The sequence below is a fragment of the Chenggangzhangella methanolivorans genome (assembly GCF_019797865.1).
Lineage (GTDB): Bacteria > Pseudomonadota > Alphaproteobacteria > Rhizobiales > Methylopilaceae > Methylopila > Methylopila methanolivorans.
The window spans coordinates 2763207-2986555 of the sequence record NZ_CP081869.1 but is presented as its reverse complement, the minus strand read 5'-3'; the positions used below and the strand labels follow the sequence as shown (position 1 = coordinate 2986555).

Below are 223349 nucleotides of genomic sequence, written 5' to 3'. Positions count from 1 at the left end.
ACTCCTTGGCGATGTCGGAGCCTTCCTCGACGTAGAGGCGGTTGACCTGCTTGCCGGCGGCGCCGGTCTGCACGGTCACCAGCGTCTTGCCGAACATCTGGCCAATGAATTCCTTGGCCTCCTCGCGCGACTTCGCGAGGCGCCGCCCTTCTCGCCGGCGTCGGCTTCCTTGAACTTGCCCTTGCCGCGGCCGCCCGCATGGATCTGGGACTTCACCACCCACCGGGCCGGGGAGGCCGGCGAGCGCCTGATCGGCGTCGGCGGCCGAGAGGATCGGGAAGCCGACAGGCACCGGCGCGCCGAATTTACCCAAGAGGGCCTTCGCCTGGTATTCGTGAATGTTCATCTCGCTTCCCTCATGGGCGTCCCGAAACACCGGCGGCCGGCCGCGGACGTGATGGATGAAGAACTTTGGTCGAACGGGGCCCTAGCGTCCGGCGAAGAGCCGGTCAACGCCGACCGCAATGAGACTTGCGACGAAGTAGAAGACCGGAAGGCCCAATCCGGCCACGACGAGCAGCATGAACGTCGAGGCGGCGAACTCGCCATAGGCGGCCGGAGAAGCGGCCCCGAAGGCTCCGATCAGAAGCGCCGCGCCCGCGCACGTTGTCGCGAGCGCGCCTGAGCCGAGCGCGATCCAGTCGACCGCGCGCCGCGCGGGACCGTTGTCGCCGCGCGGCGCCTCGGGCCAGTGCGCGAGGCCGTTCAGGACGTCGAGCAGGTCGCCGATCGCCACGACGCCTCCCGTGGATCGAGAGAGGAGGCGCGGCGCGCGCCCATTCGGAGACGCGCCGCAGCCTTCGCGCGTTTTTACTTGCCGAGGTTCGGGGCGATCGACTTGCAGACCTCGATCAGGCCCTTCACGGCGCCGACCGACTTTTCGAACTCGGCCTTCTCCGCGCCGTTCAATTCGATCTCGACGATCTTCTCGACGCCGCCGGCGCCGATGACCACCGGCACGCCGACATAAATGTCGCTCTGACCGTACTGGCCGGTGAGATGCGCGGCGCAGGGCAGCACGCGCTTCTTGTCCTTGAGGTAGCTCTCGGCCATCGCGATCGCCGAGGCCGCAGGCGCATAGAACGCCGAACCGGTCTTGAGCAGCGCCACGATCTCGGCGCCGCCGTCGCGGGTGCGCTGGACGATCTTGTCGAGCTTCTCCTGGTGGTCCAACCCATCTTCACGATCCGGCAGCGGGATGCCGGCGACGGTGGAGTAGCGGGTGAGCGGCACCATGGTGTCGCCGTGGCCGCCCAGCACGAAGGCGGTGACGTCCTCGACCGAGACGCCGAACTCTTCGGCCAGGAAGTAGCGGAAGCGCGACGAGTCCAGCACGCCCGCCATGCCCACGACCTTCTCGGCCGGCAGGCCCGAGGCCTGCTGCAGCGCCCACACCATGGCGTCGAGCGGGTTGGTGATGCAGATCACGAAGGCGTCCGGGGCGTATTTCGCGATGCCGGCGCCGACCTGCTCCATCACCTTCAGGTTCGTGCCGATGAGGTCGTCGCGGCTCATGCCGGGCTTGCGCGGCACGCCGGGCGGTGACGATCACCACGTCGGCGCCGGAAAGATCCTCGTAGGACGAGGTGCCCTTGAGCTTGGCGTCGAAGCCGTCGACCGGCGAGGACTCGGCGAGGTCGAGCGACTTGCCCTGCGGCACGCCGTCGACGATGTCGAACATCACCACGTCGCCGAGCTCCTTCAGGCCGACGAGATGGGCGAGCGTGCCGCCGATCTGGCCAGCGCCCACGAGTCCGATCTTGCTGCGCGCCATTGGTCCTCTTCCTTCAAATTCTAAGGCTGAGCGGGGCCTTGTCGCGGCCCGGGACGAGAGGCGTTTCGACTAGCCCGATCGAAGACGCCGTTCAAGACATGGAGGCCGCGAATCGCGGTTTCGGTCCGTTGCGCCGCACAAATGGGTTGATCTCAGGTCTCGACCAGTCCCGTGGTTTGGCCGCTCGCGGCGCTCGAGCCCTGGCCGTGGGGGCGCGACAGCCACTCGTCGGAGCCCATTTCGGCCAGCCGCGAGGCGGTGCGCACGAAGCCGAAGGCCTCGTAGCCTTCAGACCCCGTCCAGATGCCGTCCCGCCCGGTCTCTGCGGATGCCGCGAGCTTGACGTTGCGCTCGTAGAGCGCGTCGATCAGCGTCATGAAGCGGCGAGCCTCGTTGCGGCGGGTCTCGTCGAGCTTCGGCACGCGGTCGAGCACCAGCGTGTGGTAGCGCCGCGCGATGGCGAGGAAGTCGCCGGGCCCCAGCGGCTTCGCGCAAAGATCGTCGAAGCTCGCCCGCGCGACGCCGTTGGCGGCGAGCGGAATCGCGATCTTGCGGCCTGCGACCTCGATCGTCTCGGGCGAGCCCTTTTCGCCTGCGAGCGCGAGGAAGATCTCGCCGAGCGCGGTCTCGGCCGCGGCGTCCGGCGGCGTCAGCCAGACCTTTCGGTCGCCGAGCTTCTCGCGCCGGAAATCCGTGCGCGCGTCGAGCCGGAACACGTCGAGGCGCTGCTCCAGCATCTTGATGAAGGGCAGGAACAGCGAGCGGTTGAGGCCGTCCTTGTAGAGGTTTTCGGGCGGCACGTTCGAGGTCGCCACCACCACCACGTCGCGCTCGAACAGACGCTCGAACAGACGGCCGAGGATCATGGCGTCGGCGATGTCGGTGACGTGGAACTCGTCGAAGCAGAGCAGCGAGGCCTGTTTGGCGATGGCGTCGCCGACGCCCGGGATGACGTCGCCCGAGCCCTTGCCGGACTTCGCCTCCTGCCGCGCCGCATGGATGCGGGCGTGGACGTCCTGCATGAAGTCGTGGAAATGCGCGCGGCGCTTGGCCTCGACCGGGGCGCTTGCGAAGAACAGGTCCATCAGCCGCGTCTTGCCGCGCCCGACCTCGCCCCAGACGTAGAGGCCCTTCGGCGCGGGCGCGTTGGACCGGCCGAACAGCCAGCCGAGCGGACCGCGGCGGTCGCCGACGCGCTCGCGCAGGGTCTTCTCGAGGGCGTCGAGGCGGGCGGCGAGCCTCGCCTGACCGGGATCGGGATCGAGCGCGCCCGAGCGGACGAGCGCCTCGTAGCGCTTGAGCGTGGCGTCTGTCATCGGCGCTCGCTAGGGATCCCGCGGGGGAGGAGCGGGCCGGCGCCTGATGCGGAAAAGGGCTTTCCGCTGCGCCGCGAATGCGCTTAGCAGAGCCTCCCGCGGCGCGTCAAAGACGGGCGGCCATGCGCGGAGCGCGCGTCACGGCTGCGTCATCGCAAGCCCGGCGCGGGAACGGCGGGCGGGGACGGCGCGTTTCCCGGCGTCGAACAGCGGAGATCGAAGCCGATGAAGATCCTCATTGCGAGCCTTGCGCTCGCCGCCGCAGGTCTATGGGCGTCGGCCCCGCAGGCGAAGGCCGAGTCGACCTATTGGCAGGACCGCTGGGAAGGCCGCGGCTACTACGACCCGCAAGCCTATCCGCGCCATCGCCGCGACCATGTCGACATCCGCGTCCGGAAGCGCGCCCGCGCGGAGGCCTATGGCTCCGAGCCCTTCGCCAAGCGCAGCTACAACGGGCCGGTCTATCAGAGCCAGGAAGAGGTCCAGCAGTCGGTCTACGACTTCTCCACCGGCGGCTTCGGCAACATCAAGTCCTATCGCTGACGCCAAGGGTTCGCCGCAGACGCGTTGCGGGCGGCAAGGCGACGGGCGATGCTGTCCCGATGATCCTTCGCGCGCTCACGCTGCTCGCATTCCTGGCCGTGTTCGCGGTCCAGCCGAACTGCTGCGCGCACGCCTCGCCGGCCGCCGCCGACCCCGCTGCGACTCACCAAGGTCATGAATACGGGCGCGAGGAGGCCGACTCCGGACGCGACGCGCACGCCATGCATGGCGACGCCGCTCAGCCTCCGGCGGGCGACGCCGTCCACCCCCCGGCGACCGCGGCCTGCGTCATGTCGCTTGGCCTCTCGGCCGCGACCGAGACCATGGCGGCTCCGGAGATCACGGGGCTTTCGACCGAGGCGAGGTCGGCCCTGACCGCAGAAGGCGTCTTTCACGGCCCCTCAGCGCCGCCGCCAAAGACCGCGTGACGCCAGGCGCCGACCGGCGCCGCCTCGCCCACTCGATCTTTGATTTTCAAACGGAACACCCGAATGCGTCACGTCACGCGCGGCCTTGCGGCCGCATGCCTTCTCGCGCTCGCAAGCGCGGCCTCCGCCCAGCAGGCCGGCCACGACCACGGAGCGATGGATCACTCGGCCCATGGCGGGGCCGACGCCTCGCCTTCGACCAAGGCCTTCGAGGAGGCGGCCTCCGCCATGCACGGCTCGATGCGCCAGACCTACACCGGAGACGCCGACCGGGACTTTCTCGCCGGCATGATCCCGCACCACCAGGGCGCGATCGACATGGCCCGGGTCGTCCTGCGCTACGGCAAGGATCCGGCGGTCCGGAAACTGGCGCAGGAGATCGTCGCCGCGCAGGAGCGCGAGATCGCCGACATGCGGCGTATGCTCGAGGCCCATGGCGGGGCCCCCACGGCGAAATGAGCCTGCGGAGCCTGCGGCGGACGCTTGCCGCAGGCTCCGCGTTCCTAAAGAGGATCCGATGGCCGAGTTCTGCACGGTGACGACCACGACGGACGATCGCGCGGCGGCCGAACGCATCGCGCGCGCCGCGGTGGAGCGGCGGCTCGGCGCCTGCGCCCGGATCTATCCGGCGACAAGCCTCTATCGGTGGAAGGGCGCGATCGAGACCGCGGAGGAGACCGTGCTCGAGATCAAGACCACGGCGGCCCGGCGCGACGGCCTCGAGGCGCTGATCCTCGAGCTCCACCCCTACGAGCTGCCCGAGATCGTGGTCCACCCGATCGTGGACGGATCGGAGGCTTATCTGGCCTGGCTGTCCGAGGAGACCGGCGCGGGCTCGGGGTGAGCGCTGAGCGGCTTCGGCACGCGGGTTCCCCAGGCGATGTGGGCCCAGCCGCGCTCGTGGAAATAATAGAGGATGATCTTGGTCACGACCTCGGCCGAGGCGATCGAGCCGGCGGCCTTGAGCGACCCGGTGAAGATGTAGCCGAGCAGCAGCGTGTCGAGCGAGCCGAGCACGCGCCAGCTGATCGTCTTGGCGAGCGAACGCGCCGGTGACGCGCTCGCCGTGGTGATGAGTTCTGTCACGTCGGAAAACTCCCGGTCGCGGAGACGCGTCGGCCTATGGCCCGGACATGGCCGCCATGTCCACCCGGCGCGTCAGAGGCCGCTGGTTTGCGCCGCGGATTAAAGCTTTGCTCAGACTCTTCGCGTTTTCTTGAGACCGCCCGAGGCTCTCGCGTTGTTTCCGGTTCTGCTGTTGCGGAAAAGACGCAAGCGCCCCGCCGCTCATGTTGCGTATCGAGTGGAGTTTCGCCTTGTCAGGACGACCGTCGGCGGCTTCGCTCCGCGCCCTCGCCGTGATGGCGATCGCCTCGATCGGCCTTGCGGGCTGCGCCCAGAAGGTGACGGTCACCAAGGTGCGGCTGAGCGAGCGCGAATGCCTCGCCCGCGCGATGTATTTCGAATCGAACCGCTCAAGCGACGCCGGCATGCTGGCGGTCGGCACGGTCGTGATGAACCGCCACAAGTCCGGCAAATACGGCGCGACGGTGTGCGAGGTCGTGGGCGCGCCGCGCCAGTTCGCCCCTGGAGTGCTGACCCGGCCGATGCTCGACAAGGGCGCGCCGCGCGCCCGCCGCATGGCCGACGTCGTGCTCGCGGGCAAGCGCCATCCGGGCGTCCAGAACGCGCAGTTCTTCCACACGGCCGGTTACAAGTTCCCCTACAACAACATGCGTTACGTGCTGGTCGCGGGCGGCAACGCCTTCTACGACAAGACCAAGCCGCCGAAGACCTGGTACGGCGGCGAAGGCCGCTGGGGCCCGCCGCCCGCGCCCGACGAACGCGTCGACGGCGTGATGGTGGCCAAGGTCGACATCATCCACGACGAGCCGCAGCCCGAGGTGCGCACGGTCGCGGCCGCGCCGCGCAGGGCCGAGGTCCAGGTCGCCGACGCCCGTCCGGCCCGCGCCGAGGGCGGAGCTTATGGCGGCGTGCCGACCTATGAGCCGCTTCCGGGGCAGCGCTCGGCCCGCGTCCGCGAAACGCAGGTCGCGGCCCTCGAGCGCCCGATCCCGGCGCGCCCGGTCGCCCGCGCGCAGATCCAGGAAGACAACGGCCTGCGCGAGGAAGATCGCTGGCGCGACCAGGAGCTCGCCGAGGACGCCGGCCGCCAGCCCGCCTCCGACGTCGACTGGCGCGAGCGCCGCGACTCGGGCGTCGAGAGCGCGCCGCTGCCCGTCATCGAGACGCGCCCCGACCCGGCCCCGCGCCGCCAGACCCGCGTCGCCTCGCGCGACGACTACGGCTATGGCGCGCCCGCGCCGCAGGCCGAGGCTTACGAGCCGCGCCCGGCGCCCGCCCGCCGTCAGGTCTCGGCCCGCCAGCAGCCGGTCGCGGCCGATCCCGCGGCCATGGGCTGGCACGCCGGCCCGCAGCCCGTGCGCATGGGCGAGGGTTATGACGCAGCGCCCGCGCCGCAGGGCGGCTCGCAAGGCGAGATGGACGGCTACCAACCGCTGTCGCGCGTCGGCGAGGAGGCGATGTCGGCCCCGCCGGTCCGCCGCGCTCCGGCCCGCTCCGCCCAACGCTCCTATGGCGGGGCGACGCTGGAGCAGGACCGCTACGGCTATCGGTGAGGTCGGACCTCGACAGGGCTTCAGCTGGCTGAACCGAACTGCGTGCTTCGAGACGCCCGCGAAGAGCGGGCTCCTCAGCATGAGGATCGTCTTTGCAGCCTCACCCTTCCTCATGCTGAGGAGCCGTCCGTCAGGACGGCGTCTCGAAGCACGCAGTTGGTTCAGCAGTCGCCATCGTTGGACGAGACGCTCAGTCGCCCACGAGCGCCTTCAGCGCCCGCGCCGAGATCGACTGCTTGGCGGCGGTCGCATAGCCCTTCCACGGGTCGGCGGCCGCGATCCTTTCCGCGTCCGTGATCTGGAAGGCGTCGGCGCGGTCGAGGCGCCGCAGCTCCTCCCACGTGACCGGACAGGCGACCGGCGCGCCGTCGCGCGCCCTCAGGCTGTAGGGCGCGATCGCGCTCGCGGCTCGGCCGTTGCGAAAGTGGTCGATGAAGATCTTCCCGCGGCGCTTGGCCTTGGTCATCGTCGCGACGAAGCGCTTCGGCTCGGCCTCCGCGAAGCGTTCGGCGAGCGCCTTGGCGAAGGCCGAGACCTCGTCCCAGCCGCGCTTGCGGGCGAGCGGCGCGACGACGTGCACGCCCTTGCCGCCGGTGAGCAGCGCGAAGCTTTCCAGCTCCAGCGCGAGAAGCGCCTCCCGCAGCTCGAACGCCGCCTCCTTCACCTCCGCAAAGCCGACCGTCTCGTCCGGATCGAGGTCGAACACCACACGGTCGGGCTTGTCGGGACGATCAAGCCGCGCGCCGTTGATGTGGATTTCGAGCGCGGAGACCTGAGCGGTCGACGCCAGCCCCTCGGCGTCGGCGACGAAGAGCGCCTCGAAGGGCTCGCCCTTGCCGTCCTCGATCATTCGGCGGCCGACGGCTTCCGGGAGCCCCGAATGCGAGTGCTTCTGGAAGAAGCGCTCGCCCGCGATCCCTTCCGGACAGCGCACCAGGCTGAGCGCCCTGCCCTCCGCGAAGGGCAGCATCCTGGGCGCGACCGTCTCCAGATAGGCCGCGACGTCCGCCTTCGTGACGCCCGGATAGAGCTCCCGTTCGGGATGGGTGAGGCGCACATGCGGGGCAGGCGCCGCCTCGCTGCGCTTCGACGACCCCGAAGCGGCCTTGGCGGCCGCGGCCCGCTCCCTTTTCGCCGCGCGCGCCGGCTTGTCCTCCCGAAGTCCGAGGAAACGCCCGTGGCGCACCTGTCCGTCGCGGGTGAAGCCCGCGAAGGCGACTTCGGCGACGAGATCGGGCTCGAGCCAGCGCGCGTTACGGCCGATCGCGCCAGGCGGCGGCTTGATCGGGGGAGCCTCGCGCCAACGCGGCGAAAAAGCCTTCGTCAACCGTTCGAAATCGGCGTCGGAGAACCCCGAGCCGACCCGGCCGGCGTAGACGAGGCGTCGTCCCTCCGTCAGCCCGACCAGCAGCGAGGCGAAGGGCCGGTCCTTTTCCGACGGAGACACCCCGAGGATCGCGAACTCCTGGCGATGGCCGGCCTTGATCTTCAGCCAGCCCTTGCCCCGGCCCGACCGGTACGTCCCGGACCGGCGCTTGGCCACCACGCCCTCGTAGCCGGCTTTTGACAGCGCCTCGAGGCCGCCTGCGCCGTCCTCGAAGTCGTCGGCGTAATGGACAGGGCCCTTCGAGAAGCGCAGCCGCTGCTTCAGCCGCGCCTTGCGCTCGGTCAGCGGCAACCGGCGGATGTCCTCGCCGCCGTCGAACAGCAGGTCGAAGGCGAAGAGGCTCAGGGACCGCGAGCGGCCGTCTTCGAGCGCGCCTTGGAGCGCCCCGAAGTCGCTGACGCCGTTCTCGTCGAGCGCGACGATCTCGCCGTCGATCAGGCAGCCGTCGAGCTTGAGCTTCCTGGCCGCCTCGGCGATCGCGGGAAAGCGGGAGGTCCAGTCGAGACCGCTGCGGGTGTAGATCGCGACCTCGTCGCCCGCGGCGGCGACTTGCGCGCGGTAGCCGTCGAACTTCACCTCGAACAGCCAGTCGTCGCCGTCCGGCGTCGTCTCGACCAGCGTCGCCAGCATCGGCTCGACGAAACCCGGCGCGCCTGACTTCCGCGCGGAGCGCTCCGCGGGCGCCGCGCCCTTGGCGATCTGGTTCATCGTGCGGCCGCTCGCGACGCTTTTCACATGCGTCTTCAACACGTCGCCGCGGCGGGAGACGTGCTCGTCCTTCTCCTTGATCAGAAGCCAGTTCTCGCGGCTCTCGTCCTTTCTGGGCTTCATCCGCACGAGCGCCCAACGACCGACCAACCGCTCGCCGTGGATATGGAAAGCGAGCTTGCCGTCCTTCAGCCCCTGGCGCGGATCGCCCACCGGCTCCCACGAGCCATGGTCCCAGAGCATCACCGTCCCGGCGCCGTACCCTTCCGGAATGACGCCCTCGAACGTCGCGTAGTCGACCGGGTGATCCTCGGTGCGCACCGCGAGGCGCTTTTCGGACGTGTCGCGGCTCGGGCCGCGCGTCACGGCCCAGCTCAGCAGCACCCCGTCAAGCTCGAGCCGAAGATCGTAATGGAGACGCGTGGCGTCGTGCTTCTGGATGGCGTAGCGCCATCCCGCCTCGGTCTCGGCGTCGCCGCTCGGCTCCGGCGTCGCGTCGAAGCGGCGCTTGGCTCGGTACGAGTCGAGCGCGGAGGCGCGCGCCATCAGCCCGCCTTGCGTTTCGACGTCTTGGAACCTGAAGCCGTCTTCGCTGGGCCGCCCTTCGGCTCGTCGCCGCCGCGCACGCTGCGCTTCAGGGCCTCGACGAGGTCGATGACCTTCGCGCCGCGGCCGTCGTCGAGCTCGTCCTCCTCGATGTCGACCGGCGGCTTCTTCTTCCGCTTGGCGTCGATCAGCGCCTTCACGGCGTCGGTGTAGCTGTCGGAGAACGCCTCGGGCTTGAACGGCTTGGCCTTGCGGCCGATCAGCTCCTTAGCGAGGTCGAGAAGCTCCTCGTCCGGCTCCTCGTCGGCGACGTCGGCGAACAGCGGCGCGGCTTCGCGCACCTCGTCGGCGAAGCGCAGCGTCTCCAGCAGCAGCCCGTCGCCGCAAGGCTTCAGCGCGCCGACATATTCGCGGCCCCGCATCACGAACTGGCCAAGGCCGACCTTCTTGGTCGCGCGCAGAGCGTCGCGCAGAACTGCGTAGGCCTCCTCCGCGAGGTCGCCGTCGGCCGCGGCGTAATAGGGCCGGTCGAACCAGATCGGATCGATTTCGTGGTGATCGACGAACTGGATCAGGTCGAGCGTCTTCTTCGCCTCGATCTTGAGGGCGTCGAGCTCCTCGTCCTCCAGCAGCACGTAGCGGCCGGACGAAATCTCGTAGCCTTTGACGATGTCGTGCGCCTCGACCGGTCCGACGCCCGGCACGACCTTCTCGTAGCGGATGCGCTTGCCGGTCGGCTCGTGCACCTGGTGAAACGAGAGCCGCGCGCCCGACTTCGTCGCCGGATAGAGCTTGACGGGCACCGACACGAGCGCGAGGCGCAGTTGCCCGGTCCAGACCGGGCGGCGACGAGCCGGAGCTCTCGTGCCCGGCGGCGGACGATTTCGAAGACGATCCGCCCGTCGAGCGGGAAGACGATTTCGTCCCGCCTTTCGACGACCGCTTGGCGGAAGATGTGTTGGCGCTCTTCGCGACCGCTTTTTCTCGCCATGACGCCGGACTCGCATTGGTTGAGACACGACAGAAACATCGCGCCCGCCCCTTGAGTTCCGAGTCGTTTCCGCGACTTCGACTCAGCGGTCCGCCAGCCAGCGTCTCGCCTCGCGGTCGTCGCAGAGCCGCATGGCCTTGACGCCGCGCCCGCCGCAGGAGCTGCAGACGAGCCGCGTGGAGACGTCGTCGTCGGACAGCCTCGCCTCCGCGCTCGTCGAGCCGAACACGGACTTGCGGCCGCAGCGGCGGCACTGGACGCACAAGGGCGCCGGATCAGCGCCCCGATGTCCATGGCCGCTGGCTCGGCCATGCCGGGTCAGGCCGCCTTCTTGAACTCGGCCTTGCCCTGCGCGTCGAGGGCCGCGAAGTCCTCGTCGGAGAGCTCGATGCCGGCGGCCGCGACGTTCTCCTTGAGATGGGCGACGCTGGACGTGCCGGGGATCGGCAGCATCACGGGGCTGCGCTTCAGCACCCAGGCGAGCGCGACCTGGCCCGGCGTCGCGCCGATCTTCTTCGCGATCTCGCTCAGCACCGAGCCGTCCTTGGCGAGCGCGCCGGCCGCGAGCGGGAACCACGGGATGAAGCCGATGCCGCGCGCCGCGCAGAAGTCGAGCACGTCCTCGCTGGTGCGGTCCACGAGGTTGTAGCGGTTCTGCACCGTCGCGACCTTGAAGTACTTCTGCGCGAGCGAGATGTCGGCGACCGAGACCTCGCTCAGCCCGACATGCTGGATCAGCCCCTCGCTCTGCATGTCGCGGATCGCCTCGAACTGCTCCTTGCGCGGCACCCGCGGGTCGATGCGGTGAAGCTGCCAGAGGCCGATCTTCTTCACGCCGAGCCGGCGCATGCTCATCAGCACGCACTGGCGCAGATATTCGGGACGGCCGAGCGGCAGCCAGACGTTCGGGCCGTGGCGCACGAGGCCGCCCTTGGTCGCGACCAGCATGTCCTTGGGATAGGGCTTGAGCGCCTCGCGGATCATCGTCTCGCTGACGAAGGGGCCGTAGGAGTCGGCGGTGTCGATGAAGTTGACGCCTAGCTCCGGCAGCCGCTTCAGCGTCGCGGCCGCGGCCTTCGGATCCTTGGGCCGGCCCCAGATCCCCTCGCCGGTGATGCGCATCGCGCCGTAGCCGAGACGGTTGATCGCGCGCTTGCCGATCGAGAACTGACCGGACGCCGCAGCGTTCGCTTCGCTCATCGTCTTCTGTCTCCCGCCCTGAAACGCCGCTGTATCCGCGCCGTTCCAAGCTCCATCGCCGATCCGCGGAGCGGCCGTCAAGCGCCCTGCGAAGAGGCGCTCAGCCCCGCCGTCCGAGCGCGCGGCGGTAGAGCGTCGAGCGGCTGACGCCGAGCCGCCGCGCCGCCGCCGCGACGTTGCCGCCGCAGTCGTCGATAGCGGCCAGCATCGCGCCTCGGGCCATGGCGCCGAGCTCGCCTTCCGGCGCGGACAAGGGCGCGGCGACCGCGCGCGGCGGCAGGCCGACGCTCGCCGGCAGGAGCTCTGGGCCGATGGCTTCGCCGGGGTCCGACAGCGCGACCAGCGCCTTCAGCACGCCGGCGAGTTCGCGGTGGTTGCCCGGCCAGTCATGCGCGACGAGGGCTGCGAGCGTCGCGGGCTCGAGCGTGCGGCCCTCGCGCGGCAGCCGCTCCCAGATCGCCCGCACGACCCCCGGCCGGTCGGCGAGCTCGCGAAAGGGCGGCAGCGCGAAGGTGAACTGGGCGAGGCGGAAATAGAGGTCGGCGCGGAACGTCTCGCAGGCCGCGAGCGCGGTCAGGTCTCGGTGGGTGGCGCAGACGAGGCGGATGTCGATCGCGGTGGGCTTGCCGCCGCCGAGCGGCGTGACCGCCCGGTCCTGCACCACGCGCAGCAGCCGCGCCTGCAGGCCGATCGGCATGTCGCCGATCTCGTCGAGGAACAGCACCCCGCCGTCGGCCTCGCGCAGCACGCCTTTCGAACCGGACGCCGTGCGCCTGTAAAAGCGCCGTGCTCGTAGCCGAACAGCTCGGCCTCGATCAGTCCCTCGGGCAGCGCCGCGCAGTTCACCGCCACGAACGGCTTCTGGGCGCGTGAGCTCTGCGCGTGAAGCGCCCGGGCGAACATCTCCTTGCCCGAGCCGGTCTCGCCCTGGATCAGGATCGGCACGTCGCCGTCGAGCAGCCGCACGGCGCGCTTCAGCGACTCCTTGGTCACGGCGTCGAACACCGGCTCGTCGGAGGCCGGGCGGACCGCGGGACCGCGGTCGGGGTTTCGGCGAGCGCCGGCGCGCGAACCGGGACAGGTCGCGGCTCGTTGCGGGCGAGGCGCGCATGCAGCACGCTTCCCGACCGCGTGTGCAGCCGCGCGGTTTCGGAGGGCGAGAGCTTCCGCCGTCGAACAGGTCGAAGGAGCGCGCGCCGAGCGCGTTCCAGTCGAGCTCCAGCAGCTTCAGCGCATGTCGGTTGGCGGCGACGAGCCTCGCGCCCTCGAACACCAGCACGCCCTCCTGCGCCGCGCCGAGCAGCGCCGGATCGAATGCAGCCGCACCACGTCGCGGCCCTCGAAGCCCTCGGCGAACATGCGGTGCTCGATCTGGTCGACGCCGAGCCGGATCAGCGACAGCGCATGAAGCTGCGGGATCGAGGCGTGTCCCGAAATGTCGAGCGCCCCGATCATCGAGCCGCGCGGATCGAAGATCGGCGCGGCCGCGCAGGTGAGGATGCGGTGGCTGTCGAAGAAGTGCTCCGAACCGCGCACCTCGATCGGCCGCCGCTCGACGAGCGCCGCGCCGATCGCGTTGGTGCCGGCGGCGGCTTCCGCCCAGGGCACGCCCTGCTGCAGCGAGACGCCCGCGGCCTTGCCGGCGAAGTCGCGGTCGCCGAAAGCGTCGAGCACGAGGCCGGAGGCGTCGGTCAGGATCGCGAGGCTCGCGGTGTCGCGCGCTTCCGCCGCGAGCGCCTCGAGCTCCGGACGCGACAGGCGGATCAGCTCGTCGTTGCGCTCGTGAAGCTCGCGCAGCGCGCCGCGGCCGACCGGCTCCGCGCGCGGCTCCTTGTGGGAGTCGAAGCCGCGCTCGGCGCAGCGCAGCCACGAGCGGAAGATCGCGGGCGACAGCCCGTGCGGTTGCGCGCCGCGGTCGAAGAAATCGCGGCGGGCTTCGGCGAGTTCGGCGCGTTCGGCCGGCTCCATCTGCGTCCCAATCCCGGAGGCGTCGCAACTTGCGACAGGTGTCGCAGCGCGCTTCGTGTCTCGGCGACATCCTTTCACCAGGATCGCCCAAGAGTCCACTGGCGCAGTTTGGAGCCTTGATTAGGCTGCTGCCCCATTCCAGCGCAGGCAACGACTTGCCGCGCTGCAGCATAGCCCGCGCAGTCATCTTCGAGCCTTTGGCACGAAGGCTGCGACAGCGCGGCCAGGAGAATGAGCCCGGGCCTGAAATCACCGGGACGTCATTGGGAGGACTTCGCATGAACGCCCCAGAACGCATGGCCACCTTTGCGCGCTCGCCCTTCAAGGAGCGCTACGACAACTTCATCGGCGGCAAGTTCGTCGCGCCCGTCGGCGGCCGCTATTTCGACAACACCTCACCGATCACCGGCCAGAAGGTGTGCGAGATCGCCCGCTCGCAGAAGGAAGACGTCGACCTCGCGCTCGACGCCGCGCACGCCGCCCGTGAAAAATGGGGCGCCACCGCCCCGGCGCAGCGCGCCGCGCTGCTGCTCAAGATCGCGGACGTGATGGAGCAGAACCTCGAGCTCATCGCGACCGCCGAGACCTGGGACAACGGCAAGCCGATCCGCGAGACGCTTGCGGCCGAATCCCGCTCGCGATCGACCACTGGCGCTACTTCGCCGGCTGTCTCCGCGCCCAGGAAGGCGCGCTGTCGGAGATCGACGAAGACACGGTCGCCTACCACTTCCACGAGCCGCTCGGCGTCGTCGGCCAGATCATCCCGTGGAACTTCCCCGTCCTGATGGCGGTCTGGAAGCTCGCGCCTGCGCTCGCCGCCGGCAACTGCGTGGTGCTGAAGCCCGCCGAGCAGACCCCGGCCTCGATCATGGTGCTGATGGAGCTGATCGGCGACATCCTGCCGGCCGGCGTGCTCAACGTCGTGAACGGCTTCGGCCTCGAGGCCGGCAAGCCGCTCGCCTCGTCGAACCGCATCGCCAAGATCGCGTTCACGGGCGAGACGACCACCGGTCGCCTCATCATGCAGTACGCGTCCCAGAACCTGATCCCGGTCACGCTCGAGCTCGGCGGCAAGTCGCCGAACATCTTCTTCTCGGACGTGGTGGCCCAGGACGACGACTTCTTCGACAAGGCCGTCGAGGGCTTCGTGATGTTCGCGTCACCAGGGCGAAGTCTGCACCTGCCCGAGCCGCGCGCTCATCCAGGAGTCGATCTACGACAAGTTCATCGAGAAGGCGATCGGCCGCGTCAACGCGATCAAGCTCGGCTCGCCGCTCGATCCGCAGACAATGGTGGGCGCGCAGGCGTCCTCCGAGCAGCTCGAGAAGATCCTGAGCTACATCGATATCGGCAAGCAGGAGGGCGCGGAAGTGCTCGCCGGCGGCTCGAAGAACGAGCTCGATGGCGATCTGGCCGGCGGCTACTACATCAAGCCGACCGTCTTCAAGGGCCACAACAAGATGCGGATCTTCCAGGAGGAGATCTTCGGCCCGGTGCTCTCGGTCACGACCTTCAAGGACGACGCCGAGGCGCTCTCGATCGCCAACGACACGCTCTACGGCCTCGGCGCCGGCGTGTGGACCCGCGACGGCACCCGCGCCTACCGCTTCGGCCGCGCCATCCAGGCCGGCCGCGTGTGGACCAACTGCTACCATGCCTACCGGCCCATGCGGCCTTCGGCGGCTACAAGCAGTCGGGCATCGGTCGCGAGACCCACAAGATGATGCTCGACCACTATCAGCAGACCAAGAACATGCTGGTCAGCTACTCGGCCAAGAAGCTCGGGTTCTTCTGAGCCTCTTAGCCTCACTGGACACATCCCCGACTGGGCGGCCTCGGGCCGCCCATTTTTTTGCGCCGGGGTCAGTCGCCCTCGGCCGCGCCCGCGCCTGAGGGCGGCGCGCTCTTCTCCGTCAGTCCGGCGACGTTGCAATTGAAGCTGACGCTTCCCCCCGCCCAGAAGGCCGAGACCCTCGGCGTCGCGCCGTGGGAGAGATAGACCGGCCCCTTGAAGCTTGCGGCGAACAGGCGGCCGTCCTCCGGATAGGAGATCGTCATCACGTCGAGAAAGAACGGCCCGTCGCCCTTGTCGGAGCCGAACTCGACCTGCGAGAAGATCGCGGTTCGCGACGTCACGAAGACGCGGCACGACACCGAGTTCACCTTGAGGATCCGGTCGGCCGGGATCGCGGGATAGGTCGCCGTGCAGGCGATGCCGCTGCTGCACTGCCGGAAGACGTTCTCCTGGTAGAACTTCGACGACAACGTCTGGGCTTGCGCCGTCCCAGAGAGCGCGCCGGCGGCGAGACCGAAGGCGATGACGCGGAATGCGATGCGCATGGGCAGGTCTCCTTCGGGGACGGTTTCGCCCATGGTGATCGTCCGGGAAGCCGGCGCCAAGCGTCTCAAACGCTTGCATGGAAATCGGCCCGCCGACGCTGCGGCAGCGTCAAAGCGCGAGTCAGATCAACGACTTACTAAGCTATTGTTTTTAAAAGCGTAATCTGACATTATCCGCAGATGGACGGGACCCCACGCTATCTGCCGAATGTCGCCAAGGCGCTTGAGGTCGCGCTTTGGATCGCTACCGATCAGCCGAAGATCGACATCTACCATCTGGTGAAGGCGTCTTATTTCGCTGACAAGCACCACTTGGCGGAGCATGGCCGCCCGATAATGGGCGATGCGTATCAGGCGGCTTGGTTCGGGCCTTTGCCTCAGGTCATTTATAATCTGGTCCGGCATGAGCCGATGGAACTGCTTGCGCTCGGTAATCACGGGCCGCTGCCGATTCGACTCGACGACGATAAATGCGTTCTTGCCGAGCGAAGCGCGAACCTTTCAGCGCTGTCGGAAAGCGACGTCGTTTCTTTGCGTCATGGGGTCGACCACGTGAAAGCGCGGTCGTTCAGGGATCTCTACCGAGAGACCCACGCTGACCCCGCATATCGCAACGCTAAGGGCGGGTTGATCGACTATCGCGACTTTCTCGACGAGGCAGATCCAGATCGCGAGGCCAAGGCCGCCTATATAGCTGAAGCCGCGCCGCACGCTGTGTTCTGATATGGAGCTTCGGCCCGGCGACGTCGTCCGGATCTGGGATCGCTCGACGACACCCGAGAAGGTGAAACGGCATATCTGCGTTTGCCCCGAAGCGCAGTTGTTTCTACGCATCAACTCGAAAGCTTACTGGCCGCCCTATCACGTGCTCTATGCTGACGAGTGCGACTTCCTAGACCACGACAGTTATGTGGAGCTGCAGCAACTTTGGCATCATGTGCGCTCCGAGGTCCGGAGCGTCGAGATTATCGGCAGGCTTACGTCGAGGCAGACGGATGCGCTCTGCGAGTCCGCCGCCGCCGCTCCGACGCTGAACGCAAACCAAAGAGATCTCATCCGGGACAGGCTGGCTCCGACCGACGGCGCGTGACATGGCCCGTCGCCGTTGCGCCCCCGGGGCGCACGGGCTAGACCCCAGAGATTCGCGCGCGGCGTCCCCCCGCGGCTCCCCCCGCAACTCCCTGAGGACATCGATGGACCGCATCCGCATCGTCGGCGGCGCCAAGCTCGAGGGCCGCATCCCGATCTCCGGCGCGAAGAACGCCGCGCTGCCGCTGATGATCGCGAGCCTTCTGACGCCCTACACGCTCACCCTCGACAACCTCCCCCGCCTCGCCGACGTGGTGCTGCTGAAGCGCATCCTCGGCAATCACGGGGTCGAGGTCACCGTCGCGGGCAAACGCGCGTCCCAGGACGAGTTCGAGGGCGACAGCGTGCGCCTCACGGCCGGCGAGATCGTGGACACCACCGCGCCTTACGATCTCGTCTCCCGCATGCGCGCGAGCTTCTGGGTCATCGGCCCGCTCCTCGCCCGCATGGGCGAGGCCAAGGTCGCTCCCGGGCGGCTGCGCGATCGGCACGAGGCCGGTCGACTTCTTCCTCGACGCCTTGAAGGCGCTCGGGGCCACGATCGACATCGAGGCCGGCTACGTGCTCTCGAAGGCCCCTTCGGGCGGGCTCAAGGGGCGGACGCATCACCTTCCCGAAAGTCTCGGTCGGCGCGACCCATGTGGCGCTGATGGCCGCGAGCCTCGCCAAGGGCGAGACCGTGATCGAGAACGCCGCCCGCGAGCCCGAGATCGTCGATCTCGCCGACTGCCTGATCAAGATGGGCGCGAAGATCGAGGGCGCGGGCTCGTCCACGATCCACATTCAGGGCGTCCCCTCGCTCTCGGGCGCGCGCCATTCCGTCCTGCCGGACAGGATCGAGACCGGCACCTACGCCATGGCGGTGGCGATGACCGGCGGCGACATCACGCTCGAAGGCGCGCGCCGCGACCTGCTGGGCTCCGCGTTCGACGTGCTTGAGGAGGCCGGGGTCACGGTCGAGGTCACCAATGACGGCGTGCGGGTGGGCCGCAACGGCGCGGGCCTCAGGCCGATGAACGTGACAACCGAGCCGTTCCCGGGCTTCCCGACCGATCTTCAGGCGCAGCTGATGGCGCTCGCCTGCCGGGCCGAGGGCTCCTCGAAGATCACCGAGACGATCTTCGAGAACCGCTTCATGCACGTTCAGGAGCTCGCGCGCTTCGGCGCGAAGATCCACATCGACGGCCGCACCGCGACCATCGAGGGCGTCGACACGCTGAAGGGCGCGCCCGTGATGGCGACGGACCTGCGCGCCTCGGTGTCGCTGGTGATCGCAGGCCTCGTCGCCGAGGGCGAGACGATCGTGAACCGCGTCTATCACCTCGATCGCGGCTTCGAGCGGCTCGAAGCCAAGCTCTCGCGCTGCGGCGCGACCATCGAACGCCTGACGGGCTGAGGACGCGCGATGGCGGTCCTCTTCGAGGGCGAGCTCTTCGCCGACTACCACCAGATCTACGTCGCGGACTCCAAGCTCGACTTCGTCGCCGACTATCCGACGCAGTGGACCGACGAGATCCTGGCGCAGGGCGTCAATCCCGGCCCCGGCGTCGTCATCGTCTGCACCGCCCGCGACATGAACACGGCGTTTCGCGTCGAGCTCCACGAGTCCGAGCCGGCGATCGACCTCGACGCCGCCGACCATGCGGCGGAGTGCGGCATCGTCACCGCGGGCGAGATCATCGTCGGCGGCTGCACCTCCCACGAGGGCCAGGACTCGCCGATCGCCGTGCCCGCGGGGCCCTTGCGCGCCCTCGTCGTCGAGCGGCTTCGGAACGATCAGCGAGGACCGGTTCGACGGCGACGACCTCTACGTGGTCCACCTCTGGCCCGGCGAGAGCGCTGGCGTCGTGGTCCGCAAGCAGTGGAAATGGCTCTGACCGGTCGACGCGATTGCGTCGCGGATGCGCCCCGGCTACCTCTCAACCGACCTCGCCGAACCTGATCCACGCTCAAGCCGCATCGAGTTCCATGCCCGACCCTTCCGCCGACGCGCCCCTGCGTCTCGTCGCCCTCGACGCCGAGGATCTCGAGGTGCTGTCGGCGCATCTTCAGGACTTCGTCGTGCGGGTGGGCGACCTCGTCTTCCTTCCGCGCGACAAGCGCTTCGCATTCGTGGGCAACCGGATCGACCGCAGGGTCGACGGCGAGACCCGCCGCCGCCGCGCCGCCGGCCATTTCGACCGCGTGCTGAAGGTTTCGGCCAGGGGCGTCGACCGCTCCGCGCCCGAGACCGTGCTGAACCTTCTGGCGATCGCGTTTTCGCCGTCCGAGGAGCCGTCGGGCGTCGTCGAGCTGCTGTTCTCGGGCGGCTCCTCGCTGCGCCTCGAGGTGGAGTGCATCGAGGCGCAGGCCGCCGACCTCGGCCCCGTCTGGGCCGCCAAGGCCTCGCCCGCGCATGAAGGAGAGGCCTGATCCATGGCCGTGAGGCTCTCGTCCAAGGACGCCGATTTCGAAGCCCGCTTCGCGGATCTGCTCGCGCAGAAGCGCGAGGTCTCCGAGGACGTCGACCAGGCGGTCGCCGCCATCCTCGACGACGTGCGAAAGCACGGCGACGCGGCGGTGATCGACTATTCGAAGCGCTTCGACCGCATCGACCTCGACAAGGTCGGCATGAAGGTCACGGCCGCGGAGATCGCGGCGGCCCGCGCCGAGTGCGATCCCGCGACGCTCGACGCGCTGACGCTCGCCCGCGACCGCATCGAGGCCCATCACGCCAAGCAGATGCCGTCGGACGAGACCTATATCGACCCGATCGGCGTCGAGCTCGGCCATCGCTGGACCCCGCTCGATTCGGTCGGCCTCTATGTGCCGGGCGGCACCGCGGCCTATCCGTCCTCGGTGCTGATGAACGCCGTTCCCGCCAAGGTCGCGGGCGTCGCGCGGCTTGCGATGGTGGTGCCCTCGCCTGACGGCAAGCTCGCGCCGCTGGTGCTCGCGGCCGCCGAACTCGCGGGCGTCGACGAGGTGTTCCGCATCGGCGGCGCGCAGGCCGTCGGGGCGCTGGCCTACGGCACCGAAACCGTCGCGCCCGTCGCCAAGATCGTCGGCCCCGGCAACGCTTATGTGGCGGCCGCCAAGCGGCGCGTGTTCGGGACGGTCGGCATCGACATGATCGCCGGCCCCTCGGAAGTGCTGGTGGTGGCGGACGGATCCGCGAACCCCGACTGGATCGCCGCCGATCTTCTCGCGCAGGCCGAGCACGACGCCTCGGCGCAGTCGATCCTCATCACCGACGACGAGGCGCTCGCCGCCGCCGTCGAGCGCGCCGTCGAGGGCCAGCTGAAGACGCTGCCGCGCGAAGAGATCGCGGGCGCGAGCTGGCGCGACCACGGCGCGGTGATCGTGGTCGCGGCGATCGACGACGCCGTGCCGCTCGCCAACCGCATCGCGGCCGAGCACCTCGAAATCATCGCGGAGGACGGCGACCGCCTTTCCCGCGAGATCCGCCACGCCGGCGCGATCTTCCTCGGCGGCCACACGCCGGAGGCCATCGGCGACTATGTGGGCGGTTCGAACCACGTGCTGCCGACGGCGCGCACCGCGCGGTTCGCCTCGGGGCTCGGCGTGCTGGACTTCGTGAAGCGCACCTCCATCCTGCGTTGCGGGCCGGAGCAGCTTCGGCTGATCGGCCCGGCCGCGATCGCGCTCGGCGAGGCGGAGGGGCTCCAGGCCCACGCCCGCTCCGTCGCGATCCGCATGAACCCCGGCGGCTGAAGGAGCCTGCGATGACGGACGGAGCGAACAACCACCGCCTCGTCGCCGTCACGCTCGACGGCGGCTCGATCGGCGCGGCCGCCTCGCCCGACGCCGAGCACGAGCGCCGGGTCGCGATCTACGACCTCATCGAGGACAACAGCTTCGCGCCGGAGGGCGGCCATCAGGGGCCCTTCACGCTGCACATCTCGCTCGTCGACCAGAAGCTCTCGCTGAAGGTCGCGCCGGAAGGCGGCGAGGAGGCGATGACGCATCTCCTGTCGCTGTCGCCCTTCCGGAAGATCCTCAAGGACTACTTCTTCGTCTGCGAGAGCTACCGCGAGGCGATCCGCTCCGCGAGCCCCGGCCAGATCGAGGCGATCGACATGGGCCGGCGCGGGCTGCACGACGAGGGCGCGGACGTGCTGGTCGAGCGCCTCAGGGGCAAGATCGCGATCGACAAGCAGACCGCGCGGCGTCTCTTCACACTGATCGCAGCCCTGAGCTGGAAGGGCTGAGGCGGGCCATGGCGGACGACAGCCCGCCGGGACAGTCCCGACCTCAATCGGTGCTCTTCATGTGCGGGCAGAACGTCATCCGGTCGGTGATGGCCGAGATGCTGGCCCGGCACTATTTCGGCCGTTCGCTCTACGTCGCCTCGGCGGGCGTGAGGCCTGGCGAAAACGATCCGTTCGTATCGGCCGCGCTCGACGAGATCGGCCTCACGATCGGCAAGCACCGGCCGCATTCGCTGGAAGACCTCGAGGACCTCAACTTCGACCTGATCGTCACGCTTGCGCCGGAGCCCACCACGCGGCGCTCGACCTCACCGCGCGCTACGCCGTCGAGGTCGAATACTGGCCGACGGTCGACCCCACGATGTTCGCCGGCGGATCGCGCGACCAGACGCTCGAAGCCTACCGCAACGTCCGCGACACGCTCGACGACCGCATCCGCGACCGCTTCCGCTTCGCGGCCAAGGCGCGGGTCTGAGACGTCGAAGCGACGTCCGGCGCTTGGCGTTCGCGGCCCCGGCGCCTATCTCAGGCTGTCGCCGCGCGCCGGCCGCTGTTGTGGCGGCGGGCCGTTTCGGCTATCAGGCCTCAATTCTCCGTCCATCGCACGAGCCCGCTCCGTCGAGCCGCGCGCGCCGACCGACGGCCTTTCAACCGGTCATCTGGGGCGACCGGACAGCGACACGACACATCGAGACCACATGTCCAAAGAAGAACTGCTCGAATTCCCGGGCACCGTCATCGAATTGCTGCCGAACGCGACCTTCCGCGTGAAGCTCGAGAACGACCACGAGATCATCGCCCATACGGCGGGCCGCATGCGCAAGAACCGCATCCGCGTTCTGGCCGGCGACAAGATCCTCGTCGAGATGACGCCCTACGACCTGACCAAGGGCCGCATCACCTACCGGTTCAAGTGAGCGGTCGCTGACGCGACGCGCCGTACGGGACGCCCATGGCCAAGGACCGCCCGAAGCTCGTCCTCGCCTCCGCGAGTCCGCGCCGCCTCGCCCTGCTCGAGCAGATGGGCGTGACGCCCGACCAGCTTCTGCCGACATCGCTCGACGAGACCCCGCGCCGCAACGAACGGCCGCGCACGCTCGCGCTGCGGCTCGCCGAGGAGAAGGCGCAGGCCGCCCACCGGATGATCGGCCAGGATCCGGCGCTCAAGGGCGCGCTGATCCTCGCGGCCGACACCGTGGTCTCGGTCGGTCGCCGCATCCTGCCCAAGGCCGAGACGGTGGAGGAGGCGACGGGCTGCCTCGAGCTGCTGTCGGGCCGCGCCCACAGGGTCTCGACGGCGCTGTGTCTCACCACCGTCAAGGGCTCGTTCCGCAGCCGCGTGGTCGAGACCCGTCTGCGCTTCAAGCGTCTGTCGGATCTCGAGATCGAGGCCTATGTCGCGGCCGGCGAATGGCGCGGCAAGGCCGGCGGCTACGCGATCCAGGGCCTGGCCGGCTGCTTCGTGGCCAAGCTTTCGGGCTCCTACGGCGCGGTGGTGGGCCTGCCGCTCTACGAGACCGCCAATCTTCTGGTCGGCGAAGGCTATCCGATCCACAAGGATTGGCTCGCGCGGAGCTGAAGCGATGAGCGAGCCGCCCCGCCCGACCGACTCGCGACCGGCCAAGCCCCCAAGGCCCTGCCCGATCTGCCGCAAGATGTCGCTCGCGCCCTATCACCCGTTTTGCTCGAAGCGCTGCGCCGACGTCGACCTGTCGCGATGGTTCGCGGGCGTCTACGCAGCGCCTGCGGCCGAGCAGGACGACGACGAGACCGAGACGCCGCCGCGGGCCCTCGACGAGGGCGATCGTTAAGGCTTGATGATTTCAAGTCGGACCGCTGCGTCATGCCCGAGCTTTGCTCGGGTATCCACGACTTCGGCGTAGAGCTGGACGATCCAGAAAGTCGTGGATGCCCGGCTGCCGCCGGGCATGACGACGGTGAGCCGGATCGACCTCAGAAAAGCCTAGCGCTCGAGCTTCGACGCCTCGCCGCGCGGCGCGCGGCCGGAGAGGTCGGGACGGAGCTTGGGCGCGAACAGCGGCCCCTCGACGCGCACAGGCAGCGTCCAGCCGCCCTCGGACGGCTTCACGAAGCCCTGGAGCGCGACCGTGCGCTCGATCAGCGACGCCTCGCCCGCCAGCGCGAAGGAGGCGCGCGGCCCCTCGACGGTGACCGGATCGGCCTTGGCCACGCCGTTGGCGACCGTCATCCGCGCCTCGGCGCGCGAGAACGCGATTTCGCCCGTCAGGCCGGCGAGCGCGAGCGTGCGGCTGCGGCTCACGCGCTCCAGCGCGCCATCGGCGAGACGCGCCTCGATGCGGCCGGCGAGCGCCGCCGCGAGCTCCACCGGCGAGGCCCCGCGGCCCTCCAGCGAGATCTCGGCCGTCATGCGGCCGGCGATCGGCTTGCGGCCGAACACAGCCTCCAGCGCGTCGCCGAGCGCGACGTCGCTCGCCGCGCCCTCGACGCGCATCACAGCGCCGTCCCCGTCCGGTTCGAGCGACAGCCGGCCGCCGACCGCGCCGCCATAGGCCGAGGCCTCGCCGATCGAGAGATCAAGGCCGCCATTCGCCACCACGGCCGTCACCGCAGGCTGCTCCAGCCTGAGGCCGCCGAGCCTCAACGCGTCGGCCGAGAGCCTGAGATCGAGCGTCCAGCCCCGCAGGCTGCCGAAATTGAGCGAGGCGACGCTCCAGCGGCCGTCGTCGGCGAGCGCGTCGGGGGCGACGAGGTCGAAATAGGGGCCGAGATCCACCGATCCCGCGTCGAGCGTCGCCTCGACCGCGAGCCCGCCCGCGCCCGAGGTCAGCCGCCCCGCCCCGAGAAAGGTCTCGCCGCCGAGATCAAGCTCGGCGTTGGAGATCTGGAGCCCGGCGCCGTCGAGCTGGCCCTGGCCGGCGAACGACACCTCCGCCCCCAACGCGCGGTCGAGCCGGGGGCCGAAGCCGAACCAGCGCAAGGTCGAGGAGAGGGCGTCGGCCCGGAAGCTCACGTCGCCCGTCAGCCGGACGCCCGCGCCGTCGTCGACCGCCTCGCCGTCGAACAGCACGCGCGCGCCGCCGCCCTCGAACCGGCCGCGGAACGGCGAGCTGTCGCGCCGCGCGAACGCGCCGACGTCGGCGAGCTGAATCATGCCCTCGACCTGCCGGTCGGCGAAGCGGCCGTAGCCCGACAGCGCGAGCGGCCCGCCGTCGCGCGGCAGCGCGAGCCCGGCCTCGATCTTGTCTACCACCCGGCCGCGCCATTCGAGGCGGCCGTCCGCGAGACGGATGGCGGGCGGCGTCGCGGCGGTCCGCGCCCTCAGCGCGGTCGCGACATTGGCGAAGGGCGCGCGGTCGAGCGCGATCTGCGGCTGGTCGAACGTCACTTCCGCGAGTTCGATCCGGCCCAGCAGCAGAGCCGAGAGGCTGATGCGCCCGACGAGCCCGCGGGCGGCCGCGAACGGCGCCTCGCCGGGGCGCGCGAGGCTCACCCCGTCGACCCGCACCCGCGGCGACGGGAACAGCTCGACCGCGGTCGCGCCGTTGACGCGGACCTCGAGTCCGGTGGCGTGCTGGAGTTCGGCGATCAGCCGGTCTCCCGCTCCGTCGAGCGGCGCGCGAGAGACGGCGAACGAGGCGGCCGCGGCCGCGATCGCCACGGCCCCGGCCAGACCAAGGGCGGCGCGACGCATGTTGCGGGCTCCTCCGCGAGCGATTCTCGAACCGCTCGACGTGCTGGCAGGCCGCCGCTTATATCGCAGCGCACCGCACTGGCCAACTTTGAGGCGCCGAACGCCGTTACCGACCTCGCCGCCGCGCCTATAACGAGCCCGAAGCCCACTCGCCTCAACGGATTTCGCCCATGACCGAAGCGCCCGCCAGCCCGCTCTGGGCCCCGTCTCCCGAACGCGCGGCGGCGAGCAACACGGCGCGCTTCGCAAGGGAAGCCGCGCGTCGGTCGGGCCGGACGCTCGACGATTTCCCCGCGCTGCACGCCTGGTCGATCGAGGACCGCGAAGGGTTCTGGGACCTCGTCTGGGATTTCTGCGGGATCATCGGCGAGAAGGGCGAGGGCGTGCTTGAGAACGGCGACGCCATGCCCGGCGCGCGGTTCTTCCCCAATGCGAGCCTCAACTACGCCGAGAACCTGCTGCGACGTCGCGGGAGCGATGACGCGCTTGTGTTCCGCGGCGAAGACAAGGCCGAAGCGCGGCTCTCCTTCGACGAACTCCGCGCGCTGGTCTCGCGCATCAGCCAGGCTCTGGAAGCGGCGGGCGTGGGCGAGGGCGACCGCGTCGCCGCCATGATGCCGAACCGGCCCGAGACCATCGCGTTCCTGCTCGCGGTCGCCTCGCTCGGCGCGATCTGGTCGTCCTGCTCGCCGGACTTCGGCGAGCGCGGCGTGCTGGACCGCTTCGGCCAGATCGAGCCGAAGGTGTTCGTGACGGTCGACGGCTATTGGTACGCCGGCAAACGAATTGAAATCGCCAGCAAGCTCAAGCCGATCGTCGACCAGCTGCCGACGGTCGCGAAGACGGTCGTGGTCCCCTATCTCGGCGCCGCCGACGAGGTGGCCGGCGGCCTCAAGAACGCGGTCTCGCTCGACGGCTTCCTGGAGGGCTTCGAGGCCAAGGAGCCGACGTTCAAGCCGATGCCGTTCTCGGCGCCGCTCTACATCCTGTTCTCGTCCGGAACGACCGGCGTGCCGAAATGCATCGTGCATTCGGCCGGCGGCAGCCTGCTCCAGCTCGTGAAGGAGCATGTGCTGCACGCCGACGTGCGGGAAGGCGACCGCGTCTTCTACTTCACCACCTGCGGCTGGATGATGTGGAACTGGCTGGTCGCAGGCCTCGCCGCCGGCGCGACGCTGCTGCTGTTCGACGGCTCGCCGTTCCATCCGAGCCCCAACGTGCTGTTCGACTTCGCCGACGCGGAGGGCATGACGTTCTTCGGCACCTCGGCCAAGTGGATCGACGGCGTGAAGAAGCAGGCTCTTCGGCCCCGCGACACCCACAGCCTCGAGACCGTGCGCGCCATGGCCTCGACCGGCTCGCCGCTCGCCGACGCGAGCTTCGACTGGGTCTATGAGGCGGTGAAGACCGACATCCAGCTCGCCTCGATCTCGGGCGGCACCGACATCTGCTCCTGCTTCGTGCTCGGCAACCCGATGCAAGCCGTCTGGCGCGGCGAGATCCAGGGGCCGGGGCTGGGCTTGGCCGTCGCGACGCTGGACGACGACGGCGAGCCGATGGCGCGCGGCAAGGGCGAGCTCTCCTGCGTGAAGGCCTTTCCCGCGATGCCGATCGGTTTCTGGAACGATCCGGACGGCGAAAAATACCACGCGGCCTATTTCGACCGGTTTCCGAACGTCTGGGTCCATGGCGACTTCGCCGAGTGGACCGAGCATGGCGGCATGATCATCCACGGCCGCTCGGACGCGACGCTCAATCCCGGCGGGGTGCGCATCGGAACGGCGGAGATCTACGCCCAGGTCGAGAAGATGGAGGAGATCCTCGAGGCGCTCTGCATCGGCCAGGATTTCGACGGCGACGTCCGCGTGGTGCTGTTCGTGCGGCTCAAGGAGGGCGTCGTTCTCGACGACGATCTCATCAAGCGCGCCAAGACCAAGATCCGCGAAGGCGCCTCGCCGCGGCATGTGCCGGCCAAAATCGTGGCGGTGAGCGACATTCCCCGCACCAAGTCCGGCAAGATCGTCGAGCTCGCGGTGCGCGAGGTGGTGCATGGCCGCCCGGTGAAGAACAAGGAGGCGCTCGCCAACCCCGAGGCGCTCGACCTGTTCGCCGACCTCGAGGCGTTGAAGGGCTGAGACCGCCGTCATCGCGAACTTGGGCGCGGGAGCCTCACCCGGTCATCCCGGGCCTGACCCGGGATCCAGAATCGACGCCGGCGCACGAGTTTGCTGGCGGTCGTGTTCATGGATCCCGGCTCTTCGGCCGGGATGACGGCGGCGGCTCCTCCGCAAGGCTTGGGAGAAACGCATGCCTGTCTTCGTCGCGCTCATCCGGGCGATCAATGTCGGCGGAGCGGGCAGGCTCCCGATGGCGGAGTTGCGCGCCGCCTGCGAGGCCGCAGGGCTCCAACGCGTCGCGACCTATGTGGCGAGCGGAAATCTCGTGTTCGAAACCGGCCTCTCCGAGCAGGAGGCCAAGGCGCTGCTCGTCGAGCTTCTGCGCGAGCGTTTCGGGCTGACGCAGAACCACGTGATCCTGCGAACCCATGGGGACCTCGCTGAGGCGATCGCCCAGAACCCCTATCCCGAGGCGGCGTCGGCGCGGCCGAACCTGCTGCATGTGGCGTTTCTGGAGGACGAGCCCCGCGCCGGCGCAGCTGACGCGCTCGCCGGCTGGGAGGGACCCGAGCGCGGGCGGCTCGACGGGCGGCGCGCCTATCTCGATTATGAGGGCGGGGCCGGCCGCTCGAAGCTGACGCCGGCCGTGCTCAACAAGATGTTCGGCTGCCGCCACACGAGCCGCAACTGGAACACGGTGCGGAAGCTCGCGGAGATGGCGGCGCCGTCGGGGTGATCGGATGACGCGCGAACAGGCCGAAGCTTTGATGAAAGGCCTTCTGGCGCTCGGCGATGCGATGGACGCAGTCGGCGTCGCCCTCGACGCGCTCGGCGACACTGAGGAACGAGCCGCGCTCCGCAGGCCGCTCGGCGGAATGATGGCGGACCTCTACATCGAACTGCAGCATCCGATCATCGAGCAGTTTCCGGATCTCGACCCGGACAAAAGCTGAGAGATCCGGACGCTCGGAAGGCGCCGCCTGACGTTGAGGACCCGCGCCTGCCCCCTCCACCACCCTTCGGGTGGTCCCCCTCCCCGCTTCGCGGAAGAGGATTAAGAAGCTGCGCCGCTCGTGCGCGGATCCTCCCCTGCGCAGCGGGGGAGGGGGACCGTGCGGAGCACGGTGGAGGGGGCGAGCGCCGCCCCTACTCCAGCCTCGCCCCCGACAACCTCACCAGCTCCTTCCAATACGGGTTCTGGTCCGCGATCACGCTTGTGAAGGCTTCCGGCGAGGCGTCGACCAGCGGCGTGAAGCCGCCGGGCTCCAGCTTCCCGCGCACGCCGGCGTCGGCCATCGCGTCCCTCGCCGCGGCGAAGATCGCGTCTCGCGCCTCCTCCGGAAGGCCCTTCGGTCCGGCGAGCGCGTACCAGGTCTGGATGTCGACCTCGCCGAGGCCGATGTCGGAGAACTCCTTCATGGAAGGGACGTCCGGAAACGCCGCGATGCGCTCGAGCGAGCCCACGCCGAGCGGAACCACCCGGCCGTCGCGCACCAGCGGGGCGAGCGCCGGGGTCACGTCGAACATGATGTCGATGACGCCGCCGAGCAGATCGACGATCGCAGGGCCGCCGCCCTTGTAGGGCACGTGCAGGATCGAGGCGCCGGTGCGCGCCTTCACGAGCTCGATCCCGAGATGGCTGATCGTGCCGACGCCCGACGATCCCATCCGCGTCTCGTCGGGATGGGCGCTCGACCACGCGATCATGTCGCGGAACGAGCCCCAGCGCTTCGCGCCCGCCGCCTCCTTGTTGGCGACGCACAGGATCGTGCCGGTGGCCAACCGGGTGATGGGGGTCAGGTCGGCGTCGGGATCGTAGGGCAGCGCTCGTAGAGGTATTTGTTCGCGATCATCTGGGTGACGTTGAGGAGGCCGAGCGTCTCCCCGTCGGGCGCGGCGCGGGCGAGCGCGCCGGTCCCGATCGAGCCGCCGGCTCCGCCGCGGTTCTCCACCACCATGGTCTTGGCCAATCTCGGCTCCAGCGCCCCGGCGATCAGCCGTCCCAGAATGTCCACCGCCCCGCCGGGCGGATAGGGCACGATCAGCGTCCCCGTGGCGGCCCGGGCCGGCGAGGCGGCGAGCGCGGCCGCGGTCAGCGCCAGAAGCGTCCGGCGGTCGATCGCCGTCATGGCGTCCGCCTGTTCAGCTTCAGGAACTCGCGGCCGACCTTCACGAGGTCGAAGCTCTTCCAGCCGCCCTGCCCGTCCGGCAGTTCGTAGCGCACGATGTCGGCGGTGGCGTAGGCGCGCGAGAGCCGCGAGGGCAGGAACGAGCCGGTGCCCACCATGTCGACCGGGACCGAGAGATTGCCGAACACCCGGCATTTCAGCGTGTCGAAGCCCGAGGAGGCGACGATTCTCGGCTCCTTGAACCCGGCGTCGTCCAGCGCCTTGCGGAAGGCGATGACGGCCGCCGCGGTGACGCCTGTGCCGAACAGGAACTTGTCGCGCACCTCGTCCGAGGTCATGCCGTCGAGCTCCTCGAGGTCGAAGCCGGCGAGCGCGAGCTTGGCCACCTCGCCCGGCGTGTGACGGTGGGTCCACTTCATGAGGGTTTTGACGCTCTCGTCCCAGTCGAGCCCCTCGAGATGACGGCCGCCATGGGTGTCGATGCGGAAGGCGAGGCGCTTGCCCGAGGCTGCCGAGCCGTCCTCGCCATAGAACCAGCGGCAGACCGCGAGGGCGTCGCTGACCTCGCGGCCGTCATAGTCGACCAGCACCGTGTAGCTCGCCTCGTCGGGAAACTGGGCGACGTAAAGCTTCGTCGCCTCCAGCGTCGCGCTTTCCGCCGCGGGGTCTCGGTCCTCGGCGAGCATCCGCGCCTTGGCGTAGCCGATCAGCGAATGCGGCATGGTGCCGATGCCGCGCGGGGTCTCGAACAGCGGCGCGGCGAGATCGGTGGACGTGCCCACGAACCCCTTCGCGCCCATCAGCTTGGCGATCCTCGAGCCGACCGACGCGCCATAGGAGGCGGACAGATGCATGTCGTCGCCGCTGGTGTGCCGCGCCTCCATGGCCATGAACTCGGTCTCGGGCAGGGCCCGGCACATCGCGAAGGCGTTGTAGGCGGAGACGCAGGAGAAGCCGACGCGTTGCAGCAGCAAGGTCTCGATCGGCGAGAGCGCGACGAGCGAGCCGGCGACGTAGAGCATCGGCTTTCCCGAGGCGAGCAGCGCGCCCTCAGGCGCGGGCCGCGTGATCTCGAGCGGGATGGCGGCGGCGGCCGGATAGGCCTCCTGAAGAAACGCGATCGCCCGGTCGAGGGCGACGACGGCGTCGGAGCGCAAGAACACCGCATAGGTGACGCGCGCGTCGCCGAGGCCTGCGACGATGTCCGCGGTTTTCAGGAAGTAGGCGTCGGCGCGCTCGGCGACGTAGGGCGCGGCGGCGGCTGTCATCGATGCGGGCGCTCCGGATCATCGGGAAGGGTAGCCGCATTTTCGGGCGCGAAACGCTTCAGGCAATGGCCGTTCAGCATCCCTCCCCTGAGACAGGGGAGGGTAAGGGTGGGGCGGGTCTCAGGGAAGGCGCGACGGATCCCGACTGCGTGCTTCGAGACGCGCCTTCGGCGCTCCTCAGCATGAGGTCGGTTGAGCAATACAAACAGTCCTCATGCTGAGGAGCCCGCCTGAAAGGCGGGCGTCTCGAAGCACGCAGTTCATTTCCGCTCGGCCGCCCTCACCCGAGCGTCACCGCGGTGCCGGACGCCGTCACCATCAGCATGGAGCCCTCCTTGCCGACGGTTTCGTAGTCGAGATCAACGCCGATCACCGCGTTGGCGCCGCGGGCGCGGGCCTCCTCGACCATCTCCTCGATCGCGATGTCGCGGGCGCGCTTCAGCTCTTTCTCATAGGACCCCGCTCGGCCGCCCACGACGTCGCGGATCGCCGCGAACATGTCGCGGAAGATGTTGGCCCCGAGGATCGCCTCGCCGGAGACGAGCCCCTGATACTCGACGATGCGGCGGCCCTCGACGGTGGTGGTTGTGGTCACCAGCATGCGTGTCTCCCTGACGGATCGGCGTCGCGCGGGACATAGGTCTGCGGCGCCCGTCCGTCGCCCCGCGAAGAAGCGCTTTCACGCAGGAATTTTCCGCGGCGTCATGATGCCTGCCCGGCGTGATGGGCGCGTCATCGCATTCCGCGGCCTGTCCAGGGTCGCGACGTTTTCCACGCGATCCAGGACGCTCCCCATGCCCAGCCAACGATTTTGGCCCGCTTTTTTCTGCGCGCTCGCGACGACGGCGGTCGGCGCGCCGGCTCGGGCCGCGGAGTTCACCGTCTTCGCCTCGCCGATGCTGGGCTACGTCATCGACGCCAACGCCACGTGCTATCTCAGCAATGTCGGCAAGCGCACGGTGAGGGTGAAGGGCCAGCGCATCCTCGACTCTTCGGGAGCCGTGCTGACCCCGGACGCGACCACCTGCGGAAGCCCGGAGGGCTTCGACCTCGCCCCCGGCGCGACCTGCTACCTCGGGCGCAACACCACCGTGTCTCCGCTCGCCTGCGGAGCGTTCGTCAGCAACAGCACGTTCATGCGCGGCACGCTCGAATGGCGAAAGGCGCCGACGGACGCATCATACGCGGTCGGCCGGATCGAGCTGACGGCCAAGACAAGCTCCGCGCCGGTCGACTGACCTCGCCGCCGGGCCCGCCGCTCAGGTGGGGCGATGCGCCTCGGCGATCGCCGGCGGCAGCGGGGCGAGCTTGCGGTCGAGCGCCTCGGCGAGGAACGCGCCGACGCAGGCGTGGCCCTCGTCGTTCATATGCAGGCGATCCTTCGAGATCATCGCCGCGCCGCCGGCCTTGGCGACCGCGCGCATGGCGTCGAAGCGGCGCGCCACCGGCACGCCGGTTTCGGCCGAGATCTTGGTGATGGCCTCGAGATAGGGGCTGTAGGCGGCCTCGTCCTGGGGAACGTATTGCGGGTCGAGCAGCGCGACGTCGACGCCGGCCGCGGCGATGTCCGCGAGGCCCTCGCGGGCGGTGTTGGTGAAGGTCGCGAGGTCGATCTTGCGATAGACGTCGTTGGTGCCGATCTGCCAGATCACGAGGTCGGGCTTGGCGGCCGCGACTTCCTTGGCCATGCGGGCCTCGGCGCCGAGCGAGGTCTCGCCGCCCACGCCCTTGGCCACCACGTCGACCTCGACGCCCGGCAGACGCCGCTCGAGCTCGGCCTCGAGGCGCTTGGTGTAGCTGCGGGCCGGTTGGGTGGCGCCGACGCCCGCGGTCGAGGACGAGCCGACGACCAGGATCCTGAACGGATCGCCGTCCTTCAGATGCCTGGCGGCGCGGTCGAGCTTGCCCTGAAGCGAGAGAAACTGGTCAGCCACCTTGCAGGGGGCGACGAGAGGCTCGGTCGAGGCCGAACCCGCGACGGCGGCGAGCAGAACGAACGACAGGCCAAGACGGGCGATCGACACGGCGGACGTCATCAGGCGGGTTCTCCACCAACAGAGACATCGGGAAAAGGCGTTGCGCCTCAATGCGAAAGGGTCCCCCGATCCCTGAAGTGGCGTTTAGCACGCCAAGCCCGGCGGAGTCAGGTCCGCAAGACTACGTATGATCACATGATCATTAGGAGGCGAGCGACGAACAGGCGCGACGCCTGCCGGTCCCTCTCCCGCTCGCGGGAGAAGGAAGCGGAAAGCTCCGTGCGCTTTCCTCAGTGCCGGAAATGCCTCACGCCCGTGAACACCATCGCGAGACCGGCTGCGTCGGCGCGGGCGATCACCTCGTCGTCGCGCATCGAGCCGCCCGGCTGGATCACCGCGGTCGCGCCCGCCTCGATCGCGGCGTCGAGGCCGTCGGCGAAGGGGAAGAAGGCGTCGGAGGCGACCACCGACCCCCGGGTCAGCGGTTCCGAAAGACCTGCGGCCTCCGCCGCGTCGCCCGCCTTGCGGGCGGCGATGCGGGCCGAGTCCACGCGGCTCATCTGGCCTGCGCCGACGCCGACCGTCGCGCCGTTCCTGGCGTAGACGATCGCGTTCGATTTCACGTGCTTGGCCACGCGGAACGCGAATCGCAAATCGGCGAGCTCCTGCTCGGTCGGCGCCCGCTTGGTGACGACCGTGAGCTCGCGGTCGTCCACCACCGCGTCATCGCGTGACTGCACCAGGAAACCACCCGCCACCGTCTTGATCGAAAGGCCTTTTGCGCGCGGATCCGGCAGGTCGCCGGCGACGAGGAGGCGGAGGTTTTTCTTCGCCGCCACGATCGCGCGGGCGTCCTCGTCGGCGTCCGGCGCGATGATCACCTCGGTGAAGATCTCGACGATCTTCCTCGCGGCCTCCGCGTCGAGCCGCCGGTTCAGCGCCACGATGCCGCCGAAGGCCGAGACCGGATCGCAGGCCAGCGCCTTCTCATAGGCCTCGGCGAGGCTCGCGCCCTCCGCCACGCCGCAGGGGTTGGCGTGCTTGACGATCACGCAGGCGGCGGTGCGCTTGGGATCGAACTCGCCCACCAGCTCATAGGCCGCGTCGGTGTCGTTGATGTTGTTGTAGGACAGCTCCTTGCCCTGGAGCTGGGTCGCGGTCGCGACGCCGGGCCGGAGTTCGGCCGAGCGGTAGAAGGCCGCCTGCTGGTGCGGGTTCTCGCCGTAGCGCAGCCCTTGCGCCAGCGTCCCGCCGAGCGCGCGGAACGCGGGCGTCGTCTCGCCGGCGACGCCCGAAAGCCAGGTCCCGATCGCCGCGTCGTAGGCGGCCGTGCGCGAAAACGCCTTGGCGGCGAGGCGGCGGCGGAGCGCCGCGGTGGTCGCGCCGCCATGCGCCTCCATCTCGGAAATGACCGCGCCGTAATCGGCGGGCTCCACCACTACGGTGACGAAGGCGTGGTTCTTGGAGGCGCCGCGGATCATCGCCGGGCCGCCGACGTCGATGTTCTCCACCATGTCGTCGAACTCGGCCTTGCGGGCGAGCGCGGCCTCGAACGGGTAGAGGTTCACGACCAGAAGATCGATCGGCGCGATGGCGTGGTCGGCCATCGAGGCCTCGTGGCCGGCGTCGCCGCGGATCGCGAGCAGCCCGCCATGAACCTTCGGGTGCAGCGTCTTCACCCGCCCGTCCATCATCTCGGGGAACCCGGTGAGGTCCGAGACGTCCTGAACCTCCAGGCCCGCATCCGCGATCGCCTTGGCGGTGCCGCCGGTCGAGACCAGCGCGACGCCGAGATCGGACAAGGCGCGCGCGAAGTCGATCAGGCCGGTCTTGTCGGAGACCGACAGGAGGGCGCGGGCGATGGGACGTTCGGACATTTGTGGCTCCGGGGGGCGGCGTCGGGGGAGCCGGTAGCACTTTGGCGCGGGGGATTGAAGCCGTAGCGGGTCCGGTTCCCCCTCCCCCTTGCGGGGAGGGGTGGTTCCGAAGAAGGCGAAGAGCGCGATGCAGCTCTAAGCCGACAGCCAGCGCTCCATCCTGAACCACCCCCACCCTCACCCTCCCCACAAGGGGGAGGGAACGGGAAGGCCGCGCCTCATTCCGGCGCCGCTGTCCTTAAAGCGGCAGCGCGTCGAACTCTTCGGCCACAGGCATCCGGCGCTTCGGCGCGGGCTCGCCCGGCAACCGCTCCAGCGTCCAGGCGATCGAGGGCGCGCCGCGGGCCGTCGCGTGGATCACCGCCTGCTCGGAGCGCCGCGCGCCATGGGCGGAGGCGAGATAGACGCTCTCCTCGAGCGTGACCGAAAAGCACGGAGAGGCCAGCGTCCAGCCGACGCCGCTCGGAAGCTGAAGCACCACGCCCTGGCCGTCCTGCCGCTGGCTGGCGCGCACCGACGGATGCAGGTGAAACCGCACCGCGACCTTCGGATCGCCCTCGATCGTCCGCCCCTCGACGGCGCGGAACAGGTCGACGCCCGACAGCGTGCGGCCGTCCGGCGACAGCGTCAGCGCCCGCTCGTGGACAAGGCCGAAGCGCTCGACATAGCCGTCATGGCTCGCCGTCACGGTCACGCCGCGGTCGTCGGTCGCGCGGCGCGCCTCCACCTTGGACGGTCCGTGGGTGATGCGCGCGCCGATGAAGTGCCGCAGACCGTCGGGCGCGAAGCGGCACGAGGAGGCCTCGCCCACCGTCGCGGTCGAATGGGCGGCGGTCGCGCGCGCGGCGTCCTCCCAGTCCTTGCGGCCGAAGCGCGGCGCGCCGCAATTGACGACGATGCGCTCGGCCCCGCTCGAAAACTCGAACGAGAGACAGCCCGCATGGGCCTCCGACGACAGCGCGAAGGCGCGGCGCGCCGGCGTCGATCAGCGCGAGCGCCTCGCCCGCCGCGACGCGCTGGTAGCCGGAGTGCGGCGCGTCGTCGACCGGCAGCCCGCGGGCGTCGTCGTAAGCCAGGATTGTCGCCACGAGATCGGTCGGCGTCGGGCCGGCGCCGTTGAACTGCGCGAAGTCGCCGTCGCCGTGGCGGAAGAAGCGCAGCATCGGCGTCATGCGGTCGATCGCGGTGAGAAGCTGCTGCGGCGGCTGGGCGTTGCGCGCGGCGAAGGCCTGCCGCAGCGGCAGGAAATCCAGCAGCAGGTCGATGAGCGTCGCAGGGTTGCGGGAGGCGTGGCCGCCATCGGCGAGGATCTGGCGGTCGATCTCCTCGCCGAGCGACCGGGAGGCCGATTTGAGCAGCCGCGCCTCGCCCGCAAGGCACAGGCCCGCATAAGCGAGCGCCGCCTCGCATTGCAACCGCGGCGCCCCGTCGGAGGCGGAGGAGGCGATCGAGCCGAGCTGCCGCGCCTGGCGCGCGAGGCTCTTCAGGAAGCGCCGGTAGAAGGCCCGGTCCGCCCCGTCGAGGATCAGCGGCGAGTGGCAGAACCACGAGATCAGCCGCCGCGCCTGCGTGGCGGGGGCGGCGGCCGCGGCGTCTCGTCCTGCGCGGGTCGTCATCCACTCGTCGACGAGCGAGCGGGCGTTGGCGCGCGCGAGCGCGGTGTCGGCGGCGCGCAGGTGCCGCAGCCAGCCGAAGCCGTGGAGGGCCGAAGCCCATTCGCGCGTCGGCGGCTCGATCAGGAAGGGCGAACCGCCCCCGACCTCGACGAGCCTGCCGGCGAACGCGAAGGTCCCGGCATAGATCTCGCCGGCGCGGGTCGGGTCGGTGGTGCGAAGGTCCTGCGGGGCGATCAGCAGCTTTTCAGGCGTGCGCCCGGCGCTCGCCAGCGGCGCGCGCGTGAGCGCCGCAAGACGGCGCCGCCCCGCGCGCGCGCCCTCCGCGGCCACATACCCGGCGAGGCGGAGATTTTCGCCGAGCCCGGCCAGCCGACTGCTCCCATGATCTGCGCGGCCGCCCCCGGCGACCGTCGCGAATCATCGCATACCAGCGCGGTCATGTCGCGATTCGTCGACGCGGACGGCGCGTCAGCCCACGCGCAGCCGGGCCGCGAAGAAGCCGTCGAGACCGGACATCCGGGCGTCCGCGCCGACGAGGTGGCAGGGCAGCGTGCGCACGAAACCCTCCGCGGTGATCGCCTCGGACAGGCCCGGCAGCTCCGCCTCGGCGACCGGCTCGACCGACACGCGCGCATCGCGGGCGAGCAGCGCGGCGATCTGGTTCTCGCCCTCCTCCGGCTCGAGCGAGCAGGTTCCGTAGACGAGCACCCCTCCGGGCTTCACCAGCTTCACGGCGGCGTCGAGGAGCTGCGCCTGAAGCTTGGCGAGCGAGGCGACCTCGTGCTCGCGCTTCATCCAGGCGACGTCGGGATGGCGGCGGATGGTGCCGGTCGCGCTGCAGGGCGCGTCGAGCAGGACGGCGTCGGCGGGCTCGAGCGCGATCGAGGCGGCGTCGCCGACCCGTGCGGAGGCCGAGAGCTTGAGACGCGCGAGGTTCTGGTTGAGGCGGGTCAGGCGTTCGGCCGACTTGTCGACCGCGACCACCTCGGCGCCCGCCGCGGCGAGCTGGGCCGTCTTGCCGCCCGGCGCGGCGCAGAGGTCGATCGCGGTCTTGTCGGTCAGGTCGCCGAAGAGGCGCGCAGGGATCGCGGCGGCGGCGTCCTGCACCCACCACTGGCCGTCTCCGAAGCCCTCGAGATCCGGGATCGCGCCATGGGCGGCGAGCCGCACGCTCCCGGTCGGAAGAACGACGCCGCCGAGCCGCTCGGCCCATCGCTCGGGCTCGGACCGCACCGTCAGGTCGAGCGCGGGCTCGCAGACCAAGGCCTCGGCGATGCGCGCGACGGCGTCGGCGCCGTAAGCGCGCTCCCATCGGGCCTTCAGCCAGGGCGGGAGGTCGCCCCCCGGCTGCGGCTCGGGCGCGCCCTCGGAGGCGATCCGGCGAAGCACGGCGTTGGCGAGACCGGCGAAATGGCGCGCCTCGGGATCGGCGCGCACGGACGCGACGCCGAGGTCGACCGCCGTGTGGGCGGGAACGTCGAGATAGAGCGCCTGGGCGGCCGCGGTGGCGAGGATCGCCTCGAGCGATCCGCATTTCTTCGGAAGTCCGCGCTCGAGCTTTTCGGCGATGAGCCCGCGCAGCGTTCCGAAGCGCCGCAGCGTCACCCCGGCGATCGCGCGGGCGAGCGCGCGGTCACGCGGGTCGAGGGCGCGAAAGCCCGACGGATCATGCTCGGCGTCGAGCGCGGCGTCGAGCGCGCGCGTTCGGGTCAGCGCGGCGTCGACGAGCTTGGCGGCGGCGCGGCGCGGGGCGAGGCCCGGCGGGTCCGGCTGCGGCTGACGCGACGACGGGCTCGGCCGCCGGACGGGCCCCCGCCCGCGGATCGGAGGGGGGGTCAGGCCCAAGGTCCTTCGCGACGGTCTCCGGACCTGCCCCAGGGGTCGGACGAGCGGTCCTGGCTTTTGGCCGGACGGCCGCCCCAGGGACCCGAGGACTGCTGGCCGTTCGCCGCGCCGCCCCACGGGCCCGCCGCAGGCGGAGTGTTGGCCTCGTAGCGCCGGGGCTCGGGCGCCTGCTGCGTCCAGCCGGCCGAACCCATGGAGCGGGAAAGCTCCATCAGAGCCGCGATGCGGTTTCCGGTGTCCGGATGGGTGGAGAACAGATTGTCCATGCGCGCGCCCGAGAGCGGATTGATGATGAACATATGCGCGGTCGCCGGGTTGCGCTCGGCCGCGTAGTTCTCGGTGTGCGCGGCCTCGCCCGCGATCTTCTGCAGCGCGCTCGCGAGCCAGTCGGGCCGGCCGCAGATCTCCGCGCCGATCTTGTCCGCCTCGTATTCGCGCGCGCGGCTGATCGCCATCTGCACGATCATGGCGGCGATCGGCGCCAGGATCGCCATCGCGATCGTGCCGACCACGCCGAAGGGGGAGCCGCCGTTCTCCCGGTTGCCGCCGCCGAAGAACATGCCGAAATTCGCCAGCATCGAGATCGCGCCGGCGATCGTCGCGGTGATCGTCATGATCAGCGTGTCGTGGTTCTTCACATGCGCGAGCTCATGGGCCATCACGCCCGCCACCTCCTCGCGGGTCAGCGAGTTGAGCAGGCCCGTGGTGGCCGCGACTGCGGCGTTTTCGGGGTTCCGGCCGGTCGCGAAGGCGTTCGGCTGGTCCTCGTGCATGATGTAGACCTTGGGCATCGGCATGCCGGCGCGCTGCGCGAGCTCGCGGACCATGCCGTAGAATTCGGGGGCGGAGCGTTCGTCCACCTCCTCGGCGCCGTGCATCGACAGCACCATGTTGCCCGAGTTCCAGTAGCTGAACGCGTTCATGCCCAGGGCGACGACGAAGGCGATCATCATGCCGCCCTTGCCGCCGATCAGGAAGCCGACGCCCATGAACAGCGCGGTGAGGCCTGCGAGCAGGACCGCCGTGCGGAAGTAGGAACTCATCGGGCTTCGGTCTCCAAAACATCGCGGGTCGCGCGGGGGCCGCGCCGCACCTATATGTGCAGCCTTCCCCGGCGCCGCCAGCCGGACCATTCACGATCCGATCATCCGGACCCTGCGATGACCGACGACGAGACCCCGAAAAACCCGCCCGAGGGCCCCGCGGCCCGCGCGCTCGCCGAAGCCGCCGAGCGGCGCAAGCTCCAGGCCGAGCGCGAGGTCGAGCTCGCGAAGATCCGCGAGCTCGACGGCCGCAAGGGCCCCGACCCCGTCCGCTACGGCGACTGGGAGGCCAAGGGGCTGGCGAGCGATTTCTGAGGACGGCGCCACCGGCCAGCCGCCGAAGCCTCGGCGCGCGTCCGTAACGGGACGGCTCGTCGGGCGCGCGATCGTCGGCGCGACGCTGGTGCTCGGCGTCTTCGCCGCGATCGTCTGGTCCGATCCCGACGCCTACTGGCCGCTCGACCTCGACCAGCCGCCGGGGCTTTTCACGCAGTGGCGCATCCGCCTGCTCGCCGACGAGCCGCTCGCCTGCCAGCGCACGCTGGCGCGCGCCGACATCGCCGCAAGCCTCGCGCCGGAACGCCCGCAGAGAAACGGCTGCGGCTATGACGACGCCGTGGTCCTGTCCGGCGGGGCGCTCGCCGAGACGCCGGCGATGCGCTGCGCGACGGCCGCCGCCTACGCCTTGTGGCTGCGTCATGTCGTGCAGCCCGCCGCCGAACGGCGCCTCGGCGCGCGTGTCGCGCGGGTGCGCACCTTCGGCGCGTTCTCGTGCCGCGACATCGCCGGGAGGCCCGGCCGCCGCTCCCAGCACGCGACCGCCAACGCGATCGACGTCTCGGGCTTCGAGCTCGCAGACGGACGCACGGTGACGCTCTCGCGCGACTGGAACAAAGGCGAGCCCGGCAGGTTCCTGCGCGAGGTCCGCGACGGGGCCTGCGGCCTGTTCGCCGGCGTGCTGTCGCCGGACTGGAACGCGGCCCACGCCGACCATTTCCACCTCGATCTCGGCCGCGCGCAGATCTGCCGCTAGACCGGCCGCAGCCAGCCGGAGTAGCGCACGAGGCGCCCGCCGAACGGCAGGTCGATCGCGACGTCGAAGCCATAGGCGCCGTCATCACGCGCGAAGCCGCGGGCGTTCGACCGTGGTGCCAGCGCGCGCGGAGCCCGCACGCCGAAGATCCGCCAGCCCGTGACCTCCATGGCGAAGCCGCGCTCGTTCGCGGCGAGCGCGATGTCGAAGGAGAACGGGCCAAAGCGCTCGATCAGCGTCCCCGGCCCGGCGCCGGCGCGGACGCGGCTTACGAAGCGCGCGTCGCCGAACGCCCGCGTCCAGATCTCGCCCTCGCCCGCCCGCTCGATGCGCACCTGCGCCTCGACGCCCGCGGCGGATCCGGGGAAACCAAACAGCCGCGCGACGATCCGCGCGAGCGCGCCCGAAGCGCCCTCGACGTCGACCGCCCCGCGAAGTTCGACGTGGGGCTCCGGCGCATGAACCGTCCGGACGCATTCGGGAAGCCGCCCGAAATCGTCTCCGAGCGCGCGGGCGAAAACCGGCGCGCCTGTCACAGGCGCTTCGTCTCGGGCGGCGCGGCCTCGTCGAGAAAGCGGGCGCGATCGGCCGCGGACGGCATGAAGCAGGCGTCGCTCTTGCCGAACATCCGGTACCGGTTCTTGGCGACGCGGTCATAGGCGAAGTCGCGCAACGGCTTCGGCGCGAGCTTCAGCGCGCAGGCCCAGCCATGGCCGGGCAACCCTGACAGCACGCCGATCGCGGCGTCGGACTTGAAGAGCGCGCGGCCGCCGAGGATGACGACGTTGGTCTCGGGATCGTCGGCCGCGATCCCGATGCGCACCGCGACCGCCCGGCCATAGGGCGACTGCAACGTCGCGAAGCTGAACCGCCGGGCTTCGTCGCGCGCGAGCACGAACCGCACCCAACGCGAACAGAACAGGCAGACCCCGTCGAACAGGATCAGGCCTTCGGGCAGGTCCGGCGCGGGTCTCGGAATCCAGCGATCCATGCGGCGGATATGGGCGGCGTCGGTTCGCGCGCCAGAGCGGACCCCTGGGACCAAAGCGACTGACCTCATGGGCGGTCGCGCCGGAACAGAGGTTATGTCGAGGAGCAGGGCGCGCGCGACATCAATACTAATGATCATTCGAATATATTGCGCGACAAAGATTTTCTCATCGAAAGATGTCGATTATTTATTTGCTTATTCGAAAAATTAAATGCAGCATATTTGATAAATATTGATGTCATCGACTGAAAATATTTATCGGGAGACGCGGATGTCGTTACGGTTTTGCTTGGCGGCCGCAGCTTTGCTGGCCGCGCCCAGCGCGGCTTTCGCCGTCAACACGGGCGGGGCCGAGTTCACGGCCGTCATCGCAGCGTCGGGCAAGATCAAGGGGGGATCGGGCGTGGGAAGCGTCATCCGCGTGGCGACCGGCGTCTACCAGATGACGTTTCCGCGCTTCGTCGATACTTGCGCAGCCTTCGTTTCGCTGAACGACGCGCCCGGCTTCGTGTTCGCTTCGACGCTGACCGAGAACACCGCCTTGATCCAGGCCAAGACCTTCGACGCGAAGGGCAAGCCGAAGTCGCTCGCCTTCTCCGTGCTGATCAAGTGCCAGGATTGAGAGGCCGCGCCATGACCAAGTCCAGAACCATCGCGCTCGCCCTCGCGCTCGTCGCGGCGTTCTCGCCGCTCTCCGCCCTCGCGGCGGACGGTTTCAACACGCCGCCCGCCGGCTACCGGGCGCCGCAGGCGGCTCCCGGCGATCTCGGCTCGGCGATCATGTCGGCCGTGGTCGATCCGGACGGGACCCTCGTCCGGGGAGAAGGCGCGGTCAGCGCCCAGCGCTTTTTCGAAGGCGCCTTCGGCGTCGAGTTCGGCCGCGACGTCACGGCCTGCGCGTTCGTCGTCTCGATCGGTGGGTCGGACGCGCAGGGAACTCCGGAGCCCGGACTGATCAGCGCCGTGGGACGCCTCGGCGAAGCGCGGCAGATTTTCGTCTCGACCAAGGATGCGAAGGCTCGATCGGTCGACCGTCCGTTTCACCTCATCGTCTATTGCGGCCGCTGACGGGCGCGCTTCAGGGCACGACCACCACGGTCGTGCCCACACCGACCTCGCGGTAGAGCTCCGCGATGTCCTCGTTGCGCATGCGGATGCAGCCGTAGGACGCGTAGGTGCCGATGGAGTTCGGCCGGTTGGTGCCATGGATGGCGTATTGGCCGCGGCCGAGCTTCATGGCGCGGGTTCCCATCGGGTTCGCCTTGGTCCCGCCGGCGATGAAGTTCGGCAGATGCGGATGGTCGCGCTTCACCGCGGCGGGCGGCGACCAGTCCGGCTCGACATATTTGCCGACGATCTCGGTCCGCCCGACCCAGCGTTTGCCGGTCTTGCCGACCGCGACCCGGTAGCGGACGACGCCGCCGCCCCAGCGCTTGACCAGGTAAAGCGCGCGCTCGGAATTGCTGATGACGATGGTTCCGGCCGAATATTTGGACGGGTCGAAACCTTGCGCCTGCCGCGCCTCGCCGGCTGACATCCCTGCGATCAGAGCGAAAGCGGCGAGCCCCGCCCGCACGGCGGAAGCGACCAAATTCCGAGACATACGCGACACCCTCGGCCACACACGCCCGAAGACAGCCGGACGTCATGTCGAGACATAAATCACGCCGCTCTAACAGGCGATGAAATCAGTCGCCGCAAAAGCCGTATATTCAGCTTTACCTTAATGCGCCAAGCAACGCTTGCGTCAGGGGACGACCACCACCTTGGTTCCCTTTTCGACCCGGTCGAACAGGTCGATGACGTCGGCGTTCATCATGCGGATGCAGCCGTAGGACGCGTAAGTTCCGATCGAGCTCGGCCGGTTGGTGCCGTGGATCGCGATCTCGTCGCGATCGAGCAATATGGCGCGCGGCCCCATCGGGTTCTTCGGGCTGCCGCCGGGGATGACCTTGGGCAGGAACGGCTTGTCGCGCAGCACGTCGGCGGGCGGCGACCAGGCCGGCTTGACGTACTTGCCCCGCACGTAAGCCGTGCCGAACCAGTCCTTGCCGGCCTTGCCGAGCGCCACGCGGTAGCGCAGCGCCTTGCCGCCGCGCTGGACGAGATAAAGCGCGCGCTCCTTATGGCTGATGACGATCGTGCCGGCCCATTGGTCGGTCTTGAACGACACGGGCGTGCGCGCCGCGGCCTCGGCCGCCGGAAACGCAAGACCAAGCATCAGGGCGGCCGCGGCCGCCAAACACTTCGAACCCAACTCGCGACGCCTCTCGGTCTACGCCCTGGCGTTATTCTAGCGCGACTTGCGGCGGGACAATGGAGGACATGGCGGCAGACTTAACGAGCGCCGGCCGCCGTGCTGCGGCGCGTGTTGCGGCGACGCTCGGCTCGGCGCTACGCTCGATCTCCGGTTGCAAGCGGGGGCCGCGATGGCGCGCAACATCCTGATCTTCTCGGACGGGACCGGGCAGGCGGGCGGCCTGACGCCCGACCAGGAGGTCAGCAACGTCTACAAGCTTTACCGCGCGACACGCTCCGACAGCGACTCGAGCGTCGACGCGCGCAAGCAGATCGCCTTCTACGACGCTGGCCTCGGAACCGCCCCGGAGAACCTCGGCGTTCTGGGCCGCGCGTGGCGCCGGGCCAAGAACCTCGTGGCGCAAGCGCTCGGCCTCGGGATCGATCAGAACATCGCCGACTGCTACGCGGCGATCATCCGCTACTGGACGCCGGGCGACCGCATCTTCCTCGTCGGCTTCAGCCGCGGCGCCTTCACGGCGCGGTGCGTGGGCGGACTGCTCGCCCATTGCGGCGTGCCGACCACGGCGCCCGGCCCCGACGGCCTGAAACGCGACCCGAAGTCCGCGAACGCCCTCGCGATGCGCGCGGTGAAGATCTACCAGCACGGCTCCGTCGAAGCGCATCCGGAGGCGGACGATCCTGCGCTCCGTGATCCCAGGCGCGCCGAGCGGCTGCGGCTCGCGGCGGAGTTTCGCCGGGAGCACGGCTCCGGCTCGCCCGAACCGGGCGGCGACAGCAATGCGGTTCCCTACTTCATCGGCGTGTTCGACACGGTCGGGACGATCGCCAATCTCGGGCCGCTCTGGCTCGTGATCGCGCCCGCGGCCCTCGCCGTCGGAGCGCTCGGCCTCTGCTGGTCGGGAATCGGCCCGCGGCTTCTGACCGGCGCCCCGGCGGTCTTTTTCGCGCTCGCCGCGGGGCTCGGCGCGAGGCTCGTCTATGAAAGTCGCTACGGCTCCGAAAACGGCTGGTTGCGCCAGGCGATGGCGCGGCTTCCGGCGCTCAAACCCTTCAGGTTCTATGACACGCAGCTGAACGCGCGCGTTCCTTTCGCCCGCCACGCCATGTCGATCGACGAGAACCGCGACGATTTCCGCGTCGTGATGTGGGACGAGGACGACGACACCGCGATCATGGCCGAGAACGGCGCGCGGCGGATGCGCCAGCGCTGGTTCGCGGGCGTCCATTCGGACATCGGCGGCAGCTATCCGGAGGCGGAGTCACGGCTCTCAGACATCGCGCTCGAGTGGATGGCCAAGGAGATGAAGGGGCTTCCCGATCCGCCGCAATTCTCCGCCGGGCGCCTCAACCTTTCGCCTTCGCCGCTCGGCATGCAGCACGACGAATTGAAGGCCCATCCCGGCCTGCTGCCCGGCGCGCGGCTCGGGATCGAAAGGCGCGGCGCGCTAGACGAGAGCGTGCTGCTCCGCCTCTCGGCTCCGGCGGCGCTGCATTACGACGTGACGAAGCCCTACCGGCCGGAGGGGCTCAGGACCCATCCGCAGGCCGCAGAGTTTTACCGCGACGCGCCGACAAGCGCAGGCTTCGCTCCGGAGATGATTTGAGGGTCGGCGACTTAGAGTCGGAAACCGGAGCGCCGGCCCCCCTCCACCGCCTGCGGCGGTCCCCCTCCCCCGCTTCGCAGGGGAGGATCCGCGCGCAAAGGGCGCCGCTCTTTTTGATCCTCCTCCGCTGTGCGGAGGAGGGGGACCATCGCGTGAGCGATGGAGGAGGAGGCGAGCGCCGACGTCCAAAACGCGCTGAGCCCGAAGCGAACTCCGCGCCGCGCGATCGGCGCTTTACGCCGCCTGGTCCTTCTTCCGGTTCTGGCGGTTCTCGACGAGGTCGTCGACCACCGCGGGATCGGCGAGCGTCGAGGTGTCGCCGAGCGCGGACGGCTCGTCCTCGGCGATCTTGCGCAGGATCCGGCGCATGATCTTGCCCGAGCGCGTCTTCGGCAGGCCGGGCGAGAACTGGATCAGGTCCGGCGAGGCGATCGGGCCGATGTCCTTGCGGACCCACTGGACGAGCTCCTTCTTGAGCTCCTCGGTGCCCTCGACCCCTTCCATGAGGGTGACGTAGGCGTAGATGCCCTGCCCCTTCATGTCATGCGGATAGCCGACGACCGCGGCCTCCGACACCTTCTCGTGCGCGACGAGCGAGCTCTCGACCTCGGCCGTGCCCATGCGGTGGCCCGAGACGTTGATCACGTCGTCGACGCGGCCGGTGATCCAGTAGCCGTCTTCGTCGCGGCGGCAGCCGTCGCCGGTGAAGTAGTTGTTCTTGTAGGTCGAGAAGTAGGTTTCCTCGAAGCGCTTGTGGTCGCCATAGACCGTGCGCATCTGCCCGGGCCAGCTGTCCGTGATCACGAGGTTGCCGTCGCCCGCGCCCTCGATGACGTTGCCTTCTGCGTCGAGAAGCTCGGGCTTCACGCCAAAGAACGGCAGCGTCGCGGAGCCCGGCTTGAGGTCGGTCGCCCGGGCAGCGGGGTGATCAGGATGCCGCCGGTCTCGGTCTGCCACCAGGTGTCGACGATCGGGCAGCGGCTGTCGCCGACGACGCGGTAGTACCACTCCCAGGCTTCCGGATTGATCGGCTCGCCGACCGAGCCGAGGAGACGGAGCGACGCGCGCGAGGTCGACTTCACCTTCTCCTCGCCGCCGCCCATCAGCGAGCGGATGGCGGTCGGGGCGGTGTAGAAGATGTTGACCTTGTGCTTGTCGACGACTTCCCAGAACCGCGAGGTCGTCGGGTAGTTGGGCACGCCCTCGAACATCAGCGTGGTCGCGCCGTTCGCGAGAGGGCCATAGACGATGTAGGAGTGGCCCGTCACCCAGCCGACGTCGGCGGTGCACCAGTACACGTCGCCCTTGTGGTAGTCGAAGATCGCCTCGTGGGTGAACGAGGCGTAGACCAGATAGCCGCCGGTGGTGTGCAGCACGCCCTTGGGCTTTCCGGTCGAGCCGGATGTGTACAGGATGAACAGCGGATCCTCCGCGTTCATCTCCTCGGGCTCGCACTCGGCCGACTGCTTTTCGACCGCCTCTTCGTAGCGGACGTCGCGGCCCTCGGTCATCGGCACGTCGGCGCCGGTGCGGGTCACGACGAACACGGTCTCGACGCCGCCGACTTTGTCGATCGCAGCGTCCGTGTTCTTCTTCAGCGGCACCTTCTTGCCGCCGCGCAGGCCCTCGTCGGCCGTGATCACGACCTTGGATTCGCAGCCCTCGATGCGGCCCGCAAGGCTGTCGGGCGAGAAGCCGCCGAACACGATGGAGTGAACCGCCCCGATGCGCGCGCAGGCGAGCATCGCGTAAGCGGCTTCCGGGATCATCGGCAGGTAGATGGTGACGCGGTCGCCCTTCTTGACGCCGCGCTCCTTCAGCGCGTTGGCGAAGCGGCACACATGTTCGTGCAGCTCGCGATAGGTGATCGCCTTCGAATCCTTCGGGTCGTCGCCTTCCCACAGGATCGCGGTCTGGTCGCCGCGATCCTTCACATGGCGGTCGACGCAGTTGGCCGCGACGTTTGAGCGTGCCGTCCTCGTACCATTTGATCGAGACGTCGTCGGGCGCGTAGGAGACGTTCTTCACCTTGGAGAACGGCTTGATCCAGTCGACGCGCTTGGCCGTGTCGCCCCAGAATCCCTCAGGATCCTCGATCGAGCGCTTGTAGTCGGCGTCGTATTTCGCCTTGTCGTAATGGGCGCGCTTCTTCCAGTCCTCGGGGACGGGATACACTTTGTCGGACATGGCTATCGCTCCCGGGCGTTCGTTTCCCGTCCCGTCGCGCGGGACGACTTTGACCTGAACCTAGGGCGGAACGGCGTGAGGTCTCAAGCACCCGAACCTCGTACTTTGCGCGGAGCGGGGCGGAGGGGCTGCGGGCGTGCTATGGTGCGGGGAGGAGAAGGATTTGTCCGATGACCCGCATCGTCCGCGTTGAAGAGATCGACGGCCAGCTGGTGCTTCGCGTGCCCGAAGACGTAGCGAAGCAGTTGAAGCTTTCAGCCGGCGACGACGTCAATCTGACGGTCGAAGCCATAGAGGATGACGTTCGGCGACAGCTGGAAATCGGCCGCGAGATCATCAAGCGGAACCACGCAGTGCTCGCGGCGCTGGCGAAATGAGCCTTGCGCCCGAGCCCCTATGGCTCGCGCTTCGATCGATCACGATCCTGCACGACGACGTCATCGAAGAGCATGGCGGCCTGCCAGGTGTGCGCGACCAAGGCGCGCTCGAGTCGGCGGTCGCACGACCGCGCAACAAATGGAACTACGGCGAAGACGACGTGATGCGGCTCGCGGCGGCGTATGGATACGGTTTGGCCCGCAACCACGCATTCTCCGACGGCAACAAGCGCATCGCCTACGTGGCGGCGGAGTTATTCCTCGCCTTGAACGGCTTTCGCCTCGTCGCGTCTGACGATGACAAGATCGCCACCTTCCTCGCCCTTGCGGCCGGCGAGCTCTCCGAGGACGCGCTCGCTGGCTGGCTCAGGTCCCGCGCGCAGCCGGCATGAGCCGCCATACGGCGCTGTTCTTGATCTCGGCGTCTTCGAGCTCGCGCGTCACCGGCACGGCGTAGTCGGCGAGCTTTTCCAGCCGGTCCTTCGGCAGGTAGCTGCGGCCGGGATCGCCGACCAGAACGGGCACGCCGTCGGCGAGAAATCCGTCGAGCCAGGCGAGCAGGCGCGCCGCGAGGTCGCGCTCGTAGAACAGGTCGCCGACCGTCACGAGGTCGACGTCAGGGCGCGGACCGCCGATCAGGTCCTCGCCCGTCGCCTCGACCGGAACGCCGTTCGCGCCGCGGCGTTGATCACGATGGCGGCCAGCGCGAAGCGGTCGAGATCCGCGGCCAGAACCGAGGCGGCTCCAGCCTTCATGGCGGCGATCGCCACGATGCCTGAGCCCGAGCCCATGTCGAGCGCGCGGCGTCCGCGGCAGATTTCCGGATGGTCGAGCAGATGCCGCGCCAGCGCCTGCCCGCCGGCCCAGGCGAAAGCCCAGAACGGCGGCGGCAGGCCGACTTCGGCGAGCTCCTCCTCGGTCTTCGACCAGAGCGGCACCGCCTCGTCGGCGACCCGGATCACGATCTCGGGCGCGAGCGGCACGGGCCGCGCCCGGGTCTCGGCGAGGACGAAGGCGGCGGGGTCGCGAATGGGCAAGCGGGCCGTCAGCCCTTGAAGCCGCCCATGCGGCAGACCTCGGCCCATTCGTCGTCCGTCACCGGCTGAACCGACAGGCGCGAATTGGAGGTCAGCGCCATCTTGGCGAGCTTCTCGTTCGCCTTGGCCTCGGCGAGCGTCACGGATTTCGGCATGTCGGCGACGGCGCGAAGGTCGACGCATTCCCAGGTCGGGTTGTCGGCGGTCGAATCGACATGGGCGAGCTTCGCCACCTCGACGATCCCGACGATCTCCTTGCCTTCGTTGGAATGGTAGAAGAAGCCGCGCTCGCCGATCTTCATCGCGCGCATGTTGTTGCGCGCCTGGTAGTTGCGCACGCCCGTCCATTCCGTGCCGTCCTTTCCGGCCGCCTTCTGCTGCTCCCAGGACCAGGAGTCGGGTTCGGACTTGAACAGCCAGTAGGCCATCGGGCGCTCCGCAAGAGTTCGCGAGACAGGAGGAGGATCGAAGAAGTCTATTCGGCCCGCAGGGGCCGCGCGAGCAGGCGCTCGATGGCGTCCGCGACCGAGAGCCGCCCCGCCACCACCTCGGCGACCGCGGAAGAGATCGGCAGCTCGACGCCGGTCCGGCCCGCGAGCGCCGCCAGCGCCCCGGCGGTCGCCGCGCCCTCGGCGAGCTTTTCGGGCGCAGGCTCCCCGGCCGATCGAGAGGCCGAGCGAAAAGTTGCGGGATTTCGGCGATGTCGCTGTCAGCACGAGGTCGCCGAGGCCCGACAGGCCCGACAGCGTCTCGGGCCGCGCGCCGATCGCGCCCCCAAGCCGGGCGAGCTCGGCGAAGCCGCGGGCGATGAGCGCCGCGACCGCGCTCGCGCCGAGGCCGCGGCCCTCCACCACGCCGGCGGCGATCGCCAGCACGTTCTTGGCCGCGCCGCCGAGCGCGGTCCCTGCGACGTCGGTCGAGCGATAGGGGCGGAACGAGCGCGTCGCGAGGGCCTCGGCGACCTGTCCCGCCACCGCCTCGTCGGCGCAGGCGAGCGTGACGGCGGTGGGCAGGCCGCGCGCGACGTCGTCGGCGAAGCTCGGGCCCGACAGCAGCGCGTTCGGACGGCCGGTCAGCGTCTCGTCCAGCACCTGATGCGGAAGCTTCAGCGAACCGCGCTCGACGCCCTTGCAGGCCGCGACCGCGACCGCGCCGGGTTTCAGATGCGGGGCGGCGCGGCCCGAGACCTCACGCAGCGTCTGGGTCGGCGTCACGAACAGCACGATGTCGGCGAGCCTTAGCGCCGCAAGATCGGCGGTCGCCCGCACCCCGTCGTGGAGCTTGATCCCCGGCAGCCGACGCTCGTTCTCCCGCGCCCGCTCCATCTCGGCCATGACGGCGGCGTCTCGGCCGATCAACGGAACATCCGCGCCGCTCGCCTCGGCGGCGACGTTCGCGAGCGCCGCGCCCCAGGCGCCGGCGCCCAAAACCGCGATCACGCTTTCGCTCCCGGCGCGGCCGCCGTCATGTCGAGCGGCCAGCGCGGGCGCGGCGCGAAATCCAACCCGTCGGACAGCCCCAACGCCAGCCTCTCCGCACCCGCCCAGGCGATCATCGCGCCGTTGTCGCCGCAGAGATTCAACGGCGGGGCGACGAGCCTCACGCCCATCTCGACGGCGAGCCGGGTGAGCCCCTGCCGGATCGCGCCGTTGGCCGCGACCCCGCCCGCCACACGAGCGTGGACGGCCTGCCATGCCGTTCCCCGAAGACGCGGAAGGCCGCGCGCGCACGGTTCGCCACGACGTCGGTCACCGCGGCCTGAAAGCTTGCGCAGAGGTCGTCGACGTCCTGGTCGGAAAGCGGCGCGATCTGCTCGGCCTCGAGCCGCACCGCGGTCTTAAGGCCCGACAGCGAGAAATTGGGCTCGGCCCGTCCGAACATCGGCCGTGGGAACGCGAACCGCGCCGGATCGCCTGTCTCGGCGCGCTTTTCGACCTGCGGGCCGCCCGGATAGCCGAGGCCCAGCATCTTCGCGACCTTGTCGAACGCCTCGCCCAACGCGTCGTCCACCGTCGAGCCGAGCCGCTCGTAGCGCCCGACGCCGAGCACCGCGAGCAACTGGGTGTGGCCGCCGGAGGCGAGCAGCAGCAGATAGGGGAACGCGATCCCGTCGGTGAGCCGGGCGGTCAGCGCGTGCGCCTCGAGATGGTTCACGGCGCTGAACGGCTTGCCGGCGACGAGCGCCAGCGCCTTGGCGGCCGTCAGCCCGACGATCACCCCGCCCACGAGCCCCGGGCCGGCGGCGGCCGCCACGCCGTCGAGCTCGCCGAGGCCGAGCCGCGCGTCGGCGAGCGCCTTCTCCACCACGCCGTCGAGCGCCTCGACATGGGCGCGGGCCGCGATCTCGGGCACCACGCCGCCGAAGGCCGCATGCTCCTCGACCTGCGCGCGCACGACGTTGGACAGGATCACGCCCGGCCCGTCGGACACGCGCCGGACGACCGCGGCCGCGGTTTCGTCGCAGGTTGTCTCGACGCCGAGAACGAGCATGGGGCGGGCGGATCTCCGGTTGCCGGGCGAGGAGGAATAGCCGCGCCCGAGCCGGGCGTCGACCACGGCGTGGCTTCGAGCCGTGATCACGTCCGAATGCACGACGTCGGTGATCGTTCGGGGGATCGCGCCGACGGGACCGAGGCGATATGGATGTCGGTAAAAGCCGACATACAAAACATACAAGCAGACAAGAACGAGCAGCCCAATGCCCGCCCCCCTCCTTCGCATCGGCACCCGCGGCAGTCCGCTCGCGCTCTGGCAGGCCAACACGGTGCGCGACGGGCTCGTGGCGGCGCTGGGCGGGGATCCGGACACGGTCGAGATCGTGGTGATCAAGACCACGGGCGACGTCATCCAGGACCGCCCCTTGAGCGAGGCCGGCGGCAAGGGCCTGTTCGTGAAGGAGATCGACGAGGCGCTGCTTGGCGGCCGCGTCGACCTCGCGGTCCATTCCGCCAAGGATCTGCCGACCGACCTCGCCGAGGGCACCGGGCTTGCGGCCGTGCTGCCGCGCGCCGACGTCCGCGACGCGCTGATCGGGGGTTCGGCCGCGACCCTCGACGCGCTGCCGCAGGGCGCGGTCGTCGGCACCGCGTCGCTGCGGCGCGGAGCGCTGGTGCGGCGGCGGCGGCCGGACCTCAAGGTGGTCCCGTTCCGCGGCAACGTGCAGACGCGGCTCGACAAGCTTTCGGCCGGCATGGTCGACGCGACGCTGCTCGCGCTCGCCGGCCTCAGCCGGCTCGGCCTCGCCGCCCACGCGACCGAGATCCTCCCCGAGGACGATTTTCCGCCGGCGCTCGGCCAGGGCGCGGTCGCGGTCACGGCGCGCGTCGGCGACGAGCGCACCCGCGAAGCGCTCGGCGGGCTCGACTGCGTCGCGACCGCGGCGGCGCTCGCCTGCGAGCGGGCGTTCCTGAAGATCCTCGACGGCTCCTGCCGCACGCCGATCGCGGGGCTCGCCCGCGTCGAGGGCGACGCTCTCGCGTTCCGCGGGCTGGTGCTGTCGGAAGACGGCGCGCGGACCGTCGAGGGCGAGATCCGCGGCGGCGCGACGGACGCCGAGCGTCTCGGCGCCGAGGCCGGCCGCGACGTCCGCGCGAGGACGCCCGCCGATCTCCTGGCCGCCTTCGGATGAAGATCCTCGTGCTCCGTCCCGAGCGCGCCGCGCAGCGCACGGCGGAGGCGCTGGCGCGGCTCGGGCACGAGGCGATCCTCGCGCCGGTGCTCACGATCGAGGACCTGCCCTCGCCCATCCCGGACGGACCGTTCGACGCTGTGCTGGCGACGAGCGCCAACGGCCTGCGGAAGCTGAAGAACCGGCGGGAGATCGCCTCGCTGACGGATCTTCCGCTGATCGCCGTGGGCGACCGCACCGCCGAGGCCGGCCGCGAGGCCGGGTTCGCTACGGTTCACGTCGCCGAGGGCGACGGGCGCGCGCTGGTGGCGGAGGCCGCGGCCCGCTTCCCGACGCCGGCGCGTTTTCTTCACGCCGCAGGGGCCGACCGGGCCTTCGACATCGCGGGCGCGCTTGCAGGACACGGCCACGAGACCATCGTGGTCGAGCTCTACCGGGCGACCGCGGCGACAAAGCTGCCGGAGGCGGCCACGGCGGCGCTCCGCGACGGGACGGCGGGCGCAGTGCTCCATCATTCGGGACGCATCGCCGCGACCTTGGCGGCGCTCGCCGAGGCCGAGGGGCTCGGCGAGGCGCTGCGCGCGCTGCCTCACGCCGCCCTCGCGCCGCGCATCGCCGCGATTCTCGGAGAGGCCGGCTGCGGCCGCGTCGAGGTCGCCGCGCGGCCCGACGAGGCGGCGCTTCTCGAAGCGCTTCAAGCCATCTTGAATCGATGACGGGACGACGGCTCGCCATCGCCGCCCCGGCGGTCTAATTAGGTCTCGGCGGTCGCGTTCGCGGCCGCACCCCTTTGACGTGAAGCGAGGTCGAGATGGCGGACCCGAAAGGACCCGAGACCGGACAGGGCGCGAAGGCCGGCCACAGCGCCCGCCCCCGCGCGCAGACCCTCGACCTTTCAGCGAACGACGTTTCCGCCAAGAGCGAAACGGCCAAGAGCGAGACTGCGAAGCCCGATCAGGCCAAGGCTGAGCCGGCGACAGCTGAGCCCGCCAAGGCCGCGGCTCCCGCGAGCCCGACGCCTGCAGCGGGGGTGGCTCCCAAGATCGACGCGGCGAAGACCGAAGCGCCGAGGCCGGGCGCCGCTTCGTCCGAGCAGCCGAAGCCTCAGCCTTCGGGCGCGGCTGCGACGTCCGCCTCGGCGGCGCCGAAACCGGACCCCAAGAGCGACGCCAAGCCGACGGCCGCGGCCGCCCCGAAGCCCGACGACAAGCCGGGTTCGGCCCCGGCGCCCTCTCCAAAACCCGCCCAGAGCGTCCCGCCCGCCTCCGCCTCTCCCCGCCCGGAAAGCGACGGCGTGGGCGTGTTCGGCGTCGCGGCCGCGGCGATCGGCGGGGCGGCGATCGCGGTGCTGGTGATCGCGCTGTTCGGCAAGGATTTCATGGGGCTCGGCGGCGGCGACGCGGCGCGGATGGGGGCGGCGGAGGCCAAGCTCGACGCGGTCGGCCGCGACGTCGCGGCGCTCCGCGCGCAGCTGTCGAAGACCGCGCAGTCGACCGACACCAGCGCGATCGATGCGCGCCTGGCCGACGTGTCCAAGGCCATCGAGGCCTCGAACGGCCGCGTCGGCGGCGTCGAGGGCGAGTTGAAGGCGCTCTCGGCCAAGGTCTCCGAACCGCCGCCGGCCGATCCCGCGATCGCGGCTCTGGCGGGCCGGGTCGAGGGGCTGGAGCTTCGCCTGCAGGCCTCCCCGACCGCCGACGCGCTCGCGAGCGTGGCCGCGCGCATCGAGGGGGTGGAGGCCCGGCTCGGCGAGCTTCCGACCAAACAGGCGGTGGCGGAGGTGAACGCCAACGTCTCGGCCATGGGGGCCAAGGTCGAGGCCGCGACCGGCCCGCTCGCCGCCCGCGTCGACGCCGTCGCGACGGCGCTCAAAGAGCGGCCCGAGGGCGATCCCGCGGCGCGGCTCGTGGTGGCGCTCGGCGCGCTCGACGCCGCGATGGAGGCCGGCCGACCCTTCGTCAACGAATTCGAGGCCGTGAAGGCCGCGACAGGCTCCAACGCCGAGCTCGACGCCCTCGCGCCCTACGCCGCCAAGGGCATGCCGACGCGGTCCGCGCTCGGCGCGGAGCTGTCGGCGGCGATCGGCAAGCTGGCGCCCATCAAGTCCGAGACCACCGGTTCGGTGTTCGAGCGCTTCGTCGCCAACGCCGGCGGCGTGGTGAAGATCACCCCGCAGAAGGCGGGCTCGGGCTCCGATCCCGAGGCGATCCGCGCCCAGGTCGCGGCCGCCGGCGCGGCCGGCGACATCGAGGGCGCGCTCGCGGCCCGCGGCAGGCTCGACGAGGCCGCCCGCGCCGCGACCGACGACTGGGCGAACCGCGCGAGCGCGCTCGTCTCCGCCGAGGCCGCGATCGGCTCGGCCCGCACGGCGGCGCTCGCCCGCCTCACCGCGAACGACTGAGGACAGACCCAAGATGGTGCGCGTTCTGCTCTATCTCGTCCTCGTGGGGATCTTCGCCTGCGCGGCGGTCTGGATCGCCGACCGGCCCGGCGACCTCGTGATCAACTGGCAGGGCTACCGGATCGAGACCTCGGTCTCGTTCGCGGCGGTCGTCATCGCGGCGGTCGCGATCACGACCGTGATCCTGTGGAACGTGATGCGCTGGATCCTCGCGGGTCCGGAAGCCTTCGCGCTGTTCCGGCGCAATCGCCGGCGCGCGAAGGGCTATGAGGCGATCGCCCGCGGCGTGGTGGCGGTCGGCACCGGCGACGCCAAGCGCGCAGGCCGCGAGGCGAGCGAAGCCCGCAAGCTACTCGGCCGCGAGCCGCTGACGCTGGTGCTCGCCGCGCAGGCCGCCCAGCTTTCGGGCGACGGCCCGGGCGCCGAGGCCGCGTTCCGCGCGATGACGGAGCGGACCGAGACCAGGTCGCTCGGCCTGCGCGGTCTCTTCGTCGAGGCCGAGCGCCGCGGCGACCGCGCCGCCGCCAAGGCGCTCGCCGAGGAGGCCGCGAGGCTGACGCCCGACACCTGGGCCGGCCAGGCGCTGTTCGACTATCAGTGCGCCGAGCACGACTGGGCCGGGGCGCTGCAGACGCTCGACCGCCTCTCGGCCAACCGCCTGATCGACAAGGCCGACACGCGCCGCCGTCGCGCGGTGCTGCTGACCGCGCAGGCCATGGAGGACGGCGGCGACCCGCAGGGCGCGGTCAAGCGCGCCCGCGAGGCCCATTCGCTCGCGCCCGACTTCCCGCCGTCCGCCGCGCTCGCCGCGCGGCTCCTCGCCGAGCAGGGCGACGCCAAGAAGGCGATGAAGATCGTCGAGACGACCTGGGCCAAGACCACCCATCCCGATCTCGCCGAGGTCTATGTCCATGTCCGCCCCGGCGATTCGGCGCGCGACAAGCTGAAGCGCGGCCGCTCGCTCTCCGAACGCTCGGGCGAGGATCCGGAAGGGCTGATCGCGCTCGCCCGCGCCGCCATCGCGGCGCGCGAGCTCGGCGAGGCCCGCGCCGCGATCGGCAAGCTGCTCGGCGCGCGGCCGACGGCGCGCGCCTGCCTCCTGATGGCCGAGCTCGAGGAGATCGAGCATGGCGAGCAGGGCCGCGCCCGCGAATGGCTCGGCCGGGCGCTGCGCGCGCCGCGCGACCCCGCCTGGGTCGCCGACGGCGTTTCGAGCGAGGCCTGGGCGCCGGTGTCGCCGGTCACCGGAAAGCTCGACGCCTTCGTCTGGAAGATCCCGGTCGAGGAGAGCCGTCCGCGGCTCGCCGCCGAGGCGTGGCTCGACCAGGGCCCGGTGGAGCCGCTGCGCGCGCTCGAGCCGCTCGAGCCCGTCGCGCCGCCGTCGAACGCGATCGCGCCCGTCCCCGTCGCGCCTGTCCCCGTCGCGCCCTTGCCGCGCGAGATGCCGACGCTGAGCGAGCCGGCGGCCGAGGCGAAGACGCCGGAGCCGGCCAAGAGCCAGCCCGCAAAGCCGGCGCTCGCCAAGACCGATGTGGCCAAGACGGAAGCCGTCAAGGCCGAGCCGGCGAAAGCCGCGCCGGTCGAGACCGTGAAGGCGGATCCGTCGCCCGTCGAGAAAACGCCGGCGAAGCCCGAGTCCGGCCGCAAGCCCGTCGCGCGGCCGACGGCGGCGGTGTTCCCGCTGTCGCGCGCGCCCGACGATCCAGGTCCGCAAGGCGGCGGCGAGCCGGCCGATACGGTTACGGGCGGGCAAAGCTTCCCGGCGCAACGCCCGAACTATTGAGGCGTAGGGCTAGAGCGCGGCGATTTTAGAATGAGGCGCCAGGTCGTGGATGCCCGGCGGCGGCCGGGCAAGACGGCTTGCGCGCGCAAGACCGCGTCGCACTTTCAGAGCCCCCTTACGCGAGAGGCGAGCGGACCCGCTCCGGCCGCACGCCCACGCCGATGAGCCGCGCGGGAAGGCCCTGCAGGATCGGAAGCGGTCGAGCAGGCGGAGCGGAAGCGGCGGCGTCAGCTTCGTGCGGCTCGCGAGCGTCGGGGCGACGACGTTGTTCTGCATCATGAGCTGCATCGCCTGCGTGACCCGCACGGCCGGCATCCGTCGCGCCTGCACGCGCGCGAGCGCCGCCTCGTCGACGGGCCCTCGGCGCAGCGCTTCGGCCAGCAGATTGGCGGTCGCGATCGCGTCCTGGATCGCGACGTTCACGCCGACGCCGCCGATCGGCGACATCGCATGGGCGGCGTCGCCGATGACGAGCAGGCCCGGGGCGTGCCAGCGGTCGAGACGATCGACCGCGACCGACAGCAGGCTGGTCTGATCGAAGCTCTCGATCTCCTGCGCCCGCTCCGGGGGGAACGGCCCGAGCCGACCGATCCGCGCGCGAAAGGCCTCGATTCCCTCGGCCTTCACCGCCTCGCCCCCGCCCTTCGGGATAACGAGCGCGCATTGCCAGTAGTCGCCGCGGTTGATCGCGATGAAGAGGCCCTCGGAGCTGAACCGCCCTGCGGTCGCCGCGCCGTCGCCGGGCGCGCGCGAAACGCGGAACCACATCACGTCCATCGGCGCGCCGAGCGTCTCGACCTCGAATCCCGCGGCCTTCCGGATGGTCGAATGCCGTCCGTCCGCCCCGACCACGAGATCCGCCTCGACACGGAGCGGACCTTCGGGCGTCTGGGCTTCGACGCCCGTGACGCGGCCGGCGTCGTCTCTCAGAAGCTCGGTGGCCTGCGCTCTCCGGAACAGCGTGAAATTCGGCAGGCGCGCGGCCTCGCCGGCGAGGAAGTCGAGAAAGTCCCACTGCGGCATGAGCGCGATGAAGCGCTTCTTCGTCTTCAGGCGGCGGAAGTCGGCCACCTGGAAGATCTGGTCCTCGACGATCGCCGAGAAAGGTCTCGACCTCCTGATGCGGCAGCTCGAGGAAACGCTCCAGGAGGCCGAGATCGGAGAGCGCGTCCATAGTCGGGGGTGGATGGTGTCGCCGCGGAAATCGCGCAGGAAATCCGCGTGCTTCTCGAGCGCCATCACCTCGACGCCGGCTCGCGCCAGGAGCAGCGAGAGCATCAGGCCCGCGGGCCCGCCGCCGACCACGCAGCAGCGAGTCCGGACCTCCATGGTCGGTTTCCCGGGCCGCTAGAGAGCGCGGCCGGCGCGCGCCGCGCTCTTCGAAGCCAAAGGCCGAGCGGAGGTCGCTTGCGACGAGCTCCTGCGCCGAGCGGGCGTGGCGCACGATCGCGCCCATGCCGAAGAAGCCGTGGCTGACGCCCTCGAAGTCGACCGCGTTCACCGCGACGCCCGAGGACCGCAGCTTGTCGGCGAGCTCGTGGCCTTCCGAGCGCAGCGGATCGATCTCGGCGGTGAGCAGGGTGATCGGGGGCAGGCCGGACAGATCGGCGTGGCCGACGAGATCGAGGCGCGGGTCCTCTTTCTGGTCGACGCCCAGAAGCGCATGGCCGAGATACCAGCCGATCATCGCCTTGTTGACGGGCCGCGCGAATTCGTTCGTCCGGAACGAGGGGGTGGTCAGATCGACGCCAGCGAGCGGATAGATGAGCGTGAGATGGACCGGCGGCGTCATCTCCCGGTCCCGCGCCGCGATCGCGACGTTGATCGCGAGGTTGCCGCCCGCGCTTTCGCCCGCGACCGCGATCTGGCCGGGCGAGGCGCCGAGCTCCTCGGCTTTCTCGAGCGCCCAACGATAGGCCGCGACCGCGTCGTCATGGGCGGCGGGAAACTTGTGTTCGGGCGCGCGGCGGGTCTCGACCGCAAGCACCAGCGCGCCTGTCCGCGAGGCGATCGCGCGGGCGCTGGCGTCATAGTCGTCGAGGTCCGACAGCACCCAGCCGCCGCCGGGATAATAGACGACGAGGGGCAGAGGACCGGAGGCGACGCCGGCGGGCGTATAGAGCCGGGCCGCAAGTTCGCCGTCGGCGCCCGGATAGCGCAGCTCGCGCGTGCGCACCTCCTCGTCGGGATCCGAAATCCCGTATCTCGCCATCAGCGAGGGAGACGGCGTCGGCGGGCGAGGGCTGGCTGCGGGCCTCCTCGGGGGTGAGATCCTCGATCGGCTCGGCGCCGAGCGCCTTCAGCTCGTCGATCACCCGCGCATGTCGAGTTCGGCGCGGGCCGTCGGGTCGCCGGCGACCACGCCGAGAAGGCGCGTCACGCGTTCGCCGAAGGTCGCTTCGGGCAGGGGTACCTCGTCGATCGTCGACATGCGGGGCCTCCTCCTATCGGGCGGGCCGGACGCCGGTCTTCTTACGCACACGCGCCGCGTCTTCGGCCGGGTGATCATTGGACAAGGTGGCCCGAGTTGAGGCCGGTGGGAAGCCCCCTGTAGCCGCATTGATGAGGCCCGCTCGTCTCCCTCCCCCGCAGAGGGGAGGGAGACGAGCGGCGGAGGGACTCGGCGCGCTCAATGCGCGGTCGCGTCGCCCACCCGCCGTGCACGAGGTCGTGCACGAAGCCGAGCTTCTGGATCACAGGCTCGGCGAGCACGAAGGGATAGGGGTCCGGCGCGCCCATCGAGCGGTTGAGCGAATTCAGCGCCGAGGACAAAGCGAGCCAGGAATCGGCGATCTGCGCCATCGGGGTGTCGGCCCCATAGGCGTCGAAATTGACCTTGGCGGTCAGCACGTCCTCGCGGTCGACCTTGGGATTGACGCGGAAGCCCCACGCGCCCGCGGTGTCGAGCGTGTCGGTGATGTGGAGGTAGTGCGCCCAGGTCTCGGCGAAGTCCTCCCAGGCGTGGGAGGCGGCGTAATGCGAGACGAACTCGTTCTGCCAGCCGGGTTTCGGGCCATTGGCGTAATGGGTCTTGAGCGCCTCGCCATAGTCCTGGGAATCGTCCCCGAAGGTCTGGCGGCACTGGTCGAGCGCGCCGCCGTCGCGCACCAGGCGGTCCCAGTACCAGTGACCGACCTCGTGACGGAAATGGCCGAGCAATGTGCGGTAGGGCTCGCCCATCGAGGTGCGGCGCTTTTCGCGTTCGGCGTCGTCGGCCTCGACCAGCGCGATGGTGATGAGGCCGTCGTCATGGCCGGTCATCACATGGTGGTCGCCGGTGGCGGGGCTGTCGCTCAGGAACTGGAAGCCGAGGCCTTCGGGGTGCTCGTCGCGGGTCTGGAGCGGCAGGCCGAGCTTGATCAGCGTGTAAAACAGGCGGCGCTTGGCCACCTCCATCTTGCGCCAGAGCTCGACATTGGCGGCGTCGGAGGTGTCCGGCACCACGAGATTGTGCCGGCAGCAGAGGCACATCTGCTCGCCGCCCGAGGCCGGCGTCAGCCATTGCAGACCCCGAAGGCGTAGTTCGAGCAATAGAGCCAGGAGGCCCCGTCCGACCGCTCGCCGACCGAGCGCCAGGCGCCGTCGTCGGACTTCTCGAGCGCGAGCATCGTGTTGGAGGTCGGCTCGTAGCCGAGCGCATGGTTGCAGCGCTCGCAGACGACGTTCTCGAAGAACACCACCTGGCTGCAATGCGGGCAGGCGAACAGTTTCATTTGAGCGGTTTCCCCGTAAGGCGCCCAGCGCCGTTTCGACCCGCTGAATGCTCCAGCCCGCCTTTCGTTCCACGTCCGGCGCCTGTCTTTTCGCCAATCTCGGCGCTTGTCGCCCCGCCGCCACGGCGTAAGCTCACCGCGCCCTCGATCAAAGAAGGTTTCCCCAGAGCCAGATGTCGATCCTCGCCGCGCTTCGCCACGTCACGCACTACAAGTACGACCGCCCGGTCTTCCTCGGACCCCAGATCGTCCGCCTGCGGCCGGCGCCGCATTCGCGCACGAAGGTCCCGTCCTTCTCGCTGAAGGTCTCGCCGGCGGAGCACTTCATCAACTGGCAGCAGGATCCGTTCGGCAACTACCTCGCCCGCTTCGTGTTTCCCGAGCCGGTGCGCGAGTTCAAGATCGAGGTCGACCTCCTCGCCGACATGACGGTCTACAACCCGTTCGACTTCTTCGTGGAGGAGAGCGCGTCGGAGTGGCCCTTCGCCTATGAGGCGGAGCTGAAGTCGGACCTTGCGCCCTATCTCGAGGTCGAAGCCTTCGGGCCGGACTTCGACGCCTTCTTCGAGGCGATCGACCGCTCCGAGAAGGGCACGGTCAACTTCCTCGTCGGCCTCAACCGCCACGTCGCCAATCTCGTGCGCTACACGATCCGGATGGAGCCGGGCGTGCAGACGCCGCAGGAGACGCTGTCGATCGGCTCCGGCTCCTGCCGCGACTCGTCCTGGCTTATGGTGCAGACCATGCGGCGCCTCGGCTTCGCGGCGCGGTTCGTCTCCGGCTACCTGATCCAGCTCAAGCCCGACCTCGTCGCGATCGACGGGCCGGCGGGCACCGACCACGACTTCTGCGACCTCCACGCCTGGGCGGAGGTCTATCTTCCCGGCGCGGGCTGGATCGGCCTCGACCCGACATCGGGCCTGCTCACCGGCGAAAGCCATGTGCCGCTCGCGGCGACCCCGCACTACCGCTCCGCGGCCCCGATCTCGGGAGCCGCGAGCTTCGCCGAGGTCGACTTCGCGTTCGACATGGGCGTCTCCCGCATCGCCGAGCGGCCGCGGGTCTCCTTTCCGTTCTCGGACGAAAGCTGGGACGCGCTCGACGCGCTGGGCGAAAAAGTCGACGAGGAGCTCCGCGCCAATGACGTCCGCCTCACCATGGGCGGCGAGCCGACCTTCGTGTCGATCGACGACTTCCAGTCACCCGAATGGAACGCCGACGCGGTCGGGCCGGCGAAGCGCGCGCTCGCCGACGACATGATCCGGCGCCTGCGCGACCGCTTCGCGCCCGGCGGCTTCCTGCATTACGGGCAGGGCAAGTGGTACCCGGGCGAGACGCTGCCGCGCTGGACCTTCTCGCTCTACTGGCGCAAGGACGGCCGCCCGATCTGGAAGAACCCGGACCTGATCGCGCGGGAAAAATGCTCCGCCAAGGCCGACATCGCGGCCGCCGAAGCGATCACCAAGGACATCGCGGCCCGCTCGGCGTGCCGGCCGAGAACGCGTCCGCCGCCTATGAGGATCCGTCCTACTGGCTCGCCCGCGAGGCGCAGCTCCCCGAAAACGTCGATCCCAGCAACCCCAAACTCGCGGACGCCGAAGAGCGGGCGCGCATCGCCAAGGTGTTCGACCGCGGCCTCAACGCTCCGACCGGCTTCGTGCTGCCGGTCCAGGCCTGGCAGGCGCAGGGAATCCGCTGGATCTCCGAGCGCTGGTCGACGCGCCGCGGCAAGCTGTTCCTGACGCCCGGCGACAGCGCGCTCGGCTACCGCCTGCCGCTCGGCTCCCTGCCCTATCTCAGCTCCTCGCAGTTCCCGTTCTTCGCGCCGATCGATCCCGTGCGCGAATACGAGCCGCTCCCTACCCCCGAGGCGATCGCGCTCGCCCACCGCCAGCGCAGCGTCGCGGGGCCGACCGCCTCGCCGATCGCGGGCGCGGCGACCGCGGCCGGGGACGCCGCCTCGCTCGGCGTCGAGATCGCGGGCTTCGTCCGCACCGCGATCTCGATCGAGCCGCGCGACGGCAAGCTCGCGGTGTTCATCCCGCCGATGGAGTCGATCGAGGCCTATCTCGACCTGTTGACCGCGATCGAGGACGCGGCCGAGACGCTCGGCGTCCCGATCCACATCGAGGGCTATGCGCCCCCGCATGATCCGCGCATCAACGTGATCCGCGTCGCGCCCGATCCCGGCGTGATCGAGGTCAACGTCCATCCGGCCGCCTCCTGGGCGGAGGCCGTCGACATCACCTCGGGCGTCTATGAGGACGCGCGCCAGTCGCGGCTCGGCGCCGACAAGTTCATGGTCGACGGCAAGCATGTGGGCACCGGCGGCGGCAACCACGTGGTCGTGGGCGGCGCGACGCCGCTCGACTCGCCGTTCCTGCGCCGGCCCGACCTGCTGAAGTCGCTGATCCTGCACTGGCAGCGGCACCCGTCGCTGTCTTATCTCTTCTCCGGCATGTTCATCGGGCCGACCAGCCAGGCGCCGCGCGTCGACGAGGCGCGCCACGACGGGCTCTACGAGCTCGAGATCGCGATGGCGAACGTGCCCTCGCCGTCCGACGGCTGGTCGACGCCCGCATGGCTCGTCGACCGGCTGTTCCGCAACCTGCTGATCGACGTCACGGGCAACACCCACCGCTCGGAAATCTGCATCGACAAGCTCTATTCGCCGGACGGGCCCACGGGCCGGCTCGGCCTCGTCGAGTTCCGCGGCTTCGAGATGCCGCCGGATCCGCGCATGAGCCTCGCGCAGCAGCTCCTCATCCGCGCGCTGATCGCGAAGTTCTGGAAGGAGCCCGCGACGGGCGGCTTCGTGCGCTGGGGCACGCGGCTGCACGACCGCTTCATGCTGCCGGCCTTCGTGTGGGCCGACTTCCTCGACGTGCTCGCCGATCTCGGGCGCTCGGGCTATCCGCTGCGGCCCGAATGGTTCGAGGCGCAGTCGGAGTTCCGCTTCCCGTTCTGCGGCCGGATCGAGCGCGAGGGCGTGACGCTCGAGCTTCGGCAGGCGCTCGAGCCCTGGCACGTCATGGGCGAGACCGGCGCGATCGGCGGCACGGTGCGCTTCGTGGACTCCTCCGTCGAACGCCTTCAGGTGAAGCTGACGAACGGCGATCCGTCCCGCCATGTCGTGGTCTGCAACGGCCGCGCGGTCCCGCTGACGCCGACGGACGTCGGCGGCGAGATGGTGGCGGGCGTGCGCTTCAAGGCGTGGCAGCCGGCGTCGGGCCTGCATCCGACGATCCCGGTGCATGCGCCGCTCACCTTCGACATCTACGATCGCTGGTCCAAGCGCTCGCTCGGCGGCTGCGTCTATCATGTCGCGCATCCGGGCGGGCGCAATTACGAGACGTTTCCGGTCAACGCCAACGAGGCGGAAGCGCGACGCCTCGCGCGCTTCGAGGACATCGGCCACACGCCCGGCGCCTTCGAGCCGATCCGCGAGACGCCCGACCCGAGCCTGCCGTTCACGCTGGACCTCAGGCGGCCGGCAGGACTGGGATAGGGCGCGCGACTCCCTCCCCTGTCCCAGGGGAGGGAAACTTCCACCGTCTCTTTTTTACTGCGGAGAAACATTAGAGCGGCGCCGCGGCGTCTCGCCCATCGTCAAACCGCGCGAAACGGCGCAATGATGCGCGCGAGCGGAACGCGCGCTTCGGGGGAGCGCATCGGGCGGTGAGCATTCTGTCGATCGACGGCAAGGCGGCCAAAGAAGCGGCCAAGGAGGCCGCCAAGGGAACGGCCAGGACCGAGGCCCCGCGCGCCGGGCTTCTCGACGGCTATCGCCCGCCCGAAGGCGTCATCGACGAGATGCTCGGGCCGGACGGCCAGGTGCGCCCGCATTATCGCGAGCTGGTTTCGGCGCTCGGCGGCCTCGGCGAACCCGAACGCGCGCGCCGCTTCGGCAGCGCCGCGCAATATCTGCGCGAGGCCGGCGTCTACTATCGCGTCTATGGCGGACAGGAGCCCGGCGAGCAGACTCGCTCCTGGCCCCTCGCCTTCCCGCCGCTCATCATCGAGCGGCGCGAATGGGCCGACCTCGTCGCGGGGCTCACCCAGCGCGCGGTCTTCCTCGAAAAGCTGATCGCGGACCTCTATGGCGAGCGCCGCCTCGTGCGCGACGGCGTGCTGCCGCCCGCCGTGCTCGGCCGCAATCCGGAGTTTTTGCGCCCGATCGCCGACCAGGGCCGGTCGGGACGTCCGCTGATCCGCTTCATCGCGGTCGATATCGGCCGCGGGCCTGACGGGCGCTGGTGGGTGCTGGGCGACCGCACCCAGGCGCCCTCGGGCGCGGGCTTCGCGCTCGAGAACCGGGTCGCGACCTCGCGCGCCTTCCCGGACCTCATCCGCGACCTCAAGGTCCAGCGGCTCGCGGGTTTCTTCCAGCAGTTTCGCGAGACGCTGAACGCGCTCGACGACGGCAAGGGCGCGCGCGTCGGCGTGCTGACGCCCGGCCCCCACAACGAGACCTATTTCGAGCACGCCTATCTCGCCCGCTATCTCGGCTTCCTGCTGCTCGAGGGCGGGGACCTCGCGGTCCATGGCGGGCAGGTGGTGGTGCGCACGGTCGACGGGGCCAAGCCCATCCACGTGCTGTGGCGTCGCCTCGACGGCGACTTCGCCGACCCGCTCGAGCTCCACGCCGGATCGCGCATCGGCACGGCGGGCCTCGCCCGCGCGGTGCGCGAAGGCTCGGTCGAGATGGTCAACGCGCTGGGTTCGGGCCTGCTCGAGACCCGCGCCCTGCTCGCCTTCCAGCCCCGCTCGCCCGCGCGCTGCTCGGCGAGGAGCTGAAGCTGCCGACGGTCGCCACCTGGTGGTGCGGGCAGGAGGCCGAGCGCGCCTATGTCTCCGAACATCGCGACGAGCTGTCGCTCGCGCGCGCCTTCCCGCAGTCGCCCAACGCCGAGGAGCGCCGCCGCCCGCTTGATCTCGGCATCCGCGCCTCGGCCTCGGCGCGGCTGATCGAGGATCTCGACGGCGACGGCGTCGACGTCGTCGGCCAGGAGATCGTCGCGCTCTCGACCGCGCCGGTGTTCGTCGACGGCAAGCTCACGCCGCGCCCGGTGACGGTGCGGGTCTATCTCGCCCGCGACGCGTCCGGCTGGCGGGTGATGCCGGGCGGCTTCGCGCGCGTCTCCACCTCGACCGATCCGCTCGCCGTCGCGATGCAGTCGGGCGGGCATTCGGTCGACGTCTGGGTGCCGTCGGAGAAGAACGAGAAGCCCGTCACGCTGCTCTTCAGCGAGCAGCGCAATTTCTCGCGGCGCCTGCCGAGCGCGCCGCCCTCGCGCGCGGCCGACAACCTGTTCTGGCTCGGCCGCTACGTCGAACGCGCCGAATGCGCGACGCGGCTCGTGCGCCTCTACGCCTCGCGGCTCGCCGAAGGCGAACGGCGCGGAACGCTCGAGGCCGAGATCGGCGAACTCCTGACCGGCCTCGACGTCGAGGCCGCGGTCGCCGATCCGGCGACGACGCTGCTGAAGGCCTCGCGCATGGCCTTCGCCACCGCCTCGCGCATCCGCGACCGGTTCTCGCCGGACGGCTGGCGGGCGCTGCGCGAGGTCGTGGACCTGATCGAGAGCCACATCCGCCTGCGCGAGCCCGGCGACCTCGTCGACGTCGCGAGCCAGGCGCTGACGCGGCTTTCGGGCTTCGCCGGCCTCGTGCACGAGAACATGTACCACTTCACCGGCTGGCGCTTCCTGCAGGCCGGGCGGCTGCTCGAGCGGGGGCAGGTCTCGGCGCAGGTCGCGGCCGCCTTCGCCAAGATCCCGGAGGGCGGGCTCGAGGCGCTGCTCGAATTCGCCGACAGCCGCATCACCTATCGCCGGCGCTATTCGGTGCATCTGTCGCGCGAGACTGTGATCGACCTCACGGTGCTCGACCCTTTCAATCCGCGCTCGGTCGCGTTCCAGGTCAACGGGCTGAAGAGCGTTCTGGACGAGCTGCCGGGCATCCGCCGCGGCGAGACGCTCGCGACGGTGTCGCGCCGCATCGCGCGCCTTCAGGTGCGGCTCGCGACCGGAGACGCGTCCGAGGTCAACGAGGCCTTCCTGCTGCGCGTCGCGACCGATCTCGGCGACATCTCGGATCTTCTCGGCCAGCGCTATTTCGGCGCCGCCCCGCTCGCCTCCGGCGAAGGCGCGGAGGCCGAATGATCTACGACCTCTCGCTCGTCATCGCCTATGACTACGCCGAGCCTGTGAACGACGCGCGCCATATCCTGCGCGTGCGCCCGCGGCTGGAGCCCGGCCAGCGCCCGGGCCCGGTCAAGCTCGTCGTCGAGCCGCGCCCCGACGAACAGATCCGCGACCGGGACTTCTTCGGCAACGCGCTCGACCACCTCCTCATTTTGCCGGCTCACGAGGCGCTTGAGGTGCGGATGTCGACCCAGGTCGAGGTGGAGCGGCCGCGCCCCGATCTCGGCCGCACCCCTGCGCTCGGAGAACTGACGGCGCTCGCCCGGGCCTCGCGGGACGTCAGCGGCGCCGGGCCGATGCATTTCCTCGGCGACAGCCGCCGGGTGCGGATCTCCGCGCCCTTCGCCGACTATGCGCGCGACGCGATGGCGGACGGGCGTCCCGCCGGCGAGGCGGTGTTCGAGCTCGCGGCGCAGATCAAGGACGAGTTCGACTACGCCCCCGGCGCGACCAAGGTGGACACGCCGGTGGAGGAGGCCTTCGCCAAGCGCGAGGGCGTCTGCCAGGACTTCGCCCATGTCATGATCGCGGGCCTGCGCGCCGTCGGCGTGCCGGCCGCCTATGTCAGCGGTTTCCTGCGCACCGTGCCGCCGCCGGGCAAGCCGCGGCTCGAAGGCGCCGACGCGATGCACGCCTGGGTCACGGCCTGGCTCGGGCCGCAGGTCGGCTGGGTCGGCTTCGACCCGACCAACGCCATGCTCGCGATCGACGACCACATCACGGTCGCGGTCGGCCGCGACTACGCCGACGTCGCGCCGATCGACGGCACGGTGATGACCGCGGGGTCGCAGACCACGAGCCATTCGGTCGACGTGAAGCCGGTCGAGCACGCGACGGCGTGAGCCGTCGCTATCTTACTGTTGTCGCGAGCGAGCCACCGCGCGTCATCCCGGCCGGAGAGCCGGGATCCAGAACCGGCACGGCTGGTCCAGACTCCCGCCGCGGCGTCGGTTCTGGATCCCGGGTCAAGCCCGGGATGACGGCTGAGCTGGAGCCGGCCGCAGCGCCCGCCTCCTGACGACCCGCCCGAACCTCCGCCCGTCATCCCGGCCGAAGAGCCGGGAACCAGAACCGGAACAACTGGTCCAGACTCCCGACGCGGCGTCGGTTCTGGATCCCGGGTCAAGCCCGGGATGACGGCTGAGCTGGAGCCGGCCGCAGCGCCCGCCTCCTGACGACCCGCCCGAACCACCCGCCCGAACCTCCGCCCGTCATCCCGGCCGGAGAGCCGGGATCCAGAGCCGGAACGGCCGGGTCCTGACTCCCGCCACGGCGTCGGTTCTGGATCCCGGGTCAGGCCCGGGATGACGGCTGAGTATGAGCCGGCCGCAGCGCCCGCCGCCCGACGACCCGCCCGAACCTCCGCGCGTCATCCCGGCCGAAGAGCCGGGATCCAGAACCGGGACGGCTGGTCCAGACTCCCGCCGCGGCGTCGGTTCTGGATCCCGGGTCAGGCCCGGGATGACGGCTGAGCGGAGCCAAAGCGTCCCCAAAAGCCCGGCTTCACGCGCCCTGCGGGATCCTGGCCACGACCTTGAGCTCGAAGTCGAAGCCCGCGAGCCAGGTCACGCCGACCGCGGTCCAGTTCGGCGGCCGTTTGCCGATCACCGTTTCGCGGACCTTGACGACCGTTTCCAGCTGGGCCTCCGGATCGATGTGGTAGGTGGTGAGGTCGACGATGTCGTCGAAGCTCGCGCCTTCGGCCTTCAGCGTCGCGATCAGCGTGTCGAAGGCGAGCCGCACCTGCTTTTCGAAGTCGGGCTCGGGCGTTCCGTCGTCGCGGGCTCCCACCTGCCCGGAGACGAACAGCAGGTCGCCGGCCCGGGTCGCGCCCGAATATCGGAACTTCTCGTAAAGCGCCTGCATGCCGGCGGGGGGCGTGGCGTCTTGCGTGCTCATCTGATTTCTCTCCATGACGTCGTCGCGGCCGACCTCGGCCGCGCATAGCTACGTTTCGTATGTCGGCGATGTCGGAACATACGTCGCGTATGTCAATGGCGCGGGAGAACGGTTTCTGCGCTTCCGCGTTCACGGCCCCGCGACTTCCCCATGGGATCGCGGATCGATAGTTTGCCGCCGGACGGAGGAGAAACGTTCCCCGGTGGGGCGTCCGGTCTTCAAAACCGGGAGGGGCCGCGGATGCGGTCTTTGGTGGGTTCGACTCCCACTCTCTTCCACCAGTCACCGATCCATCCGCGCTTCACAGGAACGGCGGCCGCCCGCCGCGACGTCCGGCCGCTCGCGCATGGCCGGACAATTGCAAACGAGCGCATGGAGAAAGCCGCCATTGCGGCTTAACAAGGCGGACGCGGCGCCAACGGCGCCTTGTCTATCGATTCTGTCGTTTTGGAAGGCGCCATGGCTTCGGAAGACGCTCACCAGCGAAGCATCGTGATCGTCGGAGGCGGGCTCAGCGGATCGCTGCTCGCGCTGCGCGCCATCGAGGATCCGAACAACCGGGTGACGGTGATCGAGAAGGCCGCAGCGCTTGGGCGGGGCGTCGCCTACGGGGCCTGCGACCCCGGCCACATGCTCAACGTGCCGCTGTTCCGCATGGAGCTCGGCCTCGCGCCGACCTTCGAAAGCTGGCTGCGCGAGAACCGGCCGGAAGAAATCAACACCCATGACGGCGGCGAGCGCGACAGCTTCGTCACCCGCCGCTCCTTCGGCGACTACGTGTCGTCGATCGCCGAGGCCGAGACGGTTTCGGGGCGGCTGAAGCGCGTGCGCGGCGACGTCGTCGAGATCGGCCGCGACGACGGACCTTACGTGCTGATGCAGGACGGCCGCGTGATCCGCGGCACCCATGTGGTGCTGGCGACCGGCAACCTGCCGCCCAAGACGCCCCGATTCAGAGACGAGGGCGTGCTCGACTCGCCGGTCTTCATTCCCGACCCTTGGGACCTGCACCGCGACCGCCTGCCGGCGAGCACGGACCCGATCCTCCTGATCGGGACCGGCCTCACAATGGTCGACGTCGCGCTGCGGCTGACGCGCAACGGGCATACCGGCCCGATCATCGCACTGTCTCGCCACGGGCTCCTGCCGGGCCGACATGTCCATGGCGGGCAATGGCCGAACGCCTTCGAGGCCGGCCCGCTGCCGCCCCGCCAGGCTTTTCGGAAGCTGAGGCGCGAGGCAGCCGAAGCGGCGCAGAAGGGCGTGCCGTGGCAGCGCGTGATCGACGCGATCCGGCCGAGCCTCGCGAGCGTCTGGATGTCGTGGAGTCAGACCGACCGCCAGCGCTTCCTGCGCCACTGCCGCACCATCTGGGACGTGCGCCGCCATCGCATGGCGAACGCCGTCGCGGTCCAGATCGACGCGCTGCTCGGGGCCAATCTCGAGATCCGCGCCGGCCGCATCGAGGGGCTGAGGCGCTCCCCCGCCGGCGCGCTCGTGACCGTGCGCCCGCGCGGGAGCCGCGATCTCGTGGAGCTTGAGGTCGCCACCATCATCAACTGCACGGGCCCGCGCTCGTCCTTCGACGACCTCAACGCCCCGGCCTTCATGAAGCTGAAGGAGCGCGGCCTGCTGACGCCCGACGAGCTCGGGCTCGGGGTCAAGACGGTCGGCTGCGCGCTCGTCGACAAATACTCAACCCCCTCCGACTGGCTGTTCGCCATGGGCCCGCTCACCCGGCCGGAATGGTGGGAGATCACGGCCGTCCCGGAGATCTCGGCGCAGAGCCACTTCCTCGCCGACGGCCTCGGGCGGGCGGGACAGCGGTCGCTGCTGCGCGACTTCGTCGATCTCGGCTCCGGCATCTGAGAAGCGGCTTTCGCCGCAAATGCGGCGAAGGACCGCGCGTCGCGCCGGCCGCGCCATGAAAACCAAGGCCGCGCCGGCCGAAATCCGCCGGACCGGCGGGGACGCGGCGCGCGGCTTCCTCGACGGGCCGCCGCCGGGATCGCCGATCCGTCTCGGCGACATGGCGAGCGCCTGAGAACTCAGGCCTCCGGCGGCTTGGAGATCGCGGCGGTTCGGTGGCGGCCGGCGGCGCGAGGAGCGGTTTATGACCGCCGTATTCCAACTTTGGTCGGACCAAACGTACGGGCGTTAACGAATTGATAACGGTTCGTGGCTTGTTTACGGTCCGTTAATGGCCGTCGTCTGATCGGGGGAGCGGGCGGCCAGCATGAAGACGGGGGTTCCCGATATGAACGCTTGGCGCTTCACGCGCGTATCGGCCGTGGCCGCGGTCTCGCTTGCGGCGGCGGCCTGCTCGCAGCAGCCCAGGCTGGCGGCGACGTCAGCCATCCAGCCGGTGAGCTTCACCGCGCAGGACCGCGAATGCATGGCGCGGGCAATGTATTTCGAATCCCACCGCGGCGCCGACGAGGGCATGGTCGCGGTCGGCACCGTGGTGGCCAACCGCAAGGACAGCGGCCGCTGGGGCTCCACGGTCTGCGAGGTCGTCGGCCAGAAGCGCCAGTTCGCGCCGGGCGTCATGACCCGCACCATGGACGGCGAGGCCGCCGAGCGCGCCCGCCGCAACGCCGAGAAGGTGCTCTCGGGCCAGCGCCATCCGGCGCTCAAGACCGCGATGTTCTTCCACACCGCCGGCTACAAGTTCCGCTATCCGAACATGCACTACGTGCTGGTCGCGGGCGGCAACGCCTTCTACGAGAAGCGCGAGGTCGTGACCGCCGAGGACGCGCGCCAGAACGCGAAGTCCAAGGCCCTCGCCCTCGCCTACGCCCGCATCGATCCGACCGGCGCCTCGAAGTCGATCATGGTCGCCTCCAACGACGCCTCCCGTCCGGCCCCGCAGCCGGTCGTCGTCGCGACGGCCCCCGTGGTCCAGCCGACGGTCGCGCCCGCCGCGCCGCAGCTCGCAGCCGTGGCCCCTGCGCCCAAGGCCGCCCCGGCGCCGCAGCTCGCGGCGGCTCCCGCCGCGCCGAAGGCCGTCGTCGCCGCCATCGCGCCCGCCAAGCCTGTCCGCGCCAAGCCGGCCGAAACGCCACTCGCCTTCGCGTCTGCGGACGAGCAGCCGGCGGCCGCCAAGGCCCTCATGCCGACCAAGCGCGTGCTTCAGCCGTCGAAGCTGACGCCTGCGCTCGCCTCGGCCGCGCCGGTCGCGGCCCCGAAGGCGGAGCCTGCGCCCGAGAAGGCCGAGACCGTCGCCGCGGAGCGGTCGCGCTCCTACGCCTACAACGGCGAAGTCGCCGCCGCCTTCGCGGCCTTCGACATGCGCTAGCGGTCAATACGTAGTCGCACGAATGTCGTGCGCCTGCCGATTGGGTTAAGTCTTCGTTCGCCGGGGTCGGGGGGCCTCTGGCGCACTCTTCGAAAAAGGCGTCGCCTTCCGGGCGGCGCCTTTTTCTCGTTCCGGCGCCCGGAAACCTCCCCGAAGCCCATCTGGTCCGACCGCACTAAGTAGTTGCCCGACTGCACCGGCCGCACGTCATCCGCTATTCCTCGCAACCGCCGGGCGCGGCCGAGAAAGACCGCGCCGCCTTTCGGGAGCGCTCGTCATGCGGTTCGCCTGCGCCTGCCTTCTCGCGTCAGCCAGCCTCCTGCTCCCCTCCGCCGCCGGGGCGGCGGTCGTGTGGCAGGGCCTCGCCACGGTCACCGCCGCGACGCCGTCCTGTCGGTCGGACGTCTCCGAGCGCCGCAGCATCGCGGTCGGGACGGTCTTCCGCACGGTGCTGCGACCCAAGAACCTGTCGGACAACGGTCCCGACACGCGCGTCGCCTTCGTCCATGACGGGCAGGCGCATTTCGCGATCATCCTGCCGGGCGGCTCGGCGAGCGGAACCTACGCCTCCTTCGGCGTGACCCATTCGGGCCTGCTGAAGGCCAACGACGCCGCGCCCTACGCCAAGATGGCCATGACGCCGAAGTCGCCGAGCGCGACCACGCCGTTCGTGACCTTCGCGGGCAAGGTCGAGAATTTCATGTTCATTTCGGGATGCACGATCTCGTTCAGCGCCGCCTACGGCCTGCGCCCGTGAGGAGCCACGTCATGCTGAGACCGTTCCTTTTCGCGCTGCCTTTCGCCGCCCTGGCCGCCTCCGGCGCGGAGGCCGAGACCGTGTTCGTCGGCGACTCGCTCGTGCTGTCGACCACGACGACCTGCGGAACCTCGATCGCGGCGGGCGAGACCGCCCGCCTCACCTACCGGCCCGCAGGGGCGAAGCTCGGCAACGGCGGCGACAGCTATCTGGCCTATGTGGCCAATCGTTCGAGCTTCACGATGACGATCGCCGGCGCCGTGTTCGGATCCGGCCAAAACTACGCCGGCCAGAACGTGAGCTCCTATCTCGGCGTCGCCACCATCGTGGGCGGCGTCGTCGGCTGGCAGCAGAGCCCCGCGAAGATCGGGCCCGACACCGAAACGATCGAACTCACGGCGACGCTCGCCAACTACCTGACCATCAAGGGCTGCACCGTCACGATCCGCAGCAACCTGATCCAGGTGAAGTGACCGGCCTGGCCGGCGGAGGGGCGCGCCTCAACCGGGGGGCGCGGCTTCCGCCGGCCGCGGCTTTCTGGCCGCCACCGCCACGCCCGCCAGCACCAGCGCGAAGCCGATCGCGTGGAACACGTAGGGCCGCTCGCCCAGGAACAGGATCGCCATCACGGCGCCGAACACCGGCATCAGGTGGAAGAACGGCCCGGCCCGATTGGCGCCGATGAGCTCGACCCCGCGGATGAAGCAGATGTAGGCGAGCGTCGAGGGGAACACGATCACGTAGCCGAGCGTCGCGAGCGTCACGGCGTCGAAATGCATGACCCGGCCCTGGGAGATCTCCCACAGGAACGCCGGCGTCAGCATCAGCACCCCGAGCCCGACCGTGAAGGTCAGGAACGACAGCCAGTGCATCGCGGGCTTCAGCCGCAGGATCGCGGAATAGAGCGCGTAGATCGCCATCGCGCTCAACATCCAGATGTCGCCGACGTTGAACCTGAGATGCGCGATCGCCGCGGGGTCGCCGCGCGTCAGGATCACCGCGACCCCGACGAGCGAGGTCGCGACGCCGAGCGCCTGCCCGCCGGTCGGCCGCTCCTGGAACAGCGCGAAGCTCCACAGCGCGATGATCAGCGGGCCGGTGGACTGGATCAGCAGGCCGTTGAGAGCTTCGGTGTGCTGCAGGCCCCAATAGGCCATCGTGTTGTAGAAGGCGACGCCGGTCAGCGCCATCAGCGCGAGCCGCCCGGGATGGGCGCGGATCGTCGGCCAGTCGCGCTTGAGATGCGGCCAGGCGAAGCCGATCAGCAGCGCGAAGGATCCAGCCCAGCGCACCCAGGACAGCCCGACCGGCGGAACCTTTCCGGCCGCGAACCTTCCAAGCACGATGTTTCCGGCCCAGAACAGCGAGGTCAGGGAGAGCAGGAGATAGGGCCTGTCGACCACCGACCGGCCCCATCGCGCGAACAGGCTCGGCATCATCGACCCTGGGACTGGCGGTTGCGGCGCCGGAAAAACCGGGCGCCGCGGAGCGCGAAGACGCGCGCGGCGGGACCCGCGCCTATGGAGGGCCTCGACCGGCGCGTCAACGCCCGCCGGCGCAAAACCTGTCGGTCGCTGGCGCACGGGCGCCCTGCGGCCGCGCGGGACGTTAGGGATAACGTCGTCCGACGAAGGACATGCGACGAAGGCGCCGCAGCATAGCGAGGCGGCGGTGATATGATCCGCGATGGTTCGGCGCGCAGGGGGGCGCTCCGATCGCCTCATTTTCTATTGACGGTCCGTCCGGACCGCCGACCACCGATCGCCGGGCCTTCCCCTCCGCCGGCAGAGCCCCGGAGCCGTCGCGTTCGCGCCGCGGCTCCTCGAGGAGCATGCCGCATGACCAACGAAACCTTCGAGCTGTTCGACCTCTGGAGGCGCCAGGCGGCGTTCGCCGGCGGATTCGCCTCGCTCGCGCCTGCGGCCGGCTTCGTGATGGCGACTCGGCTCGCCCGCCTCGCGGTCGAGGGCAGCGCGCCGAGCGCCGGCGGCCTGCGCGAGGCCGAGCGGATGGTCTCGGAGAAGATGGTGGCCGCCGTCGAAGGCGGGGCCGCCGCCGCGCGCGTCCTCACGGGCCTCGTCACGGCCGCGAGTCCGCTCGCCGCCGCGGGCGTGATGATGTCCGCCGGCGAGGCTGCGATGAAGCCCGCTGCGCGTCGCGTGAAGGCGAACGCGCGGCGTCTCGCGCGTCCGTGAACGCCGCTCCGCGCCCTCATCCGAAGGGCGCGCCCACACCGTCATAAATGGTATCCTGATGGGCTCCTGAAGCCTTGCACGGGCGCCTGCGGGCTTCCTGTCACGCGCTTGACAGCTTGCGACAAAGCTCTGATAGACGGACCTAGCCCCCAAGCAACTTGGTCCCGCCCGGCCTCGCCGGGCTTCTCCCGGAGTCCGGGCGCATGAATGGTTTCGAGCAGGCGGCCTGTCACAATCGAGCGATCGCGATGGGATCGCGACGCGGCCCCGCTCGTCCGATCCGCCTGACCGGGACGCGTTCGAGCTCATGACGAAACAGCCTGGTCTCGCAATCGTCGGTCGGTCCTGTCGGCTGCCCGGCGCCAACGACGTCGACGCTTTCTGGCGCTTGCTGGCCGAAGGCCGTTGCGCCGTCACGCAAATCGGCGAAGAGCGCTGGTCTCACGCGCGCTACCTGCATCCCCGAAAGGGCGAGGCGGGCAAGAGCTACACGTTCGCGGCCGGCGTTCTCGACGACATCTGGAGCTTCGATCCGGCGGCCTTCGGCGTGTCGCCGCGCGAGGCCGAGCAGATGGATCCGCAGCAGCGCCTGGCGCTGAAGCTCGTCTGGGAAGCGCTTGAAGACGCAGGAATTCCGCCCTCTTCGATCGCCGGCAGCGAGACCGGCGTCTATGTCGGCGCGTCCGCGCTCGACTACGGCAACCGCATCATTTTCGATCCGTCGTCGGCCGACGCCTATTTCGCGACCGGAAACACGCTCTCGATCGTATCAAATCGTATTTCGTACATTTACGATCTGCACGGTCCGAGCTTCACCGTCGACACCGCCTGTTCGTCGTCGCTCGTCGCCCTCAACGAGGCCGTCGCGGCGCTCCGCGCGGGGCGCATCGAGCGCGCCGTGGTGGTGGGCGTTTCGATCCTCGCCAGCCCCTTCCCGTTCATCTCGTTCGCGCAGGCCACGATGCTGTCGCCGCGCGGCCGCTGCCACGCCTTCGACGCCTCCGGCGACGGCTATGTGCGCGCCGAGGGCGGCGTCGCGATGGTGCTTGAGCGCGCCGACGTCGCGCGCGCCGCGCGCCGTCCGATGCGCCTGATGATCGCGGGTTCCGGCGTGAACTCCGACGGCCGCACCGTCGGCATGTCGCTGCCCTCTGCCGAGGCCCAGCTCGGCCTGCTCGAGCGCGTCTATGTCGAGGGCCGGCGTCGATCCCGACAGCCTCGCCTTCATCGAGGCGCACGGAACGGGCACGCGCGTCGGCGATCCGGCCGAGGCCAACGCCATCGGCGCGGCGATCAAGAAGCGCACCATCGGCAAGCTGCCGATCGGCTCGGTGAAGACCAATGTCGGCCATCTCGAGCCGGCCTCGGGCCTCGTCGGCCTGCTGAAGGTCGACCTCGCGCTCGAGAACGATTTGCTCCCGGCGAGCCTGCACGTCACCGAGCTCAACCCGGACATTCCCTTCGACGAGCTGAAGCTGCACGTCGCGACGCAGGCGGTTCCGCTCGCCCGCGGAAGCGCGCCGCGCTTCGCCGGCGTCAACTCCTTCGGCTTCGGCGGCACCAACGCCCATGTCATCGTCAGCGACCCGAGCCCCGAGGACCGCGCCGGCCGCGCCGCGCCGCGCGTCGTCGAGGCCGACGGCCGCACGCCCGTGCTCGCGCTCTCGGCGCGCTCGCGCGAGGCGCTGACGGCGCTCGCCGCCTCCTACTCCAAGACGCTTGAGGGCCGCGACGCCGCTTCGGCCCGCCACGTGGCGTCGAGCGTCGCGCAGACGCGCGACCTGCTCTCGCGCCGCCTCGTTCTCGAGAGCGACGATGCGACCACCTGGGCCGAGACGCTGAAGGCGATCGCCGAAGGCGGCGAGGCCAAGGGCGCGGCGATCGAGCAGTCGGTCGGCCGCGAGGCTCCGGTCGCCTTCGCGTTCGCCGGCAACGGCTCGCAGTGGCCCGGCATGGGCAAGAAGCTCTATGAGACCAACCCGACGTTCCGGGACAAGGTCGACGAGATCGACGGTCACTTCAAGAAGATCGCCAGCTTCTCGATCGTCGAGGCGATGTTCGCCGACGACGTCGCCGACAAGCTGAAGCGCGCCGAATACGCCCAGCCGATCCTGTTCTCGGTGCAGGTCGGCATGGTGGCGGCGCTCCAGGCCGCGGGCGTGACGCCCGACATGGTGCTCGGCCATTCGGTCGGCGAAGTCGCGGCCGCGCACGCTTCCGGCGCGCTCTCGCTCGCCCAGGCCGTCGAGGTCATCCATTCCCGCTCGGTCCACCAGGAGATCGCCTGGAAGGCCGGCGTGATGGCGGCCGTTCTGATGCCCGCCGACGAGGTCCAGAGCCTGCTCGACGAGGGCGGGTTCAAGGGCGTCGAGATCGCGGCCGTCAATTCGGAGCGCTCCATCACCGTCTCGGGCCCCGAGGACGAGATCAAGGCGCTGTCGAAGTTCGCCCGCACCAAGCGCGTGCCGGTCCGCGTGCTCGACATCGACTATCCGTTCCACACCGGACTCATCGACGGCGTGCGCGAGCCGCTCGCCAAGGACCTCAAGGGCATGAAGGCCCGCGCCGCCGAGCGCCCCTTCGTGTCGAGCGTCCACGGCGCGGTGACCGACGGCGCCAAGCTCGACGCCGACTACTGGTGGGCGAACGTGCGCCAGCCGGTGCTGTTCTCGGCCGCCGTCGAGGCGGCGCTTCAGGCCGGCGCCCGCGTCTTCGTCGAGATCGGCCCGCGCACCGTGCTGCAGACCTATCTCGCCGACGGGCTCAACACCGCCGAGATGACCGGTGGCGTGGTGGCCTGCGACGACCACAGCGCGGCCGAGCATGACCCGATCCGCCGGGCGCTCGCGCGCGTCGTCGCCAAGGGCGGCCGCGTCGACCGCGAGGCGGCGTTCGGCCGGCTCAGCGGCCCGGCGCTGCGTCTGCCGACCTATCCGTGGCAGGAGACCTCGTTCGCGGTCGGCGTCACGGGCGAGGCCCAGTCGTTCTATCGCGGCTACGACGCCCATCCTCTTATCGGGTCGAGGCTTCGCGCCGATTCCGACGAGTGGACCCTCCATCTCGACCCGGACCTCTCGCCGCTGATCGCCGACCACAAGGTCGGCGGGCGAGTCGTCGTGCCGGGCGCGGCGCTCGCCGAAATGGCGCTCGCGGCCGGCCGGGCCTGGCTCGGCCAGGAGCAGGTCGAGCTCGCGGACTTCGAGATCCCGCACGCGCTGACCCTCGACCCCGAGCACATCACCGAGGTGAAGACCCGGCTTTCGCCCGAAAGCCGCACCGTCGAGATCATGAGCCGTCCGCGCCTGCGCGACGACGGCTGGGTGGTGCACGCGCTCGGCCGCATCTCGCCGATGCCGACCGCCGACATCCACATGCCGGCCGCCCCTGAAGGCGAGCCCGAGCTCTACGCCGGCGCCGGCCTCTACGAGCAGGCGCTGACCTACGGCCTCGACTTCGGCCCGGCGTTCCAGAACGTCGAGAGCGTGAAGCGCTACGGCTACGAGCGCCTCTCGGTGCAGCTCAAGCCATACGCCGACCGCGTCGGCCAGATGGACGCGCGCTTCGGCCTTCATCCGGCGCATTTCGACGCCTGCTTCCACTCGCTGCTGACGCTGTTCGGCGCGCATGGCGTGCGGCCGGACGTCACCTATCTGCCGATGCGCTTCGGCCAACTGCGGCTCTACAAGCCGGGCGTTCCGCTCGCCGGCGCCGAGGTGGTGATCCGCCGTCTCTCGCCGCGTTCGATCGACGCCGTCTTCACCTTCCTCGACGAGGCGGGCGAGGTCGTCGCGATCCTCTCCGACGCGCGCTTCCGCGCCGTGACGCTCGCGCGCCGCACGCCGCTCGATCGTCTGGCCTATCACGTCGCCCCGGCGCTGATCGCGCCGGCCGGGACGCCTCCGAGCCGGTCGCGGCTTCGGCGCTCGCCGCGCTCGCTTCGTCGCTCGGGCTCGTGGGCTCGGACGAGGACGAGCGTCCCGAGGACGACCTGCTGCTCGAGGCCTTCGCGATCGCGGCGGCCCATGAGGCGGTGTCGGCCCTCTTCGGACGCAAGCGCGAGGGCGCGATCGCCGCGCTCGTGAAGAAGGGCAAGCTCGCCGAGGCTTCGGTCGCGCTCGCCAACCGCCTTCTCGGCCTGCTGGAGGAGCGCGGCCACGCCTCGCTGAACGGCGAGACCTGGACGGTCGTGGCCAAGACCGGTCTGCCGGCTGCGGTCGAGATCCTGCGCGCCGTGCTCGCCGACCATCCCGACCGCGGCGCGGAAGTGGTGCTCGCCACCCGCGCGGCCTCGCTGCTGCCCAAGATCCTGAAGGACGGCCCGCGCGAGAAGCCCTACGGCTCCTCGACCGTCGGCCACGCCGGCGGCGGCGCGCCGCTGGTCTCGTTCGGCGCCAAGGCGCTCGCCAAGCTCGTGGCCGAGCACGTCGCCAAGGCCCCGGCCGACCGGCCGATCCGCATCCTCGAGATCGCGGCCGGCTCCGGCGCGCTCACCCGCGCGCTCGCGCCGCTCGCCGAGAATCCGCGCGTGACGCTCGCCGTCACCGATCCGGACGCGACCGTCGCCGAACGTCTGCGCTTCGCCTTCGCGAGCCTGCCGAACGTCACGGTCGAGGCGTTCGACCCGGCCAACGAGGCGAGCGCCGGACACAGCGCCGACCTCATCGTCGGCGCGCTCGCCTGGGGCGCCTCCACCGCGAGCCCGGAGGCGATCCGGCGTCTCGCCGCCCATCTCGACGACGGCGGCCTACTGGCGCTCGCAGCGCTCGAGCCGACGCCGTTCCTCGACGTCGTGTTCGGCCTGCAGACCGGCTGGTTCTCGCGCTCGGCCTCGGACGACTTCCCGATCGGCGACGCCCGTTCGGCCGAAGACTGGCGCGCCGACCTCGCGGACGCCCGCCTCGTCGACGCGACCGTGGCGTCACTCGCCGACGCCCGTTCGCCCACCAACCTCATCCTCGCGGCCAAGCGCCGGAGCTCCGGCGCCGCAGAGCTGACGGCCGCCGGAAAGGCGCGCGCCACGGTGTTGGTCTCCGAGGCCTCCGGGCCTCTCGCTGGCGCCATCGCCCGCGCGCTCGAAGCTCAGGGCCGCACCGTCGACCCGCGGCCCTTCGGCGGCGCGTCGAACGGTTCGGCGGTCTGGGGCGAAACGCCCGATCTCGGCCTCGCCGCCGCGCCGAAGAACGCGAGCGAGCCCGTCGCCGACGTCATCGTGGTGCTGGACGGCTCCGAGGTCGACGGCTCCGCGGCCGTCACCGAACGCTCGGGCCGCCTCCTCGGCCTCACCCGCGCGGCTCAGGCCGCCGGCGCCCGCCTCTGGGTCGTGGCCGAGGGCTCGCTTGCGGGCGCGCTCGGCCAGCCCCGCGACCGGCTCGACAACGCCGCGATCGGCGGCTACCTGCGGGTCGTCCGCAACGAGTTCCGCGGCACCGACATCCGCCTCGTGGACGTCGCGCTCGACGCCAAGGCCGCGGGTCTTGCGGTCGCGGCCGAGATCGCCGAGCCGCGCGCGGACACCGAAATCGCCATCGGCCCCGAGGGCGTCAGCGCGCCGCGCCTGCGCCCCGGCCTGCCGAAGCTCCCCGTCAAAGCCGCGACGGGCGGCCATCGCGTCGCCGCGCTGGAAGCGGGTCGCGAGGGCGGCCTCGACGACCTCGGCTGGCGCGCCGCCCCGAGCGCGCGCCGGGCGAAGGCGAGATCGCGGTCGAGGTCTCGGCCACGGGCCTCAACTTCCGCGACGTGATGTGGGCGCTCGGGCTCCTGCCCGAAGAGGCGCTCGAAGACGGCTTTTCGGGTCCGGCCTCGGCATCGAGTGCGCGGGCGTGGTGACGGCCGTCGGCCCGGGCGTGAAGCGCCTCAAGGTCGGCGACCGCGTCTCGGCCTTCGCGTCGGGCTCCTTCGCCTCGCGCGTCGTGACCTCGGAGCTCGCGGCCGCGAAGCTGCCGGACGGCATCTCGTTCGAGGAAGGCGCGACCATCCCGGTCTGCTTCCTCACCTCCTACTACGCGCTCGTCGAGCTCGCCCGCATCAAGCGCGGCGAGTGGGTGCTGATCCATGGCGGCGCCGGCGGCGTCGGCTTGGCCGCGCTCCAGATCGCGCTGTGGAAGGGCGCCAAGGTCATCGCGACCGCGGGCTCCGACGAGAAGCGCGACCTGCTGCGCGGGCTCGGCGCGACCCACGTGCTGTCGAGCCGCAGCCTCGACTTCGTGGACGAGGCCAAGCGGCTCACGGGCGGCGTCGGCGTCGACGTGGTTCTGAACTCGCTGTTCGGCGAAGCGATGGAGCGCTCGCTCCAGACGCTGCGTCCGTTCGGCCGGTTCCTCGAGCTCGGCAAGCGCGACTACTACGCCAATTCGCGCCTCGGCCTGCGGCCGTTCCGCCGCAACATCAGCTATTTCGGCATCGACGCCGACCAGCTGTTCATCTATCGCCGCGACCTCGGCGAGAAGCTGTTCACCGACGTGCTGAAGCTGTTCGGCAAGGGCGTGTTCGCGCCGCTGCCCTACCGCGTGTTCGAGGCCGACGAGATCCGCGACGCCTTCCGGCTGATGCAGCAGTCCGGCCACATCGGCAAGATCGTGGTCCGCCCGCTCGACCCCGCGAAGCTCCCGGCCGAGGAGCCCACGGGCTGGAAGCCGGCGGAGGGCGTGCATGTCATGATCGGCGGCCTCGGCGGCTTCGGCATGGGCCACCGCCGAATGGCTCGTCGGCCGCGGCGCCAAGAAGCTCGCGCTGCTCGGCCGCTCCGGCGACAAGGCTCAAGGAGCCAAGGACGGCGTGAAGCGCCTCCGCGACGCCGGCGCCGAGGTGAAGGTCTTCGCCTGCGACGCTTCCGACGAGGCGGCGCTCAAGAAGGCTCTCGACGAGACCCGTAAGGAGCTCGGACCCATCGGCGGCATGTGGAACGTCGCCATGGTGCTGCGCGACTCGCTGCTCGCCAATCTCGACGCCGAGAACTTCACCGAGGCGCTCAAGCCCAAGATTGACGCCGCGGCGGCGATGGAGAAGCTGACCGCCAACGACCCCGTCGGCGACTTCGTGGTCTATTCCTCGGCCACCACCGTCATCGGCAATCCGGGCCAGTCGAACTACGTGGCGGCCAACTCCTGGCTCGAGGCGCTCATGCGCAAGCGTCGCGCGGCCGGAAAGCCCGGCCTCGCGATCGCCTGGGGCGCCCTCGGCGACGTCGGCTATCTCGCCCGCACCGGCGAGGTGAAGGAGAAGATCCAGAAGCGTCTCGGCTATGCGACGCTCTCTGGCGCGGAGGCTCTCGAAGGCCTCGGCCGCGTGCTCGCCCAGGGCGACATGCGGCTCGAGACCGGCGTCGTGACAATCGCCCCGATCGACTGGGGCCAGGCGCGCCGCGACCTCGCTTATCTCAGCAGCCCGACCTTCACGCAGGTGCTGGCCGACGCCGAGATGGGTCCGCAGGACAGCGGCGAGCAGGTCGACCTTGCGGCGCTCGTGCGCGGCAAGGACGCCCGCGAGGCGCGCGACATCGTGGCCGAGGCGCTGACCAGCGAGGTGGCCCGCATCCTGAAGCTTCCGGCCAAGGAGATCTCGCCGCAGCGTCCGCTCGCCGAGCTCGGCATGGACAGCCTCATGGGCCTCGAGCTGCGCATGTCGGTCGAGCGCCGCTTCGACATCGACCTGCCGCTCGTCGCCATCGGCGACTCGACGACGCTGCTCACGATCGCCCAGACGATCGTGTCCCGCATCCATGAGCCGGACGCGGGCGAGGCTGCGGCCGTCAACTCCGACCTTGCGGCCCGCCACATCGGCGACGACGTCGACCACGCCGAACTCGCCGAGTTCAGCGAGGCGGTCGAGGCCCGCAGGCTTTCGATGGGACGCGCGAACGCATGAGCTCACGGCGTGGCATCGGAGCGCTGTCGCGCTCCGCGAAGGACGGAATCCTGGGCGCGATCCGCGCCCAGCCGAAGGTGGAAGCCGAACGGCCCGCGGGCCCGTCGCCGACCGTCGTGACGCGGCGCGCCAAGCGCGGCGACCGCTTCGCCGACCTTCAGGAGCTGAAGGACGTCAAGACCCAGCAGGCGGTCGCGGACCTGATCGGCGTCCAGAACCCGTTCTTTCGCATGCATGACGGCTGCGCGGGCGCGACCACGCATATCGACGGCAAGACCGCGATCAACTTCGCGTCCTACAACTATCTCGGCCTCAACGGGCACCCGGAAGTCCGCGACGCCGCCAAGGCCGCGATCGACCATTACGGCGTGTCCTGCTCGGCGAGCCGGCTGGTGGCGGGCGAGCGCCCGATCCACCGCGAGCTCGAGCACAAGATCGCGGGCTTCTACGGCGTCGACGACGCGGTCGTGTTCGTGTCGGGCCACGCCACCAACGTCGCGGCGATCGGCCACCTGATGCGCTCCGGCGACCTCATCGTCTATGACGCGCTCGCCCATAACTCGATCGTCGTGGGCGCGACGCTGTCGGGCGCCGACCGGCGCATGTTCGCCCACAACGACCTCGACGCGCTGGAAGAAATCCTCGTGCGCCAGAGCCACTCCTACGAGCGGGTTCTGGTCGCGGTCGAGGGTCTCTATTCGATGGACGGCGACTTCCCGGACCTCCAGCGGCTTGTGAAGATGCGCGACCGCTACGGCTTCTGGCTGATGGTCGACGAGGCGCATTCGCTCGGCGTGCTGGGCGCGACCGGCGGCGGCATCGCGGAAGAATGCGGCGTCGACCCGAAGGACGTCGACATCTGGATGGGCACGTTGTCGAAGACCATGTCGGGCTGCGGCGGCTACATCGCCGGCTCCCACAGCCTCGTCGAGTACCTGAAGTTCTCCGCCCCGGGCTTCGTCTATTCGGTCGGCATGCCGCCGGCGGTCGCCGCCGCCGCCATCGCCTGCCTCGACATCCTCAAGCGCGAGCCCGACCGCGTCGCGAAGCTGCGCGCCAATGGCGAGCGCTTCGTCGAGAAGGCCAAGGAGGCCGGCCTCGACGTCGGCGACGCCAGCGGCACCGCGATCGTGCCGGTGATGGTGGGCGACAGCCTCCGCGCCGTCCACCTCGCAAACCGCCTCCTGGAGCGCGGCGTCAACGCGCTGCCGATCGTCCATCCGGCGGTGCCCGAACGTTCGGCGCGGCTTCGGTTCTTCATCACCTCCGACCATTCCTTCGAGCAGATCGACGAGGCGGTGGCGCTGACGGCGGAAGAGCATCACGGTCTCGCCAAGGCCGGCTTCGGCATCAAAATGGCGGCTGCGCTCGCCAAGGCGACGCGGCCGGGCTGATCCCTTGTCCTCCGCGCGCGCCACGGCCGGCGCCATCCAGATCAAGCCGGTCGCCACGCGTGAAGACGTCACGCTGTTCTGGCGCGCGAGCCTCGTGGCGCAGGGCCACGATCCGGCCTTCACGCCGCCGCTGCTGAAAGAGACCGTCGACGTCCTCACCCCCGGCGCGACGCCGTTCGCGCGGGCGAACGAGGGCCAGTCTTTCGTCGCCCTGCGAGGCGGCGAACCCGTGGGCCGCATCTATGCGGTCAAGCACCACGCGCATCTCGAAAAACACAAAGACGGCGCAGGCCATTTCGGCTTCATCGAAGCCATAGACGACGACGCCGTCTGGGACGCGCTGTTCGAGGCCGCGGCCGCTTTCCTGCGCGAGAAGGGCCTCACCAAGATCGGCGGGCCCTACAGCGCCTCGGTCAATCACGAATGCGGGCTGCAGGTGGAAGGGTTCGGCGCGCGCTCGACCACCCACACCAACTACGCCCCGCCATACTACGCCGCGCAGCTCACGCGTCTCGGCTTCCGGCCCGTGAAGGACATCATGGGCTATGAGGGGGATCTGGCGACCAGCCGCCTCCCGCAGCGGGTCGCCAAGGCCCGCGCGAAGTGGAGCGACAGCCCCAACCTCGTGCTGAAGCCCGCCGTCGGCCCCGACGCGCTCGCCGCCGTCAACGACGTCTACAACGACGCCTGGTCGCACAATTGGGGCTCGGTGCCGACCATGCTGGAGGAGGCCAAGTTCCTCGCCGAGATGGCCGCCGACATCATGCCGAAGGACTGGGCGACGCTCGCCTACTGGTTCGACCGGCCGATCGGGGTGCTGTGCATGGCGCCGGACCTCAACGAGGCGATCCGCGACCTCAAGGGCCGGCTCGTTCCCTTCGGCTGGGCGAAGCTGCTCTGGCGCCTCAAGGTCTCAGGGGTCAGCCGAACCCGCGTGCCGATCATCGGCGTGCGCCACGCCTATCGCGGCACGCGCGTCGGCGCGATGGCGGCCTCGGCGCTGCTCGCCGACGCGGTGCTGAAGGCGCGCGCGGCCGGCATGAAGCGACTGGAAGTGAGCTGGATGCTCGAGGAGAACCGCCCGATCCTCAATCTCGTGCGCGGCATGCCGGCGACCCGTACGAAGGTGTGGCGGCTACGAGAAGGCGCTTTAGCCGCGGCGGCTCGACGTCATGCCCGGCGGCAGCCGGGGTATCCACGACTTGCTGGGAACGTGGAGCGCTACGTTAAAGTCGTGGATACCGAGCAAAGCTCGGGCATGACGACCGAGATGTTCCACGTGGAAATGGGCGCTAGCCGTCCTTGCCGTCGTCAGCGGGCTTCGCGGCTTCGAGCGCGCCTTCGGGCGGCTCGACCACCACGCGCCCGCCCGCGACGTCGACCACCGGAACAACCGCCTTGGTGAACGGCAGCAGCGCGGTGCGGCGTTCGCCCGCGAGGCGGATCTCGATCAGGTCGTCCGCGCCGTAGTTCGGCACGGCCGTCACCTCGCCGACGAGCGTTCCGTCGGCGCGCTCGGCCCGCAGGCCGATCAGGTCGGCGTGGTAGAAGTCGTCCTCGTCGTCGGTCGCGGGCAGTTTCTCGCGAGCGACCGACAACGTCTTGCCCGTCAGCGCCTGGACGGCCTCGCGGGTGGAGACGCCCTCGAAGCGCGCCACCACCATGTCGTCTTTGAGGACGCGCAGCGACGCGACCTTGAGCGTCGCCGGCCCCTCGCCGACGGTGAGCGGGCCGTAGGCCTCAAGCGACAGCGGGTCTTGCGTAAACGTCTTCACCCGCGCCTCGCCGCGCACGCCATGCGGCGCGCCGATCACGGCGATCTGGACGAGGCGGGGAGACACCATGGAGTGGGCCTAGCGTCATCCCGGACGGCGCGACGCGCCAAGCCGGGATCGTCGTCAGAATAAGGCTCGTCATGGTCCGGCTTGACCGGACCATCCACGTCAAACGACGAACTCGACGCCGAAGATGGGTCCTCGGGTCAAGCCCGAGGACGACGGCGGCGGTTCTTGCAGCTCGACGGCGAGACGATCCCGGCTCGGGCTTCGCCCGTCCGGGATGACGTCCTTTAAAGCCGGATTACTCGGCGGCTTCGGCGGCCTTGGCGGCGGCTTCGGCGCGCTCCTGGGCCTTCTTGCCGGGCTCGGCCTTCTTCGGGTTGTTGCGCGCTTCGCGCTTCAGCAGGCCCGCGGCGTCGAGGAAGCGATGGACGCGGTCGGTCGGGGTCGCGCCCTTGGCGAGCCACTCCTTGGCCTTCTCGAGGTCGAGCACGACGCGATCGGCCGCTTCCTTGTCGAGCAGCGGGTTGAACGAGCCGATGCGCTCGATGAAGCGGCCGTCACGCGGGTAGCGCGAGTCGGCGACGACGATGCGGTAGAACGGGCGCTTCTTGGCGCCGCCGCGGGCGAGGCGAATCTTCAGGGCCATTTCAGTCTTCCTTCTTCAATTCTCGTCATCCCGGACGGCCTTGGCCGATCCGGGATCGTTTTCAGGATCTACGTCGCTTCCGGAGAACGTCTCCCGGCTCTGCGCTCGCGCTTCGGCCGGGATGACGCCTCAGTTCCTCACTTCTTCTTCCCAAGCCCCGGGAAGCCGCCCAATCCGGGAAGCTTCGGGCCGGCGCCCAGGCCCGGGAAGGTCGGCGGAATGCCGCCGCCGCCCGGAAAACCGGGGGGAAGGCCTTGCGGCATCTTCCCCTGCTTCAATTCCTCCATCGCCTCCGGCGGGATCTGCGGCGCAGCCCCGCCGAAGCCGAGCGCGGCGCCGAGACCGGCGAGGGGCCCGCGGCCGGACTTCCCGGCCTTGCCCATCATCTTCATCATGTCGGCCATCTGCCGATGCATCTTGAGGAGCTTGTTGACGTCCTCGACCTTGGAGCCCGAGCCCGCGGCGATGCGCTTCTTGCGGGAGGCCTTCAGGATGTCGGGGTTGCGCCGCTCGTCCTTGGTCATCGAGTCGATGATCGCGGCCTGCCGCTTGAACACGCTCTCGTCGATGTTGGCGCCGGCCATCTGCTTCTTGAGATTGGCGACGCCCGGCATCATCGACATCACGCCCGACATGCCGCCGAGCTTCTGCATCTGGCTCAGCTGGCCCTTCAGGTCGTTCAGGTCGAACTGACCCTTGCGCATCCGCTCGGCGGCCTTCTGGGCCTGCTCGGCGTCAATCGAGGCCGCCGCCTTCTCGACGAGCGCGACGACGTCGCCCTGGCCGAGGATGCGGTTCGCCACGCGGCGGGGATCGAACTCGTCGACCTGGTCGAAGCGCTCGCCGACGCCCACGAGCTTGATGGGCTTGCCGGTGACGGCGCGCATCGAGAGCGCGGCGCCGCCGCGGCCGTCGCCGTCGAGGCGGGTGAGAACGAGGCCGGTGATGCCGAGCGCGGCGTCGAAGGCGCGGGCGGTCGTCACCGCGTCCTGGCCGGTCAGCGCGTCGGCGACCAGCAGCACCTCATGCGGGTTGACGGCCTTCTTGACCTCGACGACCTCGGCCATGAGGGCGTCGTCGAGCGTGGTGCGGCCGGCTGTGTCGAGCAGCACCACGTCGTAGCCGCCGAGCCGGCCCGCCTCCATGGCGCGCTTGGCGATCTGCACCGCGGTCTGGCCGGCGACGATCGGGAGCGTGGCGACCTCGGTCTGCTTGCCGAGGGTGGCCAACTGCTCCATCGCGGCGGGACGGCGCGTGTCGAGCGAGGCCATCAGGACCTTGCGCTTCTCCCGCGTCGTCAGGCGCTTGGCGATCTTGGCCGTCGAGGTCGTCTTGCCCGAGCCCTGCAGGCCGACCATCAGGATCGGCACGGGGGCGGCGGCCGCAAGGCTGATCCCTTGCGCGTCCGAGCCCAGCATGGCGACGAGCTCGTCATGGACGATCTTGACGACCATCTGGCCGGGCGTGACCGACTTCACGACCTCGACGCCGACGGCGCGTTCCTTGACCTTGTCGACGAAGCTCCGCGCGACCTCGAGCGCGACGTCGGCCTCGAGCAGCGCGCGGCGGACCTCGCGCATCGCCTCGGCGACGTCGCCCTCGGTGAGGGCGCCGCGCCGGGTGAGCCGGTCGAGAATGCCGCCGAGGCGGTCCTGCAGAGCGTCGAACATCAGGTCGTTTGTCCTGTTCGACGAGGTTCGCCCCAACGCAAAACGCGCCCGCGGGCGCGACGCGCTGGCGGACGTTGACCCTGCGAACTCAAGGGATCGGAGGGCTTTGCGGGAGGACTGGCCTCGTCAGATGGGACGAGCCCTACAGGGAAAGGCCGGGAAAATCAATGCTCGGCGCGCGAGGCGCCGGATCCGCCGCCCGTCATCCCGGCCGAAGAGCCGGGATCCAGAACCGAAACGTCGCCGCGAAAGGCTCGACCGGCGTCGGTTCTGGATCCCGGGTCAGGCCCGGGATGACGGGTTCGGGCTCACGCGCCCTCTCGAACGGCGGCCCTCGCCGTCCGCGCCTGCGCCTGCTTCGTCGCAGCGGCGAACGCCGGATCCGCAGCCGGTCATCCCGGCCGAAGAGCCGGGATCCAGAACCGAGACGTCGCCGCGAACGGCTCGACCGGCGTCGGTTCTGGATCCCGGGTCAGGCCCGGGATGACGGGTTCGGGGTCATGCGCCCTCTCGAACGGCGGCCCTCGCCGTCCGCGCCTGCCCCGCTTCGTCGCAGCGGCGATCGCCGGATCCGCCCGCCCGTCATCCCGGCCGGAGAGCCGGGATCCAGAACCGAAACGTCGCCGCGAAAGGCTCGACCGGCGTCGGTTCTGGATCCCGGGTCAGGCCCGGGATGACGGGTTCGGGCTCACGCGCCTTCTCGAACGGCGGCCTCACGTCCCGCGCGGCTTCGCTCGCGTCGTGGGCGCCGCGTTCGCCGGATCCTCGGGCCATGGATGCCTCGGATAGCGCCCGCGCATCTCGGCGCGCACGTCGCGCCAGGAGCCGGCCCAGAAGCCCGGCAGGTCGCGCGTCACCTGGATGGGCCGGCGCGCCGGCGAGGTCAGCCGCAGCGTCAGCGGCAGGCGGCCGCCCGCGATGGACGGATGGCGCGCAAGACCGAACAGCTCCTGCACCCGGATCTCGATCGCGGGCGCGTCCTCGCCCGCATAGTCGATCGGGACGGTGGAGCCGGTCGGCGCTTCAAAGTGGCTCGGCGCCTCGGCGTCGAGACGGCGACGGAGATCGTAAGGCACGAGCGCCGACAGCGCGTTTCCGAGGTCGTCGGCTCCGACGTCGCGGAGCGCCGTCGCGTCGCCGATGAACGGCGCCAGCCACTCGGCGGCGTTCGCCGACAGCGCTTCATCGGAAAGGTCCGGCCAGCCGCCGTCGGGCTCGGCGTTCGCGAGGAACCCGACGCGGGCCCGCAGCGCCCGCGCGGCGTCGCTCCAGGGCAGGCGGTCGATCCCGCGCCGGGCGAGGCCCTCCGCCAGCGCCGCCGCGGTCTCGGGCGACGGCTTCACCGTCAGCGGCCGCTCGCCGAGCGTGATCGCGCCGAGCTTGCGCCGCGCCCGTCCACGGACGGCGGCCACGGCCTCGTCGAACTCGACCTCCTCGCGCGACTGGACGCCGTCGCCGGCGGCCTCCACCGCCTCCGCCTCGGTCAGCGCCGCCGCGAGGAGGATGCGCCCCTGCTGCGCGACGCCGGTGAGATCAAGCACGGCGAGGAACGGCTCGCGCGCGAGCGCTTCCGTTTCATCGAGCGCCGCGCCGCGGCCGTTGGCGAGCAGGAACTGCCCCGGACGCCCGCCGCGCGCCTTGGCGATCCGGTCCGGAAAGCCTTTCGCCGCCACCAGGCCTGCGCGAGAGACGTCGATCGCGCCGGGCTTTCCGCCGGCGGCGCGAAGCCATGTTTCGGAGAGGCGCCGCGCGTCCTCGGCTCTTGGGCCGCGTTCGCGCAAGAAGCGGTCGAGCCGGCGGCCGAGGTCGGGACCATCGCCCCCGAGGCCGCGCTCGACGGCGAGCAGCGCCACGGCGGCCGCGAGCGGTCCGTCGCCCTCCGGAACGGCGTCGAGCAGCATGCCGGCGAGCCGCGGCGGCAGGGCGATCGAGCGGATTTTCTCGCCGCGCTCCGTCAGCCGTCCGTCGGCGTCGAGCGCGCCGAGCGAGGCGAGCGAGGCGCGCGCCTCGGCGAGAGCCGACGCCGGCGGCGGATCGAGAAAAGCGAGCGTCGCGGGGTCCGAGACGCCCCAGGCCGCGAGGTCGAGCAGGAAGGAGCCGAGGTCGGAGGCCAGGATCTCGGGCTCGGCGAAAGGAGGCAGGCTGGCGGTCGCGGCCTCTTCCCAGAGGCGGTAGCAGACGCCGGGCTCGGTGCGCCCCGCGCGGCCGCGGCGCTGATCGACGGCGGCGCGGGAGGCGCGGGCGGTCTCGAGCCGCGTGATCCCGAGCGACGCCTCGTGGCGGGGCACGCGCGCGAGCCCGCAGTCGACGACGATGCGCACGCCCTGGATCGTGAGCGAGGTCTCGGCGATCGAGGTCGCGAGCACGACCTTGCGGGCGCCGGGCTCGGCCGGCGCGACGGCGCGGTCCTGCTGGCGCGGATCGAGCCCGCCATGAAGCTCGACGACCTCGACGGATCCGGCGAGCCCCTCCAGCCGCTCGGCCGTGCGGCGGATCTCGGCGCGGCCCGGCAGGAAGGCGAGAACGCTTCCCGTCTCCTCGGCGAGCGCGCGGCGGATCGCCGAGGCCGTCGCGTCCTCGACCCTTGCGCGCGGATCGCGGGGAAGGTGGCGGGTCTCGACCGGAAAGGCGCGGCCCTGGCTTTCGATCACCTGAGCCGACGGTCCGAGCAGCCGCGCGACGCGCGCGCCGTCGAGGGTCGCGGACATCACAAGCACGCGAAGATCCTCGCGCAGTCCGGATTGCGCGTCGAGCGCGAGCGCGAGGCCGAGATCGGCGTCCAACGAGCGCTCGTGGAACTCGTCGAACAGCACCGCGGCGACCCCCGCAAGCTCCGGGTCGTCGACGATCATGCGGGCGAAGACGCCGTCGGTGACGACCTCGATCCGGGTCCTCGCCGAAACCTTCGAGCCGAGCCGGACCCGAAGGCCGACCGTCTCCCCGACTGACTCCCCAAGGGTTTGCGCCATGCGCGCCGCCGCCCCGCGGGCCGCGAGCCGGCGCGGCTCCAGCACGAGGATCTTGCCGTCGCCCCGCCAGGGAGCGGAAAGCAGCGCGAGCGGAACCCGCGTCGTCTTGCCCGCGCCGGGCGGCGCGACGACCACCGCCGAGGGCCCCGCGGCGAGCGCCGCCATCAGGCCCGGGAGCGCCTCGTCGACCGGCAGGGCCGCCGCGGCCTCAACCATTGCACCATCCGGCGGTTGCCCGCGGCCGCAGGCCTCCGCTAGAGAGACTGCGACACCTCAGGGAAGAGCTCAAATGCGTATCGAACACATCGCGATCGGCAACAATCCGCCGGCCGACGTCAACGTCATCATCGAGGTGCCGATCGGCGGCGAGCCCATCAAGTACGAGATGGACAAGGAAGCCGGCACGCTCGTCGTCGACCGCTTCCTCTACACCTCGATGCGCTACCCGGGGAACTACGGCTTCGTGCCCCACACGCTCTCCGACGACGGCGACCCGATCGACGTGCTGGTGGCCAACACCCGCGCCATCGTGCCGGGCGCGATCATCAACTGCCGCCCGGTCGGCGTCTTCAAGATGGAGGACGAGAAGGGGCAGGACGAGAAGATCATCGCGGTGCCCTCGCCGAAGCTGACGCGCCGCTATGAGGGAATCACCAACTACACCCAGCTGCCCGATATTCTGCTCAGCCAGATCAGCCACTTCTTCGAGCACTACAAGGACCTCGAGGGCGACAAGTGGGTGAAGGCGCTCGGCTGGGGCGACGCCGAGGAGGCGCAGCGCATGATCGTCGAGGCGATCGACCGCGCCAAGGCCGCTAAGAAGGGCTGAGGCTGGCGAAGGGCTGATCTCGTCGGAGAGCGGCGCGCCGGCCCCCTCCTCCACCCTGCGGGTGGTCCCCCTCCTCCGCTGACGCAGGGGAGGATCCGCGCGCAGCGCGAGAGGTCTTAGTTTGATCCTCCCCTGCGAAGCGGGGAGGACCATGCGGAGCATGGCGGAGGGAGCGGCAGCCGCCCTCTCCGCGCGAAATTACTTCCCCGTGGCGAAATAGGCCTGCAGGCGGGCGCGGATGCGCTCGGAGAGCTGGACCGCCGCCCGGTCTTCGGCGTCACGCTCCGCGCGCACGTTCGCGAAACGCTGAAGGCCGCTCGAATAGGTCGCGGTCGCGACCGTATGGCCCGTGGCGATCGGATCGAGCGTCCCGGCGCGGGTCAGGTCGTAGTCGGCGGTGAGCGAGATGGTCCGGGTCTGCGGAATGTCGGCGAGCGGGTCGACGACCGCAGACTGGCCGTATTCCTTGAGCCGGATGGTGAGCCGGTAGGCCGTCGGACCCGCCGCGCCGCCGCCCCGCAGGGCGAAGATCAGCTCGTTGCGGAGCTTTCCGCCGACCCGGCCCTCGAGCGGCTTCACGTCGACCGCGGCGAGCTCGGTCGCGACGTCGCCGCCGCCCGAGAAGGTCTTCGAGGTCACCGCAGGCGCGGTTCCGCCGCCATAGACCGGGCGGAAGCAGCCGGCGAGGCCGAGGGCGAGAACGCCCACGACGGCGAGCCGGGCGAACGCAGTCCCATTACGCGACCACATTGACGATCCTCCGGGGCACCACGATGACCTTGCGGATGGGCTTGTCGCCGACCGCCTTCGCGACCGATTCGAGCGCCCGCACCATAGCTTCGATGTCCGCGGCGCTCGCGTCGACAGGCGCGACGAGCTCATCCCGCTTCTTTCCGTTGACCTGCACCGGCAGCGTGACTGTGTCGGACGCCAAAAGCGCGGGATCGGCCGCCGGCCACGCCGTCTCGGCCACCAGCGTCTCGTGGCCGAGCGCGCCCCAGGCCTCTTCGGCCAGATGCGGCGTGAAGGGCGCGACGATCTGGACGAGAATCTCGGCCGCCTCGCGCAGCGCGAAAGCCATGCCTTCGTCCGGCGTCTCCGCCGACTGGAGCGCCTGGCTCAGCGCGTTCGACAGCTCGTTGATGGCCGCTATGCAGATGTTGAAGTGGAAGCGCTCGACGCCGTCGCCGACGCGCGAGAGCGCGCCATGGGCGGCGCGGCGGAGCGCGGTGGCGGCTTCGCTCAATTCGGCCGGAGCCGCCGCGCCGACAAGCGCGCCCTTGGCCGCGGCTTCATTCGCGAGCCGCCAGATGCGCTGCACGCGCTTCGAGGCGCCGTCGACGCCGGCCTCGGTCCAGATCACGTCGCGGTCGGGCGGGCTGTCCGACAGCACGAACCAGCGCGCGGTGTCGGCCCCGTAGGTCTCGATGATGTCGTTGGGGTCGACGACGTTCTTCTTCGACTTCGACATCTTCTCGATCGAGCCGATCTCGACCGGCTCGCCGTTCGAGAGCTTCGTCGCCGAGCGGACGCCGTCGGCCTCGCTCAGCCGGATGTCGGCCGGCGCGACCCAGGCTCCGGACGCGTCCTTGTAGGTCTCGTGGACCACCATCCCTTGCGTGAAGAGACCGGCGAACGGCTCCTCGACGCCGACATGGCCGGTGGCCTGCATTGCGCGGGTGAAGAAGCGCGCATAGAGCAGGTGCAGGATCGCGTGCTCGACGCCGCCGATATACTGGTCGACCGGCAGGAAGCGGTTGGCGACCTCTGGCTCCGTCGGCGTCGTCGCGTGCGGCGAGGTGAAGCGCGCGAAGTACCAGGACGAGTCCACGAAGGTGTCCATCGTGTCGGTCTCGCGCCGGGCGGGGGCGCCGCAGCTCGGACAGGGCACGTTGCGCCAGGCGTCGTCGCGGTCGAGCGGATTGCCGGGCCGGTCGAACGAGACCTCTTCGGGTAGCCGCACGGGCAGCTGGTCGATCGGGACCGGGACCACGCCGCAGGCGTCGCAATGGATGATCGGGATGGGCAGCCCCAGTAGCGCTGGCGGCTGACGCCCCAGTCGCGCAGGCGCCAGTTCACCTTGCGCTGCGCCACCGGCGTCGCGTCGAGCGTCTCGGCCTCGAGGCGGCGGGCGACCTCCTCCTTGGCGTCGTCGACCGACATTCCGTCGAGGAACTGCGAGTTCACGAGGACGCCGTCGCCGTCATAGGCGCTCGTCTCGATCAGCGAGGCGGGATCTGCGCCTTCGGGCGCCACCACCGGGGTGATGGGCAGGCCGTATTTCGACGCGAAATCGTAGTCGCGCTGGTCATGCGCCGGGCAGCCGAAGATCGCGCCCGTGCCGTAGTCCATGAGCACGAAGTTCGCGACATAGACCGGGACTTCCCACGCCGGATCGAACGGGTGGCGAACCTTGAGGCCGGTGTCGTAGCCCTTCTTTTCCGCCGTCTCCAGCACGGCGACGCTCGTGCCGGCGCGGCGGCATTCGTCGGAGAAGGCCTTCAGCTCGGGATCGACCTCGGCGAGCGCGAGCGCCGTCGGGTGGTCGGGCGAAAGCGCCAGAAAGCTCGCGCCGAACAGCGTGTCGGGACGGGTGGTGTAGACCTCGATCTCGGTCGCGGGGCTTCCGCCGTGGCCGGCGTCGCGCGCCCACCTCCCAGCGGACCAGCAGCCCTTCGGAGCGGCCGATCCAGTTCTTCTGCATGGTCCGGACTTTTTCGGGCCAGCGCGGCAGATCGTCGAGCGCGCCGAGCAGACTGTCCGAAAAGTCGGTGATCTTCAAGAACCACTGGGTCAGCTCGCGCTGCTCGACGAGCGCGCCCGAGCGCCAGCCGCGGCCGTCGATGACCTGCTCGTTGGCCAGCACCGTGTTGTCGACCGGATCCCAGTTCACCTTCGACTTGCGCCGATAGGCGAGGCCGGCCTTCAGGAAGTCGAGGAACAGGGCCTGCTGCTGCGCGTAATATTCAGGATCGCAGGTCGCGATCTCGCGGGACCAGTCGAGCGACAGGCCGATCGACTTCAGCTGGTCGCGCATGGTGGCGATGTTGTCGTAGGTCCAGGCCTTCGGGTGGACCTTGCGCTCCATCGCGGCGTTCTCGGCCGGCAGCCCGAACGCGTCCCAGCCCATCGGGTGGAGCACCGAAAAACCCTTGGCGCGCTTGTAGCGCGCGACCACGTCGCCCATCGCGTAGTTGCGGACATGGCCCATGTGGATGCGCCCCGACGGATAGGGGAACATCTCGAGCACGTAATAGCTCGGGCGGCCGTCGTCGGCGCCCGTCTCGAACAACCGCTTCTCGTTCCATGCGGCCTGCCACTTCGGCTCGGCCTCGCGCGCGTTGTAGCGCTCCGTCGTCATCAGCTTTTTACGCCAGTCTTGTCGTGGAGGTGGGACGCGAACGCCCGCCCGAAGGCGCGCGGACCTTGGCGCGAAACGAAGCGGGCGGTCAACAGAATGCGGGGCCGCCCGGACGTCCGAGGCGCGCCGTTGCCCGGCGGGCACGGCTGGCGGGGATATGCAGTCGAGATTATATGGATATTCATGAGCGGGAGGCGCGTCCGTGATCGTCGCGATCTTGTCTCACGAGCCGGACGGCGACGAGCTCGTCGACCGGATTGAGGTCGCGGCGCGGCCCCTGTACTTTTCAGCCGTGAGCGTGTTCGAAGCCACGTTCGGCCTCGTCCGCAAGAAAACGCCTTTGGGCCGGCGCGCCGACGCCGCGACCATCGCCGAAGCGCACGCGATCGTCCGCGATTTTCTCGACAGGATCGGGGCGGAAGAAACCTCGGTCGACGGCGCCGCCGCCATCGAGGCGGCCGCCCGCTTCGGCAAGATCGCGGGCCATCCCGCGCAGTTGAACATGGGCGACTGCTTCGCCTACGCCTGCGCCCGCGCCAAGCACGCGCTCTTGCTCTACAAGAGCGACGCTTCGCCCGCACCGACATCGCTTCGGCCTGAAAGGCCCCTTGTGACCGACGTCTCCGAAAACCTCTCCGCCGCGCTCCACCAGATCCGCCGCGCCGAGCGCGCCGCAGGCCGCCCCGAAGGCGCGACGACGCTCGTCGCGGTGTCGAAAACGTTCGACGCGGTCGACGTCGAGCCGGCGCTTGCGGCCGGCCACCGCGTCTTCGGCGAGAACCGGGTGCAGGAGGCGCAGGGCAAGTGGCCGGCGCTGCGCGCGCTTCATCCCGGCGTCGAGCTTCATCTCATCGGCCCGCTCCAGTCCAACAAGGCCGCCGACGCTGTCGCGCTGTTCGACGTGATCCACACCGTCGACCGGCCGAAGATCGCCCGCGCGCTTCACGCCGAGATGGAGCGGCAGCACCGCCGGCCGGCGGTGTTCGTGCAGGTGAATGTCGGCGAGGAGGAGCAGAAGGCCGGCTGCGCGCCTGCCGAGACGGACGCGCTCGTCGCCCTCGCCCGCGACGAGCTCGGCATGGAGGTGGCCGGACTCATGTGCATCCCGCCCTTCGACGAGCCGCCCGCGCCCTATTTCGCGCTGCTGCAGAAGCTTGCGCGGCGCAACGGACTCGAGGGGCTGTCGATGGGCATGAGCGCCGATTACGCCGAAGCGATCGCGTTCGGCGCGACCCATGTGCGCGTCGGCTCCGCGATTTTCGGAACGCGACCGAAGCCGGAGTGACGGGCCGCCCAGGTCCCCGCCTCGAGCCGGGACCCGGGAGCGCCGCAGGATCCAAGTCCGGGACGATCGCGACGCGCGTCCGTCCCCGCTCTCCCGTCGGGCGGGAGAGGCGGGGCGGCGGCAGTCATTGCTCGGAGAGACAGGCCGGACCGGGCCCGAAAGGTTCGATCCGGAAGGGGGGTCGCCGGGGTCGGAAACGCCCCCCTCCCGGCCGAACGGATGCCGGTACGCATAAACCAGATCCGGCTGACGGGATCATCGCAAACGGCTTGCCAACCCTAATGGCGCCGAAACCATACGAGATATAGCGCCCTGACTGGGTCGAGCGCCCATATATTGTGGCGTCGACGCGGCGCTCTCGCAAACGGCGTCGCATTTTGCGAAAACCCTCGCAGCTTGCGAGAGACAGCCGTCCCGATACGGATCACCCGTCGTTCAGGCGGGCTCCGCGGCTCCGAGGGGCTTGGCGCGGGCGGCGATGCGGCGCTTGAGCTCCACGCGCTCGCGGTCCGAGACCCCGAGAAGGTCGGCGGCGCGCCAGACGATGTTGTCCTCGAGCTCGTGGGCGGCGCCGTCCGCGAACACGATCTCCCACATCATCTCGACCACGCCCGCGCGCCCTTGCGCGTCGAGCGAGCGCTTCAGCACGCTCGTGAAGCCATAGAGGTCGACGGCGTCGGCCTCGCGGCGACGGCCGGCCTCGATGAGCTCGGCGGTCTCGTGTTCGTCGAGCGCGAAGCGCGCCTTCAGGACGTCGTGCAGGGCGATTTTCTCGCTCTCGCTCGCGACGCCGTCGGCGGAGACGAGGTTGACGAGAAGCGCCGCGGCCGCGACCCGGTGATCGTCGAGCGCGAACTCGTCGTGCTCGGACGCGCCGGTGAGGTCGGAGAGGAGACGGCGAAGCTGATCGAGCATGGCTGGCGGTTCCGGAGGGCCGGCCTCCTAAACGCGCGCGGAGGCGCTTGGTTGCGCGAGCCCCAGGCCTAAGTTGTCGCAGCTGAAGAGGAATCTGGTGCCGCAAGAGGGACTCGAACCCCCGACCCCGTCATTACGAATGACGTGCTCTACCAGCTGAGCTATTGCGGCGCCGGCGCACGCTGTAGCGAAACCGCCGCCCGGACGCAAGAAGAGGAGACGGATCGGAAGATCTCTCGCCGCGAATTTTGCGGCCGCCGCCCGCTCAAGGCCGTCCCGGCTCCTCCGGAGCGCGCGCGTCGATCGCGAGCGCATGGACCGGGCCCTGGAGCTCGGCCGCCAGCAGCGCGTTGACCTGCCGGTGGCGGTCGACGCGGCTCATTCCCGAAAACGCGCCCGAAACGATGCGGACGCGGAAATGCGTCTCGCCCTCGGGGCGCGCGCCGGCGTGGCCGGCGTGGAGATGGCTCTCGTCCATCACTTCGAGCCGCTCGGGCTTCAGCGCTTCGGTCAGGGTCGCTTCGATGCGGGCGCGGACGCTCATCGGGATCTCCGGCTGTCGGGGCGTCGCGGACATGACGACGCCCGGGCGCGACGTCAAGACCGGCCTGCGCAAGCCCGTTCGGGCCGCCCGAATCCTTGTTCGGCATGCCAGGCGCGGCCATAATGAGCGTCGTGATGAAGCTCGATAGCCCATGGTTCGACCGGATCCGGGTTTCGCGTCCTTCCGAAGAGAAGCGCGCGGAGCCCGAGGTCGCGCAGTGCGACCATCCCGGCTGCCGTGCGGCCGGGCCCCACCGCGCGCCGAAGGGCCGCGGCCGCGAGAACGAGTACTGGCGGTTCTGCCTCGAGCATGTGCGCGCCTACAACCAGTCCTACAATTTCTTCCAGGGGATGTCGGACGACGACCTCAGGGCCTATGAGCGCGAGGCCCATGTCGGCCATCGCCCCACATGGCAGATGGGCCGGGGCGGCGCGTCGGCGGAGACGCGCAACCGCGCCGACCGCTCGCGCGGACGCAACCGCGGCTGGGCGAGCGGGTTCGAATTCGACGACGCCTTCCACATGTTCGACGAGGAGGGCGGCCCGCGCAGCCGTCCCGAACCCAAGCGCGAGCTGAAGAAGGTCGAGCTGAAGTCGCTCGAGGCCATGAACCTCTCCGCCGGCGCGAGCCCGGACGAGATCAAGGCGCGCTACAAGGAGCTCGTGAAGCGCCTCCACCCGGACGCCAATGGCGGCGACCGGAGCACGGAGGAGAAATTGCGCGAGATCATCCAAGCCTATAACTATCTGCGATCCGCCGGCCTTTGCTGACTGACGCACAACCGCGCGCTTCGACTGCGCGCCGCCGGGCCCCGCCGCGCGGGCCCTTTCGCCCGGCTTCGGAGGTCCAATGACTCTGCTCGACGCTCCCTCCGCCGAAGCGGCGCTCCCCGACATGAAGGTGTCGGCCCGCCAGGTCTTCGGGATCGACAGCGATCTCGAGATTCCGGCCTTCGGCGAGGCCCGCGGCGCGGTCCCGGACCTCGATCCCGACTACCTGTTCGACCACGACACCACGCTCGCGATCCTCGCCGGCTTCTCGCGCAATCGCCGCGTGATGGTCACCGGCTATCACGGCACCGGCAAGTCGACCCACATCGAGCAGGTGGCCGCGCGCCTCAACTGGCCCTGCATCCGCGTCAATCTCGACAGCCATGTCAGCCGCATCGACCTGATCGGCAAGGACGCGATCGTTTTGAAGGACGGCCAGCAGGTCACCGAATTCCGCGACGGCATCCTGCCCTGGGCGCTGCAGAACAACGTCGCGCTGGTGTTCGACGAATACGACGCCGGCCGCCCCGACGTGATGTTCGTGATCCAGCGCGTGCTGGAGCAGTCCGGCAAGCTCACGCTGCTCGACCAGCGCAAGGTCATCCGCCCGCATCCGGCGTTCCGCCTGTTCGCCACCGCCAACACGGTCGGCCTCGGCGACACCTCGGGCCTCTATCACGGCACCCAGCAGATCAATCAGGGCCAGATGGACCGCTGGTCGATCGTCACGACGCTGAACTATCTGGCGCACGACAAGGAAGTCGACATCGTGCTTGCGAAGTCGCCGCACCATCGCGACCAGCCGAACGGCCGCGACACGGTGTCCAAGATGGTGCGGCTCGCCGACCTCACGCGCCAGGCCTTCATCAACGGCGACCTGTCGACGGTGATGAGCCCGCGCACGGTGATCACCTGGGCCGAGAACGCCGACATCTTCGGCGACCTCGGCTTCGCGTTCCGCCTCACCTTCCTCAACAAGTGCGACGAACTCGAGCGCGGCCTCGTGGCCGAGTTCTACCAGCGCTGCTTCGGCAAGGAGCTGCCGGAAAGCGCGGTCAACGTCGTGATGAGCTGACGCCCGACCCCGGTGAGCATCTCCAACCGAAAGCCCGGCGAAAAGCTCGCGGCCCCGTCCGAACCGCTCAAGCGGTCGATCGGCGCGTGCCTGCGCGCCATCGCGGGCGATCCTGAAGTCGAGGTGACGTTCGCCTCCGAGCGTCCGGCGCTCATGGGCAACAAGGCGCGCCTGCCGGAGCCGCCGCGGCGGCTCGAGGGGCAGGACGTCGCGGTGCTGCGCGGCTACGCCGACAGCATGGCGCTGCGCCTGGCCTGCCACGACCAGACGACCCACGCCAAGCTCGCGCCGCAGGGCGCAGAGGCCCGCGCGGTGTTCGACGCCGTCGAGCAGGCGCGCGTCGAGGCGATCGGCTCGCGGCGGATGGAAGGCGCGGCCGACAATCTGACCGCGATGCTCGAGGACCGCTATCTGCGCGGGCCTTACGCCGAGATCACCGACCGCGCCGACGCGCCGCTGCAGGACGCCGTCGCGCTGATGGTCCGCGAGCGGCTAACCGGCCGCAAACCGCCGGAGGCCGCGCGCAAGATCGTGGAGCTCTGGCGCCCCGTCATCGAGGAGAAGGCCGGCGTCGATCTCTCGCGCCTCGACAAGCTGCTCGAGGACCAGAACGCCTACGCCCGCGCGATCCGCGACATGCTGTCCTCGCTCGACATGGGCGAGGAGCTCGCCTCCGAGCGCGAGCAGGGCGAGCAGGAGGGCGACGCCGACGGCGAGGAGCCGCCTCCCCAGGACGGCGAGGCCGCCGACGCCCCGCAGGCGCCGCCGACGGCGCGGACGAGGCCGAGACGGAAGCCTCCGCCGAGCAAGACGACGACGCCGAGCAGATGGAGGCGGCCGACGCGCCCCCGACCGACTCGCCCGACGACGACGAGCTCGGCGAGGCCGACGAGGCGACCGAGCCGTGGCGGCCGAAGGACGATCCGCGCAAGGATCGCGAGAAGCTCGAATATTCGGCCTTCACCACGAAATTCGACGAGGAGGCGCTCGCCGAGGATCTCTGCGATCCCGAAGAGCTCGCGCGGCTGCGCACCTATCTCGACAAGCAGCTCTCCGCGCTTCAGGGCGTGGTCGGGCGCCTCGCCAACCGGCTGCAGCGGCGCCTGCTCGCCCAGCAGAGCCGCGCCTGGGACTTCGATCTCGAAGAAGGCGTGCTCGACCCCTCGCGCCTCTCGCGCGTCATCACCGATCCGATGAGCGCGCTCTCCTTCATGCGCGAGCGCGACACCGACTTCCGCGACACGGTCGTCACCCTGCTGCTCGACAATTCCGGTTCGATGCGCGGGCGCCCGATCACGGTGGCTGCGACCTGCGCCGACATTCTGGCGCGCACGCTCGAGCGCTGCGGCGTGAAGGTCGAGATCCTCGGCTTCACCACCCGGGCCTGGAAGGGCGGACAGTCGCGCGAGCAATGGCTTGCGAGCGGCAAGCCGATGGCTCCGGGACGCCTCAACGACCTGCGCCACATCATCTACAAGGCGGCCGACGCGCCCTGGCGGCGCACGCGCAAGAACCTCGGCCTGATGATGCGAGAGGGGCTGCTGAAGGAGAACATCGACGGCGAGGCGCTCGAATGGGCGCACAAGCGCCTGCTCGGCCGGCCCGAACAGCGCAAGATCCTGATGGTGATCTCCGACGGCGCGCCGGTCGACGACTCCACGCTCTCGGTCAATCCCGGCAACTTCCTCGAAAAGCACCTGCGCCGGATGATCCATGAGATCGAGAACCGGTCTCCGGTCGAGCTGATCGCGATCGGCATCGGCCACGACGTCACGCGCTATTACAAGCGCGCCGTCACCATCGTGGGACGCCGAGGAGCTCGGCGGCGTTATGACCGAGAAGCTCGCCGAGCTCTTCGACGAGGCCGCGCCCGCGCCGCGGCAGACGGACAGGCGGCGGCTCCATTGAGGCTGCTGGCCGTCGCCGCCCTCATCCTCGCGATCGGCGGCGCGGCCCAGGCCCAGAGCGCCGTCGAGGTGACGGCGACGCCGATCCCCGAATTCGATTTCCGCACCAAGGTCGGCGGCGCTTTCGGGCGCTGGTCTATCTCGGCGGCGTGCAACTGAAATCCTCCGATCCCGACTTCGGCGGGTTGTCGGGCCTGAGGCTCTCGGCCGACGGCTCCCGTTTCACGGCGATCAGCGACCGCGGCAACTGGTTCACGGGCGCGATTGACTATGAGGGCTCGCGGCCGACCGGCGTCTCGAACGTCGAGATCGCTCCGACGCCGGGGCGCGACGGCAAACCCTTGCCGGACAGGCGCGGCTTCGACACCGAGGCGCTCGAGATCGAAGGTAGGACCGCCTGGGTCACGGCCGAGCGCGTCCACTGGCTGACGCGCTACGAGCTCGGCCCGGACGGGCGGCCGGAAGGGGCCGGAAAGGCGGTGGCGCTGCCGCCGGCCTCCGCCAAGGCGCCGTCGAACTCCGGCTACGAGGCGATGGCGCGGCTGGCTTCCGGCGAGATCGCGCTGATCGGAGAGAAGTTTCTCGACGACGACGGCGACAACCGCGGCTTCGTGGTCGGCGGCAAGAAGCCGTTCGAATTCTCGGTCGTGCGCTCGCTCGACTTCTCGCCCACCGACCTCGTCCGCCTGCCGGGCGGCGACCTCGTGCTGCTCGAGCGGCGCTACAAGCCGCCGTTCTCGCTCTCGATCCGGCTGCGGCGGCTGTCCGCCAAGGACATCGAACCCGGCGCGACGCTCGACGGCCCCGTGCTCATGGAGGCGAGCCTCGTTCAGCGCATCGACAATTTCGAGGCGCTCGGCGTTCACCGCTCGCCGGACGGGCGGACCGTGTTGACGCTTGTCTCCGACGACAATTTCTCGCCGCTGCAGAAGACCCTGCTGCTGCAGTTCGCGCTGCCTGACTGACGCGTCTGAAGGTCGGGCGAATTTCGTCCAGTTGATCGCCGATCGGATGAAGTCGCAGTGCCATATGCAAGAACTGCCTTCATCAATTTCATCCAAATTGTCACATATCCGGAACTATCCGCGCGCTCACGCGTTGTTTTGATGTTAAATTCGCGCCTCGTTTTCAGCGACCATGCGGGGACTCATGACTGGTGAAACGCACGGCGTCGGCCAACCGCCAAACGCGGCCGCGCCCTCGAAGTTTTTCTCATCGGATTCTGCAAGAGGCGTCAGCCGGCCTTGTAGGCTCGACCATGAGGTCGAACGACTTCGCGACGGCGTCCGGCCTGCATAACGCGTCGGGCCCGGCCGGGATTTCGCCTTGGGCGTGTTCGGCCCACATCTCGCTATCGCACCACTGAACCGCCGATCCGCGCAACGTCGCGGCGGCTCCAAACGCGCTTGCAGAAAGCCAAGCGTAAAACTCGCGCAAAATACTTTTGTGCAAAATTTGACCGGGGGCCAGAGTGTCGGAAAAGGATTTGCTGATCGCGATCGGGCAAGCGCTCTACGGGGTGTCGTTCTCATCCAACATGGCGCACGACACCCGATACTCGTCGCGCTCGATCCAACGATGGACTTCCGGACAACATCCGGTTCCCCAAGACATGTGGGTGGAGCTGGATCGGATCGCCGAATTCCGGCTCTTTCAGCTTGAAGGCCTGCGCGAGTTGCTGGCGCTCGAATGCGAAGCCGTGCGCGCCGACCGGCTCAAACGAAAAACATCCACGATGCACTGAGGGCGCGCGCGCCTCCCCCCGCTCCCATCCGGGAGCGACGCATGCGCTTGAGGTCGACGTCGGCTGCAAGCGGGGCAGGCAGGAGAGGCGTCGGCCGCCCCGCCCTCACTGCATCGGCTGCGGATCGGGCATGTCGCGCACGTTCATGATGCGACCGCCGCCAAGGTCGATGTCGCCGGGCTTCATGTCTCCAACGCACTCGCCGGCGTATTTCGCGCTGATCGTGGTCTGCTGGCTCGTGACGCCCTTCGGCGCGGCCGCCTGAACGCCGCGGGTGGCGTTCGATCCGCCCATCTGGACGTCGGACTTCATCGTGTAGGCGCTGTTGAAGTCGCCGGTGACGATGGTGCGCGACGTGGTCGTCATGTCGCCGACCCGGCAGTCGCTCTCCAGGATGATCGCGTCGCCGTCTTTCTTCTGCTCCTGGCGCGAGCACATCTGGCTCGCCATGCCGCCGAACTTGTTGTTCAGCATCTTGTCGGTGTCGGCGTCGAGGCACATGCGGATGACCTGCGGGGGCATCGCGGCGGTGTCGACCTGGATCGACATCTCCCACTGGCCGGGCTTGCGCGGCGGCAGGTCGAAGCCGGCCGAAAAGGCGGGCGTCGCGGCCGCAGCGAGGGCGGCGATCAGGACCGTGCGGAACATGGGCGTTTTCCTTGAAGGTCTTCTGTTTGCGCCCTCAAGATCACGTGAGGACGGCGCCCGCAAGACCTTATCGGTCTCTTAGGCGGTCGCCCTTCGGACGATCTCGGCGATCTTCTCGCGCACGCCCGCTTCGCCGTCCGCCGGTTTCTTCGTCCGCTTGAACGGAGCGCTGGTCGTGTGGGCTATCGCGCTCAGCCTTCCTCGACGGATCCACGGACGAGCGCCGCGATCCCCTCGCGATAGGTCGGGTAGCCGAGCGCGACGTCGAGCTCCCGTCGCAGCCTCGTGTTCGCGACCCGCTTGTTCGACGAGTAGAAGCTGCGCGCCATCGGCGAGAGCTCGGCGGTCTCGAACGGGATGTCGGGGGGCGTGGGCAGCCCCATCGACTCGGCGGCGTAAGCCACCACGTCCTGCGGGGCCGCCGGCTCGTCGTCGGTCACGTTGATCACCGGGCCGACGTCCGGCCGCTCCATTCCCGCCGCGACCGCGGCCGCGATGTCGTCGACATGGATGCGGTTGAACACCTGCCCGGGCTTCACGAGCCTCCGCGCGGTTCCGGCGCGCAGGTTCTCGACCGCGCTGCGGCCCGGGCCGTAGATGCCGGCGAGTCGGAAGATCTGCGCCGAAACGCCCTTGCGCCGGCCGAAGGCCAGCCAGTCGGACTCGGCCTCGACGCGGCGCAGTCCGCGCTCGTTCTCGGGCGCGGGGGGCGTGTCCTCCGAGACCCATCCGCCGCCCGCGTCGCCATAGACGCCGATGGTCGAGAGATAGCCGATCCATTCGAGAGTCTCGGCCGCCTCCAGCGCTGAACCTGCGCCGCGCAGCGTCGGGTCGCCGGCCTCTCCGGGCGCGGCCGAGACCAGCACATGGGTCGCCGTCGCGATCGCGGCGGCGAGCGCCGGAGACGTCTGCGTCCCGTCGAACACATGCGCCATGAGCCCGTCGGCGACGAGCGCCGCCGCGCCGTCGGCGGAGCGGCTCGTGGCGTCGATCGTCGCGAAGCGGGAGCCGAACAGCCCGACGAAGCGCCGCGCCGAATATCCGCAGCCGAAGATCACCAGGCGCCGTGCGTTCGCTTCCGTCATGCCGCCTCGAGGCTCAAGCCGCGGCTCCACTCGCGCCGCGCCGCCTCGTCGGTCTCGTGCGGCAGCCTCGTCTCGGCAAGGCGCGCAAGCGTCGCAGGCGCAAGCCGCGACAGCGCCCAGACCGCGGCCCCGCGCACCAGCGGCGAAGCGTCGTCGACGAGCGCCTCGGCGGCTTCGGCGGCCTCCGCCGTTCCTGCGTTGCCGAGCGCGATCGCGACATTGCGGATGAATCGGTCGCGGCCGATGCGCTTCACCGCCGACTTCGAGAACAGTTTTCGGAACGCCGCGTCGTCGAGCTTGGCGAGTTCCGCAAGCTCCGGGGCCTTGAGCGCGTCGCGGGCGGAGAGCCGCATCTCATGGGCGGCGCTTGCGAACTTGTTCCAGGGGCAGGCCGCCAGGCAATCGTCGCAGCCATAGATCCGGTTGCCGATCGCCGCGCGGAACTCCTCGGGAATCGGGTCCGCGAGCTCGATCGTGAGGTAGGAGACGCAGCGCCGCGCGTCGAGCCGGTACGGAGCCGGGAAGGCGTTGGTCGGGCAGGCGTCGAGGCAGGCCCGGCAGGAGCCGCAGAGGTCCTGCGCGGCGGCGTCGGGCGGCAGCTCCGCGGTCGTGAATATCGCGCCGAGGAACAGCCACGACCCGAACTCGCGCGAGACGAGATTGGTGTGCTTGCCCTGCCAGCCGAGCCCGGCGGCGGCGGCCAGCGGCTTCTCCATCACGGGCGCAGTGTCGACGAACACCTTTGCGGGCGCGCCGATCGAGGCGAAGGCGCCCGCCACCTGCTTCAGCCGGCCCTTGATGACCTCGTGATAGTCGTCGCCCTGCGCATAGACCGAGATCGCCGCACGCTCGGGCCGTTCGAGGATTTTTCGGGGGTCGTCATCGGGCCCGTAGTTGAGCGCGAGCATCACGACCGAGCGGGCCTCGGGCCAGAGCGCCGCGGGATCGCCGCGCCAAGCAGCGCGCTCGGCGAGCCACGCCATCGTTTCCGTGGTGGCCGTCGTCGAGCGCCTGCGCGAGCCGCCCGGCGGCCTGCGGGATCGCGTCCGGCGTCGTCACCGCGACCGCGTCGAAGCCGAGCGCCTTCGCCGGCGGGCGATCTCGGCCTTGAGCGCGGCGGCGTCCATCGCAGGCTTGGGTCGGCTCCTAGCCGACCTTCTCGGCGACGCGCGCCTTGCCGAACTGGCCGGTGCGACGGAAGCGCCAGAGATAGCTCGGCACGATCGCCGACGCAGAGGCCGGCTCGATCCCGAGGCCGGCGAGCGTGCGGCCGGCGTCGCGCGCGTCCTCGGAGACGACGTTGTCGGTCTCGAGCATCGCCACCTGGTCGACGGTGAGCGGCGCGTTCGGAAGCAGCTGCAGAATCTTGGCCTGAGCCTTGGCGAGTCCGAACGGCAGGTTGACCAGCAGGCGGTCCCGATTGGTCTCGTCGAGCACATATTCGAGGACTCGTGGAGGATCTGGCGGAAGGTCATGACGTCGGGGCCGCCGAGCTCGTAGACGCCGCCCTTGGTCTTTCCGGAGACCGCGAGCGCGACCGCGCGGGCGACGTCGCCGACGAAGACCGGCTGGAACCGCGTCTTGCCGCCGCCGATCAGCGGCAGCGCCGGCGACATGCGCGCCATCGCCGCGAACTTGTTGAAGAACTGGTCCTCGGGGCCGAACACGATCGAGGGGCGCAGGATCGTCGCGTCGGGATAGACGGCCTGCGCCGCCTCCTCGCCCGCAGCCTTGGTCTTGCCGTAGAGCGCCTTGCTCTGCCGGTCCGCGCCGATCGCCGACATCTGGACGAAGCGGGTCGCGCCGGCGGCCTTGGCGGCCTCGGCGACGATTCGCGGGCCTTCCGCCTGCACGGCCTCGAAGCGCTGCTTGCCGCTCTCCGCGAGAATGCCGACGAGGTTGACGACGACGTCGGACCCCTTGGCCGCCTGCGCCACCGATGCGGGGAAGCGCAGATTGGCCTGGGTCGCGACGATCTGTCCGACGCCGCCGAGCGGCTGGAGATGGCCGGCGAGATCGGGCCGGCGCACGGCGACGCGCACCCGCCAGCCGTCGCGCGCCAATGCGCGCACGACGTGGCGTCCGATGAAGCCGGAGCCGCCAAACACGGTCACCAGCTTGTCGCCCACCGGGCGGGGGCTGTCGGTAGCCATGGCGTGGTTTCTCCTGCCTTTCGCGGTCGCGAAACGGAGAGGTAAGCCACCGGCCGCGACAGGTAAAGCGAGCCAAGACGACACGCCATTGACGGCCGCCCAAGCGCTGCTTTATGACCCGCCTCAGGCCCAGGTGGCGGAACTGGTAGACGCGCACGGTTCAGGTCCGTGTGGGTAACACCGTGGAGGTTCGAGTCCTCTCCTGGGCACCATCTTTCCCGAAGTCCGGTCGGACGGAACGGGGTCCGCGCGCTAGTGGGGGAAGCGGCAGAACGCGCCGACAGCGCGCGCCTGGCCGCTGGCCCATCCACTGTCACGAGACCCCATGACGATCCGCCTCCATCGCGGCGACCTTCCCGACGGCTACGAGCCCGGCGCCGCGGTCGCGATCGACACCGAGACGCTCGGCCTCAACCCGAATCGCGATCGTCTCTGCCTCGTGCAGATCTCGACCGGAGACGGTTCGGCCGACCTCGTCCAGATCGCGCCCGGCCAGGGCCGCGCCCCCAATCTCGAAAAAGTGCTGCGCGACCGATCGGTCCAGAAGCTGTTCCACTTCGCGCGCTTCGACGTCGCCGCGCTCTACAAGGCCTTCGGCGTCATGACCGAGCCGGTCTACTGCACCAAGATCGCCTCGCGCCTCACCCGCACCTACACCGACCGTCACGGGCTCAAGGACATCTGCCGCGAGCTTCTCGGCGTCGAGATCTCGAAGCAGCAGCAGTCCTCCGACTGGGGCTCGGACCAATTGAGCGACGCGCAACTCGCTTATGCGGCCAGCGACGTCTTGTATCTGCACGCCCTGAGGGACAAGTTTGACGCGCTGCTGGCGCGCGAGGGCCGCTCGGCCTTCGCGGACGCCTGCTTCGCCTTCGTGCCGGTGCGCTCCGCCCTCGACCTCGCGGGCTGGGAGCACGATGATATCTTCGCCCACAGCTGACGGCGGGTCCCACGACGCCGTGCTTTCGCGAAACCAAGACGTTGGGACGCCTGGGAGGGCGCCGATGAGACTGACGCTTGCCGCTTTCGCCGCGCTGCTCGTCGCCGGCCCCGCCCTCGCCCAGCAGCCGCCGCAGAGCGGTTCGGTGACGAGCGCGTTTTCGGGCTTCTCCGCGAAGTCCAACGAGCCCGTCAACGTCGAGTCCGACAATCTCGAGGTGAAGGACCAGGAGCAGGCGGCCGTGTTCACCGGCAGCGTCGTGCTCACCCAGGGCGCCTCGATCGTGAAGGCGCGCAAGCTCACCATCTTCTATTACAAGAAGGGCGAAGGTCCGAAGACGGCCCAGAAGGGTCCGCAGCAGGGCGAGACCGCCGGAGCCAAGGCCGCGCCCGAAGCCGGCCGCGACATCCGCCGCATGGAGGCCGAGGGCGACGTCGTCGTCACCCAGCGCAACCAGCGGGCCACCGGCGCGCGCGGCACCTTCGACGTCGAGTCGAACAAGGTCGAGCTTTCGGGCGGCGTCGTGGTCAGCCAGGACGACAACGTCATCCGCGGCGAACGGCTTCGGGTCGACCTGACCACGCAGGTCTCGCGCCTCGAGGGCGGCGGCGGCTCCGGCCGCGTGCAGGGCGTGTTCAAGCCGCGCCAGTGACGGGGCCTTTCGGGCCTTCGAGGAGATCATGATCGTGAGGGGCATTCCGATCGGCTTCGCCGGCGCGGTCCGCGCGCCGGAAGGCGGCGGCTCGGCGAACGGCCGCGACCACCATCACCACGAGCACGCCGACTTCGCCCTCTCGCATGCGCGCGACGACGGCGCGCTGGTGGCGCGCAACCTCGCCAAGAGCTACGGCGCACGGCAGGTGGTCGAGGACGTCAGCCTGTCGGTCAAGCGCGGCGAGGCCGTCGGCCTGCTCGGGCCGAACGGCGCCGGCAAGACCACCGTGTTCTACATGATCACCGGCCTCGTCCCGGCCGATCGCGGCCGCATCGAGCTTGCGGGCGAGGACGTGACGCGCCTGCCGATGCACAAGCGCGCGCGGCTGGGCGTCGGCTACCTGCCGCAGGAAGCCTCGATTTTCCGGGGCCTCACCGTCGAGGACAACATCAAGGCGGTGCTGGAGGTGGTCGAGCCCGACCGCAAGAAGCGAGCCCACGACCTCGAGGCGCTGCTCGAGGAGTTCGGCATCGCGCGGCTTCGCAAGTCGCCCGCCATCGCGCTCTCGGGCGGCGAGCGGCGGCGCTGCGAGATCGCGCGGGCGCTCGCAAGCCGTCCGGCGTTCATGCTTCTGGACGAGCCCTTCGCGGGCATCGACCCGATCGCGGTCGGCGACATCCAGTCGCTCGTTCGGCATCTGACCGACCGCGGCATCGGCGTTCTGATCACCGACCACAACGTGCGCGAGACGCTCGGCCTCATCGACCGGGCCTACATCATCCACGCCGGCGGCGTGCTGATGGAGGGCGAACCCGACGACGTCGTGTCCCATCCCGACGTCAGGCGGCTTTACCTCGGCGAGGAATTCCGGCTTTAACAGACGCCGGACCGTTTCTTATGCAAGAATCGGCCCAATGGTCCCCGCCCGCCCCCCGGCGGTCGCGGGTCCGCCGCGTTCGCCGGAGTTCTCGCCGCCCATGGCCTGCGCACGATGGCCCTGACCCCGAAGCTCGTCCTTCGCCAGTCGCAGTCGCTGGTGATGACGCCGCAGCTGATGCAGGCCATCAAGCTGCTGCAGCTGTCGAGCCTCGACCTCGCCGCCTATGTCGACAAGGAGCTCGAGCAGAACCCGCTGCTCGAACGCCACGAGCAGGCCCCTGAGGCTCCCGTGCGCGGCGAGGAGGCCCCTGAGCCCGCCGCCTGGGAAGACCCTGCGCCGGGCTCCCGCGCGGAGATCGAGTCGCGGCTCGGCACCGATTTCGGAAACGTATTTCCCGACGACGCCCCGCAGGCGGCCGAGCGCGCGCCCGCGGCCGAACGGCCCGAACCCGGCGACTGGTCGGGCATGGGCGCGGGAAGCGCGTCTGCGGGCGAAGGCGCGGACCTCGAAGCCTATGTGGCGGAGCGGCCGACGCTCGGCGACCATCTCGAGCGCCAGCTCATGCTCGCGGTCGGCGACCCGACCGACCGGGCGATCGGCCAGCACCTCGTCGACCTGATCGACGCCGCCGGCTATCTGCGCGAGCCGCTGGACGACATCGCGGAGCGCCTCGGCGCCCCGCTCGACCGCGTCGAGCGGGTTCTCGGCGTGATCCAGACCTTCGAGCCGACCGGGATCGGCGCCCGGTCTCTGTCCGAATGCCTCGCGATCCAGCTGCGCGAGCTGAATCGCTTCGATCCCGCGATGCAGGCGCTGGTCGACAATCTCGAACTCGTCGCGCGGCGGGATCTTGCGAGCCTTCGCAAGCTCTGCGGCGTCGACGCCGAGGATCTCGCCGACATGCTCGACGAGATCCGCCGCCTCGATCCCAAGCCCGGCCACGCCTTCGGCTCCGAGGTGGTGCAGGCGGTCGCGCCGGACGTGACGGTGCGCGCCGCGCCCGACGGCTCCTGGATCGTCGAGCTCGTCGCCGACAGCCTGCCGCGCGTGCTCGTGAACCAGACCTACTACGCCAAGGTCGCGCGCTCGGCGAAGAGCGACACCGAGAAGACCTTCCTCACCGAGTGCCTCCAGACCGCCAACTGGCTGACCCGCAGCCTCGAGCAGCGGGCGCGCACGATCCTGAAGGTCGCCACCGAAATCGTGCGCCAGCAGGACGGGTTCCTCGCCTATGGCGTGGCGCATCTGAAGCCGCTGAACCTGCGGATGATCGCCGACGCGATCGGCATGCACGAATCGACGGTCTCGCGCGTGACCGCCAACAAATACGTCGCGACGCCCCGCGGCGTGTTCGAGCTCAAATACTTTTTCACGGCCGCGATCGCATCGGCCGACGGCGGCGACGCCCACTCGGCGGAGGCCGTGCGCCACCGCATCCGCGCGATGATCGACGCCGAGAGCCCCGACGACATCCTGTCCGACGACACCATCGTGAAGCGCCTCCACGACAGCGGCGTCGAGATCGCCCGCCGCACCGTCGCCAAATACCGCGAGGGCCTGCGAATCCCCTCCTCGGTGCAGCGCCGGCGGGAGAAGCAATCGGCCCATCGGCCGGCCTGAGGGGCGGGGGCGGGACCGCCCGCCCGACCCCGTTCCGTTGACTTCGGATACGCGCGACCCTACCACTCACCTCAATCCCTTCGAGGAACCGCGCCCCCCGATCCGTCGCGCGGCCGGTCTTTCCGAAACCAACTGCGGAGCGGACTTCATGGGCTTGCGCGTATCCGGCAAGAACCTCGACATCGGCGAAGCGCTTCGCGGACAGGTCGACGACCGGATCTCGGACGCCATGGCCAAATATTTCGGCGGCGGCTTTTCCGGACATGTCACCGTGTCGAAGGACGGCGCGGGCTTCCGCACCGAATGCTCGATCCATCTCGACAGCGGCATCGTGCTTCAGGCGGCGGGCGCGGCGGGCGACGCCTACGCCAGCTTCGATCAGGCGGCCGTGCGCATCGAGACCCGTCTCAAGCGTTACAAGAACAAGCTTCGCGACCATCATCACGGCGAAGGCGACGGCGACCCGCTGGCCTATTCGGTCATCGAGACGCCCGGCGACGACGAGGTCGAGGAGCCGGGCGGCTGGAGCCCGGCGATCGTGGCGGAGTCGACCAAGCCGCTGCGCACGATGACTGTGGGTTTCGCGGTGATGGAGCTCGACCTGACCGGGGCTCCCGTGGTGTTCCGCCACGCGAGCCACGGCCGCGTGAACATCGTGTACAGGCGTTCGGACGGAAATGTCGGCTGGATAGACCCGCCCTCGCAGAGCGGCCAGAACGGCCACTGAGAACGAAACGCAGGGCCTTCGGGCCCTGACTTCGTACCAACGGCCGTTCGCCCCTCGGCGCGCGCTCACGAAGGTCTGAAAGACTGATGCCTCTCAGCGATCTGGTGGCTCCGAACGCCATTCTGCCGGCGCTCAAGGTCAATTCGAAGAAGCAGGCGATCCAGGAGCTCGCGGCCCGCGCCGCCGAGCTCACGGGCCTCGCCGAGCGCGACGTGTTCGACACGCTGCTGCAGCGTGAGCGGCTCGGCTCCACGGGCGTGGGCTCGGGGATCGCGATCCCGCACGGCAAGATGCCGAAGTTCGACCACCTGTTCGGATTGTTCGCGCGGCTCGACCGGCCGATCGATTTCGACGCGCTCGACGGCGAGCCGGTGGATCTCGTGTTCCTGCTGCTCGCGCCGGAAACGGCGGGCGCGGACCACCTCAAGGCGCTCGCGCGCGTCGCGCGCGTACTGCGCGATCCCCTGACGGCGCAGAAGCTGCGGACCTCGAGAGATGCGAGCGCGCTCTACGCGGTGCTCGCGCAACAGGCCGCGTCGACCGCGGCCTGACGCCGACGCCTCAAATTTCGGCGCCCAGGTTCAGGCACCCAAGCCGCGTGCAGGACGCGGCCCGGGACGTGTCCTTCAGTGGACGCTGACGGTGACGAGTTCGTGCTCGCGCGCGCTCTCGATCAGGGCCTCGCGGGTGTCCGCCACCACGATCGGGGAGCCGTCGGCGCCGAGCAGCGCGTAGAGCTCTAGCCCGGGCTCAAGCTCCGGCGCCTGCGGAAACAGGGCGTTGAGCTCATCCGACAGGATCGGCTTCACATAAGCGATGTGACCGTCGCCGATCGCCGCGAACTCGGCGGCGCTGAGGATCCGCCGCGTCGCACCTTCCAGATTTTCGCGCACCATGACTTACTCCTTCTCCGCCAGACGGCGGCTGTCGTCCCGCGCCTTTATTGCGATACGCCGAACCGACGACTTCGGTTCCGGCCGGACGAGATCGACGACCAGCAGGCCCATCGCAAGATCCGCGCCGAGAACCTCCATGCCCTCCGCGAGCACGAAGGCGCGCGTGAACTGGCGCGCCGCGATGCCGCGATGGAGGAAGATCCGGTCGTCGGATTGCTCGGCCTGCGGCCGGCCGCGGATGACGAGCTCGTTCTTTTCGAGCGTGACCTCGATCTGGTCGGGGGCGAACCCCGCGACCGCGAGCGTGATCCTGAGGCGTTCGGGCTCCCCGTCGACCGGCGCGAGCCGCTCGATGTTGTAGGGGGGATAGCCGTCGGCGCTCTTGGCCACGCGGTCGAGCGCACGCTCGAGGCCGTCGAAGCCCAGCAGGAACGGGCTCTGCAAACTTGTCAGACGCGACATCGTTCAAAGTCCTCGCCTTGAAGCGACTTTGACGGAGCCTCGTAAACAAAGCGCTCCGCTTGGGAGGCCGGACTCTCCGGCCGAGGCTTAAGATGGTCTGCGCCCACGCGTCCTTCAAGCGACACGGCGCATGGCAGTTGAGCGCTTGCGCCTTGCCAAATGGGCAAGCTTTGACTAGAAGGCGCACCGAACCGGCGGGCCAGCCGACAGCCGGGCTCGTTCACGACATTTCGAACAGGCGGAACGCGGGCCGCGCGCGATGCGCGGCGACGTTTCCGGGACGAAGACCGATGAAGATCCGCAACTCGCTGAAGTCGCTGCGCAACCGTCACCGCGACAACCGCATCGTGCGCCGCAAGGGCCGCGTCTACATCATCAACAAGACGCAGAAGCGCTACAAGGCCCGCCAGGGCTGAGCCGCGCGGGCCCCGGCCCACGTTCTGCAAGCCTGACCTGACGTCGCCGCCGGCGCTCCCCGCTCCGGCGGTTTTGTCATGCGCGCATTTGATCTCGGCGACCGCGGCGCTAAGCTCGCGTCCATGATCCGCGCCGTCTCCGCCGCCCTCGCGCTTCTCATGGCCTCCGCCGCCGCGGCGCAGACGCCGCCTGCGCCGCCGTCCGCCGACGTGACCGGCCCCTCCGCACCGGCGAAGTCGCTCGAGGATCCGGACACCCGCCGCAAGGCCGCCGACGATCTCCTTGGCCGCCTCGCCAAGACCGAGGACGCAACGTCGGCCAAACGCATCGCCGCCGCCGTGCAGGCGCTGTGGCTGCGCTCGGGCAGCGACACGGTCGACCTTCTGACGTCACGCGCGGGCGAAGCCCAGCGCGCCCAGAAGCTCGACGTCGCGATCAAGCTGATGGACGAGGTCGTGAGCCTGAGGCCCGATTTCGTCGAGGGCTGGAACCGGCGCGCGACGCTGCGCTACGTCGCCAAGGACTACGACGAGGCGATGGCCGACATCCACGAGGTGCTGATCCGCGAACCGCGCCATTTCGGCGCCTGGATCGGGCTCGGCCGCATCCTGTCAGACGCCGGCTTCGACGCAAAGGCGCTCGCGGCCTACCGCAAGGCGCTGGAGATCTACCCGGCGGTCGAGAACCTCAAGAAGCAGGTCGACGAGCTCGCGCTGAAGGTCGAAGGCCAGCCCATTTGATCCGCCTGGCCCTCGGCGCCTTCGCCGTGGCGGGACTGGTGCTCGGCGTCGCGGCGCTGGCCTCCGCCGCGCAGAAGCCCGCGGCTGCGCCCACGCGGACCGGCGGCGCCTATGTCGAGGTCCGCGGCGGCCGGCTCCACGTGGTGACGCTCGGGCCGCAGGGAGCGGACCGCCGATTCTTCTGCTTCACGGCGCGAGCGGAAACCTGCGCGACATGGAGCTTTCGATCGGCCGGCGGCTCGCCCGCCGCCATCGGGTGATTCTCGTCGACCGCCCCGGCCATGGCGGCAGCGACAGGCTGGGCGGCCGCGCCATGGCCTCGCCCGCGCTTCAGGCCGACGCGATCGTCGAGGCGCTCGACCGTCTCGGCGTGGCGCGCGTGGTGGCGGTCGGCCATTCCTGGTCCGGCGCGCTCGCCACAAATCTCGCGCTCGATCATCCGACCCGCGTGGCGGGCCTCGTGACGCTGTCCGGCGCGACCCACCCCCTATCCGGGCGGCGCCGCCTGGTACAACGAGATCGTGGCGACGCCGCTGATCGGCGACCTGTTCAACGCGACGCTCGTCGGGCCGGTCGGCCGCGGCAAGTTCGCCGAGGGCGTCGCCTCGACGTTCCGCCCCAAGACCCCGCCGCCCCGCTACATCGAGCGGACCGACGCGATGCTCCTGCTGCGCCCGGCCGAGTTCAAGGCGAACGCCGAGGATCTCGTCGACCTGAAGGCGTACTTGAAGCGCCAGGCCCCGCGCTACGGCGAGATCCGGTTCCGACCACGATCGTCACGGCCGACAAGGACGACATCGTCTCGCCGGAGCTCCACTCGCGGGCCCTGCACCACCAGGTCCGCGGCTCGCGGCTCGTGGTTCTGAAGGACGCCGGCCACATGCCGCACTGGACCGCGACCGCCCGCGTCGTCGTCGAGATCGAGGCGGTGGCCCGGAAGGCGCGCTGAACGGCGCCCTCCCCAGCGCGCCCCGGCCGCGCTAAGACGCCGATCTTCGCGCGAAGCCCTCGCGCGCCGCCGGACGCGACGCCTTGAACCCCACTTTCGTCACCGTCGCCGCCGTCGCGGTCTTCGCCGCGACCTATCTCGTGATGGCGATCGGCCGCGCCCCGGGCCTGCGGATGGACCGGGCGGGCGCGGCTCTCGCCGGCGCGGCCTTCATGGCCGCGCTCGGCGTCCTCGACGCCGACGAGATCTTCGCGGCGATCGACCACCACACCATCGCGCTGCTGCTCGGCATGATGATCGTGGCGGCCAATCTCAAGCTCGCCGGCGCCTTCGACCTCGCGGGCGAGGCGCTGGCGCGGCGGGCCGCGCGGCCGTTGCCGCTGCTCGTCGCCGTCACGGTCTCGACCGGCGTCCTGTCGGCCTTTCTCGTCAACGACACGATCTGCCTCGTGATGACGCCGCTCGTCGTCACGCTCGCGCTGAAGCTCAGGCGGGATCCGGTTCCCTACGCGATCGCCGTCGCGACCCGCCTCCAACGTCGGCAGCGTCGCGACGATCACGGGCAATCCGCAGAACATGATCATCGGCTCGCTGTCGAAGATCCCTTACGTCGACTTCGCCGCGACGCTCGCCCCCGTGGCTGCGATCGGCCTCGCGCTGGTGGTCGCCTTCGTGGCGCTCGCGTTCCGGCGCGAATTCTTCGGAAGCGCAGACACCCTCCCCTCCCCTTTGCGGGGAGGGGTTGGGGGTGGGGCTGGCTCCAGAAAAGGCTCCGTGGCTGACGTCGCTCTAAGCGCAAGCTTGGAGCTTCATTCTGGACCACCCTCACCCTCACCCTCCCCGCAAGGGGGAGGTGCTGGAAGCGTCCCGCTTGGCCGCAGACGCGCCCGCGTCCACAAGCCGCTCGTCGCAAAGACGCTCATCGTCACGGCCGCCATGATCGCGGCCTTCTTCGCGGGCGCGCCGGTCGCGGGCGCGGCGATCGTCGGCGCGGGCGTTCTCCTCGTCACGCGGCGCCTGAAGCCCGCGCGGATCTGGCGCGAGATCGACTTCCCGCTGCTCGTGATGTTCTGCGGCCTGTTCGTCGTCACCGCGGCGCTCCGCAAGATCGCGATGACGCCCGACGTCCTCGCCGTCGTCGACGGGCTTCCACTGGACGCCCGGCGCCGCTCACGCTCGTCTCGGCCGCGCTGTCCAACATCGTCAGCAACGTGCCGGCGGTGCTGGTGCTCCAGCCGATCGTGGAGCGGCTCACCGACCCTGAGCGCGCCTGGCTCGTCGTCGCGATGTCGTCGACGCTCGCCGGCAACCTCACGCTGGTCGGGTCGGTCGCGAACCTGATCGTGGCCGAGCGCGCGCGGCGCTCGGCGTCCATGTGGGGTTCTGGCCCTACCTCAAGGTCGGCGCGCCGCTCACCCTCGCCACGCTCGCGGTCGGCCTCGCCTTCGTCTGAGCCGCAGGCTCACCGCGCGGCCATGGAGGCAACGGGATCCGGCCCGAAGAGCGACGCGCTCCCGGCCATGAGGTCGGGCGCGTAGGAGTCGGGCTCAGCCATCGCGCCGATCGACTCGACCGGCCCCTTGTCGTTCGAGCGGATCTTCACCTCGTCGACCCGGAACTCGCTGCCGGGCACGTTGCGGAACGACGCCAGGACGATCGACCCGGACGAATAGGTCGCGTCCTCGAAGGCGCAGACCTGCACGTCGTTCATGAAGACCCTGTGGCTGGAGCCGTTGGTCACGACCTTCAGCAGGTTGACCTTGTTGACGTTGACCTTGGCCTTGCGGATGCACACCGACGCGCCGGAGCCGCCGGTCCCGTCGAACTTGAAGTCGACCATCTTGGCGACGATCAGCTGGCCGGGCTTGTCCTCCGGATCGGTGGTGCAGGCGCCGGCGTCGTTGGTCGGGCATTTGTTGTAGGAGACGAAGTAGCCCGAGATGGCGTTGGTCGCGCGGTTGACCTTCGCCTTGAAGAACAGGCCGCTGCTCGCGAACCGGTCGACCTGCGGGTCGACGCGTCGCATGGCGGCCTCGACCGTGAACGAGCCGCTGCAGTTGGCGACCTCGGTCGCGGCCGCGCCCGGACCGGTGATGTCGAGCATGTAGGAGCCGCGCCGCACCTTCCAGTCCTGCAGCACGGGCGCCCAGTCGCCGGCGTCGTCGGCGCGCTCGAACAGCCATTCGCGCTTCGTGTTGGGCTTGCCACGCAGCCAGTCGCGCGCGCCCAGAACGTCGATCCGCGGCAGTTGCGGCGAGATCCCGATCGCGGCGCCGCCGCCCTGGTCGCGCTGGTGCAGCGTCTTGCCGCTGCATTCGAGCGCCGAGACGATGTCGTCGACGCTCGCCTCCGGCTGGGCGTCGCGCATCAGCGCGAAGGCGCCTGCGACATGGGGCGCCGCCATCGAGGTGCCGCTCAGCACCGCGAAGGCCTTCGGCGGGACCGCGGCCTCGATCTGGTCGCCCGGCGCCAGCAGCTTGACCAGCGGAGAATGATTGGAGGTGAACGCGATCACGTCCTTCTTGGTCGAGCTCCCGACCGCGATCGCGCTCGAGATGCAGGCCGGGAAGCCGATCCTGCCGGTCAGGCCGCCATTGCCGGACGAGATCACGGTGGCGATGCCGGCGCTGCGCAGATTGTCGATCGCGGTCTTGAGCGCGGGGCTCACGGCGTCGCAGCTCGCGGCGTGGGCGCCGTCGCTGACGCTCATGTTGACGACGTCGATGGTGAAGCGGTTGCGCAGCCTGAAGACGCGCTCCAGCGCCTTGATCTGGTCGGTCGTGTAGCTCGAGATGCAGGGGCTCGGGCCGCCGCCGCAGTCGGTGAAGCGGGAGAACATCTGGATCGGAATGAGGCTCGCGCCGCGCGCGACCCCGTCGAAGCGCGAACCGTCGCCGACCGCGATCGACGCCACATGGGTGCCGTGCTCGCAGCCGTCCGGCACGCTCGTGCAGGCGCGGCCCGAATTCTCGCCGGTGTCCTCAGGGTCGCCGCCGGGGCAGATCGAGGTCGCGGTCTCGGCCGGCTCGTTGGTTGAGTAGCAGGCCTGCGAGACGATCTTGCCCTCGAGCATCGGGTGCTTCAGCGCCACGCCGGTGTCGAGCACCGCGACCGTGCGCCCGAGCGCGTCGATGAACTTCTCGAACAGGTCGGTGGTGTGGATAATCTTGGTGCTGTCCTTCAGCGCCGGCGGAACGGGCCGGTCGTGCTGGACGCTGGCGACCTCCGGATCGGCGAGCAGGCGCTCCAGCTGGGCGGGCGTCGCCCAGGGTCGAGAGATAGGGGATGTGATCGAAGCGCACGGCGCCGGCCGACGCCGCGGCCCCGAGCGCTCGGCCTGAGACGCGGTCCTGCGTCTCGCGGAGCCGCTTGCGCTGCGTCGCGATCTCGGGCTCGGACATCGCCGCCTCGAAGCGCATCGGCGTCCGGAGCCCGACGATCACCCGCACGAGGCCCTTGCGCCGCGCAAGCGACGTCAGCGCCTCCGCCGGCCCTCCGGACGACATCGCGCCGGGCGCGCCCGGAAACACCGCGGGCGGGCGTTCCTCGGCGGCGGCGGCCCCCGAAATCGCCATGGCGAAGACGAGCGAAGACGCGACGCCCGCCGCGCGCACGAATTGATCGATCGACATCTTTTTCGACAGCCCCCACTGCTTGGCCCAAGCAGTATCACCGGACGCGGAGAAGCTCGAACACGCCTTTGGGAGCGGTTTTCGGCGGCCCTACGGCCGGGCCCGCGCGATTGCGGCGCGTGCGGCGCCGAATGCCGCTGGACAGTGCGTGGGCCAGCCCCTATAAGCGGCCCGCTTCGGGCGGCCCCATGCGGCCGGCCCGCGCGCCCGGGTAGCTCAGTTGGTAGAGCAGCGGACTGAAAATCCGCGTGTCGGTGGTTCGAATCCGCCCCCGGGCACCATCGTCTCTTTTATCCCCAGATCCCGGCAGGTCCGCCGCGCATCGCGCGTGGCGCGGATTTCGCTTGGCGAGGCTGGTCACGCGCCCGCCAAGCCCCACCATCGCTCGGGGCCGACCGCCAGCAGGGGATGATCCGATGCGCCGCCCTTCGCCCGAAACCTTTGCTTTCGGCCTGACTGCCACTTTGGCCCTGCCGCTCGCCGCGCTCTTCGCGGCCTCCTCCGCGCTTGCCGAAGACTGCGACTGCTCGCGCCGGGTGGGGCTCTGCCAGGCCGCCGCCGCCTATGACGGCTCGAAGATCTCGTTCACGTCGCAGACCGAGCAGTGCTCGCGCATCTCGTTCACGATGGCGGAGCACTCGGCCGCCATCACGATCCAGCGCGGCGAGGGCGAGGCGAGGTTCGCCGCGCCAGGCGCTAGGCGCGACGCGGCGGTGTCGATCGACGGCTGCTACGTCTGCGACGTCCGCTCGACGCGGCGCTGACGGGGTCAGGACCGGCTCACCCGCCGCAGCGTGAGGTTGATCCGCCCGCCCTGCGGCAGCAGCGACGAGGTGCCGGAAAGGATCCGGTCGACGCCGTGGAAGGCGAGCCGCGCCGCGCCCGCGAGCGCCATCGCGTCGCCGGAGGCGAGGCGGAACGAGCGGGTCGGGTCGGAGCGCTTCACGCCGCCGATCCGGAACAGCGCCGTGTCGCCGAGCGAGAGCGAGACGACGGGCGCCTCGAGATCGTCTTCGTCGCGGTCCTGGTGCAGGCCCATGCGCGCGCCGGGCGCGTACCAGTTGAGGAGGCAGGCTTCGGGCGGACGCGCATAGCCGCCGATCTCCTCCCAGGCGCGCAGGAGCGTCTCGGGGATCGCGGGCCACGGACGGCCGGTCACGGGATGCGCAGGCTGATAGCGGTAGCCGCCGTCCTTGTCCGACACCCAGCCGAGCGGGCCGAAATTGGTCATGCGCACCGTAAACGGCTTTCCGGTGCGCGGCATTTCGGGCGTGAACAGCGGCGCCGCCTCGAGCGCCGCCCGAAGCTCGGCGAGGAGCGCGGCCTGGCGCTCGCCCGAGAGATAGCCGGGAGCCAGAAACGCTCCCTCGCCCAGATCGAGACGGTCCGCGCTCAGTTCGGCCGCCGGGCGAGGACGACGCCGTCGAGCATCGTCATGTCCATGTCGGGCGCGTCGAACGGCGCGGCGAGGCCGGTGGTCGAGGGCCCGACGAGTTCGGGCGCGACGACGCGCGACTTCGACACGTGGACGTCGCTCCAGCCGTTTGCGCGGAAGGCGCGCTCATAGTCCTTCGGGCGGCGCCGGTTCGGCTGGCCGGGGAAGAAGAACAGCCGGTAGAGGCTTTCGGGATAGCGGTAGATGTTGTTGGGGTCGTGCTCTCGGATCCAGCGCGAATGGGTCTGGAAGTCGACGATGTGGGCCGACTGGCAGCCGGGCCGGGCGACCTCGGTGCAGTCCGCGATGGTCTTCTCGATGTCGTCGTAATGCTCGAAGGCCGCGCAGCTCACGATGAGGTCGAAGCTGCGCCCGCCGGCGAGCCGCACGACGTCGAAGTCGCGGCCGGTCGCGTAGGTGAAGAGGTCCGAGCCGGGCGAGCGGACGATCTGCCGCGCGCGTTCGATGTCCTCCGGCCGGGCGTCGCCCTGGGGCAGGCAATCGAGCACGAGCTCGTGGAAGTCGGCGGTCTCGCGCGCGGCCAGCTGGAAGATGTCGACGGCGCGATAGGAGCGCGCGCCGTGGGCGAGGAACAGCACGCCCGCGCCGCGCGACGAGCCGGGGCAGAGCTCCAGCACGTCCTTGCCCCTCAGGTCGAAGTCGTCCGGCAGGAAGCGCCGCCAGCTGTCGAAGACGTCGTGCACATAGTCGATGCGGCCGCCGAGATCGTCGGACGCGACGGTGTTGGGGGTCGAATAGCCGGTCAGCTTGTCCTTCGACCAGGCGAGCGCCATGAACCCAAGTCCCAGGGCGTACATCGCCGTGTTGCGTAGATCGTGCGTCACGTCGGCCTCCTCCTCCGGTTGGTTTCGGGATGCGTTGGTCGGCCGAAAATTAGGATTTTAGGCAAGTTTGCAAAGCGGAAACGGCCCGAGGGGTAAACCAACCGGTAACGGATTTGGACAAAGGCCGACCTATCGTCGCGACGGCCTGGGGAGCGCGTTTCCGGATATCTCTTGAGCCTGACGGTGTTCGATCGATAAATAAGCGTCCCGTCTTCGCCCCGGAGATCAAAGCCCGTGTCGACAGAAGAGAAGATGTCCGGCTGGTTCGCGCTGAAGGCCGGAGCGATCGGGACCATCGCGGTCGGTATCGCGGGATATTTCGGCCATGCCGCGATCCAGATCGCGAGCGCGCCGCGCGACACCGTCGCCTACGACTTCATCCAGTCGGCCACCGGCCTCCTGAAGCGGGAGGAGGCGAAACCCGCGCCCGAGACCAGCCCGGAGCCGAGCGCCGAGCCGACGCGGCTGGCCGCAGCGCCCCGCGAGACGCCCGCGGCGCCGGCCTCCATGCAGGCCGAGCCGTCGCCGCCTCCGCTCGCCGAGCCCAAGAATGCTCCCATGGCCGCCGAGACCGCTCCTCAGGCCTCAGGGCCCTCGACCGCCGTCGCCCGTCCCGACCCGGCGCTCGACAAGGCGGCGCGCGGCGCCCGCGAGACCGCCGAGATGGCCGCCAGTCTCACCGCCAGGACCATGGCGACGCGCGGCGCGAAGCTCGTGGGCGTGCGCCACGACGAGACGGCTTCGCTCTGCGGCGGCCGCTACGGCGTCGAGGTCTATCCGGTGTCGCGCGCGGTGGTGCTGAAGCCCGACCAGAGCGCGACGTTCATCCGTCTCGGCGTCGGCCAGTCGCGCGACCTCGCGCCCGGCTGCCGGGTGGCGCTTAAGGCCACCAAGGAGACCGGCGTCGCTGAAGCCGATCTCGAGCAAACTGACGGTACGTGATGCGAAGGTCAGTCCGCGACGCGCACTGCGGGACTGGTCGCGAAGAAGGTCGTTTTCTCGTTGAATCGGGTCGCGAAAGCCGGTCTCGCGTCGACATAAGGCGACGACGGCGAACCAAACGTCGTTCGGATGGCAGGACGCCTTCTCCGCCATAAGCCGATCGAACGAATGGCCGGCGGCCTCTTCGCATAAGTCGCCTACGGTCCGAATGCGTTCGGGTATCGTCCGGCGCGCAAATTTGAAGACTTCGCGACCGACCGTGAACAGAGCGAAGGCCACGATCCCGGCGACGATCGCGTAGCCCCCGCTCATCACCTGGCCAAAAAGCACTGTGACGCCGAGCGTTGGGACTCCAACTTGCATCCAGGAGATCCAAGGCGACCGGTTCGCTTCCGCAATCGAAGGTCGATCTCCGCCGGGCGCGCAGAGCTTCGGCAGTTCCAATTCCGAGCGTTCGCCCAGAGCCTTCCATCTGGCGCGGATTGCAGCCCGCGTTCCGCAATCTGAAAAGAACACGGATATCGGAGACTGCGGCGTCAGCCGTTCCGCCACGCCGAGATCCACCGCCGCGCGGCGAAGCCGGTGGAACGTGATTTGGCTAAAACAGGCCGTAGATCGGTCCGCGCTCGCCGACAGCTTGCCAGCGATGAGATCTGAGTATTCGCCGACTGTCTCGACGCTCCGCGCTTCGTCGTCCGAAACCCGGATAGCGAAGAAAGCCTCGGCCTCGGTCACAAGAAGAACGTCGTCGCCATCTCCTTCGAGATTGAGTGTGTCGAGGCGTCGCATTGGCTTTCGGGTCAAACGGAGCTGCTCACGAAGATTGCCGGTGCGCGCCTGCGGCTGTCAAAGAGCAGGCTCGTCTTCATGCGCGGATGGTGAACGGCGGATCCTCTCTCACGCCGGCGTCATCACCTGACTTGCGGCTGGAATTTGGCGTCCTTATATACCCGCCGAACCGCGGAAACCGCGGAGAATTCAAGGGACCGAAGGGTTGCGTGACGGGCAGTGAAGCCTTTGCGCATGGCCGCTTCGGGGCCATCCGGTCCGCTTCATCGACTTAAGGGTATGGGCTAATGGGAAAAGTCATCGGGATCGACCTCGGAACCACCAACTCCTGCGTCGCCGTCATGGACGGCTCGACGCCCAAGGTCATCGAAAACTCTGAAGGCGCGCGCACGACGCCGTCGATCGTCGCCTTCGCGGACGGCGGCGAGCGCCTCGTCGGCCAGCCGGCCAAGCGCCAGGCGGTGACCAATCCCGACAAGACCTTCTTCGCGGTGAAGCGCCTCATCGGCCGCCGCTTCGACGACCCGATGGTCGAGAAGGACAAGAAGCTCGTCCCGTACAAGATCGTGAAGGGCGACAACGGCGACGCCTGGCTCGAGGCCGACGGCAAGACCTATTCGCCGAGCCAGATCTCCGCCTTCACGCTGCAGAAGATGAAGGAGACGGCCGAGGCCCATCTCGGCCAGAAGGTCGACCAGGCGGTCATCACCGTCCCGGCCTACTTCAACGACAGCCAGCGCCAGGCCACCAAGGACGCGGGCAAGATCGCGGGCCTCGAGGTCCTGCGCATCATCAACGAGCCGACCGCGGCCGCGCTCGCCTACGGCCTCGACAAGAAGTCCTCGGGCGTCATCGCGGTCTACGACCTCGGCGGCGGCACGTTCGACGTGTCGATCCTCGAGATCGGCGACGGCGTGTTCGAGGTGAAGTCGACCAACGGCGACACGTTCCTCGGCGGCGAAGACTTCGACATGCGCCTCGTCAGCTACTTCGCCGACGAGTTCAAGCGCGACCAGGGCATTGATCTGCGCAACGACAAGCTCGCGCTGCAGCGCCTGAAGGAAGCGGCCGAGAAGGCCAAGATCGAGCTGTCCTCCGCGACCCAGACCGACATCAACCTGCCCTACATCACGGCCGACGCCTCCGGTCCGAAGCATCTCACGCTCAAGCTCACCCGGGCGAAGTTCGAGAGCCTCGTCGACGACCTGATCCAGCGCACCATCGAGCCCTGCAAGGCGGCCCTGAAGGACGCCGGCGTCTCGGCCGGCCAGATCGACGAGGTCGTGCTCGTCGGCGGCATGACGCGCATGCCGAAGGTCACCGAGGCCGTGAAGCAGTTCTTCGGCAAGGAGCCGCACAAGGGCGTCAACCCGGACGAGGTCGTGGCGATCGGCGCGGCGATCCAGGCCGGCGTGCTGCAGGGCGACGTCAAGGACGTGCTGCTGCTCGACGTGACCCCGCTCTCGCTCGGCATCGAGACGCTCGGCGGCGTGTTCACGCGCCTCATCGACCGCAACACCACGATCCCGACCAAGAGAGCCAGACCTTCTCGACCGCCGAGGACAGCCAGAACGCGGTGACCATCCGCGTGTTCCAGGGCGAGCGCGAAATGGCGGCCGACAACAAGATGCTCGGCCAGTTCGACCTCGTCGGCATTCCGGCCGCGCCGCGCGGCGTGCCGCAGATCGAGGTGACGTTCGACATCGACGCCAACGGCATCGTCAACGTGACGGCCAAGGACAAGGCGACCAACAAGGAGCAGCAGATCCGGATCCAGGCGTCCGGCGGCCTCTCCGACGCCGACATCGAGAAGATGGTGAAGGACGCCGAGGCCAACGCCGAGGCCGACAAGAAGCGCCGCGCGCTGGTCGACGCCAAGAACCACGGCGAGGCGCTGATCCACACCTCCGAGAAGTCGCTCGCCGATCTCGGCGACAAGGCCCCGGCGGGCGACAAGGCCGCCATCGAGGCCGCTGTCGTCGAGCTCAAGGAGGCGCTCTCCGGCGAGGACGTCGAGGCCATCCAGGCCAAGACCAACGCGCTGGCCCAGGCCTCGATGAAGCTCGGCGAGGCGATGTACAGCCAGGGCGCCGGAGCCGGCGAAGGCCCCACGGGCCAGAACGACGCCGGCGCGGCTCAGGGCGAGGCCCAGAAGGACGACGTCGTCGACGCCGACTTCGAGGAAGTCGACGACAAGAAGAAGTCGGCCTGACGCAGCCGCGTCACAGACCACGCCCCCGCGACGCAGTAGAATGGCGATGCGGGGGCGTTTCGTTCCCGGACGAGACGTTCGGGCTTGGCGCCCGAAGACAATCTTTGATCGGCTATGTCCCGCACCTGCTTCTACGAAACCCTTGAAGTCGAGCGCACCGTCTCGGACGGCGAGCTCAAGGCCGCCTATCGGAAGGCTGCGATGCGGTGGCATCCGGACCGCAACCCGGGCGACGCCGGCGCCGAGGCGCGCTTCAAGGAGCTGAACGCCGCCTACGACACGCTCAAGGATCCGCAGAAGCGCGCGGCCTATGACCGCTTCGGCCACGCCGCCTTCGAGAACGGCGGCATGGGCGGCGGGCGCGGCCCCGGCGGCGGGCCCGACATGTCGGACTTCATGTCCGACATCTTCGAGAGCTTCTTCGGCGACGGGCGCGGGCGCGGCGGACAGCGCCAGTCCGGCGGCCGCGAGCGCGGCGCGGACCTGCGCTACAACATGGAGATCACGCTCGAGGACGCGTTTTCGGGCAAGACCGCCCAGATCCGCATCCCGACCAGCATCATGTGCGAGGCCTGCTCGGGCGCCGGCGCCAAGGCCGGCTCCAAGCCCCGCCAGTGCCCGACCTGCGGCGGCGCCGGCAAGGTGCGCTCGTCCCAGGGCTTCTTCCTGATGGAGCGCACCTGCCCGGCTTGCCACGGCCGCGGCGAGATCATCGACGATCCCTGCACGGACTGTTCGGGGGCCGGACGCGTCACCCGCGAGCGCACGCTCGAGGTCGCGATCCCGGCCGGCGTCGAGGACGGCACCCGCATCCGCCTCGCCGGCGAGGGCGAAGCGGGCCTGCGCGGTGGGCCGACGGGCGACCTCTACATCTTCCTGTCGATCGCCCCCCACCCGCTGTTCCAGCGCGACGGCGCCGACCTCTACTGCCGCGCCCCGATCCCGATGACGACCGCCGCGCTCGGCGGCTCGTTCGAGGCGCCGACGATCGACGGCGGCCGGACGCGCGTGAAGATCCCCGAGGGCGCACAGACCGGCATGCAGTTCCGCCTCAAGGGCAAGGGCATGCCGATCCTGCGCACCAAGGACTTCGGCGACATGTACATCCAGGCGACGGTGGAGATCCCCCAGCGCCTCACCGCGCGCCAGCGGCAGCTGCTCGAGGAGTTCGCGCAGGAGTCGTCGGAGGCCAACCATCCCGAGACCAGCGGATTCTTCAGCCGCGTGAAAGAGTTCTTCGGCGGCGTCTGAGGACGTTCGGCCGCACGAAGTGTTGCCGCGCGGTCATCGCCATGACGCAAGCGCCGCGCTAGATGTCATAGCCCCGCCGGTTGGATTTCTCTGAACCGCCCATGCTCGAGCACGCACGACGCAACGTCCGGCGGACCCCCGGTCAGGCCAAGCGCATCGACTTCACGGACGAGGCGCGTTTTCTAAAATCCTGGTTCGACAAGCCGCTGGTCACGGGCGCCGTCAGCCCCTCGGGCAAGGCGCTGGCGCGCATGATGGCGCGCTATGTCGACCCGGCCGAGCCCGGTTACGTGCTCGAGATCGGCCCCGGCACCGGGCCCGTCACCGAGGCGCTGCTCGAGCGCGGCGTCGCGCCCGAGCGCCTCGTGCTGATCGAGTTCAACGACGGGTTCGCGGACTTGCTGGAGAAGCGCTTTCCCGGCGTCACGGTCCATCGCGGCGACGCCTATGCGGTCGCAAAGACGCTTGCGGGCAAGCTCGACCAGCCGCTGACCGCCACCGTCTGCAGCCTGCCGCTGCTGACCAAGCCCGTGCGCCAGCGCGTGAGCCTGCTCGACCAGTGTTTCGGGATGTCGAGGCCGGGGGCCCCGTTCATCCAGTTCACCTACGGCCTCACGCCGCCGATCCCGCGCGAGGCCATCGGCGAGACGACGACCGCGGGCTCGCCGCGCGTGTGGATGAACCTGCCCCCGGCCCGCGTCTGGATCTACCGCCGCCCGGCCTGAGGGCGCTGCCCGCCGGACCCGACGCTTCAGCGCGAGACGCCGTCTCAGCGCGCATGCGTGAACCACCGTCCGTCATCCCGGCCGAAGAGCCGGGATCCAGAGCCGACGCCCTGCGCGAGCCTGTCGAACCGGATCGGTTCTGGATCCCGGGTCAGGCCCGGGATGACCCGGAGAGGATCGCGCGCCCGCTCCGGAGAGGCGGCCTCAGCGCGGCGCGTTCTCGGCGTAGCCCGCGCGAACCTCAGCCGTCATCCCGGCCGAGGAGCCGGGATCCAGAACCGACGTCCTGCGCAAACCTGTCGAACCGGATCGGTTCTGGATCCCGGGTCAGGCCCGGATGACCGTGGGCGGGCCCCGCGCCCGCTCCGAAGAGGCCGCCGCCTCAGCGAGGCGCGCTCTCGGCGCAGCGCACGCGAACCTCAGCCGTCATCCCGGCCGAAGAGCCGGGATCGAGAACCGACGTCCTGCGCAAACCTGTCGAACCGGATCGGTTCTGGATCCCGGGTCAAGCCGGGACGACCGGAGAGGATCGCGCGCCCGCTCCGGAGAGGCGGCCTCAGCGCGGCGCGCGTTTCGCCAGGATGCGCTGGAGCGTGCGGCGGTGCATGTTGAGGGCGCCGCGCGGTCTCCGAGACGTTCCGTCCGCAGAGCTCGTAGACCCGCTGGATGTGCTCCCAGCGCACCCGGTCGGCCGACATCGGATTCCTCGGGCGGCTCGGGCTTGTGGTCGCCGGCGATCAGCGCGTTGTGTATCTCGTCGGCGTCGGCGGGTTTGGCGAGATAGTCGACCGCGCCGAGCTTCACGGCCGTCACCGCGGTCGCGATGTTGCCGTAGCCGTCAGCACGATCCCGCGCGCGTCGGGCCGGCGGCCCTTCAGCGCCTGGATGACGTCGAGGCCCGACCCGTCGCCGAGCCCATGTCGACCACGGCGAAGGCCGGCGGAGAGCGGTCGACCGCTTCAAGCCCCTCGCGAACGCTCTCGGCCACGGTGACCGCGTAGCCGCGGGCCTCCATGGCGCGACCGAGGCGCTGCACGAAGGCCCGGTCGTCGTCCACGATAAGAAGGGTCATGTCCCCGGTCGGCGCGGGGGCTTCGATCCCCGGCGTGGCGTCGGCGTTCAACTGCATCCTCGTCTCTGACGTCCCCGCGCGGCGAATACACGAACGGCGCCGCGACCAATCGAAGCACTATACCGGAGCCCGCGGCCGATCAATGGCCGAAGGCGCCGACGAGGCTCGACGCCTTCGCGGGGCTGCCGAAAGGGTTAAGGCGCGGGCGGAATTGGGAAAGCCCGTGAAGCGTCAGCGAGGGGCCAGCACCATGGTCATCTGACGGCCCTCGAGCGACGGCGAGCTCTCCTCCTTGGCGATCTCGGTGACCTCTTCGCGCACCTTCATGAGGAGCCTCAGCCCGAGATCCTGATGGGCCATCTCACGGCCGCGGAACCTCAGCGTCACCTTGACCTTGTCGCCTTCGTCGAAGAACCGGCGCATCGCCTTCATCTTCACGTCGTAGTCGTGATCATCGATGTTCGGACGCATCTTGATCTCTTTGACTTCGACGATCTTCTGGTTCTTACGCGCCTCGGCGGCCTTCTTCTGGTTCTGGTACTTGTATTTGCCGTAGTCGAGCAGCTTGCAGACCGGCGGGACCGAGTTCGGCGCGATCTCGACAAGGTCGAGGCCTGCGTCCTCGGCCGCCTGCAGCGCGTCGTTGATCTTGGTCGGACCGAGATTCTGCCCATCAGCATTGATGAGCTGGACTTCCAGGACGCGGATCTCCTTGTTGACCCGGGGTCCATCTTTCTGGACCGGGGCGACAGGCCTCATAGGACGACGAATGGCTGCTCTCTCCTCTAGACGACTTTGGGGCGACGGCCGGCGTCAACGCAAAAAAACCCCGTGAGCGAACACGAGGCGCACATCGCGTCGACGGTGTGAACCGGCGGCGTCGGTCCCAAAGATCGTGACAAAGCCGTGAGAAGTCAATCTCCGGCGTGCGTTTTGCGGCACCTGCGGCGGCGCTTCGCCTCGCCATCGCCTGTCCGGCGCCCCATGACTGGGGCGGAAAACACCAGGAAAGACCGCCGTCTCGTGAGCCTTCCTCTCTCCGCATCTTTATGTCGACGCCGACGCATGCCCCGTGAAGGACGAGGTCTATCGCGTCGCCGAGCGTCATGGACTGGCCGTCACGCTTGTCGCGAACCGGTTCATGGCGACGCCGCGCGGCGGCCAGGTGCGGCTGCAGCTGGTGCCGGAGGGGCCCGACGCCGCCGACGACTGGATCGCCGAGCATATCGGCGCGCACGACGTCGTGGTGACGGCCGACATTCCGCTCGCCGCCCGCGCGCTCGCCAAGGGAGCGGCGGCGATCGGGACGACGGGCCGCCCCTTCACGGAGAACTCGATCGGCGCCGCGCTTGCGAGCCGCGAGCTGATGTCCCACCTGCGCGAGACCGGCGAGATCACCGGAGGCCCGCGGGCCTTCGGGCCGAAGGACCGGTCGCGCTTCCTTCAGGAGCTCGAACACGCCGTCACGCGCGCCAAGCGCGCGCTCGCCGCCGCCCCGGAGCCGCCCGACCCGCCGCAAGTTCCTCGGACTCGTCGCGCTACCGAGCCTTGCGGGCCTCGGCGGGTCGGCCTGGTGGAGCTGGTCGAAGGATCGCAATCCCTATTACGGCGGCCCGGTCTCCGACCACTTCGACGGCGTGCGCTTCTTCAATCCCGATCATCGCTGGTCGAAAAGCTTCGACGACATGATGCGCGGCGTCTGGTTCTCCAAGAAAGCCGAATGGCCGAAGAGCCGCCCCGGGACGCTCGACCGCCCCCGCAGCGGGTCGAGGGCGCGGCGCTGCGGGGGTCTCGGCCGTCGGCCACGCCACCCACCTGATCCAGGCCGCGGGGCTCAACATCCTTACCGACCCGGTCTGGTCGGAGCGCTGTTCGCCGGTCTCCTTCGCCGGTCCGAAGCGCGTGACGGCGCCCGGGATCGCGTTCGACGAGCTGCCGAAGATCGACGTCGTGCTGCTTAGCCACAACCACTACGACCACATGGACGTCGACACGCTCTCGCGGCTCGCGGCCCGCGACGCGCCCCGCGTCGTCGTCCCGCTCGGCAACGACGCCATCCTGAAGGCCCACGACGCGGCGATCCGCGCCGAAGCCCATGACTGGGCGCGCGCGTCGAGCTCGCGCCGGGCGTCTCGGCGACGCTTGCGCCGGCCTATCACTGGTCGGCCCGCGGGGTGACGGACCGGCGCAAGGCGCTCTGGTGCGCCTACGCGCTCGATCTCGGGCCGGCGGGGCGGGTCTATTTCGCCGGCGACACCGCGCTCGCCAAGGGCGCGACCTTCCGCGCCGCGCGCGCCGAGCACGGGCCGTTCCGGCTCGCGATCCTGCCGATCGGCGCCTACGAGCCGCGCTGGTTCATGCGCGACCAGCACATGAACGCAGAGGAAGCCGTCATCGCGCTCGAACTGCTCGGCGTGGAAGCCGCGATCGGCTGCCACTGGGGCGTGTTCCAGCTCACCGCCGAGGCGATCGACGCCCCCGCCGAGCAGCTCGCCGCGACGCTTGCGGCGAAACGCATGGCGCCGGAGCGGTTTCGCGCCCTGAAGCCCGGCGAGGTCTGGGAAAGCCAGCCGACGGCCTGACGGACCGTTCACCACCTGCGCGCCCGCCGATTGCGCCTCGCCCATGGGCGTCGCAGCATGCCGCGGCATGGTCGCAGACGAAAACAGGAACAGGCGGCCGCGCCGAGGCTAAGGCGTCGCGGCGATCGCACTGGGCGTCGTGCTCGGCCCGCCGATCGGCGGTCTGGCGCTGGGATTGATGGTCGGCCTCTCCGCCATCGGGCCGGACAATCCGTTGCCGAGCGCGCTCGCGTCCGGCCTCTCGGGCGGAATGACGTTCGCCGCCTTCGCGCACATCCCGGGACTGGTCCCGGAGCTTCTGGCCAGCCTCGGAATGATCGTCGCGACGCGGCGCGTCGCCAGCCTTCTGGGCCGGCTCGCCGTCGCGGCCTTCCTCGGCGCCGCGACCACGGGTCTGTTCCTGATCCCGCTCATCCACGCGAACGCGCCCAGAGGGACGCCGATCGCGGAGGCCGTCGTCTACGCGGCCCCCGCGATGCTGGCTGGCGCGATCGCGGCCCTCATCCTGACGGCGCTGGTCGAACGCATCCGGCCTCGCGCCGAAGGGCCTTACAGCCCCTCGAACAGCGCGGTCGAGAGATAGCGCTCGGCGAAGCTCGGGATGATGACCACGATGGTCTTGCCGGCGGCTTCTGGACGGGCCGCGACCTCGAGCGCCGCCGCCACCGCAGCCCCCGACGAGATGCCGACCGGGATGCCCTCGAGGCGCGCGACGAGACGCGCGGTCTCGAACGCGGTCTGGTTGCCGACGGTGACGACGTCGTCGATCACCTCGCGGTCGAGCACGCCCGGCACGAAGCCGGCGCCGATGCCCTGGATCTTATGCGGGCCGGGCTGGCCGCCCGACAGCACGGGAGAATCCTCCGGCTCCACCGCGACGATCTTCACCGAGGCCTTCTTGGCTTTCAGCACCTGGCCGACGCCCGTGATGGTGCCGCCGGTGCCGACGCCCGAGATCACGTAGTCGACCGCCCCTTGCGTGTCGTTCCAGATCTCCTCCGCGGTGGTGCGGCGGTGGATGTCCGGGTTCGCCGTTCTCGAACTGCTGCGGGATGACGGCGTTCGGGATCTCCTTCACGAGCTCCTGCGCGCGCGCCACGGCGCCCTTCATGCCCTTCGGGCCTTCGGTGAGCACGAGCTCGGCGCCGAGCAGCGCCAGCATCTTGCGGCGCTCCATCGACATGGTCTCGGGCATCACCAGGATGAGGCGATAGCCGCGCGCCGCCGCCACGAAGGCGAGCGCGATGCCGGTGTTGCCCGAGGTCGGCTCGACCAGGACGCTGTCGGGCTTCAGCACGCCGTCGCGCTCGAGCGCGTCGATCATGGCGACGCCGATGCGGTCCTTCACCGACGAGATCGGTTGAAGAATTCGAGCTTGGCCAGGATGCTGGCCTTCACGCCCTTGTGGGCCGCCAGCCGGTCGAGCCGCACCAGCGGGGTGTCGCCGATCGTGTGTCGGTGATCGAGTCGTAGACCTTGCCGCGGCCCGGCGCGCGGGCGGCGTCCTCGGACGGCTTGAGTGCGGCTGGCTCATGGCGAAGCTCCTTGCGCTCCGGTCGTCGCGCGACGCCGGGCGATCGTTCGGTTTTCCGGCCCCGAGGCTAACAAACCCACAGGGGACTGTCGATAAATTCAATGTAATACGTGGTCAGATCGTAAAATCGTAGGTCGGCCGCGCGTCCCCGAACACGGAGCGGCGCTCGGCCTCGCCGCAGAGATCGTCGACGGAGATATCGTCGAGGCGCTCGAGAAACGCCTCCGAGGCCGATCGGATCATCGGCGTCACCACGTCGGAGACGAGCGGGGAGACCTGCCGGTCGACCGCTCCCTGAGATCGTCCCGGCCGTCGTCGCCCTCGCCGAGGGCGGCGCGGACGATGTCGGCGATCGAGATGCGGCGGCGCGCTCGGGCGAGCTCGTAGCCGCCGCGCGGACCGCGCACGCCCCTGAGAATGTTGGCGCGCACCAGCACCTGCAGCAGCGTCTCCAGATGGCGCGGCGGCAGGCCGTGGCGGGCGGCCAGCGTCTTCGCCGCGATCGGCGTCGGCCGGGCGTGGTAGGCGATGTCGACGACGGCCGCCACAGCGAGAAGGCTGCGGCGAGGAAGCAGGTTCATCTCCGGATCATCCCGCGATCGCGGTCCTCAACATTACGTCCCCGTCGATCCGAACCCGCCTGCCCCTCTGCGACTGGGATCGAGCGTCGTGACTTCGACGATCTCGGCGCGCGCGACCGCCGCCATGACGAGCTGGGCGATGCGCGCGCCGCGCTCGACGACGAAGGGTTCGTCGCCGAGATTGACGAGAACGACCTTGACCTCGCCGCGATAGTCGGCGTCGACGGTTCCCGGCGAGTTGAGCACGGTGACGCCATGACGGAGCGCAAGCCCTGAACGAGGCCGGACCTGGGCCTCGTAGCCATAAGGGAACTGGAGCGACAACCCGGTCGGGACAAGGGCGCGCCCGCCCGGCGCGATCATGATCGGGTGATCTTCGGGAACGGCGGCCCGGAGATCCATTCCGGCGGCGCCGTCGGACTCGTAGGACGGGACGGCGAGGCCCTCGGCGTGCGGAAGCCGGAGAACGTTGAGCGGCACGACGGACGGACCGCTCATGAGCGCGTCTCCAGCATGTCGGCGAAGCGCGCGGCGAGCGCCTCGGCGACCGCCTCCTTGTCCATCGGCTCCCAGGATTCGACGCCCGCGGAGGTCACGAGATGGACGGCGTTCCGAACGCCGCCCATGACGCCGCTTTCCGGCGACACGTCGTTGGCGACGATGACGTCGCAGCCCTTGCGCGCGAGCTTGGCCTTGGCGTGCTCGATCACGTTCTCGGTCTCGGCCGCAAAGCCCACCAGCAGCTTCGGCCGCAGCGGCCCCTTCGCCACGCTCGCGAGGATGTCGGGGTTCTCGACGAGCGCGAGCGCCGGCGGACCGCCCGCGCCCTTCTTGATCTTCTGGGCCGCGCCCTCGACCCGCCAGTCGGCGACGGCTGCGGCGAAGACGCCGAGATCGACCGGCGGGCCGTCCGACAAGGCCGCCTCCACCGCCGCCAGCATCTCGCGCGCGCTCTCGACCTTCACGACGCTGACCCCCTTGGGATCGGCGATCGCCACCGGTCCGGAGACGAGCGTCACCTGCGCCCCCGCGCGCGCCGCCGCGGCCGCGATCGCGTGGCCCTGGCGGCCCGACGAGCGGTTGGCCAGCACCCGCACTGGGTCGATCGGCTCGTGGGTCGGGCCCGAGGTGACGAGGACGCGCCTGCCCGCGAGGAGGCCGGAGGCCGCCGCCGCGCCAAGCGCCGCCTCGACCGCCGCCACGATCTCGAGCGGCTCGCTCATGCGCCCGAGGCCGCTTTCGCCGCGCTCGGCCATCAGCCCTTCGCCCGGCCCCACGAAGGCGACACCGTCGGCCGTGAGGCGCTCGACGTTGCGGCGGGTCGCGGGCGCGGCCCACATGGTCGGGTTCATGGCGGGCGCCGCGAGGACGGGCGCGGTCGTGGCGAGCAGCGCCGTGGAGGCGAGGTCGTTGGCGAGCCCGTTGGCCATCTTGGCGAGGAGATCTGCGGTCGCCGGCGCCACCACCACGAGGTCGGCGTCGCGGGCGAGCCGGATGTGGCCGACGTCGTGCTCGTCGGTGAGGTCGAACAGCTCCTCGAAGCAGCGCTCTCCGGTGAGCGTCGCGACCGAGAGCGGCGTCACGAACTCGGCCGCGGCCTTGGTGAGGATCGCGCGAACGGAATGGCCGCGCTCCTTCAGGCGCGGATCAGGTCCAGCGACTTGTAGGCCGCGATGCCGCCGCCGATGACGAGAAGGATACGCTTTTGGGTCATGCGGCCGGGTGATCCCAGGGGTTGATCAACGCGACGCCGACTTGATCGAAGTCCCGCGTGTTCCGCGTCGCCACGGCGCAGCCCCGACTGGCCGCGATCGCCAGGATCTGAAAGTCGAACGCGTGGAAGTGCCGGCCTTTCCTGCGCCGCTCCGCGAGCAGCGGGCCGAACCGCTCCGCCGCTGGCACGTCGAACGAGAAAATCCGGTCGCTGAAGAAGGTCGAAAACAGACGTCTTGCGCCCGTCTCCAATTCGGCGCGCCTCCGACCCGAGGGCATCTTGTGCACGCCCACGGCGATCTCGGCCACGGAGATCGACGTGGTGGCCAGGTCAGCGAGATTTCGCGCTCTCATCCACTCGAAGACCGCCGATGACCGCTCGCCCGGCGGCCTCATGATCTCAGACAGAACGTTCGTGTCGAGGATGATCATCGAGATCGTGTTCAGGGCCGCTGAAATCGGGCGGCTCCCTCATGGGTTCGCGCGGAGGAATATCGAGATTGACGCCCCCGAGCGGGTCGAAGATCGAAGCGATCGCGTCGGCGAGATTTCCGGGAAGAGGCTCGTCGGAAACCTTTTCGACGGACGCGTCCAACACCCGCCGCGCCTCGTCCTCCATCGACCTGCCGAGACTGGCGGCGCGGATCCGAAGCGCGGTCTTGGTCGAATCCTTGAGATTGCGGATCGTCAGGCTGGCCATCCGGCGCGCTCCCCTGCAGAGGCCCGAATGTAAGCAGCGATTGCAACGCAATCAAATTGGCTCACCTGAACAGATAGACGATCACGCCGACGGCGATCGCGATCAGCGCGATGTTGCTGAGCAGGCTCGCGCTGCGCACGCCCTTCACGATCGCCTGGATGCTGTCGTCGGAATAGCTGAGTCCGCCATGGACGACCTCCTCCAGGTCGACCGAGATGCGTTCGAGCCGCAGCAGCAGCTCCGGCGCAGCCGCGATCCCGCGCATGAGCTGGCGCAGCTCCGCGCCCGCCTCCTCGGCGATCCCGAGCGGCCCGAGGTTCCGCTCGATCCATTCGCGCACCACGGGCTCCGCCGTGCGCCACATGTCGAGGCGGGTGTCGAGCGAGCGCGCGACGCCTTCGACCACCACCATGGTCTTCTGCAGCATCAGCAGCTCGGGCCGGGTCTGCATCTGGAAGATCTCGGTGACCTCGAACAGCAGCGTCAGCAGCCGCGCCATCGAGATCTGGTCGGCGGTGCGGCTGTGGATCGGCTCGCCGATGGCGCGCAGGGCGCGCGCGAACTCCTCCACCGACTGGTCCTGCGGCACGTAGCCCGCCTCGAAATGCACCGCGGCGATGCGGTCGTAGTCGCGCACGATGAAGCCGTGGAGGATCTCGGCGAGAAAGCGCCGCTCCTTCTTGCCGAGCCGGCCCGTGATGCCGAAGTCGACCGCGACGATCGCGCCGGAGGCGTCGACGAAGAGGTTTCCGGGATGCATGTCGGCGTGGAAGAAGCCGTCGCGCATCGCGTGGCGCAGGAAGGTCTGCATCAGGTGGCGGCCGAGCGCCGGCAGGTCGTGGCCCGCGGCTTCGAGCCCCGCCCGGTCGGAGAGCTTCACCCCGTCCACCCAGTCGATCGTCAGCACGGCGCGGGCGGTGCGGTCCCAGTCGACCGCGGGCACGCGGAAGCCGGGATCGGCGCGGGTGTTGTCGGCGATCTCGGAGAGCGCCGCGGCCTCGAGCCGAAGGTCCATCTCGATCGAGACCGAGCGGGCGAGCGTCTCGACCACCATCACGGGCTTCAGGCGCCTGGCCTTCGGCACGCTGCGCTCGATCGCGCGGGCGATGGCGAAGAACGCACGAAGGTCGCTCGCGAAGCGCCGCGCGACGCCCGGACGCGTCACCTTCACCGCGACCGTGCGCCGCGTCCCGTCGGGGTCCACGACGACGGCCTTGTGCACCTGCGCGATGGACGCTGCGGCGAGCGCCGGGCCGAATTCGACGAAGAGCGACGACACCGGCGCCCCGAGCGCCTCGGCGACAGCCGCCTCGGCGATCTCCTGCGGAAACGGCTCGACCCGGTCGTGCAGGCGCTCGAGGTCCTTCGCCACCCTCATGCCCACGACGTCGGGCCGCGTGGCGAGGAACTGGCCGAGCTTGACGTAGGACGGCCCGAGCCGCTGCAGCGCGCGGGCTAGCCCCTCGGCTCCGTCGCCCGCCGAGCGCTTCTCGATCAGCCGGCCGAGCGTGATGAGCGTGCGCGCGAAGGCCGGCAGCTCGATGCCGTCGGCGAGGCGCAGCGCGCCCTCGCGCGCCATGACGAAGCCGGCGCGCGCGAGCCGCAGAAGGTTCGGGAGCGCCCTCAGCATGGGAGGATCTTCGAGTCGGAAGCGCCACGGCCTTGTCCCGGCCTTGAGCCGGGACCCAGAACCGATGTGCCGGAAACATGGCCCGCGACCGCCCCGCCTGACCTCGAAAGCTCGACGGTTCTGGGTCCCGGCTCAAGGCCGGGACAAGAGGGCGTCGGCTCGAGCGCCCCAACATCGCTCCGGCGAGTCACTCTCAAATCCGGAAACCCACATGCAGCGCCGCGACGCCGCCGGTCATGGGCGTCGCGCTCACTTCGTCGAAGCCGGCGTCGCGCATCATGGCCGCGAAGGTCTCGGCGTCGGGGAACTTGCGGATCGACTCGACGAGATAGCGATAGGGCTCCCCGTCGCCGGCCACCATCTGGCCGATGCGCGGGATGAGGTTGAACGAGAAGGCGTCGTAGACGCGGTCGAGGCCTGGCACGTCGACCTTCGAGAACTCGAGCACAAGCGCCTTGCCGCCGGTCTTCAGCACCCGGCGCATCTCGGAGAGCGCCTTCGGGATGCGCGGCACGTTGCGGATGCCGAAGGCGATCGTCACGGCGTCGAAGGAGCGGTCGGGGAACGGCAGATCCTCGGCGTTGCCCTGCACGAACTCCATGCGATGGGCGAGCTTTCGCTCGGCCGCGCGCTCGCGTCCGACCGCGAGCATCGCGCCGTTGATGTCGAGCTCTGTGACGCTCACCCCCTCGCCGCCGCGCTTCAGCGCGCGGAACGCGATGTCGCCGGTGCCGCCCGCGACGTCCAGCAGCTTGAAGGTCCGGGCGCCGCGCGGCAGGCCGAGCGAGGTCACCATCGCGGATTTCCAGGCGCGGTGCAGGCCGCCGGACATCAGGTCGTTCATGAGGTCGTAGCGCGAGGCGACCTGTGGAAGACATCGTCGACCAGCCCCTGCTTTTCGCCGGGCTTCACGTCGGCGAAGCCGAAATGTCCCTCGTTGTCGAAGCGGGTCTCGTCAGGGAAAGCCATGGCGTCCATACGGTTTTCGCGAAGCGGGCGGACCCTAGCCCGCCGCCCCCTGCGACGCTAGGGTCCGCCGCCGCCGTCCGGCCTCAAGGTGAAGCGAGCCGATGCCCGAACTGCCCGAAGTCGAGACCGTCCGCCGCGGGCTCGCGCCCGTGATGGAGGGGCGCGTGATCGAGGAGGTCGAGGCGCGGCGGCCCGACCTGCGCTTTCCCTTCCCCGAGCGCTTCGCCGAACGCCTGAGGGGCCGCACCGTCGTCTCGCTCGGGCGTCGGGCGAAGTACCTCGTCGCGGATCTCGACGACGGCGAGACGCTCGTGATGCATCTCGGCATGTCGGGTTCGTTCCGGATCGACCTCGGCGCGGACGAGGCGGCGCCCGGCGCCTTCCATCATCCGCGCTCGAAGTCCGCGACCCACGACCACGTCGCCTTCCGCCTCTCGGGCGGCGCCTCGATCACTTACAACGATCCCCGCCGCTTCGGCTTCATGGCGCTGATCCCGCGCGCAGGTCTCGAGGCCCATCCGCTGTTCCGGCATGTCGGGGTCGAGCCGCTCGGAAACCAGCTCGACGCAGGGCTGCTGGCGCGCTTGTTCGCCGGCAAACAAACGTCGTTGAAGGCGGCGCTGCTCGACCAGCGGCTGATCGCGGGCCTCGGCAACATCTATGTGTGCGAGGCGCTGCATCGCTCGAAGCTCTCGCCGATCCGCGCCGCGGGCACGATCGCGAAGAAGGACGGCGGGCCGACCGAGCGGGCGAAGCTATTGGCGCCCGCCATCCGCGCGACGCTGGAGGAGGCGATCGCGGCCGGCGGCTCGACGCTTCGGGATTTCTCCCATGCCGACGGGGCGCTCGGCTATTTCCAGCACTCGTTCCGCGTCTATGACCGCGAGGACGAGCCCTGCCCCACGCCCGGCTGCCGCGGCGTGGTGAAGCGCATCGTGCAGACGGGACGCTCGACCTTCTTCTGCCCGGAATGCCAGAAGTAGGCGAACGGCGTCATCCCGGACGGCCGAGGGCGGAGCCGGGATCGTTCTCCCAACTGTTCGCTCGAACCTCAGTCGTCATCCCCCGGCTTGTCAGGGGGATCCAGGCTCGATCGCAGGGCGCGGAGCTACGGAAGGCTGGATGCCCCGGACAGGCCGGGGCATGACGAGGTTCTGAGGCCCCACCCGGCGCGTGATCCCGGCCCTTCGCTCCGCTGCGGCCGGGACGGCGCTCTAGGCCTTTTCCGCATACGCCTTCATCAGCGGCTCGAAATCCTCCATCGGCGGGAAGCCCGGATAGCTCTTTTCAGCTCCCGTCTGCGCGAATGGCAGTCTCTCCGCGGTCCACGTCTCCACGAACGGCGCGAAGCGTTCGGGTTCCTCGAGCATCGTCGGCCGGACATTGGTGAACCACTCGAACCCCTCCATGCGCGAGAACAGCCAGCTCATGCAGGACGGGCAGAAATAGTGCCTGATCTCGCGCTTCAGCCCGCCGAGCGCGGGCTCGCCCGAGACCACCTCGAAGGCGTCGGTGGGGAAGGCGGCGCTCAGCGAAAAGGCGCTGGAGCTCATCTTCTGGCAGCCCGCGCAGTGGCACGCCATGGCGATCATCGGCGGCGCGCCGATCCGCAGCCGCACCTCGCCGCAGCGGCACGAGCCTTCGATCGGCAGCTTCCAGTCGGTCATCGGCGTCTCCTGAAGCGCTTGAGATCCGGCGCTTTGAAATCCGGCCCCGCCGCGTCACTTATGCCGGCGAACCGCCCTGTCACCCCATCCTGCACCCCTCCTCGCGAGACCCGATGACCGACGCCGCCTTCGAAACCCTTCTCGTCGAGACCCGCGGGGCCGTGGGCCTCGTCACGCTGAACCGCCCGAAGGCGCTCAACGCCTTGAACGCCGCGCTGATCGAGGAGCTCGGCCGCGCGCTCGAGGCGTTCGAGGCGGACGAGGCCGTCGGCGCGGTGGTGATCACGGGATCCGAAAAGGCCTTCGCGGCCGGCGCCGACATTCGCGAGATGGCGCAAATGAGCTTCGCCGACGTCTATCTCGCCGATCTCGGCGGGGCCTGGGCGCGGGTCGTCGCGTGCCGCAAGCCCCGCATCGCCGCGGTCTCGGGCTATGCGCTCGGCGGCGGCGCCGAGCTCGCCCAGATGTGCGACATCGTCATCGCGTCGACGACCGCGAAGTTCGGCCAGCCGGAGATCACGCTCGGCATCATTCCGGGCTTCGGCGGCACCCAGCGCCTGGCGCGGGCCGTCGGCAAGGCCAAGGCCATGGACCTCATCCTCACCGGGCGGATGATGGACGTCGAGGAAGCCGAGCGCTGCGGCCTCGTCTCGCGCGTCGTCGCGCCGGAGCGGCTTCTGGACGAGGCGATCGAGGCGGCGGAGAAGATCGCGGGTTTCTCGCGCGTCGCCGTGCTGGCGGCCAAGGAGGCGGTCGACGTCGCGCAGGAGGCGGGGCTCACCGAGGGCATGCGCTTCGAGCGGCGGACCTTCCAGTCGCTGTTTGCGACCGACGACCAGTCGGAGGGCATGGCGGCCTTCCTCGAGAAGCGGAAGCCGTCGTTCCGGAACAGGTAGGGGAGCGGCGTCATCCCGGACGGCCGTCAGGCCGAGCCGGGACCGCTCTCAAGGCGTCGCGCTTTGAGCCGCCATCGTCATCCCCCGGCTTGTCCGGGGGATCCACGCCAGATCAGCGAGCGCACAGCGTGGCGGATGAGTGGATGCCCCGGACGAACCGGGGCATGACGAGGTTCACGCGGTCTTTTCGGAAGACGATCCCGGCTCTCCGCTCGCGCTTCGGCCGGGACGACGGCCCGGCGTCTCAAATCTTCCGGAGCCGCACTTCCTCGATGCGGTGGCTGCGGCCCTTGCGCAGGATGAGATCGGCGCGCGGGCGCGTCGGGCGGATGTTTTCGCGCAGGTTCGGCAGGTTGATGTCGTTCCACAGCGTCTCGGCGGTGGCGAGCGCCTCCTCCTCCGACACCTCGGCGTATTTGCGGAAATAGGACTGCGGGTCGCGGAACGCGGTGTTGCGAAGCCGCATGAAGCGCTCGACGTACCAGCGGTGCAGCAGCGGCTCGTCGGCGTCGAGATAGATGCCGAAGTCGATGAAGTCCGAGACATGCGGCATGACGCGCCCGTTCTTCGGCCGCTCGCCGATCTGGAGCACGTTGAGGCCTTCGAGGATCACGATGTCGGCCTGCTCGATGGTCTCGCGCTCGTTCGGCAGCACGTCATAGACGAGGTGGCTGTAGACCGGCGCGGTGACATGGGCCTTGCCGGCCTTGATGTCGGAGACGAAGCGCAGCAGCGCCTGCACGTCGTAGCTCTCGGGAAACCCCTTGCGCTGCATCAGCCCTTCGCGCTTCAGGATCGCGTTCGGCAGCAGGAAGCCGTCGGTGGTGACGAGCTGCACCTTCGGCATGTCGGGCCAGCGGGCGAGCAGCGCGCGCAGCACGCGGGCGGTGGTCGACTTGCCGACCGCGACCGAGCCCGCCACCGCGACGACGTAAGGCACGCGCGTCTCCGAATGGCCGAGGAAGCGCTGGGTCGCGCGGAACAGCTGCTGGCGGGCCGCGACGTAGAAGGCCAGGAGACGCGCGATCGGCAGGTAGATCTGCTCGACCTCGGAAATGTCGATCGGGTCGTTGAGCGAGGCGAGACGCGCGAGGTCGGCGTCGTCAAGCGTCATCGGCGTGTCGGCGCGCAGCGCCGCCCACTCCTTGCGCGAAAAGGTGGTGTAGGGCGAGAGGCTCGGAAGCTTCGGCCGGTCGTCCATCACTTCGCCTTTCGGGAGGCCTTTTCGGCGAGGCCCGACTGCTCGGTGCGCTTCTCGAGCACCGACATGACGTCCGACAGCGGCACCCCGCGCGACCTCAGCGCGACGAGCAGATGGTAGAGCACGTCCGCGGCCTCGGCCGCGAGCTCGACCTTGGTGCCGCCCGCGCAGGCGAGCGCCGCCTCGACGCCCTCCTCGCCCAGTTTCTTGGCGCAGCGCGTCGGGCCGCCCTCGATGAGGGAGCGGGTGTAGGATTCGTCGGCCTGCGCGGACGATCGCGCGGCCACGATGGCGTCCAGCGTGTCGAGCGTGAAGGTCATGGCGGCGGGAAAATCATCGCGTTGCCTCGATACCGTTCGCCGCATCCATTGCACGGCGGCGCCGACGCGCCAAGCGTCGCGCGACATGTGGCGCACTCGTCTTAATGACGAGAGAATGACGCGAAAGAGCCCGGATCAGGCGCCCGGATCGAGCCGCACCGCGACGCCTGCGGCGGCCATGCGGGCCTTGGCCTCGCCGATGGTGAACTCGCCGAAATGGAAGATCGAGGCCGCCAGCACCGCGCTCGCGCCGCCGATGATCACGCCTTCGACCATGTGCTCGGGCGCGCCGACGCCGCCCGAGGCGACGACCGGCACCGGCACCGCGTCGACGACCGCGCGGGTGAGCGCGAGGTCGTAGCCGTCCTTGGCGCCGTCGCGGTCCATCGAGGTCAGCAGGATCTCGCCCGCCCCGAGGCTCGCGACTTCCGCCGCATACTCGACGGCGTCGATCCCGGTGGGCCGGCGCCCGCCATGGGTGAACACCTCCCAGCGGTCGGCTTCGCCTGGCCCCGACACCTTCTTGGCGTCGACCGCGACCACGATGGCCTGCGCCCCGAATTTCTCCGCCGCGCGCGCCACCACCGAGCGGTCGTTCACCGCCGCCGACATGATCGAGACCTTGTCGGCGCCGGCGAGCATCAGCGCGCGCACGTCCTCGACCGAGCGCACGCCGCCGCCGACGGTGACCGGCATGAAGCAGTTTTCCGCCGTGCGGGCCACGACGTCCAGGAGGATCGCCCGCTCCTCGTGGCTTGCGGTGATGTCGAGGAAGCAGAGCTCGTCGGCGCCGGCCGCGTCATAGGCGATGGCTGCCTCGACCGGATCGCCCGCGTCGCGCAGATTCACGAACTGCACGCCCTTCACGACGCGGCCGTCCTTGACGTCGAGGCAGGGGATGACGCGGGTCTTCAGCATCAGGCCTCCTTCCTTCCCGCCACCGCGATCGCCTCGCGCGGATCGAGCCGCCCGTCATAGAGCGCGCGGCCCGTGATGGCGCCCGCGATCGCGGCGTTTTCGGGTGACACGAGCCGCTTCACGTCCTCGATGTCGGCGAGGCCGCCGGAGGCGATCACCGGGATCGAGACAGCCTCGGCGAGCTCCCGGTCGATTCGAGATTGAGGCCCGACAGCAGGCCGTCGCGCGAGATGTCGGTGTAGATGATGGCGCAGACCCCGGCGTCCTCGAAGCGGCGGGCGAGGTCGAGAGCGGTCATGTCGGAGACCTCGGCCCAGCCCTGGACCGCCACGAGCCCGTCCTTGGCGTCGATGCCGACGGCGACCTTGCCGGGATGTTCCTTGGCCGCCGCCTTCACGAAGTCCGGGTCGCGCACGGCCGCCGTGCCGAGGATGACGCGCGAGAGGCCGCGGGAGAGCCACGCCTCGACCTGACCCATCGAGCGGATGCCGCCGCCGAGCTGGACGGGCACGTCGACGCGCTTGAGCACGCCTTCCACCGCTTCTGCGTTGCGGCTCTCGCCCGCGAAGGCGCCGTCGAGATCGACCACGTGGATCCACTCGAAGCCGGCCTCGGCGAAGCTCGCGGCCTGCGCGGCTGGATCGGCGCCGTAGACGGTGGCGCTGTCCATCAGGCCCTGGCGAAGGCGCACGACCTCGCCGCCCTTCAGGTCGATCGCGGGATAGAGGATCACGGGCGCCACCGCACGAAATTGGCGAGAAGCTCCAGCCCCAGGCGCTGGCTCTTCTCGGGATGGAACTGGACGCCCGCGACGTTGCCGCGCGCCACGAGCGCCGTGACCTCGCCGCCATAGTCGGCCGAGGCCACGACGTCGGACTGGTCGTCGGCGCTCAGGTGAAAGGCGTGCAGGAAATAGGCGTGGAGGCCGTGCGGCCCAAGGTCGAGGCCGGCGGTCAGCACGTGCGGGCGGTGGGCGCGCAGCGTGTTCCAGCCCATATGGGGAACCTTCAGCCCCGCTTCGCCGGGCTGGATGCGCACGACCCGTCCCGGGATCCAGTCGAGCCCCGGGGTCGGTTCGTATTCCTCGCCCTGCGTGGCGAGAAGCTGCATGCCGATGCAGATGCCCAGAAACGCCGCGCCGCGGCGCTTCACCGCCTCGTCGAGCGCCTCGCCGAGGCCCGAGGCCGCGCCGAGCGCCGCCCGGCAGTCGGGAAAGGCGCCGTCGCCCGGCAGCACGACATGATCGGCGCCCGCGACGACCTGCGGATCGGACGTCACGACGACGCCCTGCCCGCCGGCCTTCACCAGTGCCTTCTCGACCGAGCGGAGATTGCCCGCCCCGTAGTCGACGACCGCGATCGTCACCTCTGGGCGCCCGGCGAGGGGAAGAGCCCGAGCACGCCGGCGGGCGCGGGACGGAAGGGCGCGGCGGAGACCGCGGCGCGCGGCGCCTCGAGCGCCTCCCGGCGTCCTCGATCCAGTCGACGAAGAACAGCGCTTCGGCCTCCTCGCGCGACCGCGCCAGGGCGGAGCCTGCGAGCGCGTAGCCGCGCCGCTCGAGCGCGCGAGCGCGGATCCAGGCGGCCTCGAAGCCGACCGCGACGCTCGGCAGAGCGATGAGCGCCGTGGCGGCCCCGTCCTTCAGGTCGAGCAGCGCGATCAGCAGCGCCGCCCCGAGCACGGCCGCGACCCAGACGCCGAGCGCATGCCAGCAGCGCCGCCAGGCGAGCCAGAACGGCGCGAACAGGAAGGCGGCCTTGGAGAAGCCCTCCCGGACGGTGACGAAGCCTTCCGCGTCCTCGAGCGTCGCGCGGGCGCCGCCCGGGGGCTCGTAGATCAGCCAGTTGCGCATGAGTTCTTCAGTCCTGTCAGTCGCCGATGCGCTCTTTGGTCGAGGGCAGGCGGTCGCCGGCCCGCGGGTCGAGCGCGAACGCCGCCTTCAGGCAGCGCGCCAGCCCCTTGAAGCAGCTTTCGGCGATGTGGTGCGAATTGGCCCCGTAGAGCGTCTCGACATGCAGCGTCACGGCGGCGTGGGTCGAAAACCCCTGGAAGAACTCGCGCACCAGCTCGGTGTCGAACTCGCCGACCTTCGGCGTCGGGAACGCCGTGCGCCAGACGAGGAACGGCCGGCCCGAGACGTCGATCGCGACGCGGGTGAGGGTCTCGTCCATCGGCATGTAGGCGTCGGCGTAGCGGGTCAGGCCCTTCATGTCGCCGAGCGCCTTGCGGCAGGCCTGGCCGAGCGCGATGCCGACGTCTTCGGTGACGTGGTGGAAGTCGACATGGGTGTCGCCCTTGGCCGTGACGGCCAGGTCGATCATCGCGTGGCGCGAGAGCAGTTCGAGCATGTGGTCGAGGAAGCCGACGCCGGTCGAGATCTTCGACGCGCCGGTCCCGTCGAGGTCCACGGACAGCATGATGTCGGTCTCGGCGGTCTTACGGACCACTTCGGCTTTTCGCATGAACCGTCTCCGCGGCCGACGTCCGTCGTGCGCATGTCATGGAATTTGCGGGTCACTAGCACGCAGACCGCGAGAAGGCCAACGCGTCGCCCTGTCCCCGCCGCATGGCTCATGCGCGGCCGGACGGGGAGCCGGCGCCGCCCGAACCCGGCTCTGGAACAAGGTCGCGTCCTGCGGACTTGTTACGCATCAACGCCGCACCAGGAATACGGACATGGCCAAGACCCCTGCCGCTCAAGGCGCCAAGAAAACCCCCTCGCGCGCCAAGGCCCGCCGCAAGGCGGCGCTCGCGACGCCCACGAGCCTGCCGACCAACGCCGTCACCGACATCGCGGGCGCGATGAACGCGCTGCTCGCCGACACCTTCGCGCTTTACCTTAAGACGAAGAATTTTCACTGGCACATGAGCGGACCGCACTTCCGCGACTATCACCTGCTGCTCGACGAGCAGGCCGACCAGATCCTCGCCACCACCGACGACATGGCCGAGCGCGTCCGCAAGATCGGCGGCACGACGCTGCGCTCGATCGGGCACATCGCGCGGCTCCAGCGTGTCGCCGACAACGACGCGGACTTCGTGACGCCGCACTCGATGCTGGCGGAGCTCCGGCAGGACACGCTCGACTACGTCGTGCGGCTGCGCGAGGTCCACGACCTCTGCGACGACCATGACGACGTCGCGACCGAGAGCCTGATCGAGAACTGGATCGACGAGGCCGAACGGCGCGCCTGGTTCCTGTTCGAGGCCTCGCGCGGGACCTGAACGCCGGCGGGTTTAGACGGACCCGCCGCCGTCATGCCCGCGCCTTCGCGCGGGTATCCACGACTTGGAGCCGACGCGCTCGACAAGCGAAGTCGTGGATACCCGGCTTCGCCGGGCATGACGGCGCGCTCGTCAGAGATCTCGCGCATGGCCGGCCCGCCAGTTGCGAACGGGTCGCGAATGCTTACCTGAGGCTCCGGAATTTCGACCCGGAGCCTCCATGTCCGACATCATTCTCCACGGCACCACGATCCTGCTGGTCAAGAAGGGCGGCCTCGTCGTCATCGGCGGCGACGGCCAGGTGAGCCTCGGCCAGACCGTGATGAAGGCGACCGCCAAGAAGGTGCGGCGCATCGCCAAGGGCGAGGTGATCGCGGGCTTCGCCGGCGCCACCGCCGACGCCTTCACGCTGTTCGAGCGGCTCGAGGCCAAGCTCGAGCAGCATCCCGGCCAGCTGCTGCGCGCCGCCGTCGAGCTCGCCAAGGACTGGCGCACCGACCGTTACCTGCGGCGCCTCGAAGCCATGATGCTGGTGGCCGACAAAAAGTCCGCGCTCGTCATCACCGGCACCGGCGACGTGCTGGAGCCCGAGGACGGGGTGGCGGCGATCGGCTCGGGCGGCAACTACGCGCTCTCGGCCGCCCGCGCGCTCGTCGACATGGACCTCGACGCCGAGGCGATCGTGCGCAAGTCGATGAAGATCGCGGCCGACATCTGCGTCTACACGAATGAGAACCTCACCGTCGAAAGCATGGAGACGGAGGGGTGATCCGAAATGTCTTGCGTGCTTCGAGACGCTTGGCTGTCGCCAAGCTCCTCAGCATGAGGACCGTTGCGTAGCTGAGTCCTTCCTCATGGCTCGAGGAGCGGCCGCAAGGCCGCGTCTCGAAGCACGCACTCCGTTTCCGCATCAGCCGGCGCTTCGGGCCGGCGCATTGGGCCGCTGGGCGGCGCCGCCGACACGAGAAAACAATGACCGACCTCTCCCCCCGCGAAATCGTCTCCGAGCTCGACCGGCACATCGTCGGACAGCGCGACGCCAAGCGCGCGGTCGCCATCGCGCTCCGGAACCGCTGGAGGCGCCTGCAGCTCACCGGCCACCTGCGCGAGGAGGTTCTGCCGAAGAACATCCTGATGATCGGGCCGACGGGCGTCGGCAAGACCGAGATCTCGCGCCGCCTCGCCAAGCTCGCCAACGCGCCGTTCCTGAAAGTGGAGGCGACCAAGTTCACCGAGGTCGGCTATGTGGGCCGCGACGTCGAGCAGATCGTCCGCGACCTGCTCGAAGCCGCGATTGGCCTCGTGCGGACCGCCAAGCGCAAGGACGTGCAGGCCAAAGCCCATATGGCGGCCGAGGAGCGCGTGCTGACGGCGCTCGTCGGCGCCACCGCCAGCCCCGCCACCCGCGAGAGCTTCCGCAAGAAGCTGCGCGACGGCGACATGGACGAGAAGGAGATCGAGATCGAGGTCGCGGCCTCCGGCCCGCCCATGATGGAGATCCCGGGCATGCCCGGCCAGGTCGGGATGATCTCGCTCGGCGACATGTTCAAGGGGATGGGCGGGCAGAAGACCCGGCGCGTCACCGTGAAGGACAGCTACGAAGGCCTCATCGCCGAGGAGAGCGACAAGCTGCTCGACCAGGAGAGCCTCGTCACGGAAGCGATTAAGACGGTCGAGAACGCCGGCATAGTGTTCCTCGACGAGATCGACAAGATCTGCGCCCGCGAGGGCCGGGCGGGCGACGTCTCCCGAGAGGGCGTGCAGCGCGATCTGCTGCCGTTGATCGAGGGCACCACCGTCGCGACCAAGCACGGGCCGGTGAAGACCGACCACATCCTGTTCATCGCGTCCGGCGCATTCCATGTGGCCAAGCCCTCCGACTTGCTGCCGGAGCTTCAGGGCCGGTTGCCCATTCGCGTCGAGCTCAGCGCGCTCACCCGCGAGGACTTCGTGCGCATCCTCACCGACACTGAGGCCAGCCTCGTCAAGCAGTACGTGGCGCTGATGGCGACGGAAGGCGTGACGCTCGAGATCACCGAGGACGGCGTCGCGGCGCTCGCCGACGTCGCGGTCGAGGTGAACTCCACCGTCGAGAACATCGGCGCGCGTCGCCTGCAGACCGTGATGGAGCGCGTGCTCGACGAGATCAGTTTTTCCGCGACCGACCGCAACGGCGAGACCGTCGTCGTGAACGGCGACTACGTGCGCAAGTTCGTCGGCGATCTCGCCAAGAACGCGGATCTGAGCCGCTTCATTCTGTGACGGGCGCTCCTCCCTCCTCTGTCCCAAGGGGAGGGAGGCAGGGTGCTCGCCGCGCTTTCCGGCGATCCGACGGCCCGTCCCGATGACGCAGGCGTCAACGGCCCGCGCCGCCTTTCTCCTTGCGCGCAGAACCCTCACGGGCGAGACCACCTTGCCGTGACCAGCCCGTGACGGCGGCGATCAACCGAGAACGACGAATGGAGGGAGTTCAGAGCCCGGACGCGCTCGAGCGGCATTTTCGCGAGCGCGGCTTCATCGACCAGTATGGCGGCGCGCCGTCGGCCACCCGCGATCACTACAGCCGGGTGCTGGTCCCGGGCGGCGAGCCGAATTTTCTGCTGAGCGCCCACGTCATGTCGGGCAGGAACAGCGGCGACCTCCAGGTCGGCCATCAGGCGATCTTCCACGAGAGCCAGGGCGCCGAGGTCATGGTCGAGCTCATCCATGTGGTCAACGAGCTGTTCGCGGCGGCGGGTCGGGGCGATCCCACCGGCTTCCTCGCCGAGGCGCTTCAGGGCGGCGAGGACCGCGAGCAGGATTTCGGCGACGTGCGGCTTCTGGTGTGCTTCCCCGAGCGCGAGCCCGACCAGGACTTCGAGAACATCTATGTTCAGGCCTCCCGCCAGCTGCGGGCGGCGAGTGGGACGCTGGATCGGCGAGAACCCTCTGCGCGCGGCCGTGACGGCCGACGAGGACAGCGCCGCCGCGGCGCAGGCGGCCTGCCGCGCCATTCTCGAGGCCCGCGGACATCCGCTCGCCGGCGGCGATCTCAAAGTCTCGATGTCGAGCGCCATGGGCGAGGACCGCCTCGACGTGCTCCGCAGCCGCGACGGCGCGAGCCTGTGGCTCACGACGACGCCCTCGGGGCCCGCCGCCTCTCGATCGTCCATGGCGACGGCCGCCGCGAGGATTTTTAGGACGCCGGACCGTCGTCCCGGCGCAAGCGCAGCCGTAAGGTCGGGATCGTTCTCCGGAAATACGGAAAAGCCACCGTCGTCATCCCCCGGCTTGTCCGGGGGATCCACGCACGACCACTGGACGCTACGGCTTGCAAACGGTGGATGCCCCGGACAAGCCGGGGCATGACGAGGTTCTGAACCTCATCCCGATCACGATCCCGGACCGGCCTCGCCGCCCGGACGACGCTCTCCCGGCCCCTGCAAAAAAATCTTCGATCCGTTTTGAACCTCCGCCCCGGCTCCCGCGACTGACAGTCATCGGGGCCGCGATCGGCGCGGCTCCTCCGGAAGATCCAAGGGGACCGCCATGACCGTCATCGCCTCCAAGGCCCGCAAGGCCGCCGCCGCCCTCCTCGCCGCAGCCGTCATGGCCTCGGCCGTCGCGCCCGCCGCGCAAGCCAGGTCCGTCCGCAACGCGGCCTTCATCGCGGGCGGCGTCGCCGGCGGCCTCCTGCTCGGCGCGCTCGCCGCCGGCTCCGCCGACGCCTATGAGCGCGGCGTCTCCTACGAGCGCGACTGCTGGCTCGAGAAGCGCAAGCGCTACGACGCCTACGGCGATGCCTATTTCGTCAAGGTTCGGGTCTGCGACTGACCCTGGTCCCCGCCAACGTCGCGACCCGCCGGGGGCGGGGGCCTCCTCCCGGGCCCCCGCTCCCGCCTTTTTTCACAGCCGTCCGGACTTGCGGATCCGCACATAGAGCGCGCCGGTCCCGCCATGGGTCGGGCCGGCGGTCTCGAACCCCACCACCACGCCGCGCGCCGCTGGCGAGGACAGCCACATCGGGACCGCCCGCCGCAGCACGCCGCGCTCGGCGTAGGCGTCCGCGCCCGGCGCGCCCTTGCCGGTGATCACCAGCACCAGCTTGTGGCCGCGCGCCTGCGCGCCCTGGAGAAAGGTGACCAGACGGCGCTGCGCCTCCTCCTGCCTCAGCCCGTGAAGGTCGATCCGCGCGTCGATCTCGACGACGCCGCGCACCAGCCGCCTGCGGAACCGCGCCTCGAGCGGCGCAAGCGGGGTGAGGGTGGGCGCGGGCGCGGTCTTCGCCGAGAGCGCCGCGGGGGACGTCTCGGCCGCGGGCGCGGGCGCAGGTTCGCTCGAGGCGGAGACCGCCGGCGCGGCCGGAAGCGCGAGACGGCGGCCCGGAAGCGGCGCGACCGTCTCCGCGACCTTGGCCCACAGCGCGAGCTCGGCTTCGCTCGGCGTCCGGCGACGGCGGGTCACCGCCCGCCGTCCTCGCGCGGCAGCAGCACGGTGAAGCCGGTCTGCTGCTTCATGCCGCCCGCGACCGCGCCAGCGTCGTCGCCCGTCCCGACGAAATAGTCGCCGCGCGCGGCCCCGAGGATCGCCGAGCCGGTGTCCTGCGCCACCGCCAGAAGCCGGATCTGGCCGCCGTCCGGGAACCGGCCGTCGAGCCAGAACGGCAGGCCGTAAGACCAGATCCCGCGGTCGACCGCGATCGAGCGGCCGGGCTCGAGCGGCACGTTCTGCGCGCCGAGCGGGCCGTCGGCGTGCGTCAGCTTCTCGTCCTTGCGGAAGAAAATGTAGGACTGGTTCTCGCGCATCAGCGCGGCGCCCTCGCGCGGGTTCTGCGCGAGCCAGGCGCGGATCGCCGCCATGCTGGTCGAGCCCTTCGCGAGCAGGCCGCGGTCGAGCATCAGCCGGCCGATCCCGGTGAACTTGCGCCCGTTGCGCCCGTCGAAGGCGAGCCGCATCGCGCTGCCGTCGGAAAAGCGCACGCGGGTCGAGCCCTGGATGTGCACGAAGAAGGCGTCGACCGGCTCGGCCCAGACGAGCTCGAGCCCGCGGCCCGCGAGCGCGCCGTCCTCGATGGCCTTGCGGTCGTAATAGGGCTCGAAGCCGGCCCCGACCTTGCGCGCCCCGCCCATGCCGGCGGCAACCCCCGGCAGGCTCTCGCCGTCCGGGATCGTCACGAGATCGCGCGGGCGGGCCATCAGCGGCGTGTCGAAGCGGTCCGTGCGGACGCGCGAGCCCTCGATCTCCGGCTCGTAATAGCCCGTCAGCATGCCGGTCCCGACGCGGAACGGCCGGAACGCGCGCTCGAAGAAGGCCTTGGCCTGCGCGCCGTCGGGCCGGCCGAGCCCGACCGCTTCGGCGCAGACGCGCGTCAGCGCCTCGCCCGGGGGCTGGGCGGCCCTCGAGGGCGGCCGGTTCTCGAGAATGGCGCGGCAGGAGGCGGCGAAGGGCGTGAAGGCGGCGGCGTGGTCGTCCGCCGCCCAGCCGGCGAGCTCGGAGAAGGCGACGGGCTCGAGATTGTCCGGCGCGGCCATGGCTCCGCCTGCGCAGCCGATCGCCGTCGACAGGACCACGATCGCGGCCCCCCGACCCGCCCATCGTCACGCCCTCGTCAGATCGCTTCGGTCGAGACGAGCCGCCAGTTCGGGTCGCGCGAGGGCACTTCGCGGGCGAAGGTCCAGACGTCGACGAGATCGGCGATCTCGGTCGGGCTGCCGTCGATGACCTGGCCGGACCGGTCGCGGGTCGCGCTGATGAGCTTCGAGACGAAGCGCACCGTGACCTGCGCGGTGCGGCCGACGACTTCGGCGCCGGTGATCTCGGACTTCTCGATCGAGACGAAGTTCGACTCGACCGTCTCGCCGCGGCCCTCCCGCTCGCCGATGGCGGTCGAGAAGCTGTCGAACACCTCCTTGGCGAGCAGCGGCTTCAGCGTCTTGCGGTCGCCGGCGGCGAAGGCGGTCACGATCATTTCATAAGCGGCCTTGGCGCCGCCGACGAATTCGCGCGCATCGAAGCCGCCGTCGGCCCGGGCGATCTCGTCGAGCCCGCTCGCGAGCGGCGAGCCCGCCTCCGCGACGCCCGCCCAGCGGTCGCCCGCCGGCTCGGCGGGCTCGGCGGGCTGGCCGACCGGCTCGGCCGGGCGCTGCGGCAGCGGGGTGACGTTGTCCTTGGGCTGCTCGGGCTGCGGGCGGCCCACATAGGTGTCCTGGCGCGGACGCTCGTTTCCGGTGCGCGTGCCGAGCACGGAGCGCAACCGCAGGAAGATGAACACCGCCAGCACGATGATGATGATCGTGTAGATATCGAAGCCGTCGTTCATCTCGTCTCGCAGTCGTCGTGGCGGTCGGCGCTTCCCGAAACGTGAAGCGCGGCCGTCGAGCCCAAGCCTTATATGTGAGCAGATCGGCCCGCGATTCCAGTCGCGTTCCGGTCGCGCTCCGCAGGCGCTTGAACTCCACGGGGTCGAGGGCCCACATAAGCTATCGTCGCGCGCTGCGCATCAAGGGACGGTTTCACGGACACGTCATGCCCCGACTTCTCGGTCTCATCCTTCTGCTGCCGGTGATGGAGCTCATCGCCTTCGCGCTGGTCGCCTCCGCGATCGGGCTCGGCAAGGCGGTGCTGCTGCAGGTCGCGATCTCTTTGATCGGCGTCGCGATGCTGGGTTCGCTCGTCACCGAGGCCAAAGCCAAGGCCCGCCAGAACGGCGGCCTGATGTCGTTCGCGCTCGACGCGAACCACGGCCTGCGCGGCCTCGCCGGCCTGCTGTTCGCAGTGCCGGGCTTCATCACCGACGCGATCGGCGTGATGGCGCTGATCCCGGAAGTGCGCCGGCGCCTGCGCGGCTTCCTCGGCGGCGCCGACAAGGCGACGGCCGAGCCGGTGCGCGCCAGCCGCCAGGCGTCGCCCGATATGCTGGACCTCGACGCCCAGGAGTGGCGCGAGATCCGGCCCGCGGCCGATCCCCGCAAGGCCTGATCCTTCGAACGACGGGCAGGCCTGCGGCTTGCCCGCTCCGCGGACGGCGTGTTACCTCGCGCCGCCCGTCGCGGATCGGTTTTCTCCCCGCGGCACGTGACGAAAACCCCCGAGGGGACGACCGATGGCCAGCAACAACGGCGCGCCCGGCGCCGAAAACAACGCGCCCGCGATCAACGTGCTGGCGCAATACGCCAAGGATCTCTCCTTCGAGAACCCGAACGCGCCGCGCTCGCTCGCGCCGCGCCAGACCTCGCCGCAGATCGAGATCAACGTGAACGTCAACGCCCGCAAGGTCGGCGACACGGATTTCGAGGTCGAGCTCGCGATTCAGGGCCAGGCCAAGGACGGCGAGACGCTGATCTTCCGCGTCGACCTCTCCTATGGCGGCGTGTTCCGCATCGTGAACATCCCGGAGGACCAGCTCCATCCGGTGGTGATGATCGAGTGCCCGCGCCTGCTGTTCCCGTTCGCGCGCCAGATCGTGGCCGACTCGGTCCGCAACGGCGGCTTCCCGCCGCTGATGATCGACCCGGTGGACTTCGCAGCCCTCTACCGCGCCCGCGCCGAAGAGGCCGCGGCCGCCCAGGGCAACGCGTAAGCTTTCCTGATCGGACGGACCTGCGTGCTTCGAGACGGCCGGCGAAAGCCGGCCTCCTCGAGCCATGAGGACCGTTTGGTTTCCTCGACGATCCTCATGGCTCGAGGAGCGCCGAAGGCGCGTCTCGAAGCACGCACTGGCCTGTCAGCCCGGCTGGACCACGTTCGCGCTAAGAGGCGGTCGTCCAGAGCGACGCGTAAGATTCCCTGATCGAACGGACCTGCGTGCTTCGAGACGCCGGCCAAATGGCCGGCTCCTCAGCATGAGGACCGTTTTTGGTCTCCTCAACCAACCTCATGCTGAGGAGGCCGGCTTTCGCCGGCCGTCTCGAAGCACGCACTGGCGTGTCAGCCCGGCTGGACCGCGTCCGGCTCGGCCAGAAACTCCCGCCACAGCACCGTTCCGCCGAGCCCCGCCACGAAGGCGAGATGGGCCTCGACCTCGGCGTCGGTGAGCCGCGCGGAAGCGGCGTCGGGCGCTGGGCCACCGCAGAGCCGGCCTTCCCGCCCCGGCCGGAGAGTTGCGACAGGCCGAGAGAGGCCTGCCGGCCGCCGAGCAGCTCGAGATAGACCTCGGCCAGGATCTCCGAATCGAGCAGCGCGCCGTGCTTGGTGCGCTTGGAGTTGTCGATGCCGTAGCGCGCGCAGAGCGCGCGTCGAGCGAGGCCGCGCCGCCCGGTTCTTGCGGCGCGCGAGCATCAGCGTGTCGACCACCCGCGACCGGCTGATCTTGGGCTTTCCGAGCTTGGCGAATTCGGCGTCGAGAAAGCCGACGTCGAAGGCCGCGTTGTGGATGACGAGCGCGTCCTCGTCGATGAAGGTCAGGAACTCGTCGGCGATCTCGGCGAAGCGCGGCTTGTCCGACAGGAACTCGCTCGAGAGCCCGTGCACCCGAAACGCCTCCTCGGGCATCGAGCGCTCGGGATTGATGTAGACGTGGTAGCTCGTGCCCGTCGGGATGCGGTTCAGGAGCTCGACGCAGCCGATCTCGACCACGCGGTCGCCGGTCGCCGGATCAAGGCCGGTGGTTTCGGTGTCGAGCACGATCTCGCGCAAGAAAAACTCTCCTCAGATCCCGGCGAAGCGCGCGATCGCCCCGCACCTGCTCGCGCGCAGCCTCGATCCCGCGCGACGTGTCGATCACGAGGTCCGCCCGCGCGCGCTTTTCGGCGTCGGGCGTCTGGCGGGCGAGGATCTTCTCGAAGGTCTCTTCGGTCATTCCCGGCCGTTCCAGAACCCTGCGCCGCTGCTCCTGCGCGCCCGCCGAGACCACCGCCACGGCGTCGACCTCGGCGTCGCGGCCGGTCTCGAACAGCAGCGGAATGTCGAGAACGGCGATTTTCGCGCCCGAGGCTCGCGCCTCGTCGAGGAACCGGCGTTCGGCCTCGCGCACGAGAGGATGGACGATCGACTCCAGCCGCGCGAGACTTTCGGGGTCGCCGATCACCCTTCTCCCCAGCTCCTTGCGGTCGACCGTCCCGTCGCGGGTCGTTCCCGGAAACGCGGCCTCGACCAGAGGGGCGGCCGCGCCCGAATAGAGCCGATGCACGGTCGCGTCGGCGTCGTGGACGGCCGCGCCCTCCTCGGCGAAGAGCTTCGCGGTCGTCGACTTGCCCATGCCGATCGAGCCGGTGAGGCCGAGGACGATCATGACTCTGTGGTCGCGTCCTTCGCGGCCTTCCTGCCGAGGAGCGCCGCGCCGAGCTCGCCGATCGCGATCGCCGCGAAGCCGCCGAGGAACAGCTCCCAGCGATAGGCCGCGAGCGTTTCGGTGAAGAACAGGAAGCTCACGAGCCAGGCGGTGGTGGCGGTCGAGCCTGCGAGCGTCAGAAGCTTGAGCGCCAAGAGCGCGGCGACGGTTCCCATCGTCTTCTCCCTGTCGTCAGCGCTGTCCGGCGATGTCCGCCTCGACCAGCGCCCTCAATTCCGGCGTCACCTTCGGCCGCACGCCGAACCACCGTTCAAAGCCCGGAACCGCCTGGTGCAACAGCATTCCGAGGCCGTCGACCGCACGGTTTCCGTTCGCCCGCGCCTGCGCCAGCAGTTCGGTCTCGAGCGGAACATAGACGAGGTCGTTGACGACCGCGTGGCCCGGCAGCTCGCCGAGATGGACGTCGAGCCGGTCCTTGCCCGTCATGCCGAGCGAGGTGGCGTTCACCACGAGGTCGGCGGAGGGAAGCCAGCGCCACAGCTCGTCATAGCCGACGGCGCGGCCCGCCTCGCCGGCGAGCGCCGCCACCGCCGCCGCGCGCGCCGCGGTGCGGTTGGCCACCACGACCGCGCCGAAACCGCGCCGGCCAAGCGACCGCGCCACCGCGCGCGCCGCGCCTCCGGCGCCCAGAATCACCGAGACGCTCTTGCGTTCGTCCCAGCCCGGAGCGCCGTCGTCGAGATTGGCCAGAAAGCCGAGCCCGTCGGTGTTGGCGCCGTGGAGCCTGCCGCCGTCGAGCCAGACGGTGTTGACCGCGCCGAGCGCCGCCGCCTCGCCGTCCGCCGCCTCGACCAAAGAAAAGGCCGCCTCTTTGTGAGGAATGGTGACGTTGCCGCCGACGAAACCGTCCGCCCCGCATCCGCGCAGAAAGGCCTCTAAATCCTCCGGCGCGACTTCGGCGTGCTCGTAGGATCCGTTGATTCCGTAAGCCTTCAGCCAGTGCCCGTGGATCATCGGCGAGCGCGAATGCCGCACCGGCCAGCCCGTCACGAAGGCGCGCTTCACGAGGCGAGCGCCCCGATGTCGCGCAATGCGGCGGTCACGAGAAGCAACGGCAGGCCGAGGATGGTGCTGAAGTCGCCCTCCACCTCCTCGAAGAGGTGCACGCCGGCGCCTTCGTACTGGTAGCCGCCGACGCTCGACAGCGCGGCCTCGCCGGTCACGTCGAGATAGATCTCGACGAACTCGTCGGACAGCTCGCGCATGGTGAGGTTGGCCTTGGAGATCCCGCTCCAGAGCACCGCCCCGTCCCGCACCAGCGCTGCCCCGGAGGCGAGCGTGTGGGTGCGGCCCGAGAGCTTGAGAAGCTGGGCTCGCCCCGATTCTCGGTCCTTCGGCTTGGTGAAGCGCTCGCCGTCGAGCGCGAGCGTTGGTCGGCGCCGAGCACCAGGCGCCCGGGCATGCGCGACGAGACGTCGATCGCCTTGGCGGCCGCAAGCGAGCCGGCGACGCTCGCGGGGCTGAGGCCGTCGCCCGAAAGCGAGGCCTCGACGGCGCGCTCGTCGATCTCCGCGCCTCGGATCTCGGTCGGGATGTGCGCGCTTTCCAGAAGCTGCGCCCGGATCTCGCTTTTCGAAGCCAGCACCAAGAGAGCCGCGTCGCGCCAGAGCGCGCTCACGGAGCGACCTCGGCGAGGGCTTCCTGAATCCGCTTCGCGCGGTGCTCGCCGAGCATCGCGATCACGGACGCCGCCGTCTCCTCGATCGAGCGGCGGGACGTCGATCATCGGCCAGCCGTTGCGCGAGCAGAGACGGCGCGAAGCCACGATCTCGGACGCCACCGCGTCGCGGTCCACATAGGCCGCTTCCTGCAGCCGCCCCGTCATATTGCCTTCAAGCCCGAGCACCCTGTTGTGACGCACCGCCACGATCCGATCGGGCGTCGCGACCAGCCCGACGACGAGCGGGCCCTTCAGCCCCTCGAGGCCGGCCGGCGGCGGCACGTCCGGAACGAGCGGAATATTGGCGGTCTTTACGCCGCGGTTTGCGAGATAGATCGAGGTCGGCGTCTTCGACGTGCGGCTGACGCCGAGCAGCACCACGTCGGCGCCTTCGAGGTCGTCGGCGTTCTGCCCGTCGTCATGAGCCATCGTGTAGTTCAGCGCGTCGATGCGCTTGAAATAGTCGTCGTTGAGGTCGTGCTGCGCGCCGGCCTTGGCCGCGCTCTCTTCGCCCAGATGCGAGCGCAGCAGCTGGAAGACCGGCGCCAGCACGGCAAGGCACGGACATCCGAGCTCCCGGCAGCGGGTCTCGAGCGCCGACGTCAGCTGCTCGTCGACGAGCGTGTAGAGCACGACGCCCGGCTCCTCCGCGATCTCGTTCAGCACCCGTTCGAGCTGCCGGGCCGAGCGCACGAGCGGATAGACGTGCTCGACGCTCGCCACGCTCTTGAATTGCGAGACGGCCGCGCGGGCGACCGCGACCAGCGTTTCGCCGGTCGCGTCGGAGACCAGATGGAAGTGGAACGAGGAGCGTGGTGCGGACATCTCGGAGGGCGCGCCGGGCCCGCCGCGAGGTCGGAAAAGGAGTCGACGACGCGGTGGACTGCTGTGGACGAATTCGCGCCTCGGGGGGAGACGGAGCCGCACTCTCGCTGAGCCGGCGATTTTCATCAACAGCGACGCGGTCCGGGAGAGCGCCCGTTAGGGTTCTGTTAACTTCCGTGAACGCTTCGTTAACGGCGCTGAGATCTGAGATCGTTAACGAATGGTTAACGGAGCCGGCGCCTGTGGACCGCTTGTGGAGCGTCTGGAACGCCTGTAATCCGCCCCCCTAGAAAAAGAAGCAGAAGAGTCTTCTCTGAGATTCTTAAGAAGGACGATCGGGTGAGCGAAGCTGTGGCCAAAGGCGTTAACGGTGCCGAGCCGACGCCTCTCCTGATCCGGGCGCTGTCGGGCGAAACGCTTCCCGTCCCTCCGATCTGGCTGATGCGGCAGGCTGGCCGCTACCTTCCCGAATATCGCGAGCTGCGCGCCAAAGCGGGCGGCTTCCTCGATCTCTGCTATGCGCCAGAGATGGCGACCGAGGTCACGCTCCAGCCGATCCGCCGCTTCGATCTCGACGCAGCCATCCTGTTCTCCGACATCCTCGTCGTGCCGCATGCGCTTGGCCAGGAGGTCCGCTTCGTCGAAGGCGAAGGCCCGCGGCTCGACCCGGTGACGGGGCTCGCCGAGTTCGGCCGGCTGAAGGACGCCATCGACCTCGACATGCTCGCGCCCGTCTACGAGACCGTGTCGCGGGTGAGGAAGGAGCTTTCGAGAGAGAAGGCGCTGATCGGCTTCTGCGGCGCGCCCTACACGGTCGCGACCTACATGGTCGGCGGGCGCGGCGGCGAGGAGCAGGCGCCTGCGCGGCTTCTGGCCTATCGCGAGCCGGACGTGTTCGCCGAGCTGATCGAGCGTCTCGTCACGGCCTCGGCCGCCCATCTCGTCGCGCAGCTCAAGGCGGGCGCCGACGCGGTTCAGATCTTCGACAGCTGGGCGGGCGATCTGCCTCCGGGCGAATTCGCCCGCTGGTCGACGCGGCCGATCGCCGAGCTCTGCGAGCGGGTGAGGGCGGAAGTTCCGGGCGCGAAGATCATCGCCTTCGCCCGCGGCGCCGGGGCCAAGCTCGCGGATTTCGCAGGCGTGGTGCCGGCCGACGGCTTCGGCGTCGCGACGTCGGAGGACCTCCGGGTCGCGCGATCCGCCGTCTACGCCTCCAGGGCGCTCCAGGGGGCCGTGGACCCGATCGCGCTGGTGGCGGGCGGGGCGGCGCTCGACAGGGCCGTGGACGACGCCCTGGCGGCGCTGGGAGGCCATCCGATGATCCTGAACCTCGGCCATGGAGTGCGGCAGGAAACGCCGCCGGAGCACGTGGCGCAGCTCGTGAAGCGGGCGCGGGGCAAGGGCTGACGCGACAGTCGCCATTCCGGACGGCCGTCGGGCCGAGCCGTGGCGGCGCTTGGAACAAGGCTCGTCATGCCCCGGCTTCCCGGGGCGTCCGCGGTTCGGCGAGCGCGGTGGTCTGTGATCCGGACTGGGTCCCCCGGACAATCCGGGGGATGACGGCCGCGATTTGGTTGAGAACGATCCCGGCTCTCCGCTTCGCTGCGGCCGGGACGACGGCGAGGGCCGATGGACGTCTATCTCTGGATCAAGGCCCTGCACGTCGTCGCGGTCATCGCCTGGATGGCCGCGATGCTCTATCTGCCGCGGCTCTTCGTCTATCATTCCGTGACGCCGGTCGGCTCCGCCCAGTCCGAGACCTTCAAGGTGATGGAGCGGCGCCTGCTCAAGGCGATCTCCAACCCCGCGATGGCGGTGACCTGGCTCGCGGGGATCGTCCTCATCTGGCAGGGCGGCTGGATGTCGTCCGGCTGGCTACACGGCAAGCTCGCGCTCGTGATCGCGATGTCGGCCGTGCACGGAAAGCTCGTGAAACACGTGCGCGAATTCGCCGAGGACCGGAACACGAAATCGCAGCGCTACTTCCGCATTCTCAACGAAGTCCCGACCGTGCTGATGATCGGGATCGTGATCCTGGTGATCGTCAAGCCGTTCTGAAGCGGGAACATCGGCGTGAAAGACGGCTCTCGAGGCTTGTGAAGCCGGGGCTGAGCCGGTATGTACGTCACAGCCTCGGAGTCGGACCGCGTCCGTAGCTCAGGCGAAAAGCCGTCGCGGCCCTCGCGATCGCTTCCGCGGCCCCCCTCCCAGACGCATCGCCGGTCTCGGCGCCCGTCACGACACGCCGTCGCGCCTCATGGACCGACGACCTGTCCTCCCAAACCGAACGTCCCTTCCGAATTCGCCCCGTCCTAGCGCGGGGACTCCCTTCAAAGGCCCAAGATGCCCGAAGTCAGGCTCTTCGATCTCAAGGCGAAATCGCCGACCGAAATCCTCGCCCAGGCCGAGGAGCTCGAGGTCGAGAACGCCTCAACGCTCCGAAAGCAGGAGCTTTTGTTCGCAATTCTCAAGCAGCTCGCGGCGCGCGAAGTCGACATCATCGGCGGCGGCGTGGTCGAGGTGCTGCAGGACGGCTTCGGCTTCCTGCGTTCGCCGGACGCCAACTATCTGCCCGGCCCCGACGACATCTACATCTCGCCCTCGCAGATCCGCCGCTTCTCGCTCCGCACCGGCGACACGGTCGAGGGCCAGATCCGCGGCCCGAAGGAAGGCGAGCGCTATTTCGCGCTGCTCAAGGTCAACACGATCAACTTCGAGGACCCCGAGAAGGCGCGCCACAAGGTCCATTTCGACAACCTGACGCCGCTCTATCCAGACGAGCGCCTGCGGATGGAGATCGAAAACCCGACCAAGAAGGACATGTCGACCCGCGTGATCGACATCGTGGCGCCGCTCGGCAAGGGCCAGCGCGCCCTGATCGTCGCCCCTCCCAGGACGGGCAAGACGGTCATGATGCAGAACATCGCGACCGCGATCGCCGCCAATCACCCCGAATGCTTCCTGATCGTGCTGCTCATCGACGAGCGCCCGGAAGAAGTCACCGACATGCAGCGCTCGGTGAAGGGCGAGGTCATCTCCTCGACCTTCGACGAGCCGGCCCAGCGCCACGTGCAGGTCGCCGAGATGGTGATCGAGAAGGCCAAGCGCCTCGTCGAGCACGGCCGCGACGTCGTGATCCTGCTCGATTCGATCACCCGCCTCGGGCGCGCCTACAACACCGTGGTGCCGTCGTCGGGCAAGGTGCTCACGGGCGGCGTCGACGCCAACGCCCTGCAGCGCCCGAAGCGGTTCTTCGGCGCCGCGCGCAACATCGAGGAAGGCGGCTCGCTCACCATCATCGCCTCGGCGCTGATCGACACCGGGTCGCGCATGGACGAGGTGATCTTCGAGGAGTTCAAGGGCACCGGCAACTCCGAGCTCATCCTCGACCGCAAGGTCTCCGACAAGCGCACCTTCCCGGCCATGGACATCACGCGCTCGGGCACGCGCAAGGAAGAGCTCATCGTTCCGCCGGACGTGCTCAAGAAGATGTATGTGCTCCGCCGCATCCTCAACCCGATGGGCACGGTCGACGCGATGGAGTTCCTGCTCGACAAGCTGCGCTCGACCAAGACCAACGCGGACTTCTTCGACTCGATGAACACCTGAGGACATGCGGTCTTCCCGGACGGCCGCAGGGCCGATCCGGGAGCGTGTTCAGGAACCGGCGTTCGAACCTCGATCGTCATCCCCCGGCTGGTCCGGGGGATCCACATCGGCGCGCGGCGCCGTCCGACCGATGGACGCCCCGGACAAGACGGGGCGCGTGACGCGGCGGAAACGAACCGGCTTCAGAACGTCGCGTCGCTCTGCAGGATGACGCGCCCCCTCCGGCCTAAAATCACCCGCGATGCTCGGTCGCTTCACACGGCTCTCCGCCCTCGCCCTCCTGCCGGTCGCCATGCTCTGGCTTCTGGCCGCGACGGCGTTCGCGCAGGATCTCAGCCTCCCGCGCTTCACCAATTACGTGGTCGACGAGGCGAACATCCTTCCGCCTGACGCCGAAGCCGCGCTCGTCGCCAAGCTCAAGGCGTTTCAGGACAAGACCGGCCACCAGTTCGCGGTCGCGACCGTGCCGTCGCTGCAGGGGACGAGCGTCGAGGACTTCGGCAACCGCCTGTTCCGCGACTGGGGCCTCGGCGACAAGCAGCGCAACGACGGCGCCCTCCTTCTCATCGCGCCGAACGAGCGCAAGGTCCGCATTGAGGTCGGCTACGGGCTCGAGGGCGACCTCACCGACGCGGTCTCGCGCCTTATCATCGAGAACGCCATCCTTCCCCGCTTCCGCGCCGGCGACTTTCCAGGCGGGATCGCGCGCGGCGCCGACGACGTGATGGCGGTGTTTTCGGGCCAGGCCGAGGAGTTCAAGGCGCGCGCGAACGCCGCCGACGAGTCTGCGCCCACGTGGCTCGACCTTTTGGCCACGGTCTTCGTGCTCACGATCTTCGCCATCGTGCTGTGGAGCTTCTATCGGGCGATGACCAATCCGCGGTCGCGCGGACGGTCCGGTCCTTGGATCACCGGCGGGACCGCGGGCGGCCTCGGGAGCGGCGGCTGGTCGGGCGGCGGAGGAGGCGGAGGCTTCGGCGGCGGGGGCGGCGGATCGTCGGGCGGCGGCGGAGCCTCGGGCGGATGGTGAGCCTGCGCGAACGCTTCGCCGCGCCTCCCGCGCCGCTTCTGTCGGAGCAGGATCGCGCCCGCATCGCCGAGGCCGTCCGCGCGGCGGAGGCCGGCACGGCGGCCGAGATCGTCGTCGTGATCGAGACCAGCCCCTGCGAGGAGGCCGACGCCACCGTCGCGCTCGTGGTCGCGGGCTTCCTCGCGATTTTTTCGGCCGGCCCGCTGTCGCTGCTCGATCCGTCGATCCACGTGCTGGCCTTGGCCCAGGCCGCGATCTTCGCGGGCCTTGCGGGCCTTGCGTCGTCCTCGCGCGTCCGCCGGGCGTTGCGGATCGACCGGCTGCCGTCGGCCGCCGCGCATGACGCGGCCGAACGCGCCTTCGCGGAACTCGGGCTTGGCCGCACGCATGAGCGCACCGGCGTGCTGATCCATGTCGCGGTCGCCGACCGCAACGTCGAGGTCATCGCCGACGAGGGCGTGCACGAGGCGGCCGCTCCCCAGACCTGGCGCGAGACCGTGGAGGACGTGACTTCGGCCGCGGGCTCCGGCCGGCTGGTCGACGGGATCGTGGCCGCGGTCGAGCGCTGCGGCCGCGCGCTCGCCGACGTCCTGCCGCCGCGCGCAGGGCTCGGCGACGAGCTGCCGAACGACCCGGTGGTGCGCTGACCGATTTCTAGCGCGCCAACGGTGTCGTTGAGGCGGCCGAACCTCCCGGGTCGTCCCGGGCTTGACCCGGGACCCAGAACCGACGTCGTCAGGCCGGCTGGGCGAGCCGCATCGGTTCTGGATCCCGGCTCTGCGGCCGGGATGACGGCGAAGATCTTGGCGGGAGCGCGCCAACGCCCGCTTTCCGTCCCCCCGACGCCCGAACCTCCCCGCCGTCCCTGGCTCTCGCCCGACGCCGCGTCAGTCCTTCCAGCTTCGGCGCGACCTCATGAGGTCGAGCGCCCGGTCGTAATATTTGGCCTTCTCGGTCTCGCTGAGGACCCGATAGCCGTCCTTCTGGAGCTGCGACGCATGCAGGCCGTTCGACCAGAACCGGTCGTCCTCCTCAGCTTTGAAAAGCTTTCGCGCCAGCTCCCAGACCGTCGCATCCGACCGTTGCACCTGCGTGTCCCCCGCGAATCGCGATTTTGGGAACATCGGCGGCGAAACAGGTCTGCGGTCCTATTAACCAGGCTAAGTCCGGAACGATTTCCACGAGAAAATTTTCGCCGAGGGCCGCCCGTCCGGTCTCGGACGATGCGGCCTCGAAGAAATTCGGCGGAGAGGGATGCGGTTCGTTACGCCGCCCACGCGGAGCGTCGGCCTCGCAGCGTCTGCAAGGCGCGTTCGAGCAGCTCCGTGATCTCGCCGAGATCGGCGCCCTCGCAGGCGAGCCCCTCGGCCCAAAGCGCCAGACCCTGGTCGATCCACTGCATCTCCTCGAGCGCGTTCGAAGTCTCGAGCGAGGCGGGGGGTTGGAAGGCGATGCTCAGCATGATCGACCCAAGCGTTGCGGGTTGGCCGTTGATGTTTCCTGGTTACGCAGAACGCTTGCAGGCCCGGCCTGCAGTTCGGCCGGGCCGGGAGGCTTCAAGCGCCCCGGCCCGGCTGTTTCTCGTCAGAGTACGAAGTCGCCCGCGTCGAGTTTGTGATGGCCTTCGAGGCGGATGCTCATATCCGTCTCGCCGTCGCCGTCCGCGTCGATGCGCACGAGGGTGTCGCCGCCCTTAAACGAGTAGCGGATCTCGCCGTCGCCATCGCCGGAGAAGTCGCCCTTTCCGATGAAGTCGAACGCCTGGTCGTTCGGCTCGTTGGGATTGGCGTCGACGCCCTTCAAATTGATCCGGTCGCCGTCCTCAAAATCGACGATGACGTCGGCCTTCTTGCCGATGCCCGAATCATGGACGTCGCCGAACTTGAAGATGTCGTCGCCGGAGCCGCCCGAGAGCACGTCGGCGCCGCGGCCGCCAAGGATGATGTCCTTGCCGGCGCCGCCGCTGAGTTCGTTGTCGCCGCGATTGCCGACCAGGCGGTTGTTGAGGTCGTTGCCGACCCCGTCGATGTCGCGGCCGCCGAGCAGAGTGAGGCGCTCGACATTGTCGCCGAGCTCGTAGGAGATCCGGCTCTCGACCGTGTCGCGGCCGCCATTGGCGCCCTCGATCACCACGTCGCCGGCGTCGTCGACCGTATAGAGGTCGTCGCCGCCGCCGCCCTTCATCACGTCCGCGCCCGAACCGCCGTCGAGGCTGTCCGAACCGCCGCCGCCGATGAGCACGTCCGAGCCGTCGCCGCCGAGAAGCCGGTCCTGGCCCCCGCCGCCGTTCAGCCGGTCGTCGCCTTCGTCGCCCGCGAGGGTGTCGGCGCCCGACTTGCCGGTGATGTCGTCGTCGCCGGCGCCGCCATGGATGGTGTTGTCCCTGGAGTCGCCGACCAACTTGTCGTCGCCGGCCAGCACGACGTCGAGCAGATCCTCGAGGTCGGTGGCTTCGCCAGCCGTCTTGAGCACCGCGCCCACGAGGCCGGTGACGTAGGTGACGACCGCCTCGAGATCGACGCCGGTGAGGTCGCCGAGGGCGTCGAGGTCGAGCTCCGTCTCGCCGAGGCCGAGCAGGCCGTTGTCGAACACGTCGTCGAGCACGTCTTCCAGATGTCCGAGATCCGCGCCGCCGAGCAGGTCCTGCAGCTCGCCGAGGTCGAGGTCCCCGCCGTTGAGGACCTCCTGAAGCTTGAGAGGATCGATGACCTTGTTGTCGAGCAGGCTGTCGAGAAGCTTGGAGTCTCCGCCGCCCAATGCGGCTTCGAGCGTCTTGCCCAGGTCCTTGATCAGGTCGCCCGGAGAGAGGTCCTTGACGACGTCTCCGAGATCGCCGCCAAGCAGATCGTCAAGAAGGTCGACGACGCCATCCAGCAGTCCATCAAGCGAAAGACTTTGACGTTCCATAAGCCATTCCTTTCAGCGACAAGTCAGCATCGGACCGTCACAGCAATATGCGAGCATTCATCGGTCCGCGTAACAAACCTATCAGCTGATTTATGAATGAAACGAAAAGCTGTACCATCAACGATAATTACAACTATATGGATTTAGTCATTTATATGTGGGCGTTTCTATTTTGCACGAGGTATTTTATTCTGATCGTCTATGTGTCGAAAGTCGTATACTGCTAAGCTGTCCTGTCCGCCGCGCCCGTCACTATGGAAAGATGTCGGCAAGGTCAGGCGCTCGATAGGAACGCGTTCTTCTCTAGATTGTCCGCGCGTCCTTCGGCTCTGGCCCGGCGACGTATTTCTTCGACGGCAGACAGTCGCTTTCCGAGTTACGCCGCCCCCTCATCTAAAACTTGCTTGCGTGATGATCTCGCCGAAGAACTCGCCTTCGGCCGGCGGAGGCGTCTTTCTGTGATCCGAAGGGCCGTCCAGCATCCCCTTACGGATAAACAGAAGTGTTCTGTATTCTTGCCACTGCCTCAGCTCCTGGCACATTCGATCGAGGTCCGACTCACTCGATTGAATATCAAGACCGCTCTTCTTAAGTCGGAATATCAATGCGATCTGATTGCTTACAGCTTCGCTGGCGTCGATCACCTTCGCATCTGCGAAAACAATTTCGTCGTTTAGTGAATTCCTCATGATGAGGATCCTCAGACGCGGTGATGCGCCTTCAAATAGCCATATGAGCGTTCGATCACGAAATCAACTATAAGCCGCAGAAAATTTTCACTACACGCGAGAATCAGTTGTGCTCGATTCAATCGCCTAAGTATTCGTCGACTAAAGTCGTTCCCGTTGGTCTCTTGGCTATGTAAAAATGCATATGCCTGGGCCGAAACGTTAACCTTTTGAAAACCATTCCGGGCGCCGGACCGCAGCGGTCGCAAAGGCGTGAGTCGCTCTCTCCCACGGCGTCCGTCCCGCCGCGATCGCCGCCGTTTCTGTGCGAAGACTGAACATCGCGCCCAATCATCACGCGCGCGATCTTCTCGCCGTCTTCGAGCGTTTTCGCCACATCGCAAGACGTCAAATACATTGCGCAGGAAACAGACTTATGATTATCGTCACAGCATAAGCGCAACCTCCGGTCGCGTCATGACGCCTGTCGAGCCTCTGTCGTCAGAAGAAGCCGCCGCCCTGGGCGCGATCCTGAGCTCCCAGGTCGAAAGCCTGGCCGACAGCGCCCTCTATCCGGATCTCGTGGCTCGCGGCTATGCGCGCGCGGACGTCGACGGGCTGGTCCTCACGCTCGCCGGTCACCGGATGTATCTCGCAAGTCTGGCCGCCCGCTTCGGAGACTGATCAGGGTCGATCGCCGGCCTGTCTCTCTGGCGCGCCCTGCGCTTTCCGCTCGCGGCGGCGAGCGATCACGGAACCGTCATCAGTCGGTTGTGAACGATGGATAACGGTTTCGTGTTCGCCGGGCCGGGAGGGCCGGGGACGTCGCGAAAACCCTCCTTCGGAACTCACCGGATGCGAAACGGTCTGCTGGCCGCGGCCTCGGGCGCCGCGCTGCTGTTCGGGCTCGGCGTCGGAGCCGCTCAGTCCGCCGAAACGGCGAAGAACGTGATCCTCTTCATCGGTGACGGCATGGGCGTCTCCGAGGTGACGGCGGCGCGCTACTATCAGGGCGTCAAGAACAAGCTGAACTTCGACAAGCTCACGCACACCGGCTTCCAGACCACCTGGTCGCTGAAGCCGGGCGACGGCCCGACCTACCTGCCGGACTACGCGCCGGATTCGGCCGCCACCGGCACCATGTGGGCCACCGGCAAGAAGACCATCGACGAGCGCATCTCGCAGGGACCGAGCACGGCCGAAAACGTGCCCGGCAAGAACTACAAGACGATCCTCGAGGTGTTCCAGGCCAAGGGCAAGCGCGTCGGCAACGTCTCGACCGCCGAGATCACCGACGCCACCCCGGCGGTGCTCGCCTCCAAGATGAGCCTGCGCGGCTGCCAGGCGCCGGCCAACATGACCCTCTGCCCGACCGAGACGAAGGCCAAGGGCGGCCTCGGCTCGATCTCCGAGCAGATGGTCGACCACCAGATGGACGTCGTGTTCGGCGGCGGCAAAGCCCGCTTCGACGCGACCGGCGGCAAGATCGCGGGCGGCTCCGACGACGGCAAGACGGTCGAGGAGTCGGCGACCCGCCAGGGCCAGAAGCTCATCTACACCAAGAACGATCTCGACGCGCTGAAGTCCTCCGACATGCCGGTGCTCGGCCTGTTCGCGAGCGGCAACATGACCACCGAATGGACCGGCCCGCAGGCCATCCAGGGCGCCGGCGTCGAGAAGCACAAGTGCGACACCGACAACCGCCCGAAGGTCCAGCCCAAGCTCGAGCTCATGACCGAGAAGGCGATCGAGCTTCTGAGCGGCGGCAAGCGCGGCTTCTTCCTGCAGGTCGAGGGCGCCTCGATCGACAAGCAGGACCACGCCGCCAACGCCTGCGGCCAGATCGGCGAGACGGTGGCGTTCGATAAGGCCATCGGCGTCGCGCTCAAGTTCCAGGAAAAATCCTGACACGCTGATCATCGTCACCGCCGACCACTCGCACACGAGCCAGATCGTGGCCGAGGACTCGACCGGGACCGGGGACCCGACCGGCTATTCCGACAACCTGATCACCAAGGACGGTCAGGTGATGCGGATCACCTACGGCACCGCGGGCGGTCCCGGCCCGGTCGCCACGCCCCCGAGCCAGCAGCACACCGGCGCGGTCGTGCCGATCTGGGCCAAGGGCCCGGGCGCCGAGAAGATCCTCGGCACCACCGACCACACCGACCTGTTCGACATCCTGCAGGGCAAGTAAGCCCCGCCTCGCATGACCGGCGGCCGGGCCTCGCGCCCGGCCGCCGACCTACCAGACGAACCATCCGATCAGCGCGGCCGAAGCGACAGCCCAGACCGCGAGGACGATGACGAGGCCCGCTTTGCTGCGCGGCCGGCGCTCCAGCCCCGCGGCGCGCCCGCGATACTCGGCCATGAGATCGACCGGGATCAGCCGGATCGCGAGCATGACGCCGAGCGGAACGATCAGCAGATCGTCGAGATAGCCGAGCACCGGAATGAAGTCCGGGATCAGGTCGATGGGCGAGCGCATAGGCCACGACCGCGAGCGTCACGATCTTGGCCGCGAGCGGCGTGCGCGGGTCGCGGCCGGCGATCCACAGCGCGGCGATGTCCTGCTTGATCGCGCGCGCCCACCGCTTCGCCCGGTCGAGCAGCCGGCCCATCGCGGTCTCCCCGTCAAGCGGGCCCCGACGGCGCGCCGACGCCTCACCTGCCTTGGGACCGGCCGCGAGGCAAGGGCCGGGACGGATCAGCGGACGCCGGCCTGCTCCGTCAGGCGCGCGATCGTCGCCGCGGCTTCGGCGACCAGCGCCTCGACGTCGACCCGCGTGAGCCGCCCGCCCTCCTTGTGGACCACGCCGTCGATCATCACGAAGTCGACGTCCGCGGGCTGGGCCGCGTGGGTCAGCAGGAAGTCGACCGTTCCGGCCGGAGAGGTCGTCAGCCCGTCGGCCCGGACCGCGATGACGTCGGCGCGCTTGCCGGGCTTGAGCGAGCCGACCGCGTCGCCAAGGCCGAGCCCCCGCGCGCCGCCGATGGTCGCCCATTCGAGCACGCGGCGGTCGGGCAGAGCGGACTGCTTCTCGGCCATGCCGGCCGCGAGATCCGCGGTGAGGCGCATCACGTCGAACATGTCGGCGCGGCCGGCCAGCACCATGTTGTCGACCGACAGCCCCATCTCGACGCCCGAGGCCGCCATGGCGGGGATCGCGGGCAGGCCGTAGCCGACCTCGAGCTCGGTCCAGGGGCTGATCGAGAGCGGCGAGCCGGCCTCCTTCATCAGCGCGAAGTCTTCCGGGCGCGCATGCGTCGCATGGACGATCTGGACGTCCGGCCCGAGCAGGCCGTCGCGATGCATGACCGCGATCGCGCCCTCGGCGGCCGACGCGCGGTTCGACGCCACATGGGCGGTGATCGGCAGCTTCAGCTCGCGGGCCGCGCGCCATTCGCCGCGCCAGACATCGTCGGCCGAGCGGTCGGGCCCGCGCGCGCACATGCCGAGTAAGACGAGTCCGCCGGCGCCGCCATGCCGTTCGGCGAAGCGCTTCAACGCCGCGACGTCGATCGTCGTGTCGGGCGAAAGCGCCTGCGGATAGCCATAGGCGAAGCGGCCGCGCACGCCCGACGCCCGCTGGGCGGCGAGCTCGGCTTCGGCGAAATCGGGCGTCGCCGTGTTGTGCGCCCAGTTCTGCGCCGTGGTGATGCCGCTGTTGACGGCCTCGGCGAGCGCGAGCCGCACCGAAAGCGCGCTCGCTTGCGGCGTCCAGACCTTGGCGAGCGCCCCCATGGTCTTGGCGAAGGGCCCGAGCCGGCTCGACGGCAGCCCGCGGGCGATCGTGTTCCACATGTGCCAGTGGGTGTCGACGAAGCCCGGCATGACGACCCGGCCGCGCATGTCGCGCCGCGGAACGCCGGGCGCCGCGATCGACGCCGCGACGGCCGCGATCGCGCCGTCGCGGATGTGGACGTCGCCTGTCGCGAGATCGCCGAGCCCCGGGTCCATCGTGACCACATGGGCGCCCGCCAGAACCACTTCGCCGCCCGCTTGCGCGTTGGTCCGCCGCGCGCCGAGCGCCAGCGCTCCGCCGGCCGCGGCGGTCGCCAGAAAGCCCCGGCGGGTGTGCGCCATGCGGTCCCTCATCCGAGCATCTGGCCGGAGCGGCCGGCGTTGACGTTGATGGCGCGGCGGTCGAGATCGGTCATGGAGGCGCTCCGGTTCCGGGGTCAGGCGTTCTGGCGCGGCAGCATGCGGTCGAGCAGCCCGTCGCGGCGCACCGCGACGTGGTAGGCCGCGCCGGCGACATGGGCGAGGATCAGCGCGTAGACCGCCCATTGCACGTTCACATGGACGAAGTTCATCGCGTCCTTCAGCGCCTCGCTCTCGGGCAGGCCCGGCAGGTTGACGAAGAAGAACGGCACCGGCTTGCCCGAGCCCGACATCAGGTAGCCGCTGATCGGCATGGCGAGCAGCGCGGCGTAGAGCGCCCAGTGGGTCGCCCTGGCGAGTCCCGCGAACGGGCCCGGCTGCGGCGCAGGCGCCGGACGACGCGCGCGCCAGACCGAGCGCGTGACCATCAGGACGAGCAGCAACACGCCGACCGACTTGTGGAAGAACATCCAGTAGCCCGCGTCCTCCTTGGGCGCGGCTTCGGCGAGCCAGGCGAGCGGCAGCACGGCGAGCATCGCGAGCGCGACCAGCCAGTGCAGCGCCTGCGAGACGCCGTCATAGCGGGCGGGATCCGAGCTGCGCCCGGGGATCGCGGCGGCGTCGGTGATGCTGGCCATGGGAAAAAGCTCCTCGGTCGAAAATCTTTGCTGCGCTGCAACGTGGCGCGGCTCGCCTGATCGGGAAGGCGGCGGCCAGGGCGTTCACGCAGTTGCGAAATCGGGTGACGGCGGCGTGAGCGGACAGTTTCAGGCGGACGGCGGCGTGAAGGCTTCCGTCACGGCGGTCGTTCGCGCCGTCGCGGGCTCCGCTCCGCCGCCGATCGCCAGGATCCGGCCCCGAGCGCGACCGCGGCGAGGCCGTGCCGGGGCGTGGCCATGTCGGCCATGCGCTCCCATGCGTCGCGCTTCGGGTCGTAACGCCAGGCCAAGCCGATGACGCCGCCGGGGCCGGCCTCGTGAAGACGCTCGCCGCCGAAGACGTAGAGCAGGCCGTCGAGGACGGCCCCCGCCAGTCCGCCGGCCGGCTCCGGCATCGGCGCGCGCGGCTCCCAGCGGTCGGCGGTGGGATCGTAAACGTCGAGCCGGGCCATGTTGCCGCCCGCCATCGTGCGTCCGCCCGCGACATAGATCCGTCCGTCGATCACGGCGCCGGTCGCGCTGTTGCGCGCGCCGGGGATCGGCGCGGCGTCCGACCAGCGCCCGCTCGCGACGTCGAGAACCTGGTGGAGGTCGACGTCGCGCTGCTCCGGCCACAGCCGGGCGTCGGCGGAACGGGACGTCCGGCCCGAAATCACATGAATGCGCCCCTCATGGACGACCGCGACCCCTTCGGACTGCGCGATCGGCAGGCTTGGGCCGGGCGTCCAGGCGCCGTCCTGCTCGACGAAGACGTCGCGCCGCTGGCGCCAGTGCCCCCAGGCGCCGTCGCCTTCATGGGTCTCGCTTTCGTGGGTCGCGCCGCCGATGGCGAAGACCTGGCCTTCATGCGCGACGAGCAGCGGATGATGGCGCGGCTCGGGCAGAGGCGGCCCCTCGCGCCAGCGGTCCGTGGTCGGATCGTAGAGCCCGACCTTGGCGATCGCGCGCGACTTGCCGTCCACGCCGACCTGCATGCCGCCCGCGATCATCGCCTCCGGTCCGCGCGCGGCGGCGTAGACCTCCTGCACGCGCCAGGGCGCGGGCGCGCGGAGCTCCCAGCGCCCTCCGCCGGCGCTTCTCGCCGCGCCCTGAAACGCGAACGGCAGCGCGAGCCCCGCGGCGAGCGCGGCGCGGCGGGAAAGGTCGGGACCCGCGCGCCTCACGCGGCCGCCTTTGCGGAGCCCGCCGCGTCGAGCCGGGCGACGTCGGAGGGAGACAGCGTCAGCGTTGCGGCCCGCGCGAAGCTTTCGACCGGGGCGCGGCTGGTCGCGCTCGCGATCGGGGCGGTGACGCCGCGGCTCGTGATCAGCCAGGCGAGCGCGACCTCGGCGGGTTTCGCGCCGGTCTTCTCCGCGACGTCGTCGAGCGCGGTCAGGATCGCGAGCCCTCGGTCGTCGAGATATTTGCCGACCCCGCCGCCGCGCTTGCTCTGCGAGAGATCCGCCTTCGAGCGGTACTTGCCGGTCAGGAAGCCCGAGGCGAGGCTGTAATAGGTGACGACGCCGATCTCCTCGGCGACGCAAAGGTCGCGCAACGGCCCCACGAACGCGCCGCGATCGTAGAGATTGTACTCTGGCTGCAGCACGTCATAGCGAGGCAGGCCCGTCACGGAGGCGACCGAGAGCGACTTCGAGAGCCGATCCGCGTCGAGGTTCGACGCGCCGATCGCGCCGATCTTCCCGGCCTTCAGCAGCTTGTCATAGGCGCCGAGCGTCTCGTCGAACGCCGTCCCGTCGTCGGGCCAGTGCGAGAAGTAGAGGTCGATGCGCTCGACCCCGAGGCGGCGCAGCGACTCCTCGACCGCCGACAGGATCCAGCGCTCCGAGAGGCCCTTGCGCTCGGGCGAGCCCATCTCGGAGCCGACCTTGGTGAAGATCTTCACCTTCTCCCGCATGCCGGGGCGGCTCTTCAGCCAGCGCCCGATGATCGCCTCGGATTCGCCGCCCGAATTGCCCGGCGCCCAGGCCGAATAGACGTCCGCCGTGTCGATCGCGTCGAAGCCGTGATCGACGAAGGCGTCGAGCACGTCGACGCTCGTCGCCTCGTCGATGGTCCAGCCGAAGACGTTGCCGCCGAACACGATCGGCGAGATCTCGAGGCCGGTGCGCCCGAGCCGTTTCTTGTCCATGGTCCTCGTCTCCATTCGCGCCGGGGCTTCAGCTGTCCGCGACCGAGATTTCCTTGAGCAGGACGCGGCCTTCCATCGCCGGCCGGGACAGCGTCGCGGGCACGATCCCGTCGAGCTTCTTGGAATAGTCCTGCCCGAGATGGGCCTCGTGCGAGGCGACGTCCGTCCAACGCTCGAACAGGACGAAGACGTTCCTGGCGCGCATGTCTTCGTGCAGATCGAAGGCCAGGTTGCCGGGCGCGGCGCGCGCCTGGGGCATGACCTCTGCGAAGGCCTTCAGAAAGGTCTCGCGCTCTTGCGGCTTCACATGCGGCACGACCGCGACGTTGCGGCTCGAGCCGGGGTTCGCGACGGGCTTGGGCGCGGCGCCCCGGAGCGGCGCGGTCTCGGTGAGGAAACGCTCGGTCGGCGCGCCCGCCGCCGCGGTCCCGGCCTTGGCCACGACCGCTTTCAGATGCGGCAGCGTCATATGGGTCTCGAACGCGGCGCGGTCCTTCCAGCGCTCGAACAGATAGATGGCGTCGCCGCCGGCTTCCGACTGGAAGGCGTCGAACGAGACGTTGCCGGGCTCCTTGCGGGAGCCGCGGACGTTCTCCTTCATCACCGCCAGGAACCCGTCCATCTCCTGCGGCTTCACCGGGATCGCGGCGAAGATCTGCATTTCGCCGGTCGTCGTCGTCGGCGCGTCCGCGCGCGCCGGGGCGCCGAACTGGATTACGATCGTCGCCGCCAGCGCCGCGCCAGCAAGAAATGCCCGTCTTGTCCGCATGTCCGCTCTCCATGTCGTTACCGCGGCTCGGAAAAATGGCCGCGGCCGGTCCCGCGACCGACGACCTAGGCCTTCGGGTTTCACGGATAAGTCGGCTGATTGCGAAGAGACCTTTCGGCATTCTCGAAAGATGGACCGTTTCGAGCCGTTGCGCCTGTTCGTGGCCGGCGCCGATCACGGAGGCTTGTCCACGGCCGCCCGCCCCGAGGGCGTCGCGCCCTCGACGACGTCGCTCGCGCTGGGGTTCCGCGAGGGCGCGCGGACCTTTTCGGTGCGGGTCTCGGGCGACCGCATGGCGAACGACGGCGGGACGCTGCGCGGCTGGGCGACCGCCGGCGCGGGCCCGGTCCTGACGTCGAGTTGCGACATCGAGGACGATCTCGCGACCGGACGGCTGGGGACGGCGCTTGAGCCCCACCCGGATCCCGGCGCTGGTCGAGGTCCTCGCGGCGCGGTTTTCCGCCGACGCGCCGGACTGACCGGCGCACGCGTCACAAATCGAGGCTAAGCGATTGCTGAAGAATTGGCGGGCCCGAAAGGATACGCACAGGACGCACCTTGGGACTGCCTTAAGCCATTGTGATCGAACAGCTAACCGGCCGATCGCGATTAGCTAGGTGTAGCGGCTCCGTGTAGCAACGCAAGCGCCGAAATTTTGGGGTCACACGTTTGAGCCCCCTCACTACGTGGAGCGGCTGCGAGTTTCCCCCCGTACCCCCTAGGGTCGTTAAAGTTTTCCTGCCACTTTGCAGCGATCTCAAGGTTGCATCTCGCCGGGGCCTGTCTTGCTGACCCTACAACACATCCAAGAACGCTTGTCGCTCGCATGTGTACATGCCATTGCCGGCCGAGCCGGTGTGGATGTCGCCCATAGCATTCATGACTACGGCGTTGATGGAACGTTTCAGCCCCTTAATCGCGCCTCACGGAAAGGCCATACCTTCAGGTTTCCCCATCGATTTTCAGCTGAAGGCCTCAGTGACATGGAAGGTCACAGCAAGTCACATTAGATACAAGTTATCTTCAAAGAACTTTAACGATCTCGGAGCCCGCGATACGGAAGCAAACCCTATTTACCTGATTCTTATGTGCCTGCCGAAACCGGAGGAGCATTGGCTGAATGTATCCACTTCTCATCTACTTATGCGAAACTGTTGTTATTGGTATCATGTACCCTGCGGCTCGGCGACTACCAACACGTCGAATGTAACCATTGAAATACCTCGTACAAATCTGTTTGACGTCGGAAGTTTGAAAGCTCTGCTTACCGCTGCGCGAACCCGTTGCGGAGTCGTGTAATGGAACGGACATCAATCAAGCCGACACTCAACCGCTTAAAGTCTTATTTGACTAGAAGCGGCTGGAGGCGCGTGCAGCTCGCCGTCCCCGGCCTAGAGCTTTTCGTACAAAAGCACGGAGAGGAGTATTTGAGATTGTTTTACCCGCTTCCACGGCCGGTCCGATGAGGCTCTCAAAATAGACCTTGCTCTTAAAACGCTGTCGGGACTGGAAGACGGAACAGAAAGCCAAATTGCGGAGAGGATTGCTTCATATAGTCGAGACTTATTCAGAGCGCGCCTTCCTGACGAGGCAGTCTTTATGGACAGCATCAGGCTGAAGGTAGCGGAGAGCTTTCTGCGTCGGATGCGCCAATTTTTGGAAGCCGCGGGAACGGCGGAAGAAACGTCACTCGCCTATGTTCGCGGACCCTCCCCCTTGGGAGCCGCTTATGCAGCTGACTGTAGGTTCGGCCATACGTTTGTTGGGAGCTTTGGCTTCAGCATTCAGTCGAGCGTTGGTCCGAACAGTGGATATTTTGATAACGAAGTCGATCCAGCGCGACCATTCTCTAGAAGAGTTTTTGAACGCGTGGCTCGTGGTATGGGTCACATAGCTAAGGCTTGGGATGTGAGAGAGCCCCGCCTGCTTGTTGAACATTACAAAGATGGTTTTAACTCTAATATGCTAGAGAACTTCTCAATTTTATTGGCAACAGGCGGAGTGAAGCGCTTAGAGATTGACATCGACTTCTCGCCAGAATGGAAGACGCCGCCTGATATTGCGAGGACTTTGTCAATTGGCATCGACACGGCAGCCGCGCACATGATGCAGGAGGCCGCCGCATATCTCAGAGCGAATGAGCCGCCTCCGCTGCTGCGCCTAACTGGGACAGTCTCTCGCCTTGAGACATCTGACCGGCCTCCTACCCTGCTAGAGCGAGATGGATTTGGAGAAATCTATATTGAGTGGTTATTCCGGGGAAGCAGAAGGGTACGAACACGCGTTAGACTGCCCATAGCGGAATATTATGATGCCTTAAGAGCACATAGCGAGGGACTGCGAGTATCCGTGGCAGGATACATGGATATTAATGGGGGCAACATGAGTGAACTAGGAAGCCCCTTCGACTTTGAAGTTTTGGATGATTAGATATTGGCGTAGCCCGTCAGGGTATACCCCAGCGAGACGGCGGACTGAGACATCTTGAGCGTCTCAATAGGGTGGAATTGACACCTATGAGACATTCTGCCATCGTGGTCTAGACCCATATGAGACACGAGGCCGCCGCCATGACCACTTCGGATACGCTCGGGTGAGCACGATCGATCAAGACCCCACTCTCCAGGTGGCGGCCCTCAAGGCGGCCGGCTGCGACGTGATCCGCGAGGAGAAGAAGAGTGGGACCACGCGGGACGCCCGCACCGAGTTGGCCACCCTCCTCCAGTTTACCCGCCCCGGCGACGTCCTCATGGTGACCCGCGTGGACCGCCTCGCGCGATCGATCGGCGATCTTCAGGACATCGTGCGCGAGCTGAAGGCTAAGGGGGTCTCCCTCAAGGCGACTGAGCAGCCGATCGACACGAGCACCGCAGCGGGCAAGGCCTTTCTGGACATGCTCGGGGTGTTCGCAGAGTTCGAGACGAACCTCCGCAAGGAACGTCAGATGGAAGGGATCGCGGCGGCAAAGGCGCGGGGCGTCTACAAAGGGCGGGCCCCGTCGATTGATCCAAGAGCCGTCGCTGAGCTGAAGGAGCAGGGTCTCGGGCCCAGCGAGATTGCGAAGCGGCTCGGGATCGGTCGGGCGAGCGTCTATCGAGCTTTGGGTGCGGGCTGAAGGACGCCACCGCTGACGGTGGCAGGCGGGGGCCGACGATGAAGGCGTGGCAACTGATCGGAGCGGCCTGTAGCGCTCTCGCGCTCGGCGCATGCGATGCTGCCCCGAGGGCTGACTGTGAGGAGAAACCGAAGGGCCGCGTGACGATCCAAGAGACGTCACCCCGGTTCGCCGCGGCGGCCCGCTTGGAGGCCGTTCTTCGGGTGCGGAACAACACCGATCGCCATCTTGCTGAGGTGCGCTTCGAGTGCGCCTGCGGGAACGGCAAGAAAGGCTTCGCTAAACTCGGTGGCGGCGCGATGCAGAACCTCAAGGCGCACGAGTTGGGGACGGCTCTTGTGGCCTGTGAGGGGGTCCCGCCGGGCCCCAAGCCGGAGATGAGCTGCATTGCGCCGAAGATCGTGGAGTGTCCCGCTGTGAGAGCACGTTAGGGCGGCGCGGCTGAATGCTTAAGGCTGCGGATGACGCGCTCGCTGAGCTCGACGCAACCACTTCCGGCGCAAATCCAAATGTCGCCCGTCCAACGATCGCGCTTCAGGTAACGTGCATCGGAGGTCCCAAGAGCCTGCACGTCATAAACTGGGCGAGAGCTAGGCCGCATAGCGCGGTCACTAAGAGTATCCCAAACGCCAGTGACGCCAGTTCGCTCGTGCTCATCTCGTTCACGCTGCCCTACCAGACGACTTAGAACCTGCCACATGCTTTCGTAGAGGACATCATCGGGGTTCTACGTAGAGGGAACGCAGTCGCGGCCATTCTCAAACTGCCTAACCCTTGTTACGCTGTCTGTGATGGGAGCCATTTGGTTCGCTTTCGCTCATTGTTCCGAGGCTCGAACCATGTCGTTTCGCAATGGAGCCTCCGGCCCGCATCACGGACCGCCGCCGCGATCTCAAACAGCTTGGGCCGTTGTCGGTCCTTGGTACGTTTCGTACCTCCGGGCTTCGACCGTTCGGCAAGGCGCGTCGGGGCTGTGTCTCAAAGCCCAGCGCGATGCCGTTTCAGAGTATATTCGCAGCAAGGGTGGATACGGGGCTAAGCTTCTGCATGAATACGTTGAAGTAGAAGCGGAAGACGGGACGATCGTCCTCAACTCAAGGTCGCGCTGCGACTTGCGCAGCTATCAGGAGCCACCCTCGTCATTGCAAACCTAGGCCGACTGAGCCGTAATTCTGCTTTCCTTCTGACGCTCAGAGACGGCGGCGCGAAATTTGTAGCGGCCGATCTACCAGACGTTTGCGACCTGACGATAGGGCTTTTGGCCACTGTCGCGCAGCACGAACGCGAAATGATCTCGAAGCGGATCAGGGAAGCGTTGGAGACAAAGAGGGCGGCCTTGGCGGCGGAAGCGGCTGCGAAACGGGCGCGGGGGGAAGACGCAGTCCGAGAGCTTGAAGACGGCTCCTCCCAGCCCCTCAGGCTCGGCAATCCCAACGGCGCACGCTGTCTTGCAGGGCCTCGGGAACAGCGCGGCGGTCGCCGGCAAGAAGGCCAAAGCCGCTTATCGGGCAGAGAGCCTTCGGGATGTACTGGCAGACCTCGATCCTCAGGGTTCAATGTCGGCTCGTAGCCTGGCTACAGCGCTCAACGCGAGGGGTTTTCTGACGCCGCGTTATGGCAAGAGAGAGCGCAACGGCGGCAAGTCGTGGACGGCGCAAAGTGTAATCCGGTTGCGACAACGTTTAGTTACGCCATGAAAGGCCGCGGACAGGCTGATTAGGTGGGTTAAGTCCATACAGCGTCCAGCGCCGTCAACAGCCTAAGGTCTTGAAGCGTGGGAGAGCCAAAGATGGAAAGCGTTCAGCCTGCTATCCGTAAGCGGTTTGATCCGCGATGGCTCATCGGGGTGGCGTTCGTTCCGGTGTTCTTCACTGGGTGGCTGTGCTTGTTGCTCGGAGCCGCTTGGGTCTATGACCACACCCTCGGGGCCGTGCTCAGTTCATCGTCGACAAGACAGCACGACGCTAAGGTTTGGAGTGGCTGTTCCGGCGAGATAGACCCTGAGGCCTGCATGGGGCGGGCCCGCCTATTTGAGTGAGGCGTGGGGGTTGCGGGCGGTCCATGCCAAGGGCGGCGGCGCGAAGGTTTTTGCCAGGGAAGCCGGTTTGTCGAGCGCGATGGCCCTAGCCTCTGTATGACTCACAGAAGCCCATGAGCGACCGTTTCTTGGCGATCCTACTATCCCCCGCCGGAAACACGGGATGGGCGCTACCGATCCCTTCAGAGTCCGCCCAAGACCGCCTGATGGCTGAGCTTGAGATCCTCTTCGGGGATACGCTTGAGGAAACGGGGAGAGGCTCCGGTCTAACCCCCGATCATCGCCCGGTCTCTCTAAGGCCTGCCCGGAGGTAGGCCACCCGGAGGGGTATAGGGTAGGGCGTTAATCCTCCAAGGAAATCAATGTGTTAATTCCATAGGGCGGGGCCTGAGGGTTCCGCTCTATGTGTTTTCTCCCTGCGGAGGGGGCCCTAGCTAACTGCTTGATAACGCTGGGAAACAACTCGTGCCGTATATGAGGACACAGGGGGGCAACATTGCGTGTCCCTAACCCATTGTTATCGTTGGGGAACAATACGCACCGTATATGAGGACACAGGGCCCAAACCCGTGTGTATACCTTAGTGTCCTAGACCCCTGATAATCGGTGGATAGGGGGACACCTAACGCTCTGAAATCATTGGGGAACAACTCCCGGCCTATATGAGGACGCGAGGGGGCAACTGGATGTCTCTAACCCATTGCTATCGTTGGAGAACAACTCCCCTACTATATGAATAGACACCGAGCCCCCCTTGGAGTGTCCCTAAGCCATAGCTCTCACCGCCGCCCTTAACTCAAGGTGTCCCCCTAAGCACCTCGGGTGCACCTCAGGCCCTCCCCCGAGCGACCACACTGTTAGACCCCAAGTCGGTCACTCTGAGCACAGGGGATCGGGGGTCTCTCCTCCTACGCCCAACACTTCGAGGCCACCCCTCAAGGGCCATAGGGGAGGCAGTGAGAGACGACATGCTCTTGTCGTCGACCGCTCCGACTTGGACACCCAAAGCCCCACCTTACGCACTCCATCAAGACCACACCCCTAGTCCTGCTAAGGCCCCAAGGATCGCCCCCGCGTTAGGAATGGAGATAGCAGCCACACAGGGGTCGCCATCAGGTAGGCCTCGGGGTGGGGGGAGTGGCGGCAGGGCTAAGGCAGGGGGTCGAAGGCGGAAAGGCGACCACGTGGGCGACCTTCACAAGGTGGCCTGAGTCCCGCTCCGCGGTCGAAGCATGAGACACCCCAAGCACGGACACCCTGAGCCACTACGACGGCGGGCTAGGGCAATGGGATGGCCTGCGGGATGGGGGAGCGCACAAGGCCACCTATGACCTACCCGATGTCCTCCACGGAGACGGCTGGAGGTCTGGGGCCGGGCAAGCGCTCTGGCGGGTTGTCGTTAAGCCGGACGTTTTGAGCCGTCGCGGGCCTGCTTCGTTTCGTCTGTTTCTGGGAGAAGCGAACCGGGGGCGGCCTCAATCTGACTGTTTTCGAGCCGAGAAGCCGCCCCCGCCCAGCACTGTGGGGTGCGTGAGAATGCTGGCGCGGCGAGAGTCCGCCGTCAAGTCTGGGCGCTCTACGCAGAAACCCGTACGCCCTAAGCCGTTGACGTTCTTGGGGGAACAACTCCCGGCCTTATGAGGCAGGGCGTCGGGCGTCCCCAAGTCGAAGCGCTTTGAGGCGGCCAACTTTCAGCGATGGCGCGAGGCTTAAGCCTGCGCTTCGCGAGACCGCTTGACGGCCACCGCTAATTTTGATGTGCTTTAAAGTTGAATGGCCGCGCTCATAAGAACTGAGCGGGCTTTATTTCGTGCGCGCAAATGATGGACACCCGTGCGCCACCTCGATGGCTTCATCAGGACCCCTAGGACTAGGGAGGCCACACCTGACACCTCAGGTGATACATGGGGCCACGCCTGTGGTCAAGCACATGGGGTGGGTTCGTCCTGCACCAACCCCCACGGTGAAGTTCATCGTGTAGGACATGGGGTGGGTATACATGGGGCCGCGGCGGAGGGTGCGCTCAATACCCACACCGCCCGGGACCAAGGGGTTAGGCCTCGGGGTAAGGCCCAGCACCCCCTCACAGCGGGCCAGTTTGGGCAGCACCAGACACCCACAGATGCATCGGCCCCGAGCGGACCACCCACCACAAGAGACACGACGCAGCGGGCGACCGGACCGCAGCGACCACGTGCGCCCACTCCGGTCTTCGAGAGGGGGACACCCCATGACTGACAGCGAAACGATGGCCGCCGCGGAGGGCAAGGAGCCCAGCGCACACGGAACGGGGACAGAGGCAGCGCCGCGAAGGTTCGACTTCAAGTCGACCATACGCACACACGACGAATTGCCCCCCGAGGCGTGCAGCCTGCGAGTTCGCGCCCTGAGGGTTCGCCTCACCGATCGGGGGCAAGCCCGATGACCGAGAGAAACCTTAAGTCCGCTCAACCCGGCTCCGCGCCGTCTGCCATGAACGAGAACGAGCTTGAGGCCTACCTCTATGGGGCTGGCCAAGGGCAGGCTCCCGCCGCCCCCGGGCCCATCCCAAAAGCCGCACCAACGTCGCGCCTAGCTATGACTGCGGAGGAGATTGAGGCCCTACTGTCCACACCTGAGGTCGGAGGGCCGGCGGTCTCTCCCACGAAGGCCACCCCACAAGGGACCTCAGCGCCAACCCCTGAGGTGGAGGGACCGCCGGCCCCTGCCTATGGCGAGCCTGCGGTGGCTGACCCGGTGAAAGACCCGGCCGCATGGCAAAGGGAGGCCACTGAGAGGGCGAAGCAGGCCGGCAAGGAGCCGGGGCTCCGAGACGGGTCCTTCGGTATCAACCCCGAGGCCCCCATCGTGGGTGCGCTCCAGGCCGTGTTTCAGACTCGGGACTTCCTGTTTGGGGCCACCCCCAAGGCGGAACAGTCCAGCCTGCGCAGAGGGGTGGACGACTGGACCGAGCACGCGCCCGGATTGGAAAAGGCCGCCGCGAGCCTCTCGCAGTTCGGCGTGGGGATGCTCGGGGCGGGCAAGCTGGCCGCCACAGGGAAGGTCCTGCCGTGGTTCGGCAAGCTCAACGTTGCGGGCAAGGGCGCGAAGGTCGCCGCTGAGACGGCTAAGGCCGCCGCGGTGGGGGCTGTCGCCTTCGACCCCTATGAGGATCGCCTCTCAAACATGGTCCAAGGGACGGCGCTGGCGAACCCCGTGACGGGCTTCCTCGCGGCGGACCCCAGCGATAGCCGCGCAGTCGGCCGCATGAAGGCCGCCCTTGAGTCCATCGGTCTAGACGCGGCGCTCATCGGGACCTTTGTCGGCGGCGTCCAGGTCTGGAAGCACCTCAAGGCGGGAGACACCGAGGCCGCCGCTAAGTGGACGGCTCGGCTCGACAAGGAGCAGCAAGGGCCCGAGGCCGTAGACCTCACGCAGGACGCTCCGCGGAGCCCCGAGGCAGCGGAGACCATCGCGGCCGACGTCCAGCCTCAGCATATGACAGGGGGCCCCGAGGCCGCGCCCACCGTCAGCGCTCCCGAGGGCCGGGAGGTGCAGGTCTCCGGGGAGCAGGTCGACGCCGCGACGCCTCAGGTGACACCGCCGCAAAGAGACATCCTCGATGTCCGCACCAAGACCCCCGAGGGCTCCGCGGTGGATGGCGTCGACACGCCCGAGCAAGGGGTGGCGCAAGCAGGCGTGGGGCTTCCCGCTCCCGCCTATAAGGCCCCCTCGCTGGACGGCTTCAATGCGGAGAGGCTCCTCACTAAGCTCAAGGCCGACACTGACGCCATAGAGACCGCGGGGTCTTTCACGGACGCGGTGGCGGCGGGCCACAACTTCGCGAAGGGCGAACAGCTCCCCATGCAGTGGCTCTCGGAGGGGAGCCCCGAGCGGGACCTCTTCGTCCGGCGCTCGGTGGAAGCCGTCAACGCCCGCATCCAGAAGCAGCGGGGCGGCAAGGGGGTCAACGCCAACGATTGGGCCGTCCAGACGGACGGGGAGTTGCTCCGCACGGTGGGGCAGTTCGCCCGCGCCTATAACGAAAGCCCCGACGCCATCCTGGGAGCGCTTCAGCAAGCGGCCCGCACGGCGGTGGGCCTCCCGGCTCAGCTCGAAGTCGGCATCATGCTGACCAATAAGCTGAAGCTCGAAGCCGACCGCATGGCCTCGCGCATTCAGCTCGGGGACCTCACCCCATGGGGAGGCGATCGGGCTAAGGCCCTCGGGAGTTCAACCTCCTCGTCGGGGCCTACCGGCAGACGTTGGGCGACACCCTCGCCATCCGGGCGGCCGGCGGCAGGGTGACACGCAGAGGCGGCGGCTATTTGGACCGCCCGACGCCACGCTCAACGACCTCAGCGGCGGGGAACTGCTGCTGGACCTCTGGACCAAGGCGTCCCACGACCCCGCGACCCTTCGTAAGGTCATCTCCCCCACGGTGCGGGGGAGCGGGCGCAGGACTACGCGAAGTACGTCCTCGTCAACAACCTCGTGTCCGGCCCCAAGACGCAGATCATCAACATCTTGTCGAACGGCGGGATGATGCTCCTGCGGCCCGCGGAGAAGATCATCGGGGCCACCTCGCAGCGAGCATTCGCGGCGGCCACCGGCAACGCTGAGTTGGCGGGCAGCGCAAACCGTCAGTACCGCCAAGCCCTGCGGGCCTACGGCTTCTATGCGACGAACCTCGCGGACGCTTGGTCGATGGCCTCGAAGGCGTTCCTCAAGAACGACAGCATCCTCAATCCGCACCGCACGGAGGCTTTCCTCCAGAACGTCCGCGCGGGCGGCAATGTGCAGTGGAAGCCCGCCGACGACATCACGGGCGTGCTGCACAACGCGATGTACGCGGCGCATCTCGCCATCGGGTTGCCGACCCGGGGCCTCGGCTTCGTGGATGAGCTGGTGAAGCAGACTGTTTATCGGTCGAGCCTCGCTAGCCGCGCGGTAGTCCGGGCGATGGACGACGGGATGGCGCGGGGTCTCTCGGGCGACGCCCTGCGGGAGTTCGTGCGGCAGGACATCGACAGCACGCTTAAGGCCGGCTTCGACGAGTTCGGCCAAGGCTGGACCCGAGGCGCTGCGCGAAGCCCAGATCGCGACGTTCTCGCAAGACCTACAGCCCGGTACGCTCGGCAAGCACGTGCAGGCGCTCGCTCAGAACAACTGGGCGGTCGGGATGCTGCTCCCCTTCGTGAAGACCCCCACCAACGCCCTGCGCTACGGGTGGAAGCTCTCGCCGGGGCTCAACATGCTCCAGACGGAGTTCCGCCAAGCCATCACCGGCAAGGCGGGCCCGGAGCTTCAGGCGGAGGCCATCGGGCAGTTCTCGCTTGGGACGATGGCGATGGGGGTCGCGGCCCTTGCGGCGATCGACGGGCGCATCACCGGCGGGGGTCCGAATGATCCCAAGATGAAGGCCGAACTGATGGCCACCGGGTGGCAGCCCTACAGCTTCGTCCGCCACAACGCGAACGGCTCCCGGACCTACGTCCCGTTCGGAAGGCTGGACCCCGTGGCCATCCCCCTGGGGATCGCCGCAGACATCGTGGACGCCCTCTATGTGCGCCAGCAGACGGGGCAGGACATCGACGTAGAGGCCGCGATCTTCTCGCCGGTCTTGGCCATAACGAAGCAGTTTCGCGAGAAGTCTTACCTCCTCAGCATGTCGCAGGCCCTAGACGCCCTGTTCGACGACGACCCCAAGGGGGAGCGGGCTCAGCGGTTCTTCGGAAGCATGGCGGCCAACATGGTCCCGTACTCCGCGATGATGCGGCAGGCGAACCCTGACGACACGCTGCACGAGGCCCGCGGGGTGGTGGACCGCATCATGGCCACCGTTCCGGGGTGGAGCACGAAGGTCCCCAAGCGGTACGACGCGTGGGGCGACCCGGTGACCGCCTACAGCCGCAATTGGTTCGCGTCGGACGACGACGGCTCCGTGGTGGACCGCGAAGTCCAGCGCCTTCTCGTTGAGACCGGAAGCTCCATCACGCGCGTGGCCCCGAGGCCGCGGGCGGGCGTCGACCTCCGGGACATCACGATGAAGGACGGACGGAACGCCTACGAGGTCTATGCGCAGCTAGGTGGCAGGCCGTCGCCCCGTTCGAAGCCGCTTAAGGAGGTGGCGGCGAAGCTCATCGCCTCGCGTGGCTACAAGCGAGCGCCGGACGGCGACGCGTCGACCAAGGACGAAGCTCTATCTCTTGGTGCGGCTCGTGGCGGACTACCGGGGCAGCGCCTTGGACATCCTGATGAAGGACCCAACGTCCGCGACGCCATCCTCAAGAAGCAACGCGACGTAGCCGCAGCTTATCGCGGAGGGTCCGCCAAGCCGCAGGCCTCGGAGTCATCCGGCGTCATGGGCCTCGTGAATGGGGTCCTAGGAGGCGGCGGCTCGGATTAGCCCCCGTGATCGCCCGACACCCATGGGGACAGCTCCGGGAGGCCTCACGGCTTCCCGGCGGCGTTCTCCAGCGCATTGCCCCCGCTCCTACGAGGGACACGGGGCCACACCTTCGGGTCTCTAGCTCGCCCGCGAGAGGCCTGATCACCGCGCCCGCTCCGATCGCGCCACCTCGAAGCGCCAGCGTCACGCAGCCCACGCCGCCGGCTTCACGGCGGACCGATGGCGCTTGCCTACAGCCCCACCCTTTCTGAGGACATCACGATGTCAGACAACGCAGAGAAGCGAGCCGCCCCGCGGTTCATAACGCCCGAGGCTTATGCCGATTGCCTGGAGTTCATCCGGCAGGCCAAGGCCTACATTGAGAGCCACGAGACTGCTCCTCCGCCGGACCTCTCCCTCCTACTTACGGACGCTCGCCACGGCCCCTTTACGGACATTGGCCTTACGGCGGGCCTCTTAGGCCGCCCACTTGTTCCTTCGGCCTTACCGATCGGAAGGCTACCAGACCTCGCCGGATGGACCCGACGTTCTTCGCCGGGTTCCGCCTCTTAGTCGGCCTCGGGATGGGGGCCGATCTTCACGACAACGGCAAAGGCCAAAGCTACCTCCGCTTGGATATCAGGCCGTATGGGGCGGTCTCCCACGTCTACGCCAGCCGCATCCTCTGGGACGCACAGCCTGGACAGCAGGTGCGGGGCAGCGGCGGGTTCCTCGATCACCGCTACCTGGTCCATGAGGCTTGGGCGGTAAGGGCAGAGACGTCTCTTCGCGAAGAAGGCGTCGGCTTGCAGGCCTCGGGAGCCGGCCGTGAGGAGGCTCTCGCGGCGGCGCTACTGGACTTCAAGCACCACGCTGGGGCCGCCGGCCTTCCGGGAACCGCAGCGGAGTACGTGGCGGCAATCCGATCGGCCTTTGAGATGAGCGACCGCGAGCACGCCCTCAGGTCCCGTCAGTCAGAGCCCGACGCCGCCGAGTAACGAGACCCCAGTTCCCGAGCGGCCGGCGCGGACTATGCGTCGGTCGCGAGGGTGGGGCGCTGGGGAGGGTTCACAGTGGGCGCAGTGAGGCCCTCCCCAGCAAGCCCTTCCGCTTCCTGTCATGACATTTGAAGCCCGAGGGGTCACTCGTCTGAGACCGGGGAACCTTCCATGGAGGCGTCCGCGAGATTCCCCCCGTGGCCCGGCTCGGGGCCCCACCTCAGGGCAGACACCGGGCGGGCGCTGCGATCTTCGCGACCCCCTCGGACAAGGCTTGGAGGTCGAAGCCCTTCCCATAGCTCCGCCCAACGCCGCTTCCTCCCGCGTGACCGGTTAGCGCGTCGTGCATCTCTTCGGTGAGGTGAGCGCTTCGGGCGAGCCGCTTGAAGGTGTGGCGGAAGGAATGGAAGACCTTGATTTGGTCCTTCACGCCAGCCGTGTCGCGGAGATACCGGCCGAACCACTTGGACCATGCGGCGGAGCGCTTGCCGTTCACGTCAGACTTGATGTCGGGCCACAGCGGCGCGTCGGAAGGATTGTTCTTCGCGCGGGCCTCGCGGTAGCGCAGCAAGCCGATGCGCTCCAGCTCCGGGTGAAGCGGGACCTTGCGGCGGGAACTGACGGTCTTCACGTTCCGCCCGCCTGATATCCCGATGTCGAGAAACCAGACCCCCGCCTCGACGTCTTTCCCAATGTCGCAGACGCGAAGCTGCGCAAGTTCCTCCTGGCGGGCTCCGGTGAGGAGCGCCAGCACGGGAAGCCAGAACGCCGCCTCCCCGCCGCCGCCGGCCGGTCGCACCCCGGAGGCGAAAACAGGGGTCTCGAAGAGAGCCTTGAGGTCCGCATTGTCGAAGGGCTCGCGGCCTTCCGCCTGCCGTTCGTCGACGTCGGAGCGCACGTCCTTGAAGGGATTGGCGAAGGCAGAGAGCCCGTCCGTAAGCCCGTCCTTTTCGGCTCGGCGCACGACCGCCTTGAGCATGTTGAGCAGCTTGTTGACTGTCGTGGCGCTCGTGGGTGGGTAAGCCCGGAGGTCTTTTTCTAGGAGGTCGCGAAGAGGCAGAGCGCGGAGCTTTGCAGGCAATCCCGTGGGCCGCCGCTCCAGCGCGTCGCGGAAGGTCCGAGTGTCTTCCTTGGTGATCGCGCCCAAGGCCTTGTCGCCCGCCCATTCTTTGAAGAGCCGTACGGCAAGGGCCGCTTCCCGTAGACTGTTAGGCGCGAGCTGCCTCCCACCCTTTGCCGTGCTAGGCCGCTTCCAGTGGTCGAACGCCTCGGAGAACTTCGGCCCTTGCGCGGGGGGCGCGGGCTCCGGGGTCTTCACGCGTTTGCCGGATTGCCGGTCGAGCTTTGCCTCCACTGCGTCCGCAGCCGCCCCCAAGATCGCCAACGCGCGGTCGCGGTGCGTGGGGTCCTTAGGATCAAATCGGAGGCCCAGCCGGTGAAAGGCCGCTTCAATGTCCCCACGGATGACAGACGGGTCCTGACGTGCGAGCGCGTCGCGAAGGTCCGCCGCTTCGATCTCTAGCAAGTCGCCCCACGCGAGGAAGTGGTCTCGTTGCATACCCTCAGTGGCTTCCCGAGGAAGAAGCCCAAGCGCCTCCCGATCGTGCAGACCTTCCATAGGGTCGCCGGATCGCCGTTCGGCTTGATCCATCTCCAACTCCCGGCGGAAGTAGGCGGCCTCAAACTCTTCCACCGAAGGAAGCTCAGGCAGGCTGGCGTCGGTTAAAGACCCCTCCCCATACATCCGCAGGGCCGCCGCGATGTCGTCGGACACCGCGCTCGCGAGCTTCAGGCTGCGGCGCTTGGCCGTGGCCTCGTCCTTCGTCTTGAGGGAGTTCGTCACTTCGAGCTTGAAGCGGCCGGTCTTCGCGTTGACCAGTTGGGGGAAGGCCGCGCGGATGTGCTCGGGGGCGTCCTTACCCGCAAGCGCTTCTGGAAGCCGCTTCCGAAACCACTGTGTGCTGCCGCGAACCGCCATGTAGCTCAGAGCCGCCATTTTGCCTGACCTCGTGTAGCACGATGGTGTAGCGAACGGCAGGCTAAGCCCCATGAGGAGCTAGCTATTCGGCGATCTCAATGGCTTAGGAAAATTTGGCGCGCCCGAAAGGATTCGAACCTCTGACCCCCAGATTCGTAGTCTGGTGCTCTATCCAGCTGAGCTACGGGCGCGCTGCCGCGTGAGGCCTTGGGGCCCCGCGGGAGGCGACGTGTTAGCCGCGTTCAGATCGCATTGCAAGCGCTCTCGACGCGGCTCGCCGCTCCTTTTTAGGCGCGCGCGCGTTCGCGGGCCCGCGCCTGGAGATCGATCGGGCGGTCGGGGATCGTGATCCGGAAGGTCGCGCCCATGGTGCCGTCCACGAGCGCGATCGAGCCGCCATGGGCGCGCACGAGCTCGGCGGCGATCGCCAGGCCAAGCCCCGTGCCGCCCGAGCGGGTGGAGCCCTGGAACGGCTCGAACAGGTGGTCGCGCGCCTTCTGCGGCAGGCCGGGACCGGTGTCCGACAGCTCGATCACCGCCACCGCGCCCTCGCGGCGGCCGAGAATGCGGATCTGGTCGCGGTCCGGGTCGGTCTCGCCGCGGCTCTCGAGCGCCTGCAGCGCGTTGCGGCCGAGATTGAGCAGCGCGGAACATCTGGTCGGATCGGCGTCGATGACGAGGCCGCGCTCGACCGCGGACACGAAGCCGACCGCGCCGCCGCCCGCAAGGCCAAGGCCCGCGCGCACGTCCTCGACGATCTCCGACAGCGGCGTCATGCGGCGGGCCGGCGGCGTCTCCTGCGCCGCGCCGTAGGACAGCGTCGACTGGCAGAAGCTGATCGCGCGGTCGAGCGTGGCGACGAGGCGCGGGGCGAGCTTCTGCACCGTCGGGTCGGCGACCGCGCCGAGGCGGTCGGACATCAGCTGCGCGGAGGCGAGCAGGTTCCGGAGGTCGTGGTTGATCTTGGAGACCGCCAGGCCAAGCGCCGCGAGCCGCGACTTCTGGGCGAGCTGGGAATGGATCTGGAGCTGCATGCGGGCGAGCTCCTCCTCGGCGACGCCGATCTCGTCGTCGCGGCCGGACGCCGCCACGATGCGGCTTGCGTCCTCCGGCGCGCCGGCGAACTGCACCATCGAGCCGGTGAGGCGGCGCACCGGCCGCACGATCATGCGGTCGAGCGTGAAATAGACGAGCGCGCCGGTGATCAGCGAGATCATCAGCGAGAGCGCCAGCACGTTGATCGAGAAGGCCAGCATCGCCTTCCTGAGCGGGGTCTCGTCGACCACGATCTCGATCTCGTCGCCGCCGTCCTGCGCGTCGTCGACCACGCGGGCGAGCCGCTTGTCGCCGTAGAGCAGCACGTCGAACGCCTCGAGCACGGTCTCGGGCCCGACGGGGTCGCGGCGGTCGACCGTGTGGGCGACCTCGGGCGGCATGTCGGCGACCGCGAGCAGGCGCCGGGCGTCGCCGGTCTGCAGCACGAGCGCGCGGGCGCCGACGATCTTCAGCAGCTTGCGGGCGAGCGGCTCCTCCACCGCGCCGTCGGGCGCGGCGTCGAGCGCGAGCGCTGCGGTGCGAGCGCGGTTCAGCTGGTCGTCGATGAAGTTGAGTCGGAAGTTCGCCACCGACGGCACGAAGATCAGGATTTCTGAGACCATGACGAACAGCGCCGTCAGGGCCAGCAGCTTGCCCGACAGGCCAGGTCGCCCCGTGGGCGCCTTCGCGGGGGCGTGCTCTTCGCTCATGGGTCGGCGCGGGTCATGGGCGGAAAGTCACGGGCGGGCGGGTCGGGGATTGCGGTCGGCGGCGGACCGGGCGCGCGGGCGTGATCCGCGCCCGAGTCGGCGCCCGCCTCGCGGGCGCGTCGATAGTGAGCTTCGCGCGGGGCCTCGTCAAATTGCCGGGGCGGCGGGCCGCCCGCCCGATCTTAAGGTTTACGAAAGCTTTCGCTTTCCAGCGCGCGCGCCGGGGCGCAGCGTGGCCGGCGAGGGTTCGCGCGGCGGGGCCGCCGCCATGGACGCCGCGTCGACGAGGCGGCGAAAGGGAGAGGATCATGCTTGAGGTCGAGAGCGTCATGCAGCGTCTGGACGACCAGACCAAGCGGCTGAAGGCGGAGGCCGCCGCCTGCCTCGCCCTGGAGACGCAGGAGGAGCGCGCGCTCACCGTGAAGAGCCTCGCGCTCGTCTCCGAGGCGGTGCTCAAGATCGGCCGCGACATCCGCCAGATCCGGATGCAGCTCGCCGACCGGAGCTGATCGCCCGAAGGCGACGTGCGGGCCTCCCCGCGATTGACTTCGCGCGGAGGCCTCCCGTATAAGCCGCCGCATGTTCGCGCCCGCGCAGACCGCGGGCTTTTTTGTATTGGCCGAAGGCCCCCGACGCGGGCCCCGCTTGACGCGGGAGACGCCTGTGCGGGCCTCGGCGACCGGAGACGACGTTCGTGAAACGGACCTACCAGCCCTCGAAGCTTGTCCGCAAGCGCCGCCATGGCTTCCGCGCGCGCATGGCGACGGTCGGCGGCCGCAAGGTCATCGCCTCCCGCCGCGCCAAGGGCCGCAAGCGGCTGAGCGCCTGATCGACGACCGGGACGACGCCGCGCATGCGCCGATGACGACGCTCGCGGCCACTCTCGACATGATGCGTCGCCGGCGTGACTTCGTCGCGGCGGCGAATTCCGGCGTCAAGATCGGCGGACCTCTGGTCGCCCTCCAGATGAATGATCGCGGCGCGGAGCAGGACAAGCCCCGCGTCGGTTTCACCGCGACCAAGCGGGTCGGCAACTCGGTCGAGCGCAGCCGCATGAAGCGGCGCCTCCGCGAGGCCGCGCGCGCGGCGCTTGGAAAAGACGCCCGTCCCGGCTGCGATTACGTGCTGATCGCCCGGCGCGCGGTGCTCGACGCGAATTTCGACCGCCTGACGCGCGACATCGCCCAGGCGGCGAAGCGCGCCCACGGACGGGCCGGCGGCGAAGCGGACAAGGCGAGGCCCGATCGGGCCCGCCCGCGCGAAAGCGGACGTTGATGGACAATCGCAACACACTCATCGCCATCGTTCTGTCGGTCCTGGTTCTGGTCGGCTGGCAGTATTTCGTGGCGAAGCCGCAGCTCGACGCCCAGCGCGAGCAGCAGGCCGCGCAGCAGGCGCTGACCGACGAGAACAAGGCGACGCCGGCGCCCGGCGTCGGTCCGCAGGCCGCGCCCGCGGCCGGGGCCCAGTCGCCCGCCGGCGCGCCCGCGGCGCAGCCCGGCGCGGCCGGCGGCCAGATCAAGACCCGCGAGCAGGCGCTCGCCGGCGCTCCGCGCGTCAAGATCGACAGCAACAGGCTCGACGGCTCGATCTCGCTGATCGGCGGCCGGGTCGACGACGTCCAGCTCAAGGACTATCGCGAGACCGTCGACCCGAAGAGCCCCGAGATCGTGCTGTTCGCGCCGATCGGCAGCCCGCAGCCCTATTACGCCGAGTTCGGCTACGTGAACGGCGCCGGCGAGAACGTGAAGCTGCCCGACGGCCAGACCGAGTGGAAGGCCGAGACCACCGGCCCGCTCACCACCGAAAAGCCGGTCGTCCTCGTCTGGGACAATGGCCAGGGCCTCGTGTTCCGCCGCACGATCTCGATCGACGGCGACTACCTCTTCACCGTCAAGGACAACGTCCAGAACACCGGCGCGGCCGCCACGACGCTGCACCCTTACGCCTTGCTGTCGCGCCACGGCGAGCCGCAGACGCTCGGCTACTGGTTCCTGCATGAGGGGCCGATCGGCGTGTTCGGCCAGGAGGGCCTGTCCTACCCGACCTACAAGGACATCACCGGCGGCCCGCGCACCTACAAGGCGACCGGCGGCTGGCTCGGCTTCACCGACAAGTACTGGGGCGCCGCGCTCATCCCGCCGCAGGACAAGGGCTACGCGGCCCGCTTCGCCTCGGCGACCGAGGGCGGCAAGCTCTACCAGAGCGACTACCTGCTCGACCCGATCGTCGTCGCCCCGGGCGCGACCAGCGAGTCGACCGCGCGGCTCTTCGCCGGCGCCAAGCAGGTGGCGGTCATCGACAAGTATGAGAGCCAGGGCGTCCTGAAGTTCGAGCTGATGATCGACTGGGGGACCTACCTCCATCTCGTCACCAAGCCGATGTTCTATGCGCTCGACTTCTTCTACAAGCTCGTCGGCAACTTCGGCATCGCGATCCTGATCGTGACGCTCTGCGTGAAGATCATCTTCTTCCCGCTGGCCAACAAGTCTTACGTCTCGATGTCGAAGATGAAGCTTGTCCAGCCCGAGATGGTGAAGATCAAGGAGCGGTTCCCGGACGACAAGCAGCGCCAGCAGCAGGAGCTCATGGAGCTCTACAAGCGCGAGAAGATCAATCCGCTCGCCGGCTGCCTGCCGATCCTGATCCAGATCCCGGTGTTCTTCGCGCTCTACAAGGTGCTGTTCATCGCGATCGAGATGCGGCACGCGCCGTTCTACGGCTGGATCCACGACCTCGCCGCGCCGGACCCGACCTCGCTCTTCAACCTGTTCGGGCTGCTTCCCTACGACGTGCCGCACTTCCTGCTGATCGGCGTGTGGCCGATCCTGATGGGCATCTCGATGTTCGTGCAGATGCGCCTGAACCCGGCCCCGCCGGATCCGACGCAGGCCATGATCTTCAACTGGATGCCGCTGTTCTTCACCTTCCTGCTGGCCTCGTTCCCGGCCGGCCTGGTGATCTACTGGACCTGGAACAACCTGCTCTCGATCCTCCAGCAGTGGATCATCATGAAGCGGCAGGGCGTCGAGGTGAACATCATCGGCAACACGCTCGACGTGTTCCGGAAGAAGAAGCCCGCGGACGCGGCGAAGAGCTAGACGGCTCTTCACAAGGCGCGTCATCCCGGCCGAGGCGTGAAGCCGAGAGCCGGGAGCGTCCTGCGCGTAAGGCGCGCCTCTTTTTGAAAACGATCCCGGATCGGCCTTCGGCCGTCCGGGATGACGGCCCCTCCGGAGCGCCTCATGTCCGAGCCCGAGACGCTTCCCGAAGACCCCTATCCCGAAATCGGCCGCAAGCTGTTCGCCGGCCCCTGCGACTTCAGGCTCGGCTGCGCCAAGCTCGACCAGCTGCCGCCGATGGACCGGCCCGAGATCGCCTTCGCGGGGCGCTCCAACGTCGGCAAGTCGAGCCTCGTCAACGCGCTCACCGGCCGCAAGACGCTCGCCAAGACGTCGAACACGCCCGGCCGCACCCAGCAGCTCAATTATTTCGACCTCGGCGGCCGCGCCTTCATGGTCGACATGCCGGGCTACGGCTACGCGCAGGCGCCCGTCGAGGAGGTCGCGGCCTGGACGCGGCTGGTGAAGTCCTATCTGCGCGGCCGCGCCAGCCTCGCGCGCGTCTTCGTGCTGATCGACAGCCGCCACGGATCAAGGAAGTCGACCGCGAGGCCTTCTCGCTGATGGACGCGGCGGCGACGTCCTATCAGGTGGTGCTCACCAAGCTCGACCAGCTGAAAGCCGCCGAGCGCGAGGCGCGGATCGCCGAGACGCTGGCGGGCCTCGCCAAGCGCCCCGCGGCCTTTCCGGAAGTGCTCGCGACCTCGAGCCGCGACGCGATCGGCGTCGCCGAGATGCGCGCCGCGATCGCGCGCCTCATCGACGAGCGCAGCTGAGCCGTCGTCAGTAGCGGTACGACACCCCAAGCCCGAGCAGCGCCGAGGTCTTGGAGCCGTCCTTCACGATCGGGCTGTCGGCGGCGTCGCCGACGTAGCGCGTCACCTCGGCGCGGGCGACGAGGCCCCACTGTTCGTTGAACTGATAGCCCGCGGTGACGCCCGCGCTCACGTCCTTGAAGCCCGCGCCCGGCCGGTAGGCCTTGAGCCCCGAGGCGATCGAGCCTGCGCGGGTGACGCCGAAATAGGTGCGGTTGAAGTCCTTGCTGGCGTAGGTCGTCTGCGCGTCGACATTGGCGTAGACGGGGCCCCAGCGCAGCGCCGCATAGCTCACCCCGCCGCTCGCAGTGAAGCCGTCGTGCTCGCCCGAGACGTCGTGCAGCACGGTGGCTTCAAGGCGGATCTCGCCTTGTCCGTTCCGGTCGCCGCCGAAGGCGTAGGCCAGGAACCCGCCGCCCTCGACCGCGCCGTCGATCTCCGCGAGGCGCTTCACCGGCCCCGACACGTCGTCGTCGCGCTTGCCGCGATAGTTCACGACCGGGCCGAAGTCCCACGGGCTGTCGGCGAAGAGGTCGACGCGCGCTTCGAGCCCGCGGAGCTGAAGCTCGACGCCGCCCCATTTCACATTGGCGAGCAGGAGCGGCACGACCTCGTATTTGTCCGAGCCCTCGAACTCCGGCTTCATCGCGACGCCGGCGGCGAGCAAAGCCGAGACGACCCTCTCATTGGGCGCCGCCACGGCCTCGCCGAGTGTTTCGTCGGAAAAATCCGCAGCCCGGAGGGGCGACGCCCCGATCCCGGCCAAAATCGCCGCTACGCAGGCAAGACTTAGGTTCTGTCTCATCAAGCTTCCCCGACCACGGCCGAACTGGCCCGGCGCGAGGCGAGCTATGGCGGGCGGGCAGGGTTTCGGGCGAGCGCCCGTTCGCGACTGCGCGGAGCGCTTCGCGAAGCGGGCTGGAAACTGAGGGGAAAGGCCGTTCGCGATGCGCGACTTCGCGAAATTCCCGAGCGAGGACTGGCTGCGCCAGCGCGCGAGCGAGCTCGCTTTGGCGATGGCGCTCGGCCTCGCCTTCGCCTGGATCGGACCGTTCAGCACCGACAAGGCCGAATTCCTGCCGAAGCTCGGCTACTGGGTCGGGCTTCTGGCCTGCTGGTACATCGTCGCCGCGCTCGTCGAGCACGCGCTCGAGCGCCTGCCGGCGTTCCGCGACGCGCGGCGCAGCGTCCGGCGTCCGCTCATCTGCGCCGTCGCCGTGCTCCCGATGCTGCCGGTCGCCGCGCTCGCGACCGTCGCGCTCAGCGACTTCGAGCCGACGTTCTGGGAGCTCGCGGAGATGTCCAGCCAGATCTTCGTGGTCGGCTGGGGCGTCATGCTGCTGACCGACGCGATCCTGCGGCCGGCGGGGCCGCCCGACCCGCAGCTCCGCTTCGTGGCGGCGGGCGCGGGCGAGGCCGCGGCGACGATCGACCTTCCCGCCGGGGAGAGCGAGGCGCCCCAGACCAGCCGCCTCGTCGAGCGGCTGCCGCCGAACCTGCGCGGGCCGCTGATCTGCCTGCGGATGGAGGATCACTATGTCCGCGTCCACACCACGCGCGGCTCGACCCTGATCCTCATGCGCCTCGGCGACGCCATGGCCGAGGCCGCCCCGACGCCGGGCGCGCAGTCGCACCGCTCATGGTGGGTGGCGGCGAACGCCGTCGAGAGCTTTGAACGCGTCGGCCGGGTCGGGCAGCTTCGGCTGAAGACCGGGCTGACGGCGCCGGTTTCGCAGCCCTACCTGCAGGCGATCGAGGCGCTCGCCGCGAAGCCCTAGGACGTCGCCGAGCGCGGGTGAAACCGCGCGATCGCGGCGTCGAGCGCCGGAAATCCGCCGCTGAGCTCGGTCGCCGACATCCAGTATCCGGTGACGCCGACGGTCGCGGCGTTGATCTTCGCCAGCCGCCGCGCCGCCTTGGTGAAGGGCAACGCCGGTTCGCGCGCAGGATCGATCGCGAGAACGATCGATTTCCGCGCGCCCAGATCGGCCTTTCCCACCGCCGTGACGGCGTCCCACGGGATCCAGTCGTTCGACAGGCGCCGGTCGAACACGCCCTGGCGTCCGACCGAGACCACCGGGCCGCGCCGGAAGAACCTCACGGTCGCCACGATCGCGCAGGCGCCGAAGAACAGGACGCCGGCATAAAGCGTGAACTCGTTGAGGCTGCCGGGCTCGACCCCGGCGGGGCGCAAATGGAGCAGGACGCCGCAGAGCGCGACGAAGCCCCATGCGCCGCCCTTGAGGGCGAGAAGTCGAAGGGCCGACTTCTCGAGGTCGATCTGGTCCTCGGCCATGCCCCCGCGGCTCTAGACGCGCCTGAAAAGCCCGATGATCAGCAACAGCACGATCGCGCCGACAGTCGCGCCGATCAGAGTCCCAAGCAGCCCGCCGCCGACGAAGATCCCGAGCTTGGCCAGCAGCCAGGTTCCGACGAAGGCGCCGATCACGCCGACGATGATGTTGCCGATGATGCCGAGCCCGTAGCCTCGCACCACGATGCCGGCCAGCCAGCCGGCGACGCCGCCGATCAGCAGAATCGCGATCAGGCCGTAGCCCGCAAATGGTTCAAGCTCCATTCCGCATCACCCTCGTGCTCATGCGGTCCACCGCCTCGAAACTCAACATATGGCGGCGACGCCGAAGGTCTATGCCGCGGCGCAGCATACCGCCAACGTCGCATTGCGCGGTTTTCGGGAGGCGACTAGTTCGAAACGCAACGGCAATTTGAACGCGAGCCCGAAGTCCATGAGCGCCAGCGGCGAAAAGAAAGATCTCTACGAGCTCGGCGAGATGCCGCCGCTCGGCCATGTGCCCGCCACCATGCATGCCTGGGTGGTGCGCAAGGAGCGGCACGGCCCGCCCGAGAGCGCCAACGAGCTCGAGGTGGTGCCCACCTGGCCGCTCGGCGACGACGACGTGCTCGTCTACGTCATGGCCGCCGGCGTCAACTACAACCACGTCTGGGGTTCGCTCGGCGAGCCGGTCTCCCCGATCGACAGCCACAAGTCGCCGATCCACATCGGCGGCTCCGACGCCTCCGGCATCGTCTGGGCGGTCGGCTCCAAGGTGAAGCGCTGGAAGGTCGGCGACGAGGTCGTCATCCACTGCAACCAGGACGACGGAGACGACGAGGAGTGCAACGGCGGCGACCCGATGTTCTCGTCCTCCCAGCGCATCTGGGGCTACGAGACGCCGGACGGCTCCTTCGCGCAGTTCTGCCGCGCGCAGTCGCGCCAGCTGATGCCGCGGCCCAGGCATCTCACCTGGGAGGAGGCGGCCTGCTACACGCTGACGCTCGCCACCGCCTACCGCATGCTGTTCGGCCATGCGCCGCACCAGCTGAAGCCGTCCGACAACGTGCTGGTCTGGGGCGCCTCCGGCGGCCTCGGCGTGTTCGCGGTCCAGCTCATCGCGGCCTCGGGCGCGAACGCCATCGGCGTGATCTCGGACGAGAGCAAGCGCGACTACGTCATGAGCCTCGGGGCCAAGGGCGTCATCAACCGCAAGGACTTCGACTGCTGGGGCCAGATGCCCAAGGTGAACTCTCCTGAGTACAACACCTGGGTGAAGTCGGCCCGCGCCTTCGGCAAGGCGATCTGGGAGATCACCGGCAAGGGCGTCGACGTCGACATGGTGTTCGAGCATCCGGGCGAGTCGACCTTCCCGGTCTCGTGCCTGGTGGTGAAGCGTGGCGGCATGGTGGTGTTCTGCGCCGGCACCACCGGCTACAACATCACCTTCGACGCCCGCTACGTCTGGATGCGGCAGAAGCGCATCCAGGGCTCGCATTTCGCCCATCTGAAGCAGGCGAGCGCGGCCAACAAGTTCGTCATCGACCGCCGCGTCGACCCCTGCATGTCCGAGGTCTTCACCTTCCAGGACATTCCGAAGGCCCACACCATGATGTGGCACAACCAGCACCCGCCCGGAAACATGGCGGTGCTGGTCAACGCGCCGCGCACGGGGCTCCGGACGGTGGAAGAGGTGCAGGAGGCCTACGAGGCCTCGAAGGCCGCCAAGCCCGCCGCGGCCTGACGATGCAAGGCTTCGTCCGCGCGAAGCTGCATGGGATCCGCGTCACCGGCGCGGATCTCAACTATCACGGCTCGATCACGCTCGACCCGGAGATCTGCCGGCGGGCGGGGCTCGATCCGCTCGAGTTCGTCGAGATCTGGAACAAGAATTCCGGCGCGCGCATCAGCACTTACGTGCTCTATGGGGTGGCGGGCGCGCGCTGCTGCATCCTGAACGGCGCGGCGGCGCGCACCTGTCAGGTCGGCGACGAGGTCATCATCGCCTCGACGACCTTCGGGACGCTGGACGACGTCGTGGCGACGAACCCGCGCGTGCTGACCTTCGGCCCCGGCAACGAGGTCGCCGAGGAGCTCAGCTATCGCGTGTTCCGGAACGAGCGCGGCGAGCCCGACATGACGATCGAAAGCCACGGCGCCGCCGTGCCGGTGACGCGGCTGGTGGGCTGAGCCGCCCGAACCGCCGCCTGTCATCCCGGCCGAAGAGCCGGGATCCAGAACCGAGACGGCTGACCCAGATCCCGCGACCGCGTCGGTTCTGGATCCCGGGTCAAGCCCGGGATGACGGCGGAGCATGCGGAGCCTCTGACGGCGGACGCGCTGCGCCTGTCTCGGACAAGCCGCCCGAACCGCCGCCCGTCATCCCGGCCGAAGAGCCGGGATCCAGAATCGAGACGGCTGATCCAGATCCCGCGAACTCTTCGGCCCCCGGATCCCGGATGAACCCCGGAAACAGCTGGGGGCGGCGAACCGGCCTTACGCCTCGGTGTGCGTGGAGGTCAGCTCTTTGCGCTCGCGCCGCGACAGGCCGGAATTCAGCCGGGTCAGCACGAACACCGCGAGCGCGACGCCGAAGGCGAGAACCAGCAGCTCTTCATAACCGGCGATGATCATAGGATGTCCTTCTCTCAGCAGGTTTTGCTGTCTGTGCAACGCATTGGACCCTGCCGCGGACGACCGGCGCCACGGTATTTCGCCGGCATAGTTTCCATCCGGCGCCTGAACTTCGTCGCCTTCTCATAAAACTCGGCGGGTCGGCGCTCTGGACGCAGGCCCCGCGGACCGGCATTGATCGGGCGTCCTTTCGAACGGGAGACGGCATGGTCGCGATCAAGGCCTCGGGCGTCGACCGCTTCATCGCGCGGCCGCCGGCCGAGATTTTCGCCGCGCTGATCTACGGGCCCGACGCAGGGCTCGTGGCCGAGCGCGCCGAGGCGCTGGTCAAGCGCGCGCTGGACGGCTCCGACGATCCGTTCGCGCTCGTCCGCCTCGAAGGCGACGAGCTCGCCTCCGATCCCGGCCGCCTTCCCGACGAGGCCAACACGATCGCGCTGTTCGGCGGCAAGCGCGCGATCCGCGTGCGGGTCGGCGGGCGCTCTGTCGCGGCGGCCCTCGAGGCGCTGCTGTCGGGGCCGCGGCCGGAATCCTTCACCGTGCTCGAGGCGGGCGACCTCAAGAAGAACGCGCCGCTGCGCGCGCTCTGCGAGAAGCACGCCCATGCGGCGGCGCTGCCCTGCTACCCGGACGAGGCCGGCGCCCGTGACCGGCTGATCGAGGAGGAACTGCGCGCCGCCGGCCTCACCATTTCAAGCGAGGCCAGGGCGCTGCTGCAGCAGAGCCTCGGTCCCGACCGGCTCGCCGCGCGCGAGGACGTCCGCAAGCTCTGCCTCTACGCGATGGGCCAGGCCCGCATCGAGACTGACGACGTCTCAGCGATCGTGGCGGAGTCCGGAGACGTCGGCATGGACGAGGCTGTGGACGCGGCCTTCGGAGGCCGGCCGGCCGATGTCGTTGCGACGCTGAAGGCGCTGCGCGCTTCCGGCACGCCGGCCTCGGTCACGCTCGCCGCGGCGCTGCGTCATGCGCTGCTCATGCACCGGCTGCGGGGGCAGGTCGAGGAGGGACGCTCGGCGCGCTCGGTGATGGAGAGCGGCGGCGCGATGATCCACTTCCGCCGCAAGGACGCGGTCGAGCGGGCGCTCGCGCGCTGGTCGGGCGAGCGGCTCGGCGACGCGGTGACGCGGCTCGCCGACGCGGTCGCGCAGGGGCGAAAGTCCGCCGCGACAGGCGAAGCGGCCGCGGAGCGCGCGTTGCTCGCAATCGGACAGGAAGCCGCGCGTTTCTCGCGCTAAACGTGCAGAAAATCGACTCGATCAGAGACTCGCTGGCGGCGATTTCGAATGCGGCCGGTGTGATTGCCTTCGCGGAGCGAAAAAGCCGCCAGCGGGCTTCTGAGAGTCACGGATAAGGCAGGGGGTTTTGGCGGTCGCGCGAGGGGGCGCCGGGAGGCTTCCGTGACCGCCGCCCGGTCATCCCGGCCGAAGAGCCGGGATCCAGAACCGGAACGGCCAATCCAGCTCCCGGCGCGCGTCGATTCTGGATCCCGGGTCAAGCCCGGGATGACGGGCGGAGGGTCGTTCGCCTCGTCTTGTCCGTACACACTCGCTTCGCCGATCGGTCCGCCCGAACCGCCGCCTGGTCATCCCGGCCGAAGAGCCGGGATCCAGAGCCGAGACGGCCGATCCAGCTCCCGGAGCGCGTCGGTTCTGGATCCCGGGTCAAGCCCGGGATGACCGTCTGAGGGTCGTGCGCCTCACCTAAAGGGCGGCGGCGCGCCGAAGCCTCACCCCCGCAGCCGGCGCGCCAGCATGTCGAGCTGCTCGAGATCGGCGAAGCGGATCGTCAGCGTCCCGCCCGCGCCCTTCGGCGACAGCGTGACGTCGAGGCCGAGCGTCTCGCCGATCTCCTTCTCCAGCGCCAGCGTGTCGGCGTCGCGCTCCGGTTTCGCCGCGCGCAGGCCCGCGGCGCTCTTCACCTCGGGCGCGCGGCTCATCGCCTCGACGTCGCGGACCGACAGCCCCTTCTCGACCACCCGCCTGGCGGCGGCCTCGGGATCGGGCAGCGCCAGCAGCGCGCGGGCGTGGCCGGCGGTCAGCGAACCGTCGAGCACATGGGCCTTCACCGCGTCCGGCAGCTTCATCAGCCGCAGCGTGTTGGCGATGTGGCTGCGGCTCTTGCCGATGACCTCGGAGAGCTTCTCCTGCGTGTAGGAGAACTGCGCCATCAGCTGCTCGTAGCCGGCCGCCTCGTCGATGGCGTTGAGATCGGCGCGCTGCACGTTCTCGACGATCGCGATCTCCAGCGCCTCGCGGTCGGTGACCTCAAGCACCACGATCGGCGCGTCGTGGACGCCGGCGCGCTGGGCCGCGCGCCAGCGGCGCTCGCCCGCGATGATCTCGAAGCTTTCGCCCTCCCCGCCTTCGACCCGGCGCACGAGGATCGGCTGGATCACGCCCTTCTCGCGCACCGAGGCGGTCAGGTCCTCGAGGTCCTCCTCGCGGAACGAACGGCGCGGATTGTAGCGGCTCGCCTTGATCTGGGCGATCGGCGCGCGCCGCTGCGGGCGCGTGCGGTCGACCACCGCGGTCTCTTCGCCGACGTCTCCGATCAGCGCCGCGAGACCGCGGCCGAGACGCGAGCGTTGCGGCTCCTCAGCCATCTTCGCCTTCCCCATGTTACGCGAACTCTTGAGTGATCAGGCCGCCGCCCGCAGCGCGCGCTCGCGCTGGATGACTTCCGAAGCGAGCTTCAGATAGGCCTGGCTGCCGGTGCACTTCAGGTCGTAGAGCAGCGCCGGCTTGCCGTAGGACGGCGCTTCCGACACGCGCACGTTCCGCGGGATCATGGTCTCGTAGACCTTGTCGCCGAGGAAGGCGCGAACGTCCGCCACCACCTGGCCGGACAGATTGTTGCGCGGGGTCGAACATGGTGAGCACCACGCCATGGATGGTGAGCGCCGGGTTCAGCGTCACCCGCACCTGCTCGACCGTGCGCAGCAGCTGGCTGAGGCCTTCGAGCGCGAGAACTCGCACTGCAGCGGCACCACGATCGCGTTCGCGGCCGCCATCGCGTTGATGGTGAGCAGGTTGAGCGAAGGCGGGCAATCGACCAGCACATAGGTGTAGGGCGTCTCGCGGCCCTCCGCGTGCAGCGCCGCGATGGCGTTGCGCAGCCGGAAGGCGCGGTCCTTCTCGGAGGCGATCTCGAGCTCGAGACCGAGCAGGTCCATGGTGGAGGGCGCGAGCGAGAGCCGCGGGACCGCGGTTTCCTGGATGGTCTCGGCGAGCGTCGCGTCGCCCGAGAGCACGTCATAGGTCGAGAGCTTGCGGGCCTTTCGGTCGACGCCGAGCCCGGTGGAGGCGTTGCCCTGCGGATCGAGGTCGACGATCAGCACGGTCTCGCCGATGGCGGCGAGTGCGGTTCCCAGATTGATGGCGGTCGTGGTCTTGCCGACGCCGCCCTTCTGGTTCGCGAGCGTCAGCACCCGCGGGGCGCCGGGCGGGAACGCGCTTGAGAGCATGGTTTTCGGCTCCGGAAATCGTCCGTCGTCACCGGGGTCCGAGGAAGCGGTCGATCCGCACGATCCGCGCGTCGGGCTCGGTCAGACTGGGGTGAAGCGACGCTTCGACATTCCAGGATTTGGCCGTCACGGTCAATTCGGCCTCGGCCTCTCGACCCTTGGGAAAGAGCCCCACGGCGCCCGTTTTCAACAGCGGAGCGGCGAGCCGCACCAGATCGGCGAGCGGAGCGAGCGCGCGGGCGCTGACGACGTCGGCCGACGTGACCGCCGAACCGGCGATCGCTTCGGCGCGCGCGCCATGGACCAGCGCCTCGACGCCCATCGCGCGGGCGGCCTCGCGCAGAAACGCCGCCTTCTTGCCGTTGCTCTCGACGAGATGGACCCGGATGTCCGGGCGCAGCGCCGCGACCACGAGGCCCGGGAAGCCGGCCCCGGAACCGAAATCGACCCAGACGGTCGCGTGGGCCGGGGCAAGCGTCATGATCTGGGCGCTGTCGGCGACGTGGCGCGTCCACACCGCTTCGAGCGTGCTCGGCGCGACGAGATTTGTCGTCGCCTGCCATTTGTCGAGCAGCGCCACATAGGCGTCGAGCCGCGCCCATGTTTCACGTGAAACATTCATGAGCCGCTCTGCGGCGGCCCGGTCGGCCTCGCGCGGGGTCACGCGGACGCCGCGGAGCGACGGGCGCGCACGGCGAGCAGCGCGAGCGCCGCAGGCGTCATGCCCTCGATCCGACCCGCCTGCCCCAAGGTCGCGGGCGTGGTGCGGATCAGCTTCTCCTGCAGCTCGGCGGAGAGCCCGGGAATGGTCTGGTAGTCGATCGAGCCGGGCAGCGCGAGCTCCTCTTCGGCGCGGCGGCGCGCGATGTCCGCGGTCTGCCGATCGAGATAGACGGCGTAGCTCGCCTCGATCTTGAGCTGCTCGAACGTCGTCCGGTCGACCTCCGCGAAGGCCGGCCAGATGCGCTCGATCTCGACGCGGCCGACGTCGGGCAGCGAGAGCAGGTCATAGGCCGTGCGGCGACGGCCGTCCTGATTGACGGTCACGCCGGCGCGCCTGGCCTCGGCTGGCGTCAGCGAAACCGAACGCGCGAGCGCCTCGGCGGAGGCGAGCCGCGCGGCCTTCTCGGCGAAGCTTCGCGCGCGCCCCGCGCCCACGCAGCCGAGCGCTTCGCCCTTGGCGGTGAGGCGCAGATCCGCATTGTCGGCGCGCAGCGACAGCCGGTACTCGGCGCGCGAGGTGAACATGCGATAGGGCTCGGTGACCCCATGGGTCACGAGGTCGTCGATCATCACGCCGACATAGGCCTCGTGTCGGCCGAAGACCGCGCCCTCCCCGCCGCCTGCGCGCCGCGCGGCGTTGAGGCCCGCGACCAGCCCCTGCGCCGCCGCCTCCTCGTAGCCGGTGGTTCCGTTGATCTGGCCGGCGAGGAACAGCCGCGGAAGCTTCTTGAGCTCGAGCGTCGCGGTCAGTTCGCGCGGATCGACATGGTCGTATTCGATTGCGTAGCCCGGCCGCAGGATCTCGACCTTCTCGAGCCCCGGCATGCTGCGCACGATCGCGAGCTGCACGTCCTCCGGCAGCGAGGTCGAAATCCCGTTCGGATAGACGGTCGGGTCGTCGAGGCCTTCGGGCTCGAGAAATACCTGATGGCTGTCGCGCTCGTCGAAGCGCACGACCTTGTCCTCGATCGAGGGGCAATAGCGCGGGCCGCGGCTCTCGATCCGGCCCGAATACATGGCGGAGCGCGACAGGTTCGCGCGGATGATCGCGTGGGTCTCGTCGGTGGTGCGGCTGACGCCGCACTGGATCTGCGGGTTGCCGATCGCCTCCGTCAGCGTCGAAAACGGCTCGGGCGGATCGTCGCCCGCCTGCATGTCGAGCGCCGCCCAGTCGATGGTGCGTCCGTTGAGCCGCGGCGGCGTGCCGGTCTTCAGTCGTCCGAGCGCAAGGCCCGCGGCCTCGAGCCGGGCCGACAGCCCGAGCGCCGGCGCCTCGCCCGCGCGGCCGGCCGGGATCTGCCGCTCGCCGATATGGATGAGGCCGCGCAGGAAGGTGCCGGTCGTCAGGACGACGGCGCCTGCGGAAATGCGCCGGCCGTCTCCGGTGACGACGCCCGCGACCGCGCCGGCCTCGACGATCAGGTCGTCGACCTCGGCCTCGATGATCTCCAGTCCGGGCGTTTCGCCGAGCGCCCTGTGGATCGCGGCTGCGTAGAGCCGGCGGTCCTGCTGCGCGCGCGGGCCGCGCACCGCTGGCCCCTTGCTGCGATTGAGCACGCGGAACTGGATGCCGCCCGCGTCGGCGCAGCGGCCCATGAGCCCGTCGAGCGCGTCGACCTCGCGCACGAGATGGCCCTTGCCGAGCCCGCCGATCGCGGGGTTGCAGGACATGGCGCCGAGCGTCTCGCGCCGATGGGTGACGAGCGCGGCGCGCGCGCCCATGCGCGCGGCCGCCGCCGCCGCCTCGCAGCCGGCGTGGCCGCCGCCCACGACGACGACGTCGAATGCGTGCTGAGAAGGCGTTCCTGAGGGCGTTGTCATAGCGACCGCGTCTCTACGGCGGAGCGCCCATGCGCGCAATGTTTCACGTGAAACATCGAACCGCCCGCATACGAAAAGGCCCCGCTCTTGGCGGGGCCTGATCGCGCATATGGTTAAGGCTTAGTAACCGGGGAGCGTGAAGCTCGAGGGCAGCGGATAGCGCGAGAAGCTGATCGAGTTCCGCTGCGACTGGAACGGCTGGTAGACCGCCGAGGTGTCATAGGCCGCGCGGGTGGCCGAGCCGGGCTTCGGCGTCTGCCGCGTGTTCAGATAGCTCGGGCCCTTCTGAATGGTGATCGCCACGCCTCTGTCCTGGGCGAAGGCGGGCGCGGCTCCGAGCGGCGCGGCCGCGACCGCCGCGACGGCGGCGAGGAGGAAGATCTTGCGGGTCGTGCGAAGGGTCATATGTGTGCTCCGGGCGCCATGTCGCCGTATTTGACCATTCAACGCGCGAGCGCCGCAAGAGTTGCGCCGCAAAATCCGCGTCGGCGTTGAAATCGCCGCGATTTCGCGTCATGGAACCGTCGCGGTCGCGACTGGCCGCGCATAAGACGAAGGCCGGGCTTTGTGGCGGACCGCCGCCCCGGCCGATGGAGCTGCAAGATGGGCTTTCGGATCGCCGTCGTCGGCGCCACGGGCAATGTGGGCCGCGAAATGCTGAACATCCTCGACGAGCGGGAATTCCCGGTCGACGAGCTCGTGCCGCTGGCCTCGCGCCGGAGCCTCGGCACCGAAGTGTCGTTCGGCGACCGAACTTTGAAATGCCAGGCGCTCGAGCAGTTCGATTTCTCCAAGACCGACATCTGCCTGATGTCGGCCGGCGGGACCGTGTCGAAGGAGTGGTCGCCCAAGATCGCCGCCCAGGGCGCGATCGTGATCGACAACTCGTCGGTCTGGCGCATGGACCCGGACGTGCCGCTCATCGTGCCGGAAGTGAACGCCGACGCGGTCGCGGGCTATCGCAAGAAGGGCATCATCGCCAACCCGAACTGCTCGACCGCGCAGCTCGTCGTCGCGCTGAAGCCGCTGCATGACGCGGCCAAGATCACGCGCGTCGTGGTCTCGACCTACCAGTCCGTCTCCGGCGCCGGCAAGGACGCCATGGACGAGCTCTGGAACCAGACCAAGGGCATCTATGTGAACCAGTCGCCGGAGTTCGAAGGCGGCAAGTTCCCGAAGCAGATCGCCTTCAACGTCATTCCTCACATCGACGTCTTCATGGAGGACGGCTTCACGAAGGAGGAATGGAAGATGGTGGCCGAGACGAAGAAGATTCTCGACCCCAAGATCAAGCTGACCGCCACCTGCGTGCGCGTGCCGGTGTTCGTCGGCCATTCGGAAGCGGTCAACATCGAGTTCGAGAACCCGCTCTCGGCCGACGAGGCGCGCGACATCCTGCGCGAGGCGCCGGGCGTGCTGGTCATCGATAAGCGCGAGCCGGGCGGCTACGTCACGCCGGTCGAATGCGTGGGCGACTTCGCGACCTTCGTGTCCCGCATCCGCGAGGATCCGACGGTCGACAACGGCCTCGTGCTCTGGTGCGTGTCCGACAACCTGCGCAAGGGCGCGGCGCTCAACGCGGTGCAGATCGCCGAGTGCCTCGCCAATCGCGGCCTTCTCAAGCAGGCGGCCTGAACCCGATGCGCCGGCTCGTTTCCGGGCTGGCGCTTCTCTTCCTTCTCGGCGGCGGAACCTCCGCCGCCGAGAAGCCGGTCGACGCCTCGGGCGCGAACCCTTGCGCGATCGACGTCTATTCGATCGACGACGATCCGGCCGGCCTCAATGTCCGCGCCGGCCCCTCCGCCTCCTCAGCGCTCATCGCGACGCTCGAGAACGAGCGGAGCCAGGACGGCGAATCCTACAATCTCGAACTGCGCGTGGTCGGCTCGAAAGACGGCTGGCTGCTGATCGAGCGCGCGTTCTTCCGCGACTATGGCGAAGCCGACAAGGCCGGGACCGTGCTCGACCAGAAGGGCTGGATCTCGGGCAAGCTCGCCGGCAGCGACGTCGGCTCCGTGTTCCTGCGCGCCGCCCCCTCGCCCGAGGCGAAGGCGACCGCGACGCTTTCCAGCCCTTATTCAAGCAGCCCGGCGGGCTCGGTCGGCCGGTTCGAGGTCGGGCGGATCTATGGCTGCACGGGCGAATGGGCCGAGGTCGAGGGCGAATTCGGCGGCAAGACCGTCCGCGGCTGGGCGAACCGCCTGTGCTCCAACCAGACGACGGTGTGCCGCTGAGCCGAGGGGGACGCCCGAACCGCCGCCGTCATCCCCCGGCGCGCATCGAGATCGGCCGCCCCGCCCCTTGTCCCGGACTTGATCCGGGACCCAGAACCGACGCGGGTTCCGGGAAAGGCGACGGGAGTTCGGCGTTCACCCTCGCGATGGCGTCGGTTCTGGGTCCCGGATCAAGTCCGGGACAAGAACGTTGGCGCTTCCGGAAGCCCCATCAGCAAGCGCTAAGCTGCTCGCACGCCGCCGCTGGCCGCTCAAGCCGGACCGCGGCGACGGTTGGGTCAGCGCCCGACGATCTTCGGCGCGATCGAGGCCGCCAGCGTCTCGGCGTTCCGTTTCGCCACCGCCGGGTCGGAAGCGAGCGAGCGGATCGTCAGGAGATCGCCGTCGCGCAGGATCACGGCGGTCGAACCCGCCATCGCGGCGCCCATCGGATAGGCGCTGAGCCAGCCGACCGCAGGCGCGACCTTCAGCTCCGTGATGCGGCAGGCGTCGACCTTGGCCCGGCAGAGCTTTTCGAGCTGGGCGACGGTGGTCTGGCCCGAGCGCACCCGCGCCTCGGTGCCGTCGTCCTGGCGGCTGACCAGAACGTCGATCATCGGCTCGCCTTTGCAGGTCGGGCAGGTGAGCGTCAGCCGCGCGGCCTCGGCGCGGTGGGCGTAGTCGCCGCCGAGCGCGGCCTTGGCGGCGTCCGCGACTGTCGTGAGATCCTTCGCCGCGAAGCCTTCGGCCTGCGCCGCGGAGCTCGCGAGCGAGACCAGAAGGACGAGAAGCGCGCGGGTCGACGTCTTTGCGGGCGGGCGGCGAAAGCAGTCTGCGGTCCGGGTCATGCTTGACTTTAGCCCGGACGGGCGACGATTCAACGACGGGAGGCCGGCGCGCCTCCGACCGTCATTCAAGCGAGCGGCCCCGCCATGAAGCTCTATCGCTACCTCACCGGCCCCGACGACCAGGCCTTCTGCCGGCGCGTGTCGGCCGCGCTCAACAAGGGCTGGACGCTCGCCGGAAACCCGACGCTCACCTACGATCCGGAAAAGAAGACCGTGATCTGCGGCCAGGCGATCACCAAGGACGTGCCGGGCGTCGACTGGTCCGAAGACGTCACGCTGTCTGAGTGGTGACGAGCCGAAGTTCGGGCCGGCGCGGCGGCGTGCGGGCCTCTTCGGCCCCGCCGTCGATCGCGACCAGGATCGGGCGCGGCGCGGGGCGCTGCGGCTGGGCGGGGCCCCGCAGCACGGCTTCGGCCCGCATCTCGAGGCCGATCGCGGCCTCCTCGTCGCCCGCCGCCTGAAGCGTCGTGGAAAGGCGCAGGCAGCTCTGCGCGAGTTCAGCCGCAAGCGGCGCGAGCGAGGGCGCGGAGAGCGCCACGAGGTCGAGCGCCGCGGTCGCGGCGGCGCCGGCGGCCGCCACCTGGCGCAGGTCGCCGACGACGGCCTGGGTCTCGCCGGCGTCGAGCGCGTCGCGGGCGGCCGACGTCCAGCCCTCCCCGAAGGCGCGCAGGATGCAGCGTTGCTCGCAGGCGCGGGCGATCATCATGAGCCGCGCGACGTCGTCGACGCCGCCCGCGAGATCGATGGTGAGGATCGACATGCCGCGCACGAGCGCGGCCTCGGCTTCCGCGAGCGAGCCTTCGCCGCCGTCCGCGGTCCAGGCGAGCGCGTAGCGCAGTAGCGAGCGGGGCGCCAGCGGGGCGTTCGTCGGCCCGTCCGGGGTTCTGGCCGCGCAGGCGCTCCCACTGGCCCCAGGCCTCGCGATAGCGGCCCGCCCGTTCATGGGCGAGCGCGCGGCGGGCGCCGGCCGCGACCTGAACCGGAGCCGTCTCGTCCTGCCGATCCGCAACGTCCGCCGCCATTGGCTTCATTCCCCGAAATGCCTGGGGCGCATGTCGCCGCCCCTCTCGCGATCGTGAGACTGTGGCACGGCCGGTTTGAAAGCCGCGTGAAGCCGATCGAGGTGAATTGCGCGTTCGTCTTCATCTCCCGGAAACGCTCGCCCGGGACGAATGTCGAGGTCGCCGCACGCCGGGCGACGTGCCACACAGTGCGCCGCACAATACTTCGAGCGGAGCGCGCGCATGGCCGGGTCAGGTCGATTCTTCGAGGACTTCATCGTCGGCGACGTGATCCGCCACGCGACCCCGCGCACCGTGACGGTCGGCGACGTGGCGATGTATCAGGGGCTCTACGGCGACCGCTTCGTGGTGCAGTCCTCCGACGCGTTCGCGCGCCGCATCGGCTATCCGCGCTCGCCGGTCTCCGACCTCATCACGTTCCACGTCGTGTTCGGCAAGACGGTGCCGGACGTTTCTCTCAACGCCTTCGCCAATCTGGGCTATGCCGCGGGCAAGTTCCTGCTGCCCGTCTATCCGGGCGACACGCTGGTCTCGACCTCCGAGGTTATCGGCGTGCGGCCGACCTCAAAGGGCGACGCGGGCGTGGTGTGGGTGCGCACCCGGGGCGTGCGCTCCGACGGCGCGTCGGTGCTCGACTATGTCCGCTGGGTGCTGGTGCGCATGCAGGGCGGCCGGCCGGTGCAGGAGACCGTGGTTCCCGAGCTTCCGAGCGTCGTCGACCCGTCCGAGCTCGGCGCGGCCTGCCCGCGCATCGAGACGTCAGCCTGGGACGACGCCGAGGCCGGCTCGACCCGCCGCTTCGACGACTACGAGGTCGGCGAAAAGATCGACCATGTCGACGGCATGACGGTCGAGGAGGCCGAGCACCAGCTCGCGACGCGGCTCTGGCAGAACACCGCCAAGGTGCATTTCGACGGCTTCGCGCAGAAATCCTCCAAGATCGGCCGGCGCCTCGTCTATGGCGGCCACGTCATCAGCCTCGCGCGCGGGCTGTCGTTCAACGGGCTGGAGAACGCCTTCCACGTCGCCGGGATCAATGGCGGCCGCCACGTCGCGCCGATCCATGCGGGCGACACGCTCTATGCCTGGTCCGAAATCCTCGACAAGCAGCCGATCCCTGGCCGCGACGACGTCGGCGCGCTGCGGGTGCGCATGACCGGCGTGAAGGATTTTTCGACCGCCGGCTTCCCGCGGACGGGCGAGGACGGCAAGGATCACCCGAACGTGGTGCTCGACCTCGACCTGTGGCTGCTGCTGCCGCGGTGAGGCTGTAGGCGCGCGCAGGAAACGACGGCCGTCGTCCCGGGCTTGACCCGGGACCCAGAACCGAGCCCGCGGCGAAATCCGGCCTCGCCGGATCGGTTCTGGATCCCGGCTCTCCGCTCCGCTTTGGCCGGGATGACGCGCGGCGTTTCCGGTCGCAACGTCACGTCGTTCGCTCGCTTGACGCGTGATCCAATCCACTTGAGTCGCGCGGCCGTTGTCTTCTAGGATCAACATCCGTGCACGGATGGATCCGATGTCCGAAGAAAACGCTCAAACCGTCGAAGGCGAATTTTTTAAGAAATTCGTTCGAGAGCATCAGGATGTGTGTTTTGGTTGGTTCGCCTTCTTTGTATCTCTAAATATACTATTATTTGTTATTTATTTTTGTTGGTCGCGAAATGAAACGCCGATTCTTGCGTTAGAATTTGTGGCTTTGATTTCCGGAATGATCGGCGCTTCGATTTGGACGCTAAGGAGAATTTATACTGGATACGTGTCCGTCCGGATCGATCCCGTTGAATACACGATAACGCCGTCACAACGGTCCGACAAAATCTACGCGTTCTTATTTCTCAACATTCCGGGGGCTCTGGGCGCGTTCTATGCGCTTTTATTCTATATCGTCATCTCGTCGGGTTTGATCAGCGGCGAGTTTTTCCCGAAGTTTGATTGCAGCGCAAAAGATCAGTGCGACACGTTCTCCGGCGCGTTTCACAACTGGACGATCGTCGGCCCGACGTCATTCAACAAGCTGATCTTCTGGTGCTTCATGGCCGGGTTTATCGAGCGTTTCGTGCCGACGATGATCGGCGACATGTCGCGATCGAAAATCGCGTGATCCGGAGAGTCCGATCTCCTTAGGAAACGACGGCCGTCGTCCCGGGCTGGACCCGGGACCCGGGACCCGGATCCGAGCCCGCGGCGACATCCGAGCCCGCCGGATCGGCTCTGGATCCCGGCTCTCCGCTTCGCTTCGGCCGGGATGACGCGCGGCGTATCGCGCGCTTCACTGGAGACGCCGGACGTAGAAACGACGAAGGCGGCCCGAGAGCCGCCTTCGCTGCATTCAAACCGCCCGAGACGCCCTCAGGCCGCGACCTGCTCGCCGTCGGAGGCGTTGGCGGGCGTGGGCGTCTAGCGCAGGCCGAGTCCGCACAGCCGAAAGCCGTCGTCCCGGGCTTGACCCCGGACCCAGAACCGAGCCCGCCGCGAAATCCGGCCTCGCCGGATCGGTTCTGGATCCCGGCTCTCCGCTTCGCTTCGGCCGGGATGACGCGCGGCGTATCGCGCGCATCACTGGAGACGCCGGACGCAGAAACGACGAAGGCGGCCCGAGAGCCGCCTTCGCTGCATTCAAACCGCCCGAGACGCCCTCAGGCCGCGACCTGCTCGCCGTCGGAGGCGTTGGCGGGCGTCGGCATCGAGCGCAGGCCGAGGTCGGCGCCATGCAGGCGGGTCAGAACCGCGCGCGCGCCGGCGTCATAGGTCTCGGCGACCTGGCGGATCTCGTCGGCGTCGTCGAGACGGCGCTCGGAGTGCAGGACGTGCTCGCGCACGCGGATCATGATCATGGCGTCGTGCAGCGCCATCACGAGCGCGCGCTCGCCCTCGAGCAGCGGCGTCTGGGCGAGAGACGGCAGCGCCTCCTCGCGGCGCCAGGCCTCGACGATCGCGGTCCAGAGCGGCCAGCTGAGCGCCGCGCTGCGGGAGATCGGTCCCGCATAGGCGTCGAGGCCGGCGCGGAAGAACAGGCGCGTGGCGGTGGCGCTGACGCCGGCGAGGATCGCGCCGTAGACGTCGGAGAGACGCTCGACCATCGGGCGGCCGAGGTCGGCCTCGAAGCGCTCGAGCGCGGCGTCGCCCCAGTGCTTCTTGAACACCTCGGCGAAGACGGCGTCGATGAGATCCGTCTTGCTGTCGAAGTAGCGGTAGAGCAGCGCCTGGGTGACGCCGATCGAGGCCGCGAGGTCGCGGGTCGGGCCGCTGAAGCCGTGATCGGCGAAGAAGCGGCTCGCCGCCTCCACGATTTGGGCGCGGCGGGCGTCGCCGGCGAGGCGGGGCGCGCGACGGCGAAGCGCCGTTTCCCCGATCTTGATGACGGGCGCGACTGTCATGATCTGCCAGCCTTTCTCAATGCCGGGCGCAGGGCCGCGGATTTCCTGGCTGACACACTGACTCCGAGAGCAAAGCCAAAAAAATCCGGGTGAATCCGTATAGACAAGTTGTCGCACCTCCGGTAGGCGACGCCCGTGAAAGTGATAGATCGTGCGGATCACGTGATCGGAAAACGCCGCCTGCATTGAATGCAGCGCATGGCGGCCCATACCAAAGCGGGAAGCGCCGGAGGGCGCCCGCCGTTGCGCTGCGTCGCAGCATCCGATAGTCCACGGCCATAATTTGAAGAGGTCCAGACACGCCCATGGACTCAGGTAAGGCCGCGGCCAACCGGCCACTGTCGCCGCATCTGCAGATTTATCGACCCATGCTGTCGATGATTATGTCGATCGTGCACCGCATCACAGGCGCGGCGCTCTATTTCGGTACGGCGCTCATCGTCATCTGGCTGGTCTCGGCCGCCGCCGGTCCTTCCGCCTTCGCGGCCGTCCAGTCGATCTACGGCTCGTTCCTCGGGCAGCTCGTGCTGTTCGGCTACACTTGGGCGCTCGTCCATCACGCGATCGGCGGGATCAGGCACCTGATCTGGGACGTCGGCCGCGGCTTCGGCCCGGAGCGCGAGCTGCTCTACCGGCTGTCGCTCGGCGGCTCCATCGTCCTCACGATCGTGATCTGGATCGTCGGATACGCGCTCAAGGGCGCGGCCGGCTAAGGGAGTCCCCATGCGCACCCCGCTCGGACAGGTTCGCGGCCTCGGCGCCGCCAAGTCGGGAACGGAGCATTTCTGGGTCCAGCGGCTCACCGCCGTCGCCAACCTTCCCCTCACGCTCGTCTTCGTCGGCGTCGTGATCTCGCTTGCGGGCTCGAGCCACGCCGGCGCGACCGCCACGCTCGGCAACCCCTGGATCGCCATTCTGATGCTGCTCTTCGTCCTGTCGGGCGTCGTGCACATGAAGATCGGCATGCAGGTGATCATCGAGGACTACGTCCATCACGACCTGTGCAAGCTGCTGGCGCTGATGGCCAACACGTTCTTCGCGATCGTGATCGGCCTCGCGGCGGCCTTCGCGCTTCTCAAGATCAGCTTCGGAGTCTGAACCGCCATGGCTGCCAAGGCGAACGGCGCGAACGGAACCGGCCCGGCGGTCAACGGCCGCGCCTATCCGTTCACCGACCACAAGTTCGACGTCGTGGTGGTGGGCGCGGGCGGCGCGGGGCTGCGCGCGGTCGTCGGCTGCTCGGAAGCCGGCCTCAAGACCGCCTGCATCACGAAAGTGTTCCCCACGCGCTCCCACACGGTGGCGGCGCAGGGCGGCATCTCGGCCGCGCTCGGCAACATGGGCGAGGACGACTGGCGCTTCCACATGTACGACACGGTCAAGGGCTCCGACTGGCTCGGGGACCAGGACTCGATCGAGTACCTCGTGCGCAACGCCCCGGCCGCCGTCTATGAGCTCGAGCACTGGGGCGTTCCTTTCTCCCGGACGGAGGAAGGAAAAATCTACCAGCGCCCGTTCGGCGGCATGACGACCCATTACGGCAAGGGCACCGCGCAGCGCACCTGCGCGGCCGCCGACCGCACCGGCCACGCGATCCTCCACACGCTCTACGGCGCGTCGCTGAAGGCCAAGGCGCAGTTCTTCATCGAATACTTCGCCATCGACCTCATGATGAACGAGGAAGGCGAGTGCGTCGGCGTCGTCGCGCTCAAGATGGACGACGGCACGCTCCACCGCTTCCAGTCCAAGCGCACGATTCTCGCGACCGGCGGCTACGGCCGCGCGTACTTCTCCGCCACGTCCGCGCACACCTGCACGGGCGACGGCAACGCCATGGTGCTGCGCGCCGGCCTGCCGCTGCAGGACATGGAGTTCGTGCAGTTCCACCCGACCGGCATCTACGGCGCGGGTTGCCTCATCACCGAGGGCGCACGCGGCGAGGGCGGATACCTGACGAATTCCGAAGGCGAGCGCTTCATGGAGCGCTACGCGCCCTCGGCGAAGGATCTCGCCTCACGCGACGTCGTCTCGCGCTCCATGACGGTGGAGATCCGCGAGGGGCGCGGCGTCGGCAAGAACGGCGACCACATCCACCTCCATCTGGATCATCTCGACCCGAAGGTGCTGCACGAGCGCCTGCCGGGCATCTCCGAGAGCGCCAAGATCTTCGCGGGCGTCGACCTGACCAAGGAGCCGATCCCCGTCATCCCGACCGTGCACTACAACATGGGCGGCATCCCGACGAACTTTCACGGCGAGGTGCTGACCAAGGTGAACGGCGACCCGGATTCGGTCGTCCGCGGCCTGATGGCGATCGGCGAGGCGGCCTGCGTGTCGGTCCATGGCGCGAACCGCCTCGGCTCCAACTCGCTGATCGACCTCGTGGTGTTCGGCCGCGCCACCGCCGACCGCTGCGCAGCAACCCTCGAGCGCAACGCCAGCCACCCCGAGCTTCCGGCCGGCGCCTCGGATCTTGCGATCGAGCGGCTGGACCGCCTGCGCCACGCCTCCGGCGGCACGCCGACGGCCGAGCTTCGCCTCAGGATGCAGAAGGTCATGCAGTCGAACTGCGCCGTGTTCCGCACCGGCGAGGTTCTGGAGGAGGGCAAGGGCATGATCCACGAGGTGTGGTCGGGGGCCGAGGACGTGGGCGTCACCGATCGCTCGCTCGTCTGGAACTCCGACCTCATCGAGACGCTCGAATTCGACAATCTGATCGGCCAGGCGGTCGTCACGATGGAGAGCGCCGTCAACCGCAAGGAAAGCCGCGGCGCCCACGCCCGCGAGGACTATTCCGAGCGCGACGACAAGGAATGGATGAAGCACACGCTGGCCTGGGCCGACATGAGCGCCAAGACGGTCTCAATCGATTACCGCCCGGTCCACACCTACACGATGACCAACGACATCCAGTACATCGAGCCGAAGGCTCGCGTGTATTGACCGGTTCGGCGGCCCTTATCGCGGTCGCCGCCGCAATTTTACTGATGGGCGTAACCGTCTCGAGTGCGGTCCGCGCCGAACAATCCTGCGCCGCCCTCATCAAGGCCGGCGCACGCGTGATCGACACCTACGTCATGGACTTCGGTCCGGACGACAAACTGTACGTCTACATCCTCAGGACGCGCTCGGGCGCGACCGAGAAATGCACCAGCCAACGGCCTCTGCGGACGCAGGGGCGCTGAGGGAACAATGGTCCAGCTCACCCTCCCGAAGAACTCCCGCCTCGTCGAAGGCAAGGTCTGGCCGAAGCCGTCCGGCGCCAAGGAGACGACCGAGTTCAAGGTCTATCGCTGGAACCCGGAGGACGGGATCAATCCGCGCGTCGACACCTTCTACGTCGACCGCGGCGATTGCGGCCCGATGGTTCTGGACGGGCTGATCTGGATCAAGTCGAAGGTCGACGCCTCGCTCACCTTCCGCCGGTCCTGCCGCGAGGGCATCTGCGGCTCCTGCGCGATGAACATCGACGGGACCAACACGCTCGCCTGCACCAAGGGCATGGACGAGTGCAATTCCGGCGGCGCGGTGAAGATCTATCCGCTGCCCCACATGCCGGTGATCAAGGACCTGGTCCCCGACCTGACGCAATTCTACGCTCAGCACGCCTCCGTCGAGCCCTGGCTCAAGACCGAGACCCGCGCCCCCGGCACGGAGTGGCGCCAGTCGCGCGACGACCGCGAGAAGCTCGACGGGCTCTACGAGTGCATCCTGTGCGCCTGCTGCTCGACCTCGTGCCCGAGCTACTGGTGGAACGGCGACCGCTATCTCGGCCCCGCCGCCCTGCTGCAGGCCTATCGCTGGCTGATCGACAGCCGCGACGAGGACACCGGCAAGCGCCTTGACGACCTCGAGGATCCGTTCAAGCTTTACCGCTGCCACACGATCATGAACTGCGCGAAGGCCTGCCCCAAGGGGCTCAATCCCGCCAAGGCCATCGCGGAGATCAAGCACATGATGGTCACCCGCCAGTTCTGAGGTCCTCCGGATGACCGCCGACCGCGACGCATTCGTCACCGTCGCGGTCTGCTACAGCCTGCCGGCCGCGGTCGTCGCCCGCTCGGCGCTCGAGGCGCGCGGCCTGCCGACCTATGCGACCGGCCAATCCCTCGCCCATATCGACTGGACCCTGATGGTGGCGATCGGGGGGATCGACATTCGGGTTCCGGCCGATTGCGAAGCCGACGCCCGAGCGCTGCTCGGCGAGGGCGATCCTGTGCCGCTGCGCGAGACCTCGACCTTTTGGGCGCGGCCGGTGTTCTGGACCGCGCTGTCGGTCCCGGCCTACCTGATCCTCCATCTCTGGCCGCTCTGGCTGAGGCGTCTGAAATGACCGACGACGCCTTCGTCACGGTCGCGACCTTCGAGACGACCGCGGCCGCGATGGTCGCGATATCGGCGCTCGAGGCATATGGCGTCCGCTTCCACTCGCCGTTCCTTGAACAGGCGCGGCTCATTGGGCGCCCGCCGTTCTGGGGTCAGTCGATCGAACTCAAGGTCGCTGTCCGCGACGAGGTTTTGGCGCGCGAGATCCTGGCCGGACCGCCGCCCGCCGTCGGCGAGTAGCCCTCGCCTTCACGGTTGCCGCCTTTTTAGGCGTGCCTATCGCTCGACGACCCTGGAGCGCGCCCATACGTCCTTCCTCATCATCAAGGGAGGCTCGAATGGCCGAAGTCGGTGAAGACCGCGGCTGGACAGCGGAAAACGTCCAGCAGCTTCAGGAGCTCATCCGCGAGAAGGTCCCGGCGAGCATGATCTCGTTGCGGCTGCGCCGCAGCCAGGAGGACGTCCACGCCAAGGCGTCGGAACTCGGGATGGCGATCCCTCCGGAGTGAGCCGCCTGTTCTTCGCTCCCGCCTGAAGCCCTGGACGCTCCCACTGTCGTCCCGGGTCTGTCCCGGGATCCGGAAACTGAACCGATCAGCCGGTCTCGGCTCGGTCAGAGCGTCCGGGCGACGTCAGGCCCAGAGCGGCGAGACGAAGATGGCGATCGTCGTGAACAGCGCGAAAGCGAAGCAGGCCGAGCGCGGCGTCGCGCGGTCGGCGAGGTAGCACGCGACATAGCCGACCCGGAACAGGATCCAGGCGAGCGCGAGCGAGTCCACGAGGCTCGCAGGCCCGCCCTTGACGGTCGCGACCAGAACCGCGACGGCGAACAGCGGAAACGCCTCCCAGGCGTTGTTCTGGGCGGCGTTAGCGCGCTTTCGCCAGCCCTCCTGCCGGGCGAGCCATTCGCGCGGGCCGGCGTTGTCGAAGTCGCTCGCGCCGGCCTTGGCGATCCCGGCGCAGAGGATCGGCATGAGGCCCGCCGCCAGCACGCACCACAGCGCGATCGTCATGGCCTTTCCCCGGCGGCGGCGACCAGCGCCCGCTCGTAGATCCGCGTCAGCGTCTCGAGATCGGCGACCGCAACGCGCTCGTCGACCTTGTGCATGGTCTGGCCGACGAGGCCGAACTCCAGCACCGGGCAATAGGCCCGGATGAAGCGCGCGTCGGAGGTGCCGCCCGAAGTGGTGAGCGCCGGGCGGCGGCCGGTCTCGGCCTCCACCGCGTCGGCGATCGCCTCGACGAAGTCGCCCGGCGGGGTGAGGAACGCGTCGCCGGTGTTGGTCTCGAAGACGAGGTCGTAGGCGTCGCCGCCGATCGCATCGTTCAGCCGGCTACGGATCGTGTCTTCGAGGCTTCGCCACGTGTGTCCGTCATTGTAGCGGACGTTGAAGCGCGCGGTCGCGACGCCCGGGATGACGTTGAACGCCCCGGCGCCGCTCTCGACGCCGACCACCTCGAGGTTCGACGGCTGGAAATGCTCGGAGCCCTGGTCGAGCGGCTCGTCCATCAGCGCGGCGAGCGCGCGCTGCAGCTTGCGGATCGGATTGTCGGCGCGGTGCGGATAGGCGACGTGGCCCTGGACGCCGCGGATCGTGAGCGTCCCCGAATGGCTGCCGCGGCGGCCGACCTTGATCTCGTCGCCGAGCGCCTGCGGGTTCGAGGGCTCGCCGAGCAGGCAGGCGGAGAACGTCTCGCCCCGCGCCTGCGCCCAGTCGAGCAGCTTCGCGGTGCCGTTGACCGCCGGCCCCTCCTCGTCGCCGGTGATGAGGAAGGCGACGGGACCTGCCTCCGGCCGACGGGCGACGGCCGCCACCATGCAGGCGATCGCGCCCTTCATGTCGACCGCGCCGCGGCCGAAGAGCTCGCCGTTGCGAACCGCGCCCGAAAACGGTCCTTGGGTCCAGGCCGCCGCCTCGCCCACCGGCACGACGTCGGTGTGTCCCGCGAACACGAAGCTCGCGCCTTCGCCGCGGCGGGCGAACAGGTTCTCGACGTCGGGGGTGTTCTGGTCGGTGAAGACCGGGCGGCGGACCTCGAAGCCGAGCGGCGTCAGCAGCCCTTCGAGCAGCGCCAGCGCGCCGCCTTCGGCCGGGGTGACGCTTTCGCAGGCGATCAGGCCTTGCGCGACCGCGACGGGATCCCTGGGGTCGATGGTCATGGCTGCTTCGGCCTGTCGCGCCTCGGGTGAAAAACTCCGGAACAACCGCCCGTCATCCGGCCGAAGAGCCGGGATCCAGAACCGTCGACGGCGCCGAGAAGCCGTCATCGTTGGCGTGTCTGGATCCCGGGTCAAGCCCGGGATAACGCCTGGCGCGGCTTGCGCCGGCGGGCCCGAGCCCTGGGGCTTCAGTCCCGCAGCAGCTCGTTGATCGCGGTCTTCGACCGCGTCTGCGCGTCCACGCGCTTCACGATCACGGCGCAGTAGAGCGAGGGGCCGGGGGTCCCGTCCGGCAGCGGCTTGCCGGGCAGCGCGCCCGGCACCACGACCGAATATTCCGGCACTTCGCCGACGAAGACCTCGCCGGTCGCCCGGTCGACGATCTTGGTCGTGGCCGAGATGAACACGCCCATCGAGAGCACCGAACCCTTGCGCACCACCACGCCCTCGACGACCTCCGAGCGCGCGCCGATGAAGCAGTCGTCCTCGATGATCACGGGGCCGGCCTGCAGCGGCTCCAGCACGCCGCCGATGCCCACGCCCCCCGACAGATGCACGTTCTTGCCGATCTGCGCGCAGGAGCCGACCGTCACCCAGGTGTCGACCATCGTGCCGGCATCCACATAGGCTCCGACGTTCACGAAGCTCGGCATCAGCACGACGTTCGGCGCCACATAGGCAGAGCGGCGCACGATCGAGCCCGGCACGGCGCGAAAGCCCGCCTGCCTGAACTCCGGCTCCGTCCAGCCGTCGAACTTCGAGGGCACCTTGTCCCACCAGGTCGCCGCGCCGGGACCGCCCGGGATCGCGGCCATGTCATTGAGGCGGAACGACAGCAGCACGGCCTTCTTGGCCCACTGATGCACGGTCCACTTGCCGCCTTCCGGCACGGCGACGCGGATCTCGCCCTTGTCGAGGCCCGCGAGCGTGTGCTCCACGGCCTCGCGCGCGGCGCCGGTCGTCGCGGGGGTGATCTCGGCGCGCTTCTCCCAGGCGTCGTCGATCGCGGCGGCGAGGTCGGCGTGGGACATCTTTGGCTCTGGCTCCGGCAGGGATTTTGTCGGCGCGAGGTTTGAAGCGCCGGGAAGGGCGATGTCAATCATGAGCGCGCGCTCTTCGCGCTCTCAGTCCCTTCGTCTCGGACCTTTGGGTAGCCCTTTGGCTTCGCGCGCGAGGTCGGAGATGCGCACCTCGGCCTCTTGCTGGCGTTCGAGTTTCCGCCGCTCGTCGAACTTCGCGTATTCGCTTTCCGCTTCGCGTCTGCCGCCTTCACGGATCCGCCAGTCCGGAGCACGCCCCTCCCCAACTGCTAGAGTCGCTGCTCAAGCAGCCGCGTCGCGTCGGCCATCACGACGAGACGGCCGAGATCGAGCTGGTCCTCGAAAATGTCCAAAAGGATCGTGGTGAGCCGGTTGAGCTCTCGAATTTCCTGTTGAGCCAGGTAGTTTTTGGAGACGGCGACATCGGTCTTTCGAATGCTGTCATTGGGCCAGCCCTGCAGGCCCATGTTGTCAGCCTCGCAGTCCGCCCGAGCCGCGACGATCTCCGATGGCGTCTGCGAAACGACGGCATAAATCAGCTTCGCCTGTGTGCGTTGATAGAACTCCCGGGCCACATCCGTGGAGCCGTCATAGTCCTGGCACATCGCGCAGATGCTTCGAAGTTCCTTGTAGACGTTAGATTCATCTGCGCGAATGTCGCGAATAATATCGCGGAGCTCGGCGATCCGGTCGCTATGCTCTGGTCGCTTGAGCCGACCAGAGTCAATTACGAACCCTTTCTTTGCGAACTGAACCAATACGCCGGTCGCCCAGCGCCGAAAGACCGTAGCCTGGGCCGACGAGACCCGATAACCCACCGAGATCACGACATCGAGGTTGTAGGCGGTTGTGGGCCGGCCATTGGTTGTTTGCATTTTTTGCAAAGAAGTCGGCTCGTCGAGCTCGCCTTCCTCAAAAATGTTGGCGATGTGCCGGGAAATGACTGACACGTCCCGGCCGAAAAGCTGACCGATCTGGGCTTGAGACATCCAGAGCGTTTCGCTCGCATAGCGGATGTCAAGCCGAAGGCCCTTTTCAGTGGAGTAAACAAGAAAGCGGTCGCCCGTTTCGGCGTCCTCGGTCAGCTGAACAGGTCCGCCCTCGTTCTCGCCCATCGTCTCATCCGATCCAACCGACCGGAACATTATAGCAACATTTCATGCCGTCCCGTCGAGTCGGAGTTTCCGATGCCGGGACGCCGCCTTCACTTCGTCCCGTAGAGCCGATCTCCCGCGTCGCCCAGCCCCGGCACGATGTAGCCGTGCTCGTTGAGCTTCTCGTCGATCGCCGCGGTGTAGACGGGCACTTCCGGATGGACGGCCTCGAAGCGGGCGATCCCCTCGGGGGCGGCGAGCAGGCAAAGGAACCGCAGATCCTTCGCGCCGGCGTCCTTCAGCTCCTGCACCGCGTCGACGGCCGAATTGCCGGTCGCCAGCATCGGGTCGACCACGATCACCAGCCGGTCGCAGAGCTCGGCCGGGGCCTTGAAGAAGTAGCGCACCGGCTGGAGCGTCTCGTGGTCGCGATAGAGCCCGACATGGGCGACGCGCGCCGAGGGCACGAGGTCGAGCATGCCGTCCACGAGGCCGTTGCCGGCCCGCAGGATCGAGGCGAACACCAGCTTCTTGCCGGCGAGCTTGGGCGCGCGCATCGGCGCGACCGGCGTCTCGATGTCGACGAGCTCGACCGGGAGATCGCGCGTCACCTCATAGGCGAGCAGCAGCGAGATCTCCCGCAGCAGCAGGCGGAAGCTCGCGGTCGACCGGTCCTTCTCGCGCATGAGCGTCAGCTTGTGCTGCACCAGCGGGTGATCGATGACGGTGGCGTTCGGCATGGCGGTCAGGTTCTTCCAAGCGTCCAGGGGGTTCCGTGGCGGCCGGGCCCGAGCCCGAGATGGGCGCCGAGCGTCGCGCCGACGTCGGCGAAGCTCGCTCGCAGCCCGATCGGGCCTGGACCGAAGCCCGGCCCGAAGGCGAGCACGGGAACGCGCTCGCGGGTGTGGTCGGCGCCTTCCCAGGTCGGGTCGCAACCGTGGTCGGCGGTGACGACGCAGAGGTCGCCGGGCGAAAGCGCCGCGCGGATGTCCGGGATGCGCGCGTCGAAAGCCTCGAGCGCGGCCGCGTAGCCCGCGACGTCGCGGCGGTGGCCGTATTCGGTGTCGAAGTCGATGATGTTGGCGATCACGAAGCCGCCGTCCGGCAGGTCCGCCAAGGCCGCGAGCGCGGCGTCGAGCAGCGCGGCGTTGCCCTTGGCCTTCACGACGCGGCCCGTGCCCTCATGGGCGAAAATGTCGCCGATCTTGCCGACCGAGACCACCTCCCGGCCCGCCTGGCTTGCGCGGGCGAGCAGGGTCGGCTCGTGCGGGGGCGTGGCGTAGTCGCGGCGGTTGCCGGTGCGGGCGAAGTCCGCGGCGCCTGTCCCGACGAAAGGGCGGGCGATGACGCGCCCGACATTCAGCGGATCGACGAGGTGTCGGGCGATCTCGCAGAGCGCGTAGAGCCGCTCGAGCCCGAACGCCTCCTCGTGGGCCGCGATCTGGAACACGCTGTCGGCCGAGGTGTAGACGATCGGTTTCCCTGTCCGCACATGCTCCTCGCCGAGCCGTTCGATGATCGCGGTGCCGGAGGCGTGGACGCCGCCCAGCACGCCGGGCAAGCCGCCCTGCGCGACGAGATCCGCGATGAGCTCCGGCGGGAAGGCCGGGTCGGTCTTCGGAAAATAGCCCCAGTCGAACAGCACCGGCGCGCCGGTCAGCTCCCAGTGGCCCGAGGGCGTGTCCTTGCCCGAGGAAATCTCTTCCGCCGCGCCCCAGAGTCCGCCGGTCGCCGCGCCTTCAAGGCCGGGCGGCGTGCGGCCGGTCGCGATCCGCGCCGCCTCGCCGAGGCCGAGCGCGACGAAGTTCGGCAGCCGCAATGGCCCTGAGCGGAGGCCGGCGCGGGAGGCCGAACCCGCGGCCGCGGCCTCGGCGATATGGCCGAGCGTGTCGGCGCCCTCGTCGCCGAAGCGGGCGGCGTCGGGCGCGCCGCCGATCCCCACGGAATCGAGCACCAGAAGCAGCGCCCGGGTCACGCGATCCGCTCCAGCACGAGCGGGCGGCGCGCGGCCGCCTCCGCGGTCCGGTAGGCGGCCCGCACCGCGGCCGCCGCGCGCTCGGCCGCGCCGGCGTCGCGCGCATGCACGATCGCGAGCGGCCGGTCGGGGCCGACCTCTTCGCCGACGCCTGCGAGCCGGTCCAACCCGACCGAGACGTCGATCCCGTCCTCCGCGCGGGTCCGGCCGCCGCCGAGCGCCACGACCGCAAGGCCGAGCGCGCGCGTCTCGACCCCCGCCACGACGCCCGGCCGCTCCGGCGCGACGGCAAGCGTGGTCCTGGCCTCCGCCAGATGGGCGCGCGGACGGTCGACGAGGTCGGAAGGCCCGCCGAGCGCCGCGACCATGCGGGCGAAGCGTTCGGCGGCGGCGCCGGACGAGATCGCCGCGGCGATCCGCGCCGCCCCCTCCTCGGCCGAGGCCGCGAGGCCGCCTTGCGCCAGCGTCTCGCCGCCGAGCGCCGCGGTGACCGCGACGAGCCGCGCGTCCTCGCGCCGCCCCGCAAGAATCTCGACCGCGTGCAGGATCTCGAGCGCGTTGCCCGCGACCGGGGCAAGCGGCTCGTCCATGTCGGTCAGCAGCGCCGAGGTCTTGAGCCCGGCGCCGTTCGCGACCTCCACCAGCGAGCGCGCGAGCGCGCGGGCGTCGTCGATCGACGCCATGAAGGCGCCCGAACCGGTCTTCACGTCGAGCACCAGCGCCGA

At 69.2% G+C, this 223349-nt stretch carries 202 protein-coding genes, 5 tRNA genes and 40 pseudogenes (2 of these 247 cut by a window edge); 129 read left to right on the top strand and 118 right to left on the bottom strand.

Annotated features, from left to right (window positions below; translation table 11 throughout):
• From sucC to zapE, 5 genes and pseudogenes are all read right to left on the bottom strand, one after another.
• A protein-coding gene (gene sucC / locus K6K41_RS15680) for an ADP-forming succinate--CoA ligase subunit beta (RefSeq protein WP_261401297.1) crosses the window boundary here: on the bottom strand, window positions 1–346 show its start. The gene continues 833 nt to the left of window position 1, outside the view; the window shows 346 of its 1179 coding nt (coding positions 1–346); it begins with the start codon at window positions 344–346; the stop codon falls past the left edge of the window.
• Between the two features lie 81 nt (window positions 347–427).
• Window positions 428–736: a hypothetical protein gene (locus K6K41_RS15675; RefSeq protein WP_261401296.1), complete on the bottom strand. Its 309-nt coding sequence runs from the start codon at window positions 734–736 to the stop codon at window positions 428–430.
• Window positions 737–810: 74 nt separating this feature from the next.
• The gene (locus K6K41_RS15670) at window positions 811–1515 is read right to left on the bottom strand and encodes a malate dehydrogenase (protein ID WP_428978527.1); all 705 of its coding nucleotides are present in this window, start codon (window positions 1513–1515) and stop codon (window positions 811–813) included.
• A gap of 82 nt (window positions 1516–1597) precedes the next feature.
• Window positions 1598–1774 (bottom strand): annotated as a pseudogene (locus tag K6K41_RS30500) (lactate/malate family dehydrogenase); the annotation flags it as partial.
• 152 nt (window positions 1775–1926) lie between these two features.
• A complete protein-coding gene (zapE, locus tag K6K41_RS15665; protein WP_261401295.1) occupies window positions 1927–3090 on the bottom strand; it encodes a cell division protein ZapE in 1164 nt (387 codons plus the stop codon).
• Window positions 3091–3315: 225 nt separating this feature from the next.
• Between zapE and K6K41_RS15660 the strand changes: the two genes are divergently transcribed.
• The 4 genes from K6K41_RS15660 (at window position 3316) to cutA (ending at window position 4905) form a co-directional block, all read left to right on the top strand.
• Window positions 3316–3633, top strand: coding sequence for a hypothetical protein (locus K6K41_RS15660; protein WP_261401294.1), 318 nt, complete (start codon window positions 3316–3318; stop codon window positions 3631–3633).
• A 59-nt stretch (window positions 3634–3692) separates the two neighbouring features.
• Window positions 3693–4061, top strand: coding sequence for a hypothetical protein (locus K6K41_RS15655; protein WP_261401293.1), 369 nt, complete (start codon window positions 3693–3695; stop codon window positions 4059–4061).
• Between the two features lie 63 nt (window positions 4062–4124).
• The gene (gene copM, locus K6K41_RS15650) at window positions 4125–4520 is read left to right on the top strand and encodes a CopM family metallochaperone (protein WP_261401292.1); all 396 of its coding nucleotides are present in this window, start codon (window positions 4125–4127) and stop codon (window positions 4518–4520) included.
• Between the two features lie 58 nt (window positions 4521–4578).
• A complete protein-coding gene (gene cutA, locus K6K41_RS15645; RefSeq protein ID WP_261401291.1) occupies window positions 4579–4905 on the top strand; it encodes a divalent-cation tolerance protein CutA in 327 nt (108 codons plus the stop codon).
• Here the strand turns inward: cutA and K6K41_RS15640 are convergent.
• A complete protein-coding gene (locus tag K6K41_RS15640; RefSeq protein WP_261401290.1) occupies window positions 4860–5147 on the bottom strand; it encodes a DUF2061 domain-containing protein in 288 nt (95 codons plus the stop codon). The two genes, cutA and K6K41_RS15640, sit on opposite strands and share 46 nt — an antisense overlap.
• Window positions 5148–5422: 275 nt before the next feature.
• Here K6K41_RS15640 and K6K41_RS29545 point away from each other — a divergent pair, with 275 nt between their 5' ends.
• Window positions 5423–6700 (top strand): cell wall hydrolase, encoded by a 1278-nt coding sequence (locus K6K41_RS29545; protein ID WP_315855042.1) that lies wholly within the window; start codon window positions 5423–5425, stop codon window positions 6698–6700.
• 190 nt (window positions 6701–6890) lie between these two features.
• On the opposite strand, the gene ligD is transcribed toward K6K41_RS29545, so the two are convergent.
• From ligD to K6K41_RS15600, 7 genes and pseudogenes are all read right to left on the bottom strand, one after another.
• Entirely contained in the window at window positions 6891–9344 is a 2454-nt protein-coding gene (ligD, locus tag K6K41_RS15630) for a DNA ligase D (RefSeq protein WP_378146076.1), read from the bottom strand.
• On the bottom strand, window positions 9341–10150 hold the full coding sequence (ku, locus tag K6K41_RS15625; RefSeq protein ID WP_261401288.1) for a non-homologous end joining protein Ku: 810 nt from the start codon (window positions 10148–10150) through the stop codon (window positions 9341–9343). Before ku ends, ligD begins: the two co-directional genes overlap by 4 nt.
• A 264-nt stretch (window positions 10151–10414) precedes the next feature.
• The gene (locus tag K6K41_RS15620) at window positions 10415–10597 is read right to left on the bottom strand and encodes a hypothetical protein (protein WP_261401287.1); all 183 of its coding nucleotides are present in this window, start codon (window positions 10595–10597) and stop codon (window positions 10415–10417) included.
• A gap of 53 nt (window positions 10598–10650) precedes the next feature.
• Entirely contained in the window at window positions 10651–11532 is an 882-nt protein-coding gene (locus K6K41_RS15615) for an aldo/keto reductase (protein WP_261401286.1), read from the bottom strand.
• A 100-nt stretch (window positions 11533–11632) separates the two neighbouring features.
• Window positions 11633–12280, bottom strand: a complete 648-nt coding sequence (locus tag K6K41_RS15610) for a sigma-54-dependent Fis family transcriptional regulator (protein ID WP_261401285.1) — start codon at window positions 12278–12280, stop codon at window positions 11633–11635.
• Between the two features lie 77 nt (window positions 12281–12357).
• Window positions 12358–12477, bottom strand: a pseudogene (locus tag K6K41_RS15605) (sigma 54-interacting transcriptional regulator); the annotation flags it as partial.
• 282 nt (window positions 12478–12759) lie between these two features.
• Window positions 12760–13500 (bottom strand): sigma-54-dependent transcriptional regulator family protein, encoded by a 741-nt coding sequence (locus K6K41_RS15600; RefSeq protein ID WP_261401284.1) that lies wholly within the window; start codon window positions 13498–13500, stop codon window positions 12760–12762.
• A 278-nt stretch (window positions 13501–13778) separates the two neighbouring features.
• Here K6K41_RS15600 and adh point away from each other — a divergent pair.
• A pseudogene (gene adh, locus K6K41_RS15595) lies at window positions 13779–15295 on the top strand (aldehyde dehydrogenase).
• 68 nt (window positions 15296–15363) lie between these two features.
• Here adh and K6K41_RS15590 read toward each other — a convergent pair.
• A complete protein-coding gene (locus K6K41_RS15590) occupies window positions 15364–15873 on the bottom strand; it encodes a hypothetical protein (RefSeq protein WP_261401283.1) in 510 nt (169 codons plus the stop codon).
• Window positions 15874–16020: 147 nt separating this feature from the next.
• On the opposite strand from K6K41_RS15590, the gene K6K41_RS15585 reads away from it, so the two are divergent.
• The 11 genes and pseudogenes from K6K41_RS15585 to yacG all read left to right on the top strand — a co-directional run bounded on the left by K6K41_RS15585 (window position 16021) and on the right by yacG (window position 22951).
• Entirely contained in the window at window positions 16021–16563 is a 543-nt protein-coding gene (locus K6K41_RS15585; RefSeq protein WP_261401282.1) for a type II toxin-antitoxin system antitoxin SocA domain-containing protein, read from the top strand.
• A gap of 1 nt (window position 16564) precedes the next feature.
• Window positions 16565–16930: a hypothetical protein gene (locus K6K41_RS15580; RefSeq protein WP_261401281.1), complete on the top strand. Its 366-nt coding sequence runs from the start codon at window positions 16565–16567 to the stop codon at window positions 16928–16930.
• 103 nt (window positions 16931–17033) lie between these two features.
• Window positions 17034–18325, top strand: a pseudogene (gene murA, locus K6K41_RS15575) (UDP-N-acetylglucosamine 1-carboxyvinyltransferase).
• A 9-nt stretch (window positions 18326–18334) separates the two neighbouring features.
• Window positions 18335–18871, top strand: coding sequence for a hypothetical protein (locus tag K6K41_RS15570; protein WP_261401280.1), 537 nt, complete (start codon window positions 18335–18337; stop codon window positions 18869–18871).
• Window positions 18872–18897: 26 nt separating this feature from the next.
• Entirely contained in the window at window positions 18898–19341 is a 444-nt protein-coding gene (locus tag K6K41_RS15565; RefSeq protein WP_261401279.1) for a DUF2948 family protein, read from the top strand.
• 3 nt (window positions 19342–19344) lie between these two features.
• Window positions 19345–20643, top strand: coding sequence for a histidinol dehydrogenase (gene hisD / locus K6K41_RS15560; protein ID WP_261401278.1), 1299 nt, complete (start codon window positions 19345–19347; stop codon window positions 20641–20643).
• Window positions 20640–21140, top strand: coding sequence for a UPF0262 family protein (locus K6K41_RS15555; RefSeq protein ID WP_378146078.1), 501 nt, complete (start codon window positions 20640–20642; stop codon window positions 21138–21140). Before hisD ends, K6K41_RS15555 begins: the two co-directional genes overlap by 4 nt.
• An 8-nt stretch (window positions 21141–21148) precedes the next feature.
• A pseudogene (locus K6K41_RS15550) lies at window positions 21149–21615 on the top strand (arsenate-mycothiol transferase ArsC).
• 223 nt (window positions 21616–21838) lie between these two features.
• Window positions 21839–22057 carry a translation initiation factor IF-1 gene (gene infA / locus K6K41_RS15545; protein WP_128777136.1) on the top strand — a complete coding sequence of 73 codons (219 nt, stop codon included), beginning with the start codon at window positions 21839–21841 and terminating at the stop codon, window positions 22055–22057.
• 35 nt (window positions 22058–22092) lie between these two features.
• Window positions 22093–22719 (top strand): Maf-like protein, encoded by a 627-nt coding sequence (locus K6K41_RS15540; RefSeq protein WP_261401276.1) that lies wholly within the window; start codon window positions 22093–22095, stop codon window positions 22717–22719.
• A 4-nt stretch (window positions 22720–22723) separates the two neighbouring features.
• The gene (gene yacG, locus K6K41_RS15535; protein WP_261401275.1) at window positions 22724–22951 is read left to right on the top strand and encodes a DNA gyrase inhibitor YacG; all 228 of its coding nucleotides are present in this window, start codon (window positions 22724–22726) and stop codon (window positions 22949–22951) included.
• 152 nt (window positions 22952–23103) lie between these two features.
• Here yacG and K6K41_RS15530 read toward each other — a convergent pair whose 3' ends face one another.
• Window positions 23104–24813, bottom strand: coding sequence for an AsmA family protein (locus K6K41_RS15530; protein WP_261401274.1), 1710 nt, complete (start codon window positions 24811–24813; stop codon window positions 23104–23106).
• Between the two features lie 170 nt (window positions 24814–24983).
• Between K6K41_RS15530 and K6K41_RS15525 the strand changes: the two genes are divergently transcribed.
• The 3 genes from K6K41_RS15525 (at window position 24984) to K6K41_RS15515 (ending at window position 27883) form a co-directional block, all read left to right on the top strand.
• Window positions 24984–26948, top strand: coding sequence for an acetoacetate--CoA ligase (locus K6K41_RS15525; RefSeq protein WP_261401273.1), 1965 nt, complete (start codon window positions 24984–24986; stop codon window positions 26946–26948).
• Window positions 26949–27120: 172 nt separating this feature from the next.
• Window positions 27121–27666 (top strand): DUF1697 domain-containing protein, encoded by a 546-nt coding sequence (locus tag K6K41_RS15520; RefSeq protein ID WP_261401272.1) that lies wholly within the window; start codon window positions 27121–27123, stop codon window positions 27664–27666.
• A 31-nt stretch (window positions 27667–27697) separates the two neighbouring features.
• Window positions 27698–27883: a hypothetical protein gene (locus K6K41_RS15515; RefSeq protein ID WP_261401271.1), complete on the top strand. Its 186-nt coding sequence runs from the start codon at window positions 27698–27700 to the stop codon at window positions 27881–27883.
• A gap of 193 nt (window positions 27884–28076) precedes the next feature.
• Here the strand turns inward: K6K41_RS15515 and K6K41_RS15510 are convergent.
• The 4 genes and pseudogenes from K6K41_RS15510 to K6K41_RS15495 all read right to left on the bottom strand — a co-directional run bounded on the left by K6K41_RS15510 (window position 28077) and on the right by K6K41_RS15495 (window position 31207).
• Window positions 28077–28888: pseudogene (locus K6K41_RS15510) on the bottom strand (Bug family tripartite tricarboxylate transporter substrate binding protein).
• Window positions 28889–29055: 167 nt separating this feature from the next.
• Window positions 29056–30327: a nicotinate phosphoribosyltransferase gene (locus K6K41_RS15505; RefSeq protein WP_261401270.1), complete on the bottom strand. Its 1272-nt coding sequence runs from the start codon at window positions 30325–30327 to the stop codon at window positions 29056–29058.
• A 280-nt stretch (window positions 30328–30607) separates the two neighbouring features.
• Complete coding sequence (locus K6K41_RS15500; RefSeq protein ID WP_261401269.1) at window positions 30608–30928, bottom strand: heavy metal-binding domain-containing protein; 321 nt, start codon at window positions 30926–30928, stop codon at window positions 30608–30610.
• 78 nt (window positions 30929–31006) lie between these two features.
• On the bottom strand, window positions 31007–31207 hold the full coding sequence (locus K6K41_RS15495; protein WP_261401268.1) for a hypothetical protein: 201 nt from the start codon (window positions 31205–31207) through the stop codon (window positions 31007–31009).
• Between the two features lie 16 nt (window positions 31208–31223).
• Here K6K41_RS15495 and K6K41_RS15490 point away from each other — a divergent pair, with 16 nt between their 5' ends.
• Window positions 31224–31565, top strand: a complete 342-nt coding sequence (locus K6K41_RS15490) for a hypothetical protein (protein WP_261401267.1) — start codon at window positions 31224–31226, stop codon at window positions 31563–31565.
• Between the two features lie 21 nt (window positions 31566–31586).
• Here the strand turns inward: K6K41_RS15490 and K6K41_RS15485 are convergent, their stop codons facing one another.
• From K6K41_RS15485 to htpX, 5 genes are all read right to left on the bottom strand, one after another.
• A complete protein-coding gene (locus K6K41_RS15485) occupies window positions 31587–32363 on the bottom strand; it encodes an SGNH/GDSL hydrolase family protein (protein WP_261401266.1) in 777 nt (258 codons plus the stop codon).
• A 230-nt stretch (window positions 32364–32593) separates the two neighbouring features.
• Window positions 32594–34180, bottom strand: a complete 1587-nt coding sequence (gene purH / locus K6K41_RS15480; protein ID WP_261401265.1) for a bifunctional phosphoribosylaminoimidazolecarboxamide formyltransferase/IMP cyclohydrolase — start codon at window positions 34178–34180, stop codon at window positions 32594–32596.
• Window positions 34181–34418: 238 nt separating this feature from the next.
• A complete protein-coding gene (locus tag K6K41_RS15475; RefSeq protein WP_261405751.1) occupies window positions 34419–35078 on the bottom strand; it encodes a heparinase II/III domain-containing protein in 660 nt (219 codons plus the stop codon).
• 1186 nt (window positions 35079–36264) lie between these two features.
• Window positions 36265–37635: an RsmB/NOP family class I SAM-dependent RNA methyltransferase gene (locus K6K41_RS15470; protein ID WP_378146079.1), complete on the bottom strand. Its 1371-nt coding sequence runs from the start codon at window positions 37633–37635 to the stop codon at window positions 36265–36267.
• Complete coding sequence (gene htpX, locus K6K41_RS15465) at window positions 37632–38684, bottom strand: zinc metalloprotease HtpX (protein ID WP_261401264.1); 1053 nt, start codon at window positions 38682–38684, stop codon at window positions 37632–37634. The genes K6K41_RS15470 and htpX overlap by 4 nt, the downstream gene beginning before the upstream one ends.
• Before the next feature lie 117 nt (window positions 38685–38801).
• Here htpX and K6K41_RS15460 point away from each other — a divergent pair, with 117 nt between their 5' ends.
• Window positions 38802–38999: a DUF1674 domain-containing protein gene (locus K6K41_RS15460; protein ID WP_261401263.1), complete on the top strand. Its 198-nt coding sequence runs from the start codon at window positions 38802–38804 to the stop codon at window positions 38997–38999.
• Window positions 39000–39087: 88 nt separating this feature from the next.
• Window positions 39088–39717, top strand: a complete 630-nt coding sequence (locus K6K41_RS15455) for an extensin-like domain-containing protein (protein WP_261401262.1) — start codon at window positions 39088–39090, stop codon at window positions 39715–39717.
• Here K6K41_RS15455 and K6K41_RS15450 read toward each other — a convergent pair.
• Window positions 39714–40253: a DUF4166 domain-containing protein gene (locus K6K41_RS15450; RefSeq protein ID WP_261401261.1), complete on the bottom strand. Its 540-nt coding sequence runs from the start codon at window positions 40251–40253 to the stop codon at window positions 39714–39716. The two genes, K6K41_RS15455 and K6K41_RS15450, sit on opposite strands and share 4 nt — an antisense overlap.
• Window positions 40250–40708, bottom strand: a complete 459-nt coding sequence (locus tag K6K41_RS15445; protein WP_261401260.1) for a thiol-disulfide oxidoreductase DCC family protein — start codon at window positions 40706–40708, stop codon at window positions 40250–40252. The genes K6K41_RS15450 and K6K41_RS15445 overlap by 4 nt, the downstream gene beginning before the upstream one ends.
• A gap of 304 nt (window positions 40709–41012) precedes the next feature.
• Here K6K41_RS15445 and K6K41_RS15440 point away from each other — a divergent pair, with 304 nt between their 5' ends.
• Both K6K41_RS15440 and K6K41_RS15435 read left to right on the top strand, forming a co-directional pair.
• A complete protein-coding gene (locus K6K41_RS15440; protein WP_261401259.1) occupies window positions 41013–41330 on the top strand; it encodes a hypothetical protein in 318 nt (105 codons plus the stop codon).
• Between the two features lie 11 nt (window positions 41331–41341).
• Entirely contained in the window at window positions 41342–41776 is a 435-nt protein-coding gene (locus K6K41_RS15435; protein ID WP_261401258.1) for a hypothetical protein, read from the top strand.
• A gap of 10 nt (window positions 41777–41786) precedes the next feature.
• On the opposite strand, the gene K6K41_RS15430 is transcribed toward K6K41_RS15435, so the two are convergent.
• On the bottom strand, window positions 41787–42245 hold the full coding sequence (locus tag K6K41_RS15430) for a L,D-transpeptidase (RefSeq protein ID WP_261401257.1): 459 nt from the start codon (window positions 42243–42245) through the stop codon (window positions 41787–41789).
• A 210-nt stretch (window positions 42246–42455) separates the two neighbouring features.
• Window positions 42456–42929 (bottom strand): L,D-transpeptidase, encoded by a 474-nt coding sequence (locus tag K6K41_RS15425; protein WP_261405749.1) that lies wholly within the window; start codon window positions 42927–42929, stop codon window positions 42456–42458.
• Between the two features lie 208 nt (window positions 42930–43137).
• Between K6K41_RS15425 and K6K41_RS15420 the strand changes: the two genes are divergently transcribed.
• Window positions 43138–44574 carry a T6SS phospholipase effector Tle1-like catalytic domain-containing protein gene (locus tag K6K41_RS15420; RefSeq protein ID WP_261401256.1) on the top strand — a complete coding sequence of 479 codons (1437 nt, stop codon included), beginning with the start codon at window positions 43138–43140 and terminating at the stop codon, window positions 44572–44574.
• A gap of 234 nt (window positions 44575–44808) precedes the next feature.
• On the opposite strand, the pseudogene acs reads toward K6K41_RS15420, so the two are convergent.
• A pseudogene (gene acs / locus K6K41_RS15415) lies at window positions 44809–46761 on the bottom strand (acetate--CoA ligase).
• A gap of 170 nt (window positions 46762–46931) precedes the next feature.
• Between acs and K6K41_RS15410 the strand changes: the two are divergent.
• Complete coding sequence (locus K6K41_RS15410; protein WP_261401255.1) at window positions 46932–47138, top strand: hypothetical protein; 207 nt, start codon at window positions 46932–46934, stop codon at window positions 47136–47138.
• Window positions 47135–47530 carry a type II toxin-antitoxin system death-on-curing family toxin gene (locus K6K41_RS15405; RefSeq protein WP_261401254.1) on the top strand — a complete coding sequence of 132 codons (396 nt, stop codon included), beginning with the start codon at window positions 47135–47137 and terminating at the stop codon, window positions 47528–47530. The genes K6K41_RS15410 and K6K41_RS15405 overlap by 4 nt, the downstream gene beginning before the upstream one ends.
• On the opposite strand, the pseudogene K6K41_RS15400 reads toward K6K41_RS15405, so the two are convergent.
• The 4 pseudogenes from K6K41_RS15400 to tsaD all read right to left on the bottom strand — a co-directional run bounded on the left by K6K41_RS15400 (window position 47505) and on the right by tsaD (window position 50665).
• Window positions 47505–48223, bottom strand: a pseudogene (locus K6K41_RS15400) (class I SAM-dependent methyltransferase). The gene K6K41_RS15405 and the pseudogene K6K41_RS15400 sit on opposite strands and share 26 nt — an antisense overlap.
• Window positions 48184–48540, bottom strand: a pseudogene (locus K6K41_RS15395) (EVE domain-containing protein); the annotation flags it as partial. The pseudogenes K6K41_RS15395 and K6K41_RS15400, both read right to left, overlap by 40 nt.
• A gap of 110 nt (window positions 48541–48650) precedes the next feature.
• A pseudogene (locus K6K41_RS15390) lies at window positions 48651–49656 on the bottom strand (NAD(P)H-dependent glycerol-3-phosphate dehydrogenase).
• A pseudogene (gene tsaD / locus K6K41_RS15385) lies at window positions 49611–50665 on the bottom strand (tRNA (adenosine(37)-N6)-threonylcarbamoyltransferase complex transferase subunit TsaD). Before tsaD ends, K6K41_RS15390 begins: the two co-directional pseudogenes overlap by 46 nt.
• Before the next feature lie 208 nt (window positions 50666–50873).
• Between tsaD and hemC the strand changes: the two are divergent.
• The 4 genes from hemC to K6K41_RS15365 all read left to right on the top strand — a co-directional run bounded on the left by hemC (window position 50874) and on the right by K6K41_RS15365 (window position 55987).
• Entirely contained in the window at window positions 50874–51803 is a 930-nt protein-coding gene (gene hemC, locus K6K41_RS15380; RefSeq protein ID WP_261401252.1) for a hydroxymethylbilane synthase, read from the top strand.
• An 8-nt stretch (window positions 51804–51811) separates the two neighbouring features.
• Window positions 51812–52519 carry a uroporphyrinogen-III synthase gene (locus tag K6K41_RS15375; protein WP_261401251.1) on the top strand — a complete coding sequence of 236 codons (708 nt, stop codon included), beginning with the start codon at window positions 51812–51814 and terminating at the stop codon, window positions 52517–52519.
• A 95-nt stretch (window positions 52520–52614) separates the two neighbouring features.
• The gene (locus K6K41_RS15370; protein WP_261401250.1) at window positions 52615–54204 is read left to right on the top strand and encodes a COG4223 family protein; all 1590 of its coding nucleotides are present in this window, start codon (window positions 52615–52617) and stop codon (window positions 54202–54204) included.
• Window positions 54205–54217: 13 nt separating this feature from the next.
• Window positions 54218–55987 (top strand): heme biosynthesis protein HemY, encoded by a 1770-nt coding sequence (locus tag K6K41_RS15365; protein ID WP_261401249.1) that lies wholly within the window; start codon window positions 54218–54220, stop codon window positions 55985–55987.
• Between the two features lie 9 nt (window positions 55988–55996).
• Here K6K41_RS15365 and K6K41_RS15360 read toward each other — a convergent pair whose 3' ends face one another.
• The 3 genes and pseudogenes from K6K41_RS15360 to K6K41_RS15350 all read right to left on the bottom strand — a co-directional run bounded on the left by K6K41_RS15360 (window position 55997) and on the right by K6K41_RS15350 (window position 59700).
• Window positions 55997–57316 (bottom strand): FAD-dependent oxidoreductase, encoded by a 1320-nt coding sequence (locus K6K41_RS15360; RefSeq protein ID WP_261401248.1) that lies wholly within the window; start codon window positions 57314–57316, stop codon window positions 55997–55999.
• A gap of 190 nt (window positions 57317–57506) precedes the next feature.
• Window positions 57507–58199: pseudogene (locus tag K6K41_RS15355) on the bottom strand (alpha/beta hydrolase); the annotation flags it as partial.
• Between the two features lie 293 nt (window positions 58200–58492).
• Window positions 58493–59700: pseudogene (locus K6K41_RS15350) on the bottom strand (zinc-binding metallopeptidase family protein).
• A 173-nt stretch (window positions 59701–59873) separates the two neighbouring features.
• Between K6K41_RS15350 and K6K41_RS15345 the strand changes: the two are divergent.
• From K6K41_RS15345 to K6K41_RS15335, 4 genes and pseudogenes are all read left to right on the top strand, one after another.
• Window positions 59874–63208 (top strand): annotated as a pseudogene (locus K6K41_RS15345) (transglutaminase family protein).
• Window positions 63209–63513: 305 nt separating this feature from the next.
• Window positions 63514–64784, top strand: a pseudogene (locus K6K41_RS29540) (circularly permuted type 2 ATP-grasp protein); the annotation flags it as partial.
• A 33-nt stretch (window positions 64785–64817) separates the two neighbouring features.
• The gene (locus K6K41_RS29535; protein WP_315855227.1) at window positions 64818–65864 is read left to right on the top strand and encodes an alpha-E domain-containing protein; all 1047 of its coding nucleotides are present in this window, start codon (window positions 64818–64820) and stop codon (window positions 65862–65864) included.
• Window positions 65861–66748, top strand: coding sequence for a transglutaminase family protein (locus K6K41_RS15335; protein ID WP_261401247.1), 888 nt, complete (start codon window positions 65861–65863; stop codon window positions 66746–66748). Before K6K41_RS29535 ends, K6K41_RS15335 begins: the two co-directional genes overlap by 4 nt.
• 661 nt (window positions 66749–67409) lie before the next feature.
• Here K6K41_RS15335 and K6K41_RS15330 read toward each other — a convergent pair.
• The gene (locus K6K41_RS15330) at window positions 67410–67805 is read right to left on the bottom strand and encodes a RidA family protein (RefSeq protein WP_261401246.1); all 396 of its coding nucleotides are present in this window, start codon (window positions 67803–67805) and stop codon (window positions 67410–67412) included.
• 183 nt (window positions 67806–67988) lie between these two features.
• Between K6K41_RS15330 and K6K41_RS15325 the strand changes: the two genes are divergently transcribed.
• The 5 genes from K6K41_RS15325 (at window position 67989) to K6K41_RS15305 (ending at window position 72333) form a co-directional block, all read left to right on the top strand.
• Window positions 67989–68086: transfer RNA gene (locus tag K6K41_RS15325), tRNA-Sec, on the top strand.
• A 178-nt stretch (window positions 68087–68264) separates the two neighbouring features.
• Window positions 68265–69674: an FAD/NAD(P)-binding protein gene (locus tag K6K41_RS15320; protein ID WP_261401245.1), complete on the top strand. Its 1410-nt coding sequence runs from the start codon at window positions 68265–68267 to the stop codon at window positions 69672–69674.
• A gap of 388 nt (window positions 69675–70062) precedes the next feature.
• Window positions 70063–71103 carry a cell wall hydrolase gene (locus tag K6K41_RS15315; protein ID WP_261401244.1) on the top strand — a complete coding sequence of 347 codons (1041 nt, stop codon included), beginning with the start codon at window positions 70063–70065 and terminating at the stop codon, window positions 71101–71103.
• Window positions 71104–71380: 277 nt separating this feature from the next.
• Window positions 71381–71860, top strand: coding sequence for a hypothetical protein (locus K6K41_RS15310; RefSeq protein ID WP_261401243.1), 480 nt, complete (start codon window positions 71381–71383; stop codon window positions 71858–71860).
• Between the two features lie 11 nt (window positions 71861–71871).
• Complete coding sequence (locus K6K41_RS15305) at window positions 71872–72333, top strand: hypothetical protein (protein WP_261401242.1); 462 nt, start codon at window positions 71872–71874, stop codon at window positions 72331–72333.
• A 27-nt stretch (window positions 72334–72360) separates the two neighbouring features.
• On the opposite strand, the gene K6K41_RS15300 is transcribed toward K6K41_RS15305, so the two are convergent.
• Window positions 72361–73296 (bottom strand): DMT family transporter, encoded by a 936-nt coding sequence (locus K6K41_RS15300; RefSeq protein ID WP_261401241.1) that lies wholly within the window; start codon window positions 73294–73296, stop codon window positions 72361–72363.
• 402 nt (window positions 73297–73698) lie between these two features.
• Between K6K41_RS15300 and K6K41_RS15295 the strand changes: the two genes are divergently transcribed.
• The 8 genes and pseudogenes from K6K41_RS15295 to K6K41_RS15265 all read left to right on the top strand — a co-directional run bounded on the left by K6K41_RS15295 (window position 73699) and on the right by K6K41_RS15265 (window position 84717).
• Window positions 73699–74055: a hypothetical protein gene (locus tag K6K41_RS15295; RefSeq protein WP_261401240.1), complete on the top strand. Its 357-nt coding sequence runs from the start codon at window positions 73699–73701 to the stop codon at window positions 74053–74055.
• Window positions 74056–74362: 307 nt separating this feature from the next.
• Window positions 74363–75055: pseudogene (locus K6K41_RS15290) on the top strand (beta-ketoacyl [acyl carrier protein] synthase domain-containing protein); the annotation flags it as partial.
• 187 nt (window positions 75056–75242) lie between these two features.
• A complete protein-coding gene (locus K6K41_RS15285) occupies window positions 75243–78137 on the top strand; it encodes a type I polyketide synthase (protein ID WP_261401239.1) in 2895 nt (964 codons plus the stop codon).
• Window positions 78086–79795, top strand: coding sequence for a methyltransferase domain-containing protein (locus tag K6K41_RS30000; protein ID WP_346433457.1), 1710 nt, complete (start codon window positions 78086–78088; stop codon window positions 79793–79795). Before K6K41_RS15285 ends, K6K41_RS30000 begins: the two co-directional genes overlap by 52 nt.
• 1 nt (window position 79796) lies before the next feature.
• Window positions 79797–80576, top strand: a pseudogene (locus K6K41_RS29530) (zinc-binding dehydrogenase); the annotation flags it as partial.
• A 208-nt stretch (window positions 80577–80784) separates the two neighbouring features.
• Window positions 80785–81918, top strand: coding sequence for a beta-ketoacyl reductase (locus K6K41_RS15275; protein ID WP_261405748.1), 1134 nt, complete (start codon window positions 80785–80787; stop codon window positions 81916–81918).
• Window positions 81915–83312 carry an aminotransferase class I/II-fold pyridoxal phosphate-dependent enzyme gene (locus tag K6K41_RS15270; RefSeq protein ID WP_261401238.1) on the top strand — a complete coding sequence of 466 codons (1398 nt, stop codon included), beginning with the start codon at window positions 81915–81917 and terminating at the stop codon, window positions 83310–83312. Before K6K41_RS15275 ends, K6K41_RS15270 begins: the two co-directional genes overlap by 4 nt.
• A 4-nt stretch (window positions 83313–83316) precedes the next feature.
• On the top strand, window positions 83317–84717 hold the full coding sequence (locus tag K6K41_RS15265; RefSeq protein WP_261401237.1) for a hypothetical protein: 1401 nt from the start codon (window positions 83317–83319) through the stop codon (window positions 84715–84717).
• Here the strand turns inward: K6K41_RS15265 and rimM are convergent.
• The 4 genes from rimM to hrpB form a co-directional block, all read right to left on the bottom strand.
• Entirely contained in the window at window positions 84605–85156 is a 552-nt protein-coding gene (gene rimM / locus K6K41_RS15260) for a ribosome maturation factor RimM (protein WP_261401236.1), read from the bottom strand. The genes K6K41_RS15265 and rimM overlap by 113 nt on opposite strands.
• 235 nt (window positions 85157–85391) lie before the next feature.
• Complete coding sequence (gene rpsP, locus K6K41_RS15255) at window positions 85392–85739, bottom strand: 30S ribosomal protein S16 (protein ID WP_261401235.1); 348 nt, start codon at window positions 85737–85739, stop codon at window positions 85392–85394.
• A gap of 137 nt (window positions 85740–85876) precedes the next feature.
• Window positions 85877–87409 carry a signal recognition particle protein gene (ffh, locus tag K6K41_RS15250; RefSeq protein WP_261401234.1) on the bottom strand — a complete coding sequence of 511 codons (1533 nt, stop codon included), beginning with the start codon at window positions 87407–87409 and terminating at the stop codon, window positions 85877–85879.
• Window positions 87410–88122: 713 nt separating this feature from the next.
• Window positions 88123–90594, bottom strand: coding sequence for an ATP-dependent helicase HrpB (gene hrpB, locus K6K41_RS15245; RefSeq protein ID WP_261401233.1), 2472 nt, complete (start codon window positions 90592–90594; stop codon window positions 88123–88125).
• A 73-nt stretch (window positions 90595–90667) separates the two neighbouring features.
• On the opposite strand from hrpB, the gene ppa reads away from it, so the two are divergent.
• Entirely contained in the window at window positions 90668–91207 is a 540-nt protein-coding gene (ppa, locus tag K6K41_RS15240) for an inorganic diphosphatase (protein WP_261401232.1), read from the top strand.
• A 198-nt stretch (window positions 91208–91405) separates the two neighbouring features.
• Here the strand turns inward: ppa and lptE are convergent, their stop codons facing one another.
• Window positions 91406–91915, bottom strand: coding sequence for an LPS assembly lipoprotein LptE (gene lptE, locus K6K41_RS15235; RefSeq protein ID WP_261401231.1), 510 nt, complete (start codon window positions 91913–91915; stop codon window positions 91406–91408).
• Between the two features lie 28 nt (window positions 91916–91943).
• Window positions 91944–94568 (bottom strand): annotated as a pseudogene (leuS, locus tag K6K41_RS15230) (leucine--tRNA ligase).
• Between the two features lie 202 nt (window positions 94569–94770).
• Between leuS and K6K41_RS15225 the strand changes: the two are divergent.
• Both K6K41_RS15225 and K6K41_RS15220 read left to right on the top strand, forming a co-directional pair.
• A pseudogene (locus K6K41_RS15225) lies at window positions 94771–95076 on the top strand (VapC toxin family PIN domain ribonuclease); the annotation flags it as partial.
• Between the two features lie 102 nt (window positions 95077–95178).
• On the top strand, window positions 95179–95853 hold the full coding sequence (locus K6K41_RS15220; protein ID WP_261405747.1) for a YggS family pyridoxal phosphate-dependent enzyme: 675 nt from the start codon (window positions 95179–95181) through the stop codon (window positions 95851–95853).
• A 435-nt stretch (window positions 95854–96288) separates the two neighbouring features.
• Here K6K41_RS15220 and K6K41_RS15215 read toward each other — a convergent pair whose 3' ends face one another.
• From K6K41_RS15215 to K6K41_RS15205, 3 genes are all read right to left on the bottom strand, one after another.
• Window positions 96289–96768 carry a tellurite resistance TerB family protein gene (locus K6K41_RS15215; protein ID WP_261401230.1) on the bottom strand — a complete coding sequence of 160 codons (480 nt, stop codon included), beginning with the start codon at window positions 96766–96768 and terminating at the stop codon, window positions 96289–96291.
• 95 nt (window positions 96769–96863) lie between these two features.
• Window positions 96864–96939: transfer RNA gene (locus K6K41_RS15210), tRNA-Thr, on the bottom strand.
• Between the two features lie 94 nt (window positions 96940–97033).
• On the bottom strand, window positions 97034–97312 hold the full coding sequence (locus tag K6K41_RS15205) for a BolA family protein (RefSeq protein WP_261401229.1): 279 nt from the start codon (window positions 97310–97312) through the stop codon (window positions 97034–97036).
• A gap of 134 nt (window positions 97313–97446) precedes the next feature.
• Here K6K41_RS15205 and K6K41_RS15200 point away from each other — a divergent pair, with 134 nt between their 5' ends.
• The 6 genes and pseudogenes from K6K41_RS15200 to K6K41_RS15175 all read left to right on the top strand — a co-directional run bounded on the left by K6K41_RS15200 (window position 97447) and on the right by K6K41_RS15175 (window position 102808).
• Window positions 97447–98082: a J domain-containing protein gene (locus tag K6K41_RS15200; protein ID WP_261401228.1), complete on the top strand. Its 636-nt coding sequence runs from the start codon at window positions 97447–97449 to the stop codon at window positions 98080–98082.
• A gap of 79 nt (window positions 98083–98161) precedes the next feature.
• On the top strand, window positions 98162–99157 hold the full coding sequence (gene cobS, locus K6K41_RS15195) for a cobaltochelatase subunit CobS (protein WP_261401227.1): 996 nt from the start codon (window positions 98162–98164) through the stop codon (window positions 99155–99157).
• Between the two features lie 12 nt (window positions 99158–99169).
• Window positions 99170–101065: pseudogene (gene cobT / locus K6K41_RS15190) on the top strand (cobaltochelatase subunit CobT).
• Window positions 101062–101223 carry a hypothetical protein gene (locus K6K41_RS15185; protein ID WP_261401226.1) on the top strand — a complete coding sequence of 54 codons (162 nt, stop codon included), beginning with the start codon at window positions 101062–101064 and terminating at the stop codon, window positions 101221–101223. Before cobT ends, K6K41_RS15185 begins: the two are co-directional and overlap by 4 nt.
• Window positions 101214–102029 carry an esterase-like activity of phytase family protein gene (locus tag K6K41_RS15180; RefSeq protein WP_261401225.1) on the top strand — a complete coding sequence of 272 codons (816 nt, stop codon included), beginning with the start codon at window positions 101214–101216 and terminating at the stop codon, window positions 102027–102029. Before K6K41_RS15185 ends, K6K41_RS15180 begins: the two co-directional genes overlap by 10 nt.
• A 521-nt stretch (window positions 102030–102550) precedes the next feature.
• Window positions 102551–102808, top strand: a complete 258-nt coding sequence (locus K6K41_RS15175; protein WP_261401224.1) for a hypothetical protein — start codon at window positions 102551–102553, stop codon at window positions 102806–102808.
• Between the two features lie 105 nt (window positions 102809–102913).
• Here the strand turns inward: K6K41_RS15175 and K6K41_RS15170 are convergent, their stop codons facing one another.
• From K6K41_RS15170 to K6K41_RS15155, 4 genes and pseudogenes are all read right to left on the bottom strand, one after another.
• Window positions 102914–103456: a DUF3617 domain-containing protein gene (locus tag K6K41_RS15170; RefSeq protein ID WP_261401223.1), complete on the bottom strand. Its 543-nt coding sequence runs from the start codon at window positions 103454–103456 to the stop codon at window positions 102914–102916.
• A 191-nt stretch (window positions 103457–103647) separates the two neighbouring features.
• A complete protein-coding gene (locus tag K6K41_RS15165) occupies window positions 103648–104541 on the bottom strand; it encodes an SDR family oxidoreductase (protein WP_261401222.1) in 894 nt (297 codons plus the stop codon).
• Window positions 104538–105668, bottom strand: a pseudogene (gene queG / locus K6K41_RS15160) (tRNA epoxyqueuosine(34) reductase QueG). Before queG ends, K6K41_RS15165 begins: the two are co-directional and overlap by 4 nt.
• A 19-nt stretch (window positions 105669–105687) precedes the next feature.
• Window positions 105688–106694: pseudogene (locus K6K41_RS15155) on the bottom strand (complex I NDUFA9 subunit family protein).
• A 127-nt stretch (window positions 106695–106821) separates the two neighbouring features.
• Here K6K41_RS15155 and K6K41_RS15150 point away from each other — a divergent pair.
• From K6K41_RS15150 to ptsN, 7 genes are all read left to right on the top strand, one after another.
• Window positions 106822–106906 (top strand) — tRNA-Leu (locus tag K6K41_RS15150).
• 113 nt (window positions 106907–107019) lie between these two features.
• Window positions 107020–107634: a ribonuclease D gene (locus K6K41_RS15145; RefSeq protein WP_261401221.1), complete on the top strand. Its 615-nt coding sequence runs from the start codon at window positions 107020–107022 to the stop codon at window positions 107632–107634.
• A 64-nt stretch (window positions 107635–107698) separates the two neighbouring features.
• Window positions 107699–108286, top strand: a complete 588-nt coding sequence (locus K6K41_RS15140) for an LptA/OstA family protein (protein ID WP_261401220.1) — start codon at window positions 107699–107701, stop codon at window positions 108284–108286.
• A gap of 28 nt (window positions 108287–108314) precedes the next feature.
• Window positions 108315–109166 carry an LPS export ABC transporter ATP-binding protein gene (lptB, locus tag K6K41_RS15135; protein ID WP_378145803.1) on the top strand — a complete coding sequence of 284 codons (852 nt, stop codon included), beginning with the start codon at window positions 108315–108317 and terminating at the stop codon, window positions 109164–109166.
• A gap of 114 nt (window positions 109167–109280) precedes the next feature.
• Window positions 109281–110789: an RNA polymerase factor sigma-54 gene (rpoN, locus tag K6K41_RS15130; RefSeq protein ID WP_261401218.1), complete on the top strand. Its 1509-nt coding sequence runs from the start codon at window positions 109281–109283 to the stop codon at window positions 110787–110789.
• A 148-nt stretch (window positions 110790–110937) separates the two neighbouring features.
• Complete coding sequence (gene hpf / locus K6K41_RS15125) at window positions 110938–111516, top strand: ribosome hibernation-promoting factor, HPF/YfiA family (protein ID WP_261401217.1); 579 nt, start codon at window positions 110938–110940, stop codon at window positions 111514–111516.
• Between the two features lie 86 nt (window positions 111517–111602).
• Entirely contained in the window at window positions 111603–112067 is a 465-nt protein-coding gene (gene ptsN, locus K6K41_RS15120; RefSeq protein ID WP_261401216.1) for a PTS IIA-like nitrogen regulatory protein PtsN, read from the top strand.
• A gap of 75 nt (window positions 112068–112142) precedes the next feature.
• Here ptsN and K6K41_RS15115 read toward each other — a convergent pair whose 3' ends face one another.
• Window positions 112143–112412 (bottom strand): BQ00720 family protein, encoded by a 270-nt coding sequence (locus tag K6K41_RS15115; RefSeq protein ID WP_261401215.1) that lies wholly within the window; start codon window positions 112410–112412, stop codon window positions 112143–112145.
• Between the two features lie 3 nt (window positions 112413–112415).
• A complete protein-coding gene (locus K6K41_RS15110) occupies window positions 112416–112874 on the bottom strand; it encodes an Hsp20 family protein (RefSeq protein ID WP_261401214.1) in 459 nt (152 codons plus the stop codon).
• A gap of 290 nt (window positions 112875–113164) precedes the next feature.
• On the opposite strand from K6K41_RS15110, the gene ykgO reads away from it, so the two are divergent.
• The 7 genes and pseudogenes from ykgO (at window position 113165) to K6K41_RS30485 (ending at window position 116518) form a co-directional block, all read left to right on the top strand.
• A complete protein-coding gene (gene ykgO / locus K6K41_RS15105) occupies window positions 113165–113290 on the top strand; it encodes a type B 50S ribosomal protein L36 (protein ID WP_020186918.1) in 126 nt (41 codons plus the stop codon).
• 123 nt (window positions 113291–113413) lie between these two features.
• Complete coding sequence (locus K6K41_RS15100; protein WP_261401213.1) at window positions 113414–114031, top strand: tetratricopeptide repeat protein; 618 nt, start codon at window positions 113414–113416, stop codon at window positions 114029–114031.
• Complete coding sequence (locus K6K41_RS15095) at window positions 114028–114291, top strand: hypothetical protein (protein ID WP_261401212.1); 264 nt, start codon at window positions 114028–114030, stop codon at window positions 114289–114291. Before K6K41_RS15100 ends, K6K41_RS15095 begins: the two co-directional genes overlap by 4 nt.
• A complete protein-coding gene (locus K6K41_RS15090; protein WP_261401211.1) occupies window positions 114246–114980 on the top strand; it encodes an alpha/beta fold hydrolase in 735 nt (244 codons plus the stop codon). Before K6K41_RS15095 ends, K6K41_RS15090 begins: the two co-directional genes overlap by 46 nt.
• 143 nt (window positions 114981–115123) lie before the next feature.
• Window positions 115124–115444, top strand: a pseudogene (locus tag K6K41_RS30495) (SLC13 family permease); the annotation flags it as partial.
• Window positions 115445–115556: 112 nt separating this feature from the next.
• A pseudogene (locus tag K6K41_RS30490) lies at window positions 115557–116045 on the top strand (SLC13 family permease); the annotation flags it as partial.
• Between the two features lie 146 nt (window positions 116046–116191).
• Window positions 116192–116518, top strand: a complete 327-nt coding sequence (locus tag K6K41_RS30485; RefSeq protein ID WP_428978526.1) for a hypothetical protein — start codon at window positions 116192–116194, stop codon at window positions 116516–116518.
• On the opposite strand, the gene K6K41_RS15070 is transcribed toward K6K41_RS30485, so the two are convergent.
• Window positions 116443–118086, bottom strand: coding sequence for a S8 family peptidase (locus tag K6K41_RS15070; protein ID WP_261401208.1), 1644 nt, complete (start codon window positions 118084–118086; stop codon window positions 116443–116445). The genes K6K41_RS30485 and K6K41_RS15070 overlap by 76 nt on opposite strands.
• A 263-nt stretch (window positions 118087–118349) precedes the next feature.
• Between K6K41_RS15070 and K6K41_RS15065 the strand changes: the two genes are divergently transcribed.
• From K6K41_RS15065 to K6K41_RS15055, 3 genes are all read left to right on the top strand, one after another.
• Window positions 118350–118601: a hypothetical protein gene (locus K6K41_RS15065; RefSeq protein WP_261401207.1), complete on the top strand. Its 252-nt coding sequence runs from the start codon at window positions 118350–118352 to the stop codon at window positions 118599–118601.
• A 216-nt stretch (window positions 118602–118817) separates the two neighbouring features.
• Window positions 118818–118893, top strand: a tRNA-Phe gene (locus K6K41_RS15060).
• A 135-nt stretch (window positions 118894–119028) separates the two neighbouring features.
• Window positions 119029–119376 carry a hypothetical protein gene (locus K6K41_RS15055; RefSeq protein ID WP_261401206.1) on the top strand — a complete coding sequence of 116 codons (348 nt, stop codon included), beginning with the start codon at window positions 119029–119031 and terminating at the stop codon, window positions 119374–119376.
• A gap of 5 nt (window positions 119377–119381) precedes the next feature.
• Here K6K41_RS15055 and K6K41_RS15050 read toward each other — a convergent pair whose 3' ends face one another.
• Together K6K41_RS15050 and K6K41_RS15045 are read right to left on the bottom strand one after the other, a co-directional pair.
• Complete coding sequence (locus K6K41_RS15050; RefSeq protein ID WP_261405746.1) at window positions 119382–119987, bottom strand: alpha-ketoglutarate-dependent dioxygenase AlkB; 606 nt, start codon at window positions 119985–119987, stop codon at window positions 119382–119384.
• A 17-nt stretch (window positions 119988–120004) separates the two neighbouring features.
• Window positions 120005–120892: a methyltransferase domain-containing protein gene (locus K6K41_RS15045; RefSeq protein WP_261401205.1), complete on the bottom strand. Its 888-nt coding sequence runs from the start codon at window positions 120890–120892 to the stop codon at window positions 120005–120007.
• A gap of 234 nt (window positions 120893–121126) precedes the next feature.
• Here K6K41_RS15045 and K6K41_RS15040 point away from each other — a divergent pair, with 234 nt between their 5' ends.
• The 4 genes and pseudogenes from K6K41_RS15040 (at window position 121127) to K6K41_RS15025 (ending at window position 126811) form a co-directional block, all read left to right on the top strand.
• Window positions 121127–121834, top strand: a complete 708-nt coding sequence (locus K6K41_RS15040) for a hypothetical protein (protein ID WP_261401204.1) — start codon at window positions 121127–121129, stop codon at window positions 121832–121834.
• A gap of 1076 nt (window positions 121835–122910) precedes the next feature.
• Window positions 122911–124835, top strand: a pseudogene (gene dnaK, locus K6K41_RS15035) (molecular chaperone DnaK).
• A 114-nt stretch (window positions 124836–124949) separates the two neighbouring features.
• Window positions 124950–126086, top strand: a complete 1137-nt coding sequence (gene dnaJ, locus K6K41_RS15030; RefSeq protein ID WP_261401203.1) for a molecular chaperone DnaJ — start codon at window positions 124950–124952, stop codon at window positions 126084–126086.
• A 101-nt stretch (window positions 126087–126187) separates the two neighbouring features.
• Window positions 126188–126811 (top strand): class I SAM-dependent methyltransferase, encoded by a 624-nt coding sequence (locus K6K41_RS15025; protein WP_261401202.1) that lies wholly within the window; start codon window positions 126188–126190, stop codon window positions 126809–126811.
• 556 nt (window positions 126812–127367) lie between these two features.
• Here the strand turns inward: K6K41_RS15025 and K6K41_RS15020 are convergent.
• Window positions 127368–127886, bottom strand: a pseudogene (locus tag K6K41_RS15020) (ActR/PrrA/RegA family redox response regulator transcription factor); the annotation flags it as partial.
• 228 nt (window positions 127887–128114) lie between these two features.
• Window positions 128115–128654: a translation initiation factor IF-3 gene (gene infC / locus K6K41_RS15015; RefSeq protein WP_261405745.1), complete on the bottom strand. Its 540-nt coding sequence runs from the start codon at window positions 128652–128654 to the stop codon at window positions 128115–128117.
• A gap of 301 nt (window positions 128655–128955) precedes the next feature.
• Here infC and K6K41_RS15010 point away from each other — a divergent pair.
• From K6K41_RS15010 to K6K41_RS15000, 3 genes and pseudogenes are all read left to right on the top strand, one after another.
• Window positions 128956–129375, top strand: a pseudogene (locus K6K41_RS15010) (YaiI/YqxD family protein); the annotation flags it as partial.
• A 145-nt stretch (window positions 129376–129520) separates the two neighbouring features.
• Window positions 129521–130465: pseudogene (locus tag K6K41_RS15005) on the top strand (MBL fold metallo-hydrolase).
• A gap of 139 nt (window positions 130466–130604) precedes the next feature.
• Window positions 130605–131048 (top strand): hypothetical protein, encoded by a 444-nt coding sequence (locus K6K41_RS15000; RefSeq protein ID WP_261401201.1) that lies wholly within the window; start codon window positions 130605–130607, stop codon window positions 131046–131048.
• Here K6K41_RS15000 and cysK read toward each other — a convergent pair.
• The 10 genes and pseudogenes from cysK to ubiE form a co-directional block, all read right to left on the bottom strand.
• Window positions 131015–131928: pseudogene (gene cysK, locus K6K41_RS14995) on the bottom strand (cysteine synthase A). The gene K6K41_RS15000 and the pseudogene cysK sit on opposite strands and share 34 nt — an antisense overlap.
• 185 nt (window positions 131929–132113) lie before the next feature.
• Window positions 132114–132242, bottom strand: a complete 129-nt coding sequence (locus tag K6K41_RS14990; RefSeq protein ID WP_261401200.1) for a hypothetical protein — start codon at window positions 132240–132242, stop codon at window positions 132114–132116.
• 5 nt (window positions 132243–132247) lie between these two features.
• Entirely contained in the window at window positions 132248–132580 is a 333-nt protein-coding gene (locus K6K41_RS14985) for an RrF2 family transcriptional regulator (protein WP_261401199.1), read from the bottom strand.
• A gap of 33 nt (window positions 132581–132613) precedes the next feature.
• A complete protein-coding gene (gene dut, locus K6K41_RS14980) occupies window positions 132614–133078 on the bottom strand; it encodes a dUTP diphosphatase (protein WP_261401198.1) in 465 nt (154 codons plus the stop codon).
• Window positions 133075–134294: pseudogene (gene coaBC / locus K6K41_RS14975) on the bottom strand (bifunctional phosphopantothenoylcysteine decarboxylase/phosphopantothenate--cysteine ligase CoaBC). The gene dut and the pseudogene coaBC overlap by 4 nt, the downstream one beginning before the upstream one ends.
• Window positions 134291–134725 (bottom strand): type II toxin-antitoxin system VapC family toxin, encoded by a 435-nt coding sequence (locus tag K6K41_RS14970; protein ID WP_261401197.1) that lies wholly within the window; start codon window positions 134723–134725, stop codon window positions 134291–134293. Before K6K41_RS14970 ends, coaBC begins: the two are co-directional and overlap by 4 nt.
• The gene (locus K6K41_RS14965) at window positions 134694–134912 is read right to left on the bottom strand and encodes a hypothetical protein (protein ID WP_428978620.1); all 219 of its coding nucleotides are present in this window, start codon (window positions 134910–134912) and stop codon (window positions 134694–134696) included. Before K6K41_RS14965 ends, K6K41_RS14970 begins: the two co-directional genes overlap by 32 nt.
• Window positions 134913–134927: 15 nt before the next feature.
• A pseudogene (locus tag K6K41_RS30480) lies at window positions 134928–134993 on the bottom strand (FitA-like ribbon-helix-helix domain-containing protein); the annotation flags it as partial.
• Window positions 134994–135054: 61 nt separating this feature from the next.
• The gene (ubiB, locus tag K6K41_RS14960; RefSeq protein WP_261401196.1) at window positions 135055–136623 is read right to left on the bottom strand and encodes a 2-polyprenylphenol 6-hydroxylase; all 1569 of its coding nucleotides are present in this window, start codon (window positions 136621–136623) and stop codon (window positions 135055–135057) included.
• Between the two features lie 193 nt (window positions 136624–136816).
• A pseudogene (ubiE, locus tag K6K41_RS14955) lies at window positions 136817–137592 on the bottom strand (bifunctional demethylmenaquinone methyltransferase/2-methoxy-6-polyprenyl-1,4-benzoquinol methylase UbiE).
• 101 nt (window positions 137593–137693) lie between these two features.
• Here ubiE and mutM point away from each other — a divergent pair.
• The gene (gene mutM / locus K6K41_RS14950; RefSeq protein ID WP_261401195.1) at window positions 137694–138575 is read left to right on the top strand and encodes a bifunctional DNA-formamidopyrimidine glycosylase/DNA-(apurinic or apyrimidinic site) lyase; all 882 of its coding nucleotides are present in this window, start codon (window positions 137694–137696) and stop codon (window positions 138573–138575) included.
• Between the two features lie 231 nt (window positions 138576–138806).
• On the opposite strand, the gene K6K41_RS14945 is transcribed toward mutM, so the two are convergent.
• Window positions 138807–139259 (bottom strand): GFA family protein, encoded by a 453-nt coding sequence (locus tag K6K41_RS14945; protein ID WP_261401194.1) that lies wholly within the window; start codon window positions 139257–139259, stop codon window positions 138807–138809.
• A gap of 113 nt (window positions 139260–139372) precedes the next feature.
• Here K6K41_RS14945 and K6K41_RS14940 point away from each other — a divergent pair, with 113 nt between their 5' ends.
• Window positions 139373–140155, top strand: coding sequence for an enoyl-CoA hydratase (locus K6K41_RS14940; protein ID WP_261401193.1), 783 nt, complete (start codon window positions 139373–139375; stop codon window positions 140153–140155).
• Between the two features lie 244 nt (window positions 140156–140399).
• Here the strand turns inward: K6K41_RS14940 and coaA are convergent, their stop codons facing one another.
• The 7 genes and pseudogenes from coaA to hisB form a co-directional block, all read right to left on the bottom strand.
• On the bottom strand, window positions 140400–141356 hold the full coding sequence (coaA, locus tag K6K41_RS14935) for a type I pantothenate kinase (protein ID WP_261401192.1): 957 nt from the start codon (window positions 141354–141356) through the stop codon (window positions 140400–140402).
• Window positions 141356–141676 carry a phosphoribosyl-ATP diphosphatase gene (locus K6K41_RS14930; protein WP_261401191.1) on the bottom strand — a complete coding sequence of 107 codons (321 nt, stop codon included), beginning with the start codon at window positions 141674–141676 and terminating at the stop codon, window positions 141356–141358. Before K6K41_RS14930 ends, coaA begins: the two co-directional genes overlap by 1 nt.
• A gap of 135 nt (window positions 141677–141811) precedes the next feature.
• On the bottom strand, window positions 141812–142594 hold the full coding sequence (hisF, locus tag K6K41_RS14925; protein ID WP_261401190.1) for an imidazole glycerol phosphate synthase subunit HisF: 783 nt from the start codon (window positions 142592–142594) through the stop codon (window positions 141812–141814).
• Window positions 142594–143327 (bottom strand): annotated as a pseudogene (gene hisA, locus K6K41_RS14920) (1-(5-phosphoribosyl)-5-[(5-phosphoribosylamino)methylideneamino]imidazole-4-carboxamide isomerase). The gene hisF and the pseudogene hisA overlap by 1 nt, the downstream one beginning before the upstream one ends.
• Window positions 143324–143959: an imidazole glycerol phosphate synthase subunit HisH gene (gene hisH, locus K6K41_RS14915; protein WP_261401189.1), complete on the bottom strand. Its 636-nt coding sequence runs from the start codon at window positions 143957–143959 to the stop codon at window positions 143324–143326. Before hisH ends, hisA begins: the two are co-directional and overlap by 4 nt.
• 247 nt (window positions 143960–144206) lie before the next feature.
• Window positions 144207–144446 (bottom strand): annotated as a pseudogene (locus K6K41_RS30475) (DUF2628 domain-containing protein); the annotation flags it as partial.
• Window positions 144447–144462: 16 nt separating this feature from the next.
• Window positions 144463–145056 (bottom strand): imidazoleglycerol-phosphate dehydratase HisB, encoded by a 594-nt coding sequence (gene hisB / locus K6K41_RS14910; protein WP_261401188.1) that lies wholly within the window; start codon window positions 145054–145056, stop codon window positions 144463–144465.
• Window positions 145057–145270: 214 nt separating this feature from the next.
• Between hisB and K6K41_RS14905 the strand changes: the two genes are divergently transcribed.
• The 5 genes from K6K41_RS14905 to K6K41_RS14885 all read left to right on the top strand — a co-directional run bounded on the left by K6K41_RS14905 (window position 145271) and on the right by K6K41_RS14885 (window position 149632).
• Window positions 145271–145819, top strand: coding sequence for a Dps family protein (locus K6K41_RS14905; RefSeq protein ID WP_261401187.1), 549 nt, complete (start codon window positions 145271–145273; stop codon window positions 145817–145819).
• Between the two features lie 220 nt (window positions 145820–146039).
• Window positions 146040–146588, top strand: a complete 549-nt coding sequence (gene hslV / locus K6K41_RS14900; RefSeq protein ID WP_261401186.1) for an ATP-dependent protease subunit HslV — start codon at window positions 146040–146042, stop codon at window positions 146586–146588.
• A 203-nt stretch (window positions 146589–146791) separates the two neighbouring features.
• On the top strand, window positions 146792–148081 hold the full coding sequence (gene hslU, locus K6K41_RS14895) for an ATP-dependent protease ATPase subunit HslU (RefSeq protein WP_261401185.1): 1290 nt from the start codon (window positions 146792–146794) through the stop codon (window positions 148079–148081).
• Window positions 148082–148278: 197 nt separating this feature from the next.
• A complete protein-coding gene (locus K6K41_RS14890) occupies window positions 148279–148998 on the top strand; it encodes a hypothetical protein (RefSeq protein WP_261401184.1) in 720 nt (239 codons plus the stop codon).
• A 349-nt stretch (window positions 148999–149347) separates the two neighbouring features.
• Entirely contained in the window at window positions 149348–149632 is a 285-nt protein-coding gene (locus K6K41_RS14885) for a hypothetical protein (RefSeq protein ID WP_261401183.1), read from the top strand.
• A gap of 72 nt (window positions 149633–149704) precedes the next feature.
• Here K6K41_RS14885 and K6K41_RS14880 read toward each other — a convergent pair whose 3' ends face one another.
• From K6K41_RS14880 to K6K41_RS14870, 3 genes are read right to left on the bottom strand one after another with little or no spacing between them, the layout of a single operon-like run.
• On the bottom strand, window positions 149705–150262 hold the full coding sequence (locus tag K6K41_RS14880) for a Smr/MutS family protein (RefSeq protein WP_261401182.1): 558 nt from the start codon (window positions 150260–150262) through the stop codon (window positions 149705–149707).
• Window positions 150259–151368, bottom strand: a complete 1110-nt coding sequence (gene mltA, locus K6K41_RS14875) for a murein transglycosylase A (RefSeq protein ID WP_261401181.1) — start codon at window positions 151366–151368, stop codon at window positions 150259–150261. Before mltA ends, K6K41_RS14880 begins: the two co-directional genes overlap by 4 nt.
• Window positions 151369–151406: 38 nt before the next feature.
• Window positions 151407–152117, bottom strand: a complete 711-nt coding sequence (locus K6K41_RS14870) for a Tim44/TimA family putative adaptor protein (protein WP_261401180.1) — start codon at window positions 152115–152117, stop codon at window positions 151407–151409.
• Between the two features lie 206 nt (window positions 152118–152323).
• Here K6K41_RS14870 and K6K41_RS14865 point away from each other — a divergent pair, with 206 nt between their 5' ends.
• Together K6K41_RS14865 and secB are read left to right on the top strand one after the other, a co-directional pair.
• Window positions 152324–152776: an FxsA family protein gene (locus K6K41_RS14865; RefSeq protein ID WP_261401179.1), complete on the top strand. Its 453-nt coding sequence runs from the start codon at window positions 152324–152326 to the stop codon at window positions 152774–152776.
• Between the two features lie 124 nt (window positions 152777–152900).
• Complete coding sequence (gene secB / locus K6K41_RS14860) at window positions 152901–153377, top strand: protein-export chaperone SecB (RefSeq protein ID WP_261401178.1); 477 nt, start codon at window positions 152901–152903, stop codon at window positions 153375–153377.
• A gap of 347 nt (window positions 153378–153724) precedes the next feature.
• Here secB and K6K41_RS14855 read toward each other — a convergent pair whose 3' ends face one another.
• The 7 genes and pseudogenes from K6K41_RS14855 to K6K41_RS14830 all read right to left on the bottom strand — a co-directional run bounded on the left by K6K41_RS14855 (window position 153725) and on the right by K6K41_RS14830 (window position 157572).
• Complete coding sequence (locus tag K6K41_RS14855; RefSeq protein ID WP_428978525.1) at window positions 153725–154432, bottom strand: exonuclease domain-containing protein; 708 nt, start codon at window positions 154430–154432, stop codon at window positions 153725–153727.
• Window positions 154392–155027, bottom strand: coding sequence for a dephospho-CoA kinase (gene coaE, locus K6K41_RS14850; protein WP_261401177.1), 636 nt, complete (start codon window positions 155025–155027; stop codon window positions 154392–154394). Before coaE ends, K6K41_RS14855 begins: the two co-directional genes overlap by 41 nt.
• Window positions 155024–155242 carry a hypothetical protein gene (locus tag K6K41_RS14845; protein WP_261401176.1) on the bottom strand — a complete coding sequence of 73 codons (219 nt, stop codon included), beginning with the start codon at window positions 155240–155242 and terminating at the stop codon, window positions 155024–155026. The genes coaE and K6K41_RS14845 overlap by 4 nt, the downstream gene beginning before the upstream one ends.
• A 16-nt stretch (window positions 155243–155258) precedes the next feature.
• The gene (locus K6K41_RS14840; protein ID WP_261405743.1) at window positions 155259–156041 is read right to left on the bottom strand and encodes a shikimate dehydrogenase; all 783 of its coding nucleotides are present in this window, start codon (window positions 156039–156041) and stop codon (window positions 155259–155261) included.
• A gap of 47 nt (window positions 156042–156088) precedes the next feature.
• Window positions 156089–156373: pseudogene (locus K6K41_RS29525) on the bottom strand (Maf family protein); the annotation flags it as partial.
• A gap of 143 nt (window positions 156374–156516) precedes the next feature.
• Window positions 156517–156672, bottom strand: a pseudogene (locus K6K41_RS29520) (septum formation inhibitor Maf); the annotation flags it as partial.
• 29 nt (window positions 156673–156701) lie between these two features.
• A pseudogene (locus K6K41_RS14830) lies at window positions 156702–157572 on the bottom strand (pyruvate, water dikinase regulatory protein).
• Window positions 157573–158013: 441 nt separating this feature from the next.
• Between K6K41_RS14830 and hemE the strand changes: the two are divergent.
• From hemE to K6K41_RS14805, 5 genes are all read left to right on the top strand, one after another.
• Entirely contained in the window at window positions 158014–158979 is a 966-nt protein-coding gene (hemE, locus tag K6K41_RS14825; RefSeq protein WP_261405742.1) for a uroporphyrinogen decarboxylase, read from the top strand.
• A gap of 222 nt (window positions 158980–159201) precedes the next feature.
• The gene (gene hemJ / locus K6K41_RS14820) at window positions 159202–159630 is read left to right on the top strand and encodes a protoporphyrinogen oxidase HemJ (protein WP_261401175.1); all 429 of its coding nucleotides are present in this window, start codon (window positions 159202–159204) and stop codon (window positions 159628–159630) included.
• A 285-nt stretch (window positions 159631–159915) separates the two neighbouring features.
• Window positions 159916–161181, top strand: a complete 1266-nt coding sequence (gene rho, locus K6K41_RS14815) for a transcription termination factor Rho (RefSeq protein WP_261401174.1) — start codon at window positions 159916–159918, stop codon at window positions 161179–161181.
• A 241-nt stretch (window positions 161182–161422) separates the two neighbouring features.
• The gene (locus tag K6K41_RS14810) at window positions 161423–162211 is read left to right on the top strand and encodes a TPM domain-containing protein (RefSeq protein WP_261401173.1); all 789 of its coding nucleotides are present in this window, start codon (window positions 161423–161425) and stop codon (window positions 162209–162211) included.
• The gene (locus K6K41_RS14805) at window positions 162205–162858 is read left to right on the top strand and encodes a TPM domain-containing protein (RefSeq protein ID WP_261401172.1); all 654 of its coding nucleotides are present in this window, start codon (window positions 162205–162207) and stop codon (window positions 162856–162858) included. Before K6K41_RS14810 ends, K6K41_RS14805 begins: the two co-directional genes overlap by 7 nt.
• Before the next feature lie 240 nt (window positions 162859–163098).
• Here the strand turns inward: K6K41_RS14805 and K6K41_RS14800 are convergent, their stop codons facing one another.
• The 4 genes from K6K41_RS14800 to K6K41_RS14785 form a co-directional block, all read right to left on the bottom strand.
• Window positions 163099–163299: a hypothetical protein gene (locus K6K41_RS14800; protein ID WP_261401171.1), complete on the bottom strand. Its 201-nt coding sequence runs from the start codon at window positions 163297–163299 to the stop codon at window positions 163099–163101.
• A 176-nt stretch (window positions 163300–163475) separates the two neighbouring features.
• A complete protein-coding gene (locus K6K41_RS14795; RefSeq protein WP_261401170.1) occupies window positions 163476–163673 on the bottom strand; it encodes a hypothetical protein in 198 nt (65 codons plus the stop codon).
• Window positions 163674–163795: 122 nt separating this feature from the next.
• Window positions 163796–165118 carry a calcium-binding protein gene (locus tag K6K41_RS14790; RefSeq protein ID WP_261401169.1) on the bottom strand — a complete coding sequence of 441 codons (1323 nt, stop codon included), beginning with the start codon at window positions 165116–165118 and terminating at the stop codon, window positions 163796–163798.
• A 389-nt stretch (window positions 165119–165507) separates the two neighbouring features.
• On the bottom strand, window positions 165508–165762 hold the full coding sequence (locus K6K41_RS14785) for a hypothetical protein (protein WP_261401168.1): 255 nt from the start codon (window positions 165760–165762) through the stop codon (window positions 165508–165510).
• A 501-nt stretch (window positions 165763–166263) separates the two neighbouring features.
• Here K6K41_RS14785 and K6K41_RS14780 point away from each other — a divergent pair.
• From K6K41_RS14780 to K6K41_RS14770, 3 genes are all read left to right on the top strand, one after another.
• Entirely contained in the window at window positions 166264–166470 is a 207-nt protein-coding gene (locus tag K6K41_RS14780; protein WP_261401167.1) for a hypothetical protein, read from the top strand.
• 171 nt (window positions 166471–166641) lie between these two features.
• On the top strand, window positions 166642–167694 hold the full coding sequence (locus tag K6K41_RS14775) for an alkaline phosphatase (protein ID WP_261401166.1): 1053 nt from the start codon (window positions 166642–166644) through the stop codon (window positions 167692–167694).
• A gap of 46 nt (window positions 167695–167740) precedes the next feature.
• Entirely contained in the window at window positions 167741–167983 is a 243-nt protein-coding gene (locus tag K6K41_RS14770; RefSeq protein ID WP_261401165.1) for a hypothetical protein, read from the top strand.
• A 48-nt stretch (window positions 167984–168031) separates the two neighbouring features.
• On the opposite strand, the pseudogene K6K41_RS14765 reads toward K6K41_RS14770, so the two are convergent.
• The 6 genes and pseudogenes from K6K41_RS14765 to K6K41_RS14740 form a co-directional block, all read right to left on the bottom strand.
• A pseudogene (locus K6K41_RS14765) lies at window positions 168032–168407 on the bottom strand (YkvA family protein).
• Between the two features lie 86 nt (window positions 168408–168493).
• On the bottom strand, window positions 168494–169873 hold the full coding sequence (locus K6K41_RS14760; RefSeq protein ID WP_261401164.1) for an amidohydrolase family protein: 1380 nt from the start codon (window positions 169871–169873) through the stop codon (window positions 168494–168496).
• A gap of 95 nt (window positions 169874–169968) precedes the next feature.
• On the bottom strand, window positions 169969–170529 hold the full coding sequence (locus tag K6K41_RS14755) for a cytochrome b (RefSeq protein WP_261401163.1): 561 nt from the start codon (window positions 170527–170529) through the stop codon (window positions 169969–169971).
• A gap of 158 nt (window positions 170530–170687) precedes the next feature.
• Complete coding sequence (locus tag K6K41_RS14750) at window positions 170688–171713, bottom strand: Kelch repeat-containing protein (RefSeq protein ID WP_261401162.1); 1026 nt, start codon at window positions 171711–171713, stop codon at window positions 170688–170690.
• Entirely contained in the window at window positions 171710–172678 is a 969-nt protein-coding gene (locus K6K41_RS14745; RefSeq protein WP_261401161.1) for an aldo/keto reductase, read from the bottom strand. The genes K6K41_RS14750 and K6K41_RS14745 overlap by 4 nt, the downstream gene beginning before the upstream one ends.
• A 28-nt stretch (window positions 172679–172706) precedes the next feature.
• A complete protein-coding gene (locus K6K41_RS14740; RefSeq protein ID WP_261401160.1) occupies window positions 172707–173447 on the bottom strand; it encodes a putative quinol monooxygenase in 741 nt (246 codons plus the stop codon).
• A gap of 130 nt (window positions 173448–173577) precedes the next feature.
• Here K6K41_RS14740 and K6K41_RS14735 point away from each other — a divergent pair, with 130 nt between their 5' ends.
• From K6K41_RS14735 to K6K41_RS14705, 8 genes are all read left to right on the top strand, one after another.
• On the top strand, window positions 173578–173955 hold the full coding sequence (locus K6K41_RS14735) for a type 2 periplasmic-binding domain-containing protein (RefSeq protein WP_261401159.1): 378 nt from the start codon (window positions 173578–173580) through the stop codon (window positions 173953–173955).
• Window positions 173956–174281: 326 nt separating this feature from the next.
• Window positions 174282–174746, top strand: a complete 465-nt coding sequence (locus K6K41_RS30470) for a DUF4365 domain-containing protein (RefSeq protein ID WP_428978524.1) — start codon at window positions 174282–174284, stop codon at window positions 174744–174746.
• A gap of 300 nt (window positions 174747–175046) precedes the next feature.
• Entirely contained in the window at window positions 175047–175877 is an 831-nt protein-coding gene (locus K6K41_RS14730; protein WP_261401158.1) for a hypothetical protein, read from the top strand.
• Window positions 175878–176040: 163 nt separating this feature from the next.
• On the top strand, window positions 176041–176562 hold the full coding sequence (locus K6K41_RS14725; RefSeq protein WP_261401157.1) for a recombinase family protein: 522 nt from the start codon (window positions 176041–176043) through the stop codon (window positions 176560–176562).
• Between the two features lie 1105 nt (window positions 176563–177667).
• Window positions 177668–178132: a recombinase family protein gene (locus tag K6K41_RS14720; RefSeq protein ID WP_261405741.1), complete on the top strand. Its 465-nt coding sequence runs from the start codon at window positions 177668–177670 to the stop codon at window positions 178130–178132.
• Window positions 178133–181324: 3192 nt separating this feature from the next.
• Entirely contained in the window at window positions 181325–182887 is a 1563-nt protein-coding gene (locus K6K41_RS14715) for a hypothetical protein (protein WP_261401156.1), read from the top strand.
• Between the two features lie 946 nt (window positions 182888–183833).
• Window positions 183834–184988 (top strand): hypothetical protein, encoded by a 1155-nt coding sequence (locus tag K6K41_RS14710; protein WP_261401155.1) that lies wholly within the window; start codon window positions 183834–183836, stop codon window positions 184986–184988.
• Between the two features lie 518 nt (window positions 184989–185506).
• The gene (locus K6K41_RS14705; protein ID WP_261401154.1) at window positions 185507–185968 is read left to right on the top strand and encodes a hypothetical protein; all 462 of its coding nucleotides are present in this window, start codon (window positions 185507–185509) and stop codon (window positions 185966–185968) included.
• 220 nt (window positions 185969–186188) lie between these two features.
• Here the strand turns inward: K6K41_RS14705 and K6K41_RS14700 are convergent, their stop codons facing one another.
• From K6K41_RS14700 to K6K41_RS14690, 3 genes are all read right to left on the bottom strand, one after another.
• The gene (locus tag K6K41_RS14700; RefSeq protein WP_261401153.1) at window positions 186189–187964 is read right to left on the bottom strand and encodes a site-specific integrase; all 1776 of its coding nucleotides are present in this window, start codon (window positions 187962–187964) and stop codon (window positions 186189–186191) included.
• Between the two features lie 96 nt (window positions 187965–188060).
• A tRNA-Arg gene (locus K6K41_RS14695) sits at window positions 188061–188137 on the bottom strand.
• Window positions 188138–188233: 96 nt separating this feature from the next.
• The gene (locus tag K6K41_RS14690; protein ID WP_261401152.1) at window positions 188234–189691 is read right to left on the bottom strand and encodes an ATP-binding protein; all 1458 of its coding nucleotides are present in this window, start codon (window positions 189689–189691) and stop codon (window positions 188234–188236) included.
• A 308-nt stretch (window positions 189692–189999) separates the two neighbouring features.
• Between K6K41_RS14690 and K6K41_RS14685 the strand changes: the two genes are divergently transcribed.
• From K6K41_RS14685 to yihA, 5 genes and pseudogenes are all read left to right on the top strand, one after another.
• A complete protein-coding gene (locus K6K41_RS14685) occupies window positions 190000–190200 on the top strand; it encodes a hypothetical protein (protein WP_261401151.1) in 201 nt (66 codons plus the stop codon).
• 185 nt (window positions 190201–190385) lie between these two features.
• Entirely contained in the window at window positions 190386–190520 is a 135-nt protein-coding gene (gene rpmH / locus K6K41_RS14680) for a 50S ribosomal protein L34 (protein ID WP_261401150.1), read from the top strand.
• Window positions 190521–190552: 32 nt separating this feature from the next.
• Window positions 190553–190966: a ribonuclease P protein component gene (rnpA, locus tag K6K41_RS14675; RefSeq protein ID WP_261401149.1), complete on the top strand. Its 414-nt coding sequence runs from the start codon at window positions 190553–190555 to the stop codon at window positions 190964–190966.
• Window positions 190966–192792 carry a membrane protein insertase YidC gene (gene yidC / locus K6K41_RS14670; protein ID WP_261401148.1) on the top strand — a complete coding sequence of 609 codons (1827 nt, stop codon included), beginning with the start codon at window positions 190966–190968 and terminating at the stop codon, window positions 192790–192792. Before rnpA ends, yidC begins: the two co-directional genes overlap by 1 nt.
• Window positions 192793–192936: 144 nt before the next feature.
• Window positions 192937–193589 (top strand): annotated as a pseudogene (gene yihA / locus K6K41_RS14665) (ribosome biogenesis GTP-binding protein YihA/YsxC).
• Between the two features lie 7 nt (window positions 193590–193596).
• Here the strand turns inward: yihA and K6K41_RS14660 are convergent.
• Entirely contained in the window at window positions 193597–194328 is a 732-nt protein-coding gene (locus K6K41_RS14660; protein ID WP_261401147.1) for a MipA/OmpV family protein, read from the bottom strand.
• 247 nt (window positions 194329–194575) lie between these two features.
• Between K6K41_RS14660 and K6K41_RS14655 the strand changes: the two genes are divergently transcribed.
• On the top strand, window positions 194576–195406 hold the full coding sequence (locus K6K41_RS14655; protein WP_261401146.1) for a LytTR family DNA-binding domain-containing protein: 831 nt from the start codon (window positions 194576–194578) through the stop codon (window positions 195404–195406).
• Here the strand turns inward: K6K41_RS14655 and K6K41_RS14650 are convergent.
• Window positions 195403–195924: an STM3941 family protein gene (locus K6K41_RS14650; protein WP_261401145.1), complete on the bottom strand. Its 522-nt coding sequence runs from the start codon at window positions 195922–195924 to the stop codon at window positions 195403–195405. The genes K6K41_RS14655 and K6K41_RS14650 overlap by 4 nt on opposite strands.
• A gap of 12 nt (window positions 195925–195936) precedes the next feature.
• A complete protein-coding gene (locus tag K6K41_RS14645) occupies window positions 195937–196206 on the bottom strand; it encodes a GlsB/YeaQ/YmgE family stress response membrane protein (protein ID WP_261401144.1) in 270 nt (89 codons plus the stop codon).
• A gap of 169 nt (window positions 196207–196375) precedes the next feature.
• Between K6K41_RS14645 and ccrA the strand changes: the two genes are divergently transcribed.
• The gene (ccrA, locus tag K6K41_RS14640) at window positions 196376–197665 is read left to right on the top strand and encodes a crotonyl-CoA carboxylase/reductase (RefSeq protein WP_261401143.1); all 1290 of its coding nucleotides are present in this window, start codon (window positions 196376–196378) and stop codon (window positions 197663–197665) included.
• A 2-nt stretch (window positions 197666–197667) separates the two neighbouring features.
• On the top strand, window positions 197668–198111 hold the full coding sequence (locus tag K6K41_RS14635) for an aspartate 1-decarboxylase (protein ID WP_261401142.1): 444 nt from the start codon (window positions 197668–197670) through the stop codon (window positions 198109–198111).
• Window positions 198112–198417: 306 nt separating this feature from the next.
• Here K6K41_RS14635 and K6K41_RS14630 read toward each other — a convergent pair whose 3' ends face one another.
• The gene (locus tag K6K41_RS14630; protein ID WP_261401141.1) at window positions 198418–198555 is read right to left on the bottom strand and encodes a hypothetical protein; all 138 of its coding nucleotides are present in this window, start codon (window positions 198553–198555) and stop codon (window positions 198418–198420) included.
• A 206-nt stretch (window positions 198556–198761) separates the two neighbouring features.
• Here K6K41_RS14630 and holA point away from each other — a divergent pair, with 206 nt between their 5' ends.
• The gene (gene holA / locus K6K41_RS14625; RefSeq protein ID WP_261401140.1) at window positions 198762–199793 is read left to right on the top strand and encodes a DNA polymerase III subunit delta; all 1032 of its coding nucleotides are present in this window, start codon (window positions 198762–198764) and stop codon (window positions 199791–199793) included.
• Window positions 199794–200284: 491 nt separating this feature from the next.
• On the opposite strand, the gene K6K41_RS14620 is transcribed toward holA, so the two are convergent.
• The 5 genes and pseudogenes from K6K41_RS14620 to K6K41_RS14600 all read right to left on the bottom strand — a co-directional run bounded on the left by K6K41_RS14620 (window position 200285) and on the right by K6K41_RS14600 (window position 204970).
• Complete coding sequence (locus K6K41_RS14620) at window positions 200285–201160, bottom strand: ParB/RepB/Spo0J family partition protein (RefSeq protein ID WP_261401139.1); 876 nt, start codon at window positions 201158–201160, stop codon at window positions 200285–200287.
• 36 nt (window positions 201161–201196) lie between these two features.
• A pseudogene (locus K6K41_RS14615) lies at window positions 201197–202021 on the bottom strand (ParA family protein).
• Window positions 202022–202049: 28 nt separating this feature from the next.
• A complete protein-coding gene (gene rsmG / locus K6K41_RS14610; protein WP_315855041.1) occupies window positions 202050–202685 on the bottom strand; it encodes a 16S rRNA (guanine(527)-N(7))-methyltransferase RsmG in 636 nt (211 codons plus the stop codon).
• Window positions 202682–204565 (bottom strand): tRNA uridine-5-carboxymethylaminomethyl(34) synthesis enzyme MnmG, encoded by a 1884-nt coding sequence (gene mnmG, locus K6K41_RS14605; protein ID WP_261401138.1) that lies wholly within the window; start codon window positions 204563–204565, stop codon window positions 202682–202684. Before mnmG ends, rsmG begins: the two co-directional genes overlap by 4 nt.
• 120 nt (window positions 204566–204685) lie before the next feature.
• Window positions 204686–204970 carry a hypothetical protein gene (locus K6K41_RS14600; protein ID WP_261401137.1) on the bottom strand — a complete coding sequence of 95 codons (285 nt, stop codon included), beginning with the start codon at window positions 204968–204970 and terminating at the stop codon, window positions 204686–204688.
• 198 nt (window positions 204971–205168) lie between these two features.
• Between K6K41_RS14600 and K6K41_RS14595 the strand changes: the two genes are divergently transcribed.
• Both K6K41_RS14595 and K6K41_RS14590 read left to right on the top strand, forming a co-directional pair.
• Window positions 205169–206200 (top strand): aspartate-semialdehyde dehydrogenase, encoded by a 1032-nt coding sequence (locus K6K41_RS14595; protein ID WP_261401136.1) that lies wholly within the window; start codon window positions 205169–205171, stop codon window positions 206198–206200.
• Between the two features lie 5 nt (window positions 206201–206205).
• The gene (locus K6K41_RS14590; protein WP_261401135.1) at window positions 206206–206799 is read left to right on the top strand and encodes an SH3 domain-containing protein; all 594 of its coding nucleotides are present in this window, start codon (window positions 206206–206208) and stop codon (window positions 206797–206799) included.
• Window positions 206800–207077: 278 nt separating this feature from the next.
• On the opposite strand, the gene K6K41_RS14585 is transcribed toward K6K41_RS14590, so the two are convergent.
• Window positions 207078–207626: a hypothetical protein gene (locus K6K41_RS14585; RefSeq protein WP_261401134.1), complete on the bottom strand. Its 549-nt coding sequence runs from the start codon at window positions 207624–207626 to the stop codon at window positions 207078–207080.
• Between the two features lie 84 nt (window positions 207627–207710).
• Here K6K41_RS14585 and K6K41_RS14580 point away from each other — a divergent pair, with 84 nt between their 5' ends.
• The gene (locus tag K6K41_RS14580) at window positions 207711–207917 is read left to right on the top strand and encodes a DUF1737 domain-containing protein (RefSeq protein WP_261401133.1); all 207 of its coding nucleotides are present in this window, start codon (window positions 207711–207713) and stop codon (window positions 207915–207917) included.
• Here the strand turns inward: K6K41_RS14580 and K6K41_RS14575 are convergent.
• Window positions 207898–208569, bottom strand: a complete 672-nt coding sequence (locus tag K6K41_RS14575; protein ID WP_261401132.1) for a hypothetical protein — start codon at window positions 208567–208569, stop codon at window positions 207898–207900. The genes K6K41_RS14580 and K6K41_RS14575 overlap by 20 nt on opposite strands.
• 301 nt (window positions 208570–208870) lie before the next feature.
• Here K6K41_RS14575 and K6K41_RS14570 point away from each other — a divergent pair, with 301 nt between their 5' ends.
• Window positions 208871–209914: a MaoC family dehydratase gene (locus K6K41_RS14570; protein ID WP_261401131.1), complete on the top strand. Its 1044-nt coding sequence runs from the start codon at window positions 208871–208873 to the stop codon at window positions 209912–209914.
• Window positions 209915–210167: 253 nt separating this feature from the next.
• Window positions 210168–210752 carry a hypothetical protein gene (locus K6K41_RS14565; RefSeq protein WP_261401130.1) on the top strand — a complete coding sequence of 195 codons (585 nt, stop codon included), beginning with the start codon at window positions 210168–210170 and terminating at the stop codon, window positions 210750–210752.
• 535 nt (window positions 210753–211287) lie between these two features.
• Here the strand turns inward: K6K41_RS14565 and K6K41_RS14560 are convergent.
• Window positions 211288–212028 carry a TetR/AcrR family transcriptional regulator gene (locus tag K6K41_RS14560; RefSeq protein WP_261401129.1) on the bottom strand — a complete coding sequence of 247 codons (741 nt, stop codon included), beginning with the start codon at window positions 212026–212028 and terminating at the stop codon, window positions 211288–211290.
• Between the two features lie 305 nt (window positions 212029–212333).
• Between K6K41_RS14560 and sdhC the strand changes: the two genes are divergently transcribed.
• The 8 genes from sdhC (at window position 212334) to K6K41_RS14520 (ending at window position 216863) form a co-directional block, all read left to right on the top strand.
• Window positions 212334–212741 (top strand): succinate dehydrogenase, cytochrome b556 subunit, encoded by a 408-nt coding sequence (gene sdhC / locus K6K41_RS14555; protein ID WP_261401128.1) that lies wholly within the window; start codon window positions 212334–212336, stop codon window positions 212739–212741.
• A gap of 10 nt (window positions 212742–212751) precedes the next feature.
• Complete coding sequence (gene sdhD / locus K6K41_RS14550; protein ID WP_261401127.1) at window positions 212752–213126, top strand: succinate dehydrogenase, hydrophobic membrane anchor protein; 375 nt, start codon at window positions 212752–212754, stop codon at window positions 213124–213126.
• Between the two features lie 6 nt (window positions 213127–213132).
• On the top strand, window positions 213133–214971 hold the full coding sequence (sdhA, locus tag K6K41_RS14545; protein ID WP_261401126.1) for a succinate dehydrogenase flavoprotein subunit: 1839 nt from the start codon (window positions 213133–213135) through the stop codon (window positions 214969–214971).
• Complete coding sequence (locus K6K41_RS14540; RefSeq protein WP_261401125.1) at window positions 214968–215213, top strand: hypothetical protein; 246 nt, start codon at window positions 214968–214970, stop codon at window positions 215211–215213. The genes sdhA and K6K41_RS14540 overlap by 4 nt, the downstream gene beginning before the upstream one ends.
• A 7-nt stretch (window positions 215214–215220) precedes the next feature.
• Entirely contained in the window at window positions 215221–216006 is a 786-nt protein-coding gene (locus K6K41_RS14535; protein WP_261405614.1) for a succinate dehydrogenase iron-sulfur subunit, read from the top strand.
• A 10-nt stretch (window positions 216007–216016) separates the two neighbouring features.
• On the top strand, window positions 216017–216361 hold the full coding sequence (locus K6K41_RS14530) for a hypothetical protein (protein ID WP_261405613.1): 345 nt from the start codon (window positions 216017–216019) through the stop codon (window positions 216359–216361).
• Complete coding sequence (locus K6K41_RS14525; RefSeq protein WP_261405612.1) at window positions 216358–216594, top strand: hypothetical protein; 237 nt, start codon at window positions 216358–216360, stop codon at window positions 216592–216594. The genes K6K41_RS14530 and K6K41_RS14525 overlap by 4 nt, the downstream gene beginning before the upstream one ends.
• A gap of 98 nt (window positions 216595–216692) precedes the next feature.
• Window positions 216693–216863 (top strand): hypothetical protein, encoded by a 171-nt coding sequence (locus K6K41_RS14520; RefSeq protein WP_261405611.1) that lies wholly within the window; start codon window positions 216693–216695, stop codon window positions 216861–216863.
• Between the two features lie 123 nt (window positions 216864–216986).
• On the opposite strand, the gene K6K41_RS14515 is transcribed toward K6K41_RS14520, so the two are convergent.
• From K6K41_RS14515 to deoA, 7 genes are all read right to left on the bottom strand, one after another.
• Window positions 216987–217367, bottom strand: coding sequence for an MAPEG family protein (locus tag K6K41_RS14515; RefSeq protein ID WP_261405610.1), 381 nt, complete (start codon window positions 217365–217367; stop codon window positions 216987–216989).
• A complete protein-coding gene (gene dapE / locus K6K41_RS14510) occupies window positions 217364–218509 on the bottom strand; it encodes a succinyl-diaminopimelate desuccinylase (protein WP_261405739.1) in 1146 nt (381 codons plus the stop codon). Before dapE ends, K6K41_RS14515 begins: the two co-directional genes overlap by 4 nt.
• A 194-nt stretch (window positions 218510–218703) precedes the next feature.
• Entirely contained in the window at window positions 218704–219546 is an 843-nt protein-coding gene (dapD, locus tag K6K41_RS14505) for a 2,3,4,5-tetrahydropyridine-2,6-dicarboxylate N-succinyltransferase (RefSeq protein ID WP_261405609.1), read from the bottom strand.
• A gap of 278 nt (window positions 219547–219824) precedes the next feature.
• Window positions 219825–220670, bottom strand: coding sequence for a virulence RhuM family protein (locus K6K41_RS14500; protein WP_261405608.1), 846 nt, complete (start codon window positions 220668–220670; stop codon window positions 219825–219827).
• 89 nt (window positions 220671–220759) lie between these two features.
• The gene (gene upp / locus K6K41_RS14495) at window positions 220760–221389 is read right to left on the bottom strand and encodes a uracil phosphoribosyltransferase (protein ID WP_261405607.1); all 630 of its coding nucleotides are present in this window, start codon (window positions 221387–221389) and stop codon (window positions 220760–220762) included.
• 5 nt (window positions 221390–221394) lie between these two features.
• Window positions 221395–222624, bottom strand: a complete 1230-nt coding sequence (locus K6K41_RS14490) for a phosphopentomutase (RefSeq protein ID WP_261405606.1) — start codon at window positions 222622–222624, stop codon at window positions 221395–221397.
• Window positions 222621–223349, bottom strand: the 3' portion of a protein-coding gene (deoA, locus tag K6K41_RS14485; RefSeq protein WP_261405605.1) for a thymidine phosphorylase. It continues 591 nt past the right edge of the window; the window shows 729 of its 1320 coding nt (coding positions 592–1320); its start codon lies off the right edge, out of view; it ends in the stop codon at window positions 222621–222623. Before deoA ends, K6K41_RS14490 begins: the two co-directional genes overlap by 4 nt.

Excerpts from the sequence above, each read along its gene's own strand:
- K6K41_RS15670 (WP_428978527.1), bottom strand. The coding sequence starts at position 1,515 with ATGAGCCGCGACGACCTCATCGGCACGAACCTGAAGGTGATGGAGCAG.
- zapE (WP_261401295.1), bottom strand. The coding sequence starts at position 3,090 with ATGACAGACGCCACGCTCAAGCGCTACGAGGCGCTCGTCCGCTCGGGC.
- K6K41_RS15660 (WP_261401294.1), top strand. The coding sequence starts at position 3,316 with ATGAAGATCCTCATTGCGAGCCTTGCGCTCGCCGCCGCAGGTCTATGG.
- K6K41_RS15655 (WP_261401293.1), top strand. The coding sequence starts at position 3,693 with ATGATCCTTCGCGCGCTCACGCTGCTCGCATTCCTGGCCGTGTTCGCG.
- copM (WP_261401292.1), top strand. The coding sequence starts at position 4,125 with ATGCGTCACGTCACGCGCGGCCTTGCGGCCGCATGCCTTCTCGCGCTC.
- cutA (WP_261401291.1), top strand. The coding sequence starts at position 4,579 with ATGGCCGAGTTCTGCACGGTGACGACCACGACGGACGATCGCGCGGCG.
- K6K41_RS29545 (WP_315855042.1), top strand. The coding sequence starts at position 5,423 with ATGGCGATCGCCTCGATCGGCCTTGCGGGCTGCGCCCAGAAGGTGACG.
- K6K41_RS15615 (WP_261401286.1), bottom strand. The coding sequence starts at position 11,532 with ATGAGCGAAGCGAACGCTGCGGCGTCCGGTCAGTTCTCGATCGGCAAG.
- K6K41_RS15600 (WP_261401284.1), bottom strand. The coding sequence starts at position 13,500 with ATGGAGCCGGCCGAACGCGCCGAACTCGCCGAAGCCCGCCGCGATTTC.
- K6K41_RS15590 (WP_261401283.1), bottom strand. The coding sequence starts at position 15,873 with ATGGGCGAAACCGTCCCCGAAGGAGACCTGCCCATGCGCATCGCATTC.
- K6K41_RS15585 (WP_261401282.1), top strand. The coding sequence starts at position 16,021 with ATGGACGGGACCCCACGCTATCTGCCGAATGTCGCCAAGGCGCTTGAG.
- K6K41_RS15580 (WP_261401281.1), top strand. The coding sequence starts at position 16,565 with ATGGAGCTTCGGCCCGGCGACGTCGTCCGGATCTGGGATCGCTCGACG.
- K6K41_RS15570 (WP_261401280.1), top strand. The coding sequence starts at position 18,335 with ATGGCGGTCCTCTTCGAGGGCGAGCTCTTCGCCGACTACCACCAGATC.
- K6K41_RS15565 (WP_261401279.1), top strand. The coding sequence starts at position 18,898 with ATGCCCGACCCTTCCGCCGACGCGCCCCTGCGTCTCGTCGCCCTCGAC.
- hisD (WP_261401278.1), top strand. The coding sequence starts at position 19,345 with ATGGCCGTGAGGCTCTCGTCCAAGGACGCCGATTTCGAAGCCCGCTTC.
- infA (WP_128777136.1), top strand. The coding sequence starts at position 21,839 with ATGTCCAAAGAAGAACTGCTCGAATTCCCGGGCACCGTCATCGAATTG.
- K6K41_RS15540 (WP_261401276.1), top strand. The coding sequence starts at position 22,093 with ATGGCCAAGGACCGCCCGAAGCTCGTCCTCGCCTCCGCGAGTCCGCGC.
- yacG (WP_261401275.1), top strand. The coding sequence starts at position 22,724 with ATGAGCGAGCCGCCCCGCCCGACCGACTCGCGACCGGCCAAGCCCCCA.
- K6K41_RS15530 (WP_261401274.1), bottom strand. The coding sequence starts at position 24,813 with ATGCGTCGCGCCGCCCTTGGTCTGGCCGGGGCCGTGGCGATCGCGGCC.
- K6K41_RS15525 (WP_261401273.1), top strand. The coding sequence starts at position 24,984 with ATGACCGAAGCGCCCGCCAGCCCGCTCTGGGCCCCGTCTCCCGAACGC.
- K6K41_RS15520 (WP_261401272.1), top strand. The coding sequence starts at position 27,121 with ATGCCTGTCTTCGTCGCGCTCATCCGGGCGATCAATGTCGGCGGAGCG.
- K6K41_RS15515 (WP_261401271.1), top strand. The coding sequence starts at position 27,698 with ATGAAAGGCCTTCTGGCGCTCGGCGATGCGATGGACGCAGTCGGCGTC.
- K6K41_RS15505 (WP_261401270.1), bottom strand. The coding sequence starts at position 30,327 with ATGACAGCCGCCGCCGCGCCCTACGTCGCCGAGCGCGCCGACGCCTAC.
- K6K41_RS15500 (WP_261401269.1), bottom strand. The coding sequence starts at position 30,928 with ATGCTGGTGACCACAACCACCACCGTCGAGGGCCGCCGCATCGTCGAG.
- K6K41_RS15490 (WP_261401267.1), top strand. The coding sequence starts at position 31,224 with ATGCTGGGCTACGTCATCGACGCCAACGCCACGTGCTATCTCAGCAAT.
- K6K41_RS15485 (WP_261401266.1), bottom strand. The coding sequence starts at position 32,363 with ATGACGTCCGCCGTGTCGATCGCCCGTCTTGGCCTGTCGTTCGTTCTG.
- purH (WP_261401265.1), bottom strand. The coding sequence starts at position 34,180 with ATGTCCGAACGTCCCATCGCCCGCGCCCTCCTGTCGGTCTCCGACAAG.
- htpX (WP_261401264.1), bottom strand. The coding sequence starts at position 38,684 with ATGAGTTCCTACTTCCGCACGGCGGTCCTGCTCGCAGGCCTCACCGCG.
- K6K41_RS15460 (WP_261401263.1), top strand. The coding sequence starts at position 38,802 with ATGACCGACGACGAGACCCCGAAAAACCCGCCCGAGGGCCCCGCGGCC.
- K6K41_RS15445 (WP_261401260.1), bottom strand. The coding sequence starts at position 40,708 with ATGGATCGCTGGATTCCGAGACCCGCGCCGGACCTGCCCGAAGGCCTG.
- K6K41_RS15435 (WP_261401258.1), top strand. The coding sequence starts at position 41,342 with ATGACCAAGTCCAGAACCATCGCGCTCGCCCTCGCGCTCGTCGCGGCG.
- K6K41_RS15430 (WP_261401257.1), bottom strand. The coding sequence starts at position 42,245 with ATGTCAGCCGGCGAGGCGCGGCAGGCGCAAGGTTTCGACCCGTCCAAA.
- K6K41_RS15425 (WP_261405749.1), bottom strand. The coding sequence starts at position 42,929 with ATGCTTGGTCTTGCGTTTCCGGCGGCCGAGGCCGCGGCGCGCACGCCC.
- K6K41_RS15420 (WP_261401256.1), top strand. The coding sequence starts at position 43,138 with ATGGCGCGCAACATCCTGATCTTCTCGGACGGGACCGGGCAGGCGGGC.
- K6K41_RS15410 (WP_261401255.1), top strand. The coding sequence starts at position 46,932 with ATGACCCGCATCGTCCGCGTTGAAGAGATCGACGGCCAGCTGGTGCTT.
- K6K41_RS15405 (WP_261401254.1), top strand. The coding sequence starts at position 47,135 with ATGAGCCTTGCGCCCGAGCCCCTATGGCTCGCGCTTCGATCGATCACG.
- hemC (WP_261401252.1), top strand. The coding sequence starts at position 50,874 with ATGCCCGCCCCCCTCCTTCGCATCGGCACCCGCGGCAGTCCGCTCGCG.
- K6K41_RS15370 (WP_261401250.1), top strand. The coding sequence starts at position 52,615 with ATGGCGGACCCGAAAGGACCCGAGACCGGACAGGGCGCGAAGGCCGGC.
- K6K41_RS15365 (WP_261401249.1), top strand. The coding sequence starts at position 54,218 with ATGGTGCGCGTTCTGCTCTATCTCGTCCTCGTGGGGATCTTCGCCTGC.
- K6K41_RS15360 (WP_261401248.1), bottom strand. The coding sequence starts at position 57,316 with ATGGAGGTCCGGACTCGCTGCTGCGTGGTCGGCGGCGGGCCCGCGGGC.
- K6K41_RS29535 (WP_315855227.1), top strand. The coding sequence starts at position 64,818 with ATGCCGGGCGGCTTCGCGCGCGTCTCCACCTCGACCGATCCGCTCGCC.
- K6K41_RS15335 (WP_261401247.1), top strand. The coding sequence starts at position 65,861 with ATGATCTACGACCTCTCGCTCGTCATCGCCTATGACTACGCCGAGCCT.
- K6K41_RS15330 (WP_261401246.1), bottom strand. The coding sequence starts at position 67,805 with ATGAGCACGCAAGACGCCACGCCCCCCGCCGGCATGCAGGCGCTTTAC.
- K6K41_RS15320 (WP_261401245.1), top strand. The coding sequence starts at position 68,265 with ATGGCTTCGGAAGACGCTCACCAGCGAAGCATCGTGATCGTCGGAGGC.
- K6K41_RS15315 (WP_261401244.1), top strand. The coding sequence starts at position 70,063 with ATGAACGCTTGGCGCTTCACGCGCGTATCGGCCGTGGCCGCGGTCTCG.
- K6K41_RS15310 (WP_261401243.1), top strand. The coding sequence starts at position 71,381 with ATGCGGTTCGCCTGCGCCTGCCTTCTCGCGTCAGCCAGCCTCCTGCTC.
- K6K41_RS15305 (WP_261401242.1), top strand. The coding sequence starts at position 71,872 with ATGCTGAGACCGTTCCTTTTCGCGCTGCCTTTCGCCGCCCTGGCCGCC.
- K6K41_RS15300 (WP_261401241.1), bottom strand. The coding sequence starts at position 73,296 with ATGCCGAGCCTGTTCGCGCGATGGGGCCGGTCGGTGGTCGACAGGCCC.
- K6K41_RS15295 (WP_261401240.1), top strand. The coding sequence starts at position 73,699 with ATGACCAACGAAACCTTCGAGCTGTTCGACCTCTGGAGGCGCCAGGCG.
- K6K41_RS15285 (WP_261401239.1), top strand. The coding sequence starts at position 75,243 with ATGTCGAGGGCCGGCGTCGATCCCGACAGCCTCGCCTTCATCGAGGCG.
- K6K41_RS15270 (WP_261401238.1), top strand. The coding sequence starts at position 81,915 with ATGAGCTCACGGCGTGGCATCGGAGCGCTGTCGCGCTCCGCGAAGGAC.
- rimM (WP_261401236.1), bottom strand. The coding sequence starts at position 85,156 with ATGGTGTCTCCCCGCCTCGTCCAGATCGCCGTGATCGGCGCGCCGCAT.
- rpsP (WP_261401235.1), bottom strand. The coding sequence starts at position 85,739 with ATGGCCCTGAAGATTCGCCTCGCCCGCGGCGGCGCCAAGAAGCGCCCG.
- ffh (WP_261401234.1), bottom strand. The coding sequence starts at position 87,409 with ATGTTCGACGCTCTGCAGGACCGCCTCGGCGGCATTCTCGACCGGCTC.
- hrpB (WP_261401233.1), bottom strand. The coding sequence starts at position 90,594 with ATGGTTGAGGCCGCGGCGGCCCTGCCGGTCGACGAGGCGCTCCCGGGC.
- ppa (WP_261401232.1), top strand. The coding sequence starts at position 90,668 with ATGCGTATCGAACACATCGCGATCGGCAACAATCCGCCGGCCGACGTC.
- K6K41_RS15215 (WP_261401230.1), bottom strand. The coding sequence starts at position 96,768 with ATGCTCGATCAGCTTCGCCGTCTCCTCTCCGACCTCACCGGCGCGTCC.
- K6K41_RS15205 (WP_261401229.1), bottom strand. The coding sequence starts at position 97,312 with ATGAGCGTCCGCGCCCGCATCGAAGCGACCCTGACCGAAGCGCTGAAG.
- K6K41_RS15200 (WP_261401228.1), top strand. The coding sequence starts at position 97,447 with ATGAAGCTCGATAGCCCATGGTTCGACCGGATCCGGGTTTCGCGTCCT.
- cobS (WP_261401227.1), top strand. The coding sequence starts at position 98,162 with ATGACTCTGCTCGACGCTCCCTCCGCCGAAGCGGCGCTCCCCGACATG.
- K6K41_RS15170 (WP_261401223.1), bottom strand. The coding sequence starts at position 103,456 with ATGTTCCGCACGGTCCTGATCGCCGCCCTCGCTGCGGCCGCGACGCCC.
- K6K41_RS15165 (WP_261401222.1), bottom strand. The coding sequence starts at position 104,541 with ATGACGGAAGCGAACGCACGGCGCCTGGTGATCTTCGGCTGCGGATAT.
- K6K41_RS15145 (WP_261401221.1), top strand. The coding sequence starts at position 107,020 with ATGACGATCCGCCTCCATCGCGGCGACCTTCCCGACGGCTACGAGCCC.
- K6K41_RS15140 (WP_261401220.1), top strand. The coding sequence starts at position 107,699 with ATGAGACTGACGCTTGCCGCTTTCGCCGCGCTGCTCGTCGCCGGCCCC.
- lptB (WP_378145803.1), top strand. The coding sequence starts at position 108,315 with ATGATCGTGAGGGGCATTCCGATCGGCTTCGCCGGCGCGGTCCGCGCG.
- rpoN (WP_261401218.1), top strand. The coding sequence starts at position 109,281 with ATGGCCCTGACCCCGAAGCTCGTCCTTCGCCAGTCGCAGTCGCTGGTG.
- hpf (WP_261401217.1), top strand. The coding sequence starts at position 110,938 with ATGGGCTTGCGCGTATCCGGCAAGAACCTCGACATCGGCGAAGCGCTT.
- ptsN (WP_261401216.1), top strand. The coding sequence starts at position 111,603 with ATGCCTCTCAGCGATCTGGTGGCTCCGAACGCCATTCTGCCGGCGCTC.
- K6K41_RS15115 (WP_261401215.1), bottom strand. The coding sequence starts at position 112,412 with ATGGTGCGCGAAAATCTGGAAGGTGCGACGCGGCGGATCCTCAGCGCC.
- K6K41_RS15110 (WP_261401214.1), bottom strand. The coding sequence starts at position 112,874 with ATGTCGCGTCTGACAAGTTTGCAGAGCCCGTTCCTGCTGGGCTTCGAC.
- ykgO (WP_020186918.1), top strand. The coding sequence starts at position 113,165 with ATGAAGATCCGCAACTCGCTGAAGTCGCTGCGCAACCGTCACCGCGAC.
- K6K41_RS15100 (WP_261401213.1), top strand. The coding sequence starts at position 113,414 with ATGATCCGCGCCGTCTCCGCCGCCCTCGCGCTTCTCATGGCCTCCGCC.
- K6K41_RS15090 (WP_261401211.1), top strand. The coding sequence starts at position 114,246 with ATGGAGCTTTCGATCGGCCGGCGGCTCGCCCGCCGCCATCGGGTGATT.
- K6K41_RS15055 (WP_261401206.1), top strand. The coding sequence starts at position 119,029 with ATGCGCCGCCCTTCGCCCGAAACCTTTGCTTTCGGCCTGACTGCCACT.
- dnaJ (WP_261401203.1), top strand. The coding sequence starts at position 124,950 with ATGTCCCGCACCTGCTTCTACGAAACCCTTGAAGTCGAGCGCACCGTC.
- K6K41_RS15025 (WP_261401202.1), top strand. The coding sequence starts at position 126,188 with ATGCTCGAGCACGCACGACGCAACGTCCGGCGGACCCCCGGTCAGGCC.
- K6K41_RS14990 (WP_261401200.1), bottom strand. The coding sequence starts at position 132,242 with ATGATCCGATCGGCCTCGGAGGCGTTTCTCGAGCGCCTCGACGATATC.
- K6K41_RS14985 (WP_261401199.1), bottom strand. The coding sequence starts at position 132,580 with ATGAACCTGCTTCCTCGCCGCAGCCTTCTCGCTGTGGCGGCCGTCGTC.
- dut (WP_261401198.1), bottom strand. The coding sequence starts at position 133,078 with ATGAGCGGTCCGTCCGTCGTGCCGCTCAACGTTCTCCGGCTTCCGCAC.
- K6K41_RS14970 (WP_261401197.1), bottom strand. The coding sequence starts at position 134,725 with ATGATCATCCTCGACACGAACGTTCTGTCTGAGATCATGAGGCCGCCG.
- K6K41_RS14965 (WP_428978620.1), bottom strand. The coding sequence starts at position 134,912 with ATGGAGGACGAGGCGCGGCGGGTGTTGGACGCGTCCGTCGAAAAGGTT.
- ubiB (WP_261401196.1), bottom strand. The coding sequence starts at position 136,623 with ATGCTGAGGGCGCTCCCGAACCTTCTGCGGCTCGCGCGCGCCGGCTTC.
- mutM (WP_261401195.1), top strand. The coding sequence starts at position 137,694 with ATGCCCGAACTGCCCGAAGTCGAGACCGTCCGCCGCGGGCTCGCGCCC.
- K6K41_RS14945 (WP_261401194.1), bottom strand. The coding sequence starts at position 139,259 with ATGACCGACTGGAAGCTGCCGATCGAAGGCTCGTGCCGCTGCGGCGAG.
- K6K41_RS14940 (WP_261401193.1), top strand. The coding sequence starts at position 139,373 with ATGACCGACGCCGCCTTCGAAACCCTTCTCGTCGAGACCCGCGGGGCC.
- coaA (WP_261401192.1), bottom strand. The coding sequence starts at position 141,356 with ATGGACGACCGGCCGAAGCTTCCGAGCCTCTCGCCCTACACCACCTTT.
- K6K41_RS14930 (WP_261401191.1), bottom strand. The coding sequence starts at position 141,676 with ATGACCTTCACGCTCGACACGCTGGACGCCATCGTGGCCGCGCGATCG.
- hisF (WP_261401190.1), bottom strand. The coding sequence starts at position 142,594 with ATGCTGAAGACCCGCGTCATCCCCTGCCTCGACGTCAAGGACGGCCGC.
- hisB (WP_261401188.1), bottom strand. The coding sequence starts at position 145,056 with ATGCGAAAAGCCGAAGTGGTCCGTAAGACCGCCGAGACCGACATCATG.
- K6K41_RS14905 (WP_261401187.1), top strand. The coding sequence starts at position 145,271 with ATGGCCAAGACCCCTGCCGCTCAAGGCGCCAAGAAAACCCCCTCGCGC.
- hslV (WP_261401186.1), top strand. The coding sequence starts at position 146,040 with ATGTCCGACATCATTCTCCACGGCACCACGATCCTGCTGGTCAAGAAG.
- hslU (WP_261401185.1), top strand. The coding sequence starts at position 146,792 with ATGACCGACCTCTCCCCCCGCGAAATCGTCTCCGAGCTCGACCGGCAC.
- K6K41_RS14890 (WP_261401184.1), top strand. The coding sequence starts at position 148,279 with ATGGAGGGAGTTCAGAGCCCGGACGCGCTCGAGCGGCATTTTCGCGAG.
- K6K41_RS14885 (WP_261401183.1), top strand. The coding sequence starts at position 149,348 with ATGACCGTCATCGCCTCCAAGGCCCGCAAGGCCGCCGCCGCCCTCCTC.
- K6K41_RS14870 (WP_261401180.1), bottom strand. The coding sequence starts at position 152,117 with ATGAACGACGGCTTCGATATCTACACGATCATCATCATCGTGCTGGCG.
- K6K41_RS14865 (WP_261401179.1), top strand. The coding sequence starts at position 152,324 with ATGCCCCGACTTCTCGGTCTCATCCTTCTGCTGCCGGTGATGGAGCTC.
- secB (WP_261401178.1), top strand. The coding sequence starts at position 152,901 with ATGGCCAGCAACAACGGCGCGCCCGGCGCCGAAAACAACGCGCCCGCG.
- coaE (WP_261401177.1), bottom strand. The coding sequence starts at position 155,027 with ATGATCGTCCTCGGCCTCACCGGCTCGATCGGCATGGGCAAGTCGACG.
- K6K41_RS14845 (WP_261401176.1), bottom strand. The coding sequence starts at position 155,242 with ATGGGAACCGTCGCCGCGCTCTTGGCGCTCAAGCTTCTGACGCTCGCA.
- K6K41_RS14840 (WP_261405743.1), bottom strand. The coding sequence starts at position 156,041 with ATGATCCACGGGCACTGGCTGAAGGCTTACGGAATCAACGGATCCTAC.
- hemE (WP_261405742.1), top strand. The coding sequence starts at position 158,014 with ATGCGGCAGGCTGGCCGCTACCTTCCCGAATATCGCGAGCTGCGCGCC.
- hemJ (WP_261401175.1), top strand. The coding sequence starts at position 159,202 with ATGGACGTCTATCTCTGGATCAAGGCCCTGCACGTCGTCGCGGTCATC.
- rho (WP_261401174.1), top strand. The coding sequence starts at position 159,916 with ATGCCCGAAGTCAGGCTCTTCGATCTCAAGGCGAAATCGCCGACCGAA.
- K6K41_RS14810 (WP_261401173.1), top strand. The coding sequence starts at position 161,423 with ATGCTCGGTCGCTTCACACGGCTCTCCGCCCTCGCCCTCCTGCCGGTC.
- K6K41_RS14805 (WP_261401172.1), top strand. The coding sequence starts at position 162,205 with ATGGTGAGCCTGCGCGAACGCTTCGCCGCGCCTCCCGCGCCGCTTCTG.
- K6K41_RS14795 (WP_261401170.1), bottom strand. The coding sequence starts at position 163,673 with ATGCTGAGCATCGCCTTCCAACCCCCCGCCTCGCTCGAGACTTCGAAC.
- K6K41_RS14790 (WP_261401169.1), bottom strand. The coding sequence starts at position 165,118 with ATGGAACGTCAAAGTCTTTCGCTTGATGGACTGCTGGATGGCGTCGTC.
- K6K41_RS14780 (WP_261401167.1), top strand. The coding sequence starts at position 166,264 with ATGACGCCTGTCGAGCCTCTGTCGTCAGAAGAAGCCGCCGCCCTGGGC.
- K6K41_RS14775 (WP_261401166.1), top strand. The coding sequence starts at position 166,642 with ATGCGAAACGGTCTGCTGGCCGCGGCCTCGGGCGCCGCGCTGCTGTTC.
- K6K41_RS14760 (WP_261401164.1), bottom strand. The coding sequence starts at position 169,873 with ATGGCGCACACCCGCCGGGGCTTTCTGGCGACCGCCGCGGCCGGCGGA.
- K6K41_RS14755 (WP_261401163.1), bottom strand. The coding sequence starts at position 170,529 with ATGGCCAGCATCACCGACGCCGCCGCGATCCCCGGGCGCAGCTCGGAT.
- K6K41_RS14745 (WP_261401161.1), bottom strand. The coding sequence starts at position 172,678 with ATGGACAAGAAACGGCTCGGGCGCACCGGCCTCGAGATCTCGCCGATC.
- K6K41_RS14740 (WP_261401160.1), bottom strand. The coding sequence starts at position 173,447 with ATGCGGACAAGACGGGCATTTCTTGCTGGCGCGGCGCTGGCGGCGACG.
- K6K41_RS14735 (WP_261401159.1), top strand. The coding sequence starts at position 173,578 with ATGGACCGTTTCGAGCCGTTGCGCCTGTTCGTGGCCGGCGCCGATCAC.
- K6K41_RS30470 (WP_428978524.1), top strand. The coding sequence starts at position 174,282 with ATGCCATTGCCGGCCGAGCCGGTGTGGATGTCGCCCATAGCATTCATG.
- K6K41_RS14730 (WP_261401158.1), top strand. The coding sequence starts at position 175,047 with ATGGACAGCATCAGGCTGAAGGTAGCGGAGAGCTTTCTGCGTCGGATG.
- K6K41_RS14710 (WP_261401155.1), top strand. The coding sequence starts at position 183,834 with ATGCTCCAGACGGAGTTCCGCCAAGCCATCACCGGCAAGGCGGGCCCG.
- K6K41_RS14705 (WP_261401154.1), top strand. The coding sequence starts at position 185,507 with ATGGACCCGACGTTCTTCGCCGGGTTCCGCCTCTTAGTCGGCCTCGGG.
- K6K41_RS14700 (WP_261401153.1), bottom strand. The coding sequence starts at position 187,964 with ATGGCGGCTCTGAGCTACATGGCGGTTCGCGGCAGCACACAGTGGTTT.
- K6K41_RS14690 (WP_261401152.1), bottom strand. The coding sequence starts at position 189,691 with ATGAGCGAAGAGCACGCCCCCGCGAAGGCGCCCACGGGGCGACCTGGC.
- K6K41_RS14685 (WP_261401151.1), top strand. The coding sequence starts at position 190,000 with ATGCTTGAGGTCGAGAGCGTCATGCAGCGTCTGGACGACCAGACCAAG.
- rnpA (WP_261401149.1), top strand. The coding sequence starts at position 190,553 with ATGACGACGCTCGCGGCCACTCTCGACATGATGCGTCGCCGGCGTGAC.
- yidC (WP_261401148.1), top strand. The coding sequence starts at position 190,966 with ATGGACAATCGCAACACACTCATCGCCATCGTTCTGTCGGTCCTGGTT.
- K6K41_RS14655 (WP_261401146.1), top strand. The coding sequence starts at position 194,576 with ATGCGCGACTTCGCGAAATTCCCGAGCGAGGACTGGCTGCGCCAGCGC.
- K6K41_RS14650 (WP_261401145.1), bottom strand. The coding sequence starts at position 195,924 with ATGGCCGAGGACCAGATCGACCTCGAGAAGTCGGCCCTTCGACTTCTC.
- K6K41_RS14645 (WP_261401144.1), bottom strand. The coding sequence starts at position 196,206 with ATGGAGCTTGAACCATTTGCGGGCTACGGCCTGATCGCGATTCTGCTG.
- ccrA (WP_261401143.1), top strand. The coding sequence starts at position 196,376 with ATGAGCGCCAGCGGCGAAAAGAAAGATCTCTACGAGCTCGGCGAGATG.
- K6K41_RS14635 (WP_261401142.1), top strand. The coding sequence starts at position 197,668 with ATGCAAGGCTTCGTCCGCGCGAAGCTGCATGGGATCCGCGTCACCGGC.
- K6K41_RS14630 (WP_261401141.1), bottom strand. The coding sequence starts at position 198,555 with ATGATCATCGCCGGTTATGAAGAGCTGCTGGTTCTCGCCTTCGGCGTC.
- holA (WP_261401140.1), top strand. The coding sequence starts at position 198,762 with ATGGTCGCGATCAAGGCCTCGGGCGTCGACCGCTTCATCGCGCGGCCG.
- K6K41_RS14620 (WP_261401139.1), bottom strand. The coding sequence starts at position 201,160 with ATGGCTGAGGAGCCGCAACGCTCGCGTCTCGGCCGCGGTCTCGCGGCG.
- mnmG (WP_261401138.1), bottom strand. The coding sequence starts at position 204,565 with ATGACAACGCCCTCAGGAACGCCTTCTCAGCACGCATTCGACGTCGTC.
- K6K41_RS14600 (WP_261401137.1), bottom strand. The coding sequence starts at position 204,970 with ATGACCCTTCGCACGACCCGCAAGATCTTCCTCCTCGCCGCCGTCGCG.
- K6K41_RS14595 (WP_261401136.1), top strand. The coding sequence starts at position 205,169 with ATGGGCTTTCGGATCGCCGTCGTCGGCGCCACGGGCAATGTGGGCCGC.
- K6K41_RS14590 (WP_261401135.1), top strand. The coding sequence starts at position 206,206 with ATGCGCCGGCTCGTTTCCGGGCTGGCGCTTCTCTTCCTTCTCGGCGGC.
- K6K41_RS14585 (WP_261401134.1), bottom strand. The coding sequence starts at position 207,626 with ATGACCCGGACCGCAGACTGCTTTCGCCGCCCGCCCGCAAAGACGTCG.
- K6K41_RS14580 (WP_261401133.1), top strand. The coding sequence starts at position 207,711 with ATGAAGCTCTATCGCTACCTCACCGGCCCCGACGACCAGGCCTTCTGC.
- K6K41_RS14575 (WP_261401132.1), bottom strand. The coding sequence starts at position 208,569 with ATGAACGGGCGGGCCGCTATCGCGAGGCCTGGGGCCAGTGGGAGCGCC.
- K6K41_RS14570 (WP_261401131.1), top strand. The coding sequence starts at position 208,871 with ATGGCCGGGTCAGGTCGATTCTTCGAGGACTTCATCGTCGGCGACGTG.
- K6K41_RS14565 (WP_261401130.1), top strand. The coding sequence starts at position 210,168 with ATGTCCGAAGAAAACGCTCAAACCGTCGAAGGCGAATTTTTTAAGAAA.
- K6K41_RS14560 (WP_261401129.1), bottom strand. The coding sequence starts at position 212,028 with ATGACAGTCGCGCCCGTCATCAAGATCGGGGAAACGGCGCTTCGCCGT.
- sdhC (WP_261401128.1), top strand. The coding sequence starts at position 212,334 with ATGGACTCAGGTAAGGCCGCGGCCAACCGGCCACTGTCGCCGCATCTG.
- sdhD (WP_261401127.1), top strand. The coding sequence starts at position 212,752 with ATGCGCACCCCGCTCGGACAGGTTCGCGGCCTCGGCGCCGCCAAGTCG.
- sdhA (WP_261401126.1), top strand. The coding sequence starts at position 213,133 with ATGGCTGCCAAGGCGAACGGCGCGAACGGAACCGGCCCGGCGGTCAAC.
- K6K41_RS14535 (WP_261405614.1), top strand. The coding sequence starts at position 215,221 with ATGGTCCAGCTCACCCTCCCGAAGAACTCCCGCCTCGTCGAAGGCAAG.
- K6K41_RS14530 (WP_261405613.1), top strand. The coding sequence starts at position 216,017 with ATGACCGCCGACCGCGACGCATTCGTCACCGTCGCGGTCTGCTACAGC.
- K6K41_RS14525 (WP_261405612.1), top strand. The coding sequence starts at position 216,358 with ATGACCGACGACGCCTTCGTCACGGTCGCGACCTTCGAGACGACCGCG.
- K6K41_RS14520 (WP_261405611.1), top strand. The coding sequence starts at position 216,693 with ATGGCCGAAGTCGGTGAAGACCGCGGCTGGACAGCGGAAAACGTCCAG.
- K6K41_RS14515 (WP_261405610.1), bottom strand. The coding sequence starts at position 217,367 with ATGACGATCGCGCTGTGGTGCGTGCTGGCGGCGGGCCTCATGCCGATC.
- dapD (WP_261405609.1), bottom strand. The coding sequence starts at position 219,546 with ATGTCCCACGCCGACCTCGCCGCCGCGATCGACGACGCCTGGGAGAAG.
- K6K41_RS14500 (WP_261405608.1), bottom strand. The coding sequence starts at position 220,670 with ATGGGCGAGAACGAGGGCGGACCTGTTCAGCTGACCGAGGACGCCGAA.
- upp (WP_261405607.1), bottom strand. The coding sequence starts at position 221,389 with ATGCCGAACGCCACCGTCATCGATCACCCGCTGGTGCAGCACAAGCTG.